The 230,686-nt window shown below is 59.1% G+C and carries 207 protein-coding genes, 4 tRNA genes, 2 pseudogenes and 1 CRISPR repeat array (2 of these 214 cut by a window edge); of the genes and pseudogenes, 110 read left to right on the top strand and 103 right to left on the bottom strand.

From position 1 onward, the window contains the following. The 10 genes from F8A88_RS00790 to F8A88_RS00835 all read left to right on the top strand — a co-directional run. Positions 1-1,621, top strand: partial view of a sensor histidine kinase gene (locus F8A88_RS00790; protein WP_151149035.1) — the 3' portion only. It extends 92 nt beyond the left edge of the window; only the last 1,621 of its 1,713 coding nucleotides appear in the window; the start codon falls outside the window, past its left edge; the stop codon is at positions 1,619-1,621. After that, positions 1,614-2,045, top strand: a complete 432-nt coding sequence (locus F8A88_RS00795) for a response regulator (RefSeq protein WP_151149036.1) — start codon at positions 1,614-1,616, stop codon at positions 2,043-2,045. Before F8A88_RS00790 ends, F8A88_RS00795 begins: the two co-directional genes overlap by 8 nt. A 132-nt stretch (positions 2,046-2,177) precedes the next feature. Continuing rightward, positions 2,178-3,452 carry a sulfite exporter TauE/SafE family protein gene (locus F8A88_RS00800; RefSeq protein WP_151149037.1) on the top strand — a complete coding sequence of 425 codons (1,275 nt, stop codon included), beginning with the start codon at positions 2,178-2,180 and terminating at the stop codon, positions 3,450-3,452. 13 nt (positions 3,453-3,465) lie between these two features. After that, the gene (locus F8A88_RS00805; protein ID WP_151149038.1) at positions 3,466-4,152 is read left to right on the top strand and encodes a hypothetical protein; all 687 of its coding nucleotides are present in this window, start codon (positions 3,466-3,468) and stop codon (positions 4,150-4,152) included. A gap of 162 nt (positions 4,153-4,314) precedes the next feature. Continuing rightward, positions 4,315-5,811, top strand: coding sequence for a PAS domain-containing sensor histidine kinase (locus tag F8A88_RS00810; protein WP_151149039.1), 1,497 nt, complete (start codon positions 4,315-4,317; stop codon positions 5,809-5,811). Then, positions 5,808-7,148 carry a sigma-54-dependent transcriptional regulator gene (locus tag F8A88_RS00815; protein ID WP_151149040.1) on the top strand — a complete coding sequence of 447 codons (1,341 nt, stop codon included), beginning with the start codon at positions 5,808-5,810 and terminating at the stop codon, positions 7,146-7,148. The genes F8A88_RS00810 and F8A88_RS00815 overlap by 4 nt, the downstream gene beginning before the upstream one ends. Beyond that, a complete protein-coding gene (locus F8A88_RS00820) occupies positions 7,145-7,921 on the top strand; it encodes a DUF1538 domain-containing protein (RefSeq protein ID WP_241667298.1) in 777 nt (258 codons plus the stop codon). The genes F8A88_RS00815 and F8A88_RS00820 overlap by 4 nt, the downstream gene beginning before the upstream one ends. A gap of 11 nt (positions 7,922-7,932) precedes the next feature. Further along, entirely contained in the window at positions 7,933-8,718 is a 786-nt protein-coding gene (locus tag F8A88_RS00825; RefSeq protein WP_151149041.1) for a DUF1538 domain-containing protein, read from the top strand. Continuing rightward, positions 8,715-9,062, top strand: coding sequence for a P-II family nitrogen regulator (locus tag F8A88_RS00830; RefSeq protein WP_151149042.1), 348 nt, complete (start codon positions 8,715-8,717; stop codon positions 9,060-9,062). Before F8A88_RS00825 ends, F8A88_RS00830 begins: the two co-directional genes overlap by 4 nt. An 18-nt stretch (positions 9,063-9,080) precedes the next feature. Next, complete coding sequence (locus F8A88_RS00835; RefSeq protein ID WP_151149043.1) at positions 9,081-9,476, top strand: CBS domain-containing protein; 396 nt, start codon at positions 9,081-9,083, stop codon at positions 9,474-9,476. A gap of 417 nt (positions 9,477-9,893) precedes the next feature. Here the strand turns inward: F8A88_RS00835 and F8A88_RS00840 are convergent, their stop codons facing one another. From F8A88_RS00840 to F8A88_RS00935, 20 genes and pseudogenes are all read right to left on the bottom strand, one after another. Then, positions 9,894-10,532 (bottom strand): YkgJ family cysteine cluster protein, encoded by a 639-nt coding sequence (locus tag F8A88_RS00840; RefSeq protein WP_161598288.1) that lies wholly within the window; start codon positions 10,530-10,532, stop codon positions 9,894-9,896. Between the two features lie 270 nt (positions 10,533-10,802). Continuing rightward, positions 10,803-10,946, bottom strand: a complete 144-nt coding sequence (locus F8A88_RS15705) for a hypothetical protein (protein WP_161598289.1) — start codon at positions 10,944-10,946, stop codon at positions 10,803-10,805. A gap of 159 nt (positions 10,947-11,105) precedes the next feature. Beyond that, positions 11,106-12,866, bottom strand: a complete 1,761-nt coding sequence (locus F8A88_RS00845; protein ID WP_151149045.1) for a Na(+)/H(+) antiporter subunit D — start codon at positions 12,864-12,866, stop codon at positions 11,106-11,108. Then, positions 12,856-13,101 carry a hypothetical protein gene (locus F8A88_RS00850; protein WP_151149046.1) on the bottom strand — a complete coding sequence of 82 codons (246 nt, stop codon included), beginning with the start codon at positions 13,099-13,101 and terminating at the stop codon, positions 12,856-12,858. Before F8A88_RS00850 ends, F8A88_RS00845 begins: the two co-directional genes overlap by 11 nt. Positions 13,102-13,115: 14 nt before the next feature. Then, entirely contained in the window at positions 13,116-14,582 is a 1,467-nt protein-coding gene (locus tag F8A88_RS00855; RefSeq protein ID WP_151149047.1) for a monovalent cation/H+ antiporter subunit D family protein, read from the bottom strand. A gap of 9 nt (positions 14,583-14,591) precedes the next feature. Then, positions 14,592-16,064: a complex I subunit 5 family protein gene (locus F8A88_RS00860; protein ID WP_151149048.1), complete on the bottom strand. Its 1,473-nt coding sequence runs from the start codon at positions 16,062-16,064 to the stop codon at positions 14,592-14,594. 1 nt (position 16,065) lies between these two features. After that, positions 16,066-16,446, bottom strand: coding sequence for a cation:proton antiporter subunit C (locus F8A88_RS00865; protein WP_151149049.1), 381 nt, complete (start codon positions 16,444-16,446; stop codon positions 16,066-16,068). Continuing rightward, positions 16,447-17,208, bottom strand: a complete 762-nt coding sequence (gene mbhE / locus F8A88_RS00870) for a hydrogen gas-evolving membrane-bound hydrogenase subunit E (protein WP_151149050.1) — start codon at positions 17,206-17,208, stop codon at positions 16,447-16,449. After that, positions 17,205-17,450: a hydrogenase subunit MbhD domain-containing protein gene (locus F8A88_RS00875; protein ID WP_151149051.1), complete on the bottom strand. Its 246-nt coding sequence runs from the start codon at positions 17,448-17,450 to the stop codon at positions 17,205-17,207. The genes mbhE and F8A88_RS00875 overlap by 4 nt, the downstream gene beginning before the upstream one ends. Positions 17,451-17,454: 4 nt before the next feature. Further along, positions 17,455-17,778 (bottom strand): monovalent cation/H(+) antiporter subunit G, encoded by a 324-nt coding sequence (gene mnhG / locus F8A88_RS00880; protein WP_151149052.1) that lies wholly within the window; start codon positions 17,776-17,778, stop codon positions 17,455-17,457. Positions 17,779-17,781: 3 nt separating this feature from the next. Continuing rightward, the gene (locus tag F8A88_RS00885) at positions 17,782-18,078 is read right to left on the bottom strand and encodes an MrpF/PhaF family protein (RefSeq protein ID WP_151149053.1); all 297 of its coding nucleotides are present in this window, start codon (positions 18,076-18,078) and stop codon (positions 17,782-17,784) included. A gap of 7 nt (positions 18,079-18,085) precedes the next feature. Continuing rightward, entirely contained in the window at positions 18,086-18,625 is a 540-nt protein-coding gene (locus F8A88_RS00890) for a Na+/H+ antiporter subunit E (protein WP_161598290.1), read from the bottom strand. Positions 18,626-19,175: 550 nt separating this feature from the next. After that, entirely contained in the window at positions 19,176-20,255 is a 1,080-nt protein-coding gene (locus F8A88_RS00895) for an acyltransferase family protein (protein WP_151149055.1), read from the bottom strand. Between the two features lie 130 nt (positions 20,256-20,385). After that, a complete protein-coding gene (locus F8A88_RS00900; RefSeq protein WP_151149056.1) occupies positions 20,386-20,985 on the bottom strand; it encodes an SET domain-containing protein in 600 nt (199 codons plus the stop codon). Positions 20,986-21,034: 49 nt separating this feature from the next. After that, positions 21,035-21,307 carry a hypothetical protein gene (locus F8A88_RS00905; protein ID WP_151149057.1) on the bottom strand — a complete coding sequence of 91 codons (273 nt, stop codon included), beginning with the start codon at positions 21,305-21,307 and terminating at the stop codon, positions 21,035-21,037. A gap of 17 nt (positions 21,308-21,324) precedes the next feature. Beyond that, entirely contained in the window at positions 21,325-21,894 is a 570-nt protein-coding gene (locus F8A88_RS00910) for a GNAT family N-acetyltransferase (protein ID WP_151149058.1), read from the bottom strand. A gap of 553 nt (positions 21,895-22,447) precedes the next feature. Continuing rightward, positions 22,448-23,848, bottom strand: coding sequence for a sigma-54-dependent transcriptional regulator (locus F8A88_RS00920; RefSeq protein ID WP_151149060.1), 1,401 nt, complete (start codon positions 23,846-23,848; stop codon positions 22,448-22,450). Between the two features lie 74 nt (positions 23,849-23,922). After that, positions 23,923-24,522: an SET domain-containing protein gene (locus F8A88_RS00925; protein WP_151149061.1), complete on the bottom strand. Its 600-nt coding sequence runs from the start codon at positions 24,520-24,522 to the stop codon at positions 23,923-23,925. Between the two features lie 11 nt (positions 24,523-24,533). Beyond that, positions 24,534-26,522, bottom strand: a complete 1,989-nt coding sequence (locus tag F8A88_RS00930; protein WP_151149062.1) for a GNAT family N-acetyltransferase — start codon at positions 26,520-26,522, stop codon at positions 24,534-24,536. A gap of 1,162 nt (positions 26,523-27,684) precedes the next feature. Then, positions 27,685-28,651, bottom strand: a pseudogene (locus tag F8A88_RS00935) (IS110 family RNA-guided transposase). Between the two features lie 137 nt (positions 28,652-28,788). On the opposite strand from F8A88_RS00935, the gene cas3 reads away from it, so the two are divergent. The 9 genes and pseudogenes from cas3 to F8A88_RS00980 all read left to right on the top strand — a co-directional run bounded on the left by cas3 (position 28,789) and on the right by F8A88_RS00980 (position 42,305). Then, positions 28,789-31,410, top strand: coding sequence for a CRISPR-associated helicase Cas3' (gene cas3 / locus F8A88_RS00940; protein ID WP_161598291.1), 2,622 nt, complete (start codon positions 28,789-28,791; stop codon positions 31,408-31,410). Between the two features lie 148 nt (positions 31,411-31,558). Continuing rightward, on the top strand, positions 31,559-33,130 hold the full coding sequence (gene casA, locus F8A88_RS00945) for a type I-E CRISPR-associated protein Cse1/CasA (protein ID WP_151149064.1): 1,572 nt from the start codon (positions 31,559-31,561) through the stop codon (positions 33,128-33,130). Beyond that, positions 33,127-33,630 carry a type I-E CRISPR-associated protein Cse2/CasB gene (casB, locus tag F8A88_RS00950; RefSeq protein WP_151149065.1) on the top strand — a complete coding sequence of 168 codons (504 nt, stop codon included), beginning with the start codon at positions 33,127-33,129 and terminating at the stop codon, positions 33,628-33,630. Before casA ends, casB begins: the two co-directional genes overlap by 4 nt. 12 nt (positions 33,631-33,642) lie before the next feature. Beyond that, positions 33,643-34,758 (top strand): type I-E CRISPR-associated protein Cas7/Cse4/CasC, encoded by a 1,116-nt coding sequence (cas7e, locus tag F8A88_RS00955; RefSeq protein ID WP_151149066.1) that lies wholly within the window; start codon positions 33,643-33,645, stop codon positions 34,756-34,758. A gap of 5 nt (positions 34,759-34,763) precedes the next feature. Continuing rightward, positions 34,764-35,528: a type I-E CRISPR-associated protein Cas5/CasD gene (gene cas5e / locus F8A88_RS00960; protein ID WP_151149067.1), complete on the top strand. Its 765-nt coding sequence runs from the start codon at positions 34,764-34,766 to the stop codon at positions 35,526-35,528. After that, positions 35,515-36,171, top strand: a complete 657-nt coding sequence (cas6e, locus tag F8A88_RS00965; RefSeq protein ID WP_151149068.1) for a type I-E CRISPR-associated protein Cas6/Cse3/CasE — start codon at positions 35,515-35,517, stop codon at positions 36,169-36,171. Before cas5e ends, cas6e begins: the two co-directional genes overlap by 14 nt. Next, positions 36,171-37,082 carry a type I-E CRISPR-associated endonuclease Cas1e gene (gene cas1e, locus F8A88_RS00970; RefSeq protein ID WP_151149069.1) on the top strand — a complete coding sequence of 304 codons (912 nt, stop codon included), beginning with the start codon at positions 36,171-36,173 and terminating at the stop codon, positions 37,080-37,082. The genes cas6e and cas1e overlap by 1 nt, the downstream gene beginning before the upstream one ends. After that, positions 37,057-37,374 (top strand): type I-E CRISPR-associated endoribonuclease Cas2e, encoded by a 318-nt coding sequence (gene cas2e, locus F8A88_RS00975; protein ID WP_151149070.1) that lies wholly within the window; start codon positions 37,057-37,059, stop codon positions 37,372-37,374. The genes cas1e and cas2e overlap by 26 nt, the downstream gene beginning before the upstream one ends. A gap of 70 nt (positions 37,375-37,444) precedes the next feature. Then, a CRISPR array of direct repeats spans positions 37,445-41,011; the repeat unit is 29 nt; unit sequence GTGTTCCCCACGCCCGTGGGGATGAACCG. 122 nt (positions 41,012-41,133) lie between these two features. Continuing rightward, positions 41,134-42,305, top strand: a pseudogene (locus F8A88_RS00980) (IS3 family transposase). Between the two features lie 318 nt (positions 42,306-42,623). Here F8A88_RS00980 and F8A88_RS00985 read toward each other — a convergent pair. The 6 genes from F8A88_RS00985 to F8A88_RS01010 form a co-directional block, all read right to left on the bottom strand. Next, on the bottom strand, positions 42,624-44,219 hold the full coding sequence (locus F8A88_RS00985) for a Tn7-like element transposition protein TnsE (protein WP_151149071.1): 1,596 nt from the start codon (positions 44,217-44,219) through the stop codon (positions 42,624-42,626). Beyond that, positions 44,216-45,727, bottom strand: a complete 1,512-nt coding sequence (locus F8A88_RS00990) for a TnsD family Tn7-like transposition protein (RefSeq protein ID WP_151149072.1) — start codon at positions 45,725-45,727, stop codon at positions 44,216-44,218. The genes F8A88_RS00985 and F8A88_RS00990 overlap by 4 nt, the downstream gene beginning before the upstream one ends. 4 nt (positions 45,728-45,731) lie before the next feature. Continuing rightward, positions 45,732-47,291 carry an AAA family ATPase gene (locus tag F8A88_RS00995; protein ID WP_241667299.1) on the bottom strand — a complete coding sequence of 520 codons (1,560 nt, stop codon included), beginning with the start codon at positions 47,289-47,291 and terminating at the stop codon, positions 45,732-45,734. Positions 47,292-47,387: 96 nt separating this feature from the next. Then, positions 47,388-49,472 carry a DDE-type integrase/transposase/recombinase gene (locus F8A88_RS01000; RefSeq protein WP_151149074.1) on the bottom strand — a complete coding sequence of 695 codons (2,085 nt, stop codon included), beginning with the start codon at positions 49,470-49,472 and terminating at the stop codon, positions 47,388-47,390. Beyond that, positions 49,456-50,283 (bottom strand): TnsA endonuclease N-terminal domain-containing protein, encoded by an 828-nt coding sequence (locus F8A88_RS01005; RefSeq protein WP_151149075.1) that lies wholly within the window; start codon positions 50,281-50,283, stop codon positions 49,456-49,458. The genes F8A88_RS01000 and F8A88_RS01005 overlap by 17 nt, the downstream gene beginning before the upstream one ends. 125 nt (positions 50,284-50,408) lie before the next feature. Beyond that, on the bottom strand, positions 50,409-53,231 hold the full coding sequence (locus F8A88_RS01010) for an SIS domain-containing protein (protein ID WP_151149076.1): 2,823 nt from the start codon (positions 53,229-53,231) through the stop codon (positions 50,409-50,411). A 306-nt stretch (positions 53,232-53,537) separates the two neighbouring features. Between F8A88_RS01010 and F8A88_RS01015 the strand changes: the two genes are divergently transcribed. The 5 genes from F8A88_RS01015 (at position 53,538) to F8A88_RS01035 (ending at position 62,692) form a co-directional block, all read left to right on the top strand. After that, positions 53,538-56,534 carry an ATP-binding protein gene (locus F8A88_RS01015; protein WP_151149077.1) on the top strand — a complete coding sequence of 999 codons (2,997 nt, stop codon included), beginning with the start codon at positions 53,538-53,540 and terminating at the stop codon, positions 56,532-56,534. A 92-nt stretch (positions 56,535-56,626) separates the two neighbouring features. Beyond that, entirely contained in the window at positions 56,627-57,883 is a 1,257-nt protein-coding gene (locus tag F8A88_RS01020) for an ABC transporter substrate-binding protein (RefSeq protein ID WP_206666386.1), read from the top strand. Beyond that, positions 57,871-60,420, top strand: coding sequence for an ATP-binding protein (locus F8A88_RS01025; protein ID WP_151149078.1), 2,550 nt, complete (start codon positions 57,871-57,873; stop codon positions 60,418-60,420). The genes F8A88_RS01020 and F8A88_RS01025 overlap by 13 nt, the downstream gene beginning before the upstream one ends. Before the next feature lie 117 nt (positions 60,421-60,537). Beyond that, positions 60,538-60,918, top strand: a complete 381-nt coding sequence (locus F8A88_RS01030; RefSeq protein ID WP_151149079.1) for a response regulator transcription factor — start codon at positions 60,538-60,540, stop codon at positions 60,916-60,918. A gap of 31 nt (positions 60,919-60,949) precedes the next feature. After that, positions 60,950-62,692 (top strand): HD-GYP domain-containing protein, encoded by a 1,743-nt coding sequence (locus tag F8A88_RS01035; protein WP_151149080.1) that lies wholly within the window; start codon positions 60,950-60,952, stop codon positions 62,690-62,692. Between the two features lie 106 nt (positions 62,693-62,798). Here F8A88_RS01035 and F8A88_RS01040 read toward each other — a convergent pair whose 3' ends face one another. Both F8A88_RS01040 and F8A88_RS01045 read right to left on the bottom strand, forming a co-directional pair. Continuing rightward, positions 62,799-64,415, bottom strand: coding sequence for a DUF885 family protein (locus tag F8A88_RS01040; RefSeq protein WP_151149081.1), 1,617 nt, complete (start codon positions 64,413-64,415; stop codon positions 62,799-62,801). 9 nt (positions 64,416-64,424) lie between these two features. Continuing rightward, positions 64,425-65,378, bottom strand: coding sequence for a chemotaxis protein (locus F8A88_RS01045; RefSeq protein ID WP_151149082.1), 954 nt, complete (start codon positions 65,376-65,378; stop codon positions 64,425-64,427). A 172-nt stretch (positions 65,379-65,550) separates the two neighbouring features. On the opposite strand from F8A88_RS01045, the gene F8A88_RS01050 reads away from it, so the two are divergent. Beyond that, a complete protein-coding gene (locus tag F8A88_RS01050; protein WP_151149083.1) occupies positions 65,551-66,549 on the top strand; it encodes an ABC transporter substrate-binding protein in 999 nt (332 codons plus the stop codon). Positions 66,550-66,556: 7 nt separating this feature from the next. On the opposite strand, the gene F8A88_RS01055 is transcribed toward F8A88_RS01050, so the two are convergent. From F8A88_RS01055 to F8A88_RS01105, 11 genes are all read right to left on the bottom strand, one after another. After that, complete coding sequence (locus F8A88_RS01055) at positions 66,557-67,795, bottom strand: hypothetical protein (protein ID WP_151149084.1); 1,239 nt, start codon at positions 67,793-67,795, stop codon at positions 66,557-66,559. Between the two features lie 244 nt (positions 67,796-68,039). Next, entirely contained in the window at positions 68,040-69,380 is a 1,341-nt protein-coding gene (locus tag F8A88_RS01060; protein ID WP_151149085.1) for a sigma-54-dependent transcriptional regulator, read from the bottom strand. 20 nt (positions 69,381-69,400) lie between these two features. Next, positions 69,401-70,822: a sensor histidine kinase gene (locus tag F8A88_RS01065; protein ID WP_151149086.1), complete on the bottom strand. Its 1,422-nt coding sequence runs from the start codon at positions 70,820-70,822 to the stop codon at positions 69,401-69,403. Between the two features lie 196 nt (positions 70,823-71,018). Further along, positions 71,019-71,291 (bottom strand): acylphosphatase, encoded by a 273-nt coding sequence (locus F8A88_RS01070; protein WP_151149087.1) that lies wholly within the window; start codon positions 71,289-71,291, stop codon positions 71,019-71,021. A 72-nt stretch (positions 71,292-71,363) separates the two neighbouring features. After that, on the bottom strand, positions 71,364-73,994 hold the full coding sequence (locus F8A88_RS01075) for a PEP/pyruvate-binding domain-containing protein (protein ID WP_151149088.1): 2,631 nt from the start codon (positions 73,992-73,994) through the stop codon (positions 71,364-71,366). A gap of 20 nt (positions 73,995-74,014) precedes the next feature. Continuing rightward, positions 74,015-74,728, bottom strand: coding sequence for a hypothetical protein (locus F8A88_RS01080; protein WP_151149089.1), 714 nt, complete (start codon positions 74,726-74,728; stop codon positions 74,015-74,017). Between the two features lie 3 nt (positions 74,729-74,731). Continuing rightward, positions 74,732-75,991 carry a sulfite exporter TauE/SafE family protein gene (locus F8A88_RS01085; protein WP_151149090.1) on the bottom strand — a complete coding sequence of 420 codons (1,260 nt, stop codon included), beginning with the start codon at positions 75,989-75,991 and terminating at the stop codon, positions 74,732-74,734. Positions 75,992-76,040: 49 nt separating this feature from the next. Next, positions 76,041-76,457 (bottom strand): response regulator, encoded by a 417-nt coding sequence (locus F8A88_RS01090; RefSeq protein ID WP_151149091.1) that lies wholly within the window; start codon positions 76,455-76,457, stop codon positions 76,041-76,043. An 11-nt stretch (positions 76,458-76,468) separates the two neighbouring features. Beyond that, positions 76,469-76,843: a response regulator gene (locus tag F8A88_RS01095; RefSeq protein ID WP_151149092.1), complete on the bottom strand. Its 375-nt coding sequence runs from the start codon at positions 76,841-76,843 to the stop codon at positions 76,469-76,471. 38 nt (positions 76,844-76,881) lie between these two features. After that, on the bottom strand, positions 76,882-78,603 hold the full coding sequence (locus F8A88_RS01100) for a sensor histidine kinase (RefSeq protein WP_151149093.1): 1,722 nt from the start codon (positions 78,601-78,603) through the stop codon (positions 76,882-76,884). After that, positions 78,596-79,015, bottom strand: coding sequence for a DNA-binding transcriptional response regulator (locus tag F8A88_RS01105; protein ID WP_151149094.1), 420 nt, complete (start codon positions 79,013-79,015; stop codon positions 78,596-78,598). Before F8A88_RS01105 ends, F8A88_RS01100 begins: the two co-directional genes overlap by 8 nt. 259 nt (positions 79,016-79,274) lie before the next feature. Here F8A88_RS01105 and F8A88_RS01110 point away from each other — a divergent pair, with 259 nt between their 5' ends. Then, on the top strand, positions 79,275-80,078 hold the full coding sequence (locus tag F8A88_RS01110; protein ID WP_151149095.1) for a hypothetical protein: 804 nt from the start codon (positions 79,275-79,277) through the stop codon (positions 80,076-80,078). Positions 80,079-80,084: 6 nt separating this feature from the next. On the opposite strand, the gene F8A88_RS01115 is transcribed toward F8A88_RS01110, so the two are convergent. Together F8A88_RS01115 and F8A88_RS01120 are read right to left on the bottom strand one after the other, a co-directional pair. Continuing rightward, on the bottom strand, positions 80,085-81,521 hold the full coding sequence (locus F8A88_RS01115; protein WP_151149096.1) for a sigma-54-dependent transcriptional regulator: 1,437 nt from the start codon (positions 81,519-81,521) through the stop codon (positions 80,085-80,087). Next, entirely contained in the window at positions 81,506-83,062 is a 1,557-nt protein-coding gene (locus tag F8A88_RS01120; RefSeq protein WP_241667300.1) for a sensor histidine kinase, read from the bottom strand. The genes F8A88_RS01115 and F8A88_RS01120 overlap by 16 nt, the downstream gene beginning before the upstream one ends. A gap of 48 nt (positions 83,063-83,110) precedes the next feature. On the opposite strand from F8A88_RS01120, the gene F8A88_RS01125 reads away from it, so the two are divergent. Further along, positions 83,111-83,806: a hypothetical protein gene (locus F8A88_RS01125; RefSeq protein WP_151149097.1), complete on the top strand. Its 696-nt coding sequence runs from the start codon at positions 83,111-83,113 to the stop codon at positions 83,804-83,806. A gap of 77 nt (positions 83,807-83,883) precedes the next feature. On the opposite strand, the gene F8A88_RS01130 is transcribed toward F8A88_RS01125, so the two are convergent. Genes F8A88_RS01130 through potA form a run of 4 tightly spaced genes read right to left on the bottom strand, consistent with a single transcriptional unit; the run spans position 83,884 to position 87,638 of the window. Beyond that, entirely contained in the window at positions 83,884-84,924 is a 1,041-nt protein-coding gene (locus F8A88_RS01130) for an extracellular solute-binding protein (protein WP_151149098.1), read from the bottom strand. Further along, a complete protein-coding gene (gene potC, locus F8A88_RS01135; RefSeq protein ID WP_151149099.1) occupies positions 84,921-85,688 on the bottom strand; it encodes a spermidine/putrescine ABC transporter permease PotC in 768 nt (255 codons plus the stop codon). The genes F8A88_RS01130 and potC overlap by 4 nt, the downstream gene beginning before the upstream one ends. Beyond that, entirely contained in the window at positions 85,685-86,545 is an 861-nt protein-coding gene (locus F8A88_RS01140) for an ABC transporter permease (RefSeq protein WP_151149100.1), read from the bottom strand. The genes potC and F8A88_RS01140 overlap by 4 nt, the downstream gene beginning before the upstream one ends. Continuing rightward, on the bottom strand, positions 86,532-87,638 hold the full coding sequence (gene potA / locus F8A88_RS01145; RefSeq protein WP_151149101.1) for a spermidine/putrescine ABC transporter ATP-binding protein PotA: 1,107 nt from the start codon (positions 87,636-87,638) through the stop codon (positions 86,532-86,534). The genes F8A88_RS01140 and potA overlap by 14 nt, the downstream gene beginning before the upstream one ends. Before the next feature lie 315 nt (positions 87,639-87,953). Here potA and F8A88_RS01150 point away from each other — a divergent pair, with 315 nt between their 5' ends. After that, positions 87,954-88,220 carry a hypothetical protein gene (locus F8A88_RS01150; RefSeq protein WP_151149102.1) on the top strand — a complete coding sequence of 89 codons (267 nt, stop codon included), beginning with the start codon at positions 87,954-87,956 and terminating at the stop codon, positions 88,218-88,220. Between the two features lie 80 nt (positions 88,221-88,300). On the opposite strand, the gene F8A88_RS01155 is transcribed toward F8A88_RS01150, so the two are convergent. Then, positions 88,301-88,786, bottom strand: a complete 486-nt coding sequence (locus tag F8A88_RS01155) for a hypothetical protein (protein ID WP_151149103.1) — start codon at positions 88,784-88,786, stop codon at positions 88,301-88,303. 364 nt (positions 88,787-89,150) lie between these two features. Here F8A88_RS01155 and F8A88_RS01160 point away from each other — a divergent pair, with 364 nt between their 5' ends. The 6 genes from F8A88_RS01160 to F8A88_RS01185 all read left to right on the top strand — a co-directional run bounded on the left by F8A88_RS01160 (position 89,151) and on the right by F8A88_RS01185 (position 95,112). Continuing rightward, complete coding sequence (locus F8A88_RS01160; RefSeq protein ID WP_151149104.1) at positions 89,151-89,471, top strand: FmdB family zinc ribbon protein; 321 nt, start codon at positions 89,151-89,153, stop codon at positions 89,469-89,471. Positions 89,472-89,537: 66 nt separating this feature from the next. Continuing rightward, on the top strand, positions 89,538-90,839 hold the full coding sequence (purB, locus tag F8A88_RS01165; protein ID WP_151149105.1) for an adenylosuccinate lyase: 1,302 nt from the start codon (positions 89,538-89,540) through the stop codon (positions 90,837-90,839). Then, the gene (gene pyrE / locus F8A88_RS01170) at positions 90,839-91,399 is read left to right on the top strand and encodes an orotate phosphoribosyltransferase (RefSeq protein WP_151150213.1); all 561 of its coding nucleotides are present in this window, start codon (positions 90,839-90,841) and stop codon (positions 91,397-91,399) included. Before purB ends, pyrE begins: the two co-directional genes overlap by 1 nt. A 59-nt stretch (positions 91,400-91,458) precedes the next feature. Next, a complete protein-coding gene (locus F8A88_RS01175) occupies positions 91,459-92,691 on the top strand; it encodes a L,D-transpeptidase family protein (RefSeq protein WP_241667301.1) in 1,233 nt (410 codons plus the stop codon). Next, positions 92,691-93,389 (top strand): hypothetical protein, encoded by a 699-nt coding sequence (locus tag F8A88_RS01180; protein WP_151149107.1) that lies wholly within the window; start codon positions 92,691-92,693, stop codon positions 93,387-93,389. Before F8A88_RS01175 ends, F8A88_RS01180 begins: the two co-directional genes overlap by 1 nt. Further along, on the top strand, positions 93,334-95,112 hold the full coding sequence (locus tag F8A88_RS01185; protein ID WP_241667302.1) for a M14/M99 family metallopeptidase: 1,779 nt from the start codon (positions 93,334-93,336) through the stop codon (positions 95,110-95,112). Before F8A88_RS01180 ends, F8A88_RS01185 begins: the two co-directional genes overlap by 56 nt. A gap of 19 nt (positions 95,113-95,131) precedes the next feature. Here F8A88_RS01185 and F8A88_RS01190 read toward each other — a convergent pair whose 3' ends face one another. Next, the gene (locus tag F8A88_RS01190) at positions 95,132-95,590 is read right to left on the bottom strand and encodes a hypothetical protein (protein WP_151149108.1); all 459 of its coding nucleotides are present in this window, start codon (positions 95,588-95,590) and stop codon (positions 95,132-95,134) included. Between the two features lie 287 nt (positions 95,591-95,877). Here F8A88_RS01190 and F8A88_RS01195 point away from each other — a divergent pair, with 287 nt between their 5' ends. From F8A88_RS01195 to F8A88_RS01205, 3 genes are all read left to right on the top strand, one after another. After that, positions 95,878-98,097 carry a methyl-accepting chemotaxis protein gene (locus F8A88_RS01195; RefSeq protein ID WP_161598292.1) on the top strand — a complete coding sequence of 740 codons (2,220 nt, stop codon included), beginning with the start codon at positions 95,878-95,880 and terminating at the stop codon, positions 98,095-98,097. Between the two features lie 119 nt (positions 98,098-98,216). Beyond that, positions 98,217-98,699, top strand: coding sequence for a bacteriohemerythrin (locus F8A88_RS01200; RefSeq protein ID WP_151149110.1), 483 nt, complete (start codon positions 98,217-98,219; stop codon positions 98,697-98,699). 163 nt (positions 98,700-98,862) lie between these two features. Then, positions 98,863-99,555, top strand: coding sequence for a methyltransferase domain-containing protein (locus F8A88_RS01205; RefSeq protein WP_161598293.1), 693 nt, complete (start codon positions 98,863-98,865; stop codon positions 99,553-99,555). A gap of 88 nt (positions 99,556-99,643) precedes the next feature. Here the strand turns inward: F8A88_RS01205 and F8A88_RS01210 are convergent, their stop codons facing one another. Then, the gene (locus F8A88_RS01210; RefSeq protein ID WP_151149112.1) at positions 99,644-99,901 is read right to left on the bottom strand and encodes a hypothetical protein; all 258 of its coding nucleotides are present in this window, start codon (positions 99,899-99,901) and stop codon (positions 99,644-99,646) included. Between the two features lie 48 nt (positions 99,902-99,949). Beyond that, positions 99,950-100,993: a phage shock protein operon transcriptional activator gene (gene pspF, locus F8A88_RS01215; protein ID WP_151149113.1), complete on the bottom strand. Its 1,044-nt coding sequence runs from the start codon at positions 100,991-100,993 to the stop codon at positions 99,950-99,952. A 160-nt stretch (positions 100,994-101,153) separates the two neighbouring features. On the opposite strand from pspF, the gene pspA reads away from it, so the two are divergent. The 3 genes from pspA to pspC all read left to right on the top strand — a co-directional run bounded on the left by pspA (position 101,154) and on the right by pspC (position 102,584). Next, positions 101,154-101,819: a phage shock protein PspA gene (gene pspA, locus F8A88_RS01220; RefSeq protein ID WP_151149114.1), complete on the top strand. Its 666-nt coding sequence runs from the start codon at positions 101,154-101,156 to the stop codon at positions 101,817-101,819. A 73-nt stretch (positions 101,820-101,892) separates the two neighbouring features. Then, complete coding sequence (locus F8A88_RS01225; RefSeq protein ID WP_151149115.1) at positions 101,893-102,117, top strand: phage-shock protein; 225 nt, start codon at positions 101,893-101,895, stop codon at positions 102,115-102,117. A gap of 5 nt (positions 102,118-102,122) precedes the next feature. Further along, positions 102,123-102,584, top strand: a complete 462-nt coding sequence (pspC, locus tag F8A88_RS01230) for an envelope stress response membrane protein PspC (RefSeq protein WP_241667303.1) — start codon at positions 102,123-102,125, stop codon at positions 102,582-102,584. 56 nt (positions 102,585-102,640) lie between these two features. Here the strand turns inward: pspC and F8A88_RS01235 are convergent, their stop codons facing one another. Together F8A88_RS01235 and F8A88_RS01240 are read right to left on the bottom strand one after the other, a co-directional pair. Further along, positions 102,641-103,786 (bottom strand): radical SAM protein, encoded by a 1,146-nt coding sequence (locus F8A88_RS01235; protein ID WP_161598294.1) that lies wholly within the window; start codon positions 103,784-103,786, stop codon positions 102,641-102,643. Then, positions 103,773-104,000 carry a hypothetical protein gene (locus F8A88_RS01240; RefSeq protein WP_151149118.1) on the bottom strand — a complete coding sequence of 76 codons (228 nt, stop codon included), beginning with the start codon at positions 103,998-104,000 and terminating at the stop codon, positions 103,773-103,775. Before F8A88_RS01240 ends, F8A88_RS01235 begins: the two co-directional genes overlap by 14 nt. A gap of 330 nt (positions 104,001-104,330) precedes the next feature. On the opposite strand from F8A88_RS01240, the gene F8A88_RS01245 reads away from it, so the two are divergent. The 7 genes from F8A88_RS01245 to F8A88_RS01275 all read left to right on the top strand — a co-directional run bounded on the left by F8A88_RS01245 (position 104,331) and on the right by F8A88_RS01275 (position 112,402). Continuing rightward, positions 104,331-104,546 (top strand): hypothetical protein, encoded by a 216-nt coding sequence (locus F8A88_RS01245; RefSeq protein WP_151149119.1) that lies wholly within the window; start codon positions 104,331-104,333, stop codon positions 104,544-104,546. Positions 104,547-104,563: 17 nt separating this feature from the next. After that, entirely contained in the window at positions 104,564-104,779 is a 216-nt protein-coding gene (locus F8A88_RS01250) for a hypothetical protein (RefSeq protein WP_151149120.1), read from the top strand. A 65-nt stretch (positions 104,780-104,844) separates the two neighbouring features. Then, positions 104,845-106,023 (top strand): radical SAM protein, encoded by a 1,179-nt coding sequence (locus F8A88_RS01255; RefSeq protein WP_151149121.1) that lies wholly within the window; start codon positions 104,845-104,847, stop codon positions 106,021-106,023. Beyond that, positions 105,980-107,089 (top strand): clostripain-related cysteine peptidase, encoded by a 1,110-nt coding sequence (locus F8A88_RS01260; RefSeq protein WP_161598295.1) that lies wholly within the window; start codon positions 105,980-105,982, stop codon positions 107,087-107,089. The genes F8A88_RS01255 and F8A88_RS01260 overlap by 44 nt, the downstream gene beginning before the upstream one ends. Positions 107,090-107,318: 229 nt before the next feature. Next, positions 107,319-108,380 carry a hypothetical protein gene (locus tag F8A88_RS01265; protein WP_151149123.1) on the top strand — a complete coding sequence of 354 codons (1,062 nt, stop codon included), beginning with the start codon at positions 107,319-107,321 and terminating at the stop codon, positions 108,378-108,380. A gap of 3 nt (positions 108,381-108,383) precedes the next feature. Next, on the top strand, positions 108,384-111,047 hold the full coding sequence (locus tag F8A88_RS01270) for a cytochrome ubiquinol oxidase subunit I (RefSeq protein WP_151149124.1): 2,664 nt from the start codon (positions 108,384-108,386) through the stop codon (positions 111,045-111,047). A 200-nt stretch (positions 111,048-111,247) separates the two neighbouring features. Further along, positions 111,248-112,402, top strand: a complete 1,155-nt coding sequence (locus F8A88_RS01275; RefSeq protein WP_151149125.1) for an ABC transporter substrate-binding protein — start codon at positions 111,248-111,250, stop codon at positions 112,400-112,402. Between the two features lie 59 nt (positions 112,403-112,461). Here F8A88_RS01275 and F8A88_RS01280 read toward each other — a convergent pair. The 3 genes from F8A88_RS01280 to F8A88_RS01290 all read right to left on the bottom strand — a co-directional run bounded on the left by F8A88_RS01280 (position 112,462) and on the right by F8A88_RS01290 (position 113,187). Then, positions 112,462-112,538, bottom strand: a tRNA-Met gene (locus F8A88_RS01280). Positions 112,539-112,602: 64 nt separating this feature from the next. Beyond that, positions 112,603-112,679 (bottom strand) — tRNA-Arg (locus F8A88_RS01285). Between the two features lie 70 nt (positions 112,680-112,749). Further along, a complete protein-coding gene (locus F8A88_RS01290) occupies positions 112,750-113,187 on the bottom strand; it encodes a pyridoxamine 5'-phosphate oxidase family protein (protein WP_151149126.1) in 438 nt (145 codons plus the stop codon). 77 nt (positions 113,188-113,264) lie between these two features. Here F8A88_RS01290 and F8A88_RS01295 point away from each other — a divergent pair, with 77 nt between their 5' ends. From F8A88_RS01295 to F8A88_RS01325, 7 genes are all read left to right on the top strand, one after another. Then, positions 113,265-113,948, top strand: a complete 684-nt coding sequence (locus tag F8A88_RS01295; RefSeq protein ID WP_151149127.1) for a phosphoadenosine phosphosulfate reductase family protein — start codon at positions 113,265-113,267, stop codon at positions 113,946-113,948. Between the two features lie 369 nt (positions 113,949-114,317). After that, positions 114,318-116,219, top strand: a complete 1,902-nt coding sequence (locus F8A88_RS01300) for an NADH-quinone oxidoreductase subunit 5 family protein (protein WP_151149128.1) — start codon at positions 114,318-114,320, stop codon at positions 116,217-116,219. Next, entirely contained in the window at positions 116,219-117,067 is an 849-nt protein-coding gene (locus F8A88_RS01305; RefSeq protein ID WP_151149129.1) for a respiratory chain complex I subunit 1 family protein, read from the top strand. Before F8A88_RS01300 ends, F8A88_RS01305 begins: the two co-directional genes overlap by 1 nt. A gap of 3 nt (positions 117,068-117,070) precedes the next feature. After that, on the top strand, positions 117,071-117,508 hold the full coding sequence (locus F8A88_RS01310; protein WP_151149130.1) for an NADH-quinone oxidoreductase subunit B family protein: 438 nt from the start codon (positions 117,071-117,073) through the stop codon (positions 117,506-117,508). Between the two features lie 21 nt (positions 117,509-117,529). Next, on the top strand, positions 117,530-117,895 hold the full coding sequence (locus F8A88_RS01315; RefSeq protein WP_241667304.1) for an NADH-quinone oxidoreductase subunit C: 366 nt from the start codon (positions 117,530-117,532) through the stop codon (positions 117,893-117,895). A gap of 9 nt (positions 117,896-117,904) precedes the next feature. Then, on the top strand, positions 117,905-118,984 hold the full coding sequence (locus F8A88_RS01320) for a hydrogenase large subunit (protein ID WP_151149131.1): 1,080 nt from the start codon (positions 117,905-117,907) through the stop codon (positions 118,982-118,984). A 12-nt stretch (positions 118,985-118,996) separates the two neighbouring features. Further along, positions 118,997-119,473, top strand: coding sequence for a 4Fe-4S binding protein (locus F8A88_RS01325; protein WP_151149132.1), 477 nt, complete (start codon positions 118,997-118,999; stop codon positions 119,471-119,473). Positions 119,474-119,634: 161 nt separating this feature from the next. On the opposite strand, the gene F8A88_RS01330 is transcribed toward F8A88_RS01325, so the two are convergent. Together F8A88_RS01330 and F8A88_RS15710 are read right to left on the bottom strand one after the other, a co-directional pair. Next, positions 119,635-120,996, bottom strand: a complete 1,362-nt coding sequence (locus F8A88_RS01330) for a sugar porter family MFS transporter (protein ID WP_206666387.1) — start codon at positions 120,994-120,996, stop codon at positions 119,635-119,637. A gap of 131 nt (positions 120,997-121,127) precedes the next feature. Beyond that, positions 121,128-121,430, bottom strand: coding sequence for a hypothetical protein (locus F8A88_RS15710; protein ID WP_161598296.1), 303 nt, complete (start codon positions 121,428-121,430; stop codon positions 121,128-121,130). On the opposite strand from F8A88_RS15710, the gene F8A88_RS01335 reads away from it, so the two are divergent. The 13 genes from F8A88_RS01335 to F8A88_RS01385 all read left to right on the top strand — a co-directional run bounded on the left by F8A88_RS01335 (position 121,422) and on the right by F8A88_RS01385 (position 134,743). Next, entirely contained in the window at positions 121,422-122,087 is a 666-nt protein-coding gene (locus F8A88_RS01335; RefSeq protein ID WP_338325272.1) for a substrate-binding periplasmic protein, read from the top strand. The genes F8A88_RS15710 and F8A88_RS01335 overlap by 9 nt on opposite strands. Before the next feature lie 87 nt (positions 122,088-122,174). Continuing rightward, the gene (locus F8A88_RS01340) at positions 122,175-122,906 is read left to right on the top strand and encodes an RNA methyltransferase (protein WP_151149134.1); all 732 of its coding nucleotides are present in this window, start codon (positions 122,175-122,177) and stop codon (positions 122,904-122,906) included. 252 nt (positions 122,907-123,158) lie between these two features. Next, a complete protein-coding gene (locus F8A88_RS01345) occupies positions 123,159-125,735 on the top strand; it encodes an EAL domain-containing protein (protein WP_151149135.1) in 2,577 nt (858 codons plus the stop codon). Between the two features lie 51 nt (positions 125,736-125,786). Beyond that, positions 125,787-125,924: a hypothetical protein gene (locus F8A88_RS15715; RefSeq protein WP_161598298.1), complete on the top strand. Its 138-nt coding sequence runs from the start codon at positions 125,787-125,789 to the stop codon at positions 125,922-125,924. 105 nt (positions 125,925-126,029) lie between these two features. Continuing rightward, a complete protein-coding gene (locus F8A88_RS01350) occupies positions 126,030-126,776 on the top strand; it encodes a tetratricopeptide repeat protein (protein WP_151149136.1) in 747 nt (248 codons plus the stop codon). Positions 126,777-126,792: 16 nt separating this feature from the next. Continuing rightward, a complete protein-coding gene (locus F8A88_RS01355) occupies positions 126,793-128,175 on the top strand; it encodes a cobyrinic acid a,c-diamide synthase CobB (protein ID WP_421958061.1) in 1,383 nt (460 codons plus the stop codon). A gap of 14 nt (positions 128,176-128,189) precedes the next feature. Then, on the top strand, positions 128,190-129,353 hold the full coding sequence (locus tag F8A88_RS01360) for a DNA polymerase IV (RefSeq protein WP_151149138.1): 1,164 nt from the start codon (positions 128,190-128,192) through the stop codon (positions 129,351-129,353). A gap of 174 nt (positions 129,354-129,527) precedes the next feature. Next, the gene (locus tag F8A88_RS01365; RefSeq protein ID WP_151149139.1) at positions 129,528-130,853 is read left to right on the top strand and encodes a hypothetical protein; all 1,326 of its coding nucleotides are present in this window, start codon (positions 129,528-129,530) and stop codon (positions 130,851-130,853) included. Between the two features lie 84 nt (positions 130,854-130,937). Then, complete coding sequence (locus F8A88_RS15820) at positions 130,938-131,108, top strand: hypothetical protein (RefSeq protein WP_170283763.1); 171 nt, start codon at positions 130,938-130,940, stop codon at positions 131,106-131,108. A gap of 36 nt (positions 131,109-131,144) precedes the next feature. After that, positions 131,145-131,582 carry a flagellar export protein FliJ gene (fliJ, locus tag F8A88_RS01370; RefSeq protein ID WP_151149140.1) on the top strand — a complete coding sequence of 146 codons (438 nt, stop codon included), beginning with the start codon at positions 131,145-131,147 and terminating at the stop codon, positions 131,580-131,582. Then, entirely contained in the window at positions 131,563-132,207 is a 645-nt protein-coding gene (locus tag F8A88_RS01375) for a MotE family protein (RefSeq protein WP_151149141.1), read from the top strand. The genes fliJ and F8A88_RS01375 overlap by 20 nt, the downstream gene beginning before the upstream one ends. Before the next feature lie 3 nt (positions 132,208-132,210). After that, positions 132,211-133,053: a tRNA pseudouridine(38-40) synthase TruA gene (gene truA, locus F8A88_RS01380; RefSeq protein WP_151149142.1), complete on the top strand. Its 843-nt coding sequence runs from the start codon at positions 132,211-132,213 to the stop codon at positions 133,051-133,053. Further along, positions 132,998-134,743, top strand: a complete 1,746-nt coding sequence (locus tag F8A88_RS01385; RefSeq protein WP_151149143.1) for a hypothetical protein — start codon at positions 132,998-133,000, stop codon at positions 134,741-134,743. The genes truA and F8A88_RS01385 overlap by 56 nt, the downstream gene beginning before the upstream one ends. 258 nt (positions 134,744-135,001) lie before the next feature. Here the strand turns inward: F8A88_RS01385 and F8A88_RS01390 are convergent, their stop codons facing one another. The 6 genes from F8A88_RS01390 to F8A88_RS01415 all read right to left on the bottom strand — a co-directional run bounded on the left by F8A88_RS01390 (position 135,002) and on the right by F8A88_RS01415 (position 140,877). After that, complete coding sequence (locus F8A88_RS01390) at positions 135,002-135,637, bottom strand: Spy/CpxP family protein refolding chaperone (protein WP_161598299.1); 636 nt, start codon at positions 135,635-135,637, stop codon at positions 135,002-135,004. 419 nt (positions 135,638-136,056) lie between these two features. Beyond that, positions 136,057-136,518 (bottom strand): hypothetical protein, encoded by a 462-nt coding sequence (locus F8A88_RS01395; protein WP_151149145.1) that lies wholly within the window; start codon positions 136,516-136,518, stop codon positions 136,057-136,059. 13 nt (positions 136,519-136,531) lie between these two features. Continuing rightward, complete coding sequence (locus F8A88_RS01400) at positions 136,532-136,831, bottom strand: hypothetical protein (RefSeq protein WP_151149146.1); 300 nt, start codon at positions 136,829-136,831, stop codon at positions 136,532-136,534. A gap of 14 nt (positions 136,832-136,845) precedes the next feature. Continuing rightward, positions 136,846-137,427 (bottom strand): RNA polymerase sigma factor, encoded by a 582-nt coding sequence (locus tag F8A88_RS01405; RefSeq protein ID WP_151149147.1) that lies wholly within the window; start codon positions 137,425-137,427, stop codon positions 136,846-136,848. Between the two features lie 107 nt (positions 137,428-137,534). Continuing rightward, positions 137,535-139,466 (bottom strand): FapA family protein, encoded by a 1,932-nt coding sequence (locus F8A88_RS01410; protein ID WP_151149149.1) that lies wholly within the window; start codon positions 139,464-139,466, stop codon positions 137,535-137,537. Positions 139,467-139,632: 166 nt separating this feature from the next. Continuing rightward, a complete protein-coding gene (locus F8A88_RS01415) occupies positions 139,633-140,877 on the bottom strand; it encodes a BPL-N domain-containing protein (protein ID WP_151149151.1) in 1,245 nt (414 codons plus the stop codon). 131 nt (positions 140,878-141,008) lie between these two features. Between F8A88_RS01415 and F8A88_RS01420 the strand changes: the two genes are divergently transcribed. The 9 genes from F8A88_RS01420 (at position 141,009) to F8A88_RS01460 (ending at position 149,620) form a co-directional block, all read left to right on the top strand. Beyond that, a complete protein-coding gene (locus F8A88_RS01420; RefSeq protein WP_151149153.1) occupies positions 141,009-143,675 on the top strand; it encodes a valine--tRNA ligase in 2,667 nt (888 codons plus the stop codon). Positions 143,676-143,867: 192 nt separating this feature from the next. Continuing rightward, positions 143,868-145,370: a uroporphyrinogen-III C-methyltransferase gene (gene cobA, locus F8A88_RS01425; RefSeq protein ID WP_151149155.1), complete on the top strand. Its 1,503-nt coding sequence runs from the start codon at positions 143,868-143,870 to the stop codon at positions 145,368-145,370. Between the two features lie 157 nt (positions 145,371-145,527). Continuing rightward, positions 145,528-146,085 carry a methyltransferase family protein gene (locus F8A88_RS01430; protein ID WP_161598300.1) on the top strand — a complete coding sequence of 186 codons (558 nt, stop codon included), beginning with the start codon at positions 145,528-145,530 and terminating at the stop codon, positions 146,083-146,085. A gap of 35 nt (positions 146,086-146,120) precedes the next feature. Then, positions 146,121-146,645 carry a hypothetical protein gene (locus F8A88_RS01435; RefSeq protein WP_151149157.1) on the top strand — a complete coding sequence of 175 codons (525 nt, stop codon included), beginning with the start codon at positions 146,121-146,123 and terminating at the stop codon, positions 146,643-146,645. Positions 146,646-146,658: 13 nt separating this feature from the next. Continuing rightward, positions 146,659-147,366, top strand: a complete 708-nt coding sequence (gene purN / locus F8A88_RS01440) for a phosphoribosylglycinamide formyltransferase (RefSeq protein ID WP_151149159.1) — start codon at positions 146,659-146,661, stop codon at positions 147,364-147,366. Between the two features lie 313 nt (positions 147,367-147,679). After that, a complete protein-coding gene (cobM, locus tag F8A88_RS01445; RefSeq protein ID WP_151150217.1) occupies positions 147,680-148,441 on the top strand; it encodes a precorrin-4 C(11)-methyltransferase in 762 nt (253 codons plus the stop codon). A 33-nt stretch (positions 148,442-148,474) separates the two neighbouring features. Continuing rightward, positions 148,475-148,873 carry a secondary thiamine-phosphate synthase enzyme YjbQ gene (locus F8A88_RS01450; protein ID WP_151149161.1) on the top strand — a complete coding sequence of 133 codons (399 nt, stop codon included), beginning with the start codon at positions 148,475-148,477 and terminating at the stop codon, positions 148,871-148,873. A gap of 149 nt (positions 148,874-149,022) precedes the next feature. Continuing rightward, the gene (locus tag F8A88_RS01455) at positions 149,023-149,331 is read left to right on the top strand and encodes a DUF4389 domain-containing protein (RefSeq protein ID WP_151149163.1); all 309 of its coding nucleotides are present in this window, start codon (positions 149,023-149,025) and stop codon (positions 149,329-149,331) included. A 16-nt stretch (positions 149,332-149,347) separates the two neighbouring features. After that, positions 149,348-149,620, top strand: coding sequence for a cysteine-rich small domain-containing protein (locus tag F8A88_RS01460; RefSeq protein ID WP_151149165.1), 273 nt, complete (start codon positions 149,348-149,350; stop codon positions 149,618-149,620). Positions 149,621-149,627: 7 nt separating this feature from the next. On the opposite strand, the gene F8A88_RS01465 is transcribed toward F8A88_RS01460, so the two are convergent. The 5 genes from F8A88_RS01465 to F8A88_RS01485 form a co-directional block, all read right to left on the bottom strand. Next, a complete protein-coding gene (locus F8A88_RS01465) occupies positions 149,628-150,050 on the bottom strand; it encodes a hypothetical protein (protein ID WP_151149167.1) in 423 nt (140 codons plus the stop codon). Between the two features lie 42 nt (positions 150,051-150,092). Continuing rightward, on the bottom strand, positions 150,093-151,331 hold the full coding sequence (locus tag F8A88_RS01470) for an HD-GYP domain-containing protein (protein ID WP_151149169.1): 1,239 nt from the start codon (positions 151,329-151,331) through the stop codon (positions 150,093-150,095). A 20-nt stretch (positions 151,332-151,351) separates the two neighbouring features. Further along, positions 151,352-151,987: a flagellar brake protein gene (locus F8A88_RS01475; RefSeq protein ID WP_151150218.1), complete on the bottom strand. Its 636-nt coding sequence runs from the start codon at positions 151,985-151,987 to the stop codon at positions 151,352-151,354. Positions 151,988-152,179: 192 nt separating this feature from the next. Continuing rightward, positions 152,180-152,731 (bottom strand): AmmeMemoRadiSam system protein A, encoded by a 552-nt coding sequence (gene amrA, locus F8A88_RS01480; protein ID WP_151149171.1) that lies wholly within the window; start codon positions 152,729-152,731, stop codon positions 152,180-152,182. Beyond that, positions 152,724-154,019, bottom strand: a complete 1,296-nt coding sequence (locus tag F8A88_RS01485; RefSeq protein ID WP_151149173.1) for an MFS transporter — start codon at positions 154,017-154,019, stop codon at positions 152,724-152,726. Before F8A88_RS01485 ends, amrA begins: the two co-directional genes overlap by 8 nt. 98 nt (positions 154,020-154,117) lie before the next feature. On the opposite strand from F8A88_RS01485, the gene cbiE reads away from it, so the two are divergent. The 14 genes from cbiE (at position 154,118) to dxs (ending at position 169,739) form a co-directional block, all read left to right on the top strand. Further along, a complete protein-coding gene (gene cbiE / locus F8A88_RS01490; protein ID WP_151149175.1) occupies positions 154,118-155,359 on the top strand; it encodes a precorrin-6y C5,15-methyltransferase (decarboxylating) subunit CbiE in 1,242 nt (413 codons plus the stop codon). A 146-nt stretch (positions 155,360-155,505) separates the two neighbouring features. After that, entirely contained in the window at positions 155,506-156,498 is a 993-nt protein-coding gene (locus F8A88_RS01495; protein ID WP_151149177.1) for an NAD(P)H-dependent glycerol-3-phosphate dehydrogenase, read from the top strand. Further along, positions 156,495-156,764, top strand: a complete 270-nt coding sequence (locus F8A88_RS01500) for a hypothetical protein (RefSeq protein ID WP_151149179.1) — start codon at positions 156,495-156,497, stop codon at positions 156,762-156,764. The genes F8A88_RS01495 and F8A88_RS01500 overlap by 4 nt, the downstream gene beginning before the upstream one ends. Positions 156,765-156,770: 6 nt before the next feature. Further along, on the top strand, positions 156,771-158,279 hold the full coding sequence (locus tag F8A88_RS01505; RefSeq protein WP_151149181.1) for an SDR family oxidoreductase: 1,509 nt from the start codon (positions 156,771-156,773) through the stop codon (positions 158,277-158,279). Positions 158,280-158,348: 69 nt separating this feature from the next. Beyond that, positions 158,349-159,461, top strand: a complete 1,113-nt coding sequence (cbiD, locus tag F8A88_RS01510; RefSeq protein WP_151149183.1) for a cobalt-precorrin-5B (C(1))-methyltransferase CbiD — start codon at positions 158,349-158,351, stop codon at positions 159,459-159,461. Positions 159,462-159,615: 154 nt separating this feature from the next. Beyond that, on the top strand, positions 159,616-160,692 hold the full coding sequence (gene ispG, locus F8A88_RS01515; RefSeq protein ID WP_151150219.1) for a flavodoxin-dependent (E)-4-hydroxy-3-methylbut-2-enyl-diphosphate synthase: 1,077 nt from the start codon (positions 159,616-159,618) through the stop codon (positions 160,690-160,692). After that, positions 160,689-162,419, top strand: coding sequence for a proline--tRNA ligase (locus tag F8A88_RS01520; RefSeq protein ID WP_151149185.1), 1,731 nt, complete (start codon positions 160,689-160,691; stop codon positions 162,417-162,419). The genes ispG and F8A88_RS01520 overlap by 4 nt, the downstream gene beginning before the upstream one ends. Positions 162,420-162,528: 109 nt before the next feature. Continuing rightward, entirely contained in the window at positions 162,529-163,149 is a 621-nt protein-coding gene (locus F8A88_RS01525) for a LysE family translocator (RefSeq protein WP_151149187.1), read from the top strand. Between the two features lie 138 nt (positions 163,150-163,287). Next, the gene (xseA, locus tag F8A88_RS01530) at positions 163,288-164,703 is read left to right on the top strand and encodes an exodeoxyribonuclease VII large subunit (RefSeq protein ID WP_151149189.1); all 1,416 of its coding nucleotides are present in this window, start codon (positions 163,288-163,290) and stop codon (positions 164,701-164,703) included. Beyond that, the gene (locus F8A88_RS01535) at positions 164,700-165,653 is read left to right on the top strand and encodes a M23 family metallopeptidase (protein ID WP_241667305.1); all 954 of its coding nucleotides are present in this window, start codon (positions 164,700-164,702) and stop codon (positions 165,651-165,653) included. Before xseA ends, F8A88_RS01535 begins: the two co-directional genes overlap by 4 nt. A 36-nt stretch (positions 165,654-165,689) precedes the next feature. Continuing rightward, positions 165,690-166,592 (top strand): M23 family metallopeptidase, encoded by a 903-nt coding sequence (locus F8A88_RS01540; RefSeq protein WP_161598302.1) that lies wholly within the window; start codon positions 165,690-165,692, stop codon positions 166,590-166,592. A gap of 81 nt (positions 166,593-166,673) precedes the next feature. Next, complete coding sequence (gene xseB, locus F8A88_RS01545; protein ID WP_151149193.1) at positions 166,674-166,919, top strand: exodeoxyribonuclease VII small subunit; 246 nt, start codon at positions 166,674-166,676, stop codon at positions 166,917-166,919. Beyond that, complete coding sequence (locus F8A88_RS01550) at positions 166,920-167,816, top strand: polyprenyl synthetase family protein (RefSeq protein ID WP_151149195.1); 897 nt, start codon at positions 166,920-166,922, stop codon at positions 167,814-167,816. A gap of 21 nt (positions 167,817-167,837) precedes the next feature. Continuing rightward, the gene (gene dxs / locus F8A88_RS01555; protein ID WP_151149197.1) at positions 167,838-169,739 is read left to right on the top strand and encodes a 1-deoxy-D-xylulose-5-phosphate synthase; all 1,902 of its coding nucleotides are present in this window, start codon (positions 167,838-167,840) and stop codon (positions 169,737-169,739) included. Positions 169,740-169,812: 73 nt separating this feature from the next. Here dxs and F8A88_RS01560 read toward each other — a convergent pair whose 3' ends face one another. After that, positions 169,813-170,298, bottom strand: a complete 486-nt coding sequence (locus F8A88_RS01560; protein WP_151149199.1) for a YchJ family protein — start codon at positions 170,296-170,298, stop codon at positions 169,813-169,815. 111 nt (positions 170,299-170,409) lie between these two features. On the opposite strand from F8A88_RS01560, the gene arfB reads away from it, so the two are divergent. Further along, positions 170,410-170,841 carry an alternative ribosome rescue aminoacyl-tRNA hydrolase ArfB gene (arfB, locus tag F8A88_RS01565; protein WP_241667306.1) on the top strand — a complete coding sequence of 144 codons (432 nt, stop codon included), beginning with the start codon at positions 170,410-170,412 and terminating at the stop codon, positions 170,839-170,841. 135 nt (positions 170,842-170,976) lie between these two features. On the opposite strand, the gene F8A88_RS01570 is transcribed toward arfB, so the two are convergent. From F8A88_RS01570 to F8A88_RS01585, 4 genes are all read right to left on the bottom strand, one after another. Beyond that, positions 170,977-171,183 carry a hypothetical protein gene (locus F8A88_RS01570; protein ID WP_241667307.1) on the bottom strand — a complete coding sequence of 69 codons (207 nt, stop codon included), beginning with the start codon at positions 171,181-171,183 and terminating at the stop codon, positions 170,977-170,979. 102 nt (positions 171,184-171,285) lie between these two features. Beyond that, the gene (locus F8A88_RS01575; RefSeq protein ID WP_151149201.1) at positions 171,286-171,561 is read right to left on the bottom strand and encodes a helix-hairpin-helix domain-containing protein; all 276 of its coding nucleotides are present in this window, start codon (positions 171,559-171,561) and stop codon (positions 171,286-171,288) included. A gap of 2 nt (positions 171,562-171,563) precedes the next feature. Continuing rightward, positions 171,564-172,502 carry a hydroxymethylbilane synthase gene (gene hemC / locus F8A88_RS01580; protein WP_151149203.1) on the bottom strand — a complete coding sequence of 313 codons (939 nt, stop codon included), beginning with the start codon at positions 172,500-172,502 and terminating at the stop codon, positions 171,564-171,566. Positions 172,503-172,536: 34 nt separating this feature from the next. Further along, entirely contained in the window at positions 172,537-172,800 is a 264-nt protein-coding gene (locus F8A88_RS01585) for an FmdB family zinc ribbon protein (RefSeq protein WP_151149205.1), read from the bottom strand. Positions 172,801-173,026: 226 nt separating this feature from the next. Here F8A88_RS01585 and F8A88_RS01590 point away from each other — a divergent pair, with 226 nt between their 5' ends. Further along, positions 173,027-173,920 (top strand): tetratricopeptide repeat protein, encoded by an 894-nt coding sequence (locus tag F8A88_RS01590; RefSeq protein ID WP_151149207.1) that lies wholly within the window; start codon positions 173,027-173,029, stop codon positions 173,918-173,920. A 63-nt stretch (positions 173,921-173,983) separates the two neighbouring features. Continuing rightward, positions 173,984-174,571: a hypothetical protein gene (locus tag F8A88_RS01595; RefSeq protein ID WP_151149209.1), complete on the top strand. Its 588-nt coding sequence runs from the start codon at positions 173,984-173,986 to the stop codon at positions 174,569-174,571. Positions 174,572-174,616: 45 nt separating this feature from the next. On the opposite strand, the gene F8A88_RS01600 is transcribed toward F8A88_RS01595, so the two are convergent. The 7 genes from F8A88_RS01600 to lptE form a co-directional block, all read right to left on the bottom strand. Next, positions 174,617-175,405 (bottom strand): hypothetical protein, encoded by a 789-nt coding sequence (locus F8A88_RS01600; protein WP_151149211.1) that lies wholly within the window; start codon positions 175,403-175,405, stop codon positions 174,617-174,619. A 176-nt stretch (positions 175,406-175,581) separates the two neighbouring features. Continuing rightward, positions 175,582-177,582 carry an autotransporter family protein gene (locus F8A88_RS01605; protein WP_161598303.1) on the bottom strand — a complete coding sequence of 667 codons (2,001 nt, stop codon included), beginning with the start codon at positions 177,580-177,582 and terminating at the stop codon, positions 175,582-175,584. Positions 177,583-177,812: 230 nt separating this feature from the next. Next, entirely contained in the window at positions 177,813-180,167 is a 2,355-nt protein-coding gene (gene lon / locus F8A88_RS01610; protein ID WP_421958086.1) for an endopeptidase La, read from the bottom strand. Between the two features lie 269 nt (positions 180,168-180,436). Beyond that, positions 180,437-180,709 carry an acylphosphatase gene (locus F8A88_RS01615; RefSeq protein WP_151149215.1) on the bottom strand — a complete coding sequence of 91 codons (273 nt, stop codon included), beginning with the start codon at positions 180,707-180,709 and terminating at the stop codon, positions 180,437-180,439. Between the two features lie 21 nt (positions 180,710-180,730). Continuing rightward, entirely contained in the window at positions 180,731-181,408 is a 678-nt protein-coding gene (gene radC, locus F8A88_RS01620) for a RadC family protein (RefSeq protein ID WP_151149217.1), read from the bottom strand. 58 nt (positions 181,409-181,466) lie between these two features. Continuing rightward, positions 181,467-182,456 (bottom strand): DNA polymerase III subunit delta, encoded by a 990-nt coding sequence (gene holA / locus F8A88_RS01625; protein ID WP_151149219.1) that lies wholly within the window; start codon positions 182,454-182,456, stop codon positions 181,467-181,469. A gap of 10 nt (positions 182,457-182,466) precedes the next feature. Further along, entirely contained in the window at positions 182,467-182,958 is a 492-nt protein-coding gene (gene lptE / locus F8A88_RS01630; protein WP_151149221.1) for an LPS assembly lipoprotein LptE, read from the bottom strand. A 131-nt stretch (positions 182,959-183,089) separates the two neighbouring features. Between lptE and F8A88_RS01635 the strand changes: the two genes are divergently transcribed. Together F8A88_RS01635 and F8A88_RS01640 are read left to right on the top strand one after the other, a co-directional pair. Next, positions 183,090-184,649, top strand: a complete 1,560-nt coding sequence (locus F8A88_RS01635) for a biotin/lipoyl-binding protein (RefSeq protein ID WP_151149223.1) — start codon at positions 183,090-183,092, stop codon at positions 184,647-184,649. A 2-nt stretch (positions 184,650-184,651) separates the two neighbouring features. Then, positions 184,652-187,357: a glycosyltransferase gene (locus F8A88_RS01640; protein WP_151149225.1), complete on the top strand. Its 2,706-nt coding sequence runs from the start codon at positions 184,652-184,654 to the stop codon at positions 187,355-187,357. A 201-nt stretch (positions 187,358-187,558) separates the two neighbouring features. Here F8A88_RS01640 and F8A88_RS01645 read toward each other — a convergent pair whose 3' ends face one another. The 7 genes from F8A88_RS01645 to F8A88_RS01675 form a co-directional block, all read right to left on the bottom strand. Next, positions 187,559-188,749 carry an iron-containing alcohol dehydrogenase gene (locus tag F8A88_RS01645; RefSeq protein WP_151149227.1) on the bottom strand — a complete coding sequence of 397 codons (1,191 nt, stop codon included), beginning with the start codon at positions 188,747-188,749 and terminating at the stop codon, positions 187,559-187,561. 167 nt (positions 188,750-188,916) lie between these two features. Next, positions 188,917-189,975, bottom strand: a complete 1,059-nt coding sequence (gene argC / locus F8A88_RS01650) for an N-acetyl-gamma-glutamyl-phosphate reductase (protein WP_151149229.1) — start codon at positions 189,973-189,975, stop codon at positions 188,917-188,919. A gap of 13 nt (positions 189,976-189,988) precedes the next feature. Beyond that, positions 189,989-190,279: a DUF1844 domain-containing protein gene (locus F8A88_RS01655; RefSeq protein WP_151149231.1), complete on the bottom strand. Its 291-nt coding sequence runs from the start codon at positions 190,277-190,279 to the stop codon at positions 189,989-189,991. 130 nt (positions 190,280-190,409) lie between these two features. After that, positions 190,410-191,261 (bottom strand): NAD(P)-dependent oxidoreductase, encoded by an 852-nt coding sequence (locus F8A88_RS01660; protein ID WP_161598304.1) that lies wholly within the window; start codon positions 191,259-191,261, stop codon positions 190,410-190,412. Between the two features lie 122 nt (positions 191,262-191,383). Further along, complete coding sequence (hslU, locus tag F8A88_RS01665) at positions 191,384-192,748, bottom strand: ATP-dependent protease ATPase subunit HslU (protein ID WP_151149235.1); 1,365 nt, start codon at positions 192,746-192,748, stop codon at positions 191,384-191,386. After that, on the bottom strand, positions 192,749-193,288 hold the full coding sequence (gene hslV, locus F8A88_RS01670) for an ATP-dependent protease subunit HslV (protein WP_151149237.1): 540 nt from the start codon (positions 193,286-193,288) through the stop codon (positions 192,749-192,751). Between the two features lie 24 nt (positions 193,289-193,312). After that, positions 193,313-193,936: a macro domain-containing protein gene (locus tag F8A88_RS01675; protein ID WP_421958062.1), complete on the bottom strand. Its 624-nt coding sequence runs from the start codon at positions 193,934-193,936 to the stop codon at positions 193,313-193,315. Between F8A88_RS01675 and F8A88_RS01680 the strand changes: the two genes are divergently transcribed. The 7 genes from F8A88_RS01680 (at position 193,935) to leuS (ending at position 201,917) form a co-directional block, all read left to right on the top strand. Then, positions 193,935-195,407, top strand: a complete 1,473-nt coding sequence (locus F8A88_RS01680) for an NAD-dependent succinate-semialdehyde dehydrogenase (RefSeq protein WP_241667309.1) — start codon at positions 193,935-193,937, stop codon at positions 195,405-195,407. The genes F8A88_RS01675 and F8A88_RS01680 overlap by 2 nt on opposite strands. 221 nt (positions 195,408-195,628) lie before the next feature. Then, on the top strand, positions 195,629-196,351 hold the full coding sequence (locus tag F8A88_RS01685; RefSeq protein ID WP_338325273.1) for a glycosyltransferase family A protein: 723 nt from the start codon (positions 195,629-195,631) through the stop codon (positions 196,349-196,351). A 99-nt stretch (positions 196,352-196,450) separates the two neighbouring features. After that, entirely contained in the window at positions 196,451-197,017 is a 567-nt protein-coding gene (locus F8A88_RS01690) for a DNA-3-methyladenine glycosylase I (protein WP_151149239.1), read from the top strand. 180 nt (positions 197,018-197,197) lie between these two features. Further along, entirely contained in the window at positions 197,198-198,409 is a 1,212-nt protein-coding gene (locus F8A88_RS01695; RefSeq protein WP_151149241.1) for a bifunctional 3,4-dihydroxy-2-butanone-4-phosphate synthase/GTP cyclohydrolase II, read from the top strand. A gap of 32 nt (positions 198,410-198,441) precedes the next feature. Continuing rightward, positions 198,442-198,912 (top strand): 6,7-dimethyl-8-ribityllumazine synthase, encoded by a 471-nt coding sequence (ribH, locus tag F8A88_RS01700; protein WP_151149243.1) that lies wholly within the window; start codon positions 198,442-198,444, stop codon positions 198,910-198,912. A gap of 3 nt (positions 198,913-198,915) precedes the next feature. After that, the gene (nusB, locus tag F8A88_RS01705) at positions 198,916-199,362 is read left to right on the top strand and encodes a transcription antitermination factor NusB (RefSeq protein WP_151149245.1); all 447 of its coding nucleotides are present in this window, start codon (positions 198,916-198,918) and stop codon (positions 199,360-199,362) included. Positions 199,363-199,415: 53 nt separating this feature from the next. Further along, on the top strand, positions 199,416-201,917 hold the full coding sequence (leuS, locus tag F8A88_RS01710) for a leucine--tRNA ligase (protein ID WP_151149247.1): 2,502 nt from the start codon (positions 199,416-199,418) through the stop codon (positions 201,915-201,917). A 91-nt stretch (positions 201,918-202,008) separates the two neighbouring features. Here the strand turns inward: leuS and F8A88_RS01715 are convergent, their stop codons facing one another. Further along, a complete protein-coding gene (locus F8A88_RS01715) occupies positions 202,009-202,386 on the bottom strand; it encodes a PH domain-containing protein (protein WP_151149249.1) in 378 nt (125 codons plus the stop codon). Between the two features lie 164 nt (positions 202,387-202,550). Here F8A88_RS01715 and F8A88_RS01720 point away from each other — a divergent pair, with 164 nt between their 5' ends. After that, positions 202,551-203,837 (top strand): efflux RND transporter periplasmic adaptor subunit, encoded by a 1,287-nt coding sequence (locus F8A88_RS01720; protein WP_151149251.1) that lies wholly within the window; start codon positions 202,551-202,553, stop codon positions 203,835-203,837. After that, entirely contained in the window at positions 203,837-206,902 is a 3,066-nt protein-coding gene (locus F8A88_RS01725; RefSeq protein WP_151149253.1) for an efflux RND transporter permease subunit, read from the top strand. The genes F8A88_RS01720 and F8A88_RS01725 overlap by 1 nt, the downstream gene beginning before the upstream one ends. Before the next feature lie 94 nt (positions 206,903-206,996). On the opposite strand, the gene F8A88_RS01730 is transcribed toward F8A88_RS01725, so the two are convergent. From F8A88_RS01730 to F8A88_RS01740, 3 genes are all read right to left on the bottom strand, one after another. Then, positions 206,997-208,385, bottom strand: a complete 1,389-nt coding sequence (locus F8A88_RS01730) for a multiheme c-type cytochrome (RefSeq protein WP_151149255.1) — start codon at positions 208,383-208,385, stop codon at positions 206,997-206,999. Between the two features lie 24 nt (positions 208,386-208,409). Next, complete coding sequence (locus F8A88_RS01735; RefSeq protein ID WP_151149257.1) at positions 208,410-208,976, bottom strand: NapC/NirT family cytochrome c; 567 nt, start codon at positions 208,974-208,976, stop codon at positions 208,410-208,412. Positions 208,977-209,182: 206 nt separating this feature from the next. Beyond that, entirely contained in the window at positions 209,183-210,991 is a 1,809-nt protein-coding gene (locus tag F8A88_RS01740; RefSeq protein WP_151149259.1) for a lysophospholipid acyltransferase family protein, read from the bottom strand. Positions 210,992-211,427: 436 nt separating this feature from the next. Here F8A88_RS01740 and groES point away from each other — a divergent pair, with 436 nt between their 5' ends. Then, positions 211,428-211,715 carry a co-chaperone GroES gene (gene groES / locus F8A88_RS01745; protein WP_151149261.1) on the top strand — a complete coding sequence of 96 codons (288 nt, stop codon included), beginning with the start codon at positions 211,428-211,430 and terminating at the stop codon, positions 211,713-211,715. Positions 211,716-211,782: 67 nt separating this feature from the next. Continuing rightward, positions 211,783-213,429: a chaperonin GroEL gene (gene groL, locus F8A88_RS01750; protein ID WP_151149262.1), complete on the top strand. Its 1,647-nt coding sequence runs from the start codon at positions 211,783-211,785 to the stop codon at positions 213,427-213,429. A 232-nt stretch (positions 213,430-213,661) separates the two neighbouring features. Here the strand turns inward: groL and F8A88_RS01755 are convergent, their stop codons facing one another. The 13 genes from F8A88_RS01755 to F8A88_RS01815 all read right to left on the bottom strand — a co-directional run bounded on the left by F8A88_RS01755 (position 213,662) and on the right by F8A88_RS01815 (position 226,476). Then, on the bottom strand, positions 213,662-215,518 hold the full coding sequence (locus tag F8A88_RS01755; RefSeq protein WP_151149264.1) for a chloride channel protein: 1,857 nt from the start codon (positions 215,516-215,518) through the stop codon (positions 213,662-213,664). Further along, positions 215,515-216,492 carry a bifunctional riboflavin kinase/FAD synthetase gene (locus tag F8A88_RS01760; protein WP_151149266.1) on the bottom strand — a complete coding sequence of 326 codons (978 nt, stop codon included), beginning with the start codon at positions 216,490-216,492 and terminating at the stop codon, positions 215,515-215,517. Before F8A88_RS01760 ends, F8A88_RS01755 begins: the two co-directional genes overlap by 4 nt. Positions 216,493-216,555: 63 nt before the next feature. Beyond that, positions 216,556-217,998 carry a beta-barrel assembly-enhancing protease gene (locus F8A88_RS01765; protein WP_241667310.1) on the bottom strand — a complete coding sequence of 481 codons (1,443 nt, stop codon included), beginning with the start codon at positions 217,996-217,998 and terminating at the stop codon, positions 216,556-216,558. Positions 217,999-218,125: 127 nt separating this feature from the next. Beyond that, positions 218,126-219,418 (bottom strand): transcription termination factor Rho, encoded by a 1,293-nt coding sequence (gene rho, locus F8A88_RS01770; protein WP_151149267.1) that lies wholly within the window; start codon positions 219,416-219,418, stop codon positions 218,126-218,128. Positions 219,419-219,734: 316 nt separating this feature from the next. Beyond that, positions 219,735-220,262, bottom strand: a complete 528-nt coding sequence (locus F8A88_RS01775) for a CarD family transcriptional regulator (RefSeq protein WP_151149269.1) — start codon at positions 220,260-220,262, stop codon at positions 219,735-219,737. Between the two features lie 64 nt (positions 220,263-220,326). Then, positions 220,327-220,971, bottom strand: coding sequence for an aminoacyl-tRNA hydrolase (gene pth, locus F8A88_RS01780; protein ID WP_151149271.1), 645 nt, complete (start codon positions 220,969-220,971; stop codon positions 220,327-220,329). 106 nt (positions 220,972-221,077) lie between these two features. After that, on the bottom strand, positions 221,078-221,740 hold the full coding sequence (locus F8A88_RS01785) for a 50S ribosomal protein L25 (RefSeq protein ID WP_151149273.1): 663 nt from the start codon (positions 221,738-221,740) through the stop codon (positions 221,078-221,080). Positions 221,741-221,804: 64 nt separating this feature from the next. Continuing rightward, positions 221,805-222,743: a ribose-phosphate diphosphokinase gene (locus F8A88_RS01790; RefSeq protein ID WP_151149274.1), complete on the bottom strand. Its 939-nt coding sequence runs from the start codon at positions 222,741-222,743 to the stop codon at positions 221,805-221,807. Positions 222,744-222,770: 27 nt separating this feature from the next. Beyond that, positions 222,771-222,847: transfer RNA gene (locus F8A88_RS01795), tRNA-Gln, on the bottom strand. Between the two features lie 14 nt (positions 222,848-222,861). Further along, positions 222,862-223,725, bottom strand: coding sequence for a 4-(cytidine 5'-diphospho)-2-C-methyl-D-erythritol kinase (gene ispE, locus F8A88_RS01800; protein WP_151149276.1), 864 nt, complete (start codon positions 223,723-223,725; stop codon positions 222,862-222,864). A 44-nt stretch (positions 223,726-223,769) separates the two neighbouring features. Further along, positions 223,770-225,182 carry a DegQ family serine endoprotease gene (locus F8A88_RS01805; protein WP_151149278.1) on the bottom strand — a complete coding sequence of 471 codons (1,413 nt, stop codon included), beginning with the start codon at positions 225,180-225,182 and terminating at the stop codon, positions 223,770-223,772. Positions 225,183-225,429: 247 nt separating this feature from the next. Then, positions 225,430-226,044, bottom strand: a complete 615-nt coding sequence (locus F8A88_RS01810; RefSeq protein ID WP_151149280.1) for a hypothetical protein — start codon at positions 226,042-226,044, stop codon at positions 225,430-225,432. Positions 226,045-226,068: 24 nt separating this feature from the next. Further along, positions 226,069-226,476 (bottom strand): helix-turn-helix domain-containing protein, encoded by a 408-nt coding sequence (locus F8A88_RS01815; RefSeq protein ID WP_151149282.1) that lies wholly within the window; start codon positions 226,474-226,476, stop codon positions 226,069-226,071. A gap of 387 nt (positions 226,477-226,863) precedes the next feature. Between F8A88_RS01815 and F8A88_RS01820 the strand changes: the two genes are divergently transcribed. The 4 genes from F8A88_RS01820 to F8A88_RS01835 all read left to right on the top strand — a co-directional run. After that, positions 226,864-226,940, top strand: a tRNA-Arg gene (locus F8A88_RS01820). Positions 226,941-227,272: 332 nt separating this feature from the next. Then, the gene (locus F8A88_RS01825; RefSeq protein WP_170283764.1) at positions 227,273-228,226 is read left to right on the top strand and encodes a GGDEF domain-containing protein; all 954 of its coding nucleotides are present in this window, start codon (positions 227,273-227,275) and stop codon (positions 228,224-228,226) included. A gap of 352 nt (positions 228,227-228,578) precedes the next feature. Next, on the top strand, positions 228,579-229,628 hold the full coding sequence (locus tag F8A88_RS01830) for a glycosyltransferase (protein ID WP_161598305.1): 1,050 nt from the start codon (positions 228,579-228,581) through the stop codon (positions 229,626-229,628). A 282-nt stretch (positions 229,629-229,910) separates the two neighbouring features. Next, positions 229,911-230,686: the 5' portion of a sodium-dependent transporter gene (locus F8A88_RS01835; protein ID WP_151149286.1), read on the top strand. The gene runs 733 nt beyond the window's last position; only the first 776 of its 1,509 coding nucleotides appear in the window; its start codon is at positions 229,911-229,913; the stop codon falls past the right edge of the window.

The following is a 230,686-nucleotide window of genomic DNA, read 5'->3' on the forward strand; positions in this document are numbered from 1 at the left end:
CGGCGGGCTCATTTTCAACCATTTCCGGTCCATCTATCATGAAAAGGTCTATGCGCTGCTCGTCGAGGTGGTGGGTAAGCATACGGCCACCGTCGATACCTTCCTTCATGAAAAGCTTTCCGAGGTTCAGTTCCTGAACAGGGCGTTCTCCTTTGACCAGCTTTCCGACAACGTTTTTCTGGAAAAGACCCTGCGCGACATCCAGCAGCAGTATGGTCTCATTTTTGTGGATCTGGGCATCATTGATGAAAGCGGCAGGCAGATCGCCTATGCCGGGCCCTTTGACCTGCTCGGCGCGGATTATTCCAAGGCCGACTGGTATCTGGAGTCTCGGGGAAAGGTTTCGGTGATCAGCGACGTTTTTCTGGGGCTGCGCCGGTCGCCGCATTTCATCATTGCCGCCAATGCCGTTGCCGGAGGCAAACAATGGACGCTTCGAGCCACCATCGACTTTCTGGCCTTCAGCAATCTGGTGGAGAGCATCCGCATCGGTGAAACCGGGCACGCCTATATTCTCAACCGGAGCGGCGTGTTCCAGACCAAGCCCCCCGCAGGGCGCAGCAGCAGTTTTACGCTTGCCCCGGTGGAATCAATCGTGCCCGAGGCCTTGGGGGCAGGCATCCGGATGAACAGGTCAAAGGGCAGCGACGATGCCTACTATATCATCGTTTCTTCCTCCCTCAAGGGAGGAGATTGGCGGCTGGTCTATCAGCAGAAATGGAACGACGCCTTTTCCGCCATGAACCGCAGCGAGTTTTTCACGCTGGCTATTTTTCTCCTCGGCGGGTTGGGAATCGTGGGCATGGCGGTGGTTATGTCCAGAAAGCTCATGGCCCGTTTCAAGAGCATCGATCGGGAAGCTGAACTCATGAACAAGCAGATGGTGGAGGCCGGGAAGCTGGCTTCCATCGGCGAACTTGCTGCAGGCATTGCCCACGAGATCAACAACCCGGTGGCCATCATGATCGAGGAGGCCGGATGGGTGGGCGACTTGTTGGAGGACGAGCAGAAACAGCTTTCCTGCAGTGACGAGGTTGCCCGCGCCCTCAGGCAGGTTCGCACCCAGGGGCAGCGGTGCAAGGATATCACCCACAAGCTGCTCAGCTTCGCGCGTCAGACCGATTCCGAAGCGTCCGATGTTTCCATTGCCCCGCTCATTGAGGAGGTGGTCAACCTGTCCATGCAACAGGCCCGATTTGCCAAGGTCAACTTCAATCTGGATCTTGAGGACATGCCTCGAGTGCGCGCTTCGGTTTCGGAGCTGCAGCAGGTTTTCTTGAATCTTGTGAACAATTCCATTCAGGCCATGGAACCGGAAGGCGGAGAGCTCTCCCTTTCCTGCATGGCTGCAGGGCCGTGGGCCGTCATCAATGTTCAGGACACAGGCCCCGGTATCCCCGAGGCCAATCTGGATCGCGTCTTTGACCCGTTTTTCACCACCAAACCCGTGGGTAAAGGGAGCGGGCTTGGCCTGTCCATCTGCTACGGAATCATCCGTCGCATGGGCGGAGAAATAGATGTGGAAAGCTCTGCGGGCAAGGGTGCCCGGTTCACCATCCGGCTTCCCTTCGCCTCTTCCGGACAGCGGGAAAATCAGACCAAGGCGGTTCATCATGACTGATGCCGTCATCCTGTTTGTGGACGATGAGGCAGGGTTTGTGGATGCAATGTGCAGGCGGCTGAGCAGGCGAAACATGTTTGTCCATAAGGCGTTTGAAGGTGAAGGCGCCCTGAATCTGCTGGCAGAGCACAACGGAATTGACGTGGTCGTGCTGGACATGAAGATGCCCGGCCGAGACGGGATGAGCGTTCTCGAGGACATCAGGCAGGGCTATCCGCAGGTGGAGGTCATCATGCTCACCGGCCACGGTACTGTGGAGTCGGCCATCGAAGGCATGCACAAGGGCGCGTATGATTATTTGCTGAAGCCGTGCGATATCGAGGTTCTGGTCGATAGAATTCATCAGGCCGCAGCGCATAAGCGCGAAAGAGAAGCCCAGGCAACCAAAAATCGGGTGGATCATATTGCCGGAAGTATAGTATAGGCAGGAGTATGGCTCCAGGAAGCAGGGCTACGGGACCCAACACCGTTGTCACCAGTCCGGGCAGGGAGTGGCTCAGGATGGAAACAAAAGTTCGGACAACCCCGGACTGAAAAATCATAGAGTGAGGATACCATGAATTTTTTCAACAGATGGGGAAATTTCATGATGGCGGGAGCGGGAGCGCTCGCACAGTGGGAGATTGAAAACGCCAAGAGCATCTTGAGCAGCAGAAAGCGGATCATGATGATCGGACTCCTGCTTATTCCCGTGGTGCTGGGCGGGATAGCGTTTGCCGACGAGGTGGCTCCGGTGCTGCCGGACCTGTTGGGCGGCAAGAAATCCTACAGTCCGGCCTTCTACAGTCTGGGCATCTTTCTGGTGTCCATCGCCATTGGCATGGGCGCCGGGCTCATCACCGGCTGTATCGGCGCTGGGGGCGGATTCATTATCGCGCCGGCACTCATGAGCGCCGGCATCAAGGGTATTCTCGCCGTCGGGACCGATCTGTTCCACATCTTTGCCAAGGCGATCATGGGCAGTGTCATCCATCGCAAGCTGGGCAACGTGTCCGTGGCTCTGGCCGTAGTTTTTCTGGTGGGGGCCATCATGGGCGCCACCGCAGGCGGGGTCATCAACCGCGTGCTCTACGAGATCAACCCGGTTCTGAGTGATGCGTTCATCACAACCGTCTATTCGCTCATGCTCGGTTTCCTGGGTTTTTATGCCTTGTCCGATTTTCTGCGCTGCCGCAAGGCGGGCGACGGCACCTGCGCGCACGGCGGCGGCAAGACCGAGGGCGCTGATATGGGCGGCATGGCCAAGGCTTTGCAGGCCATGAATATCCCCCCCATGGTCACCTTCGACCAGGACCTGACTCCCGGCGGACGCAGCATTTCCTGGGTCTTTTTGGTGCTTTCCGGCGCGCTGGTGGGATTGGCCGCAGGCATCATGGGCGTTGGCGGCGGCTTCCTGACCTTCCCGATCTTCGTGTATGTGCTGGGTGTCTCCTCCATGACCACTGTGGGCACCGACATTTTCCAGATCGTGTTCACGGCAGGGTTCGCGTCCATTTCCCAGTACGCCATTTACGGCTTTATCTTCTACACCTTGGCCATGGGCATGCTGGTGGGGTCCCTGCTGGGTATCCAGATCGGCGCGCTGGTGACCAAGGTGGTACCGGGTATCACTATCCGCGGTTTTTATGCCATGGCCGTGCTGGCCGGTTTCATGAACCGTATCTTTGCCCTTCCGGGCAAGCTCGGGGAAATGGACGTGTTGCCCATATCGCCAGCGCTGGGGTCGGTGCTCAACGACATCGGCATCTGGGCTTTTTTCATAGTCATCGGCGGATTCTCGGTTTGGGTCATCGGCACCTTCCTGAAGAATATCCCAACCCTGAAGCGATAGGAGGCATGGTAACATGATTGCCAACAAGAAAGAATTCACTGGCGGCGTTGCGCTGCTCGTCCTGTTCTTCGTGGTCCTTTACGCCATGTTCCAGCCCATGTTCGACGGCAGAAACGCCATGGGCTACCTGGACCACCTGTATAACACCATCTCCAAGGGGTCGGTGTATTACATCCCGGACATCAAGTCCGATGTGGAAGGGCTGAAAGGTCAGGACATCGCGTTCAGCCTGGGATACGGTACCGAGATCGAGGCCACCCAGTCCCAATCTCTGTTCAGGGAAGCGGGCGCCATGGTGGAGCGACAGGGGAAAACCCTGAACGTGAAGGGGGCGCTCAGCGCCATGCTCGGCGCAGCACTGAGCGATGCGGACCTGATGTACAACAACCACGGCGCTGCCCTCACCGACAAGTACGATGTGGAACCCCGCCGGGCGCTCTTCAACTGGTGGACCAGCCTGGGACTCATGGACAAGGAGTTGAAAAAGCAGGGCAGGTTCGCTGCGTCCAAGGTCACCTCCACCGTGCTGAACAAAGGCGTGGAGATGTCCTACAACTATTATGAGATTGAACCCGTACAGATCATGGACGAGCTCGGCATGGTCATTTTCTCGCTGGCTTTCTATGTGATTTATACCCTCTGGTACGGCTTTGCCATTTTGTTCGTGTTCGAGGGTTGGGGACTGAGGCTCAGCCATTAGGCGCCTGATAAAATCCTGATCGACGCGCGGCCCTTGTGCAGGCATGGGCCGCGCGTCTCTCCTTCCGACGGATGGGAAGGCGTTGAAAACGGCTCTTCTCATACACCGGAAATGATCGACTCATGTGGAGTTTCTCACTATTTGCTGTAAAAGGGTCAGACCATGAACCTTCAGGATTATTACGACACGGTCATGCAGCTCAGCCACGGTATCGTGGTTACCCTGAACCCGGACGGGAGCATCATCCACGGCAACGCGTTGCTGGCGTCCCTGACAGGATACCCCCTGCGCGAGCTTGCCGGGAAAGATTGGTTCGAAACATTCATGGAAGAGGACGAGCGCGACAAGGCGCGCCTCACCGTGATGGCCAAGGCTGAGCAGCAGGGAATTGTGTCCCTGTCCGGCTCCATCACCGCGCGCGAAGGCGGCAAGAGCTATATTGACTGGAACCTCAAGGGACTGCGCGATTCTTCCGGCGCCATGGTCGGCATCCTCTGTGTGGGCAAGGACGTCACCGAACACATGTTGCGCCAGAAAGGGCTTCTGCGTGAGCGGTTTACCTTGCTGGAACGCAACAAGGAGCTCAAGTGCCTTTTTGACATCAGTATGCTGATCAGTGATTCCAGGCAGGAGCTGGATGCCGTGTTGCGAAGGATCGTCGATATTCTGCCCTCCGGTTTTCAGAGGCCCGCCAGCACGCATGTCTGTTTGACTCTGGACAACAGGACATGGCAGACCGCGGGCTCTCGGGACACGGAGCACACCCTTTCGGAACCGGTCATGGTGGCCGACAGGCGACGGGGAACCCTTGCGGTCGCGGTTTCCGGACGCAGAAAAGGGTTGTTGCAACAGATATTTCTTGAAGATGAACGCGATTTGCTGTCCACGGCCGCGCAACAGGTGGGCATGGTGGTCTCCAAGCGGGAAATCCGCGATGCCAAGGAACAGCTGGAACAGCAGCTTCGTCAGGCGGACCGGCTGGCGAAGATCGGCCAGTTGTCGGCCGGAGTGGCCCACGAGATCAACGAGCCCCTGGCCAATATTTTGGGATTTGCGCAACTGGCCCTGCAGGCCAAGGGGCTGCCCGAACAGGCGGCTGCGGACCTGAACAGCATCGTGGAATCTTCGCTGCATGCTCGCGAGGTCATCCGCAAGCTCATGTTTTTCAGCCGCCAGCTTCCGCCCCAGCTGGTGGCCACCAACCTCAACGAAGTCGTGGAGCAGGGGCTCCGTATCACCGAGGCCAGCGCCAAGCGCAGTGGGGTCAAGGTGGTGCGCGATTTTGATGACAGCCTTCCCGAGATCAATGCCGACCCCCAGCACATCAAGCAGGTCGTGGTCAATCTGGTGGCCAACGCCATCCAGGCCATGGAAGACGGAGGCGCCCTGACCCTCCGCACGGTCAGCCACAAGAACGACGTCTATCTTCTGGTGGAGGACACCGGTTCAGGCATTGCGCCCGAGCAGCTCAAACAGATTTTCACCCCGTTCTTCACGACCAAGGATGTGGACAAGGGCACCGGCTTGGGCCTGTCCGTGGTTCATGGTATTGTGAAGGCGCATGGTGGTTTCATTCAGGTGCACAGTGAACCCGGTCAGGGAACCCGCGTGGAAGTGGCCTTTCCCTGCCTGCATAACAGCGAGAGCGTTGATCAATGAGTGACACGATTCGGATTCTTGCAGTGGACGACAGCAGGAGCACGCTGGAAGTGCTTAAGCGCAACCTTGAGAGCAATGGATACGAGGTACAGACCTGCTCCCGGGTGGCCGATGCCCTGCCCTTGCTTGAGAAGATGGATTTTGAGCTGGTCATCACCGACTACCGCATGCCACAGGCCACGGGTCTGGACCTCATCAAGCATATTCGCGAGAACCACCGTGACCTTGAGGTCATGATGATCACCGGATATCCCTCAATTTCCGGAGCCGTGGCCGCCATCAAGGACGGTGCAGGGGAGTACCTGCCCAAACCCTTTACCACCGAGGAACTGCTCTCCGCGGTGGAGCGCGCCCTGGAGCGCAGTGCCCGACGCCGCGTGCTGGAGAGCCCGGACACACCCGTGGGCAGGTTCGGCATCATCGGCTCCTCCCCGGCCATGGAACAGGTCTACAGCCGCATTGCCAAGGCAGCGACGTCCAGTGCCAACGCGCTCATTTCCGGCGAATCCGGCACAGGCAAGGAACTGGTGGCCCGCGCCGTGCACTACAACAGCGACCGCCGCGCCGCACCTTTCGTCCCCGTGAACTGCACGGCCATTCCCGACAGTCTGGTGGAAAGCGAGCTTTTCGGCCATGTGAAGGGCGCTTTTACCGGGGCCAAGGAAGCGCGTGCCGGCTTTTTTGAGATAGCCCACGGCGGCTCCATCTTTTTGGATGAAATCGGCGATGCCAGCCCCAACATGCAGGCCAAGCTGTTGCGGGTCATCCAGTCCAAGGAATTTTGCAAGGTGGGTTCCAGTCACGTGCATACCGTGGACACCCGCATTCTGGCCGCAACACACCAGAATCTCAAACAGATGGTGGATGAAGGCTCGTTTCGTGAAGACCTCTATTACCGCATCGACGTTCTGGACATCCCCATTCCCACCTTGGCGGAGCGTGGTGATGATCTGATTGAACTCATTACCCATTTTCTGGCAAAATTCTCCAAGGCCATGCATCGTCCCATGCCCGAAGTGAGCGACGAAGCGCTTCAGGCTTTGCGGCGATACGCGTGGCCCGGCAACATCCGCGAGCTTGAGAACCTCATGCAGCGTCTTGTGGTCATTCTGGACCACGACCGGGTGGAGATAACGGACCTGCCCGAGGCCATGCGTTTCAGCCTCCCCCGTGCAACCGGAACGCACGACCGCACTCTGGCCGAAGTGGAGTTCGAGCATATCAGCAATGTCTTGGCAATGGTGGGCGACAACAAGACCCGTGCCGCAGAAATTCTGGGCATCAATCGAAAGACGCTGCGGGAAAAACTGAAGCGCATGGCGTCTCCGGAGGTATGATGAACAGGAAAACGGCAGGTGTGTTGGCAAAAACAATTGCCAGGACCATGGGGACGCGGTTTTGGTCGTCCCTGAAGGATCTTTTGCCCATTATCCTGGTCATAGCTTTTTTCCAGGGAGTGGTCCTGCAGCAGCCTCTGCCCGATGTCTGGGGCGTGCTTGAGGGATCTTTGCTTGTCGTTCTGGGTTTGACCCTGTTCATTCAGGGGCTGGAAATGGGCTTGTTCCCCATTGGGGAACAGATGGCCCACGCCCTGGCCCGCAAGGGCAGCCTGACCTGGCTGCTCATTTTTGCCTTTTCGCTCGGGTTTGCCACCACCATTGCCGAGCCTTCGCTCATAGCCGTGTCCGAAGAGGCTGCCAGGGTCGCCTCCAGGGGAGGGCTCATCAAGGCGGGTGAAGAAGCCATGGCGCAGTATGGCATGGGCCTGCGTCTTTCCGTGGCTTTTTCCGTGGGCGCGTCAATCCTGGTCGGGGTGCTGCGCATATTGAAAGGATGGCCCGTGCACAACCTCATCATCGGCGGTTATGTGCTGGTCATGGTCATGACCATTTTTGCGCCCGAAGAGATCGTCGGCATCGCCTATGATGCGGGCGGGGTGACCACGTCCACGGTGACCGTGCCTCTGGTCGCGGCCCTCGGTGTGGGGCTGGCGTCGATCATCAAGGGACGCAATCCACTGGTGGACGGCTTTGGGCTGATCGCCTTTGCATCCTTGTTGCCCATGATTGCCGTGATCGGTTATGGGCTGGTCATCTTCGGAGCACAATAGGGAGGTCCGGGATGGAGTTCTTCATAGAGTTTTCCGGGGCATTCATTTCCACCTGCCGTGACGTACTGCCCATAGTCGTGCTGCTTCTGGGGTTCCAGTTGTTCGTGCTTCGTCAGCCCATTCCGCATCCTTGGCGCGTGGCCATGGGCGGAGTGTACGTGGTCATCGGCCTGTCGCTGTTTCTGATGGGACTTGAAAAGGCCCTGTTCCCTCTGGGCAAGGTCATGGCCTCCCAGCTTTCCGATCCGGAATTCCTGTGGGGCGGAGCCGCGGCGACTTCGCAATGGACCGCATACGTCTGGATATACGTTTTCGCCGCTCTGATCGGGTTTTCAACCACCATTGCCGAGCCTTCGCTTCTGGCTGTGGCCATCAAGGCCAGCGAGGTTTCCGGGGGCGGTATCAGCCAGTGGGGACTGCGGATAACCGTGGCGCTGGGCGTGGCCGTGGGTATTGCTCTGGGGACCTTCCGGATAGTGACCGGCACCCCCTTGTACATGTATATTCTGGTGGGGTATGTTGTTGTGATCATACAGACGTTTTTTGCGCCGAAAACAATCGTGGCCCTTGCCTATGACTCGGGCGGTGTCACGACTTCCACGGTCACGGTTCCGCTGGTGGCCGCGCTCGGTCTCGGGCTCTCCGAAGCCGTGCCCGGGCGCGATCCGGCCCTCGACGGTTTCGGCCTGATTGCCTTTGCGAGCCTGTTTCCGGTTGTTGCCGTCATGGGATATGCCCAGTTGGCCCAGTGGTTATCGAATCGAAAAAAGATGCAGTACCAGGGGGGTACCAGATGAAGTTCAAGCTGATACTGGCACCGGTCAAGCCGCACAAGACCGATCCGATTGTGGATGCGGCCAAGGCCGCGGGAGCCACCGGTGCGACCATCATCCACGGTCGTGGCACCGGTATCCGGGAGGCCCTGACATTCTTTGGCCTCGCCCTTGAGGACCAGACGGATATTGTCATGTTCCTGCTGGAGGAGCACCTGGTGGATCCGGTGCTGAGCGCCATTCACGAGGCCGGTGAGTTCCTCAAGCCCGGAACCGGGATTGCCCTGGTGCTTCCGGTGGAAAAGGCCATCGGTCTGGAAAGCCAGATCGACAAGTTCAAGGAAGAAATTCGGGATAAGTATCTTTAGCCCTGCACTGGAGGCGTTATGTCCACTCCCATAGTCCGTGTTCGTGATGTCATGAGAAAAGAGGTGCTGAGCATTGACGGCATGTCTTCCGCCAAGAAGGCTGCGGACATGATGCGCGATGCACGTGTTTCCGAGTTGTTGGTGGCCCGGCGTCATGACGATGACGTCTGGGGCATGGTGACCATTACCGATCTGGTCAAGAAGGTTATTGTCCCGGGCAGAGACGGAGCGACCGTGGATGTCTACGAGATCATGACAAAACCCATTATTACGGTTCCGGCCAATATGGACATCCGCTACGCGGTTCGCCTGATGAACAGGACCAGAATTCGCAGCGCTCCGGTTGAGGATATGGGCGAAGTGGTCGGAATGGTCACGCTCTCGTCGCTGGTTTTGGATAACAGTTTGTTGTGAGGTAAAACCTCGGCCGTTTCTGGTCGTTAAAGGGGTGGCTCCATGTGGTTTTTTCTGCCCGTAATCCAGCGTATGTTGAGAAAGAAGCGCCGTTGTCCCAGTTGCGGCAAAGCACAGCTTGTATGCGCGGAGGATGAGCGCAAGACTGTTCGCTGCAAGCATTGCGGCGCAGACATGCCCCCTCCAAAGAAGCGATCATGAGAAAGGGGTGGCGCGATGGTTGTCCACCCTGCCCCGTTGCCCTCCGTGTGTTCGGGGTGGCGTTGAGCAAGAGATTGTTCAATCTGCGTCCGTAGCTTTTCCCCATAAATAATCACTAAATAAGGGTGTTAGCTGGTCCATTGGTGCACGTTTGGACTTGTTGCAACGGCCAAGCGGGGAGGGCGCAGGCCGGGATGGCGTCTGATGGATATCCGGTTATTTATTTCGATATCGGCCAAAAAAGGCCTCACCCCTCAACCATGCCCTTGCGCATTGCTCTGGTCCGATGTCCAGCATGACAAGCAAGACGTTCGGAAGTCGCAAAAAGCCGACTTCGTTTCCGTTTGTCTTGGCTGCACGGAGAATTCCGTTCTGGATGGCCTCGGCCAGAGTGCGCGGCCATTCATAGCTTTCAATCAGGGTTTCAGGGCCGTGTATGTTGCTGGCTTCGCACTGGCTGGCGTCGACGCTGTTCCAGCCGCGGCAGACAAGGGGCCGTGCAGGGTGTATGCCGCAGGTTCCGTCCATGAGCAGAGGGCATGGAAGTTCGTGCCTGATTTTGCCAATTTCCTCGGTTGTCAGTCCCTTGATGCGCATTGCAATGCCGCGGGCCTTGTGGGCGATGGTTTTCAACTGGGCATCACTGAGGTTGCTGCCCAGGTGCTGGCCGAGCAGGATTGCCTCCGGTTGTGAGAGCATGATGGGGTTGTAGCAGCAGTGGATACAGCCCGCCTTGCACGCCATGGGCGGTGCGAACGGTTGTGATTCCATAGTCTCGTCAAACAGCTGGTTGGCACGTGCCATCGCCTGCGCCACCTCATGGATTTCAGGCGAGTGTCGCAAGGTTCTGGCCATATCCTCCTGGCACTTGCTGGCCATGTGAGAAAAGAAACCTGCCGGGTCGTTGCTCAGAGTAGAAGTGTTATTATGCACGATCGCTCCTTGTTCGGTAGCGGTAGGGGTCGGGAGGCTCCACCTGTCCTCGTCCGTTGGGCGCGTGAGGCAGATTGCCGGTATATATTTCCGATAGGGAGGCTATCCCGCGGTTGTCCGGAAAGGAACGCAGGATCGGCCTGAACTGCGTGCGCAGAAAAGCCTTGGCTGCCTTCACGGGCTGTGCTTGTCTCAGCACGGCATCACCGAAGTGTCCGGCCAGCCATGGCCGACCATGCCCAGATGGTAGGCCGAGTCCCGTGTGTTCGCATCGCCGTGGCAGAAGGGCATGAAGTCAGGTTTGCGCGGGGAAAGGGTGCGCATACGTTGTGCCAAAGGGCGCTGATCTCCACTGCCGGAACCGTTGGTGGTCCGCAATGGATTGGCAAGTTGCAGCCTGTGGAACCATGACAGCGCCTCCTGGGGGGTGCCGGATTTTTAGCAGGGCGCATTCCCATGTGGAACGGCTCGGCAATCCGGTCCACATGGTGATTCTTACAGGGCAAACATCACCACAACCGCCAAGGTCAGGATGATGGCCACCAGAGTTGCGCCCACGGCGACGGTGCCTGTGGCCACGGACATGCGCAGCTGCTCTTTTGCGTCTTTTTTTGGTTCATCGCCCAGGCATATGAACGGACCGGCGAACCATACGGCAAGTCGCTCCGGGAGTTCGCGGCTCAACCTGTCCAGTCGTTTTGCCAGACCTTCCGCGAAAAGAGCGGCTGCGGCGTTCAGGCCGTTGAAGAGGCTGTCTGCGCCCCGGTACAGCATACTGCCGCCTTTGCGATATAGCCAGTCAATTTCCAGAGCGATGGTGTCCGTGCGTCTGAGCAGTTTCAGGAACAGGAAGAAGACCAGGGCCGAGAACATGAGCAGCTGCATCTGCCCAACGACCTTGCCTGCCTTGTATACGGTGAAGGCGGGGTCCATGCCGAAGGGCAGGATGGCGTAGAGCGGGTCCGGGTAAACACCCAGGAAGATGCACAGAAACGCCAGGATGCCCATGGCCGCGAGCATGTGCGCGGGAGCCTCCTTGGGCCGCAATCCCCGGTCCACATTGAAGAACACGAAGTAGGGGAATTTGATGCCCGCATGCAGAAACACACCGGCGGAGGCTATTTCCAGAGTGGTCCAGGCCAGAACCAACCCTTCATCTCCGGCGGCCTGCAGGATCAGGGACTTGCTGGTGAAACCGCTGGTGAGGGGAAGCGAGGAAATGGCCAGTGCGCCGATCGTCCCAAGGACCATGGTCCAGGGCATGGATTTCCACAGCCCCCCCAGTTCGGTGCACTTGCTGCGGCCGGTCTGGGCCAGAACAGCACCGGCGGACATCCATAACAGGGCCTTGTAGATAATATGGCAGAAGGCGTGGGCAGCCGCGCCGTTGATGGCCATGGCCGTGCCGATGCCCGCCGCCGTAACCATGAAGCCCACCTGGTTGGTGATGGAGTAGGCCAGAATGCGCCGCATGTCGTTTTCCAGCAGGGCGTATACAATGCCGTAGATGACCATGACGCAGCCGATGAAAATGAGGATGTCCCAGCCCGGGAAACCCCGCAGCAGGGTGTAGACCGCGGTCTTGGTGGTATAGGCCGACAGGATGACGCCGCCGGTAACGGTCGATTCCGGGTAGGCGTCGGACAACCAGCTGGAAAAGGGCACGGCCGAGGCGTTGATCAGCACCCCGCCCAGGACGAGCCAGGCCGCGAGGGTGTGTTCTGTGAAAGATCCGAATGCGGCGCTGCCCGTATTCTGCACATGCAGCAGGATGCCGAGAAGGAGCAGAAGGCCACCGAACAGGTGCACCAGAATGTAACGCATGCCTGCGTCGTAGGAGGCCTTTGTGTCTCTGGCCAGAATGAGCATGGTCGAGGCCACGGCCATGATCTCCCAGTACACATACAGGGTGATGAGGTCCCCGGCGAAAACCGCGCCCAGTGACGCGCCGATGTAAAACAGTGCCGCCAGATGCTGGCGCAGGTCGTCCAGTCTGTAGGCAAACAGGAAGGCTGCAAAAGCGTTGATGGTAAAGATGTAGCCGAAGACCCTGCTCAGGCCGTCCACGCGCAGCGCGGCCAGCTCGAGGCCCATGAACGACGCGCCGCCGGTAACGCCGTTTTCCAGGCCGTGCACCACCACCAGCCCCAGTGCCGCCACAGCCAAGAGCGCCTTGGTCCGGTGCCTGCCGGGCAACAGCGGCAGCAGCAATCCGCCCAACAGGAAGGGGAGAACGGGAGCCAGACTACTGATCATAATAATCTCCCGGTCTTTTCAGAATTTTGCCCATGTATTTTGCCAGTTTGATGAGTCCGGCGCATGATGCGAAGCCCAGAATGGCGTAAAAGCCGTAAAAGGAGACGAATTCAAAGGGCGCTTTGGTCGGGTACACAAAGCCTGCAAGCACTGCTGCGGCACAGCTTGCATACAGCAGAAACCAGAGGATTCGTCGTACTGCTGGACGGCTGAAAAAGTCCGGTTGTTCAGGCATGGGCTTTCACTCTCTTATAGTCTGGCGGCCATGGAGGCCAGGGTCGTCAGGGTTTCCTGGTAAAAGAAGACGCCAACCGACAGTGCGGCAGTTCCCAGCAACGGCACCAGACACCATGTCGGAGCCTCGCGCATGGGGCCTGCGTGTTGGGCTTCTTCCGGTGGGCAGAACCACGCCTTGTAGACAATGGGCAGGAAGTAGGCAGCATTCAGCAGCGAACTGATCACCAGTACTCCGGCCAGCACCCAGTGGTCGCCCTGCAGACTTCCGTTGAGCAGGAGCCATTTGCTCAGGAACCCTCCGGTGGGAGGGACACCGATGATGGCCAGAGAGCCGATCAGGAAGGCCAGCATGGTCAGGGGCATGCGGTGGCCGATGCCGCCCATGCGGCTGATGTATTTTTCGCCCGTGGCTACATAGATGGCACCCGCGCAGAAGAACAGGGTGATCTTGCCGAAGGCGTGCATGGCAATATGCAGGATGCCCCCGGTGGCGGCCACGGTGTTGAGCATGCCGACACCGAGCACAATGTAGGACAGCTGACCGATGGTGGAGAAGGCCAGCCGTCGCTTGAGGCCGTCCTGGGTCAGTGCCGTGAAGGATGAAATCAACATGGTCACGGCTGCCAGACCGGTGATGATGGCCCCGAGTCCCAGAGAGCTCAGCAAGTCCATGCCAAAGACCTCGGTCACCACGCGGACCGCGCAGAACGCGCCGACCTTGACCACGGCCACGGCGTGCAGCAGTGCGCTGACCGGTGTGGGGGCGACCATGGCCGCAGGCAGCCAGCCGTGGACAGGCATGAGTGCGGCCTTGGCAAAGCCCAGAAGAAAGGCCACCAGAAGCACTGCCCCGGCAGATGTGCCGACCTTGCCCGCCAGCAGTGGTGCGCCGCCGAAGTCCAGAGTCCCGGAGAGCATGGCCGTGACCAGCAGCGCAGGCAGGGCCAGGCCGATGGAGGTGGCGACAAGATAGGTCAGGTATTTGCGTGCACCGCGTTTGGCTTCGTCGTTCTGGTGGTGGCCTACCAGTGGGTAGGTGGAAAAGGAGAGCAGTTCATAAAAAAGATATAGCGTGAGGAGGTTTGCGGACATGGCCGCCCCCATGGTGGCGAACAGCGAGACCGCAAAAAAAGCATAGAACCGGGTCTGGTTCTGTTCCTGTTTGGAGCGCATGTAGCCGATGGCATAGGCCGTGGTGATGATCCACAGCACCGAAGCCACCAGCGCGAACAACATGCCGGCCGGGTCCATGCGCAAGGCGATGGGAGCGCCGGGTATGACCGGGAAAAGGACTATTTCCGGGGTGTTGCCGGCCAGTACGTCAGGAAGCATGAGCACAATGATGCCCAGGAGCAGAAACCCCGCGAGAAATGTGAAGGCCTCACGAACGTTTGGCCCGCGGGCAAACAGAATGCCGGGGATGGCCGAAAGGGGAGCCAGCAGGGCGATAAGGGGCAGTGCGGAGTCCGGATTCAGCATGGTCTGCACCTACATGACGCCTTTGAGCGCGGGCTGGATGATTTGTTGGATGATGCCTCCCGTTGCCAGACCGATGACCGGCAGCAGCAACGCGATAAGGCACATGGGGGCCAACTGGTACCAATCGTTGCTGTCCGGGGCGCTGGCTGTCGCCGGTTTACGAAAGAACGCTCTTTCAAAGACGCGGAAGAACAGGAAAACGTTGACCAGGCTGGACAGAATCAGCGATCCGGCAAACACCCAGTGTCCGGCCTCCAGGGCGCCGCTCAACAGGTACCACTTGCTGAAGAATCCGCAGAACGGAGGCACGCCGATCATGGAGAGCGCACCCGCGGTGAAGGCCAGCATGGTCACGGGCATGGTCGTGAACATCCCGTCCATATCGTCGATGCGGCTGCCTCCGGTGCGGACGACGATGCTGCCCACAGCCAAAAACAGTGTCAGGGTCATGGCCGCGTCTGCCAGGATATGCAGGATGGTCCCGGTCATGGCCGTGGCGTTGCCCATAAACGCGCCGCCCAGCATGTAACCCACTTCGGCCACCAGGATGAAACAGAGCATGCGCCGCAGGTCCTGCTGGGCGAGGGCCATGAGCGCTCCGGCAATGATGGCCACGCAGGCCAGCCAGACCGCCATGGAAGAGAATCCCGATATGGCGGCAAGAAGGTCCGGGGGAAACACGGTGGTCAGCATGCGGACGATTACGTAAGCCATCACTTTGGTCGTCATGGGTGCCAGCAGGCCGGAGACTGCAGGGCTCGCGCTGGAATAGGCTGCCGGCAGCCAGGCGTGAAAGGGAAAGACGGCCATCTTCACCCACAGGCCAAGCATGAGCACGACAAAACCGGTCAGGGTGGTCGTGGATAAAGGTATGGTCGTCAGTATGTCCGCGATGTCGAGCATGTTGAGTGAGCCGCTTGTGATGTAGAGGTAGCCGACACCGAGCAGGTAGAGTGATGCGCCTACCGAGCCCACCAACAGATAATTGAGACTGGCGAAGGTTGCCCGGGGGCCTCCCATGGACAGCAGGGCATAGCTGGACAGCGCCGCCACTTCGATGAAGACAAAAAGGTTGAATACGTCGCCCGTGGCCACGATGCCCAGATGTCCGGCCGTAGCCAGAAGGTAGAGCCCCAGAAAGGCGGGGGTTTTGCCCAGAGGCCACTTGCTCGGTGTGAAGCTGAAGGCGAAAAGGTTCAGGAGTGCGCCTGCGGAAACTACCACCAGCATGAGGGCCGAGAGCGGATCTACCGACAGGCTGATGCCCCATGGCGGCGCCCAGCCACCCAGAAGATAGGTCTGGGGGCCGGTGCTGAGCACCTGCACGAACAGTACGGCCGCGCAGACGGCGCTCAGGCCGAGTGCGCTGACCGCGATGGGCATCACGCTTTGACGGCTGCGGCCCATGCTGCTCCATGCCACGGCAACGGCCACGAAGGCGCCAAACAGCGGAAAGAGTATGGTCAGGACAGGGAGTTGCATGTCAGCGGCGCAGCTCCTTGAGGATTTCGTCTTCCTCTATGCTTTTGAAGTTTTTGTATATCTTCTGGACCAGAGCCAAGGCCACACCCAAAGTGGCCACGGAAACAACAATGGCCGTCAGCATGAGCACATGGGGCAGGGGGTTGATATAGTCTCCCGCGTTGACGGTGGTCGCTCCCTTGGCCAGAATGGGTATGGTGGCCCCTTTCTTGGCACCGATGGAGACATACAGCAGCATGATCGAGGTTTGGAATATGCCCAGGCCGATGAGTTTCTTGATCAGGTTTCGCTTGGCGGCCATGGCATAGAGTCCGACCATCATGATCGCCACATAGACTATGTAATTGAAGTGGGATGCGACTATTTCGCCCAGCGAATGCATCTAGAAGCCCTCCTGAACTGTTCCGTGTGAAGACAGCAGCTTGAAGATCATGATCAGGGCGGCGGTGACGGTCAGGGCCACACCGCTTTCGATGAGCAGGATGGCAAAGGAGTGTCCCGTAGCCAGGGACATGCCCAGAATGCCCGCCAACCCTCCATAGTCCAGGAAATTGACCCCATTGGTCATGCATATCACGCCTATTCCGGCAAAGAGCAGCACTCCGGCGGCCGAGAGCAGGTGACTGGCTCGCTCGCTCATGTGCCGCAGGGCCGTTTTCATGTCGTGGGAGACGGCCAGCAGGATATAGGCGGCAGCAAAGATGACCCCGCCCTGAAATCCGCCGCCAGGGCTGTAGTGGCCGTGGGCCAGGACGTAGAGGCCGAAAAGCTGGATGAGCGGAATGAATGTGCGCGCCACGGTTTTGATCACCAGATCTTCCCCGGCAAGGTCCAGAGGGTCGTTTTCCGGGGCGGCTGGTTCAAGGTCTTCACGGGTCATGCGGGTCCGCAGGATGAAAAAGCAGGCAAGACCGGCCGTGAACACGACGATGGTCTCCAGCATGGTGTCAAAGGCCCGATAGTCGCCGAGCACGGCGGTCACGATGTTCGGGGTTGCCATCTCCTCAAGGCTTTTTTCGATGAATCGTGCGGAGACATGCATGCTCGCCGGGGTCTGGGGGTCGCCCCATCTGGGGAAATCCAGGGTGGTGAGGGCCAGCAACAGGCCCGCAATGACTACAGCTGCCAGGGTGAGTTTTTTCAATCCTTGGTCCTCCGGGTTGTGCGGAACACCGCAGCCAGAAAAAAGGCCGTGCTGATACCGGCGCCGATGGCGGCCTCGGTAAAGGCCACGTCCACTGCGCCCATGGCCAGCCACTGCAGGCACATCATGAAACTGTATGCACCGAACAGGATTCCTGCTCCCAGCAGATCCCGGACGGTGATGGCCGCCACGGCGCAAACCAGGATGACCAACAATACCGCGAGTTTTATTTCCCAAATCATGTTGCTATCTCCTCATGTCGCCTTTTCGCCACGGGGTCAGCCCGGCCTTGATACCGGCGTCCACCATGGCGTGGGTGGCCGTGGGGCTGGTGATGAACACCAGAATGAGAATGAGCAGTATTTTGCCGCTCACGAACAGCTCGGCGGTCCCCAGGGGGATGGCATTGACCACGGCCAGCCCGAGAAGAAGGCACAGGGACCCGAGCGTGTCCAGCTTACCGGCCATGTGGAGTCTGGTGTACACGTCCGGCAATCGCAGGATGCCAATGGTGCCGCCCAGATCAAAGAGCAGGCCCGTAAGAATGAATATGACGGCGATCGTTTCCATGAGCTACTCCTCGACACGAAGGTTGCTGTCCCGTTTGCGCATGCCTCGGGCCTGAAAGTATCGTGAGGCAGTGAGCACCGCTATGAAGTTGAGCATGGCGTACGACAGGGCGATGTCCACGAACATGTCGATACGGCCGAAGATGAAGCCGATGAGCAGGATGAGGACAGTGGTTTTGGCGCCGATGGCGTTCATGCCCATCAGTCGGTCCAGAGTACTGGGGCCGATGATTGTCCTGTACAGGGACAACATCATGAGCATGACGAGAAAGACGCTGGCAAATAGAATGAGGTGTTCCATGGGAAAGTTATTCTCCGAATATGCGCCCGATCTTGCGTTCCATTTCGCCGGGCAGGTTTTCGGCGGATTTGCTGTCTATGGTGTGCACGCTGAATTCCCCCTTGCCGTTGACCGTGACCGAAATCGTCCCGGGAGTCAGGGTGATGGAGTTGGCGAAGACGGTCAGGGCCATGGGGTTGCGCAGGCGGGTTTGCAGATTGACGATATCGGGTTCCATGTGGGCGGTGATGTCCTTGCGGAAGACCAGCCTGAGCATGGCCGCGTTGGCCTTGATGATCTCCACCAAGAGCCAGAGTATGAATATGAAAATGGACCATATACATGATGGTCGCCGCCATAAAATCAGTTCTTTTGGAAAAAAGCTGTAAGATATCAAGATGATGAATGCACTGGAAAGCGCCCCTAACGCTAGGTGGAAGGCATCGAGCATGCCCGACAGCAGAACCCAGAGGCCAAAGAGCATGAAGAAACGCATGCCGATATCCAGAAGAAATGACATCTTGCGGGCTGGCGTTGGCTGGTCAGGTGTCTTTTTTTGAACGCTCATGGGTATGGATTGCCTCATCTCAAAGTGAATGATTGGCCGTCATCAGCAAGTAGGGTGATACATGGTACAAATAACATGAAGTATTTTTTTCTGGCAACCCAAAACGGTTTGCCGCCCTCGTGCGGGAGTTTTAGCTGCCGATAGATCCTCATGGCGGGGCTGAGAAATGTCGGACAGTGGGGAGCGCAAACCGACCTTGGGCATCTTCCCGGTGATGATCGCTGCCGGTGGCATCGGGCCTGACCAACCTCATTGTTTATGGCCCAGGCGGCTTTGCCTTTGTGACGAGGCCATGCAGAGGATCTCCCCAATGATGGTTCAAGGAGGCAGGTCAACTCGGTTTCAATCGTTATTGTCATCATGCGCTAATCTCCCATTATCTGCGGAGGGCAGGTAGAGCCGTTGCCTTTCCCCAGCCGGAAGGATCGAAAAGGGTGAAAGCTCTTCATGGGCAACCGAAAACGGAAAAAGTGCACGAGTGACATTCCCGTCAAAAGATTGGGAGCCATCAACAATTAATGACACGATGAATGCGGCCACCTCAGATGATTCAATACCGGACGGTGGAGGTGGTGGGGTGTCCAACAATTTCGTTGTGGAGGGAGAGTCGTGGGACGGACTGCGTTTTCAGTTTCAGGAATTTGGTTACGGGGATGAACAATGCATAGGTCAACAATGTCGCCGCCAGCGTGACGATAAAAATGGACCAGCCCTCCGGTTCCTCATAGTATTTCTCGAAAATGGCTATGACGCTGAAGTGCAGGAGATAAAACGGGTAGCTTATTCTTCCGACAAAACGATCGAGTGGAACATCCCCGAAGGCCTTGAATATGAACGGAAGAGCCAGGCACGCGGCAACAGGAAGCGCAAAGGGCTCAGCCTCGTCGGGAACATCGCCGACCATGAAGATCGTTGCCACAAGCGCCGCCCAGAAAACGAAATCCGTGATCCAGATACGGGAGGGCAGTTTTTTGAAAAAGCGATACGCCACAATGCCGCAGCCAAACAGCCAGAATTCACACGGGAAAAGGCGATAGAAGAACGTTAATTCACTGTAACTGCTGGATGATACAGCTAGCTTCAGAGAGAGGCTCATTGCGATCAGGGCGCAGAGCGTACGGCTCTTCATGCGGACCAGAAAAGGGGCCATGGCGTAAAAGACAATTTCAAGAGAGAGTGACCATGCCTGGACGAGCGGGGCGAACTGCCAAACGCTGTTTCTGGTGGATTCGACAAAATGCAGTCCTCCGCCCACAGTATGCCCCAGGCTGAACAAGAACTCCTGACCGACCACGCATAACGAAGTCCAGGCCAACAGGCCGAACGCCAGAGGGTCGGAAATGAATTCCTGCAGTTGCTCCTTTGTGGAGAGCGGATGAATGTCCGCCGCGACAAGGAGGCCAATACTGATGCAAAGCGCAAAAAGGTATTGGGGATACAGCGAGATCAGTCTGCTGCAATAAAAGCTTTGAGGCGAGTCATACGTTCTGTCCAGTATCAGTGCCATGTAGAATCCGGAAATGGCAAAGAATGTCAACACGGCTTCATGCCCATCCACTATGGAGGCATCGACAACCGGGAAGTGGGAATTGAAAACTGCAAATGCGAGTAAGAAACGTATTATGCCCACATCTTACTCCTTCGTGTCTTGAATGGACCAATGCTGTCGGAAACCCCAACCATATAAACGAAAAAAGGAGGGGCCGAATGCACGCTGCCGCATTCGGCAACAGTTTTTCCTCTCTGTTGGAGCTCCTGATTCATTGATTCCCGCGGGTGCTTGTGTGCGGACGCTCCTCATCCCGGAGGGACACACAGTCGCCTTGCAGCCAAAGCCGAGAGGCGATGGATGGATATGGTTCTTCGCCGCACAGATACGCACGCAGCCGTTTTCGGGTGGTGTTGTCCATGTATTCCATCAACGGTTGGTGAACGTCGGGCATTTTTTCCAGCGCCCGCATGGTCGTTTGATCCCATTGTTCACATAATGATTCGATATTGTATGGTTTTTGGGTCGAGCAACTACAGGCACAGGCTCCTTGTGTGGAAGGTGCCAGGCCGAACAGGGCGGTGGCGTCGCGGAGTTCTTCGCCGCTGTCGATATTGCGGACAGCTATTTCAAATCCGTAGCTGGTGCTGATCGTGTTGAAGTTGCAACCGCGGCTGACATACGGAGCCGTTTCGCCGCCCAGAGGACGGAGATTGCTTTCATGGGACCGCATGACGGCTGCATCCGCCGGTTTTGCAGCAGACTGATTATTCACATGGACGATAGTGCCATAAGGGATGAACTTCGTTGCGAAAAATCCGTAGCCGACGGTTGGATTCACCGCACGAAGTTCAGTGTTGGGATGCATCATGCCAATCAGCCTCGGGCTGCTGTCGACATGCCGTTTCTGAGGGGAGGGGCTACCAGTCGTCATCGTCATTGAGTTCAAAATCGTCTTCGAGCTTGTAGCTTTGCACCTTGATGCTGAAGTCGTCATCGGTTTCAGTGACGATGCCTTCTGCGGTGATCCATCTGTCAATATAGTTGATAAGCATCTCGCTTTGTTCGCTTTTTTCGATGATAAACTCTTCTTCTCCATCCACAAGCAACATCAGGCTGGAGATGGTGTCGTTTACCCAGTCCGCAGGAAGGACCTGTCCGTAAAGCGTGTCTTCATAGATATCCTTTGCCATTATTCCCCCCCCCTTCTCTATTGGTGGATTGCATCCTCATGATCATTCGTTTCCACGTCTCGCCGGTACACACTGCCACCTTCAGCAGGAACAAATTGCTTGATATAGCGGCGTTCGTGCTCAAAACCGTTGGCCTCGTAAAAGGATTGAGCGCCTTCAAAACGATAATCTGATCCGGTTTCGAGAAAAATCTGTTTTCCGCCTGCACGTGCAACACGTTTTTCCATTTCCGCCAGCAAGGCTGTTCCAATGCCCTTCCGGTGATACTGAGGGTCCACGGTAATGCCATAAAGTTCATGGCGTTCGGGCCAGGATGGGATTGGCCCGTAGCAAATGAATCCAACAGTCTTTTCCTGACCGCACTCGTTTGTGCTGGCTCTGAGGAATGTATGCGCTTCGCGCCCGTCGCCATATGCGCTTTCCCAGGCCATGTCTTCTGCCGTTGCCATGACGTCCAAAGAAAAAAGTCCGCATGCCGTTGCCATGTCCAAAAAAATTTCCGTATCTTCGGGCGACATCCCTGACGCGATACGGATTTCCCGGTCATTGCCGGGGACAGGCCTTTTTCCCTCAACGACTTGATACATCGTTTTACCTTGTCCTTAACTATCGCTTTCGACAGGAGTAAAATTATCCAACACTATTGACTCGACAGGTCCGTTCTTTTGAACGACTCCCGTAAAATCGGCTTCTTTCCGGGTCAGTTTTTTCAGAGCCGGAAAGCAGTCAAGGTTTGTAACACGTAGTTCCCGTTCATCCCGGCACGCTATGAGAACGCCGGTGACCTCAAAGCGGTCGTCCCATTGTGAAGGGATAACCGTTCCGCGAACGGTTACCGTGTTCTGATTCTCTGATTTGCCAGGTGATTTCATGTCATGTCTCGTTCGGTGATAACGGAGACGTTAAAGCAGGGAGCGTGCCACGCGGCTAATGGCTTGAAATAATGAGTTTTTTATGCAGCAGGTCGGGGTGGGGTAGGAACTAAAAGTTCCTACCTCTGTGGGAGGGGTCGTTTGTTTTGGGGGCAGAGGAGAAAACGGAATCGTTTCCACGATTTTTTTGAAAAGATTTTTTCAATGAATAAGGAATATTAAAGCAACAAGTGGAATTGCAATTTCCGGTGATCGGCACTGGTCGGAACTATGAGTTCCGTTTTTGAAAGTTTTTACGCCGAAGCCCGTGGCGGTTCATGAGTTTGTTCAGTTGGCGGGTTGTCACTCCGGCCTTTTCCGCGGCCATTTTCATTACGCCGTTGCATTGTTCGAGCAGGTTGGTAAGATATTGCCGCTCAAAATTGTCTATCGTGAGTTGCCGGGCCTGCTTCAGCGGCAGACTGGTTTTCACCAATGCAGTCAGGACTTCGCCATGTGCGTCGAGCAGGTCAGGTGGGAAGCTGTTTGGGTGCAGTACATCATCCGTTTCCAGGATGCAGGCCCGTTCAATGACATTTTCCAGTTCCCGGACGTTGCCCGGCCAATCGTACTGTAGCAGGGCATCCAGAACGTGCTCGGAAATGCCTGTGATTTCCCTGTTCAACAATCCGTTGAATTGTTTGATGAAACCTTCAATCAACCGGGGAATGTCTTCCGGGCGTTCCCTGAGGGGAGGAATCCGTACAGGGAACACATTCAACCTGTAGAATAAATCCGTTCTGAACGTTCCCTTTTCACACAGTTCCTTCATGTCTTCGTTGGTCGCGGCGATGATCCTCACATCCACCGGGATGTCGTTTTCACCGCCCACGCGCTGAAGAACACGCTCCTGAATCACGTTGAGCAGTTTGACCTGAACCGAAGGACTGACCGTGCCGATTTCGTCGAGGAAAATGGTCCCGCCATGTGCCAGCTCGAATTTGCCCAGCTTGCGGCGGACAGCTCCTGTAAATGCGCCTTTTTCATGACCGAACAGTTCGCTTTCCACCAGTGTTTCAGGGATGGCTCCGCAGTGAATGCTTATGAATGGCTTGTCTTTCCGGTTGCTGTGGCTGTGGATGAGCTTGGCAATGAGGCTTTTGCCCGTTCCTGTTTCCCCGGTGAGAAGGACCGTTGTTCTTGTTCCGGCCACCTGACGGATTTTGGCGAAAAAATCGCGCATGGCCTTGTTGCGGGTATCCACGAATTCAAGCGAGTCTTCATCCCAGAACTGGCCGCGCAGATAGTCGAGCTCTGACTGGAGCGCGTCGGATTTTCGAACCTTGTCCACGACCAGACCGAGCTCTTCCTTTTCAATGGGATGGGTCAGGTAATCGAAAGCGCCGGCCTTGACGGCGTCGACGGCGACTTTTGTCTGTTCATCGTCAGCCATGACCACAATGGCCGCAGACGGGTAGTTCGCCCAAAATTCTTCAAGAGCCTTGTTGATGGATTTGTTTTTTGCGAGCAGAGACTCCACGTCCACAAAGAGCGTATCCACCTCCCGGTCCTCTTCATGGGCGGATGAGCACAGGGCCGTTCTGGTCTGGATTTCCTCTCGTTGATCCAGCAGGCCGCCAATTTTTGCGGAACGATTTCCATCGCGCGTTATGACCAGCATTTTTCTCATGCTTCGGGACTCCTCACGTCTTTTTAGGGCCAAGCCGGAAAAGGGACAACAGAAAAAACATATCCCCCCGACAGTCAGCCCTTTTTCGGGCGTCGCCATTTCAGGCTGCGGACCGAAGAATACGGGGTCGAACCTTGAAGAAGCCGCTGCAACCGCTCTTGCCGGTTTGGGGTCAGCAGGGGCCAGAGCGGCTGGTCCACGAGAGGAACGGCGTGCAGCGCCGCTTGTATCAGCTTGTCCCAGTCCTTTGCATGCACGTCGATATCGTCGAGGCGCAGTGCCTTGCGGCAGTTGTCGCAATGGCAAAAGAGTTCGTATGGCTCCTGAATGTTCAGCAATCCGTATTCCGTAGTTACCTCCTCTCCCGGGGCGATGTCCCGCACCGCGATTTCCAGATGGTAATCGGTCATCATGGTGTTGCTGTTGCAACTGTGATTCATGTACCGGGCGTGGTCCCAACTCAGGACAAGGTTGCCGTGTTTGTCATGGTAGAAATAGGTTTCCATGAAGGAACGCATGGGCTCGGCCATGTGTTGGAATTCCGTTTGCGTCAGGCAGGTGTCGACTTGGTCCCTGACCACGACGATGGTGCCTTTGGGGATGCAATGGGTGGCGAACACGCCGATGCCGATTTCCGGCGACACGGTTTTGATGACCGTATTTGGATGGATCATGGCAAACTCCGTCAGTACAGGTAGCGAATCTGATGTCGTTCGGTTTCAATGCGGTTGTACAGTGAACGCATGATGCGCTCATAGAGTTCGTCCCCCAGAAACATGTCTTCGACTCCGTCATCCACATTGGGGTTGTCGTTCACTTCGATGACGTATGCCTTGCCGTTTATTTCCTTGATATCCACGCCATAGAAGCCGTTCCCAATGAGCGACGATGCGTTTGCCGCGGCCTTGAGGACGTGGGCGGGGACCTGGTTTACCGACAATGTTTCATGCCTGCCGCTGAATTCTCCGCTCTCCCCCGGTTGCCAGTTGTATATCTGCCAATGGTTGTCGGCCATGTAGTATTTGCAGGCGAAAAGAGGCGTGTTGTCCAGAAGCCCGATGCGCCAATCATAATCGGAGGTTAAAAATTCCTGGGCGATAACGAGCTCGGTTTTTGTGAACATCTGCCGCAGCTTCTGCTCCAACTCCTCATGGGAATCCACCCGGAACACGCCAAGGGAAAACGAGCTTTCAGGAAGCTTGAGAACCAGCGGGATCGGAAGGGAACGCAGATAGGATGGCGTGCATAACGGATGTGTCAGCAGCCAACCCTTTGGCTGGCAGATGCCGGCGCCTGTCAGCTTTTCATGGAGATAGACCTTGTTGGAGCACAGCATGATGGACCAAGGGTCGTCCACCACCACAAGACCTTCCGTATATGCGTGGCGGGCCATGGCGTACGTGTGGTTGTCCATGGCCGTTGTTTCCCGAATGAACAGCGCGTCGAATTCGCAGATGCGATGGCGGTCCGCCCGGGTTATGAATTCCACGAAAAAGCCGATTTTTTCCGCTGCCTTCCGAAATTTATCCAGGGCGACGGGGCAGGAGGGAGGCGTGGGTTCCTCGCTGTTCACCAATATGGCCAAATCATATTCATACCGCTTCAGACGTTGGCGATTGTAGCGTTTTTTTGCACAATACTGGTGCAGGGCCGTTTGCAGCAACTTTGGGTGAGACGCTGCAACCTGTTTTATTTTCAGGGGTTTTATTTTTTTGACTTTCCATGTTGTGTGCTTTTCCAAGGTGATCGTGAAAAACGGTATGGAAAACAGGAGGAACAGCTTTTTCACCAAGCGTTTGTAGCGGGAGTCCGGGGTCATGCCCAATATGCAGGTCAGTTGTATGTGGGAATCGGGCGTGGATGAAAACCGGCTTTGCATATCCTCACGGATTTCATCCAAAAGACTTTGCGCCACAAGAGGGGTGCTGGCGTCTTTCATGGCCATTACTGAAGGGGTTACCCGATGGTTGCGAGCCGAGGCCAGCAGGGAAACATAATATCCCAACGAGTGGGTTTTGTAGGAATTGCACAGGTTCAGCACATGGAAGCTGTTTGAATTGGCATAATGCGTATCCGAAAGGTACTCCGTGGCTGCAACGAATTTGATACCCGGAGCGATTTTGCCGGCCACGTTCGGTTCATCCACCACAAGCACAACCCGTTCTGTGTCGCCGTTTTTTCCTGAAAGCAGCAGAACCATGCGCAAGGCGTGTTCCCCGGTTCCGTAGTAATCCTTCAGGGGGTGCGAGGATTCGAAACCGAAACGTTGGTACCACGCGGCGAGTCGAACGTTTGTGGCATCGACCTCCAGCGAAATTCTCTCGTAGCCGTGGCTGCAGGCAAAGTCGAGCACACGATTGAGCAATGCCGATCCGATGCCGGACTTTCTGCGGTCCTCGAGGACTGCGAACGAATATATGCGCAACGTTTGTTTGAAGAGAAACAAGACGGCCGCACCTATCGGGGTGCATTTTTTTTGTGCCTTGCTTTCCACAATGACCACCAGCTGGCTGGAACTGGTGATGCTCCGGCGAAGACTATGGCGCGAGCTTTGCCGGCGCTGGGGGAAACTGGTTTGTTCGAGCGTCAGAAGAAAGGGCAGGTCCTCGGGAAGAGCCTCCCGGAAGACCAGGTTTTCGGGCACGAGAGTGCTTCTCTCGAATACGGGACGCATGTACGCCTCCAAGGGTATCCCTCATCCGTCACGGGCATGTGCGATTGAAGATGCGCAAGCTCATAATCCCAAGGCCTCCCCCGGTAAACAAAAAAAATGGGGCAGATGCTTTTTTTGTTGTTCCATCCGAAGAAACGCACGTTTGTCGTGTTTTTTTATTTGCTCACTTCCAATGGCATCCGTGCGCTTTGCGCTGCCGCCCTTGGCCGTTTCAGTTTGCCGGAACCGCGTCCGTCCTTGATCCATCGCTGGAACGCAACCACTTGGAGAGTTGTCTTTTTGCCATAAAAAAAACCGCCCCCGGTCAGTACTGACCGGGGGCGGTTTCACTAAATAACTTTATTACTCTCCCACAGCAACTGTGGGCTGACAATAAAGTTGTTAACTCGACGACTAGCAAATCATTGTTTCTCCGTACCTCAAAATGCAAACGTAACAATAAAGTTGTTAACTATCTTGCCGTTTTGAAAATGGTGGTGATATTTTTTGAACAATAAAGTTGTTAACTTAAAAGATTGTACGCGTCTGAGCCTGCGCAAAGAACGACCACGTTTTACTCTTGGGGGATACCCTGCAAGAGCAAAATTGGGAAAGGCTGCATAGACTTTACTTTTCAGAGTTCATTGAAGGGGGATTACCTTCCCTGCAAATTCTACTACGACCAAGTTTCTTGGCTCCTTGCTTCATTGGGAAACCTGATTGGGATGCACGCCATGCCTTGCTGGCAAGCTTGGACAGTATGTTTCCCAGACGGGGCATTAAGGGCGATTCTGGCTTTGAATTCGGGAGTAAGCTTTCCTTTTTTCTAAGAGATCAATAGCCTCCTTAGGCCTGTTTGCGTCCACGTTGCCAGTTTGTCAGGTTTTTCGAGGCCATATATGGACCCGCCCCGATGGCAAGAGATTTCTTTAAGCAAACCAAAATCAGATGCAGTCATATATCCGGCCTGTGTATGAGCTGTTTATTGCTCTGGCCTTGATGGGAATTCGCGCTTCTGGACCTCATCACTTCTGCGGCCTTTAAGACCTGTGGCCTCGCCAGGTTTTCCAAAAGCCGGTCTGACCTGTTTGCCATCAGTCATCCCTTGGGCATCTTCATAGAAACTGAAATTTGAACGGAGTCATGCCGCTTGTTTATATTTCTCGCCGGTTACCAAGACGGCCTACGCTATTCGGGCGGTTTTATTCGCTTGTGCCAAGGTCGCTTTCATTGTTCCCCGACGGTTTTCAGTAGCCGCAAGCCATCGACTCCGAGAATCATCCTTATCTTGGCAGCGGAAAACAACACTTCGAGCTCCGTGGACGACTAGCTTTCTGAGATAGCTACTGATCCCCAGAAGTTTGTCTTTACCTCCAGAGGAATGCTGTCGAGGCGTGAGGCCGATCCAAGCCGCAAGCTGTCTTCCATTTTTAAATGTCGTTGCATCACCTACCGATGACACCAAGGCCGTTGCCGTCAGCAGACCAATGCCGGGAATTGTGAGCAATCTCTGGCATTCAAGTGATTGTCCGCACAGAGCTTTCAACTGTACTTCCAGCTTGAGTATTCGTTCCTCCAACTCCGCAAATTCTGCGTAAAGATTAGATAAGTAGTCACGTTCAATCAGGGTCAAGCGATTGGATGTATCTTCAAATATTTCGAGCAATAACCTTCTGATCTTGGCCACCACCTTGGGGGATAGCAATGCCGGATTCAAGCAAAAGTCCTCTAACCTGATTGGTCAAACTCGTCCTATTTCTGATCAAGCGTTCCCTGATTAGATGGATGGCTTGCAGGTTCAGCTGCTCTTGGCTTTTCGTAGGAATAAATCGCATATTGGGGCGGGTGACGGCTTCGCAAGCGGCCTCCGTATCATTTGCGTCATTTTTGTTCGTTTTGACATAATGCTTCACATACTGCGGGGGCATCTGGCGGACCTCATGCCCAAATTTTTCCAATTCACGAGCCCAGTAATGAGATTCACAGCAAGCTTCGATGCCAATGATGCATGGGCCAATATTAGCAAGAAAAGGCAATACTTTGCTCCGGGGAAGCCGTTTCCTTAACACGACCTTGCCCGTGGCATTGACCCCATGAAGCTGAAAGACATTTTTTGCCAGATCAATGCCGATAGTGGTAGGTTTTTCCATTGGACCCGTCCTTCACGTTTGAGCTTGTGCTTCATGCACAAGCTTGGTGGCAGCCTAGGCTAACCCCGATGAAAAGCCAAAGAGCTTATCAAGGGGCGGGTCCATCCCATTACTTCTGTCATAGAGGGAAGGATCGCGTGCAATACGATTATTGGGGAAAGACGTTTTTGGACGGGGACTGGCATCATCTGGGGCATCATTGTCTGGACGTTGCGGCCGTGGCCGAACGGCTGTTGGACACGAACCCGGTGTGGTCGGCCCGCATGGTGGATCTTGCGCCTATGCCATCCGTCCATGCGCGTTCCTTGCTTCTTTTTCTTGCCGCGTGCCATGATCTGGGCAAGTTCCATCCTGGCTTTCAGCGTTTGACCCCGTTGGGTGAAAAGTTTGGACACCGTCGCGGCGGGTATGCGCACCATCATACGGAATACGGGCTTGCCTTTTGGGAAAAATTATGGCCGTGGGACTATCTTGACCTGCCGGACGAGTATTCCCTGAAACCGTTGCTGACGGCCGCATTCTGCCATCACGGTTCCCCCCGCGGCATCTGCGATTTGGGGCATTCCACGTTTTCCGTGGAGGCCGACGCCGAAGCGTTCGTGCGCGAGATGGCGGCGCGTTTCCTTTGCGAATCATATGAACAGTTCCGGGAGGCGGAGCTTGAGCCGTTGTCGTGGTTCGCGGCCGGGCTGATCATCCTTGCGGACTGGATCGGCTCCAACGAGCATTGGTTCAAGCCCGTTTCCAGGTGGGACGGTTTTGAAGCCTATTGGCCCGCCGCGCAGGGGCGGGCTGCCGATGCCGTGGCAGCGCTCGGGCTGGCCGGGGCGCGCGCCACGGATACCTGCGGATTCGCGGACCTGCTGCCCCATTTGAAGGGGTGCGCGCCAAGCCACATGCAGCAGGCTGTTCTGGACCTGCCGGAACCGGCCGGGCCGGAAATGCTCATCATCGAGGACCTGACCGGCGGGGGCAAAACCGAGGCGGCCCTGCTGGCCGCGCACCGCTCCATGCGCTTTGGTCTTGCCTCGGGCCTGTACGTGGGGCTGCCCACCATGGCCACTGCCAACGCCATGTACGAACGCCTCGCCCGGGGATACCGGGCCTTGTTCGATCAGGATATTTTTTTCGCCCTCGCGCACGGCGGCACCTTTCTCAATGAAACATACATGTCCGGCCTTGGCGCGCGCCAAGGGGCGGACAACGACGAGGGAGCCGCGGTCAGCGCCCACTGGCTGGCGGACAGCCGCAAGAAAGCCCTGCTGGCGGCGTGCGGCGTGGGCACCATTGATCAGGCCTTGCTGGGCGTGCTCGGGGCCAAACATCAGTCCCTGCGGCTGTTGGGCCTGTGCCGCTCCGTGCTGGTGGTGGACGAGGTGCATTCCTATGACGTTTACACCGGCGAACTGCTGGCGAACCTGCTGCGATTCCATGCCGCCATGGGCGGCAGTGCCGTGCTGCTCTCGGCCACCATGACGGATGAGTTGCGTCGGAGTCTGGCCGGGGCATGGCGCAATGGCCGCACCCTTGCCGGGAAAAGCGTGCCGGAATTCGAACAGGACGCGGACCCGTTTTCCGTGCCCTTTCCGCTCATGACCCGGCTGACGGACGAGAAAAGCGAATCCATGCTCGTGGCCACGCGCCGGGCGCTGAACGTGGTCGTGGATTCGGTGCATGACGAATCCGGCATGTTCGATACCTTGCGCCGGGCTTTCAAGGCCGGGGCCTGCGCCTGCTGGATTCGCAATACCGTGGCGGACGTGCTGGATGCGGCGCGGTTGCTGGTGGAGGAGTATGGCCTGCCCGCCGACAGGGTGCTGGTGTTTCATTCCCGGTTCACGGGCGCGGACAGGGCCGATATCGAACGGGATGTCTTGCACCTGTTCGGCAAGGAAAGCGTTGCGTCCGACCGGGCCGGTAAAATTCTGATCGCTTCACAGGTGGTAGAGCAGTCCCTTGATTTGGATTTTGATGTTTTGCTGAGCGATCTCGCGCCCATGGAGTTGATGATCCAGCGGGCCGGACGGTGCCACAGGCACGAGCGTTCGCGCCCGGTCGGCTATGAAACCGCAGTGATGCGGGTGCTCATGCCCGAACCGGGGGACGATGCGCCCGGAGACTGGTACGGAGCCATGTTCGAAAAGGGGCAGTACGTGTATCCGCGTCCGGCCGTGTTGTGGCGCACGGCCCGACTTTTGTGCACCAAGGGGGCCATCGTGTTGCCACGCGACGCGCGGGAACTGGTGGAGGGCGCTTATGGGGACGGCGTTCTATGTGCCCCGCAAAGTATGGACGGCCGGGAAATGGACGCCTTTGGCAAGGAATGCGCGGACAAGGCCGTGGCCTGTTTCGGTTCCCTTGATTTTTCCGGGGGCTATTCGCTGGAGGGTTCCCCATGGGGCGACGACGTGGCTGCCCCCACTCGATTGGGCGAGCCGGGCCATGGCCTGCGGCTGCTGCGCGTGGAGGATGACGGCGTGCGCCTGTGGTCTGACGACGGCAAGGGCGTGACCATGGACAACTGCGTGCGTTCCGAGGTGCGTGTAGCCGTGCGCCTGCTTTCGTCCGCCCATGTCCCGGAATCCTGCGCCGGAGCCGTGTCTTCGCTCATGGAGTCCATGCCGGACAAGGGCAGGTGGTGCGTCTACCTGCCCCTGCGCGAAATTTCGCCCGGCGTGTGGTCCGGTTCCGGGGAGGACGGCAGGGGCGTGGCCAGAAACGTCCGCTATGACCGGCGGTGCGGTCTGGTTGTTGACTGATTGCATCCCCCTACCGTTGGTGTTTTTTTGCGATAACGGTATCATTGCTTTATTATAGTCGAGTCCGCTGATCCATTTTATATAAGGGTGGTCAGCGGGCTTATTTTTTGTATATGGTATCGTATTCCAAATATATATGGAGAAAGCCATGAAATACAATTTATTGGATGAGCCGTGGCTGCCCGCGCTTTTTGGCGACGGGCGGACCGAATGGATACGGCCTTGGGAAATCGTGGGCGATGATCCGCCCGTGGGCCTGAATCCGCAACGTGCGGATTTTCGGGCCGCGCTCATGGAATTCCTCGTGGGCCTGTTGCAGACCGCGTTTGCGCCTGCGGACATACGCGCCCGGGACCGCATGCTCGACTCCCCGCCGGGACAAGAGGCACTTCGTGAGGCCTTTGAGGCCCACCGGGAATTCTTCAATCTCTTTGGCGAGCGGCCACGGTTCATGCAGGATCTGACCATGAATGAAGCGGACAAGCCGAAGCTTAATAAGGCTGCATTTTTGTTTATTGAGCAACCCGGCGATAATACAGAAAAGAAAAATAAAGATTTGTTTGTTAAAAGAGGGCTAATTAAAACTCTTTGTCCAGCCTGCGCTGCATCGGCCTTGTACACCATGCAAGTGTTTTCTCCCGCTGGGGGAAGAGGCCTTCGCACGTCCATGCGCGGGGGAGGACCGCTTTCGACCCTGTGCGCGGGAGATACCCTGTGGCAAAGCCTGTGGTTGAACGTGGCTCCGGCCAATGTCAGGCAGGGGGGCATCGAACCCGCTTCGGGCAGGGAGGTGCTCGCTTCCCGCGTGTATGCATGGGCCGCGCCCACGCGCACCAGCGACAAAAACGAACAGGTGCACCCGCAGGACATGCATCCCTTGCACGCGTTCTGGGGCATGCCCCGGCGCATTGTGCTGCGTGAGGAAGCGGCCCAAGGGCCGTGTCATGTCTGCGGCAGGGAACATGAACTGGCCGTGCGCGAGTTCCTTTCCCGGCCCAACGGATACAACTACGGCCCGGAATGGGTGCATCCGCTCACGCCCTACACCATGGAACAGGGCAAACCGCCCCTGTCCATCAAGGGTCGCAGCAACATCGATGCCTACAGCAATTGGCTGGGCGTGGTCTATGGCGAGCCGAACGCCAAGCGGCACATGCACGCGGCCCTATGCGTGCACAATGCCGGGAGGCGCGGCGGCCGGATCGGCGTGGCCGGGTATGACATGGCTAATGATAAGGCCCGGCAATGGTGCGAGCATGTCTTCCCTTCCTTTGCCCTGCTCGGGGACGAAGCGACCTTCGGCGCGGAGGTGCGCGGCATGGTGGCCGCTGCGGATCAGGTGCGGCGCAACCTGCTGGGCGCGCTCAAGGACGCGCTGGTGCACGAGGCCGGAAAGAATCAGGCCAAGACCGACATGAGCCTTTTCGAGAACGCCAACAACATGTTCTGGGGCCGTACCGAAGCGACGTTTTATGACAACGCGGCCCGCCTTGCCGCCTTGCCGGATCGCAACGCTAGCCTGTCCGAACGGGACGAACTGCGTCTTGTGTGGGGCAGGGTGCTGCTGGCCGAGTCCTCGAAGTTGTTCGAGGAAATCGCCGAACGGTTCGGCATCCCGCCGGAGCGCATGGAGCGCTGCGTGGAAGCGCACAGGCGCATGAAGAATTACAATATCAAGCATTTGCGCGGCATGGAAATGTATCCGCCCAGGGAGGCATGATGAAATTGGATCAGGCATTCAATGACGACGGCTTCTGGAAGGCCGTGGAATCGTGGTGGCATGGTCTGGACAAGGACCGTGGCCAGCGGGCCGGTCTGCGCCGGGCCAAAAGCCGCACCGAGGTGTATGTGTCCCCGGCCTATCGCAACGGGCTGGTGGAGAAATTGGCTCGGTTCGAACTGGACGAGCCCGATCTGGAGCGGCTGGCCCTTGCGGCCGGTGTGCTGGCCAAGGCCCGGCATTTGCGCAAGGGGCATTTCGCCGCCGTGTTCGCCCGGGAGGGCAAGGGCTCCCCGGACATGCGCGACGTGCGTTTCCGCAAGCTGCTGGCCGTGGAGGACGGCGAATACGACGAACTGTACCGCATGTTGGTGCGGTTCGTGGACATGTGCGGCGGCGCGGCCAGCCTCGGCGGGCTGATCCGGCATACCATGTACTGGAACGATCAGGCCCGCATGAACTGGGCCCGGGAATACTACCCCAACCGAAGCAAAGCATAAGGAGATCATATCATGTCCCGTTTCATTCAACTGCACGTTTTGACCACGTATCCGGCCAGCAACCTGAACCGCGACGACCTCGGACGCCCCAAGACCGTGAAGATGGGCGGCTGCCAGCGGCTGCGCGTTTCCTCCCAGAGCCTGAAACGCGCATGGCGTACCTCGGAACACATCTCGGGCGCGCTGGGCGATCATTTCGGCAAGCGCACCAAGGAAGTCGGCAAGTACGCGTATTTCGCCCTGACTAACGGCGTGACCTTTGCGGAAAGCATGGAAGATATTGCGGCAACGGGCGGGCTCGCGACCCTGAAGCAGGCGGCTGCCGCCAAGATCGCGCGGGCTGTGGCGGGCGTGTTCGCCAAGAACAAGGCCGAATACAAGGCCAAGGCGGACGCCTTTGTGGAAAAGGATTTTCTCGAATCCCTCGAAACCGAGCAGATGGCCCACCTGAACCCCGTGGAACTGGCGGCCGTGGGCAAGTTGGTGGAGGCCTGCCGCGAGACCGGCAAGGAGCCGGAAAAGGAAGCGCTGGATCTTTTGCGCGGTGAAGCCAACGCCGTGGACGTGGCCATGTTCGGCCGCATGCTGGCCAGCCGTCCGGAATACAACGTGGAGGCCGCCGTGCAGGTGGCGCACGCCATGACCGTTCACAAGGGCGTTGTGGAGGACGATTTCTTCACCGCCGTGGACGACCTGAACCGTGACGACGCCGGGGCCGGGCACATGGGTGTGGCCGAGTTCGGCGCGGGCCTGTTCTATCTGTACGTGTGCGTGGACCGCGACCTGCTGCTGGAAAACCTCGGCGGCGATGAAGACCTTTGCAACCGCACCCTCGGGGCGCTGGCACGGGCTGTGTACACGGTCAGTCCTTCGGGCAAGCAGAACAGCTTCGCTTCCCGCGCCGTGGCTTCCTATTGCGTGGCGGAAAAGGGCGACGCCCATGCTCGTACCCTTGCCGAGGCGTTCCTCAAGCCCGTGAACGGCGAGGACATGCTTGCGGATGCCCTTGCCGCGCTCGAATCCAAACGCGAGAGCTTCAACGCCATATTGGGCGAGGAGGCCGCGTCCATGGTTTGCGGCCATGGCCGGAAAACCTTGAAAGACCTTTGCGACTTCATCACGGAGTAGGGGCCATGAGGAAATATCTTGTCTTTACCCTCCGGGGCCCCATGCAGAGCTGGGGTACGGCCTCGGCCGTTGGCGAGGTTCGCGCCTCGGCCGGGCGGCCCGGGCGTTCCGGGGTGATGGGGCTGGTGGCGGCCGCGCTGGGCATCCGGCGCAATGACCCGGACGCCCTTGAAATCCTGCACGGCGCGGCGCGCATTGCCGTACGCGCGGACGCCTCGGGCGAACGGATGATCGACTACCACACGGTGCAGACGCCCCCTTCCGTGCGCAAGGTGACGTACCATACGCGGCGCGACGAGCTGGTGAACAAGGTTTGCAAGGAGCAGCTTTCCACCATCCTTTCCCGGCGCGAGTACCTTGCCGGGGCCGCGTTCACGGTGTGCGTGTGGCTGGAGGCGGATGCCGGATACGGCGTGGACGACATGCGGGACGCGCTGGCCCGGCCACGGCTGGCACTCTATCTCGGCAGGAAGTCCTGCCCGCCGGGTTTTCCCCTGCTGCCGGAAATCGTGCCTGCGGATAACGTTGCCGGGGCCTTTGAGCGCTATGACGAAATGCGTGGTGAACGCTGCCTCAATGCTGGCCCTTTGTTCACGGGCTCGCAGGTGTGGTCCGATGCCGGGCATGGCGTGCCCGGCGTGGAAGAGCGTTCCACGGTGTATTCCGTGCGCGACGTGCTGACCAACTCGGCCCGGCGGCAGTTCGCCATGCGGCAGGAGCACCATTTCACCCTGCGTCGGAACCCGGAGGTGGAACATGTTCATGAGTAAAATCCGGCTGGACATGGCCCGGTCTTCGCATCTGGGCGTGTACGAGGCGCATCAGGCGCTTTGGAAGCTCTTTTCGGATTCCCCTGACCGGCGGAGGGACTTTCTGTATCGCCGTCTGGACGACTCCTCGTTTCTGACCGTTTCCGAGCGGCGTCCCGAGGATTTGCCCTTTGTGCGCAGGATGGAAGTGAAGGAATACGAACCGAAACTGGCGAACGGCGACAGGGTCTTGTTTTCCCTGCGCTTCAATCCCGTGATCAAGCGGCGGGAACCTTCGTCCGACGGCAGGCGCGGGCGTCAGGTCCGGGTGGACATGGTGCAGGACGAGCGCAAGCGTCTCATGCGCGAGGGTCTGGAAATGCCGTCGCGTTCGGAAATCGCCCAGGGCGTTGCCGAACAGTGGCTTGAAAAACGACAGCAGACTTTGGGCCTGACACTGGAAAAGGAGACCGTCATGGCGGAAGCCTACGACCAGAGCCGTTTCGGGCACAGGGGCGGCAGCAAGGCCGTGGTGCTTTCGCGCATTGACGCGCGCGGGTTCGCTACGGTTGCCGATGCCGGACTGCTGGAAAAGGCCCTTTTTCAGGGCGTGGGCGCTGCCAAGGGCTTTGGCTTCGGGCTGTTGCTGGTAAGGCGGGCGTGATGCTGCCGAAGCTCAGCCCGTTGCCGCTGAAGGAGCGGTCCAGCATGGTCTTTCTGGAAAAAGGTCGGTTGGACGTGTTGGACGGCTCCTTTGTACTGGTGGATGTGGAAGGCGTGCGGGTGCATGTGCCGGTGGGCGGGGTGTGCTGCATCCTGCTGGAACCCGGCATACGCGTCTCGCACGCCGCAGTGACTCTTGCGGCCCGTTCCGGCACCCTGCTCGTGTGGGTGGGGGAGGCCGGTGTGCGGCTTTACGCCGCAGGGCAGCCCGGAGGCGCGCGCAGCGACAAGCTGCTCTGGCAGGCATCGCTCGCCCTTGACGATACCGCGCGGCTCAACGTGGTGCGCAGGATGTTTGAGATCCGCTTTGGCGGCAATGCCCCGGGCGGCCGCAGCGTGGAGCAATTGCGCGGCATGGAGGGCGCACGCGTGCGCGCCATGTATAAGCAGATGGCGAAGCTCTATCGCGTTGCATGGTCCGGGCGGCGCTACGACCCCGGGAGTTTTTCAAGCGGGGACGTACCGAACCAGTGCCTGAGCGCGGCCACGTCGTGCCTTTACGGAATCAGCGAGGCCGCCATCCTCGCGGCCGGGTATGCTCCGGCGATCGGTTTCCTGCATACGGGAAAACCCCGCTCGTTCGTGTATGACATTGCGGACCTTATCAAGTTCGAGACCGTTGTTCCGGCCGCGTTCGGCGTTGCCGCGGGCAAGCCCGTGGACCCGGAGCGCGAAACGCGTATTGCCTGCCGCGACATGTTTCGAAAAAAACGGGTGCTGAAACGCATTATCCCGTTGATAGAGGAGGTTCTGGCCGCCGGAGGCAAGAACATGCCCGAGCCCGCGCCCGAGGCTGCGGGTCCGGCTTTCGAGGAGGAGAAAGGCCATGGCGATGACGGTCATCGTGGTTGAGAGCGTTCCGCCGCGTTTGCGGGGGCGTCTTGCCGTCTGGATGCTGGAAATCCGCGCCGGGGTGTATGTGGGCGACCTGTCCTCGCGTACCCGCGAGATGGTCTGGTTCACCGTGCGGGAGGGAATTGCGGACGGCAACGGGGTGATGGCTTGGCAGAGCCGGACCGAGCAGGGCTATTCCTTTGAAACGCTGGGCGTCAACCGCCGGGTTCCCGTGGATTTTGACGGCATGGCGCTGGTCAGTTTTTTGCCATTGGAGGAGAAAGAAACAGAATGCAAGGATGGTGCCTGACAACGGCTAAAATCCCGGCTTTTTTGTTGTGGTAGTTTTGTGCTAAGAAATACAAATGGTTCTGGTTAGAGTGTTCCCCACGCCCGTGGGGATGAACCCTGTAGTATCCCGGCCCGAGGTTGTAGGCGGAAGTGTTCCCCACGCCCGTGGGGATGAACCGACATCGAACAAAAACGGCTTATGCGGTGGTTGGTGTTCCCCACGCCCGTGGGGATGAACCGCGGTTACAACTGCAACGCTGTTTGGATATGTGGTGTTCCCCACGCCCGTGGGGATGAACCGTCAAACGTGCTTACAGCCTGTGTTGCAACGTCGTGTTCCCCACGCCCGTGGGGATGAACCGATGTCAAGCAGGCCACTGCCGCGCTTGCGCGTGTGTTCCCCACGCCCGTGGGGATGAACCGGGTTCGAATTTCGACAACAGGCATAGGCTCTCGTGTTCCCCACGCCCGTGGGGATGAACCGGAACGGGTCGTCTTGGGATGCGCCGGCTTCCCGTGTTCCCCACGCCCGTGGGGATGAACCGTTTTTCACCGATGTCGACCACGCCCAGCAATTGTGTTCCCCACGCCCGTGGGGATGAACCGACGCGGATTTGCTTGACGAAGAGGCATGGCGCGTGTTCCCCACGCCCGTGGGGATGAACCGTGGCGCAAGATTGTCAACAGTCTCCCCGCTGAGTGTTCCCCACGCCCGTGGGGATGAACCGAATATGCAGAAATTTTACGAGGTGTTGCCCGGGTGTTCCCCACGCCCGTGGGGATGAACCGCGGTCTATCCTCAACAAAGAGCAGACCACGGGGTGTTCCCCACGCCCGTGGGGATGAACCGTGACAAACCGGGGGCGTTGGCAATGCTCAAGAGTGTTCCCCACGCCCGTGGGGATGAACCGAATCGTCAGCAAACCTTAGACTTTTTGCGTTGGTGTTCCCCACGCCCGTGGGGATGAACCGTACTCGGGCTTGGACTCCTTGTGCTGCGGAGAGTGTTCCCCACGCCCGTGGGGATGAACCGCTATGCGTGGCATTAAATCTGCCCTTAAGGACGTGTTCCCCACGCCCGTGGGGATGAACCGGCGCGAGGCAAGGCTCGTGCTATCGCCAAGAAGTGTTCCCCACGCCCGTGGGGATGAACCGCCCTCCATTTTTTGCGTCCAGCACGTCACCCTGTGTTCCCCACGCCCGTGGGGATGAACCGGCACAGAATCGTCTGGTCGCCAGACACGCACGGTGTTCCCCACGCCCGTGGGGATGAACCGTCCACGGCCAGAATGCGGTACAGGCCGTCGTCGTGTTCCCCACGCCCGTGGGGATGAACCGCGATTCATTGTCTTGCAACGGTGGCAGATGATGTGTTCCCCACGCCCGTGGGGATGAACCGTCGCGCCACAGGTAGGCGCAGCCGCCCCGTTCGTGTTCCCCACGCCCGTGGGGATGAACCGCCCAACACCGTCAATCACCCCGCGGAAGACGTGTGTTCCCCACGCCCGTGGGGATGAACCGCAGTAAACACCAACGAACAAAGGAGAGCAACAGTGTTCCCCACGCCCGTGGGGATGAACCGGGCAAGAGCTTGATTTTCTCATTGACAGGGGCGTGTTCCCCACGCCCGTGGGGATGAACCGCCCGCCCGCCGAAATGGTCGCCAGCGGTTCGCGTGTTCCCCACGCCCGTGGGGATGAACCGGGCTCGCAATTTCCGATGTTACACATGGTCGGGTGTTCCCCACGCCCGTGGGGATGAACCGAATCGTTTTGAACGGGGTTCCCGGTGACCATCGTGTTCCCCACGCCCGTGGGGATGAACCGTACTTCGTGCGCCGGGTGCAGCCTACATGCGCGTGTTCCCCACGCCCGTGGGGATGAACCGTACTTCGTGCGCCGGGTGCAGCCTACATGCGCGTGTTCCCCACGCCCGTGGGGATGAACCGCTCAAAAAGATGATTGAAGGCATCCGCATTGAGTGTTCCCCACGCCCGTGGGGATGAACCGGCTGCGTGCTTCTTTTGCCAGCAGTTCAACAAGTGTTCCCCACGCCCGTGGGGATGAACCGATGATCACGCGGGGCCGGGCCTCGGGTATCCAGTGTTCCCCACGCCCGTGGGGATGAACCGGGGAATATACCATATGCAAACTTGTGGTATATGTGTTCCCCACGCCCGTGGGGATGAACCGTGAGCAGGCACTTCTTGAATACTGGCAGCAAAGTGTTCCCCACGCCCGTGGGGATGAACCGAAACTGGCTGGTTCCTGCGTTCGGACATTATCGTGTTCCCCACGCCCGTGGGGATGAACCGAGCGTCTTCCATACTGCGCATAGAGCTTGTCAGTGTTCCCCACGCCCGTGGGGATGAACCGGAATGGACTCGTCCGCGCCAGCATAGTTCACAGTGTTCCCCACGCCCGTGGGGATGAACCGACAAGGACCGCCTGCGCGACTTGCTCGCACTGGTGTTCCCCACGCCCGTGGGGATGAACCGAAATTGTCTGCTCCGGGGTTTATGGCGTGGCTGTGTTCCCCACGCCCGTGGGGATGAACCGATGCCTTGACCTCACGCCGGACGGCCCGCATGGTGTTCCCCACGCCCGTGGGGATGAACCGGGGGCGTAGCATGGGCCTGACACCGAAATACAGTGTTCCCCACGCCCGTGGGGATGAACCAAACGGACTAAACGTTATTGATTACATGGAAAAGTGTTCCCCACGCCCGTGGGGATGAACCGGTCATATGGTACGAATTGTGGGTGTCGATGGGGTGTTCCCCACGCCCGTGGGGATGAACCGTCAGCTATGAATTCCATGGGGGTTGCCGCGATGTGTTCCCCACGCCCGTGGGGATGAACCGGTTGGCGGCGGGTTTGATCGTCCTGTCGGGGCGTGTTCCCCACGCCCGTGGGGATGAACCGATAACTCTTGTAATACTTCATATCCAACAACGGTGTTCCCCACGCCCGTGGGGATGAACCGAGCGTGGCTGGCGACTACTCAGATGGTTTTATGTGTTCCCCACGCCCGTGGGGATGAACCGCAGGAATTGGTGCGCACTGTGGTGCTGCTAAAGTGTTCCCCACGCCCGTGGGGATGAACCGACAACTTCTACAAAACGCCCACAATACTACGGGTGTTCCCCACGCCCGTGGGGATGAACCGTCACTGAAAATGCTGACGGCGTGGTTGATACTGTGTTCCCCACGCCCGTGGGGATGAACCGCTCTGCCGATGTTTCAGCATGTTGTTTGCCACGTGTTCCCCACGCCCGTGGGGATGAACCGGTTGGGGGTATGACGTTAAACATGACAGCTTGGTGTTCCCCACGCCCGTGGGGATGAACCGAGGATGAGCAATGAAGAATTTTGAGTGGTGTTGTGTTCCCCACGCCCGTGGGGATGAACCGCCCGAACCGATTGAGCCGCCTTCGTTCCTGAAGTGTTCCCCACGCCCGTGGGGATGAACCGGAGAAAGAAAAATGTCTACCGCCAACCGCACCGTGTTCCCCACGCCCGTGGGGATGAACCGCCTTTGTACTTCATCCGGGTGGCCCCAGAATCGTGTTCCCCACGCCCGTGGGGATGAACCGCCCCTTGTCGTCCTCCACCCGCTCCTCGCTGTGTGTTCCCCACGCCCGTGGGGATGAACCGTAGAAACATGGTAACATGGTAACATGGTAACATGGTAACGTGGTAACATGGTAACGAGAAGTGGCCTCGGAAAACTGGACCACTTGGCAAGGTGGACGTAAACAAGCCTAAGGAGGCTGTTGATGTCCAAGAAAAGAAGAAAGTTTACTGCCGAATTCAAAGCCCGAGTCGCCCTTGACGCCTTTTCTGGGGAACACACATTGTCCGAGCTTGCCAGCAAGTATGGAGTGCATCTCAATCAGATTTCTCAGTGGAAGAAACAGGCCAAGGAGCAGATTGTAGCGGGATTTGCCGGGAAAGCCCAAAAAGCGCAGCAAAGCGATGAGGCTCGGATCAAAGAGCTTCACGCCAAGATCGGCCAACTCACAGTGGAGAAGGATTTTTTGCAACAAGCCTTCGCAAAAATTTGAGCTATGTGCGAAGGCGAGAGGTGGTCGATAAGACTCACCCCGAGCTCAGTATCCGGCGGCAATGCCGGATTCTCAAGCTGCATCGATCGACGTACTACTACGAACCGATCGGCGAATCTCCGGCTAACCTGGCCCTCATGCGCCGAATCGATGAGTTGTTTATGGAATTGCCGTTTTTCGGTTCCAGATAGATGCGTAATATCCTACGAGATGAGGGGCAGCGGGTCGGTCGTGAACGGGTACGACGTCTGATGCGTAAAATGGGCCTGATGGCAATTTACCAAAAGCCAAAGACGAGCCACCCGCATCCGCAACATAAGACGTATCCGTGTTTGCTGCGACACAAGGCGATTACGAAGCCCAATCAGGTTTGGTGTGCCGACATCACGTATATCCCCATGAAACGCGGCTTCTTATACCTCGTAGCGATCATGGACTGGCACAGTCGGGCCGTCCTGTCGTGGAGGCTTTCAAACACGATGGATGTCGGTTTCTGCGTGTCTGCCTTGGAAGAAGCCCTGAATCGTTATGGGGTACCGGAAATCTTCAACACCGACCAGGGATCACAATTTACCAGCTACGAGTTTACACGGACACTTAGAGAGGCTGGAGTACGCATATCCATGGACGGTCGAGGCCGGTGGATGGATAACGTCATGATCGAACGTCTGTGGCGTTCGTTGAAATATGAATGTTCTTACCTACGGGAAATGGAGACCGGAAGCGAACTACGGCAGGCCTTGGCTTGGTGGTTCGATTTCTACAACAATCGACGTCCGCATTTTGCTTTTGACGGCAAGAAGCCGATGGAGATATATCAGAACCGTCCCATGCCAGAGGGGGTCCCCCTCTGGCATGGACCGAAAGAGCGGCGTAGCTCGTAAACGTGTCCACCTTAAAATCGTCGTTCAGTGGTCCGAAGAACCGAGGCCACTTCTGAAGCCCTTCAAAAAGGTGGGTGCAACACAAAGTTGTTTGAGTTTATACTCAACCGAAAAATAGACCGTTGCTATAAAGGTTCGGGATGCAAACCGCCCCAGGAAGAATCCAAAAAAAAGCATGTAGAAGGGTGTCCTCCCCCGGAGGAATAACTCCTAGAAATGGGGGATTACCCAGGTAGCTCAGAAGTACCCGAACGGGCTGTACGGCATTGATTTATCGTTCACTGCCGCGTATCTAGTTTAGAAATATGATTCCTCTTATCAAAGCCTCATCATCCCTCGATAAACCCTCGCCGCCCATCCATCTATAGATTCGGGATTCAGTACGCTTCTATTGCGTATTGGCGAGTGCGGATGCGTGATACCTTTGAAGCGTCCGTTGCCGCAGATTTCGGCCAGAATGTCTTTTGGCCAGCGTAGCGAGGATCGAATCAACTCACGTTCCAGATTGTCGAGATCCGCTTCCCAAGAGGAAGGATTCCGAACCGAGAGAATTTGTGTGGAGAGAGCTTTGCCCGCGTCCGAGGTGTCCACTTCGAGCAGATACCGTGTGTTACCTTTTGTTTCCAGTTGCACCACGGCCATACATCGTGGATTGCCATCTGTTTTGAGGAGATGTTTTTTGCAACGTGGTACTTTGGGGAGTTTTCGAATGCCGGATGTCGTGATCGTGCAGTCATAAGTGTTGGCAAGCACGTCCACCATGGAAAAGAAGCATTTGAATTTGTTTGCAAAGAGATATGTGTCGTCCGTGGCGTCTTCAAGGTCATTCCAATTGGCGGCGCGCAGTCCTTGCCCGGCGGTGGCTTCTTCCATGCTTACCGAGATGGTTTCCGTGTTCTCTTCCTGCCTGGGGTCACAGGAGATACATGTTTTCTGACGTGCGGGAACAGCGTCGACCTTGAAGGCCTTGTTGAATTCGATTGTCACGGTTGGGGCGGCGATGAGAGTTTGGTGCAAACTCATTCTGGCTGCTGCACCATCATGAATGGCGTATGTTTCACTGGTTTCCATGGTTTTGGAGTACGTCCCATGCCCTTCGCCAATTTTTGTGACAGTATGGTCAGGGTGTATCATTTGTATGTCGGCAGGGACGTCGGCACGAAGATTGCCGATTGCCTTGATTTCGTACACAAACAGACAGCCTTCGTCGCGGTCGAGATGCCCACGCACTTCCAGCCGGGTTCCCTGCATCGGAGGTGGATCAAATTGGAAATTCCAGATTCGGTAGTTTGTTCGTGATTCACCGTGTTGCCGTTGTTTTGTGCAGATACTTTTGTATGATTTGTGTGCTTCTGCATCCAGTAGAATCCAGCTGAGGTTTTTTCTATACACAGGGTCGGCAAAGTGCGTCAGGGAGAATCCGGATGAAGGCATTATTAGGATTCGCGCCCCGTTGCTATCTCGCTCTATGTAGAACTCCGTGTCCAAGCAGTCCGATTCCATTGCCGTGTTGCACAGATATGAGTCATGGAAAAAAAGAGTGCGAGCGAGTTCAAATTGCGGAAGATATACCAACAGGTTGCCATGAATAAGTGCAAAGCAAAATTGGCTGGCATCCGGCCTATGGGTGTAGCCGGGAATCGGGCAATCGCCGATTCGTTTTACGCGCCATTTATGCGGTTCTGGCCATGTGAAGGCTATGGGATAACCCGCCTCCTTATAACTACGGGTAGGGTTGAGCACCCTTTTTCTTGCCAAGATGGATGCATTGGACGTGGTTAGATGCGACTTCTGTTGAGGAGGATCAGTATCGATATCAACGTGCCACTGAGAGCTGTCGTTGTACCTGAAAAAATGTCTGATGCCGGCAATGGTTACGTCACCATCAAATTGGGGAAATCTGAAGTTGTTCATGGCATTTCGAGGGTGTGTCGGATGAATTCCCGTGTTTTCGGTTTCAATCGATCTTCGTTTAATCCAGAAAGTCGCAGCAGTTTGTAAAACGTCATTGTCCCTTGCGTTGAGTCGCGCTTTTGCAGTGTAAGCCTGATGCGTCGTATCTGGTAATCAGCAACGCTTTCGTGGATCCGATCAAGAAAAGCGGCCGACAGTGGGAGCTTGTGAAATTTCTTTGCGTACAGGGTGCAGCCAGTTTGTGCGCAGTACCAATTTTTCGTTCGCCTTGGAGAATTCGGCTTTTTTTCAACGACAGCTCTTATGCCCTTCAGCTTTTCAAGAATCTCCAGATCCCGTGCTTGCCAGTCTATTCTTTTGTTTTCGGATCGAGTTGTTTTCCGATATCTTTTATTGTTTTGCATTAACCAGCTTCGATCGTTTCTGTAAAGCCACGTATACAAATAATCTTTACCGGCGAGTCTTCCCGCTCTCGTTCCCATTTTTTTGAGGGTTTCAAGCCATGCCGCTCGTTTTTTATTGAGCTCGTCGAGGTCAATGACCTTGTTTGAACCCTTTTTTTGTACCTGTTTCGGGCGGACCTGTTTTTTGACCCTGTTGAGAATATCCGTAAATTCCCAGCTTGATCCCAGCAGTGCTTCCAGCACGATGATGTGTTCAAGGTAACTGAATGCCTTGCGGTGTTTTCGTACGATCATGCGTAGCCAGTTCGATTGGCTGTTGTTGATCACGATTCCGAGTTGGCTCAGGCTGCCTGAGGTCCATGCGGATATGACTTTCTGCCGGAGCTGATCATGGTTGACTTTGTTGCCTCGGGTGATGCCGTTGTCGTGCGATAGTTTTTTGTAGAAAAGTCCCCATTGTTCAAGTTTCGGGGACCGGAAGGGAAGGAGGGTGAGGAGTTCGAGAACCCTGCGTTCAATACGTTTATCCGGAGGCGGAGGGGTATTTTGATATGGGAGCAGTGGGGTGTCAGGATTCAAGGCGATAAATGCATGACGGTGATAGTTACGAAATCTGTGCTGCGTTTCCACCAAGGGGCCGTGTTCGGGACAGAAGTTACAGCCTGCAGCCTGCCACTGGCGTTTCCAATAACATTCTCCATGTTTTTGCCGTTGTTGTTTCAGGCATGCTGGGCATACTTTGAGAAAACGATTTTGTTTGATTCGTGAAGCGGCAACTCCCAATGCCACATGTATTGCTCCTTTGGAATGGGTGGCCATTTGCTTAAGGATTTGTCGTCTTCTCGTTTCCGGCACAAAGGGAGCATAGAGCGGCAGCAGAGTGTGCCTATAGGCCAATGCTTCTGCGGTGAGGCCCAAGGTGATCGGATAATGCCCGGCAACAGTTTCAAGGTGAGAGGGAAGGTCTACCGTTGCGATGACTTTTCTGTTGCCGAAGATTTCATCCAGCAATTGTTTGGGACTCGTTATTCCAAACCGCACCCCGGCCCGGGCCACAGTGCTGTAAAGCAGCTCATCAGGATATGGTACCGGAAAGTTGAGCATGGAGCTATCCCGTATTGCTTACCCACTGCTCCAGATCAAAGATCATGGAGTTTTGTTTGAAGTACTCATAGGTGCTCGATTGCGCCTGAGAGTGCATGAACCTGAGATCATCCGAATCCAGCGTATGCCATTTGTTTTTGGGGATGGATTTGCCTTTGGCTTTTGGTTGAGTTTTTTCCGAAGATTCATACCAGTCCAGAACAATGGCGACCATGTCTTTTGTTTTTAAGTGCGGTTGGTCTTGAAGGATTTTCTTTACCAGCGGTACTATTTTGCGTTCTTCGCAATCCATGCCAACCAACAGGTTGTGTAGGCGAAGAGCTTGCGGGTTGTCCCTGAACAGTTCCGTTTCGTTATCCAAAGATCTTGGCGGCTTGATTGAAGCTGTCAGCGTAAGCATTTTTGTGTCTATGTCCGGGATGATCAGGTCGGAGAATCTGGCGATTTTTTCCGGGTCACCGGAACGCAGTGCCGCCAGCATGGGGTGAACCGGGCCCAGTTCGTCTTCATAGACCTTTTTCAGGAGTCCTGTCGTTATTCGTTCCACACCGGTTGTTATGGCCCGGAGTTGGGCGAGCACAAAGAGTTTGACCACAATATCAAGCACTCCCTGCGACAGGTCGTACCAGCAGTCGCGAATCTCATCGCTCATGATCTCGTCGCGTTTCTGCAGCCATTGGTAACGCCACAGTTTGTCGCTGAAGGCCGTCCATTCGGTTTTTCTGGGTTGTCCGGTTGCATGGTCGATCGTAGGATTTGGCGCTTTCATCGGTTCCCAGAGCAATGCCCCAAGGCCTGCTCCCCGTCTTCCGGAACGCAAATCCCTTTCAAAGATGGGCCGTGCCTTGGGAGTCCCGACGAAAATGACCGGCAGACCAATAGTGTTCACCAGCGTGACAAAGAAATTGAGCATTTTGTCCACGCCGCCCGAACGCTTGCGGCTGAGATGTTGGATTTCGTCGATTACGAGAACACCTATGGCGTGCGCATTGGCAACCTGACTCATGAGCGCAAGAAGTGTTTCTACTCCATGCCGCTTTCGTGTGTATTTGATCTCGTAGTTCGTGTGCAGCACGCGGTCCAAACTCCGGAAGAATTGTATGCACAGGTTCTTCAGCGAGCCGTCATGCGGGCAGTCCACCTTGAGATATGTAAGTTGGGTGAAGTTGCGTTCTTCATGAAAGATTACTTGGGGATACGTGGCAAGGATCCTGTTCAGGGTGGTGCTTTTGCCACTTCCCGAGCAACCGATGAGTGTCAGGCTGGAGGCTGTGGATTTTGCCTGATGGAAACGGCAAGCATTTATGTCGCCGGTCATGACCCGTTCATAGCCGTTTTGCATGTGCGTGTTGAAGGAACCATCGTCCAGATTGCGACCTACATAGCCCATCCTGATCATGATGGAGACTCGTTCCTCCAATTGGAGATGCGCGGACAGGGGCTGAAAGAAATCGTCCAACAGGGATGCGGTCATGTGTGCCCGGTCCCGGCCTGAGGCAAAGATGTCGCGAGGATCGAACTGCACCTCTCCCGTAAGGCCGGCCTTGAGGTCCTTTTGGGACATTATGGGCGGCAAAGCTTCGATCAGTGGGTTCCCACGATATTGAGGAACGGTTTGTTTTCGGTAAATCGCGCTTACCATGTTGGGAGGTAAAGCCATTTATGTATCCTCGTCGCCAAAAAGTTCATCAATGAAGTCCGGATATTCGTAGCTTTCCTGTTCGACCCCTTTGAAGGGAATGGTTTTGCCAGCGGGTGCCGAAATCTGCTTCGCCGGAGCGTTTAAGGGGTGTCGTTCCTTTTGCTTTTCGGTTTCTTTATTGGGTCGAATTCCTCGAATGCGTTCGGCATCGGGAGCATCACTTGTGTGTGGACTTCTCTTCTCTGCCTGTCGAATTGTTTCAGCGACAAATTCCTCATGTTTTCGTTGTTCGGCCTCTTTTTGCAGACGGCTTTTTGCAACGGCTTTTTTCTGTTCTTTTTTTGTCCGCCACACGTCCCAGAAGGAAGCCCCGGCAAATTCCCTTGAACGCGGTGTAAGTCGACAGGGCCAGTATTCGCCGGTTTCCTTTGTCGGGAAAAGGTAAACCGTATCCGCGCTGGCAGGATCGTATGCAGTCGTGAGGCCGACAGGTCTACGTACTTCCTTAGCACGGTGAAGCCACCCGTGTTCAATGATTTCCGGGGACGTGTAGTATACGCCAAAGACGGATAATCCGAGATCCGAGATTGTGGCTTTGGTACGAGGGAGCAGGCTGATGCGAATGGCTTCTTCCGGAGCGTTCCGCAGTCTTCCTGTCCTGTGCTGGATGCCCCAGTTCCAAATGGAAAGAGGCGTCATGGGCAAGTCCGGCGGCATGTCAGGCTCGCGGTCATACTTGTCGAGCACATCAAATCGGTTATGCGTCAGGACCGAAGAAATAATGATTTTCTTGAATTCCGTAACGGAAAGCTTGGCATCAAGCCGGTAGTCTTTTCCGCCTCGTTTTTTTACCAGCGTTTTGCCCACGACTCCGGGGGCAAAAGGTTTGAATTCGGCCTGAATGGTCTTGAAGCTGCGTTCAACAATGCCTTTTGCATCGCCCCGGTAAGGGGGCGTGTTCTCTATTCGTACGGAAAAGCAGCTTTCCAGCGACTCTATCTGATGGCCCAGCAGTTCGCCCCGATCGGCAAGTATTGCATCCGGCAGCCCCACAGTGGGCCAATCCTCATCTGAGATGTCGAAGCCATACTCCTTGCAGAACTGAACCTTGTCGGTCATTGCCACGGAAAGGGACTGGATAGCCGCAGCGTAGGATGGATTTTCGAATCCGACATAGAGTCCTGCAATCATTCTGCTGAACACGTCCTTGACGAAATAGATGACAGGGCGGCCGACAATGTCGCGTCTGTCGCTGTCTGAAACAAGGTATATATCAGCGATAGTGGCATCTATTTCATAGCGGGATCCGGGACCGAGTGTGTTGGCATTCGCCGTTGAAGTGAGTTGGCGGACATCCTTGTTGTATTCGATTTTGGGTGTTCGTTTTTTTAGTTTTTTTACCAGTCCATATTCCCGTTCATAAAAATAGCGCATTTGCCGTATTGTGGGCATTTCTGATTCGGGGATGTCTGGAAAATAGTTTTCATAGAGGGTTTTGAAGCGTCTGTGTGCATATGGAAAACTGCATCCCCTGTCCTTGAGCAGGTGCCGATCTATCGCGATCCTGAACAGGCGTTCCGTTTGTTCGTCAATGATCGCTCCCACCCCGGGTGTGTGCTCTCGGGGCCTACCAAGCTTGTTTTTGTTGGCGTTACGTTTTTTCCCTTTGGCTCCCGAGTTTTTGTAATCCGGGAGCAGGGCGTTGGGTGTTTGCCCTCGCTGCCAATATCTTCGCAACAGTTTGTAAACGTGTGGTTTTGATATTTTTTGAGTCGCCAACACCGTTTTGATTCTTGCGGCTCGGATTTTGGCATCGTGAAATTCCGGATCTTCAATTATATTCCGTATGATTCCGTAGTTTTTGTCGCGCCTTGTCTGATTTGCACTCCCAGGCTCGGGGGAGGCGAAGGCTTGGTCTGCAAAAGGGTCTTCCGTACGTGTGAGGGTCTCGTTTTCAATGGCAAGCTGCAGGTCTTGAGTGAAAACGAGCGTGGGGAAGGCCCTGGAGTCATTTATGTCAATCCAGACGAGTTGCTCTCCAAGTAAGGAAAGAACTCTGAATTGTTTGCCATCGTAACTCAGAACTTCATTTATTTTGAACATGAAGTGTCTCCCGTATGGCGGTTGCATCGGTCTGGACGACTCCGGCCGGGGTCAATTTTTGGAATGGAGTATGAATATTGAATGTGAAAAAGCGTTGCGCAAACAACTGGCGCATTTCACGCAAGGATTGCCCGGCTGGGAGGTCATAGGAAACATCGAGGGATTTGGCCAAGTCTATCAGCGTTGTGTCGTTACTTTTGGAAAGGTGGTGGGAGTAGAAGTTGATCCGTTGGGCCAAGTCAGCTTCGGGGATTTCTTCGGCTTGGGCAGGGTAGAGCCAATTGATGTTTTGAAAGACGGTGGACGGAATTTCCTTTTCTGTGATCAAGGCCCACGGGACATCCTTTCGTTGCCAATATCTTCGTTCCAGTTCCAGCTTTTCGATCACGCGGTTCCTTTCAAGGTCGCCGGAATATTTGGCTTGCAGGGCGAATTTCGTTTTTCCCGAGCGGGAAGAATTGACCAGAAAATCGGATGTCATGAATTGAACGACGTTACCGATGGCCGGGTGCCGAATGTTGTATGCTTCGGCCAGTTCAAGGGTGATTTCTCGTTGGAGGCAGAATTGTTCCCGGATGTCGAGAATGTCGGGCTGCCAGTCAAGGATAAGGAAGACAGCCAGTTCAAGATCGGAAAAGAGATGATGGGTTCGCTGGGACTTGTGCCCGAAAACCCTGTGTGAGCGGCCTTGGGAGGCGACATCCCTTACTGTCAGCCACGGTTTGTAGTCGCGTCCGTTGCCGGAACCGCGACCGTCCTTGATCCATCGCTGGAATGTGACCTCTGTCGGAGAGTTGTTTTTTCTGGCCATGAAAAACCGCTCCTGGTTGGTTCATTGTTTTGAACCTACCAGAAGCGGTTTCAGTTAACAACTTTATTGTTAGGTTAACAACTATATTGTCAAGTTAACAACTTTATTGTCATCCCACAGCAACACTATCCCTGAGGCCGTGAAATGCCCACCGTAACCGTTTTGGCCTGATGCCGGATGGTGTCGATGGGGCGGGTCATCTCTTCGATGGCCTTGTTCAGGATGTTCAGGATGTCGTCGAGCCGGGCGTCGGGTGCGCCTATGCTGGCGGGCTGGGTGCAGAGCCAGAGCATGTAGTTGGCCAGCGAGGCCGCCACGCTGGCAGGCAGGGCCGAATCCGTTGCCCCGGCTGCGCAGCGTTCAATGGCTGCGTTCAGCGCCGTGAGCAGTTGGTTGCGGTCCCAGATCTGCGGTGTTTCTATCATTTTTGCCAGCAGGATGCGGGCCTTGCGGAACGGTTCGGCCTGTTCGTCAATGGCCTTGGCCGCGGCAATGCCCCACCAGTGTCCGGCCACGGTTTCTGTAACGAAGTCGAGGCCGCCGCCAACGCGGGGCACCTTGATGGTGGCCTGGGCAATGCCGTCGAACCGTGTTTCATCCTCGGCGCAGAACACGATGGGCTGGCCGTTGTGGGCCTTGAAAATGGTGGTTTCCTTGACTGTGTCCATGACCACCATTTCGGGCAGGTCCGCGGCCATGACCAGTGTCAACGGCTCGGTGGAGAGGTCTATGTGTTTTTTGTCTTCGGTCACGTCGCAGGGGATGGATTTGTAGCACAGCTCCGAGAGCTTGATGCGCACTTCCTGCGCGGCGATGCAGTTGGAACCGTTGCCCACCAGCGCCCAGTAGCGGTTGTTGGGGGCGTGTGCCCGGGCCACCGCACCGATGGCCTCCTTGTTCGCCAGCACCGATTCGATGGCGTCGGGCAGGGATTCAAGCGCTTTGAGGTCTTCCAGCAATTCCCTGTCATCCATGGTGCCGAGTTCGGCGGCCATCCACAGGGAGAGCAGTTTGCCCGCGGCTATCTGGGAATAGAACGCCTTGGTGGAGGCCACGGCCATTTCCACGTCGCGTCCGTTGGAAGTGTAGCAGTGGGAGTCCGATTTCTTGACCAGCGGCGAGTTGCGGCGGTTGACCACGGCGTTGACCCATGCCCCCCGGTCGCGGCAAAGGTCCACCACGCGGTTGGTGTCCGTGGTGGTGCCGGACTGGGAAACCGGGATGAGCAGCACGTCGTCCATGCGTTCGTCGCCCATGAACCCGATCAGCTCCGAGCCGGTGTAGCTTTCGATGCTGATGCCGGTTTTGCCCAAGGCGCGTTTGAGCAGGTGGCCCATGCCCTGGGCGGCAATGGCGGCTGTTCCCTGTCCCACGGTGACGATGCGGCGGACCGGGTTCTCCTTGTCCAGCAGGCGCTGGCGCAGGGCCGGGCCGTTGCCGAAGCCTTCGGCCAGGAACTGCACCTTGCCGTCGGACTTGAGGTATTTGCCGTACAGGGTGTTGCGAACGGACTCGGACGCGTCGTGCATTTCCTTTTCAATGTAGTGGGCGTATTCACCCCGGAAAATGTCGCGCGAGAATATTTCAATGGATTCTTCTGCCAGGTCCACGGTTTCGCCCGTATCCAGATAGCGGGCCGCAGGCATGGCCTCGCTGTCCGAACTGGAAAGCACCACGCTGACCCCGCCGTGGTGATGCACGGCGATGGGGTAAGAGCTGCGGCAGCGGGCGGCCAGCCCGTAGGCTTCGGAGGCCACGACCCAGCCATCCAGCGTGTTGCCCACGTAGAAGCTCTGGCCGCTGCCTTTCTGGGCCAGGAACTGGCTGTCGAAATCCGAAAGATTTTGCATGATTACGGCCAGCGAGCCTTCGCAGCGCTGGAGCACGTTGCGGAAACGCACCTCGGAATCGCCGTTTTCCGGCGCATCCAGATGGAAAAGCACGGGCAGGATCTTGGCGTCCGTGGAGATGGCCGATGCAATGGCCGCGCCCTTGGGGATGACGCATTGCTGCACCAGCGTGCGGTAGTTGTCCACGTCGCCGTTGAGCACGAACATGGTCTTGTCCAGCCCGGTGCTCACGTCGCCTTCCACCAGCCCGTCCACCGGGTGGCAGTTGGGCACGCTGATGATGCCGTTGGAGGCCCAGCGCGTATGGGCGATGATGTTCAGCACGTCCATTCCCGCAGCCATGGACCAGAGCAGCTCGTCCTCGCGGATCGAGGCACGCAGGGCCGCGCCGTTGTCGCCCAGCTGGCCCACGAGCTGGGCCACCTTGTACAGGAAGCGGCAGGCGGTCCTGCCGTCATCAAGCTTGCGAACGAGAATGTGACGGTCGGACGCGTTCTGGATGGCGGTGCGTTCGTCCAGCTCCGCGGCAAGCACCGGGGTGAGCGTGGCCACCGGGTCGGCGTTTTCGGGCAGGATGAAGGTCACGGCGATTCCTGCGGAATCGCGGCCGCGCACCTCGAGCTTGTCGATGCTTTCCAGCACCTGTTCCAGCCCCCAGGCCAGAAAATGGCGGTGCAGGGCCTCGGTGTTTTTTGCCAGAGGCGCGGGCATGATGCCTGTCACGCGAACCACGTTGTCCAGAACTTCGCGGTCGATCTGCCACAGGTAGTCCTCAAGCCGTTCGAGAAGCCCCTCCAGTTCGTCGGTGCGCACGTCCTGTTCGAGGCGTACAGCCACATTGGTGCGCAGGGTGCGTATGGCGTCGCGCATGGTTTCCAGCGCGGCCAGGGTCTCGGGTTCGGCAAGCAGGGCGTGGTGCAACCCGAAGCTCATGAGCTGTTTGAAGGAAGATGCGAGCTCGTCCAGCAGGGGGGCGGCAGCGGTGGGCGCGTTTTGTGCCGCAGCATCGGCAAAGCGCGTGGCAAGTGCGGCGACCCACGTGGTTTCCGTTTTTTTGCGCCAATGATCATTGCTCAGGAAACTGGCGATTCCACACATGATTATTTGCTCTCCTGTATGAGGATGATTGTCGTTCGGCAGGGCATGATGGGAAAACGGGCCAAAGCCGCGTTCGTTACATTCATGTGTATGAATGACTAATGCAGGCCGGGCTCAAAGGCAAGTGAATTGTGCGTATTCCCTCCAGCCGGAGGGGGAATGTTTCTCATTGATAATCCTTGTATGGCAGGGTGTTAAGCAACGCAAGACTTGCAGTGGATTTTTACCCGTAATCACGATAAACCGCAGGTCGAGATACGGAGGGGCCGGGTATTCCATTTTGCCCGGTCAGGGAGAGTTCGGTCAATGAACGATTTTATTCGCCGCCGGTGGGGCGGTCTGGGGGTCGTGGGCAAGTTGTCCGTGGCCAGCGGAGCCATGTTGGCTCTGGTTTTTTTCGTGGGTCTGGTTGCCGTGGTGGCCCTCGATTACCTGTGGGCCCGCACCGACGATGTCATACAGCACACCGTGCAGGTGCAGCGTCTTGCCCTGCAGGTGCGGGGCGGCCTGCTCCGCGCCCACCGTTCCGAAAAGGATTTCTTTCATTCCTGGCCCACTGTCGGCCTTACTGAAGCCCGCAACCGTCACGCAACGCCCTGTCGCGTTGCCTTGGATTCGGTCATGCATGACAGCCGGCTGCTGCAGGATGCCTTGCACCGTGTCGAGCGTTCCGGGCTGGAAGTGTCGGCTGCTGACCGGAGCGTGGAGGTCATCACCATGGCCGTGGCCGATTATTCCGACGCGTTTGAACGCGGCGTGCGCATCGCCACCCAGCTGGGGCATGAAGAGACAGGCCTTCGTGCGCGTATGGAGGCATTGGCCAACCGGGCCGAAGAGCGGCTTGCCGCATTGGAAAAGGATGAGATGCTGGTCCTGTTCCGCAACTTTCGGCATGTGGTTCTGCGTTTTGCCCTTATCCGCAAGCTCGAGGACATGAAAACGGCCCGGTCGCTGCTGGCGGGCATCCACGCCGCAGTGAACAGGGACGCGATCATGGATCCGCAGGACCGGAAGGAACTGGCCGCCATGTTTGCCCGGCTGCAGTCCGGCCTGTCCCAGGCGCACGAAGCCGAGGAAGAGCTTATTCGGTGCATGGCCGTGTTCGACAGGCAGATGGAACGCGTGGAGCCCGTGGTCGACCGCTTGGTGAAAGCCACCACCGGTCAGGTCCGGGGAGCGCGCAACCATATTGACGAGGCCATGGGGATTGCCGTGGGTGCCGTGGGTTTTGCCCTGCTGTTGTGCCTTGTGCTCGCCGTTTTCATTTACCGCATGCTGTACCGGTCTCTCGGCAAGAATGTGCTGTTGCTTTCCCGGGCCGCAAACGAGTTGAGCCTCGGCAACATGGGCACCCGCGTGGATATTGATTCCCCGGATGAGTTCGGCAGGCTTGGCGACACGCTCAACGGCATGGCCGAGCGCATGGACAGGATGGTCAACAGCCTGGAAAAGGAGGCCGCCGTTGCCAGCGACAGACTGTTGGAGGCCATTGAAAGCATTCCCGACGGTTTTGCCCTGTATGACCAACAGGACCGGCTGGTGCTGTGCAACAGCAATTACATGGACATTGAAAGGGGCACGCTGGACATGTTCGGCCCGGGCGACCGTTTTCGGGATATCCTGCGCTGCAACGTGGCGCGCGGCATGTATCGCGATGCCGTGGGCGACGAGGAGGCATGGCTGGAACACCGCATGCGCCTGCACGCCAACCCCGGCGAGCCGTTCGAGCAACGGTTGACCGACGGCCGTTGCCTCCAGATCCGCGAATACCGGACCCGTCTGGGCGAGATCGTCTGCATTGTTTCGGATATCAGTCAACGCAAGCAGGCCGAGGAAGAACTCTTTTCCTTCAATGCCGACCTTGAGCAAGCCGTTCGCGAGCGTACCAAGGTGCTGGTCAGCAAGACGCGCGAATTGCAGCGTGCCAACCGCCGCCTCAGGGAACTGGACGAAATGAAGTCCAATTTTCTTTCAACGGTTTCCCACGAGTTGCGAACCCCGCTCACGTCGCTGCTCGGTTTTTCCCGCCTTATCGGGCGGGATTTTTGCCGCGAGTTCGTTCCGAGGGCCGATGATGCAAAGAGCCGCAGCAAGGCGGAGCGCATACGATCCAACCTTGAGATCATCAACAGCGAGGGCGCCCGGCTCACGCGGCTGATCAACGATGTGCTCGACCTGAGCCGCATTGAAACCGGCAAGGTCTCATGGCGTGATCAGGACGTACCCCTGCCGGAGCTCATTCGGCATGCCGCGGATGCCGTGAGCGGCCAGTTTGCGGAAAAGCCGCATGTGGAACTCGTGCTGGGAGCATTGGACGGACTGCCGATCGTTCATGTGGACCCGGACCGCATGCAGCAGGTCTTCATCAACCTGCTCAACAATGCGGCCAAGTTTACGGAATACGGTAGTGTGACCATCCAGGGGGACGTGGATGCGCGCGGTTTCGCGCACGTGCAGGTCCGGGATACGGGAATTGGTATCTCTGCCGACCACATCGACATGATTTTCGACAAGTTCCAGCAGGCCAACGAGGGAGACACGCTCAGGACCCCGCAGGGCGGTTCCGGCCTGGGGCTGGCCATCAGCCGCCAGATCGTCGAGCGTTACCGCGGCCACATCTGGGCGGAATCCGAACCCGGAAACGGGACCGTCATGCATGTGGCCCTGCCCGCAACACGTATGGCGGGCGTTTGCGATTCCGAAACCGATGGCCCGTTGCATACCGTGCTGGTGGTGGATGATGACCCGGCCATGCTGCAATTGCTCGGGGCCATCCTGCGGGACGCGGGCTATGCCGTGGAAACCGCGGCCAGCGGTGAGGACGGCCTGAAAAAGGCCCGGCAGCTGCGCCCCGACCTCATCAGCATGGACCTGCTCATGCCCGGCATGGGCGGTTTGGAGGCCGTGAGCCGGATACGCGGCGATTCCCTGCTGGCCTCGATTCCGGTGCTGGTGGCCACGGTGGACACTTCTGCCGATGACGCAGTCTGCGCCATGGGGGCGGACGCCCTTGTGCGCAAGCCCCTGAACCGGGATGAATATCTCGGCGCAGTGCGGTTCCTGCTCGGTCAGGGCGAACTCAAGGGACCTGTCCTGGCGTTGGGACGCGAGGAGGAACACCGTTTCGACTGCGGCAACGTGCGTTATTGCGCCGGGGAGGATTTGCCCCCCGGCACGCTGCGGGGGTTTGACGGGACTGTCATCGTGCCGGAATCCGTCGAGATGCCTTCCGAGTTGCTGGAAGACAGCCGGGAAAGCCGGGTGCGTCTTGTCGTCATGCCCGGTGCGTCCCTTTCCGGATAGACTCGTTTCTTTGTTTTTGTAAAATACTTCCACAATGTACGCATTTGCGGTATCTTTTGTGCATCTTTTCGTGGAGGTTCCGGATGAAGGACGTGGCTGGATGCGTCGCCGCTCAAATCATGGTCGCCTTGTTGTGGTGCGGGCTGCTTTCGAGTTTTCCCGGTAGCGCGCACGCTGCCGGGGGATCTGCTTCGGACATCGTGTTGGGCATGTCCGCTCCGTTTTCCGGGTCGAGCAGGGGACTGGGCATTGAATTGTACCGCGGTGCGCGCGCCTATTTCGACTATGTGAATTCCCGGGGCGGGGTTCAGGGCAGGAAGGTTCGCATACTGGCTCTGGACGACGGCTACAACCCCCGCCCTGCACTCCAGAACACCATCCGCTTCATGGATGACAAGTCCGTGCTTTGCCTGTTCGGGTACGTGGGCACGCCCACGGTCACCCGCGTGCTGCCGCTGCTCAAGGCGGCAGAGCGGGACGGCAAGTTGCTTTTTTTTCCGTTCACAGGGGCCCAGCCCCAGCGCGAGGCCCCGTATGACCGGTTCGTCTTCAACCTTCGCGCCTCCTATCGTCAGGAACTGAGCGCTCTGGTGAACAAATTCAGCCTGATCGGACTCAGGCGCATAGCGATCTTCTATCAGAACGACGCCTATGGCCGCAGCGGATGGGACGGGCTGCGGCGGGGGCTTGCCGCCCACAGGCTCGGCATTGTGAGCGAGGCTACCTACCGCCGCGGTGCAGTGGCTTCCGAGTCCATGCGCGAACAGGTGCAGATAGTCATGGAAGGGCACCCGGACGCCATTGTGGTGGTGGGGTCCTATATGGCCAGTGCCGCGTTCATTCGCGATGCCCGTTCCATGGGTGTTCACGTGCCCATTGCCAATATTTCCTTTTCCGCCAGCGAAAACCTGCTGCGGACCCTCAAGCGTCTGGGCAAAGGGTGTGGCCGCGACCTGACCGGCGATCTCATCAATACGCAGGTGGTCCCGTACTACAGGGATGAGCATTTCGAGTCCGTGCGTTTGTATCGGAGCCTCATGGCCGGGGGTGTCCCTTTGCCCGAGGTTGCCGAAGAGGGATATGTATCTCCGGGGTTGAGCGATGTCAGCCTTGAAGGATTTCTGGATGCCGTGGTCATGACTGAAATCCTGCGGCGTTTTCTGGACGATCCGCAGCGATCGCTGATCCATGCCGTGGAAGGGTTGCATGACTATGACGCCGGCATTGATGCCACGGTTACCTTCGGGCAAACACGTCATCAGGGCCTGAGCCGGGTTTATTTCACCACGGTTCGACAAGGCAGGTTCGTATCCCTGGAAGGCGAAGGGTGGCGACAATGGCAAAAATGACGAGCATGTCGCCCCTGTTCAAGAAGACGTTCCTGCTGAGCCTGTACCTTTTCGGGATTGTGGCTCTGCTGGCCTCCGGTCTCGCCGCCTATATCCTGCACGACCACATGACCGGGGAATTCAGGAGCAAGGGGAGGGCTATCGCCATCAGCATTGCCGAGGCCAGCCAGGAGGTGCTTCTCAACCGTGATCCTGCTGTCCTGCAGGGCACCATTGATCATTATCTCGACATCGGGGGCGTGGCCTACATCTATGTGCGCAACTCCGAAGGAAGCATTGTGGCGCATACGTTCGTGCCGCGCATTCCCCGAACGCTGCCGGTGCTGGAGGTACCGTCGCCGATCGCCACGGAACGTTCGGCACGGGTTCCCGGGTACGGCGACATCATGGAAGAGACGGCCCCCATTCTGGAAGGCGTCGGCGGTACCGTGTTCGTGGGCATGGACAAGGGACTCATCGAGTCCTTTTTCTGGAAGGCCGTCCTGCGAATGCAGGGCCTCATGGCAGTGATTTTCGTCTGTTGCGTCTGTGTACTCTATTATCTGGTCCGCAGTTTTTCCACGCCGCTCAACACACTGACCGAATACGCGCAACAACTGGCGCGCCACGATTTTTCCGCCAACATCGAGATCGACTCCCGCGACGAGATCGGCCTGCTGGCCAGAACCATGCAATCCATGGCCCACGAGCTTTCCGCGCTTTTCAATGAAATGGATGCGGAAGTGAAAAAGGCCACCGGGGAGTTGCGCAAGAACCTGAGCCACCAGAGGGCCATCATCAACAATCTGGCCGATGGCCTTGTGGTCATTGACCCGGACGGCATGGTGACCATGGTCAACCCTTCCCTGTGTGACTATTTCGGCCTTGTTCCGGCTGATTGCCTGAACCATCGCTTCGACACCGTCTTCAGTGGCCAGTTTGCCAAGCTCATGGAAGACCTGCACACGGGGCAGGGGGTCGTGACCAGTGCCGAAGGCCCCCTTTCCCACGGCCGCATCGGCAAGGCCGTTGGCTCGCCCGTGCGCATGGCCGAATCCGGCACGTTCCTTGGAGGGGTGGTTCTTGTTCGCGACATCACGCCCGAAAAGGAACTGGACCGGCTCAAGACCGAGTTCATCTCCACGGTATCCCACGAATTGCGCACACCCATGACCTCCATCCTCGGGTTCAGCAAGATCATTCGCAAGAAACTCGAAGATGATATTTTCCCTGCCCTCGGCCCAAGCCGGAATTCCTTGTCGAGGGTGGTCCGGCGCGTGGAATCCAACATGGACATCATCGTTTCCGAAGCCGAGCGGCTCACGGAAATGATCAATGACGTGCTCGATATCGCCAAGATGGAATCGGGCGGTGTGCAGTGGGGCAAGGAACGGCTGTCCATGGGCGAGGTCGTCCGGCAGGCTGTGCGTACCATACGGGGCATGAGCAGCGAGAAGAATCTGCGTTTTTCCCTTGAGGTGGAAGAGGGGGTTCCCCTTGTGCGGGGAGACAGGAACCGGCTGATTCAGGTCCTGGTCAATCTGCTTTCCAATGCGGTCAAATTCACGGAATCCGGGACAATCCGTTGTCATGTGGGTTTCCGCAACAACATGGTGCTGACCAGCGTGGAAGACCCCGGAATCGGTATCGATCCCCGGGAATTGCCGCAGGTTTTCGAAAAATTCAGGCAGGTGGGGGACACCCTGACCGACAAGCCGTCCGGCACCGGGCTGGGTTTGCCCATCTGTCGCCAGATCGTCATGCATCATGGCGGGGATATCTGGGTGGAAAGCGAGCTGGGCAAGGGCAGCATATTCCGGTTCACCCTGCCCGTGGAAGACATGGAAACACGGATGGTGGAACCGTTCGAAGAACATGATGTGTTGGGCCATGTGCCCTGCGAGGACGAGGCCGACATCCGGGCGCGTTCCGGCAAGGCCATGCTTGTGGAGCCGCGTGGGGACGAGGCCGCTCCGCTGATTCTGGTGGTGGATGATGATTCGGCTCTTTCCGACTATCTTTCCCAGCTTTTCCGCGACGAGGGCTACCGGGTCCTGACGGCCCCGGACGGGCGCGCTGCCGTGGACACCGCGAAACAGCATTTGCCCAACCTCATTACCATGGACCTGATGATGCCCGGCATGGATGGAGAGACCGCCATCAGGTGCCTGCGTTCGAATCCCTATACCAGCCACATTCCCATTCTGGTCGTCTCGGCGCTTTCGGATTCCGGGGTCAAGGGCAGCGATGCCATGATGCTCAAGCCGGTGGATCAGGAAAAACTGCTGGAAATGGTCGACGCATTGCTCAGGGATCGGGACATGGTGCGTTCCTGCATCGTTGTGGGCGATTCGTTCTCGTCGGCAGGACAGAAACTGACCGTGGTGAACCCCGAACGGATACGGTTTTGCCCTCCCGAGGACGTCGTGCAGACCGTGGCGGCGGGTTTTACCGGATTCGTGTTCATCAGCAACGATCTGGTGGCGCGGGTCGATTTGACGGCTTTGAGCAGTCAGCAGGGCGTTCAGGTTGTCATACTGCCCGAGGTGCGGATATGAGGCCTTGCCTGCCGTTATGCGGACCTTGCCCGAATGGTGGAGTTGTTTTATTGTGTTTCGGTTGGGAGCAAATTACATCGCGCCAGCGATCACGACGCAGAAGGGGGTATGATTATCATGGGAAAGAAGATTCTCATCGTTGATGATGAGGTCCATATCAAGATGTTGCTTGAGCAGACTCTCGAGGAACTTGAGGACGAGTGCGGTGTGGAGCTTTTCACGGCCTCGGACGGTGAAGAGGGACTTGGGTTCATCAATGAGGAAAAGCCCGATCTGGTGTTTCTGGATATCATGATGCCCAAGATGAACGGGTATGAAGTTTGCCGGACAGTCATGAAAAATGACGAGCTCAAGGATATCAAGATCATACTGCTGACAGCCAAAGGGCAGGAAGTGGACCGCAAGCAAGGCCTTGAACTGGGAGCCAGGATGTATATGACCAAACCGTTTGACCCTGATGAGATCTTGAAGGTTTCCAGGGAGATGCTTGGTCTTTGATCCTGTGCGGAATAGTATGTGATTGCCGATAATGCATGAATTGAAAAAGAATATTCGCCCCGGCCTGATGCGTCATTTCCTGCGCAAGGCCCAGCGTCTTGCCGGAGAGGGTGTGGCCGTGGCCTTTTTTCTGGACGGCAAGCTGCAGGCTGTAGCCTCTTCCGATGACAGCTTTTTTTCTCCGGACGATCCGGGGGTGTTCCGTTCCGCGCTCGAAGTGGGCGGACGGAAGGGCATATTGGCCCTGCGCGGCAGTGCCGGACATGAACTGGATTCGGATAAAGCCACGGTCCTGCTTGATTTTCTGGGGTTCACCCTTCAGGGCTTCATGGATATGGAAGCCGCGCGCCGTTCCATTGCCGACGAGGCCTTGTCCAAGTACCGTGAACTGGCCCTCCTGCATCGCTCTGTATCCCGTTTCAACTCTTCATTGCGTCTGCGTGACGTGGTGCGGTCCCTGCTCAATGAATGCCAGCGCGAGAACTATCCGGGAGACAAGGGGGCCGTGTTCCTGACCGTGCCTGATTCCGCCGGTTTTCGTCTTGCGGATCATTTCGGGTTCACGGATGGGGCCGCTCTGGCGGAGCTTGGCGACTGTCCGCTGTTTCGGGAGGCCGCAGCCGTGGGCAAGGGCGAGATTCTCAACAATGTGGATCTGGATGTCCGCTGGGTCGAGAGGTTGCCCGGCGTCAGTTCGGTTCTGCTTTTGCCCATTGTTTCCCCGAACCGTTGCGAAGGTATTCTGTTTCTTGCCTCCGAAGCAGAGGGAGCGTTTACTGCCGGAGATCGCAAGAATCTCATGACCATGGCCACGGTGGGGGGCATTTCCGTCAGCAACGCCTTCAACTTCGAAGGATCGCAGACCCGGATGGACGCCATGCTGCAGGCCCTGACCGAAGCGATCGACTCCCGGGACCCGTTTACGGCAGGTCACTCGCGGCGAGTGGCGCAGCTGTCCGTTGCCTTTGCCCTGATCGTCAACGAAGACAAGGCCGTTTATCCCGGTCTGTACTTTTCCGAAGCGCAGGTGCGCGAGATTTATTATTCCGGCATACTGCACGATATCGGCAAGATCGGCATCAAGGAAGAGGTGCTGACCAAGGACTCGCGTCTGCCGCAGAAGGTTTTGGATATTGTGCGTGTCCGCATGCAGCTTCTCGGGCAACTGGAGGATTTCGAATGGAAACCCGCCTATGAGCGTCTGCGCGAGATCAATGTGGCCATGAGTCCCAGCGACGAACAACTGGAATACGTGCGTCTTCTGGGCAGCATGAAACTTGGCGCCAATGGTTCGGAAATGTCGCTTTTGTGTGAGGACGAGACAGCCTGCCTGCTTCTGCCCTATGGCAACCTCACTCCCGAGGAGCGCATGGAGATTCAGCGGCATCCGGCCGAGAGCGAGCGGATTCTGCAGCACATTCCCCTGCATCAGGGCCTGAGCAATATGCTGACCATCATCCGGCAACACCATGAGCGCATGGACGGTTCCGGGTATCCGGACGGGTTGCGCGGTGATGATATTCTCATGCAGAGCCGGATGCTTGCCATCGTGGACGTTTACGACGCCATTACTCAGGAGCGCCACTACAAGCCGGCCACGCCGCGCGAACAGGCGCTGGACATCATCCGGATGGAGTCCGGCGACGGCAAGCTTGATTCCCGTTTCGTGCAGCTGTTCGTGGACAATGTGGAGCGTATCGAACGCATTGCAGACACCATCAGCCTGCAGGAGCATCCTGCAATGCCCAATCTTCAGCGCATGTCCATGATGTAGCGGCCGCAAGGTCGCACGGGACCTTTGCAAACAATTTCATTACATGCATTGCAACGGTTCGCGTTGTGAGTGGCATCCGGCTTCGGTTGCCGCACGAGAAGTGGGGTCAGGATGCGTTGGCGCGTATGCGCATGCGCGTCATTTCCGTGGAAACGCCGCCGTCTGTAAGCATTGCGGCACGGAAATCCCCGCTGGACAGGTTTGATTCTTCCTGCATTTTCCGAATAAGGCAAAGCCCCAGCACAGGCGCAACCTGGCTGCCCGGCCTGGTTCGGATGTCGCGTATTTCCTGCAGGGCCTGCTTTTTTTCCATGCCGCATTGTTCGAGCAAGGCCACGCAGCGGTTCTGGTCCGCATGTCCGGTGGCAAGTCCCGTGTCCACGATGCAGCGGGCAGCCCTGCGCAACCTGCGTTGTCCCAGAACTATCCGTTCACCCGGGCTTTCCAGATAGTTGCCGTTGGCGATCATGTCTTCTGCATGGGCGCTCCATCCCGCTTCCAGCAGTGGGTTGCGTAATTGGGACAGAAGCCCGTTGTCCGATGCCAGCCGATGGCAGGCCAGTACGTGGCGCCCGGGCCATGTTTCGCAGGCCATGGTTATGCGGGCTTCCCTGCGCATGTTCTCGCTGGCGCTGGCCGCGGTAAAGGCCTCAGGAACGACGAGCAGAAGCGCACGATTTTTTTTGGAAGGCGCGGGCGGCGGACAGTAGAGGATGTCCTGCACCGTCCCGGCCATGAACGCCGGCGCGATCCGGACCGAGAGCGGAATGTCCGGGGCATGGTTGTTGCCCGGCATGTTGCGGTATGTAGCCGAAAGGTTTTCGCATTCCGTGGCGAGCGTCTTGAAAACGCGTTCTTGTGCGGCCTGTTGGTTTTCATCGTTGCCGCAAGGCCGCAGGCCTTCAGGACCAGCATGGGCGATCCCTGCCTCAAGCCAGTCGGCAATGCCGTGTTCGGCTGCCATGGCCTTGAGCGAAAAAAGCGACTGCTGCCACAGCCTGTCGGCCATCTCGAAAACTTCGTCAACGGTCCGTTCCCCGGAAAAGCCCTGTTGCAGCACGGCTTCAAGGTCCGGCCCGGAATGTTCTTCGACCAGGGGACGCGAGATCACGTGGCGGTCATAATTGCGGAGCGCCTTCATGCATGCATCCAGCATGGAGGCGGCCGCCTTGTCCTGTGCCACGGCTTCATTCGTGGAGATGGTTTGCAGGTATCGGGCGCAACGACGGGTCATGGTCTGGGCCGCGCCGCGGTCCAGCGGCGTCACGGTTTCGATGTTGTCCTGCACCTGTGCCAGCAGGCCCGGGATGGCCCGCAGGCGTTTGCGGACACTTTTCTGGCGTTTGCGCGTGCTGTCCATCGGCAGGGTCAGGGCGTGGTACAGCCCGGTGAATGCCACCAGCGGGTAGAGTTGCGGCGAGGTCTGCCATGGGCGCACCGAGAAGAGTTCCAGCAATACCCCGCGCACGTTGTCGGCCAAGGCGTTGTACAGGGCGTTTTCCGGCCCGATGGTGCGGGCGGCGCGCTTTTCGAATGCCGAGAGAAATCCTTTTAATTCTTCATGGTTGCGATCCATAGCCCGGGGCGAGAAATCATCGAGCCGGTCCATGTGTGCCATGGCCTTGCGTGCGGCCGGGATGTACGGGCAAATGCCCGATGCGCACAGCACGGGAAGGGCCTTGCCCATATAGTTGAAATAGCGTTTGGCAGGGCCTGCGAACATGGTTTCGGTCTAGCCTTTCACCAGTTGGAGAACTTTGCCTGCCAGCTGGCCGAGTTCGGCCTTGGATACCTGATCGTCCGCCCCCACGGCCAGCCCCTTGTGGTGCAGCGTGTCGGTGATGATCGAGGAGCAGAGCACAACGGGAAGCGCCTTGAGAATGTGGTCTTCCTTGATGCGTCTCGTCAGGTTGTGGCCATCCATGATGGGCATTTCAATGTCCGAAACCACGATGTCGAGGTAGTCCTGTAACGGACGGTTTGCCTCTTCGGCCATGTCCCGGATGCTTTGCAGCCGGTTCCAGGCCTGTTCGCCGTGCTCGGCTACGGTGACCTCGAAGCCCGCCTTTTCCAGAACGCCGGAAACCATCTTGCGGGCCATGTTGGAGTCGTCCACGACCACTGCCCGCAGCTGCCGGTTGCGAACCTGCTCCACCAGCTGCTCTGCGGGCGGTTCGGGCTCGGCCATGCCGGGGTTCAGGTCTGCAGTGATTTTTTCCATGTCCAGAATGAAAACGAGCCTGTTGGCGAATTTCACCACACCGGTTATGGAGTTCACGGTCAGTGCGGAAACATAATTGGTGGGTGCTTCCACCTGTTGCCAGCTGATGCGGTGGATTCGCGTGACGCCGGAAACCAGGAAAGCACTGCGTGTCCTGTTGAATTCCGTGACGATGACCTTGGGTTCCTCGCTTTCAACACGTTCCTTGCCCAGCCATTTTGCCAGATCGATGAGCGGTATGATTTGATCGCGAAGGTTGAATGCGCCCAGAACCGCGGGGTGGGAAACCTCGGGCATGTCGGTCAAGGAGGGGAGGCGTATGATTTCCAGCACCTTGGCTACGTTGATGCCGTAGAAGCCTCGGTAGCCTTCGGTCTGCTCTTCCTTGGGAGCTTCATCCAGATAGAATTCCACGATCTCGAGCTCGTTGGTGCCGGATTCGAGCAGAATGTCGGTGTTTCCCATTCATTTCCTCCGCAGAAGGGATGTATTGATCTTGAACATTCCTTTTACACCAATGCATAACGGTGAAGCAAGCGCATTGCATTGCGTCGCAATATTTATCATCGCCTCGTTCAACAAGTACTTGTGAGCAGATTATATTTGATTTTTATATTATAATATCGTATTTTTTATCATGCACCATCATCGTTATTTATTGATCCGTCTTGCGGGGTTGTCTGCGTTTCTTGGAGGTGCGGTATGCTGTGTTCTCTTTTCGGTGGTTCTGGCTCAGGCCGCCGACCCCTGCCGGGTAGCCATGCTGACGTGGCGGGGGCAGACCCGGGCGGAGCAGGGCTTTTGCGCTGAACTGGCCGCAAGCGGACTTCCTGTTCAGTATTATCATTGGGACGCCGGGCAGAGCGTGAACCGGCTCTGTACGTTCTTGCGCAAGGAATTCGACACTGACCGTTTCGACTACGTCTACACATTCGGAACAACATGCTCCATGCGCGTGCACGAAGCCGTGCAGGGGCGCGTGCCGCATATCTACTGCATCGTCACCTATCCCGATCGTGCCGGATTGGCTCGCTCCATGGAGTGGGGCGGCATCCAGAACATGGCCGGGGTGAGCCATCAGGTGCCTGTTTCCATGCAGCTTTCATTGGCTGTTCAGTTATTGGACTGCACCCGTCTGGGGTTGCTGTTCAATCCGCGCGAGCCCAATTCCGTTGCCCAGATGAGTCAGGTCTGCGCTGCGGCAGCGAAAATGGGCATCCATGTGACAACGTATCGCGTTGCCCCCGATTCCGATTATCTGGACTGTTTTCTTGCGGATTTGAAGGGACGGTCTTCGGAGTTCGACGCACTGTACCTTCCCTCGGACAGCTATCTCTGTTCAAGGATTTCCGACATTACGGAAGGGTGCATCAAGGCTGGAATCCCTGTTATCGGCGCCAATGAACAACTTGTGCGCGACGGCGCGCTTTTGGGCATGGTGGTGGATTACGAGTACATGGGTCGTCTTGCGGCCCGGCAACTGCTCGCCCACAAGCTGGAGGGCAAGCCGTTCAAGGACATGCCCGTGGGAAGGCCCGCGCAGGGCGACATATACCTCGGCATGAACAGGGAGACCATGCAGCGCATGGGTTTTGTCCTGCCCAAGGGCGTGGACCTGCCGGTGCGTTACTACTGACCGGGGCTCAGCAACCAGCGAGCCGTTCGCGGGCGGCTTCGGCAATGCGGTCGTCCATGCCCAGCTCGTCCATTTTGGCCAGTATTTTCTGCCTGAATTCCTCTGCGCCGGGGAAGTCCCTGTCCGTCCAGAATCGCGCTTCCTTGCTGAAGTATCCCACCGTGCACAGGAACGAGATCGCGAAATAATAGGCCGAGCTGAGCGAATTGTAGAAGGTGGGGTCGCCCTTGAAGCCGGTCTCGTCGCTCCACGAGACGTTCAGGCAGTAGTCCAGCATTTCCTGTATTTCCGTGCGTGCCTGTTCTCGCTGCCCGTCGGTCATTTCATCCCAGCCGTACTTGAATATCTTGGCCACGTCGTAGTTGTTGTGGTCGTTCATGTGGCCGTCGTGCATCCAGCCGTAAGGGTACGGGCGCTGCTTGATGGCAAAGGTGGTGGCGATGATTTGTGGCCAGTGGTTGATGGGCAGGGTCTTGGCTTTATGGATGTAGGCGATCATGTGGTAGGTGATGCTCAGGTCCTGCGTATGCACGATGCCCATATCGGTCTTGTACCACGCGCCCCAGTAGCCCGTTATCTCGTCCTGCCACCAGTCCATCAGCTCCTTGTAGGAGGCCACGTATTCGTCCGTGAGGTCGAATCCGGTGGTGTAGTTGCGGATGTATTTCTTGAGCCGGTTCTTGAAGCAGAACTGGGCCAGCCCCGAGGCCACGGCGTTGAGCGCGTCTCGGTTGTTCACGCCGGTTTCGGCGATGTCGGAAACCAGCAGTTGCTTGATGTAGCGGTCGCGTACCTGTGGGTCGTTCAGCCGCGACATGAACGACAGGGGATATTTCGGCGAAACCGGCGGTTCGTCGTCGCTCAGGTCGTTGATGGCGTCCACGGTCTGGTCCAGCTTGAGAAAGAAAAGATGCAGGAAACGTCCCCATGAACCGTCCGGGGCCTGCTCCAGCTGGTCGGGCTGGTCCGTGTTTTTCAGGGAGCGTTGGAATATTCCCCGCAGCTTGTCGAACCGTTGGAAATGCGCGGTGTATTCTTCAAACCATTTGGCCTCGAAATAGTGCTGGCGGGAGACCATCATTTCCTTGCCCTGTTTTTCAAGGTCGCCGAGTGTTGTTTCCATGGCCACGAGCTGTGGGTCGCGCACGGCTTTCTGTTCGTCGTAGTCGGGATCGTATTGCAGGAACTGGTGTTCGATGAGGGAACTGGTGTTGATGAACGGGGCGCGGAATCGTACACGGGACATGGCTGTTCCTTGTTCATGAGAACGGGTTTGCGCACGCGGGCGAATTGTGATTTCCTGTAACGATAAATGAAATGCGGATCAAAAAACAACCTTTCTTTTTCTGCAGGCTGTCGACACCGGCCCGGTGGCCGCAGGGGCGCGGACAGGGCAAGGCTCTCGGGTGCGCAATGCACGGTTGTCCTGAATTGGCACCTTGGTTCGGAGCTTTCCTGGCACCCTGCCGGACAGCGCAGGAGGGCGGGCCCTATTCGGGCACGTTGATGTCGTATTTCTTGATCTTGTAGTGAATGGCCCGGCGGCTGATGCCCAGTTCGTCGGCAGCGGCCTTTTTGACCCAGTTGCAGTGTTCCAGCGCGCGCAGGATCGCCTTGCGCTCGTTGTCCTCCAGCGAAAGCGAGTCGTCGCCGGACTGCGGGGTTTCCAGTATTTCCAGTTGCATGTCTTCCGGAGTGATGGTGTTGCCGGAGCAGAACACCAACGCCCCTTCCACCGCGTGCTGCAGTTCGCGCACGTTGCCGGGCCACGGGTGTTCCATCATGCGCTTCATGGCCTGTTCGGAAAACTCCACGGGCGTGCGCCCCTGTTCTTCGCACAGTTTGGCCGCAAAGTTCCGGGCCAGCAGGGGCACGTCTTCCATGCGCTGGCGCAGGGGCGGAATGCTCAGGGTCACGACCTTGAGCCGGTAGTAGAGGTCCTCGCGAAAGTCCCCGGACCGGACCATGTCCTGCAGGCCCGCATTGGTGGCCGAGACCACCCGGCAGTTGACGGTGCGCTCGCGGTTGTCGCCCACCCGGCGGATGGTGCGTTCCTGAAGGAAGCGCAGCAGGCGGGTCTGCATCTCAGGGGAGATGTTGCCGATTTCATCAAGGAACAGGGTGCCGCCGTCCGCTTCCTCGATAAGGCCCTTCTTGTCCTTGACCGCATGGGTGAAGGAGCCTTTGGTGTGGCCGAAAAGCTCGCTTTCCAGCAGCGTGGGCTGGGTGGAGCCGCAGTCCACCACCACGAAGGGGCCGCCCGAGCGGGGGCTGTTTTCATGGATGATCCTGGCTACGCGTTCCTTGCCGGTGCCGGATTCCCCCAGCAGCAGGACGTTGGCTTCGGCCGGGGCCACGCGCCCGAGCAGGCCGAGAAATTTTTTCATGGCCGGGGCCTCGCCGCCCCAGAAATCCTTGTCCAGGCGGGGAGCGTCCACCGTCTTTTTCTGCGGATTGCTTTCGAGCATGGAGGCGATGCGCTGCAACAGGTCGTGGCCGTCGAAGGGCTTGGTCATGTAGTCGGCCGCCCCGGTCTGGATGGAGGTCACGGCATCGGGGATGGAGCCGTGTGCCGTGAGCATGATGACAGGAATGTGCGGCCACGAGCGCGATACTTCTTCCAGCAGGGCCTGGCCGCCCATGCCCGGCATTTTCACGTCCGAAACGATGAGGTCCACCATGTTGTCGGCCAGCATTTCCAGCGCGGTTTCCGCACAGTCGGCCAGCAGGGGGGTGTAGCCCGCGTTTTCCAGCCGTGCCTCGAGCACGGTCAGGATGTTCTCGTCGTCGTCCACGGCCATGACAACGGCCCGGTTGCGGTTCTGGTTCATGAATTCTCCGTGCAAGGGTTTCATGCCGAGTCCTGGGCGGGAATGAAGAAGCGGAACGCACATCCGTCCTCGAGTCCGGAATCCACCCACATGTGGCCGCCGTGTGCCTCGACGATCTTGTGGCAGATGGCCAGTCCCAGCCCTGCGCCGTCCTTGTCCATGCGCACGCCCTCGGCGCGATAGTATTTCTTGAAAATCAGTTCCCGTTCGGCTTCGGGGACGCCCGGACCCTGATCCTCCACGCTGAATACGACACCATTGTCGGCCCTGTCGAGCCGGAAGGTCACCCTGCTGTTGTCCGGGGAGAATTTGATGGCGTTGCCGCCCAGGTTTAGGAGCACCTGCCGCAGATTTTCCGTGTCGCCGAGCAGTGTTGTCTCTGCCTCGGGAAATTCGGATTGCAGGCGTATCCCCTTGGCCATGGCCGAGGATTCCAGCCTGTCCATGGTGGTGCGCACCAGCTCCTCGCCGTCCACGGTGTGGCGATCCAGATTCAGGTTGCCCGCTTCCATGCGCGTAACGGTCATGAGCCTGCGCAACAGGTCGGCCAGCCTGTCGGTTTCCTTTTCCGCAATGCGCAGAAAGCGGGTCTGTCGTTCGTTGACCGGACCGAACACCCCGTCCGCCATCATGTCCACGGATTCGCGGATGGAGGTCAGCGGGGTGCGGATTTCATGGCTGAGCATGGAGATGAAGTCCGTCCGCATGCGTTCCTCGCGGTGGAGTTGTCCGGCCATCTCGTTGAAGGCGTCGGCCAGCTCCTCCAGTTCGTCGCCGGTTTCCACGCGCACGGGCGGCGGGGTCTCGCCTTCGCCCAGCGCATGGATGCCCGAGCGGATGGCCCCGAGATGCGCGTTGATGCGCCATGCGAACAGCGCGCTGCCCGGAATGGCCAGCAGCAGGCAGATGATCAGCCCGTAGAAGCCCACCCTGTAGGCATGCACGTTGTCGCGCCGGAGCCGGGACATGCCCATGGAAATCTGTTGCTGGTTGTCGATTCTGGTTCCGGCCAGAATGGCCAGCCAGTGCTGGATGGTGGCGTCCGCGGCAAAGGCGTCGTCCGGAGAATCACCCTTGGTCAGGCTGATGGTGAATTCGTCTGTCAGGGGTTTCCAGTCCTCGGTGTATTGCGGATGCCGGTTCAGTGTTTCGCGCAGGATCTCACCGAAACGGCTCAGGTCTTCCACGATGAACCGTGCGGCGGTTTCGTCGCCCAGGGCCTTGAAGCGGCGAATGTTGTTCTGCACGCTGTCCAGACGTTCCTCCATCTGCTGTACGGCCAGCCCTATTTCATAGCGTGTGGAGGCTATTTCGCGGGTAAGGTCGGATTCGTTGCGGATCTGGTAGACGAGATACGCGGTGGTCACGCAGAAGATCGTGGTAATGGACAATGCCCAGGCGAGCATTTTCGCGGAAATGCTCATCGGCGGAAAGATTCTCATGCATGCTCCACGGCTTTGCGGTTTTTCTGCGTTTTTCTGCGGTCCCTATACCGGGGTCATGGCGCAAAAGCAACGGACCGCAAACTCCGGGTACAGCAAAGGCCGTGCCGGAGAGCGGTCCGCGTGGTTTCTGGTTTCGTGGCCGGGGCGTGCGGTCCCGAGTGCAACATCTGCGCTCGGGTGCGCATACAAGGCCCTAGCCGCGCATTTCGAATTTGTCGAAGGTCTTGTCGTGGTCCACGATGTCGCAACGGATTTCGTCCACTTCGGGCAGCGGGGCCTTGGTGCGGATGATGCCGTCAAAGGTCTTGAGGTCGGTGGGATCGCCCTGTGCGAGGATTTCGGCCTCGCCGTCGGCAACGTTGCGGACCCAGCCCGTGATATTCAGCTGCTCGGCTTCCTTGTGCAACCAGCCCTGGAAATTGCCGCCTTGTACTTTCCCCTTCACAATGCAGTGCAAGCTCTTCATGAGATCCTCCTAACGAATAGTGACGCACTTATTTCATATTGTATTCCATACTGATACAACTGCCGTTTTTTGTCACGCTTTTTCACCATCGGCGGTTCCGGAAGCGTCTCCGGGTTCTGTTTCTATGTTTGCCAGGTCCGTGTGGATTCGTTCCCTGAGCCGGTTTACGGTTTCGGTGTCGGCCATGATCATGTCCAGCTGGCGGGTATGGATGATCATGTATCCGAGCACGCGCAGCCGGTGGACCATGGTGGCAGGGCCGAACCCCTCGATCCGGGCGCGCAGGTTGTCCTGCCGCAGTTTGACCCGGAAATCGTATTCCTCGAGGATTTCCTTGATGAACCGCGCACGCCTGATGCGCCGATCCAGATTGGCGGCCCCGCCCTTGAAGTGGAACCGGGCGTAGTTTTCTCCGGGGCGCTCGCCTACAAGGGCTTCGGCCCCGCAGAAGTGGAATCCGAAACGCGATTGCAGGCTGCAGAAGTTTTTGGAGATGATGAAGTAATTCTTCATGGCCATGTCCGAGGGCCGGTCCGCGTTCAGGTTCGGGTTCATGGTGGCCTCGAACATGACGGAAAGGAAGCCGCGTGCGTTCACTGGCGGCGGCCCGTCCCACGGCACGGCCGTCATGCCGTCCCACAGGGCGCGCATGGGTACGGATTCGATTTGGGAAATCATGATGCAGGAGTCGTTGCGCTGCTGCCCGTCATTGTCGAAACCGTCTTCGAGATTCAGTACCCAGAACTGCTTGGGCACGTCGCAGATGAGCTGGCGGCACGAGGCTTTCTGATAGCTTGCGCCAATGCCGAAATCGAACATTTCGCGCACGGCGGTTTCGTGGCAGAAGCGCACGATATCGTGCATGGTCTTGCAGTTGCGCGGACGGAAATCCGGGGAGTCCGGGTCCAGCAGCCTGAGCCGGATGATGTGGCGTGCAGCCTTGGCCAATGCGGCCTGCACCGGGCTGCCGCGCATGAGGCTTTTGGGTCCGCTGCGACGCTTGAGCAGGGATTCTATCCTGCCCGGATACACGGTGTGCATGTCAGCGTCCACGGTGATTTCGTCGCCATTTTGCAGGTTGCCCGTGATGTTGCGCACGCCGAAGAGCGCAGGAATGCCGAACTCGCGTGCAACATTGGCCAGATGCCCGGCCACGCCGCCCCGTTCCGTGACCACGGCCGAGGCCCGGTGCAACAGGGACGCGCGCCGGGGCAGGGCGGCCGCGAGCACCAGCACCGCATTGTCCGGAAAGGAGAGCACGTCCGCCTCCTTGCGCACCACAAAGGCCGGGCCTGCGGCCACGCCTCCGGAAGCCGTGACCCCGCCCTGTGCAATGGGCGGCGAGGTCGGAGAGGAAAATTGGCTTTTGTCGTCGTCGCTTTCCTGCCGGATTTGCAGGGGCCTGCATTGCAGCAGGAACAGTTTTCCGTCCGTATCCACGGCCCACTCGATGTCCTGAGGCCAGCCGAAATGGTCCTGTATCCGAATGGCAGCCCGCGCCACTTCCTTTGCCTGCTCCGGCGTGAGAGAGGCTGTGTCTTCCTGATCGACATTGTCCACGCGGCAGGTGCCTTCCCCGGGACGGCACACGTATTTTTCCGGCTTGGCCGCAACAGTGGATTTCACGATTTCCAGCGTGGAGCGGCTGACGCGGAACATGTCCGTTTCCGCGGACCCGTCCACGACCCCCTTGGGCAATCCCCAGACCGAATGGATGCTCACGGTGTCGTCATCCGGGTTTACTGGATTGCCGGAATAGGCCACCCCGCCGCAATGGGCGTCCACCATGACCATGCAGCCTACGCACATGGCCACGTCCTCGTCACGGATGCCCCGTGTCAGGCGGTAGGCGCGGGCCTGCGTGGAATACTTGGAAGCCAGCACCTCGCGGTAGGCGTGCAGCAGGGAATCGCGTGTCACGTTGAGCACGGAGCGGTGTTGTCCGGCAAAGGATGTCTTTTGTCCATCCTCCCCCAGCGCGCTGGAGCGCAGGGCCAGCTTGGGATGTGCACCGTCCGCGGACAGCAGTGCGTCGTGGGCCTCGAGTATAGCTGTTTCCAGAGCCTCGGGCAGGGGCGCATCCATGACCATCTGCATGATGCGCGACATGGATCGGTTCACCTCGTCCGGGTCGTCCTTGTCCATGGCCTGCAGGATGCGTTCGATTTCCCTGTCCAGCTCGTTTTCCGCCATGAACAGGCGGAATCCTTCGGCCGTGACAACGAAACCGGGAGGGACGGCAAGGCCCAGCGCTCGCCCGGCCTCAGCGAGCGAGGCCATTTTCGAGCCGCACTGGTGTGCGTTGTCCATGTCGATTGCCGCAAGGTCCATGACCAGCGGTCCTCCGCGTTCCACGTCCCGGTGGGCGATGTGCGGCTCGATTTCGGCACGAATTTCGTCAAAGCGCTCGAAAAGAGTTTCGTATTTGCCGGGGGCCAGTTCGTTCAGGTGGCGGATCATCTGGAAGACGGCAGTGATGCTGCGGGTACAGGTGGCGCGCACGAAATGCATGCCGTAGAGCCGCTCTCCGCGCAGGGCTTCTTCGATGTCCGTGATGATTTCGTGGTTTTCGCCGTCCGCGCTCAGCAGCAGCTTGAAATGGTGGTAACGGGCCGCAAGCAGGTCTCTGTACTGCTGCGCATCGGCGCAGCTGTCCGTTTCGGTCTTTTTTCCGAAGAACGGCAACCAGTCCAGAAATCCCATGCTTGCGTCCGTTTTTTAGGTTACATTTCCTTCTTCTTGCCCGCGGTCATCTGAAGGCCCAGACCTTCGAACATGAAGAAGATCGAGTATCCGAACCATAATGTATAGACCACGTAGAAGATGAGCGCAAAGGTAATCTTCTGCCACTCATCCCCGGCATTGCGGCCTTCGATGCCGAAGTAGTTGTAACCCACCTCGACCCCGCGCTTGATGACCTTCTTGTCAATGAATGTGGCGGGCTTGAACTTCTTCTGCTTGTCCAGATGCAGCTTGACGTCCTTGAGCAGCGTCCACCACACGAACATGCTTTCGCGCGGCTTGATGCCGTATTGCGCTTCAATGGTCTTGCCGTCGTTCTTGAACATGATGTCCGCATCGTTGATTGCTGCCGTCATGAGCGCGCCGAGGTCGCCCTGCACGCGCAGGCCGCCGTCCGTGTCGCTTACGCTCATGCCCGCGGGCTTGAGCAGCATGGCCGCCAGCGGCCGCAGCACCTTGGAACCGTTTTCGAAGATGGTTACGTCAAAGGACTGGCCGTCGAACTGTTTTGCCTCTTCCCGAATGCCCGGGATGTAGTAGGTCGAGCCTTTTGATATGGAGTTGAACATGTCGTCCGAGGCATGGAAGGCGTTGGTCCCGCCGAAGCTCGGAGTGAACATGTACGCCAGCACGGCCAGGAACCCGGCCATGAGCGTCAAGCCCCAGACAAAGTGCTTCTTGTCGTGAATAAGCATTGTCTAGCCCTCCCTGAGCTGGTTGATCTTGGTCAGGAACGTGCCGATGACCCAAACGCCGAACACCCCCACACAGATGAAGAACGTCCAGTTGCCGATCTGGCTGCACAGGGCCGAGGTGGCCGGGTCCACGGAAACCAGCTTCATGTCCGACAGTTTGCCGGGCAGGGAGAACAGACGGTTCAGGAAACCGGCCAGGATGGCGATGGCGTAGAAGCCGCGGATGTAGATGCCCGGCACCAGCTTGGTGGTCAGCGCGCCTACCTGGATGCCCAGCAGGGAGCCCAGCAGCATGCCCATGGCCAGCGTGTAGAAGATGAATCCGTAAATGGCGTACTGGGAAATGCTGGCGTATCCGGCCGTGAAGATGATCTGCAGGATGTCCGTGCCCACGGTGGTGAAGGAGCTGACGCCCAGGATGTACACAAACATGGGGAAGGTCAGGAATCCCCCGCCAACGCCCATGATGGCGGCCATGAAGCCGACCACCCCGCCGCACAGGGCCACGAACCACGCGGAAATCTTCTTGCCGCCGGGCACGAGGTCCTCGTCGAAAGCGATCATGGGCGGAATCTTGGCCTTTTGCAGGGTTGCGGGCAGACCGCCGCCACCGCCGCTGCCGCCACCGTGGGCGTCACCGCCGCCGGCTTTGCGCAGGCGCAAAAAGTCGATCATGGCGTAGGTGCCCAGAAAGCCGAGCAGGATGACGTAGATGAAACTGATGAAGGTGTCGGAAAGCACCGGGTTCAGTTCATAGATGAAGCGGTTGATGACCCCGCCCCCGGTCACGCCCACGCCCGAGCCCACCAGAAAGGCCACGGCAAGTCCCACGGAAACGTTGCCCAGCTTCTTGTGCACGGCTGTGCCCATGATGGCCTTGGCGAAGATGTGGAACAGGTCGGTTCCTACCGCAAGGATGCCCTTGATGCCTGCGCTCATGAGTGCCGGGGTGATGATGAACCCGCCGCCCGCGCCGATGCAGCCCGTGATCAGGCCGGCGCACAGGCCGATGAGTATGGAGGCAAGGAATATTTCCGGCGTATAGAATGCCGGGCTGTATGCCTTTTTCCCGCCCAGGATATCGGGCAGGTTCAGGTCGGCGGCCATGCCCGTGGCCACCAGTATGGCGGGGAGTGCAAGGATGATGAGCAGAAGCATCTTTTTTCTGCTGGCCAGAATGCTTCGCGATACTTCCAGATCCCACTGCGCGTGGGCTCTGGCCGCGTGAAGCATGGTCTCGTAAAGTCTTCGTGCGATGTTCATGTTTTGGTCCTCGTTTCTTGTGCTCGGTTGGCGAAAGGTTTCTGCCCGTTCAGCGGACGTTGTTCGGCTGATCCTCCCGAACCTGTTTTTCCCGAAGCATTTTCCGTTTGTGCGCGTCTTCAATCTTGAAGACGAGCTCGTTGATTTCGGCCGGTTTCATAAGATAATGAAACGCGCCTAGCTGCATGCCCTCCACAGCCACGTTCATGCTGGCGTGGCCCGTGAGCATGATCACCTCCGTCAGCGGATGTTTTTGCCTGATGGCCTTGAGCGTTTCGATTCCGTCCATGCCCGGCATTTTCACGTCCAGCACCACCACATCCGCGGAAAATTGTTCGAGCCGGTCCAGGGCTTCGGCACCGGAACTGGCCGTTGCCACGTTCATGCCGCGCCGGGAGAGGCGCTTTTCCATGGTGCGCAAAAAATCCTGTTCGTCGTCCACCATGAGCAGATTGACCGGTTGCATGGCGTCTCCTCCTATTGCTGTGCGGTCGCGGCCTTGATCTTGGCCAGCAACTGCTCGAAATCGCAGGGCTTGAGCAGGTAATCGAAGGCTCCCTGCTGCATGCCTTCCCGTGCGGCTTCTTCGGAGCCGTGGCCGGTGAGCATTATTACCGGCATGTCCGGCACCATCTTCTTGAATATCTGCAGGACCTCGATGCCGCTCATGTCTTCCATTTTCAGGTCCAGCAGTGCCACATGAAAGTCTTCGTCGCGCAGTTTGCGGATGGCCTCGGCCCCGCCTGCGGCCGTGCGCACGAGCATGCCCCGACGGGCAAGGCGTTTGCTCATGACCTCGGTGAACCCTGTTTCGTCGTCCACCAGCAGCACTCTGGTCGGTTCGTCACTCATGGTGTTCCCCCCTGTATTTTTGCCCTGTACGCACGGGGTTATTCCTTTTTCCTGCGTTCCTCGGCCTGTGCCGAGGCAGCGGACGGTATGCGCACCGTGAAGGCCGTACCCATGTCAACGGCGCTGTTCACGGATATTTCGCCTTTCATCTTGTTGATGATGCCGTAGATGATGGACAGGCCCAGACCGGTCCCCTTGCCCACGGGCTTGGTGGTGAAGAAGGGGTCGAAGAGCCGTTGGATGTTGGCCCTGGGAATGCCGCATCCGGTGTCGGCAACGGTCATGAGCACGTCGTCGCGGTCCCTGCGGGTGGTTATGGTCAGGGTGCCGCCTTCCTTTTCCATGGCGTCCACCGCGTTGTTGACCAGATTGAGCAGTACCTGCTGCATTTCCGAGGGGCTGGCCGCGATGGTGGGCAGGTCGTCGGCCAGTTCGGTCTCCACCTGCACGTTGGCAAAGCGGGCACGCTGGGAACTCAGGCCCACGATTTCCTCGACCATGTCGTTGAGCTGCATTTCCACCACGGTGGGGTCGATCATGCGCGCAAACGAGAGCAGCTTGTGCGTGATTTCCCGGCAGCGGGAACCCTGTGTGCGGATCTGGGTCAGGGCGCGCCGGGTTTCGTCCGTGTTGCCCTCCTTGTCCAGACCTTCGTCCAGAAGGTCATGTATCCATCCGGCCTCTTCCACCATGATGGCCACCGGGTTGTTGATTTCGTGCGCAATGCCTGCGGCCAGTTCGCCCAGCGAGGCCAGTCGTCCGGCCTCGATGACCTGCTCGTTCATCATTTCCTTTTCCTTGTCCGAGGCCTTGATGCGCTTGATCATGCGCCGTGAGAGCAGCACGGCCATGAAGGTGATGGCGATGGTGCCCACAAGGAGCACGAACAGGGCTATATTGCGTGTCTGTACCAGTTCTGAAAACGCGTCGGCCGTGTCCTGCTGGTACACGAGCAGCCAGTCGCCCTGTTTGAGCGGGGTGGTCAGGTAGATGGTTTCGCGGCCTGTTGCCGGGTTTTCGGCAACACGGGAGATCACCATGCCGTCCTGCAGCGGACGGCCCTGTTCATCCTTGGTCTTGTCCAGAAAATGTTTGAGGAACGGGATCTCCGCATTGAGATCCAGGCGCGGGGTTGTCTGGAAGTCGCCGTTGCGGTTCATGATGAAGGCCAGCCCGGTCTGGCCGATGCGGATGTTTTCCACCAGCCGGTTGAAGGCCACGAAATCGATGGTGGTGCGCAGGATCCATTGCCTGCCTTCGGAAAAGAACTGAACCGCAATGATGAAGTGGGGCACGCCTCGAAGCCCGAGGAATACGTCGGAAATATAGACCTTGCGTTTCATGACCTCGCGGAACCATTCCGCGTCCGCGTAATTGGCCTCGCCCAGCCGGAACGGACCGGAATAGGCCACCTGCATGCCCTGTTCATTGATCAGGCCGAGGTCCACGAAATCACCGCCGTGCCGTTCCATGAGCGTGCGGTGCAGCCGCTCCAGCCTGTCCTCTTCCCTGAAGCAGGAGACCCCCATGTTGTCGGCCAGCACCCGTATCTCGGCGACCTTCTCGAGCAGGTAGGTGTCGATGTTCTGCTCGTGCTTGCGGACGATCTCTCCGAGATGCGCCAGCACTTTGGCCTTGTATGCGGCCGAGTACTGGTATCCGCCGATCAATGTGATCAGCGCCATGGGCATCAGCGATACCAGTATGACCGTGGCGACCATGCTGCGGTGCAGGGACGTGTAGTAGTGGCGGTCAGGCATCGGGGGCCTCCTGCGTTCCGGTGTCGTTCATCAGGTGGGGAAATCGGCGTTCGAGCACGTTCATGACTGTTGTGATCAGCTCGACGGGGTTGCCGCTTTTTTCCACCATTCCCTGAACCCGCCCCAGAGCGGGGTTTCCGTTCATGTCTTCCAGAAATGCGTGCAATACAACGGGAATGTCCGGGTGCTGGGTCGTTACCCGCTCCAGAAGCCCCACGGACCCGGTGTTGATGGTGTTGAACGCCAGCACCACAAGGTCCGGGGGGCAGGGGCCAGCCAGTGCGGCCATGACTTCGTCGCTGTTCTTGGCGCCGCGCACCAGCATGTTCTGCCGTGCCAGTTCGCGGCATATGAAGCCGCGCATGTGGGGATTGCGCTCTGCGACGAGTATGGTGATTTGCGGTCCTTTCATGCTTTTTCCCGGTATTTGTTTCGGGTAAGGCAAAGACCGTGCCACGTTTTGCGTTTGGGCGGATATCTTCAGTACGCTGTTTTTATTGAGTTTGATTGCCGGGTGTGGGGCGGCCAAGCCCGAGGAAACTGCTGCCCGCGTCAGTATTTTTTGCGGGGTGTAAAGAAACCCGTCGCTTGTGCGGCTAACGGGTTTGCATGGGTGTGTCGCGGGGTGTATGGTTGGTATGAGGTGTGGAGTATCCAACCCGGAGGCGATCATGCAGCGAACCATGGGGCGGCAGACCAGAACACGGCGGGTCATGAAGGCAAAGAACTGGGAAATGGGCCGGTGGTGGATCGTTGCGTGCGCGGCCATGGTGTTTTCGGTTTTCTGGGGGGCGGCGGCATGTGCTGAGACGCTGGTGGAAAATCGTCAGCTGGGTTTTCGCATGGTTCTGCCGGACGGTTGGGTGCGGTTGGACCGGGGTGAAGTCTCCGCCCTGAACAACGCCATGGCTTCCGTGCTTTCCGGTACGGTCAGCGGTTCGGACCTTGAGGCGCTGGATGGTTTCCGCATGGGTGGAGAGCAGTTCGAATATCCCTTCATCATGGTGGGTGCCGGGCAGACCGGCCGGATACCTGCGAAGCGGAGCCGGCATTTCAACCAATGGGCGTATGAGCGGGTCGGGTCGTTGCTGGATTCCCGGGTGTTTCATGCCTCGGGCAGTTCGGAAGACCTGCGCGGCATGGATTTCGACAGGCAACGCTTCATGGTGACCGTGACCGCCGAACCGGGCGGCATGGTCATGCGCACATGGTATGTATACACCGGGAACGGATACCTTGTGCTGCGCGGTTTTTTCGACCAGCAGTCCATGCGCCAGCTGCCTGCTGCGGACAGCGCCGTGGCCGGGATCACCCTTGCCGCATGGAACACCTATGTCTCTGCGGACGAGGTCAGCACCCCGGAAAACAGGCGCAACAGTTCCATCTGGCTGGTCTACCTGATGGTTCTGCTCATTCTGGTGGGCATCGGCCTTACGGCCTTTGAGTCCGGCGACGGAGAGGACCACCCCCTGTAGCGGACGTCACTCCACCTTGGTGCTGGTCTTGATGTCGTATTTTTCGATGCGTGCGGCAAGGGTGGGGCGGGACATGCCCAACAGCTTGGCCGCGCGCGTGCGGTTTCCGTCCGTGATGGCCAGCGCTTCACTGATGATCAGTTTGCCCGCCTTGTTCATGAGCATCTCAAAGGCGTTTTTGCCCGCGTTTTCCGCCAGCGCCTTGCGTACGCGCAGACGGAAGCCCTGTTCCTGCCCGTCCTGATCGCCATTGCCCTGCCCCGGTGCCGTATCCGGTTCCGCATCCACGGTACGGGCCAGTTGCTCGCTGTCCAGAGCCACGCCCCGGTTGAATATGAGCGCCTTTTGCATGGTGTTGGAAAGTTCGCGCACGTTGCCGGGCCACGGGTAGGACCTCAGGAACTCGCGCGCGTCCGGAGCCAGTCCGGGGTTGGGCAGGTCCATTTCCACGCTCAGCCTGTTCAGGAAGTATTCTGCCAGCGGCACCACGTCGTCCATGCGCTCGCGCAGCGGCGGCAGGGTGATGGTCACCACCTTGAGCCGGTAGTAGAGGTCCTCGCGGAACGATCCCTTGGCCACGGCCTCTTCAAGGTCCCGGTTGGTGGCCGCGATGATGCGCACATCCAGCGGTATGGGGTCGCGCCCGCCAAGGCGCTCGATTTTCTTTTCCTGCAGCAGACGAAGTATTTTTGCCTGAATGTTCAGGGGCATGTCTCCGATTTCGTCCAGCAGCACAGTGCCGCCGTCCGCCTGTTCGATCTTGCCCACGCGCCGGGAATTGGCCCCGGTGAACGCGCCCCGTTCATAGCCGAACAGCTCGGATTCCAGCAGGGTGTCCGGGATGGCCACGCAGTTGATGACCGTAAAGGGTTTGTCCGCGCGCAGACTGTGCTGGTACACGGCCCGGGCCACCAGTTCCTTGCCCGTGCCGGATTCGCCCCGGATGAGCACCAGCGCGTCCGTGGGCGCGGCCTTGCCGATGGCCTTGTAGATTTCGTTCATGGCCCGGCTGTTGCCCACCAGCGCGCCCGCCGGGGCTGCCTCGGGTTCCGGTCCCATCTCCACGTGCTCGCGGGCCAGCCGTCCTGCTTCCAGTGCCTGTTCGATCAGGTTCAGCACCTCGGCCGGTTCAAAGGGCTTGAGGATGTAGTCGAACGCGCCCATCTTGGTGGCTTCGATGGCGGTTTCCGTGGTGCTGTACGCGGTCATGATGATCACGGGCAGACGCTGGTCGATCTTGCGGATGTGGGCGAAGGCCTCCAGCCCGCTCATGCCGGGCATGCGCACGTCCATGACCAGCAGGTCGGGCAGGGATTCCCGCACCGCGGCAATGCCGGATTCGCCGGAATTGGCCGTGCGGATGTCGTGGCCCTCCTGTTCCAGCATCTTCACGAAGCTTTTGCGCAGCTGGGCATCGTCGTCCACGATCAGGATCTGTGCCATTGGGAGGTCTCCTTGTGGGGCAGGGCCAGCAGGAACGTGGTGCCCTTGCGCCCCGAGGACTTGAGGTGAATCCAGCCCCCGTGTTCGGTCATGATGCGGTTGGCGATGGACAGGCCCAGTCCGGTTCCTTCCTCTTTGGTGGAAAAGAAGGGCCTGAAGATTTCATCGCGCACCGACGGCGGTATGCCCGGTCCGTTATCCGAAACCGTGATCACGGCCATATGCTCCCGGCCGCCCACGTTGCCCATGGTTTCCTCGATGGTGATCAGCCCGCCGTCCTGCATGGCGTCGCAGGCGTTGACGATGAGGTTGACCAGCACTTCCTTGAGCTGTTCCGGGTCCGCGTCCACTTCGGGCAGCGGGCTGTCTGCGTCGCGCCGTATTTCCACGCCGCAGGAATCCAGCCGATGCCGCAGCAGTTGCAGGGTCATGTCCACCACTTCGGAAGGCGAGACGCGCTGCATCCTGAGTTTGGGTGGTCGTGAAAATTCGAGGAAGTTGCGGATGATGGTGTCCAGATGACGGATTTCCTCGGAGATGACCTCGAAATCCTCCTGTTGCACGGGAGAAAGATTCAGGCTGCGTTCCAGCGAGAACAGGCGCATCTTCACGGATGTGAGCGGGTTGCGGATGGAGTGGGCCACGCCTGCGGCCAGCTTGCCCACCAACGCCATCTTTTCTGCCTGCGCCACCTGTTGCCGGGTTTCCTGCAGCATGGTGTGGGCTTCGTCCACATCGTCGATGAGCGTGGACAGCCGCTGTTGCAGTTCCCCCATTTCGCCGCTGAGGTTCGGGGCCGCACCTTCGCCGTGGGCAAGGCGTCGCAGCGGGTCGAGAATGCGTCGGAACAGGATGTAGCCCAGCCACAGGGCCAGGGCGATGGTCAGGGGCATGGCCGTGAGCGAAAGAATGGTCAGGATGCGGGCCTCGCGGCGGTAGCGTTCGCTTTCCCGGGCCATGCTCTGTTCATGCAGCCTCTTGTATTGTTCGCACAGGGCATAGATGTCGTTGAAGCGGTCGCGGACCTTCCAGTGTCGTTGGGCGCCCTTGGCACGGTCGCCTTGCTGATAGAGCTCGATGACCGTGCTCCGTTCGTGGGTGAAGCGCAGGTATGCGGATTCGATTTGGTTGAGGACCTCGCGGCCTTGATCAAGGTATTCGGATTCGCGGGCCTTGTGCAGCCAGCCTTCGAACGCCTCGTGGTGTTTTTCCAGATCGGCCAGCCATTCGGGGTCGCCGTTCAGAAAGAAGTAGGTCACGAATCCCTTCTGGGCCACCAGTTCCTTTTGCAGGCCCTGTGCAGCCACCAGCCCGGTGATGTCCCGCTCCTGCATTTGCCGGAACAGGGACTGGGTCCTGTAGACGTAGCGCAGGGTCAGGCCCGCGCCCACGGTCGTGGTCACGATCAGGCAGATCAGCAGCAGCCCGAGTTTGCTGCGCAGGCTTGGCCGTTCATAGTTTCCGAACACGTTCACCCCCTGGAGTGTCTGCTCCATTTTGCCGGAAAGATAGATGAAATCATGCATAAAAAAAAGGGGCATGAATATGCAGGGGTTGCCCGGCAGGCCGGGTGAGGGGTATTGTGAACCATGTTTGCAAAACGGACCAACAGTTTTTCGGGTGCTTCGCGGGCGCTGCTTTCATTGATGCTTCCGCTCGTCGTTGGCGCGGTTCTGTGTGCCTTTCCTGCCCGGGCCGACACGTCGTTTTCCCATGATCGGCCTTCGTACACGCTGACGCTGCCCGGAAAATGGCAGGAGATGCCCCCGGTTCTGGTGGGGGACGTGGGCGCGCTCGCCGGAACCCTGGACGGTCAGGAGTGCGTTGCCGTGTATGGGCAGCCTCAGGTGGAAAAGTCCATGGTGGTCATGGTTTTCGCCTCGCGCCGCACGGCAAGGTCACGGGCGGCCATGCAGGCCCGTTGCGACGACGTACGCAGGGAACATGAGCGCTTTCTGCTGGAGCATGCGCCTCCCGGTGCCAAGCGGCATACCTCTTCACGCTACGATGAGGCCCGCAGCCTGTATTCCCTGCGCACGCAGATGGGACCTGCCGAGGTGAACCGCTATCTTTTTTTCACGGCTCAGGGCGAGCTGCACGTGGTCGCCTTCGGACCGGACAGCCCGCTCATGAGCCGGGTGCGTCAGGCTGTACGGGGCATGTCGGTAGGCCGGGGCGAATCGGGATTTTCCATCCCGGATCTGCCTTTTGATTTGCCGGGCGGCGTGTGGCCATGGCTGCTGATCGTCGGTATCGCCGTGTTTTTCTGGGTGGGCAGGCGCTAGGCGCGTCATCGTGCAGGAATTTGAGCGCTGTCCGCACTGAAAAAGCCCTCCGGCTTCATGCCGGAGGGCTTTGGTTTTTACTGGTTCGCCTTGAGCTTGTTCCAGTACTGTTCGTACACGGTGACGGCCTCGCCGATGTCATTCTGGAATTCGGATTTCTCCATGACCGAGAGCGGCGGGAATATGGCCGGGTCGTTGCGGGTGGCCTCGTCCAGCAGGGCCATGGCCGCCTTGTTGGGGGTGGCGTAGCCCCATTCGCGGACCATGGTGGCGGCCACGTCCGGGCGCAGCAGAAAGTCGATGAAGGCGTGCGCTTCGTCAACGTTTTTGGCTCCGGCAGGGATGCACAGGCAGTCCATCCACAGAATGGCTCCTTCGGCGGGCCACACAAAACGCAGGGAGTCCATCTCTTCCATGGCCACGTGGGCTTCGCCGTTCCAGATCATGCCCGCATACACCTCTTCGTTCAGGAACGGCACCTTGGGACTGTCCGAATTGAAGGTGCGCACCGAAGGCATGAGCTTCACGAGGTCCTCATACGCCTCGCGGATGTGCTCCGGGTCGGTGTCGTTGAGGGAATAGCCCAGTTTTTTGAGGGCCATGCCGAAGACCTCGCGCAGGTCGTCCTGCAGCAGCAAGGTCCCCTTGAACCGCGAATCCCAGAGATCGGCCCATTTTTCGGGCGCGGGGCCGACCTGTTCCGGGTTGACCAGGATTCCGGTGCCGCCCCATGTGTAGGGCACGGAATACCGGTTGGCCGGGTCAAAGCTGTGGTTTAATTGACGGTCGTCCAGGTTTTTGAAATTATTCAACTTTGATTTGTCAATGGGCATGAGCATGCCTTCCTTGCCCATCTTGCTCACAAAATAGCTGGACGGGAAGATCACGTCAAAGCCCGTGGAGTCCAGCACCTTGAGTTTGGCGTACATGGCCTCGTTGCTCTCATAGGTGGTGTAGACCACCTTGATGCCGGTTTCCTCGGTAAAGCGTTCGATGACGCCTTCGGGGATGTATTCCGTCCAGTTGTACACGTACACGGTGCGGGACTCGGCCCGGACCAGCCCCGCCGTTGCCAGCGACAGCAGCAGGGCGATTGCCAAAATGACGATTTTTTTCATTTCGGTTTCCTCATAAGGAGTTGGGATGCAAAAACAAGACAGACCGTGACGCCGATCATGATGGCGCTCAGCGCGTTGACATCCGGCTTCACGCCCATCTTTACCATGGAATATATCTGCAAGGGCAGGATTTCATAGTCCGGCCCGGTCAGGAAAAAGCTGATGATCACGTCGTCCATGGACAAGGTGAACGAGAGCAGCCAGCCCGCCACCACCGCGGGCATGGTCATGGGCAGAATCACGTTGCGGAAGGTCTGGTACTCGCTGGCTCCGAGGTCTTCGGCCGCCTCGATCACGTGCGGGTCGAATCCCTTGAGCCTTGAATGGACCGTGGCCACCACAAAGGGGATGCAGAACGTGACGTGCCCCGCCAGCAGAGGCAGGAAGCCCGGCCGGATTCCCGCGAGCACGAAAAGGAGCAGCAGGGAAATGCCCAGCACGATGTCCGGGCTCATCATGATCACGAACAGCCAGGATTGCATGAATTTTCGCCCCCGGAAACGGTAGCGGAACAGGACCACGGCCAGCAGCACCCCGAGGATCGTGGCGATGCTCGCGGCCAGAACCGCGATGGTCAGGGAGTTCAGGGCCGCGTCCATGAGCTGGGTGTTGGAGGCGAGCCGTGCGTACCATTTCCAGGTGAATCCTTTCCACGCGGTGGAGAACTTCGAATCGTTGAAGCTGAAGGCCACCAGCGCGGCCATGGGCGCGTAGAGAAATATGTATACCGGCAGGAGCCGAAGGACGTCGCGTGCGCGGATCATGGCCGGGCCCCCCGTTTTTTGCCTGCCCTGCCCCGGCTTATGCCCTGCATGTACATGAGCGCGAGCATGAGCAGGGTCAGCACCACCCCGGCCGCTGCTCCGGCGGGCCAGTCCCGGGCCACCAGAAACTGGTTCTTGATGAAGTTGCCCACCAGCAGGTGCTTGCCGCCGCCGAGCATGTCCGGAACAAAGAACATGCCCAGAGCCGGGAGAAAGACCATCATGCACCCGGCCACGATTCCCGGCATGGTCAGAGGCAGGGTGACGTGGAAAAAGGTGCGCCACGAACCCGCGCCGAGATCGCGCGCGGCCTCGACGAGTTTGCCGTCCATTTTTTCAATGGCCGTGTACAGGGGCAGGATCATGAACGGCAGCAGCGTGTAGGTGAGGCCTATGAACACCGCGGCCTCGGTGTACATGAAGGAAACCGGGCGGGGAGTGACGCCCAGCCAGACAAGCAGGGCCGAAATCACGCCCTTGGTCTTGAGCATGAACACCAGCGCGTAGGTGCGCACGAGCGAGTTGGTCCAGAACGGGATCATGACCAGCATGAGCAGCACCCGCTTGCAGCGGTTGCCCATGCGCGCCAGCGCGTAGGCAAAGGGATATGCCGCCAGCAGGCAGATCAGGGTCGTGCCCACGGCGAGATACAGGGAGTTGCCCAGTATTTTCAAAAAAATGGGATCGATAATTGTCCGGTAACCTTCCAGCGAGAAGCGAACCTCGATCAGCTCGGCCTCGTGGCGCGCCAGAAAGCTGGTTCCCAGCATGAGCAGGCCCGGCAGCAGGCCGAAGACCGCCAGCCAGACCATGCCTCCGCCTATGGACAGGAAACGGAAACGGTCATGCGTGTTCATGGGGCAACACCACCTCCCAGCCGGCGAACCAGCTGACCACGACCCGGTCGCCCGGCTTGTGGCAGATGCGGTCTTCGTCTTCATTGAAGAATTCCGTGACCAGAATTTCCTTGCCGCAGTCCAGGGCCACGGCCATGTCCCACGTGCTGCCCTTGTATATGGTTTCGTTCACCGTGCCGGGCAGGTTGGGCTGGCTTTCGGGGGCGGCCTCGTGTTCGGGGAACACGACCATGTCCTCGGGCCGCAGCACCACGCGGATGGCCTGCCCGGAATCGAATTTTCGTTTTGTGCGCAGCAGGCAGGGGCGGCCTTCCACCTCGGCGTACAGCGTGCCGTCGTCCCATTGCCCGGCGAGGCCGTCCAGTATGCAGGTTTCGCCCACGAACCGGGCCACCTTCAGGTTGACGGGTTCCTCGTATATTTCCTCGGGCGTGCCCACCTGCTCGATGCGTCCGTTGTCCAGCACGACCACGCGGTCGGACATGGCAAACGCCTCCTGCTGATCGTGGGTGACAAAGACAAAGGTCATGCCCAGCTGGCGGCACATGTGCTTGAGCTGGACCTGCATGCGTTTTCTGAGCTTGGCGTCCAGTGCGGAGAGCGGTTCGTCCAGCAGCAGGGCCTTGGGCCGGTTGATCACGGCACGGGCAATGGCCACGCGCTGCTGCTGGCCGCCGGAAAGGCGCGACGGCATGCGCTCGGCCATGGCGGAAAGGTCCACCATGTCCAGTGCCTCACGAACGCGGCTGTCCGTTTCGGAGGACGACATTCCCGCCATGCGCGGTCCAAAGGCGAGGTTGTCGTATACCGACATGTGCGGAAACAGCGCGTAGCTTTGGAAGACCGTGTTCACGCGGCGCTTGTTGGGCGGCACTTCGTTCACGGCCCTGCCGTCGATGCTGACGGTTCCGGACGTGGGCGTTTCGAACCCGGCGATGAGACGCAGCAGGGTTGTCTTGCCGCAGCCGCTCGGGCCGAGAAGCGTTATGAATTCACCGTTACGGATGTCGAGATGTATGTTCTCGAGCACTGTGGCATTGTCGAACCTCATGCCGAGGTTTTCCAACCGGATGATCGGATCGTTTCCAGTCATGCGGCCCCCCTTGGTGTAATGGTGGTGCGCCCTGCGCCGGGGAGGGAGGGCGTGTCCGATTAAAAATCGGAAGCCGGTGATATAGTTTTTCCGGGAAAATGAAAACAGTTTTTTCGCAACTGTTTTGCGGCGGTTTCCGACGGGGTGTTTTCGTCGTTGTCCCGCGCGCTGTGCACCATACCTGCGCGCCGTGTGCATGGCTGGTACGCTTTTGCGGCCACCCCCAAGATGGTCGTTGAAAAAGTCTTTTGAAATCGATATGTTCTTTTCCGGCACGCACATTGCTTTGTTGCGGCAGTACAGAAAGGAAGAACCATGAAACGATTGCTTTTCACATGCCTTTGCGCGACGGGCCTGTTGGTCCTTTCCGCGCTGTGCGCCGCTGCGCTGGAAGGAAAACCGCCGCACCTGCCGGATGCCGGGGAGGAGCGCCTGCCCGCTGCCGATGCGGACAACGGCAAGGACCGGCCCATGCTCATCATCCGCGGCAAGGGCGGCAAGATTCTCGATGTTCGCGGTCAGGGGTTGTCCCCGGACAATTCCAGCAGGCAGGACAAAGCCAAGCCGTACCCGGACCGCTAGCCTTTTTCCCGACCGCATAAAAAAGAACGTCCCCGCCCAAAGACGGAGACGTTCTTTCGATACGGCGTATGGTGCTGAAGCTACTGCACTGCGGACGGGGTCTGTCCGCTGCTGACCAGCTTTTCGCGGTACTGTTTGACCTCGTCCAGCTTGTTCCATTCCTCCCACATCTCTTCCCAGTCGGAGAAGAACATGACTTCTTCGTCAAGGTAGGGTTCGTGCATCTTCATCCACATGTTGAACACGTACATTTCAATCTTGAACTGCGGGGAATCGAAAACCTTGGGCATGATCGTGGGGTCGTATTTTGCGCCGTCCATATGGGAGGCCACGTGCGCACAGACGATTTCATGGGATTTCTTGTAGTCGATATCACCGACCATGGTTTCGGCCAGGGATTTCAGGGTGGGATATTCCTTTTCCACGCGCTGCAGCACGTCGTCGGGAATTTCCACGGACATGTTTTCTTCTTCACCTTTAATGTAATAGAAGCGTATCCATTGTTCGAACTGGAAGATTCGGACGGTATCCCTGACTGCGGCTTTCAGGCTGACGCTTTTGATCATTGTTGTGGCTCCTCCTGGAAAATTGCGTTGAAGGGGGAATATGGTCATGAAACCGGGTTGCGTCAAGTCCCGGCAGGGGGCGGTCCGGGGCTGGACAAAGCGCTGGACAATGAGGTAAGCAAACCGGCTCACGATAATACTGGCCCGAGACCGGGCCTTCATACCAAGGAGATAATCATGGCTCACAAGAAGCACGAGCGTAAAAAGGAATTGGATCGTCGTCGTCAGCGTCGCGCAAAGCGCATCAAGAACCGCATCAAGGAAGCAAAGGCCGCCGCTGCAAAGTAGCGACCTCCGAGCGGGCGCCTGCCTTCCGGGAGCTGCGGCTTTCGGGGGCTGAGTCGCGTCCGGAAAGGAGTGAACAGTGCCCATTTACGAATACAAGTGTGAGAAATGCGGTCACGTTTTCGAGGAGTGGCAGTCCGGCTTTGAAGAGCGCGAGCTGCCCTGTCCGAAATGCGAGGCCGGGTCAAAGCGGCTGATTTCCAATACTTCGTTCGTACTCAAGGGAACCGGATGGTACGTCACCGACTATGCCGGTAAGAATCCGTCCAACGGTTCCTCGGATGAAGCAGGCGGCGCGGAAAGCAACGCATCCGATGCGGGCAGTGCCGACGCATCCGCACAAACGGCTTCCTCAGACACGGATACTTCCTCGGCCACGGCCGCGGACTCCGCATCCTAGGAAGTGGAAGAAGGCAGCGCGTGCTGCCTTTTTTTTGGTTGGAACAGACAATACGGGAGCAGGCAGATGATCGAACGCTATTCCAGGCCGGAAATGGCGGCGTTGTGGACCTTGGAAAACAAGTTTCGTGTATGGCTTGAAGTGGAAATGGCCGTATGTGAAGCCTGGTGCGAGATGGGCAGGATTTCCGAAGAGGCCATGGCCGAGATTCGTGAAAAAGCGGATTTCGATGTGGACAGGATTCTGGAAATCGAAAAGACCACCAAGCACGATGTCATAGCCTTTCTTACCGCCGTGGAGGAAAAGGTCGGACCGCGCTCCCGCTACATTCACCTCGGCTGCACCTCTTCGGACATCGTGGACACGGCCAACGGCGTGCTGCTGACCCGCGCGGGCAACCTTGTTGCCCAGGCTTTGGACAAGCTGCTGGACGCCCTGTACGACCTGGCGCATGAGCACAAGGGCCTTTTGTGCATGGGCCGCACCCACGGCATTCATGCCGAACCCACCACCTACGGGCTCAAGTTTGCGGGATTCTATGCCGAATTCCTGCGTCATCGCGAACGCTTCGAGGCAGCTCGCGAGGCCGTGCGCGTGGGCAAGATTTCCGGGGCCGTGGGCACCTATGCGCACCTCAGTCCCGAACTGGAGGAAAACGCCTGCACCCGGTTGGGGCTCAAGCCGGACGTGCACTCCACGCAGATCGTGCAGCGGGACCGCTACGCGCAGTTCTTTACCACGCTGGCCCTGATGGCCGGTGGTATCGAGCGGCTGGGTGTTGAGCTTCGCCATCTGCAGCGCACCGAGGTGCTTGAGGTGGAAGAAGGTTTTTCCAAGGGCCAGAAAGGCTCGTCGGCCATGCCGCACAAAAAGAATCCCATCTCCGCGGAAAACCTGTGCGGACTTTCCCGTCTGGTGCGTTCCAACGCGGTCGCTTCCATGGAAAACCAGGCCCTGTGGCATGAACGGGACATCAGTCATTCCTCGGTTGAGCGAGTCATCATGCCGGACAGCACCATGCTCATGGATTACATTCTGCAACGCATGGCGGGCGTGCTCAGCCGTCTGGTGGTCAAGAAGGACAACATTGACCGCAACATGGCCGCATCATTCGGACTTTTCTATTCGCAGCGGGTGCTGGGCAAGCTCATCGATTCCGGCCTGCGTCGTCAGACCGCCTATGAAATGGTTCAGAGAGTGGCCATGCACTGCTGGGAAAGCAAGGTTCATTTCGAGGGGCAAATACGCAAGGATGCTGAAATCAATACGCATCTTTCGTCTAAGGACCTTGACGATGCTTTTGACCCGAATTATTACAAACAGTATGAAGACGCGATTTTCGAGCGCGTTTTCGTTGCAGGTGCATGATGAACGACATGAAAAAACGTCTGGCCCGGCTGCTCATGGACCTTTCCTACAGGGAAGGTGAGGTGACACTGACCTCCGGCCGCAAGAGCGACTACTATTTCGACTGCAAGCAGACCGCCCTGCATCCCGAGGGCAGCTGGCTGGTAGGAATGTGTTTTCTCGACCTGCTGGGCAAGTACGATATCCAGGGCGTGGGCGGCATGACCCTGGGCGCGGATCCGCTGGTTTCGTCGGTGACCGTTTTGTCCCACGTGGAAAAACGGCCGCTGCCCGGCTTCATCATTCGCAAGAAGTCCAAGGGGCATGGCACCAACCAGTATCTGGAGGGCCTGCAGAATTTCAAGCCGGGCATGAAGGTCGCCCTGCTTGAGGACGTCGTTACCACCGGGGGGACGCTGGTGACGGCCGCGGAACGGGTGCGTGATGCCGGGCTGGAGATAGCCGCGGTCATCAGCGTGCTGGACCGCGAAGAGGGCGGCCGGGAGAATCTCGCCAAGGCCGGCCTGCAACTGGATTCCATATTCACGCGCGGCGAATTGCTCGAGGCTGCTTCCCGATAGCCTCGCCATCCGCCGCATCGGGCACGGGATAGTCTATGCGGGTATTGTTGGTTCTAATCATGGCTTTGTGCTGTTGTCCGGCCTTTGCGGACGACGGCTGGAGGCCTACGCTCACTTCCCACCAATGGGTGCCGGAGCGCTTGCTGGCCATCGACAAGGATGACCAGCGCCTTTTTGTGCTGCAACACGAAAGTCCCATCAAGGCGGTCATGGAGTTGCCCTGCACCACGGGACAGGCCCAGGGCGACAAAATGGTGCGCGGCGACCTGCGCACGCCCGAGGGAACGTATTTCCTCGGGAGGCGCATCCAGCGTCCCCTTGGTTGGGATTTGTACGGCAATATTGCGTATTCATTGAATTATCCTAATCCCGTCGATCGGATCAAGGGCAAGACGGGTTCCGGCATCTGGCTGCATGGCCGGGGCAAGGCGCTCACCCCTCGCGACACACGGGGCTGCATCGCGCTCAAGGCTTCGGACCTGGAGTCGCTGGGAAGCGACCTGTATCCGGGTATGCCCGTCGTGGTGGCCGAAGACGTTTCATGGAAGCCCGATTCGGGTACCGAGGGCAAGCTGGCCGCGGAGCTGGTTCAGGAAGTGCGCAACTGGGCACGGGACTGGGAAAGCCGTTCCGGAAAATTTTTCGTCCATTTCGATCCCGTGGCCTTCACCCTGTCGGGCAGCGGGGACTTTGCGGCCTACAAGAGCCACAAGGAAAGCATTTTCCGCAGCACGCCGTGGCTGCACGTGATGGTGGACAATGTCCGCGCCATTGCCGGTCCCGATTACTGGGTGACCTGTTTCGATCAGTTCTACCGTTCGCCCAGCCTGGCCCAGACCGTGGGAAAGCGCCTTTACTGGATGCGCACGGCCAAGGGCGGCTGGGTCGTGGTGGGCAGGGAGTACACCCGTCCGCAGCAGGATCTTGCCCCGCAATATTTCAAGGTCATGGACAAGCGCATCAGGCCCGTGATCCGCAAATGGGCTGCCGCGTGGCAGGATGCGGACATGGAATCCTACCTGTCCTTCTATGGCACGGATGCCGTTCAGGGGGATTACCGGGGTGCCGAAGCCATACGCGAATATAAAAATGCGTTGTGGGAGGAAAAGGCTCCTGTTAAGGTAACTGTTGACGATGTGAAGATTTTTCCTGATTCCAAGGGGCTTCGGGTTGATTTTGTGCAGGAGTACGAGGATGCGAGCGGCTATGCGGACAGGGGACACAAGACGCTGGTGCTCGCACCGGTGGGCGATGGCTGGAAAATCGAACGAGAAGAGTGGAGAAGGCTCTGATGAGCAATTCGAAATATAGCGTTCTCTTCATGCGCGACGACACGGATGTCAAGCGATACAGGCTCAGCCCCTTCTGGCTGCGCTTGTTTTTCTTTTCGCAGATATTCATGTTGTTGTGTGCCGGGGGCGGCATGTACATGGGGCTTCGCGGCTGGTGGCAGAACGCTGAATTGCTGGCCCAGAAAAAGAATCTGGAGCAGCGCCTTGTGGATGCTGAAGTCCGTCTGGAACGGCTAGGCAACATGGAAAAGATTCTCCAGTCCTACGATCCCAAGGAATTGCAGGCTCTTCTGTCCTCGGCATCCGAGGAAACCCCGGTCAATCAGCCCAGTCTGGATTTGCGCAAGATTTTTTCCCGGGTGGATACCCGTCAGGTGGGAGTGGAAAACCTTCAGGCCCGCATATCCGGTTCCAAGGCCTCGGTCAGTTTTGAACTGAACAACATGCAGACCACCAAGTCCATGGCCGGTGTGGTTGATTTCGCCTTTGTCAAAAAGAACGGCGAAGAAGTGACCATCAAGACAAACAAGAACGACCTGACGTTCCAGATTCAGCGCTTCAAGCGTATCCGCACCTCGTTCATCATGCCCAACGGGGTGAAAAAAGAAGATGTTTTCGGCATCCGGCTGGAGATCAGAGACAATGATGGAACGGTCATTTTTTCGGAAACATATCCGCTGTACAATATTCTGGCTTAGCCTGGCCCTGCTCATCCTGGCCGCATCCGCGGCCCAGGCCGGCACGTGGGAATATGTGTTTTTCAAGGGTACCCAGTACCCGCTCAAGGTCGTGTTCATCAAGGGCGACCTGCCTGGTCCCACGGTCATGGTCCAGGGCGGCATTCAGGGAGACGAGCGCTCCGGCTTCATTACGGCGCAGCTGCTTTCCCGCTCCACCATCCGCAAGGGAAATCTCATCGTCCTCCCCCGGGCCAACGTTCCTTCCATCAATTTGTGCCGCCGCCAGATCAACGTGGACATGAACCGGCGGTTTGACCGGAATTACAACCGTTTTTACGAAGACCGCGTGGCGCGGGTCATCCGTTTTCTGCTGCCGCGGTGCGATGCCTTCATCCACCTGCACGAAGGCAGCGGGTTTTACTACCCCACCTATGTGAACAACCTGCGCAATCCCAAGCGTTATGGACAGTCCATCATTGTGGACACCCTGCTCTGGAAGGGCGCCAAGCACAGCATCAACCTCGAAACCACGGTCAAGGACGTGCTGGCGCGGCTGAACAACGGCATTCCCCACGATTACCAGTTCCAGCTGTTCAATACCCGGACGTTCGACAAGGCCACCAGCTATCCGGAGATGCGCAAGTCGTTGACCTGCTACGCGCTGGCCGAACACAACATCCCGGCACTGGCCGTGGAGGTCAGCAAGGATATCGTGCAGTTGGACTGGAAGGTTGGCCAGCAGTTGCAGGCCACCTGCCTGCTTTTGGCGCAGTTCGGGGTGGAGGCGGTTCCCCCGGTTTTTACCGGCAACGACATCAAACGGTACGCCGCCACCGGGGTGCGGGTCACGGTCAACGGCCGTCCCGTGGACAATGGCGGGGTCATCAGGCTTGCCCCCGGCGCCACGCTGGATGTGGAACCCGAACAGACCGGAGTCGAGAATTTCGAGCCTTCGCTGGCCCTGTTCGCCTCGGATCGTCCCGGGGTGAATCTCATCGGTGCCCGGCGCATGGCTCTGGAGCGGTTTTCCAATCTGGAACTGCGCGTGGACGGCAGCCGACTGGCCCGGACCCGTGTGGCCTGGACCGGGACCATGCCTTCAAGCCCTAGCGACGACGAGCCGGTCTTCGTGTGCTGGCTGAACGGCAATCCCGTGTTCGTGCGCGGGGGCGGGGTGTTGCATGCGGTGCTGGGCGACCAGCTCATTCTGGAGGGCGTGTACGGCGGCAAGAAACGCGAGGTGGTCAATTTCAAGGGTTTTGTGGCCATCCCGTGGAACAATACCGGACAGGACCTCGGTTGGGAGATCATTCTCGACCCGGAAAATTTCCTCGGACACTATGCGCTTGATGCCAAGATTCCGGGAGCACAGCGCTTCAAGGTGGTACGGGAGACCCCGGGCGTGCGCCCCGCGCATTTTTACGTGGAGGTGGCCCCGCGTCAGGTCCATGCCCTGCGCCTAGCGGACAGGCACGGTCAGTCTCTGCTCATACCGTGGAGCAAGGGCGGAACCTATTCGCTTCCCGAAGGGGAGTACGTGCTGCAGGAAGCCTGGAGCAACGGCCCGGACAGCAAGCTCGTTGCCATGGTGAACGGCACGCCCCTGAACAAGGGGGAATCTTTCCGGATTGATGCGGACAAGGCCGCCAGCATGACGGTTCGTCAGGCCACCACATTCGGCGAGCTGGGCACCATGACGTTCACAGCCTCCCGGCTTGCCGCGGCGCAGCCCCTCAACTGACGCTTTTGCGCGCTTTCATTCAGGAGCGTTCTTTCCAGACCTGTTCATACAGGGTACATGTTTCGCCTATTTCCCGCATGGTGATTTCCGCCTGTCGCCGGACCGTGTCCGGATGGCTGCGCATGGCGATAAGCCTGTTCAGTTCCACCAGTTCCGGGTAGTCGTCCAGACATTCCTCTTCCACGGTTTCCTTGTCCGGAACGGGCGCGTCCAGCTCCTGTACCCGGCAGCCCAGGGGGCTTGCCAGCATGTTCAGGGCCGCCCGCACTGTTTCTTCGCCCCCGGCTTGCACCACCAGTTTGAACATGGCGATGAGCCTGTCCAGCGGGTTGCGCTGGGCATCCTCGAATCGCGGGTCCATGCAGTAGCGGTTGATCTGGGTTCTGCCTCGGGAAAAAATCTTTTGGAGCCGCGTTGTTCCCAGCAGGCGTTTGCAGCTCTGCATCACTTCCCAGGTTTCCGTTTCCAGACGGTTCATTGTCGTCTCCAGCAATGTTAAGGATTTGGCCGGCACTGCGCAGGCTCGGAATGTATGAGTATTCCTTCATGTTTTCTGTTGTTTTGTAATATACTTTGTCATCTCACCGTGGTAACGTTGAATCAATATTTTTAATTTATTGAGTGGTGGAATTTCTGTTTCAATCTCTTGGTAGTAATACTGCGAGGAAGGTCCTGATGTTCAAACGGTTCATGGTAAAAAGCGTTGCCACGGAATTCTGTGCAACAATATCCCTACTGTTGATTGTACTTGTATCGGCCTTGGTGATGTATATCAATACGACCAGTTATGAGATGGTCAAGGATACCCAGCTCAAGGATATGCGCCAGCTCAACCAGAGCGCGCTTTTTTCGTTGGAAGAGTATCTGGCCCGCTATCAAACCGTGGTCAAGACTCTGGCGCAGAATCCTTCCGTGGTCACCGCGCTTTCATATAACAACGCCGGTCGCACGAAAAGCATCCTGCAAAAGCTTGTGGCGGCCGACCCGGGAATCGCCTCTGCAGTGATTTTCAAGAAGGACGGCTCAGTTCTGGCCAAAATCGGTGCGGACGGAGAACCCGCAGAGGCGGAGAGCGTTGCCGAGACCCCGTATTTCAAATCCCTGTTCGGAAGCAATGCCAAGTCCTTTATTTCGGATAAGCCCATGGTGAACCCCTCGGGCCGCAACCTGTTTTTCATGGCTGAGCGGGTTTTCGATTCCGGCGGCGTGGCGCTTGAAATCGACCTCAAGCTGTTTACCGAGCGTTTCATCAAGACTCTGAGTATCGGTTCGGACGGGTACGCCTACATGATGACCGGCTCGGGAACCATCGTGAGCCACCCCAACCCCAAGGTGGTGGGCAAGCGCTCCAGCGTCATCGACACGCTGCTCAAGGTCAAGGAGCAGGGTAAGGAAAATTATTTCTTCTACAATTACAAAGGGCGCGACAAGGTCCAATCCTTCCGCTCCGAGCCGCTTACCGGCTGGCTGATCAGCATAACCGTGTACGTGGATGACCTGACATCCGTTGCCGACCGGCAGCAGATGGTCATCATTCTTTCCGGCGTGGTGGGGCTGTTGCTGGCCGTGTTGGTGATTATTCTCGGCTTCCGCCGCACCATCACCCGTCCGGTGCGCGCCATCATCGAATATGCCAACAGCGTTGCATCCGGCGATTTTCATGCCAAACTTGACGGTACGTTCCGCTATGAACTGGGCGAACTGGCCGAGCATCTGGGCAAGATGAGCGGCGACCTCAAGGAAAAATTCGGGTTCGTGCAGGGTGTGCTGGACGGCATCATCCTGCCGTGCGCGGTCATCGATACCGACGGCTGCATGACCTATCTGAACAAGGACTACCTCGACCTTCTGGGCAAGCCCGGCGATCCGTCGGATTACATGGGCGTCTGTCTGGACACCTTCATGTACGGGGATTCCGGGGAAAGGGACCTTTCGCAGGCGGCGCTGGAAACAAAGAGTATCCAGCGCGAGGAAAGAGTGCTCAAAACCGAAGACGGCCGGGAGATGATCCTCGATATCAGCGCCACGCCCATCTACGATCTGGACGGCGAGATGATCGGCGTGTTCGCCATCTATTACAACATGACGGAAATCCGTGCTGCCGAAGAGCGCATCCGTTCCCACGGGGAGCGCATAGCCGAGGCCGCCCAGAATGCCACTGAAATATCGCGTCGGCTGACCGATTCGGCAAACGACCTTTCCGAGCAGCTCGAGGATTCGAGGCGCGGCGCCGAGACCCAGAAGGCGCGCACCGGAGAGAACGCCACGGCCATGGAGGAGATGAACGCCACGGTGCTTGAGGTTGCACGCAACGCAAGCACTGCTGCGGAAAACGCCAATCTCGCCAGTGAAAAGGCCAAGGCCGGCGCCGACGTGGTGGAACGTGCCGTCACGTCCATCAATGGCGTCAAGACAAAGGCCGAGAACCTCAGCGAAGTCATGCGCGATCTCGGTTCGCAGGCCGGAGAAATCGGCAAGGTGCTGCAGGTCATCAACGACATTGCGGACCAGACCAACCTGCTGGCCCTGAACGCGGCCATCGAGGCGGCGCGGGCCGGTGAGGCCGGGCGCGGATTCGCCGTGGTTGCGGACGAGGTCCGCAAGCTGGCGGAGAAGACCGTGGACGCCACCAAGGAAGTGGGCGGAGTCATCGGCAAGATTCAGGACGGCACTGTGCAGGCAGTGCAGGACACGGAGTCCGCAACCGAGGCTGTTTCCGAGAGCACCCAGTTGACCTGGGAGTCGGGCGAGGTGCTCAAGGACATCCTGAGCGTGGTGGAAAGCACCTCTTCCGAAGTGGCGGCAATAGCCACGGCGGCCGAGGAGCAGTCCGCAGCATCCGAGGAAATCAGCCGCGGAACCTCGGAGATCGACGAGATCTCCACGCTGACCATGGAAAACATGGTTCGTTCCAGTCAGGCGGTCAAGGATTTGGAAAAAGAGGCCAACGAGCTTCGCGACCTGATCCTTTCCATGCGCGACTAGGTTCGCTGAAGATGATCATGCAGGGTCCGGGGAGTTTCCTCGGACCCTGTTTTCGTTGCAAGGCTTGAAGCGATGCCCCGGATTGGGGTATCCTGTGGAGTATATGCAGGGAGAAGGCTATGCCGTCCATACAGTGGGAAGATACGCTTGCAATCGGAATTTATGCCATTGACCGGCAGCACATGGATCTTCTGGCGCTGGTCAATGAGTTTCTGAAGGCCATCGCCCAAAAGCGCGGCAAGGACGTTGTGGAGAAAATCGTGGCCCGGCTCCGGGAATACACGGTGCTGCATTTTCATGACGAGGAAGCCTACATGAACGAGGTGCGCTACCCCGCGCGGGGAGAGCATCAGATGCGTCATCAGGAACTGGCGCGTGCGGTCAAGCTTTTTCAAAGGGATCTGTACAAGCATCGGGACGTTCCCGTGGAGCAGTTGCGGCAGTTTCTCAAGGATTGGCTGATCAACCATATTCTGGAACAGGACATGAAGATAGGCAAATGGGTTCGCGCCGAAGAAGAGCGCAGGAAAATCAAGGCCGGCGAGAAAGAGGTTCCGGTTCAGGGGGAGGTCCCTGAGGACGAGGGAGCAAACGAGGGGTAAGCTGTCCCGATTCAAGACGGGAGTTGCCCAGTGGAGGGTGCTGGTGTAAGACCTGTGCTGCCGAGGGAGAGTTGGTGGCGTTGCGTCGCGCCGGTTGTGTTTTTTTTGTTTTTTTGTCCTGTTGCCGAGTGCCCGGGAAAGTGGGTGCAAAGGATGCCGTATTGTGGAAAAAGAGGCTTTGAACGAGGAATTGCGCTCTTTGGTTCGGGAAATCGGTGAATCGGAAATCTGGCGGCCCGTGCGCGATTCCGAAGGCAACCTGTTGGCCGGCGGAGCCGGCCATCGTGATGAAAGCCTGCCGCAAAGTCCACCGGCACATATCGACCTGCGGGGCAAGACCGTGGTGGATCTGGGTTGCAACGTGGGCACGTTCGTGCGCCGGGCCGTGCGACTTGGTGCGCGCCGGGCCGCCGGCGTGGATATCGACTCCCGTCTGGTGCGCTGTGCGCAGATCATGGCCGAGCTGGACAGCGTGGACAATGTGGAGTTCATGGTCTGCGATTTTACCTCCCCGCCTGCGGAGAAGTTCGATGTGGCCATGATGTTCGACATCATCGGCAATACGACCATCGGCAGCGGGAAGATGCATTATTTCATGGACATAATGGAAGATTGGGCCTCAAAAGAGCTGATCATTTCGCTCAAGCCCCTGTGCAGGACGCCCAAGCATTTTCGCAAGACGCCGCAGGAGTTCGCAGAGATTTTTTCCACCTGCCATCTGGAGGGCGAATGCTTTTATCCGGTGCGCGAAGCCGTGGACTATCTTGGTGGTCGCGGATGGCGCCTGCTCACGGATTTGCCCGAGGGATACGAGCGGTGCGGCATGAAAACGCTGCTGCATTTCGTGCGCGCCTGATTGGCGCAAGTGACGTGGGATGAAGAGTCGGATTGGGCAGGTCTCAATCCGTCAGGATGGGAATCAAGACCCTGGACGGTGTGTCCGTTCAGGGTTTCATGCTTTTGCCCAGAATGATGAGCACCCCGCCCAGAACGATGGGCAGCATGGCAAAATACATGGCGTCGCTCATGAGCAGCACCAGCCCGATAAAGGCCAGCAGCAGCCCTACGGCCATACATAGCCTGGGTTCCATGGTCAGCCGTCCGGCAAGCTTGGAACCGCGTCCGCGCGGGATCAGAATGCCGCAGTGCGGACACTGGATGGCGTGTCGGCCGATTTGTTTTTCGCATTGTGGGCAACGCATGGATTGGCGATACCACAGGGGCGGGGGATGCACAATACCGGGGGCGCGTCAATGCGCCTCTCCGTCGTTTAGCCCCTTGGAATACTTGCGGTACAGTCCCCGGAACTGGTTGTAGGTCAGGCCCATGATCCGTGCGGCCTGTCGCTGGTTGTGCCGCGCCGCATCCAGTGCGGAACGCACGTATTGTTCTTCCAGTCTGCGGACAGCGTCCTTGACCGGGACGGAAAGGTCGGGGGTGTGATCTTCGCAGCCCTGCGGTGCGGGTGCCTGTTTTTGGGCCGGAGCCTGTTGCCGGGGGCGAGCCGGACGGTACGGGGACTTGAACGGGTCCAGCACGATGTCGTCCACGGCTTCGCCGTTGCTGCGGTATACGGCGCGTTCCACCGTATTCTTGAGTTCGCGCACATTGCCGGGCCACGGATGTGAAAGCAGTGCCGCCCAAGCCTTTTCTGAAAACGCGGGTGGTTCGCCAAAGCCCATTTCCACGGCCATGCGCGCGGCAAAACGTTGCGCCAGCAATTCAATGTCGCCATGTCGCTCCCGCAAGGGCGGCAGGGTCAATACCTCGAAACTCAGCCTGTCCAGCAGGTCGCGCTTGAAACGGCCGGTTTCCGCCAGTGCGGGAAGATCTGCGTTGGTGGCGCCGATCACGCGCACGTTCACGCTTACCGGAGCCGCGCCGCCCACCCGTTCGAATATGCCGTATTCCACGGCGCGCAATATCTTTTCCTGCGCCTCCCGCGAGAGCGCGGCAATCTCGTCCAGAAACAGCGTGCCGCTGTTGGCGGTTTCAAAGCGCCCCTTGCGCCGCACAGTGGCGCCGGTAAAGGACCCGGCTTCATGGCCGAACAGTTCGGAGTCGAGAAGCGTGGGCGCCAGCGCCGCGCAGTTGACCGGGATGAACGGTCCCTGCCAGCGGCCGGAAAGATAGTGGAGGCGGGCGGCGGCAAGCTCCTTGCCCGTGCCGCGTTCTCCGATGATCAGGGTGGGCCGGTCGGCCCGGGCAGCCAGAGAAAGCGCTTCCTGAAATTGCAGAAAACTCTCTGACTGCCCGATGGCTTCCGTGGGTTGGGAATGGATGTCGGTATTCATTTTTACTAAAGTTTGGTTTAATCAACCAAATTATATTTTTATTTACCAACATGGTGTTGCCGTGTCAAGTCGGGAAAGCCATTGATTACAGATTGTTGCAAAAAACATATGTGCTGGCACGTCCTGTGCTTTATGGTGTGAAAACGATCAGGAGGCATCCATGGGCATATTTTCGAGATTCAAGGATATCGTCAGTTCCAACATCAATTCCATGCTGGACAAGGCCGAAGACCCGGAAAAGATGATCCGGCTCATGATTCAGGAAATGGAAGAGACATTGGTGGAGCTCAAGGCCGGGTGTGCCGGGCTGATGGCTGACCGCAAGCGTATCGACAGGGATCGGGAAGAAGCTGATTCCCGCATGGAGCTTTGGGAATCGCGCGCGCGGCTGGCCATGGAAAAGGGCCGCGAAGATCTGGCCCGCGAGGCGCTGGTGGAAAAGCACGCAGCCGAACATGCCGCTGGTTCGCTGGAAAGCGAGCAGGCACGTTTTGACGTGCTCATCGAGCAGGCGCGGGAAGACATGGCCCAGCTGGAAGCCAAGCTGGAATCTGCCCGGGAACGGCAACGCAGTCTGGTCAAGCGGCATGTGCGTGCGGACCAGCGCAAGCGGGTGCGCAATGATGTGCGCCGGGCGCAGTCGTCTGAAGCCATGATGCGTTTCGACCGGTTTGAGCAGCGGGTGGAACGGCTGGAGGCCGAAGCCGAGTTGGCCGGACCTGCGGGTTCCCACGGTCTGGAAGACCAGTTCGCCCAGCTGGAGAACGGCGACGCCATCGAGGCCGAGCTTGAGGCTATGCGCAAGAAAGCGGCCGGAAAGAAGTAGCGAAACGATTTGTGGGCACGGTTCGACTGCGTTATGCTATGGCCCGTTCCCGTGCATCTAAGGAGGATACCACATGGGCCATTTTGTAGGAGCCATATTCCTGTTCATTCTTGCCGGAGTCGTGCTTGTGGGCGCGGTGCTCGTGGGCGTGGTCAAGGCTTTTCGCTCATCGCCCCGGCAGAGTAGTTCCGAGGAAGAAACCAGAATGATTCAGGAAATGTATAATGCAATGAATCGGATGGAAAGCCGTGTCGAGTCCTTGGAGACCATCCTGCTGGAAAGGGAGAACAAGCAATGAGGCGCATGAACAGACATAACCGCAGCGGCAACGGCCGCGGACGCAGCAGGGGCTTTGGCGGATTCGGACCGGGCCAGGATTGGCATCAGCGGCGCCAGACCATGGAGCGAGCGCCCCTGTATCGATCACGCAACGGCGTGCTGCTCGGCGTATGTCGCGGGCTGGCCGACTATTTCGACATGTCCGTGTTCATGGTGCGGGCCGTGGTCGTGGTGGCGTTCATTGTTACGGGCATTTGGCCCGTGGGTATTTTGTATCTGGTGGCGGCCATACTCATGAAGCCTGAACCGGTGGTGCCGGTCACCAACGACGACGAACGTGAATTTTACGACTCGTATGCGGATTCGCGCAGCAACGCGCTGTCGCGGATCAAGCGCAAGTTCGACAATCTGGACCGCCGCATCCGTCGCATGGAGGATGTGGTCACCAGCAAGGATTTCGAATGGGAGCGCAAGTTCAAGAGCTGAGCACACCGTTCAAGAGATATCGGGCCGCAGGGACTGACCTGCGGCCTTTTTTTTGTTCATTGCACGGGGGCGGGGGGTGCTTTCTTATTGTCGCACAGCGCGGGCATGCGGGCGTCAAACGCGCGCACAAGGGCGGCCAGCGAGTGCTGCGTGAATTCACACAGGTGCGAATGCGGGCGGGGTGCTTCCGGTGCGTACATGAGCATTTTTCCTACGCAGATGACGCACAGGTCCCGGGCGTGGCAACCGGCGCAAGCAGCAAAATCGGGTTTGCGGCACGGCTGGCCTGCGCCCAGTGTTTGCAGGGGCGATTCACTGCGGAAGCGCTCCATGCCGATCATCATGTGGCAGGGGTAGCAGCCGCCGTCCGCTGCAACGGCCACGTTGCTGCTGCCTGCGGTGCAGAACGTTTCGGGCTCGGGGCGTTCCGAGCGCAGCACATCCATGGCCAGCCCGTGCCGCATCGTTTCTCCCTGCGCCCACACGTCCAGCACATGCTCCAGCGATTCCGTATGTGAACGCAGGATGTCGTGCCAAAGCGGTCCTTGCGACGGGTCCAGCGAAGCATTGCCCGGCACGGCTGCAAGCACGATGTCGAAGCGGTGCGGACGCTGCGCGTGCAGGTAGTCGCACATGTCCGGAATGTCGTGGCCGTTGCGAAAATGGCGGGTGGTGTACGTGCATTCCAGCGTGAACGGAACCCCGTGCTTGCGGAGCAGGTCGAGCCCGTGCATGACGCGGGCGTGGCTGCCGTTGCCCGCCCGGTCGGTTCGCAGCCGGTCATGGATGACTTGCGGCCCGTCAAGGCTCGTGGCCGCCCGCATGTTCTTTTCCGCCATGAACCGGGCCATGTCTTCATCCATCAAGGTCAGGTTGGTGGCCATGCTCAGCGAGGGCATGGAGGGCAGGATTCCCTGTCTGTGCATGGATTCCAGTTCATGTACGGTCACATATATGCATTGCCGGTTGAGTAGCGGCTCCCCGCCGAAAAACTGGACGTGCCGGATGTGGCGTGCGGCTGCGCAGGTCCGTACGGCCTTCAGGGCGGTGTGCGCCGGCATGCGTTGCCGCGTGCCCATGTAGCCGTCGGTCGCGCCGTAGCAGTATGCACAGGCAAGATTGCACTGCTGGCTGACGCACAGGGTCAGCCTTCCCAGCGGGCGGGGAGCCTCGATAGCCTGGTCCGGGCTACCAGCAGCCAATGCCGCATCCCCCGTTGCCGTCGTTGGATGCCTTTTCGAGCACGCGGCCGAGCTTGTCCAGATCTTCCAGCTTCATCTTCTTGATTTCATCCAGTCGTCCGAACACTTCACGCAGCGTTGCGCCGGATGCCTCGGCCATGCCCTTGCACAGCTTGTCCGCTGTTTCCGGGGCCATTCCTTCAAAACTGACGTTGATGGAGTTCCTCTTTTCCATGGTCGTTCTCCTGTGGTTGGGGTTGGTAGATGTCTTTCAGTATGAAACATTTTATTTAATATTGGTCAATCTATTTATGACGTACGTCGTTATATTTGTTTGGGTTTGTGCCTGCGTCTTGGAAAGCGGTGCCTGGTGTGCTGCTATAAGGTGATTAATTACAGTGTTTTGATTAATTTATAACAAGATGTCCCGTGAAAAAAGCGGGTTTTGCTTACACGAATTTAAATTTCATGCTAGCGGAAATGGCAATAGAAGCTTCTATTTTTTTGTTGGCTGGGGGGCGGAATCCCGCCGTGTTTATCAATCCCGGAAAACAAGGAGAACAGCATGGCATCAGCAAACGTGCAGAGCGTCATGAACACGCTCAAGGAAAATCCGGACCTGCTCAGGGACCTGAACAAGGCCCTGACCATGATCTTTGCGGCCTCGGGCGTGGACCTGAGCGTTGAGGAAAAGAAGGAGTTCTTCAACGTGTTGTCGGAAAATGTCTATGGCGAGGCGGGCAAGGAAAAGGTCATTGTCCATGTTCATGTGAAATCGTGAGCGAAAGGAGATTCAGCATGGCATCAGCAAACGTGCAGAGCGTCATGAACACGCTCAAGGAAAACCCGGACCTGCTCAGGGATCTGAACAAGGCCCTGACCATGATCTTTGCGGCCTCGGGCGTGGACCTGAGCGTTGAGGAAAAGAAGGAATTCTTTAACGTGCTCGCGGAAAATGTCTATGGCGAGGCGGGCAAGGATACGACCATTATTCACATTCATATCAACAGATAGAGAGATGGGACCCGTGCCGCCTTTGATGCGGTGCGGGTCCCATTGAACGAAGTCGAGGTCCCTGCATGGACAATGCGTTGTCGCCGTTTCCGCGGACGTTGGAATGGGAGGTCACCAGCCGGTGCAATCTGGCCTGCTCCCACTGCATTTCCCCGTACTACGACCGCATGCTCGGCCCGGAGCTTGATCGTGGTCAGGTGCTGCATGCCATTGACGGCTTTGCGGACGCCGGGATCGGTCATGTTCACTTTTTCGGCGGCGAGCCCACGTTCCATCCGGAATTTGCCGAAATACTTTCTGCGTTGGATGGCCGAGGCATCAGCGTTTCCATGACCACCAACGGCACGTTGCTGGAAGCGCGCGGCCTGTGGGACGCATTGTGCGGCCTGAAGCATCTCATGGGCATATCCTTCAGTTTTGAGGATATCCAAGGCGAGCGGCAGGACAGGGTACGCGGTGCCGGGTTTTTCCGAACCGCCTGCCGTGCCGTGGAACAGGCTGCGGCCCGGTTGCCGGATGTTCCGCTGACCGTGGCTTTCACCCTGAACCGTCCGGCGCTCATGAATCTTTCCCCTTGGGAAATCATAAGATTTTTCAGCGTATTGGGCGCAGGAAAGGTTCTGTTTCAGGATCTGGCGGTTCCGCATAACGCGCGCCCCGGTTTGGCGCGTCTGGCATACGGCGCGCAGGACTGGTTTGATTTTGCGCACGCCCTGTTCGACCGGGAAGCGCAGTTGGGGTGTACGCTGCCGTTCGTGTATGAAATCAAGCCGCTGGTTGCCGAGTACCTGAACAGCCGTCCGGAATGTTCCGCGCCGGTGGTGCGGTACGGCTGCCAGGCCATGAGCTGCCGCGTGCGCCTGCTTTCCGATGGGCACGCCGTGCCCTGCCTTGCGGTGGTGGGGTGGCCGGATCAGCTGCAACGCTACCTGTGCCATACGCCGACCGTGGCGCAGGAGCCCTTGGCGGAAATACTGGGCGGCCCGCTGTATGCCCAATTCAATGCGCACAAGCTGTGGCGCAGCGGGCAGGGGGATGGCAGCGGTGCGAAATCGGTGCGGGGTTCGTTCATGGATTCGTTCATGGAACCGTGCCGTACGTGTCCGCACGCCGGAACTTTTTGCAACCCCTGCGTGTTCGGGCGCATTTCCGGACAGGTGGGAACGGAAAGCACCTGTGGTTGGGTATGGGAGGCAATGCATGGACAGGCTCGGCATCATGATTTTTCTGGCTGCGGACAATGACCTCAACCCCTATGCGCGGTTGAACGACCTGCGGGAAATCCGGCGGGCGCAGGGGGCGGGCAACGCGGTTCCATTGTGCGTGCAGTTTCATTCGCCGCAACAGGAGGCGGACGACACTCCGGTGTTGTCCGTGGCCTTCCGGCAGGGCGAGGAAGTGGCGTGCCTGCGTTCCGAACAGGCGCTGAACACGGGCAATGCCGCGGTGCTTTCGGATTTCATGGACTGGAGCATGTCGGTCATGCCCTGCGAGCGCTATTCGCTCATTGTCTGGGGCCACGGCAGCGGGGCCGTGGATGCGGAAAGCATGGCCGAACTCACGGCCGAGACCGTCAAGTCCGTTGCCTACGACTATACGGACGGGGATGCCCTGACCACGGCCGAGCTGGCGCAGGCTCTCGGTTCCGTGTTGGGCGACAGGCGTTTGGACGTTTTGGGCTTCGATGCCTGTCACATGGGGTCTGCGGAGGTCATGGCTGAACTGGCGCGGTTCTGCGGTGTGTACGTGGGTTCGGAAACCGTGATCCCGCCGGTGGGCTGGCCCTATGACCTTGTGCTTGATGACATGGCCGCTCTGGTGGATTCGTCTGCCGAAGAGGTGGGCGCGGCTGTTTGCCGCCGGTACGGCCAGCGGACCTCTGCCTCGAAATCCGTATGCCTTTCGGCCGTTGATACGGACCGGATGGAGCGGGTTCTTGAGGCTGTCCGCGCCATGGTGGAGGGCTGCGTGCAGCATATGCATGATCCGGCGGCTTTCTGTGCCCTGTACCGTGCGGCCCGGCAATGCCTTCGGTTCGGGGACCATTTTGTTGATCTTGGCGATTTTGCGCGCTGCCTTGCCGGACAGCAGTTGCCTGCGGGCCTGTCCGCCCGTGCCGACGCCGTGTTTCGGGCCGTGAGTGACGCCGTGTTCCATCTGACCCAGCACAATCTGCAACAAGCCACGGGCATGGCTGCAGTGTTTCCCTTCAACCCCTTGTCCGAGACACTTGCCCGGCGATACGCGGGCCTGCGGTTTGCCCGTGAAACAGGCTGGAACGAATTGCTCGATGCCTTTCATCGCGGGTGAAAATGGGCGATCCCGTGTTAGATTCATTATAAATTGTCAAATTATCGCATAGGAAACGGAATAATTTTTGACCATTGGGGCAGGGGATGTCATATGGTGGAGCAAAGCTCCACAGCCCTGTTCCCCGTTGCGTTGCCGTGCAAAGCCGGCATGACCTTCCTGGGCGCGCGGACCGGGGTGGTGGATTCTTGCATCCACATGGGAGAACGCAGCCGTAAGGAGGAACCCCATGGACACGCTGGCCCTCATCCCCAACGCCGATCCTCTTCCTGTTGCCTGGTGGTGGTTCGAAGGACTGAACCTGGTGACATTCGTGATCCACATTATCATGGTCAATGCGGTGGTGGGCGGCGGATTGTTCGCCCTGTACCTGTGGTTTTCGGACCGCACCGAACCCCTGGCGGGCGCGCTTGCAGGCAAGCTGCCTGTTTTTTTTGCCCTGATGGTCAATTTCGGGGTGGCGCCGTTGCTCTTCCTTCAGGTCCTGTACGGGCAGTTCTTCTACACCAGTGCGGTCATGTCCGCGGTGTGGTGGCTGAGCATCGTCGGATTGCTCATTCTCGGTTACTATTCACTGTATATCCACCAGCACCGCCTGAAAAAGGACGGCTCCCGGATTCCTTTGTTCCTCGGTTTGGGAATGCTCCTTGCCCTGTGCGTTTCGCTGGTGCTGACCAGTGTGCTCTCACTCATGGAACGCCCGGACCAATGGCTGGAATATTTCGGCAACGCACGGGGGACGGTCCTCGGTTTGTTCCATGCCGAGGCCGCGCCCCGGTATCTGCATTTCTTGTTTTCCTCCCTTGCTGTTGGCGGGCTGGTTGCCGCGCTGCTGGCCGGACGGGACAAACGCCTGCAGGGCCATGCCGCAGAAAAGGCCCGCATTGTGGGCATGAAGCTTTTTGCCACGGCCACCCTGCTGCAAATGGCCACGGGCCTGTGGTGGCTCATTTCCCTTGAGCGCGATGTGATGTTGCAGTTCATGGGCGACAATGCGCTGGCCACCGGCCTTTTCGTGGTGGCCGTGGGCCTGACCCTGCCCGCGCTTTCCGCCGGGTTCCGGGGCAAGCCAAAGGAGGCCGCGGTCTGGACGCTGATTACCATTACGGCCATGGTCTGCGTTCGGGCCATGCTGCGCAGTTTCAAGCTCGCCCCGTATTTTTCGCCGAAGAACCTGACCGTTAACCTTGAATTTTCACCGTTGCTGCTGTTTCTGATTACGCTGGTTCTGGGACTCGTCATTGTCGCCTACATGCTGCGTCTGGCCTTCAGAACGCAAGGGGAGGGCTAGGTCATGCAATATCCGTTTTGGGAACTGACAACCTATGGCGGCGGGTTCTTCATCGCATTGATCGCCGTGGTCCATGTGTACGTGGCCCATTTTGCAGTGGGCGGGGGGCTGTTTCTGCCCCTGTTCGAATCCATGGCCTACAAAAGGGATTCCGAGCCGCTGCTGGCATACGTGAAGAGCCACACGCGCTTCTTCCTTTTGCTGACCATGGTCTTCGGCGGCATGACCGGAGTGGGTATCTGGTACACCATTTCCGTGCTTGCGCCGCAGGCCACGTCCACGCTCATCCACACTTTCGTGTTCGGTTGGGCCACGGAGTGGGTCTGTTTCCTCGTGGAGATCGTGGCTCTGCTGATCTACTATTACAGGTTCGGCAAAATGAGCCGCGCCAGTCATCTGGTGGTGGGCTGGATATATTTTGTGGCCGCATGGCTTTCGCTGTTTCTCATCAACGGCATCATCGGGTTCATGCTCACGCCCGGCGGCTGGCTTGAGGGGGGTGGATTCTGGGCTGCCTTCTTCAATCCTTCGTTCTGGCCGAGCCTGTTCTTCCGCACGTTCATGGCCTTCATGATCGCCGGGCTGTTCGGTTTTCTCACGGCCCATCGCATCGAAGACCGGGAAGCACGCGAGACCGTGTTCCGGTCCTGCGCCCTGTGGGTGTCCGTTTCCATAGTTTTGGCCATGCTCAGCGGCTGGTGGTATTGCTCGGTGTTTCCGCCCGAGGCGGCGCACCGGCTGGCGCTGCGCGCCGCACGCATCACCGATTTCTATCGGCTCATACCGATTTTTGCGGCAGGCCTGTTCGTGCTCGGGGCCGTGATGATGGTTCGTCTGCCGCGGGGCGCGCGGATTGCCCTGTCCCTGATCCTGTTCATGTTGGGGTTCGGTTTTATCGGTTCCTTTGAATTTTTGCGCGAGGCAGGGCGCAAGCCGTACGTTATCCATGGCTATATGTATTCCAACCAGATACTGCCTTCGGAGGTGGAAGCCCTTGACAGGGATGGACTTCTGGCCACGGCCAAATGGGTGCGTCCGAACCTGCTGCAAGACGGCCACAGGGTGGAGGCCGGGCAAAAACTCTTCCAGCTGCAATGCAGCGGTTGCCATTCCATTGGCGGCCCCATGAACGACATCATGCCCCTGACCGAAAAATATCCGGTCATCGGCATGGATGCCAAGCTGTCCGGCATGGGCACGCTCTCGCCCATGATGCCGCCGTTCGTGGGCACGCCGGACGAGCGCATGGCCCTTGCCGAGTACATCGTCAACGAACTGCATGGGGGCAAGCCCGGCAATCGGGTTTTCGAGGACGTGGACTTGCCCGTGGACATTCCGCCCTTCAACGCGGACACGGACGAGTACGTGTTGCTGGCCTGGAACAATCTGGGCATGCATTGCATTTCGGACAGCTACTCCGAATGGGTGTTGCTGCCCCCGGCCAACGACATCTACGCCCAGCTCATCCGCCGTGGTGACACACCACAGGTGATCACCCAGGGCGTGACCCTGCATTACCACGTTCAGGAGGGCTTTGAGCGGCCCGCCGAGCGATGCCTGTTCTGGAAGCACGTCAAGAGCATCTTCGGTGCGCAGCCTCCGGACAACGTGGGCCTTTGCGGCAACGGCCTTGCCGGGGAAATGCATTTGCAGAAGGAAATGAAGAGCTTCGAGGCCAGCCTGATTCCTGTGGAACCGTACCCCGAGGGCGGCGGGTTCAACCCGTTCCCCATATTCACGGTGGAGGCGCGTGACGCCGAAACCGGCAGGGTCTTGGCCGTGACCAAAACCGTAGCGCCCACGTCCACGGAAATGGGCTGCAAGAACTGCCACGGCGGGCCGTGGGCGGTGGACGATCTGGCCGGCATATCCCAGCCCACGGGGCGGGATGTGCTCAAATCGCACGACAGGCTCAGCAACACGGAGCTGGTCAAGGCCGCGCAGTCCGGCAAGCCCATGCTCTGCCAGAGCTGCCACCCCGACCCCGTGCTGGGCGCCGAGGGCCAGCCCGAACTGCTGAACCTGCCCGCGGCCATTCACGGGTTCCATGCCAATTTCCTGTCCGGCCGAGAATCCGAGGCCTGCGCCTATTGCCACCCCAACAGGCCGGACGGGCCTACCAAGTGCCTGCGCGGTCTGCACGCTTCGGCCAATATCGGCTGCGTGCGCTGTCACGGCACCCTTGAAGACCATGCCCTGTCTTTGCTCAAGCATGAAAAGGAAAAGGGTAAGCCGGGTGCGGACAGGCTCATGCTTCATCTGAAGCCGCGCATGGCCGATTCCGTAAATGCCATCAACCCGCGCCTGCCGTGGATGCAGGAGCCGGATTGCCGCACCTGCCACGTGGATCCGGATGAAACCCCCGACGCGTTCGAGGCTTCCGCTTTCAATGTCTGGACTGCAGACGGGGGGCAGCTGTACCGCAACAGCCCGGACAGGACCGGTTCCATGATGTGCATCGCCTGTCACAACAGCCCGCATGCAAACTACCCGGCCGTGAACAAATACGGCGCGGACAGGGACAACATCGGACCGTTGCAGTATCAGGGCAACAATCGCTCGATTGGTGCGGATGATAATTGCGGTGTCTGCCATTTCGGTCCCGTGACATGGGATGCGCACCACCGGGGCAGGGTGGTTCCGGGGGGCGGCGCAGGCGAACAGTAATGCCAATGGCCGGGGTGCTGCCCGGCAATCAGGAAAGGGTTTGTGGCCGGTTGGCTGCAAACCCTCTTTCGTGTGTCATGCCCGATGTCTGTTGCAGGAGCATTGATTTATTTATGGTTAAAATTGAAAATATGTGCAATGATCACCACATAATCCAAGATTTTTGTGATGGGCAGATTCGTTGAGTGAGGGAAGTAGTAATGTTTGCGGCTGGCGATGTTGTTTGGCGAAAATATCTGGTTGTTTGTTCTCTGCTGGTTCTTGTTGTCGGAGCGTGCTTCGGGTGCGGCGATGACGAATCCATACGGATCGGCTTGTCCGCTCCACTGTCCGGACGGTATTCCGATCTGGGGATTCAGGGACAAAAGGGAGCCGAACTTGCCGTGGATGCGGTCAATGCCCGCGGTGGCGTTGCCGGACGGACGTTGGAACTGGAAGTGCTGAACGACAGTGGTACGGTGGAGGGTGCGCTTGATGCGGACCGGACGCTGATGGATCACGACGTGGTGGCTGTGGTGGGGCATTATCTCAGCGCACAGTCTCTGGCCGCGGTGGAGAAGTTTGCGGACAAGCCCTTGGTGTTTGTTTCCCCCACCACTTCCACACCATTGCTTTCCAGGCAAAAAGACAACTTTTTCCGTGTGATGCCGTCCAATGAAGAGTGGGCTGCCGCCCTGGCGGGATTTGTGGCCAAAAAGATGGATCGCCCCTCCGTGCTGATGGTGGTGGACGGCGACAACAGGGGTTACACCTCCACGTTCTGCAATGCTTTTTCCAATCGATATGCGCAGCTTGGAGGAGAAGCTTCTTCAGAGATCCAATTCTATTCGCACTCTGCAGGGTGGCAGCAGGCCGTGGTGGAGCGCGTGGCTCAGGAAAAGCCCGGAGCCCTGTTGGTGGCTGCTTCGGCAATGGATACGGCTTCGGTTGCGGGAAGGCTCAGGCAGAACGGTTATAAGCTACCGATTTTAATCACTCCGTGGGCGTATACCAAGGGTTTGGTGCGTGCGGGCGGTTCGGCCGTGGAAGGAGTTATCAGCTCCATGAGCTATGATGAAAACAGCCGGATGCCGGAATTTGTCGCCTTCAAGGACGCGTTTCGCCGCCGTTTTGAAGCAAAGCCGCATTTTGCTGCGGCGTTTTCCTATGATGCGATCATGGCCCTGGCGGACGCGCTTGAACGCACAGCCGGCAAGCCGGCCGGACTCGCCCGGGAATTGGCTCGGGTCCGCGACCTGCCGGGATCCATGGGGCCGTTTTCCATCAATGATGCCGGCGACGTGCACCGGGCGTATTTCATTGTCACCGTGAAGGACGGCGAACTGCATACGCTTTCGCGGGTGACGGGAGAATAGATTTTTCGGCAATGAAAAAACCGGCTTCATCGAAAATGATGAAACCGGCTTGATTTCTTTGGTAGCGGGGACAAGATTTGAACTTGCGACCTTCGGGTTATGAGCCCGACGAGCTACCGAACTGCTCCACCCCGCGCCAATGTAAGATCATGAAAAAAGGGTTTCCGCCATGGAGTTGGAAACCCTTTGTGATTTCGTGGTGGCGCGCCCGAGAGGATTCGAACCTCTGACCTACGGATTCGTAGTCCGGCACTCTATCCAGCTGAGCTACGGGCGCGCAACGAAGGGTGTTTTTATGCTTTGCTCGTTCTGTCGTCAAGCACTTTTTTTCTGTTTTGCAACATATTTTACCCAAGGTCTATGAAGTGTTGCTGATCCAGCCCGGCCAGCAACAGGAAACTTTTCGCTTTCAGGGTGATGACCGTGGTGTCGCCGCGATCGGCAAATTCCTTCATGTGGGGCAGGGCCTTTGCGAACTGCTCCTTCAGGGCCATGAGTTCCTCGCGGTCTCGCGGGGGCAGGTAGGTTGCGGAAACAGTCAGGGCCATGGCCTTGTCCCGATGGTCGGGCAGGTGTTGTTCCCGGGTGTCCATGAGCAGGCTGGCCTGCGGGTTGGCGCGCAGGTTGCGCATTTTGCGCGTGCCCATGCCCGAGAGCAGCCAGAACGTCTGCGCGTCCGGGGCCGCGGTGTAGGCCATGAGCGAGGTGTGCGGCAGGTCGCCGCTGCAGGTGGCCAGCACGCATATGTTCTTGGATTGTACAAGCGTCTTGATGGTTTCCAGCATGGTTTCTCCTTGATCATATATGATACACCCCGGGGCGTGGGCTTGCAATGGTTCCCATGCCCGGGCAAAATGGGGCCATGCAAACGTTGGAACACAAGCTGGAAGCGTCCGAGACCCTGCTGCTTTCCCTGCTGGAAAGCCACGACCCGAATGCGGTCCGCGTGGCCTGGACCGGGGGCAAGGATTCCACAACGGCCCTGTTCATCTGGAAGGCCGTGCTGGCGCATGCAGGAAAGGGCGCGCCCCGCGCCATTTCTTTGGACACGGGCTGCAAGTTCCCCGAGGTCCTGGCTTTTCGGGACGCCATGACCCGAGAGTGGGGCGTTGACCTGTTCGTGGCCCGGCCCGGAGTGTCCCTTTCCGGCTATCCGCTGGCCAGAGACCCGGTTTCCTGCTGCCGCGAACTGAAGATCGAGCCTTTGAAGAGGGCCATTGGTGAGACCGAAACCCGTGTGCTCATCACCGGCATCCGGCACGACGAACATCCGGACAGGGCCGGGCGTTCCTCGCTCGAACAGCGGGATACTCTTTCGGGCTGGCCCGCGCACATGGTCTGCAACCCACTGTTGGACTGGACCGAAACCGACATCTGGGCCTTTCACGCCCGGTTCGGTCTGGCGCATTGCCCGCTTTACGACCACGGATACCGCTCGCTGGGATGCATGCCCTGCACCACGCGCGGGCAAGGTGGAGAGCGCTCCGGCCGTGCCGCTGCCAAGGAAGCGCACATGGCCCAGCTTTCCAGTCTCGGATATTTCTGATTTCTATCCATACTATTGCAACAATCCATACCGTGCAGATGGAAAAGATGTAATTCGTCTTTTCTATGCAATTTTTTGCTGTAACGCCGTCATGATGCATGCGTAAATCATGATGTTCGCTTTCGGCGGGCGTCGAGAATTATGTTGATTGATCAATCAGCGCCGACGTAAATATGATTATTCGGCCTAATTGCATAAAAAAACACCATGTTTACCCGCTTGTGAAAAAAGAAACTATTGACCTAATGGTTTTTTTTTCATAATAACCGCGGTTACCTCGGTAAAGGTTTGCGGTTTAGAGGGGTTACAGTTGTACGGGGGTGCAGCTTTCCTCTTCGCAAGGCAGGCAACCAATCAAAAGGGGTGTTCATGTCTAACCTGCTATTGCTTCTCATCGTGTTACCGGTGGCAGCTGGAATCGCCTGTTATTATCTCAGGTCGAATTCCCTGCGCACCGCCATTGTCACGGTGACGGGCGCGGTACTGGCTGCCGCGTCGCTGGGTCTTTTGCAACAGGGACCCTTCACCTATCAGCCCGGTTCCTTTCTCGGAATAGGCTGGGGTGGCATTGTCACCGTTCTGGACTTCGCACTGCTCTTCGTGGTGCTTTACTTCGGTTTCAAGCTCCAGAACCTTCTCATCAAACTTTTTACTGTCGCGCAGATCGTCCTTCTGGCGTTCTTCGAGATGTTCATGGTCGAGCACGGTGCAGGCGGCCCCGCCCTTGCGGCGGACAACCTGTCCATTATCATGGTGCTCGTCATTTCCATCGTCGGCTCTCTCATCTGCATCTTCGGCCTTCCCTACATGAAGGAGCACGAAGAGCATCTCAAGCTCAAGAAAAGTCGCCAGCCGCAGTTCTTCCTGTATCTGGTCCTGTTCCTGGGCGCCATGAACGGCTTGGTTCTGGCAAACAACATCCTGTGGCTGTACTTCTTCTTCGAGGTGACCACCTTCTGTTCCTTCATGCTCATCGGGCATGACGGCACGGAGATCGCCGTGAAGAACGCCACCCGGGCCTTGTGGATGAACAGCCTCGGCGGGCTGGCCTTTTTGGTGGGCATGGTGTGGGCATACGCCCAGACCGGCACGCTGGACATATCGGTCATGCTGGCTGCGGGTCCCGCTTCCGGCGCACTGCTGGTGGCTGTCGGCTTTTTGTGCCTTGCCGGTTTCGTCAAGGCCGCGCAGCTTCCGTTCCAGAGCTGGCTGCTGGGCGCCATGGTTGCTCCCACGCCGGTTTCCGCTCTGCTGCATTCGTCCACCATGGTCAAGGCCGGTGTGTACATCGTGCTGCGTTTCGCGCCCATGTTCCAGGGCACGTTCGTCAGTGACGGCATCGCCCTGTGCGGCGCGTTCACCTTCCTTGCCTGTGCAGCCCTGGCCATTGGCCAGAGCAACGGCAAGAAGATTCTTGCCTATTCCACCATCAGCAACCTCGGCCTGATCATCGCCTGCGCGGGTCTGAATACCCCGCTGGCCATCAGCGCCGCCATTTTGCTGATCATCTTCCACGCGGTCTCCAAGTCGCTGCTGTTCCTCTGTGTCGGTACCATCGAACAGAAGATCGGCTCCCGCGATATCGAAGACATGCGTGAACTGTTCAAGACCATGCCCCGTACCGCGGGCATCGCCATTGTGGGCATCCTGACCATGCTGCTGCCGCCGTTCGGCGTGCTGCTCTGTAAGTGGATGGCCATCGAGGCTGCTTCCGGCCACCTGTTCGTGGTTGTCATGATGGCTCTGGCCAGTGCCCTGACAGTCGTGTACTGGGCGCGCTGGGCCGGCCTGATGATGGGCGGCCACAAGATCGGCGGTCCCATGGAGCGTCAGCCGGTGTTCATCAAGCTGCCGCTGGTGCTTTTGTGCCTCGGCGCCATGGTCTTCGCCTTCCTTGCTCCGATCATCTACTCCGAACTGCTGGCTCCGCTCATGAGCACCGCCGCAATGACCGTTGAAGGCGGCATCATTGCCACGGCAACGGGCGGCTTCGCCATCTATCCGGTGTTCCTGCTGGTCGGCGTCGGTTCGCTGTTTGCGCTCAATCGCGCCATGCGTTCCCGCGACGTCCGCATGGTCACGCCGTATGTGGCCGGCGCAGACGTTTCCGGAGAGGATGAAGGCGCGTTCAACGGTCCCATGGATACGGCCGTGCCGTATGCCGCCAGCAACTACTACCTCGGCGAATTCTTCGCGGAAGGTAGGCTCACGCTGTGGATCAACATCGCGGCCATCGGTTTGATCGTTCTGATGATGGGAGGGGCGCTGTAATGGAAGGTCTCATTCTCGCAATAATCGCTGTTATTCTCGCCCCGGTCGCGGGCGGCCTGCTGGCCGGTCTCGACCGTCGCGTCACCGCCTGGATGCAGTCCCGGCAGGGTCCGCCCGTTATGCAGGCCATCTATGACGCGGCCAAGCTCTTCGGCAAGGAAAAGCTGGTGGTCAACCGCTGGCAGATCCTGTGCGCCTGGGTCTATCTCATCGCCGCGGCCATGTCCGTGGGGCTGTTCTTTGCCCAGGCCGACCTGCTGATCATCTTCTTCGTGCAGGCCGCCGGAGCCGTCTTCCTGGTCATGGGCGCGCTTTCCGCGCGCAGCCCTTACAGTCAGGTGGGCGCACAGCGTGAACTCATTCAGGTATTGACCTACGAACCCATGCTCATTCTGGTGTTCGTGGCCATGTACCTCGTGGTGGGCAGCTTCAACGTCTCGGACATTCTCGCCTACGAGAGCCCGCTGATCGTCAAGCTTCCGCTCATGTTCATCGTGCTCAGCTACGCGCTGACCATCAAGCTGCGCAAATCGCCGTTCGACTTCTCCACCTCCCATCACGGGCATCAGGAGCTGGTCAAGGGCGTGCTGACCGAATACTCGGGTCCCTTCCTTGCCCTCATCGAAGTGGCCCACTGGTATGAGACTGTTCTCATCCTCGGCGTGACCGCACTGTTCTGGGCCACGAGCTGGTACTGGATGCTGCTGTTGCTGGTGTGCGTCTACTTTGCCGAAATACTCATCGACAACACCATGGCCCGTATGACCTGGCGTTGGATGCTCAAGTATGTCTGGAGTATCGGCCTTGCGCTGTCGTTCATCAACTTCATTTGGCTCTATGCGAGGTAAGCCATGTTCAAGGGATTCATAGATAAATCTCGCGCCAAATCTCCGTGGATCATGCATTTTGACTGCGGAAGCTGCAACGGCTGCGATATCGAGACTCTGGCCTGCCTGACACCGCTTTACGACGTGGAGCGGTTCGGCATCATCAACGTGGGCAACCCCAAGCATGCGGACGTTCTGCTCGTCACCGGTTGCGTGAACCATCGCAACAAGGCCGTGCTCAAGAACATCTACGAACAGATGCCCAGCCCCAAGGCCGTCATCGCCATCGGCGCATGCGGACTCACCGGCGGCATCTTCCGCGATTGCTACAACGTGGTCGGCGGCGTGGACAAGGTCATTCCCGTGGACGTGTACGTTCCGGGCTGTCCGGCTCGCCCCGAGGCCATCATTGATGGCGTTGTCGAGGCCCTGAACCTCTTCCAGCAAAAGCAAGCGGGCTAGACCCGCATCGAGGATATCGACGTGATAGATGCAACCCCAGTCACATCCGAAAGCGTGATCAGTGAAGTCATGCGGATGAAGAACGAGGGCTACAGGTTCGTGACCATGTCCAGCGCTCCGGTGAAGGACGGGTACATGGACATCCTGTACCACTTTGACAAGGACCTGGATCTCAAGCACCTGCGTCTTCCCATCAAGGAAGGCGAGGCCATTCCCAGCGTTTCCGGCGTGTATTTCTGCGCCATGCTGGCGGAAAACGAGTTGCAGGAGCTTGCCGGACTCAAGTTTGACGGCCTTGTGCTCGACTACAACCGGACCCTGCTTCAGGACTCGACGGTCACCTGCGTGCCCCTCGTGAACAAGTGCAAGGTAGCGGAAAGGAAATAAGGAGCGGTCATGTCCAAGAGAACAGTAATACCTTTCGGCCCCCAGCATCCGGTTTTGCCGGAGCCGATTCATGTCAAGCTGGTGGTGGAGGACGAGATCGTCAAGGAGGCGGTCCCGGCTCTGGGCTACGTGCACCGCGGCCTTGAAATGCTGGCCTCCATCCGTGATTACCATCAGATGATCAACGTGTGCGAACGCGTATGCGGCATCTGCTCCATGATCCACGCCACCTGCTACTGCCAGACCATCGAAAAGATGATGGGCATCGAGGTTACCTCGCGCTCCGAATATCTTCGCGTGATCTGGTCCGAGCTGCACCGCATGCATTCCCACCTGCTCTGGCTCGGTCTCTTTGCCGATGCGTTCGGCTTCGAGTCCCTGTTCATGCAGTTCTGGAAAGTGCGCGAGCGCGTCATGGACATCAACGAAGCAACCGCGGGCAACCGCGTGATCGTTTCGGTCAACGTGGTGGGCGGCGTGCGCGCCGACCTCTCCGACGAGCAGCTCCGCTGGATCCTCGACGAGATGGATATCATGGAAAAAGAGCTCAAGGAGATGGAAAACACCATCCTCAACGACTACACGGTCAAGTCCCGCACCGTGGGCAAGGGCGTCATGACGTACGACCAGGCCCTGGAGCTTGGCGCGGCCGGACCCACCCTGCGCGGGTCGGGCGTTGCCTCGGACATGCGCATGCTCGGCTACGGTGCCTACAAGCACCTGGACTTCGAGCCCGTGGTCCATCCGGACGGTGACAGCTTCTCCCGTTCCTGGGTCCGTTTCCAGGAAGTCTACCAGTCCATCCGGCTGGTGCGTCAGGCCATTGCCGACCTGCCGCAGGGCGACATTGCCGTGAAGGTCAAGGGCAACCCCGAGGGCGAGGAAGTCATGCGCGTGGAACAGCCGCGCGGCGAATGCCTCTACTATATCAAGGGTAACGGAACCAAGAATCTGGACAGGCTGCGCATCCGTACGCCGACGTTTGCGAACATTCCGCCGCTGCTGGCCATGTTGCCGGAATGCGAGCTGGCCGACGTTCCCGTCATCATTCTGTCCATCGACCCGTGCATCAGCTGCACGGAACGCTAGGGAGGACGGCATATGTTTACGTTCACCCCGACCATCTTGAAAAACCTGGTCAACAAACCGGCCACGAGGAAATATCCGTTCGTGAAGCGCGCGCCGTTCGAAAACTATCGCGGCGAGCTGTACAACAACATCGACGACTGCATCTTCTGCGGCACATGTGCCCGCAAGTGCCCGTCGGTGTGCATCACCGTGGACAAGAAAACCGGGCTGTGGGAATGCGATCCCTTTGCCTGCGTTTACTGCGGCATCTGTGTGGACACCTGTCCCACCAAGTGCCTGCACTTCCACGACGTGCACCGGGGCCCGGCAACGCAACCCCAGATGCTGACCATGCAGGGGGAGCCGCCCAAGCCCAAGAAGAAAAAAGCCGCTGCTGCCAAGGAAGCTGCTCCCGCCAAGGAAGCCGCTGCCAAGGACACCGCGGAAAAGTCCGAAAAGCCTGCCAAGAAAAAGGCCGATTCCACAAAGGAAGACAAGGCTGACAAATAGGCGGGTTCTTCGTGGAACCGCATACAAAAAGGCCCTGCTTCGGCAGGGCCTTTTCGTTTGCCCACAAAGGCCCGACGGTTTTGTTGCCGCAAATCGTTGTTGGCTTTCTCCGGGTTGAACGGGCGGCTTTGGTCAGCCCTGCCGCGGTGGGGTGGCGGTCATCACCCGCTGGTTGTGCCCAGTTTTACTACAGGCCTGCCTGCCCACAGGTCCGCCTCGATATTTTCCAGGGAAATGCCCTTGGTTTCAGGCACAAAGAAGCGACAGAAGAACCATCCCGCCGCGCCGATCCCGGCGTAGAGCGCGAACGCTCCCCACGGCTGGACAGCCTCCACCAGACTCAAGAATGTCATGGCCACGATGCAGTTGAAGCCCCAGTTGGACAGGGTGGCGATGCTCATGGCAGTCCCCCGGACGTTCAGCGGATAGATTTCCGAAATCAACAGCCACCCGATGGGGCCGAGGCTCACGGCAAAGGCCGCGATATAGACGACAAGGGCTCCCACGGCCACCCACTTCATGGAGCCCGCGAGCAGGTGTTGGAATCTGAAGGCCCCGGCCAGGGACAGCAGGGCCAGAGTCATGAAAAACAGCCCGGCGGACAACAGGGGTTTGCGGCCGATGCGATCCAGAAGCCTTACGGCCGCGATGGTCATGAGCACGTTGACCATGCCCACGCCCACTGTGGCCCAGATGGCCGCCGCATCCGAAGCGAATCCGGCCTTCTTGAAGATGGTCGGGGCGTAGTAGATGACCGTGTTGATGCCGGTGAACTGCTGCACGAACATGATGCCGATGCCGACCAGCATCACGGGCCTGAGCCGCGGGGACATCAGCTCCCGCAAGGAACCTGTGTTCTGCTCGGCTTCATCTTCATGCACAAGGGAGCTTTCCTGTCCCAGCCGCTTCAGGGCGTCTTTTGCCTTGTTGGCGTGTCCCCTGGCGGCCAGCCAGCGTGGCGAGCAGGGCAGGAAGAGCATGCCCGTTCCCAGTACGAGGGCAGGAAACAGGCCGGCCAGAAACATCCAGCGCCACCCGTGGGCCTGCCCGGAAAATATCCCGTCCACACAGTAGGAGACCACGATGCCGATGGTGATCATGAGCTGGTTGAGGCTGACAAGGGCCCCGCGTTTGTCGGGCGGGGAAATCTCGGAGAGATACAACGGTACGGCAAAGGAGGCAGTGCCTATCCCCAGCCCGACCACCAGCCGGCCGACAATGAGCATGTGCATTGATCCGGCGGCAACGCACATGAGCGTTCCCAGACCGAAAACAAGGGCCGTGCCCATGATGACCGCCTTGCGTCCGAATCGGTCCGCAAGCAGTCCGCCGGAGGCCGCGCCCAGGATGCAGCCCGCCAGCACCGCACCAATGACCACCTCCTCCTGTACGGGCGAAAAATGAAATTCGCGTACGATCTGCAGGATCGCCCCGGAAATGACGCCGGTGTCAAAGCCGAACAGCAGGCCGCCTGTCGCCGCCACCCCGGCTGCCATGAACAGAATGCCTTTTCCCCTGCTCACGCCCCCCCCCCTTGTTGTCCGATTGCCGTTTATGGTTTCAAAAATACGGATGATTTCATCGTACCCGAAACATCACAAACCACAAGCTGTTCACTGCCGGTTCATGGCGGTTTCGCCGGGCGTTGGCACGATCATATCCATGCTTGTGTTTTCGGTGCGCCCGGTGGAAAGGCGGTTTTCGGGGTCGGGAACAGGGTGGCTTCTGTGATGACCGCGCAAGCTGCAGGAATTTGCGGCACGCTGGTCGAAATAATAATTTCACGACGATGGATTTCGTCTATATTGAATGAATGAAGAGAGGTTTTTTCGTATTGTTCGCACTTATCGGGTGCATGCTGCTTGCGCCCGGGCGCCCATGTCCGGCGGCCGGTGTGGGGCGCGTGCGCCTGACCAGCGGAGAATGGCCTCCCTATCTCTCCGAAAATATGGCTCATTTTGGGTTGGTGTCTCTCCTTGTGTCCAGCGCCTTTGCCGAAGAAGGCGTTGTGGTGGAGTATGGCTTTTTTCCGTGGTTGCGCTCGTTGGAACTGGCGCGTTCCGGGGAGTGGGACGGTTCCGTGATCTGGCTGCGCAATTCGGAGCGCGAGCATGATTTTCTGTTCAGCGATCCGGTCTACTTCAGTTGCCAGGCGTTTTTTCACCGCAGGGACAGGCCATTTGATTGGAATTGCTATGAGGACCTGCGTGGGGTTAAGATAGGCGTATCCCTCGGGTATTCTTACGGTAATAAGTTCGACAGGATGCTTGAAAACGGGGAGCTGGACGTGGACGTGGCCCAGACTGACCGCATGAACATGAACAAGTTGCTGTCGGGCCGCATTGATATTTTCCCGATCAATGTGGAGATCGGTTATTATCTGCTCAGGGCGGATTTCCCTCCCGGTCTGGCCAATCTTGTGACGCATCATCCCCGGTTGCTGATCAACAATCGCGCCCTGCATCTGATTGTTCCTCGCGGCCTGCCACGGTCACGGACCATTCTCCAAGTGTTCAATCGCGGTTTGAAGAAACTGCACGACAGCGGCGCCTTCGATCGATTGGTGCAGGAGTGGCATCAAATGGAGTCCCTGTCGCAACAGCCCTGCAATTGACATCGCCCGGCCATGTGCTAAAGCCGTTTCTTCCGCATTCACTCATCCCTGCATTCACGCTTCAACGATGACCCGAGAGGAAGTCGCATGCTCGACAATATGGCCGTGATCCTGTTTCGTCCCAAGTACCCGGAAAACATAGGTTCGGTGGCCCGCGCCTGCCTGAACATGGGCTGTGAAAACATTATTCTGGTGGCGCCGCAGAATTTCGACATGGACAAGGCCCTGCCCCTGGCAACGGCTCATGCGCGGCATCTGCTGGAGCATGCACGCATCGTGGACACGCTGGAGGAGGCTGTCCGTGATTTCAATGCCGTGTACGGTACCACGGCTCGCACCGGCGGCTGGCGCAAGGGCATCATGAGTCCGGCAACCCTGGCCGGGGCGGCAAACGAAAAGATGCGCGACGGCGGCAGGGTGGCCGTGCTGTTCGGCCCGGAGGACAGGGGGCTGACCAACGACGAGACCAAGCTCTGCACCGGGCTGGTGACCATACCCACCAATTGGGAAAACTCCTCGCTCAATCTTTCGCAGGCCGTGCTTGTGATTCTTTACGAATGTTTCAAGCGGTCGCTGGACAAGCCCTTTACCCCGGCCGGTCCGCCCGAAGAACGCCTGACCACGGTGGAGGAGCAGGAAGTCCTTTTTGAAAATATGCGCGAAGTGTTGCTGGATATCGACTACCTGCGCGATACCAATACCGAGTATTGGATGCTTCCTGTGCGTCGCTTCATGTCCCGGATCAATCTCAAGCGTAATGAATTCAACCTGCTGATGGGCATATGCCGTCAAATCCGTTGGGCCACGGGGAAAAAATAGCCGCGGCCATGCTTTCCGCCTGTGTGGCCGTTTGCTTTTTGGGCTCAGGAGTGGCACTGTGTTCAATGGCTATCGGATATGGATTTTCTAAATCTGCCGGGCATGTTTGGGGAGAGTTTTCCATATGGTTTTTCAGCACTTTCTGTCGAGGCGCGTTGGGCGTTGCCTCGGTGACGTGATTGTATCGTGCCCTGATCTGGGGCGGGATGCCATCCGGTGCGCTTTGGTGCGCGGCCCGTCACGGAGCTGTGCATGAAGAGAATCCCCCGCCTGTTTCACAAACCATTTTTGTTCATGACCGTGGCCTTTGCTGTCATGTGCGCGGTCATCGCCTACACGTCGAGCCGGTCGCTGGACCGCGAGATGCGGGCCCAGTACCGGGAAAAGGCCGAAGCTCTGGCCGTGAGCATTGCCGAGTCCGGGCTTGGGGCCATGACGGATGCCGACATATCTTCCCTGAGGGAGCGCATCGGGGACTATTGCCAGATACGCGGTGTGTCCTATGTTGTGGTTGCCGACAGGGACGGCCGTGTGCTGGCTCATTCCTTTGGCAGCGGGGTGCCGCCCATGGTCAGCACCCAGATGCACGACATGCTGGCCGGTGGCAACGGGTTCCGGCACATAGTCGTGGACGGGCGTGAGATGCTCCACGTTGTGCGGCCCATTGATAATGGGACGCAGGGATCCGTGCACGTGGGCATGGACCTTTCTCCCATCCGGGAACAGATCAAGATCGCAATGGCCCAGCAGGTGGGGCTTATTTTTGTGCTCTTCCTTGTTTGTGTGGTTGCAGGATATTTCTTTTTTCTCAATCTCTCCAGACCCTTGGCTGTGCTGGCAGATTATGCGCGGCGGGTTGCCGACCACGATTTCTCCCATGACATTGCCGTTGTTTCCAATGACGAAATAGGCGAGCTGGGCCGGGCCATGCAGTCCATGGCCAACGAGATCTCCGATTTCGTGCTTACGCTGGAGGAACGGGTTTACGACAAGACCCTGCAACTTCGCGAAGCCAAGGACGAACTGGAGCAGAAGGTCGAGGAGAGGACCGAGGAACTGACCCGGACAAACGTGCAGCTGAAGATCGAGGTGGCCGAGCGCCGGGTCATCGGCGAAGCCCTGCGCAAGGCGGAAAGCAAGTACCGCACAATTTTCGAGAACGCGGTGGAGGGCATCTACCAGATGACGCCGAGCGGCCGGTACATCAGCGCCAACCCATCTCTGGCACGTCTTTTCGGCTACGCCACGCCCGAAGAACTCATGAGTTCCGTGTATGACTGCAGAACGCAACTGTATTTGGACGCCGGCGAGCGCGGCTCGTTCATGGAAACCCTGTTGCGAAAGGGCGAGGTCAAGGATTTCGAGTCTCAGGTGCGGCGCAGGGACGGCAAGATCATCTGGATTTCCGAAAGTGCCCGTCGCGTGAACGATGATGAGGGTGTTCCCATTTATTTCGAAGGGTCCGTGGAAGACGTGACCCTGCGCAAGAAGGCCGAAGCCCAGCTCAAGCGGCAGGCGTTTCATGATCCGCTTACCAAGCTGCCGAACCGTGCCCTTTTCCATGATCATCTGCACATGGCCATGAAGCGCGGCAAACGGAACAAGGGCCGTTTTGCCGTGCTCTATCTCGATCTTGATCGTTTCAAGGTCATCAATGACAGCCTCGGGCACGACATGGGCGACGAACTGCTTCGCGCTGTTGCGGACGTGCTCAAGAGCTGTGCCCGTTCCGTGGACACCGTGGCCCGGTTCGGGGGCGACGAGTTCGCCATCCTGCTGGAAGATGTTGAGGCGCCACGGGACGTGACCCGCGTGGCCAAACGCATTCTGGCCGGAATCCGCAAGCCGTTCAATCTCCGCGGTCATGAGGTCTTCACCTCGGCCAGCATCGGCATTGTCCTGCACACGCAGGAATACGATCGCCCGGAGCAGCTGCTGCGCGACGCGGATACGGCCATGTATCGGGCCAAGGAGCAGGGCAAGTCGCGTTTCAAGGTTTTCAACCGCAAGATGCACGACCATGTGTTGCTGCTCATGGAAATGGAGAACGACCTGCGCCGGGCCCTGGATCACAACGAACTGACCGTGGCCTATCAGCCCATCGTGCATTTGCCGTCGCGTCGTATCACCGGGTTCGAGGCACTGGTGCGCTGGCGACATCCCGAACGGGGGCTTGTGAGCCCCGGGGAGTTCGTGCCCCTGGCCGAGGACACCGGCTTGATCTATCCCGTGGACTATCAGGTGATCAGACAGGCCTGCAATCAGGTCAAGCAATGGCAGAGCCGGTTCGGAGACGAGGATACGCCTCCCCTGACCTTGAACGTGAACATATCCGGCAAGCATTTCGGGCGTACCCAGCTCCTGCGCCAGATGGAGGAGTTGATCGAAAGTTCGGGCATGGAACCGTCCAGCCTGAACATCGAACTGACGGAAAGCGCGCTGGTGGACTATCCGGTCATGGCCGAGGAATTGCTGACCCAGCTCAAGCGCTGCGGGGTCAACATCTGTATCGACGATTTCGGCACCGGGTATTCGTCCCTTTCCTATCTGCAGAAATTCCCCATCGACGTGGTCAAGGTGGACAGGACGTTTGTTTCGCAGGTTCAGGAAGACCGCGACAGCCGGGCCATTGTCTCCACCATATTCAGCCTCGGGGCCAGCATGGACCTCAAGGTGGTGGCCGAAGGCGTGGAAACGCAGGGGCAGCTTGATTTTCTTGAACAGGCGGGTTGCCACTATGTGCAGGGTTATTTATTCTATCAACCCATGTTTGCCGAAGAAGTTGAGGCCATGCTGGAGGCTGGCACGAAAACCTGCCTTCCGGCCTGACCATGACGGCGGGCCCCGCCTGCATCCCCTGTAGCACGACAGGAGACGATCATGTCCAAAAGATCCTGCGGATATCCTGCGGACCCCATTGACCCCATGTTGCTGCCGTTCCGGGAGTTTTTTGACACGCCGCCTGAAGCGCCATTGCGGGATGGGCACGACCAACGCGGAGTGCTTCGGGCCGACTGACCGTGCAGGATTTTCCGGGCCGCGCGGCTTTGCTTTCGCGGCCTTCCGGTATATCATTGCCGAGTTCCATTCACGTTTTACCTGCAAGTATAGGGATTCATCTTGATGACCTTGAACGACACGGATGCCGAAAAGGATATTGAGGGCGTTTTCGCCATTGAAAAGACCATGAAGATCGGGACCGGGACAACGGCCCGGCGCGTCAAGCAGCAGGTGCATTTTTATGCCAAGCAGCAACCGGGCGGATTGGTCAGGATTCAGCCCCTGAACGCGGACAATGTGCCGTTTGGCCCGACCGAAGACATTTCCAAGGACAGGTTGCTGTCGGAGTACCTGCCGGTGCCCAAACGATACAAGCAGGTCATGGCCAAGTTGCGCGAAATCCAGAAAGCCGTGGCCCGGGGCGACAAGTTCCGCAAGCGGGGCGAAACATTCACCGCGGAATACGAATACAACAAGGCGCTTTCCCTTGATGAGCAGAATGTTCGCGCCAACTTCGGCGTGGGCATCTGCTACATGGCCCGTGGCGAGGAGGAAAAGGCGCGCGAGGTCTTTGAGCGCGTGCTCGGAATTGATGCGGCCTTTGGCAACGAGCACAAGCATTTGTTCAATGAGTACGGCATGCGCCTGCGCAAGGCCGGAATGATCGCCGAGTCCGTGGATTTCTACAACCGAGCGCTGGAACTGACCACCGACGACGAAAACCTGTATTACAACCTTGCGCGCGCCGAATTGGAACGCAAGGACATGGACGCGGTGAAAAAGGCCCTGGCCCGCTGCCTGCGGCTGAATCCGGAGCATGCCGAGGCCCGCAAGGTTCTGGCCTTCCTGAAAAAAAAGAAACTCATATAATCCCTGCGGGGCGCAGATGCACATGACCCGGGCCTGTCTCATCGCCGGAACGCACAGCGGCTGCGGCAAGACTTCCGTTTCCCTGGGACTCATGCGGTCCCTTGCGCGTCTCGGTCTTGTTGTCCAGCCTTTCAAGTGCGGGCCGGATTTCATCGATCCGGGCCATCACGCCATAGCCTCGGGCCGCGCCAGCCACAATCTGGACGGCTGGATGCTTCCGCCCCGGACCAATGCCGATATTTTTGCACGCCATGCCTATGGGGCGGACGTGGCCGTGGCCGAGGGTGTCATGGGGCTGCACGACGGCTTTTCCGGAACTTGCGACGCCGGAAGCAGCGCCCAGATGGCACGGCAACTGGACCTGCCCGTGGTGCTGGTGGTTGACGCCCGTTCCATGGCCCGTTCGGCCGCCGCGCTTGTGGGCGGATATGTGCATTTCGATCCAGACGTGCGTTTTGCCGGGGTGATCTTCAACCGCGTGGGCAGCCCCAACCATGCGGAACTCTTGCGCGACGCCATGAGCGCCTTGCCCCATGTACCGGTTCTCGGCTGCCTGCCCCGCAATGCGGATATTGCCCTGCCGTCGCGGCATCTGGGCCTGCACATGCCGGACGACGACTCCGGGGAGGCGGATGTGTACGACCGGCTGGCCGACTGGGTCGAAGGTGCGGTGAATCCGCAGGAGTTGCTGGATGCTGTCGCACCTCGTGCGATCGTGCCGCCGGATGACCCCGAGCCCGAACCGGTGCGCGTGCGCATGGGCGTGGCGCGTGACGAGGCCTTTTGTTTTTATTACGAGGAAAACCTGCGCCTGCTGCGCCAGAGCGGGGCTGAGCTGGTGTTTTTTTCCCCCCTGCACGACAAGAATCTGCCCGACGATCTGGACGCGCTGTATCTGGGCGGGGGCTACCCGGAACTCTACGCCTTCGAACTGGCCCAGAACGCGCGCATGCGCAAACAGGTGCTCGCCTTTCACCAGTCAGGGCGGCCCGTCTATGCCGAATGCGGCGGGTTCATGTATCTCATGGAAGACATTGTCAGCGAGGACCGCGGGCGGTTCACCATGTGCGGCGTTTTCCCGGTGCGCGCCCGCATGGGCGAGCGTTTTCGCGCACTGGGGTACCGGGAAATCGAAGTCGGCGGGGATTGCCTGCTCGGCCCGGCGGGAACCGTGGTGCGCGGCCATGAATTTCATTATTCGTCCATGGAGGGCGATCCGACAGAATCCGAACGTGTGGACGCCCTGTATTCGGTGCGCACCCGCAAGGGGCCGTCCGATGCGGCCGAGGGCTTTGCGCTCGGCAACACGCTGGCGTCCTACATCCATTTGCACTTCGGCAGCGCTCCTGTCGCGCAGGCCATGGTCGAGCATGCGGCGTGCAACAGGGAAAACGGCTGAGCGGAGCTTTCTTCATGCAGCGTTGGATCATGCACATCGACATGGATGCGTTCTTCGCTTCCGTGGAACAGCTGGACAACCCGGAACTGCGGGGCAAACCCGTTGCCGTGGGCGGCACCAGCGACCGGGGCGTGATTTCCGCGGCATCCTATGAAATCAGGAAATTCGGGGTGCGTTCGGCCATGAGCGTGGTCAAGGCTCGCCAGTTGTGTCCCCACGGCATTTTCGTGCCGGGCAGGATGCATCGCTACAAGGAGCTTTCGCGGCAGGTCATGGCTGTATTGCATGACTTTTCGCCGCTGGTGGAACAGGCCAGCGTGGATGAGGCCTATGTGGACGCCACCGGCTCGGAACGGCTATTCGGCCCGGTGGAGGACATGGGCCGGGCCATCAAGCTGCGGGTTGCCGAGGAAACGGGGCTGACGTGTTCCGTGGGGGCCGCGCCGTTGCGTTTTTTGGCCAAGATCGCCTCTGACCTGGACAAGCCGGATGGCCTGAGCATCATCCGGCCGGAACAGGTGCAGGATTTTTTGCAGTCGTTGGACATCCGCAAGATTCCGGGCGTGGGCAAAACCACGCATGCGGCCCTGAAGCGGCTCGGGGTCTACCGGGCCGGAGACATGCTTTCGCACCCGCGCGAATACTGGGAACAGCGCCTCGGCAAGTCCGGGGGCATCCTGTTCGACAAGGCCAGCGGCATTGACCCGGCGGGCGTGCAGCCGTCGGAGGGAGCCAAGTCGTGCAGTGCGGAGAATACCTTCGACCGCGACCTTTCGGACCGGGAATCCCTGCGCACATGGCTGCTGGGGCAGTCCGAGCGTGTGGGTGAGGATTTGCGCAGGCACGGCTACAAGGGCAGGACCGTGACTCTCAAGGTCAAGTTCTCCGATTTCAGCCAGATAACGCGCAGCCACAGCCTTGATGCGCCCACCTGTGAGACCGCCGTGATTTTCGAGACCGCTGTCCGGCTGCTGGACAAGGTCAATCTGCATCGTGCCGTGCGGCTCATCGGTGTGGGCGTTTCCAATTTCAACGCCCGGCCCCGGCAGCTTTCCCTGCTGGACGAGCCTGCTCCCGAAGCGTCCCCCCGGTTGGACGAGGCCGTGGACGTCATACGGCAGCGGTTCGGCCGCAAGGCCCTTGCCCGGGCCGATCTTCTGGATTTTGGCCGAAAATAACATCATGGGGATGTGCGGGCATGGCATGACAAAGGGGCGAGCATGGATGTTTCGCTGCGGATTCGAGTGAAAAATCCTTGCCAACCGTGCCTTGCAACGCCTATTGAACGGGGTTGATGCCCAGATGAGCACGCAAGTGCAGAGTATTTCTTTTTTTCAGCACAGGAATGATTGATGAAAATGAATATTATGGTTGTCCGTTTCAAAAGCACCGCAGTGTTGCTGGCGATTTTTATGTTGTTTGCAGTGCCTTTGGCCGGGGCTCCGTTTGCCGAGGCCGAACCGCGCGATGTTAAAATCAAGCGTGACGGGGATCCCCTTCCTCAGGAGATCGAGGACAGCTTTGCCTATCTTTTTGAGTTGATCCACAACCGGGGAGGCGCGTTCGACCCTGCCCGGGTGGCTCCCATGATCGATTTCGTGGATAACTGCGACGAGGACCCCAAGGACCTTGAACCCAAACGCAGGGGCGGGCGCGGAGCCATCCTGCGCATGGACATCGATTGCGATCTTGAGCGCGTGCTCAAGTACCTCTACAACCCGAAGATTCCCAACTACGTGATCGTGCCCAGCGTTTTGCGCCTGAGCGGCTGGAGGGAAGGCAGCGACATCCTCAAGCTTGACGAAGGCCTCTGGGACAAGCTGGGGTCGCTCAACGAACCCGTGGTGCTCTGGGGCAAGGAGTTCGAGAGCAATACGCCCGATTCCTTTGCCGGGGCATATTATCTCTATGACCTGCATCGTCTGGTCATCCTGCTCAACCACAACGGCAAAAACGTGCTCATCTCGGTTACGGACCAGGACGGCGAATCCGATGTGGGACGCAAGGGAGCCATCGTCAACGACGCCACATGGACCTATTTCTATTCCGGCATTGAAGGGCTGGACCGCGGCCTGCTCAGCTGGATGGATACCTATATGTATTCGTCCTGTTCGGTGCAGGTATTTGTGGAAAAGGAAGGCGGCTGGACCCGCGACGTGCTCTTCAAGTGGCTCAAGGCCGGTTGGAGCGGGCTGAACGTGGTCATGCGCAAGCATATCTTTGAGGGCAGCGTGCGTTTTTCCGAGAGCTTCAAGGCCGTGCTCGAATCCGACCGGTTGCCGCCCAGCGAAGAGCTGGCCGACATGGTCACGGATATCAACGCCATGCCTGACGAGTTTGTGGATGACAAGATCCGGGTCTATGCCCGTACCTTCGAATTCATGAACAAGAACGTCAAGGCGCTTCAGAAAAAGGAATTCGCCAAGGTGCTCAAGGACGGCGGCTATGCCGACGTGCTGGACCGGCGCGAACGCGTCGGCGTGCTCGTGTTGCAGAAGCTCAAATGCCTGTTGGGCATGAAGACCTATGTGGACATGTGCGGACTGTCCATCGAGCCGGACGCGCCTGAAACCGTGACCCCGGAATCCGAAGACGGCAATGCACAGACCCTGGAGCAGGGCAAGGTTGAGACTGCCGCGCCTGTTGCCGACCGGGAAGAAGCGGCCGTTGGCGGCTAGACACGATTGGTGATAGTGTTACACTCTGCGGCGTGCCGAAAACGGCACGCCGTTTTTTTTTATACCAACCCAGCGGAGGTTCTCATGGTCCTTTCCGAAAACGAAGCCAAGTTCAAGTTCTGTCCCATGCTCAAGACCCGCGACGACAAGATGAAGACCTGTCTGGTGAGCCAGTGCATGTTCTGGCGCTGGCTCGACGAGGCCAGGACAAAAGGATATTGCGGCATGGCCGGAGCCGTGAACAACAAGGGCTGACTTGCCCGGCGTGCCGGTTCATGGCATTGATTCCGTATGAAGCCGTTTCGTTTCAAGCTTGAAAAAGTGCTGGACTACCGTTCCCAGCTCGAGGAACAGGCACGTCTGGTCTTGAGCCGTGCACAGGACGCCCACGACGAGCAGGAACAGGCGGTGCGTTCGCTCACGGCCAGTCTTGAAGCCCACATGCAAAAGCAGTCCGAGGCCACGAAAAATACGGACGACATGTGGCTCTGGCGGCAGTACCGGACCGCGCTGGAGCATGATCTGGCCGCAGCGCGGGTGCGGCTGCGTGAGTTGGCCTCCAAATTGCAAAAGGCTCGGGAGGAAGCGGTACGGCGATCCCGAGATCGAAAGCTGTTGGAAAAGCTCAAGGACAATCAGGCAAGGAAGCACAATGAAGAGGCAAGCTACCGGGAACAAAAGGAAAACGACGAAATGGCAACACTTCGGTATGAACGTGAAGATATCTAGAATCCTGCTGAGTCTCGTCTTTTTGGCCCTTTTGAAGCTCGCCGTGTTCGGCATGCTGAGCGTCGATTCCGTGACACTCGAGGTGGCGCAGGCCGTGCTGCCGGATTCCGCCCTCGACATGGCCAAACCCGCCGAGGCCATGGCGCAGGAAGAAGAAAAAAACGCGCCCGAAACCGCACAGCAACAGGCTTCCGATGAATCCCCGGCTCCGCAGGAGAGTGCGGCCAACCCCGATGCCAATAATTTGCCCGACGATTGGAAGGCCCTCAAGAAATTGCAGGAGAAGGTGGCCATTGAGCAGCGCAACAACGAAGAGCTCAAGGCGTTTATCGAGGCCGAAACCAAGCGGTTGACCAAGCTGCGCGACGAAATCAAGCAGATGCTTGCCGAGGCCAAGGACACCAAGGACAAGAAGGTCAAGCAACTCATCGATATGCTTTCCAGCACCAAGGCCAAAAAGGCTGCCGAAATTCTTGAGAGCATGGACCAGAAGCTGGCCGTCAAGGTTTTGTCGGGCATGCGGGGCAGAACTGCCGGTGAAATCCTGACGTTCGTGGAAGCAAAGAAAGCGGCCCAGTTCTCCGAGGCCCTGACCCGACTCCAGATTCCCTTTGAGGACCAATAGGACGTGAACCGCATCCGACTGCGCATCGCTTACGACGGAACCGGCTTTTGCGGCTGGCAGATTCAACCGGCCCAGCGAACGGTGCAGGGCGTGCTGGAAGAGGCCATTGCCCGCATAGCCGGAACCCATGTGCGCGTGCATGGATCGGGTCGTACGGACAGCGGGGTGCATGCCCTTGATCAGGTCTGTCATTTCGACGTGCCCCGGGCGCGGGCTCGGGTTCCCTGGCAACGTGCCCTGAACGCGCTTTTGCCCGACGATGTTTCCGTTCTCGACTGCTGTCTGACCTCCCCGGATTTTCATGCCCGGTATTCCGCGCTTTCCAAAACCTACGCCTACACCCTGTGGCTCGAGCCCGGTTTTCTGCTCCCCCAGCGGCGGCATTTTGTCTGGGTCTGCGGCCCTGTGAATCAGTCCGTCATGGTTGAAGCCGCCGAAATCCTTTTGGGAACCCACGATTTTGCCTGTTTCCAGAACACCGGAACCCCGGTGGCCGACACCGTGCGCACCATGACGCAGGCAGAACCGGCACCCGGCGTCTGCGTCCATGAGGTCGTCTGGCGTTTTTCCGCCAACGGTTTTCTCAAGCAGATGGTGCGCAACATCATGGGCTGTCTCGTGGCTGTGGGCCGCGGTAAAGTTTCTCTCGCCGATGTCCGATCAATACTGAAGGGAAAGGACAGAACCGCTGCACCGGGAACGGCTCCGGCGCAGGGGCTTTGTCTCGAGCGTGTCCGGTATCCGGAACCGGCACCGGGCAGCGAACGTCCTTGCGGCGGGGAGAACACGGGTGAGCGATTGGAAAGTGGTGACGAACCGGGCCTTGGGCCTGCCGGAAACGGGTGACACGAGCCTCACCCTGCCTTCGGCTGTTGCCCCGGCCGCAAAGGACGGCTGGCAGGAGCGTTTTGAGAACGCCCGGCTGGACGCACTGTTCCGCCTGACCGGGTCATCCCTTTCCCACCGGCTCAAGACCGGACTTGAATCCTTCCGAAATTCCCTTGAATCCTTTGAGTGGCCCAAGGACAATCCCGTCTTTGGCGGCCGTCTGGTGAGGCCGGACAAGGCCCGCGCCGAACATGTGGCAGCAGACGTACGTGCGCAGGGCCAGGCACAACGGTATTACAAGTTTTTTTCCAGCGGGGTCGATGCCGAGGCTCCGGTTGGGCTGGAATCCGGGGATTACCGTTTTGCCGCACGTTTGGGCGGCGACTCCGAAGCCTACTCCCTGACCGTGGAAGACGGCTGGACCGAAGGCGATTTGCTCAACGGCGTTGCCGAGGCCCTGAACGCCGGCAGCCTGCAGGTGCAGGCCGAAGTGGTGCGTCAGGACGCACCCAAGACGGCCGTGCCGGATCTGAACGCCACGGGCACGTCTCTGCTCATTGCCGTGAACGGGGCCAGCCCGGAACAGGCCCTCACCTTGGCCGACACCCGGGGAGGGCTGTTGCGCCATGTTGACCTGAGCGCAGTCAACGTACCGACCGATCCGGCCAGCCTGCATGAATACACGCTGTTTTCCGGGAGTCCGGGCAAGCCCACCGCATTTGTTTCCACCACTTTCGACCCCGGCGCGGCCACGAATATTTCCGAGGGATCGCACACCGTGAACTGGGCCATGGGCGAGAGCTCCGGCAGCTTTTCGTTTTCCGTGAACGAAGACGACACATGGAAGGACGTGCTGGGCAAGGTGGCCGATGCGGCCGGAGCCGCACAGAATCGTTTCAGTGCCGGAGTTCGTACTTATGACATGCCTTCCGAGTTGGTGGCCGGTGAAACCATCGAAGGTGCTGGATTGTATTTCGAGGCGCTTTCTCCCAAGCTGGGCGACCGGTTGTCCCTGACTGCGGGCGATTCGGGCGGAGCCATGGAAGCGCTCGGCCTGCGCACGGCCCAGCCCGGCAGGGATTCGGAACTGCATGTGGACGGCGATCGTTTCACGCGCGCGGTCGGTCCTGTGGATTTGGATTATGGCCGGGTGAGCGTGGAGGTGGAGCAGGGATTTTCCGAGGCCCTGCCCATGGCCGTGGTGGATTCCATGGAGCAGATGCAACATTCCCTTTCGGACATCGTGACCTCGTTCAACGCCGTGTATTCCGTGATGCGGGACAACGCGGAACTGCTGCGCGAGGACGTGGGCGAGACATGGCGCGAGCCGTATGAACTCCACGATGCCGATGCCCGTTTTGCGGGCCTGCAGGAGGGCACGGACGGGCTTTTGTGGCTGTCGCACGACGATTTCTACACGGCGCTGGGCGCGGACGCGGAACGGGTCCAGTCCACGTTGCTGGACGACGAGGACGGGCTTTTGCCCGAATGGATGCGCCTGACCACGGACGCTCTGGACGCGGGCGTGGATTCACTGCTCATCAATCCGGAGTCCATTACCGACCCCATCTACGGCAAGCCGTCGCCCAGAACCGAACTGGAGTTGGAACGGGACAGTCAATTGCTCGACGTGGTGGAAAGCGATGAACGTTCATTGGACGAATTTATCGGTTGGGGCGGCGGGGCGTTGGTTGACCGCAAGGGCTAGGCGCAGGCTGCCGATACAGGCCCGATCGCTTCGTTGCCGCAAAAGTATCACATCCTCGCGTACGTGTTGTACGCGTCGGCCCTGACCCTTTTTTGCGCCTTGCCCTCGAACCTTTCTTGTCCGCCTGCGGATTGTTTTTGGGTTGTCATGGCAAGGCGTCGGGCTTGCCGATACAGGCCCGATTATTACTTTCGCATGGAACAAAAAACGGCGCACACCGGATGGTGTGCGCCGTTTTTTGTGTTTTATCGCTGCCGCCTACATGTTGGCGTCAATCCATGCTTCCACGGACACGGGGCAGCGGCCATCACGCTGGCCTGCATAGCCCATTCCCTGTCCGCGGCGCTGTCCCTGACCATGGAATCCATAGCCCTTTCCGTAGCCTTGTCCTTGTCCGTAACCGGAACCCTGGCCGAACTGCGGGCAGTTGTTCCTGCGCATGTTATTGAAGCAGTCCATGCGCATTTTGGTCAGTTCAACCAGTTGCTTGGACTGTTCAGGGGTGAGCACGGCGCGGACATTGTTCATGAGTTGGGTACGGTCCAGCATCATGGCCTCGTGCTTCTTGCTCATGGTCTGGCTGAGCTTGCGCACCTTGTTCTTGTCACCTTCGAGAACGGCAAGACGCAGGGCCTGCATTTCTTCCCGCATGGGTGCAGCGTTCTTGCTGTTCTTATCAATGTCGGTCTTGAGCAGCATGGCGATTTTGGACTTTTGCACCTTGGTCAGGTCAAGTCGTTCCAGCGTGCGGATCAGCATCATGGGACCATGCATTCCCGGGCCGCCCTGACCACCCATGGGGCCGCCGCCGAATCCGCCGTGGCGGGCAAAGGCGAGGCTGCCAAATGACAGAACGAGAATCGATGCCAGAATGGCGATATGGTATTTTTTCATTGTGTGCTCCTTGTGATTGGTTTGTTGCGATCGCTTACTACTTGTGTCGCGCCTGTTTCGGGTGCGGTTACAGGTTGGGTGCATTTTTTTGCGCGCCGCGTTGGAGGTGTGTGCGCCCTGCAAAAAAGTGAGCCCCGCCAGGAAAGCGGGGCTGCGGGGAAGAAGGGATTAGGGTGGGTTCGCAAGCGACGGCAGGGACCGCCGCTCTCAAACTGACGTCGTCACCATACACGAAAGAGTTACGCCTGCGGGGCATCTTGATGAATCCTGATGTTTCTTGATGCAGGGCAAGGAATGGCCCGGTCAGCAGTATGAACGAATCGGCATCCCCATGAAAACGGCCCGGATGCGGAGCTTATGCCATAGGATGGCGGCGTGCTCGCATTCCGGGCCGGGGAAGACCGTGGCCGGGAATATGGTCAGTTGCAGGGCCGCTGGCGCATGCCGGAACCGGGGCCATGACCGGGCCTGTGGCCGGAATGGAACGGTCTGCGGAATCGTTTGCGTCGATGCTCGAATCGTTGATGCATTTTCTTGAATTCCTGTTGCTGGTCCGGATCGAGCACGTTCATGATTCTTTGGTACTGCTCCTGGATGTTGGCATCCATCTGCGGTTCGAAGCGGTCCATGATCAGGCGGCCTTTTTCCATTGTCTCCTGAATATACTGCGCAATGGCGTCATGTTGATCGGGGCGCAAATCCAGTTTCCTGTCCATGCGGTCGAGTATCTGTTCACGCACATGCTCGGGGGAGTCCGGCGGTTGCATGAACTGGCGGGTTTCAAGAAAGTAATAGCGCGCCCCGCTCGCGCCCACGAGAACCCCTGCGAAAAACAGCAGCACCACCGCGGTCCAGAGTTTCCAACCGTATTTCAAGCGCATGGCATCCTCCGACCTACATTCCGAAATTGGCAAGAACGATCACTCCGCTGGGATCGCCCATGGCATAGCTCATCAGCTGGCCTTCCGAGCCGCTTGGCGTGGTGGAACTCACGGCAAAGAGCAGGGCCGCACCGACGCAGGCAACAGCCGAAATGGGCAGGGCCAGACGCATGAACCGGGTGTCCAGCGGCAGGCCCAGCTCCCTGACCGCAGCCATGATGGAGCCCGCGAGCCATGGGTCGTGCTCCGGCTCGGGGCGGGAGCGGTGGATGGCCCGGAGGGCCTGCATCAGATCATTCATTTGAAACTTCATGGTCTCCCCTCCATTCAGTTTGCCTGTTCGATGATGGTTTTCAGTTTCTTGCGGGCACGGTGTGCCCGGACCTTGACGTTTACCTTGGTCCAGCCGAGCAGTTCGGCTGCTTCGGCCACGGATTTTTCTTCCAGCGAGGTGAGGGTCACGACCATCCTGTCTTCGGGCGAAAGTTGCTCCAGCGCCCAGTCCAGAATGCGGACGGCCTCTTCGTGGCTGCTCTTGGCCTCGAATACTTCCTGGGCACGGCCTGTGCCGAGGTGCTCGAGCAGGTCGTGCGATTCCTTGGCCAGCGAACTGACCGGGGTTTCCCGGTTGCGGTATTCCTCGCGCCAGAAATCATAGCAGCAGCGTACGCTGATTCTTGATAACCAATTCTGAAAGGGTTTGTCGCCCCGGTAGGTCTTGAGCGAACGAAAGGCATTGATGAAAACCGTCTGCACAACCTCGGAGACCCGGGCGTGAGGTACGTGGTTGCCCACGATGCGTGCCGCGTGGTTCTGGTATCTGTTCACAAGAACCTCGAATGCATTCACATCGCCGTCCAGAACGCGCTGAATCGCTTGGCTGTCGCTCCGGTCGTGTCTCCCGGTCATCCCTTCTCGCTTCGGTTGGTTATTCGCCGAAAACAACAATACCCTTTCCTGTGCCTTTTGTCGTGCATCGCAACGAGGTGGTTACAGAAGGCCAAGAAAAAAGGGTATCAGAGAGGACCGAAGCTGATTTTTCGTTCGTCCTGGTTCCAGTGAATCTGTGTCCTGTCCATGGTCTTTTTGACCTGCACGGTCTGGCCACCCATCTTGATGATCACGCCGGCATGAATGGTGCGCATGACCTTGATGCTGATGCCTGCCAGTTCCTGTTGGCGCATGTCGGCCTTTTCGGTCAGCTCTTCGGTCACGTTTTTGTACCGTTTGGAAACGTTCATGCGGTGCTTGATGATTTTGACCACGGCTTCGCGTTTGTCGGCCGGGGTGCGGGTAAGGATGTCGCGGGGATCGCCCTTGCCCAGAATCTTGTCGATCTTGTTGAGTTCCTTGACCAGATGCTTGCGTTCCTTGATCAGGTCGAGGTCGTCCTCGGTGCTCAGGTTAATGCCTACCACGGTCTTGACTCCGAGTTCGGAGCCGAGTTCGTTGACGGTCATGCCCCGCGAACACAGGCTGGTCCCGCCCTGGATGATGCCCTTTCCCTTTTCCGCGATGATCTTGCCGAAGGCCTGTATGTTGGAATTGGAGATTTCGTTCTTGAAGACGATGTTGCCGTGTGCCAGCACGCGGCCGTTGTTCATGTAGGAAGTGATAACGTCGCCGCCTTCCACGAGTCCGCCGTCCGGCATGAGAATGCCGCCGGAAACCTCCACGTTGCCGCCCGTGACCACGGTGGCGCTTTCAATGGAGCCTCCCACCACAACGTGCTTGGGCGCACGGACTTCGAAACCGGCCTGCACGTTGCCCAGCACCTTCACGGACCCCGTGTCCACACGCACGTTGCCCGTGCCCATATCCACGTTGCCCGAGAGCACGAGGCATTCGGAAACGGACAGGGTGTTGCGTTCCATGACCAGAATGCCGCGGGCCGTGGCCTGAAAGGTTATTTCGTCTTCCAGCAGGATGACGTTTTCGCCAAGGTGAATAAAAAGTTCGCGGCCCTCGTTGGCAGGAACGGTCTTGCCGAAGATGTCGATGCCGCCCTGACCCTTGGTGGGCGGGTGCAGCCGGGCCACGGTTTGTCCCTCGTCTACCGAGGGGTATGCGCCACGGTCCTTGAAATCGAGCCTGCCGGACTCGTCTTCGGTGCCGGTCTGCTCCCGGGTGCTGACAAGGTATTCCAGCCAGCCGTCCTTGCCGTTGACCGGGTGGCGGCCCCGCACCACGAGCACGTCCTTGACCGGCTCATTGCCGATGCTGGCCTTGCGCAGGGCGCGGTCCATCTCTTCCAGCTCCATGTCGATGACCACACCGAGGTCCAGCAGCTCTTTTTCGATCTGGGAAACCGAAATGGGCTTGCCGGAAAAATCCTGATGGAAAATGGTACAGGAGATGGTGATGTTGTCCTTGTCCACGCGCAGCAACGGGTCCACCTGAATTTTGTCGTCCCGAACCCGGGCCATGCCGAAAACCGTGGCGGTATACGAGCCGTCCGATGGGTTGAACTCGCAGTTTTCCCCGACCGTGATGGTGATGTCTTTCGGCTTTTTCGTGGATTTCGGCTTGGTGACGACGCCGTTGATGGTCTGGCCATTTCTGGCCGCCACGGGCGGGGTCTTGACCGCAAAACAGTCGCCGGGAAAGACCGGGAAATTCAGATCGCCCTTTTTTTCGAAAGAGGCGTCCTGCGGCTCCTGCATCTCGATGCCACGTACCAGTGCGATGCCTTTGAAATCCTTGCCGGATTCAATGCATGCCAGCACCTTTTGCGCGGCATCTTCGTCCACGGGCAGGGTTACGCCGGCTTCGGCCACCTGTTTTTTGATGAGTTCGGTGCTGGGGGGAGCGCCGTTGTTTGAAGGGGGCTGGTAGCGGCTGACGCCCAGCTTCATGCCGTCTTCGGACAGGCAGAAACGAAACTTTGCGTCGGCTTCGGAAGTCCGTGCTTCCTGGCCGTCAATGGGTGTGCAGGTTTCGTCTGTCATGAATACCCCATTCCAAACAGATTTTTCCACAGCTGTGCCGCTGTGTGGAAAAAAAGGAAAAGCCTGTTTGATTACCGTTATCGTAACCCCGGAATCCCCTCTACGAATGGCATTTGTATCATGTTTGCGCTCTTGAGTGCAACATGGGGAAGGGTGGGGAAAATGTTCAGGGTAGACCCTGAAGATGCCAATGCAGGGTTTCCAGCGTATTGGCGATGGCTGCGTATATGCCGCCCGGGTGGGCGGGTTTGCCGAACAGGGCGGCGCGTTGGTTGGCCAGCACGTCCGGATCAAGGGAGGAGGGGCCGGAGTGGTAGACGGTCATGGCCAGCCGTTCGGCGAGCAGATAACCGGTCAGTCCTTCATGGAGCAGTTTCACGGCCTTTTCGAATTTTGCGGATTCCTGTTGCCAGAATTGTTCGGCCTGCGGTGTCGGGGGCGCTGCCTGAGCTTCGCAGATCATGGAATACAGGCTGTTGATGCCCGCGCCCGGTATGCCTCTGCGCCAGCCCAGCAGCCATGGCGTCCGCCAGAAGAGCAGGAAGTGCTGCAGGCCGGTTTCTATGATGGATTCCAGGCTGCTTCGGGCCTGGGAAAGAACGCTGTTGTCCCACACCACGGGCCGTCCGGCCACATCCCACGCGGGCAGGGTCGTGGTGTTCGGGGTGATTTCGAGCAGTTCGCCCAGCAGGCTGGCCAGCCAAAGGTTGGCCTGCGGCGATGCCGGTGTTTCCAGGTGCGCGTAGCTGAGGATATATTCGCCCTTGCCGCAATTGCCGCGTATCAGGCTGGGGGTGTCGTTCAGGAAGTCCGGTTTCAGGCGGATGCCGTAAAGGTTCTCCCAGTCCGTGAGCGTGCCCTTGGGCAGGGTCTTGAGGCAGATGTCCGCCACCCAGAAGTCCGGTCCCGGCGTTCGGTAGGATGCCAGCACCTTGACCCCGTTGTCCTGCTCGTAGAATTGGCCGGGCCACCAGACCGGGATCAGCGCTTCGCTGCCCAGCTCGGAGGGAACGCGCGGATCGTCGGCGTTGAGGTCTACGTGCATGTGGCCGGAAAGGAAATGTTGCAGCCGGTCGGAAAACGGCCTTCGCCGCCAGGGACAGAGGCCGAGATTGTCGCGCAGGGCCAGGCCTGCGCCGCCGCAAAAGCCGATATAGGTGCCGCCGCTTTCCACATAGTGCCAAAGAGCCTGTTCTCCGGCCGGGCCGAGCCTGTCCCGTTTGCCGCGGGCACGGCCGCCCGGGACCAAGAGCACGCGCGGGATTTCCCCGTCGAGCTTGCCAGCCAGCGCGCCTTGGGCTATCTCTTCGGCGCGCACGAGCCGGTGGGGAATGCCCCAGTGCTTCAGTGCCCGCTGGGCCATGAGGCCCCAGAAATGCGATTCGTCCCAATATATGTGGATGCTTGACATATCGTGATCTCTCAAAGAGGGTATTCGGCACGCTAACAAGGGCTGCCTGCAGAGGCAAGCGCAACAGGAAATTTCAGGCGCCGTTTTCAAGTGAAATGGCGTTCTTTAGGGATATTTGCAAGGAGAAATCGATGAGTCGACCGACGCTGGCCAAGGGGTATGAGCCTTGGGACGTTGAAGAAAAATGGGAAAATCACTGGGAAGAGGACAAAACCTTTGCTCCCGATGTCAACGATGGAAATGATCCGTATTCCATTGTCATCCCGCCGCCCAATGTCACGGGCGTATTGCACATGGGCCACGCCCTGAACCTGACGCTGCAGGATATTCTCTGCCGTTTCAACCGTCAGCAGGGCAAAAGCGTGCTGTGGATTCCGGGTACGGACCACGCGGGCATTGCCACCCAGAACGTGGTGGAACGCCAGCTCAAGGAAGAGGGCAAGACCCGCGACGACCTCGGCCGCGAGAAATTCATCGAGCGCGTCTGGGAATGGAAAAAGGAAAAGGGCGACCATATCCTGAGCCAGATCCGGCGCATGGGCGCGTCCGTGGACTGGTCCCGCGAGGCGTTCACCTTTGACGACCAGCGCGCCAAGGCCGTACGCAAGGTTTTTGTGGAGCTGTACAGGAAGGGGCTCATCTACAAGGGCGACTACATCATCAACTGGTGCAACCGCTGCCACACCGCCCTTGCCGACGACGAAGTCGAGCACGAGGACAAGCCCGGCAACCTCTGGCACATCAAATACCCGCTGGCCGACGGTTCCGGCGACCTGATCATCGCCACCACGCGCCCCGAAACCCTGCTGGGCGACACGGGCGTTGCCGTGAACCCGGACGACGACCGTTTCAACAAATACATCGGTTCCACGGTCATCCTGCCGCTGGTGGGTCGCGAGTTGCCGGTCATCGGCGACCGCTATGTGGACATCGAGTTCGGCACCGGCTGTCTCAAAGTGACCCCGGCCCACGACATGAACGACTGGGAACTGGGCCGCAAGCACGATCTGCAGGTGCTGCCCATTCTGGACGAGAAGGGCTACGTGAACGAGAACGCCCCGGAAAAATACCGGGGCATGCACAAGGACGAAGCGCGCAAGGCCGTTGTGGCGGACCTTGAGGCGCAGGGACTTCTCGTGGAGGTGGCCGAGCACGACCACAAGGTGGGCGTGTGCTACCGCTGCAAGTCCGTGATCGAGCCGCATGTTTCCACCCAGTGGTTCGTTTCCATGAAGCCGCTGGCCGAAAAGGCGCGTGCCGCGGTTCCCGAGCGTACGCAGATTTATCCGGAAAGCTGGAGCAAGACCTACTACAACTGGCTGGACGAGATTCGCGACTGGTGCATTTCCCGCCAGATATGGTGGGGCCACCGCATTCCCGCGTGGACCTGTCAGGAGTGCGGCGAGATCATCGTGGAGATGGACGATCCCACCACCTGCTCCAAGTGCGGCAGCGCAAACATCGTGCAGGACGAAGACGTTCTGGATACATGGTTCTCGTCCGCGCTGTGGCCGTTTTCCACCATGGGCTGGCCCGAAGACACGGCCGAGCTGGCCAAGTATTACCCCACCTCCTGTCTGGTCACCGGGTTCGACATCCTGTTTTTCTGGGTGGCGCGCATGATGATGATGGGGCTGGAATTCATGGAGGAAGTGCCGTTCCACCACGTGTACATTCATGCGTTGGTGCGCGACGAGCACGGCAAGAAGATGTCCAAGTCCACGGGCAACGTCATCGACCCGCTGGACATGATTTCCAAATACGGGGCCGATGCCCTGCGTTTCACCCTGACCTCGTTCGCGGCCATGGGCCGGGACATCAAGCTCTCGGAACAGCGCATCGAAGGGTATCGGCATTTCATGAACAAGATTTGGAACGCGGCCCGGTTCGCGCTCATGAACCTGCCGGAAACCGTTCCCGCCGCCGATGTTTCCAAGGCCGAATCCCTTGCGGACAAGTGGATTCTGCATCGTCTGGACGAGGTCAAGGAACAGGTGGCCCGCGCCACGCGTGAATACCGTTTCAACGAGATCGCCCAGACCCTGTACAAGTTCATCTGGTCCGAATTCTGCGACTGGTATCTGGAAATGATCAAACCCGCGCTGTACGGCGAGGACGAGCAGGCCAAGGCCATGACCCAGCGCGTGCTGTGGACCGTTCTTTCCGAAACGCTGGTCATGCTGCATCCGGTGACGCCGTTCATCACGCAGGAGATATGGTCCGCGCTGCCGAGGCCCGAAGGTGACGACCGCAGCGAGGATATCGCCACCCTGGCGTATCCGGACATGCGGCCCGGCCTGCGCAACGACGCGGCCATGGCCGAGATGGAATTGTTCATGGGCGTTGTTTCCGGAGTGCGCAACATCCGCACCGAGCTGGTCATCGAGCCTGCGCGCAGGTTGAATCTGCTGGTGAAGACCGCCGGCGATGCGGACAAGGCCGTGCTGGAAGCCAACGCCGACTTGATCAAATCGCTGGCCCGTCTGGAAAGCGTGGAAATCGGCCCGGACGTGCAGGGGCCCAAGGCATCCGGCTCCACTGTGGTACAGGGCAACGAAATCTACGTGCCCCTTGAAGGCGTGGTGGACTTTGACGCCGAGCTGGCGCGGCTGGACAAGGAAATGGCCAAGATCGACAAGGGGCTTGTGGGCGTGACCAAGAAGCTCGCCAACCCCGGGTTCGTGAACAACGCACCCGCCGACGTGGTGGAAAAGGAAAAGGCCAAGCAGGCCGAGATGGAAGAAAAGAAGACCAAGCTCACCGAGCTGCAGGAGCGGCTCCGGAGCGTCATGGGATAAAGGCATTGCAGGAGCCGGTGAGGGGACCTTTTGTAAAAGGTCCCCTCACCGGACCCCTCCCTCCAATTTTTTTGGGTACTGCTTCGCGGTGAGGGGATATGAGGAGTGCGGCACCGAAGGTGCCTGATAAAAAGTTTTGGAGGTTCCAAGGAACCGTTTTCAAAAGGTTCCTTGGCCGCCGGAGGCAAACATATGTCCAAAGTTTTTCTCGTTGGAGCCGGGCCGGGCGATCCGGGCCTTCTGACTCTTCGCGCCAAGCAGGTCATCGAGACCTGCGATGTCATGATCTACGATTACCTGGCCAACAAGGATTTTCTGAAATGGTGCAAGCCGGATTGTGAAATCCTGTATGTGGGCAAGAAGGGCGGCGACCATACCCTGCCGCAGGACAAGATCAACGAGTTGATCATTGAAAAGGCGCGCGAGGGCAAGGACATCTGTCGGCTCAAGGGCGGCGATCCCTACGTGTTTGGCCGCGGCGGCGAAGAAGCCGAGGAACTGGTGGAAGCGGGCATCGATTTCGAGGTGGTCCCGGGCATCACCGCAGGCGTTGCCGCGCCCGCGTATGCCGGTATTCCGGTCACGCACCGCGACCACACCACGTCGGTCTGCTTCATCACCGGGCATGAAGACCCCACCAAGGAGAAATCCGGCCACAACTGGGCCGTGTACGGCCAGTCCAACTCCACGCTGGTTTTTTACATGGGCGTCAAGAACCTGCCCATGATCGCCAAGAATCTCATGGACAACGGCCGCGCCCCGGAGACCCCGGTGGCGCTGGTGCGCTGGGGCACGCGCTGCACCCAGCAGAGCATGGTCTCCACGCTGGAAAACGTGGCCGCCGACGCTGCCGAGCGCGGATTCAAAGCCCCGTCCATCATCGTTGTTGGCGGTGTCTGCTCCCTGCACGACAAATTGAACTGGTTCGAGAAGAAACCGCTGCTGGGCAAGGGCGTCGTGGTCACCCGCGCGCGTGAGCAGGCCAGCGGGCTTGTGGACATTCTTGGCGCCAAGGGCGCGTGCGTGTATGAATTTCCGACCATTTCCGTTGAGCACATCGACGATTACGCGGATGTGGAGACCGCCATACTCGGTCTGGCCGGGTACGACTGGCTGGTGTTCACCTCGGTCAACGGCGTGAAATTCTTTTGGGAACAGATGGAAACCGTTGGGCTGGACACGCGCATTCTCGGGGGCATTCAGGTGGCGGCCATCGGCCCGGCCACGGCGGATGCCTTGCGGGAAAAAGGCGTGAACCCGGATTTCATTCCCGAAAAATACGTGGCCGAGCATGTTGTGGACGGCCTGTTGAAAAAGGGTATTCAGGGCAGCCGGGTGCTCATCCCGCGCGCCCGCGTGGCCCGGGAGATACTGCCCGAGAAATTGAGCGAGGCCGGGTGCGACGTGCAGGTTTTGCCTGTGTACGAAACCCGTATGGCCGGTTCGGACGTGGACGCGGTGCGCGAGGCCATGAAGGCGGGCAAGGTCCAGTATGTGACCTTCACCTCATCCTCCACGGTGCAGAACTTTTTCGAGCTCATGCCGCCCGAGGAATTCAAGACCTATGAAGGTGTGAAGATCGCGTCCATCGGGCCGATCACCTCCAAAACAGTGCATGAATACGGGTTTACCGTAGCCGTGCGCCCCGAGGAGTACACCATTCCCGGACTGGTTGAGGAATTGCTCAAGGACTGATCACGGACGTTTTGATCGAAGCCTGATGAAGTTGTGAGCCCGTCCGGTGCGGCCGGACGGGCTTTTTTGACCGTGCCGCCGGGCAAGGGCTGGCGTTTGCGCCTGAAATGATGCTATGCGAAATGTATATAATTATTTTAAAGCAAGCGAGGCAGCCATGAAGTATATTGATCTGCTTGTTTCCTTGAGCCAGCGGGAACGCTCGGCGCAGTACAGGTTTCTGGTTCTGATCGTGGGCGCGTCGTTTTTCCTGGTGGTATTTTCCGGGCTGGTCCTTTGGGCTTCGCATTGGCTGGTGCAGGTTTTTCGCGCCGTGTTCGTGACGCCGATTCCGGTTCTTGGCTGGGTGCTGGCTTTGCTGGGCATAGCCCTGGCCGCATGGGCATCGCTGGTCATGTGGTTTTCTGCGGACGGAACCCCGGCCCCGTTGGCGCCGACGCGACGACTGGTTACGCACGGACCGTTTCGCTATTGTCGCAACCCCATGCAGTTGGCGATCATGATTTATGTGCTGGGGTTGGGGACGGCCCTGTTTTCGCTGGTCACCGGGATCTGTGCCCTGCTGTTCACCTTTGTGCTCGGCGGGCTGTACCATCGTTTTGTGGAAGAACGGGAACTGCGTGCGCGGTTCGGCGAGGAGTATGACCGATATCGCAATGCCACCCCTTTTGTGCTCCCCCGGATTTGGAAGCATCATGATGCTGATTCTGTGTAGGAATCATTACTTTTTGAAATATGCAATTATCTGATATGAAAAGATTTCGATTCTTTTTAGTGCTTGCCTTGGCCTTGCTGTGCGGCTGTTTGCCGGCCACGGTGGAGGATGTGGTTGTTTTTGACGCTTCGCGGGGTTTTCCCGATGCATGGCTTGGTGTGTACGAATACATCCCGGCCAAGGGAGAGCGTTTCGATAAAACCGGCTTGCCGGAATTGACCCTTTGCAAGGGCGAGGCTTCCGGCGGCGTGAGTGCTGTTTTGCATCACGGCGCGGAAGTGTACGGCGGCGAATGTATTGCTTCGCGGGTTCCGGACACGTCTCTGCATGTGTTGGCTTTTCCGGAATTTGTGGTGCAGGCCGGGGATCATCGCGAACTCGTGAAGCGGGTATTCTTTGTCGTGCGGCGTGTCGACGATGTGCTTTATGTGTGGGACGTGCTGGCCGGAACCCTTGGTCCCGCGCCATGGCATGTGGACAAGGTCAAAAAGTTCCTGCAAAAGAAGCCGAACAAGTTCGACATCACCAAGCCGGGGTTGCGGTTCAGGGCCGCATCCTGACGAAGGAGCACTCATGCCGCTGCCCATAGCCGTACTGGTTTCCGGAGGAGGGTCCAACCTCCAGTCCATTATCGACACGATAGAAGAAGGCGTTCTGGACGCCGAGATAAAGCTGGTCGTCTCCAACCGTGCACGGGCCTTCGGGCTGGAGCGCGCCCGCAACCATGGCATCCCAACGCTGGTGCTTTCGCACAAGGATTACCGCACCCGCGAGGATTTCGACCGTGCCATGGTCAAGGCCATTCACGACCATGGCGTGAGCGCACCGCATGGTGCCGTGGTCATGGCCGGGTTCATGCGCATCGTCACGCACGAACTGCTGGCCGCGTTTCCGGACCGGGTGCTGAATATTCATCCTGCCCTGTTGCCCAGTTTTCCGGGCGTGCACGGACAGGGCGACGCCGCAGACTACGGCGTGAAGATTTCCGGGTGCACCGTGCATTTCGTGGACGAAGAAATGGACCACGGTCCGGTCATTATTCAGGCCGCCGTGCCCTGCAATGCGGGCGAAGACGGTGACGAGCTCGGGCCGCGGATTCTCAAGCTGGAGCATCGCGTTTTTCCGCAGGCCATCAACTGGCTGGCACAGGACCGGTTGGAAATTCAGGGACGCCATGTGCATCTGAAGGTCGCCGGGATTCCGCTGGCTGACGCACCGCGCGCTGATGTGGAGCCGTCCTGTTGCGCCCTTGTCTGGCCGCCGCTGGAAGAGGGTTTTTAGAAGCGTATTTCGAGAAGGACGAGTTGGGGAGGCCCCTTTTGAAAAAGGGTCCTCCCCAAACCCCTCCTCCAAAACTTTTTATCGCTGCGGCCCGCCCTGCCTGTGCAGGACGGGCCGCAGTTGTTTGTAAGGATTGAAGGAACGTTTTATTTTTCCTTTCATCATCCGTCGCGCATCCGCAGGATGCGCGACACAACAGGGTCAAGGGACGTGTCCCTTGCGGCTGCAGGGCAGCGCCCTGCTCCCCGAAGGGATGAATTATCCGGGTGGCGTGGGTGTACTCATCCGGGAGGAGTTCTGGTAAGACATGGACATGACGCAAGTATACTTCATAGGAGCCGGTCCGGGCGACCCCGAGCTGATCACCGTGCGCGGCCAGCGGTTGGTGGCCGAGGCCGATCTGGTGCTCTACGCCGGTTCGCTGGTGCCCAGGGATGTGGTGGCCTGCGCAAAGCAGGGCGCGCGCGTGGAAAATTCCGCGCCCCTGAACCTGCGGGAGACCCACGCCCTGATCATGGAAACCGTTGCAGCGGGCGGCATGGTTGCCCGCGTGCATACGGGCGATCCGGCCTTGTACGGCGCGGTGCGCGAACAGGCCGAACTGTTGGACGAGGCGGGCGTGGCGTGGGAGATCGTGCCCGGCGTCACGGCCGGATTTGCGGCCGCTGCCGCTGCCGGGCGTTCGTTCACCGTGCCGGAGGTGACCCAAACGCTCATTTTTTCGCGTCTTGAGGGCAGAACTCCGGTTCCGGAGCGCGAGCATCTGCGTGAACTGGCGCGCAGCCGGTCCGCCATGTGTATCTATCTTTCGGCGGGCGACCCCGAGGGCGTGCAGTCCGCGTTGCTGGAAGGCGGCATGCCCGGGTCCACGCTGGTGCTGGCCGCCTACCGTGTGGGCTGGTCCGAGCAACGCATGGCCGAGACAACGCTGGATGGGCTGGCACATACCGCACGCAGGAACGGCTTTACGCGGCAGACCGTGTTTCTGGTGCTGCCGGGGCAGGGGGGCGAGGACTTCGGCTCGGCCAGGTCGTTACTCTATGATCCGGATTTCCGGCACATGTGCCGGGGCTAGTGCGGCAAAATCGATATTTCAGGGAGAGTGTTCATGGAGACCATGCAGGTTCAGACCCATGACCGCGAGGCGATGGTGGACATTACGGGCGCGGTTCGGCGCATGATCGGCGAAAACGGCTGGTCCGACGGCGCGCTGCTGCTGTACTGCCCGCATACCACCGGGGCCGTGACCATCAATGAAGGAGCTGATCCAGACGTCGTGCGCGACATTCTGGTCAACATGCGCAAACTGGTGCCGCATCGCGGCGACTACCACCACGCCGAGGGCAACTCGGACGCGCACATCAAGTCATCCATGTTCGGCTGTGATCAGCTTGTCATTGTGGAAGGCGGGAACATCCAGCTTGGTACGTGGCAGAAGATCTACTTCTGCGAATTCGACGGGCCGAGAACGCGCAAATTGTGGGTGAAGTTTTTGTCCGGGCTTTGATTTTCCTGTTTGACGGATGGACGCTTGGATTCGTTTTCCGGACGACGACGGTTGCAACACGCCCGATAACGAAATACTGTTTGCATTGGTCGTGCCCATGCCCGGTCGTTGCAAACATCGCAAAACGATTGCCAACAGGGAGTAATCTCATGCCCATTGAAATCAACGTGGATCGCATTGTCATTCTCAAGCGTTTTCTGATCACCCTCGTCTGCCTGCTGGTGTTCGAGCTGGTGCGGCTCCTCGTGCAGGCTTCCGTGCTTTTCCAGTTCGTGTACATGCTCATCGCCCGCAAAAACAGTGAGCCGTTGCGCCGTTTTTCCAACCGCCTTTCCTGCTTTGCCTACCGGCTGCTGCGTTATTCCACGCTGAATGAAAACGCCAAACCGTTTCCGTTCAACGAATTCCCCAAGGCAGGGGATTGCGACAGGCCGTCTTCGACCATAACCTTCGACTAGCCGGAACATGGCGCCCATGAGCAACAGCCACCGTTTTTTCTGCAACAGGGATTGCAAGTATTTTCCCTGCCACAAGGGCGTTGACCCGGAAGAATTCAACTGTCTTTTCTGTTTTTGTCCGTTGTATTTTCTGGAGGATTGCGGTGGCAACCCGGGCAGGACCAGCGAGGGCATCAAGGATTGCACGGGATGCACGGTGCCCCATTCGCCGGGCGGCTACGAGCACGTCATGGCCCGGTTGCGCAGGGAGTTCGACCGCCTGCGGGAGCAGGGAAAAGAGGCCGGATGACGGTTGATCAGCCGAAGTGTTTGGCCAGATAGGTGTCGATTTCCCGGGTCAGCTGTTTCTGTTCGCGTTCGGCAAGACGCACGCGTTCTTCCTCGTCCAGCGTATCGTCCTGAAAACGGGCCAGATTCACGAAGCACCGGCGCACGCGGGCGAGTTCTTCGTATTGGCTGTTGCGGTTGAAGCAGTAGGCCATGACCTTGGCCGCGCTCTTGACGCGTTCCTTGTCGCAGGGCAGCACGTGGATGCCGCGCAGGGAGTCCGAATCGTCCTCTACCAGCGGCAGGACCCGCAGGATGATGTCCTTGGACGCCTTGACGGTCTCCGGGTTCACGCGCATGACCGTCCGCTTGTTGGTTTTGTTCATGATCGTGCGGATGATGAGCAACACGCCCATGAGTGCAAACAATGCGATCCAGATATCGTATTCCATGGATGAGTCGTCCTTTTTTCGTGTCGTGCAGGCGGGACCGGTTCAGTCCATGCCTTCCAGCGGGGGCCGTTCCTCGCGTGAATGAAAATAGGGGCGCAGGTTGATCTGGTACTGCGCCGGGTCGGCACAATCAACTATCTTCAGTGCGCTGCCGTTGTCCGGAACGGCCAGATCCACCAGCTTTGCCGGAATCGGGCTCAGATCCTCGTCCAGAATGACCTTGATCTTGGGGAGCAGGGGCTTTTCCGGGTTGCTTTCAAAGACCACGCCGTAATTGCCTGTGCTCAGCCGCACCAAACTGCCGGACGGGAAGATGCCCAGGCATTTGATGAACAGCTGTACCTCCCGGGCGCTGAAATCCTGGTCGCGCATGCCGTACATGATGGCCAGCGCCTTGTTGGGCAGAATGGCGTTCTTGTAGGAACGGTCGCTGGTCAGGGCGTCGTATACGTCGGCCATGCTCAGTATGCGTCCGAATACGCTGATGTCGTCTTTGGAAAGGCCGTGCGGATAGCCGGAACCGTTGAATTTTTCGTGGTGCTCCTCCACGGCGCGCAACACGGCCGGCGGCATTTCCCTGGCTTTTTTCAGGATGTTCAGCCCGTAGACCGGATGCTTCTTGATTTCCTCGAATTCGCTGCGGGTCAGTCGACCCCGCTTGTTGATGATCCTGTTGGAGATGGCGGTCTTGCCCAGATCGTGCAGCATGCCCGCAACGCCCAGCGTGGTCAGTTCCTCGCGTGAAAGTCCGACGTATTCCCCGAAAACAACGGCGATGGCCGCCACGTTGATGCTGTGGGAATAGGTATAGGAGTCATAGCGTGAGAGCTTGGACAGGCAGACGATGGTGTCGGCGTTCTGGATGGCGGATTCGATGACCCCGTCCAGGGCTTCGGCCGAGGAACGGTAGTCCACCTGCCGTCCCATTTTCACATCCGTGATGATCCGCTTGGTCTGGTCAAGGGCCTTGGCATATGCCTTGCGCGCTTTTTCAATGGTTTTGACAAAAGGGGCACGGGGCTTGCGTTTGAGGTGCTCCTCGCGGGTGCGCAGCAGCTTTTCAAGCCGCTCTTCGTCGGAAAGCCGGGCGTTCTCCGGGGCCGGGGCAAGCCTGATGAAGGCCTGCAGGAAACCCTTGGCGCGAATGCGTCGAACCTCGGCCTCATCCTTGATGATGCCGGGTTTGGTGTACAGGTACGGAAGTTGTTGCCATACGTCTGCGCTGAGCTGAACGACTTCCATTCCCGGTGCGAGTTCGTCCACGGAGATCTTTTTTATCATCCCGAGTCCCTGTCCGGCGGCTATTGGCTGAGCCGCTCGATCTTTTCCACGTACCTGACGAGCAGTTCCCTTTCTTCTTCGTTTATGTCCAGAAACATGGAACCGAAACGGAGGGTTCCCTTTTCCTTGGAAACGTTTTTCACGGCAATGGGCAGCTTGAGCGTGCCGAGATTGCCCAGTTGCATGGCCACGAGCATGTCCTGGCCCACGTCGATGGTGTTAAGCGGGTCGCGCGCGTTCACGGACGCGGCCACCATGCAGCCCGTTTCGCTGACGTTGAGGATGAGGCAATCATAGCCCTTGCCTTCCATGGTGTATACGGTTCCGTCGATGCTGCAGTTGAAGCGCGAGGCCTGGCGCAGGTCCAGCTTTTCTATGCTGTCCGGATAGACGAAGAAAATGAGCGGAGCGGGCCGTGTGATGTGGTTGAGGATGTTGGACCGGAAGCCGTAAACAGTGCCTTCGTGCAGGTATTTGATGACGATTTCATCCCGGTAGGACAGGCCGGCGCGCACGGATTGGGGCAGCCGGACGTTGGCCACGATGTATTCGTAGGGATCGAACCCCACGATGGTTCCCCGAAACCCGCCGGAACGACCCGGAAGCATGACCACGAGGTCGTTTCCGAGAGCGAGTTCGAGGTTCACGCCGGCCATCTTGGACACTTTCTTGTCCGAGGACTTGACTGACTGCGTTTGTTCTATTTTTTGCGCAGTTTGCACGATTTCCCCATCCCTGTCTTTTCCTTTTGTCAGATGCACTCCCCCTTGAGCACGGAAAAAGACGATTGAATACAGACCCCGTATATCTGAAATCAATCGCCTGCAAAATGATTATTTTTCCTGATGCTAGAAAACCACGGCCTCGAACCAGAACAGGGTGGAACCGACCTTGTTCCATGCGTCCGCGGCAAGGCCTGCCTTGGCGCACGTCTGGGCGAGGAAGGTCTCAGAATTCCAGCCGTTTTCCGTGGCCACCTGCGGCAGAAGGAGGCCGCTCTTGTTTCCGCGTGAAACAATCAGGCCGTGCACGCCCACCTGAATTTGGTGCGGGGAATGGCATTCCTGAATCGGGCCGAGGATGGAGATTTCCACTTCGACCTTATCCAGTTCCTCCCGGGTCAGGGCCGGGAAACGCGGATCGTGAAAGGCCGCTGCGCGCGCCATTTCCCATATGGTGGTGAAGAGCTGGCCCGTGCCCTGCACATTGCCGATGCAGCCCCGGAGGTGGCCGTCGATCTTGAGGGTCACGAATGCGCCCAGTGTCCGCTTGAGCACTTCGGATTTTGGTGCTTCCGGCAATTCGTCGCGGCCATCGAACTGGTCGGCGATGGACTTTGTGACCAGTTCCTTGAGATATTTCTTTTCGTCGTCATTCAGAAAAAGATGGAAATCAGGCATTGTCGTCCCTCCCTGGAACGGTTTGGTGTGTGTTTTTTGCCCGGGGCACCATGGCCATGAGCGCAAATCCGGCAACAAAGAGCGCAATGACCGCGGCCATGCCCACGCGTTGACTGCCGGAGGCCAGTGTGAGCCATCCCACGAGCAGCGGGCCGGCAAAGCTGGTCAGTTTGCCGGAGAGCGCAAACAGCCCGAACATTTGGGTGCGCAGCCCGGGCGGGGCCGCATGGGCCAGCCACGTGCGGCTGGATGCCTGCACCGGGCCTACGAATATACCGAGTAACAGACCGAAAATCCAGAACATCAATTTGGTCTGCACCGTGAGCATGGCCAGGCCGCAGCCGATCAGGCCCAGAAGCGCCCCCGTGATCACGGTTTTGGGGCCGGACGTGTCGTCCAGCCATGCGAAAAACGCCGCGCCCAGCCCGGCTGTCACGTTCAGGCCGATGCCGAAAAGGATGACCTCGCTGGCAGGCATGCCGAAGGTCCCGGCCGCATAGATGCCCCCGAAGGCGAACATGGTTGTCAGTCCGTCATTGTAAAACATGCGCGCCAGCAGGAAAAGTGCAATATGCCTGTATTCCCGGATCCGGACCAATGAAGAGCGCAATTGGCGCAGGGCATTGCCCACGGCCTGACGCGGACTGCGTCCGGTATATGGCGTGTCCGGCGTTTTCAGGAACAGGGGCAGGCTGAACCCCAGATACCAGAGCGCGGAAAGCAGCATGGTGGCCCGCACGTGCTCGGCGTTGGTTCTGGGCAGGCTTATGAACGCATTTTTGTCCACAAAGCCATACAGGGCCAGCACGAGGCAGACCAGCCCGCCCGCATAGCCCATGCCCCAGCCCCAGCCGGACCAGCGGCCCATGCGCGAACGTTCGGTCAGGTCCGGGAGCATGGCGTTGTAAAAGATGTTGGCGTACTCCGAGCCGATGGTGCCCACGCAGACCAGTACCATTGCCGGGAGCACGTATTCCTGCGCCGGACGCACGAACCAGAGCAGGGCCGTGGCCGAGACGCAGAGCAGGGTGAACGCGCCGATCCACGGTTTCCGGCGGCCCGAGGAATCGGCCAGCGCGCCCAACAGCGGCCCGCCAACGCCGATGAACAGCCCGGCGATGCCCATGGTATTGCCCCACAGGGCCGTGCCTGTGGCCTGATCCGCTGCCACCGAGCGCGTGAAATAGGCTGCGAACACGAAGGTCTGCACCAGTGTGCAGAAGCCGGCGTTGGCCCAATCGTACATGGCCCAGGCCCACAGGCCGCGTTCGTGTTTTCGAGCGTGCATCGTGCATATGTGACCCGCCCGGCGCACAAAGGCAAGGTTGCGAGTGCCTTGAGCCGGAATTTACTTCCATACCGGGCCGTAACATTGTAGAACAACGCATGTTCTTCAAGGAACCCGTATTGGTGCTGGGCCTGCGCCCCGGCGATTTGTCCCTTGTGCCCGAGGCTCGCGACATGCTGTCGTCCGCCGCTTTGGTGGTGGGCGGGCGCAGGTTGCTGGACGCCTGTCCGCATGTGTGGTGCCCGGAGGCCGAGCGGCTGGCCGTAACCTCGCCGCTTTCCGCGGTGCTGGAAACCGTGCGCTCTGTGGCGGAATCCGGCAGGCGCGTGGTGGTGCTGGCGGACGGTGATCCGCTGTTTTTCGGCATAGGCAAGGCTCTTGCCCGCGAGTTGGGGCGCGAGAATCTGCGCGTTTTGCCCTCGCTGACCACCGTGCAGCTGGCCGCGGCTCGGCTCGGCGTGAGCTGGGAGCGGACCGCCTTTGTTTCCCTGCACGGGCGCAGCGACTACACGCCGCTTTTTGCCGCGTTGGTGCATTCGGACACCATTGCCGTGTTCACGGATCACGACAACGGACCGGCCGAAGTGGCCCGGGCCATGCTGGAGCGTGGCGCGGACGGCTTTCTCATGACCGTGCTCGAGGATATCGGCACCGAACAGGAACAGGTGCGTCAACTCGGGCTTCAGGAAACATGGGGCATGGAATTTTCGGCCCTGAATATCGTTTTTCTGGAGCGGGAGTATCCGCCGGAATTGACGCTGCATCTCGGGATTCCCGATCATTTTTATCTGCACCAGCGTGGGCTGATTACCAAATTGCCCGTGCGCGCGGCCGGGCTTTCCCTGCTGGGCGTGGAGCCGTGCTCGGTGGTCTGGGATCTCGGTGCCGGGTGCGGGTCCGTGGCCATCGAGGCTTCGCATCTGGCGCGTACCGGGCATGTGTATGCCGTGGAGCGCGACAAGACCCGCGCGGCCATGATTCGCGAGAACCAGCGCCGCACCGGGGCGTGGATGGTGGAGGTGGTGCATGGAACCATGCCCGATTGCCTTGCGCCGTTGCCCGATCCGGACCGGATTTTCATCGGCGGCGGGCTTGGCGGCGAGTCCAATCAGGGTGCGGGCCTGTTGCAGACCGCTTGCGACCGTCTCAAGTCCGGGGGGCGCATGGTGCTGCACTGCATCCTGCTGGACACCCTGCTGGAGGCGCGTGCGTCCATGGAAAAGCAGGGCTGGCAGTTCGGGGTCACCCAGCTGCAGGCCAATGCCTCGGATCGGCTGGCCGGAGATTTGCGTTTCAAGGCGCAGAATCCGGTATTTATTCTTTGGGCAAAGAAGCCGTGAGCGCGTTTTTTTGGGTTTTCTGCCGCATGTGCCGGATGAATCCGGGGGCAGGGGAATCCGTTTTGATCCTGCCTTGCCTTGCCAGATGCGCCGTGGCCGGGTAGTCTGCCCGGACGTTTCATTTCCAAATCAGGAGAACCATTTTTATGAAGATAGCAGTGCTTGGCGCAGGGGCCTGGGGTACCGCCCTTGCAAGCATGCTGGCCGGGGCTGGTCGCGACACCGTGTTGTGGGCGCGCGAGCCCGAGGTTGTCGACGATATCCGCACAAGCGGTGAAAACAGAACGTTTTTGCCGGGTGTTGCCCTGAGCGACGCACTGGCCGTGACCAGCGATCCGCAGGAAGCCTTTGCCGGAGCCGGTGTTTTTCTGGTGGTCATTCCCAGCCAGTTTCTGCGGGCCTCGCTTGCGGGCTTTCGCGAACTGATGGGCGAGAATCCGGTGGTGGTCTGCGCCAGCAAGGGCATCGAGCTGGACACGCTTTCGCCCATGTCCGTGGTTGTGGAGGATGCCTTGCGCGGGGCCGGTCCGCGGTACGCGGTGCTTTCCGGGCCTTCGTTCGCGGCGGAGGTGGCACGTTCCATGCCCACGTCCGTGTCGCTGGGCTGCGCGGACCCGGAGCTTGGCCGCGAACTGCGCGAGCTGTTTTCCAATTCGTTTTTCCGCGTGTATTCCACCACGGATTACCGGGGCGTGGAGCTGGGCGGGGCCATGAAGAACGTCATGGCCATTGCCACGGGCATTGCGGACGGGCTGGAGTTCGGCCTTGATGCGCGCGCCGCGCTCATCACGCGCGGGCTGGCCGAAATGAGCCGCCTTGGACAGGCCATGGGCGCGGACGCCAAGACGTTCATGGGTCTTTCCGGCATGGGCGACCTTGTGCTGACCTGCACGGGCGACCTTTCGCGCAACCGTCAGGTTGGCCTCAAGCTGGGGCGCGGCATGAGCCTCGAGGCCATCACCGGCGAGATGAAGGCCGTGGCCGAGGGCGTGAAGACCACCAAGTCCCTGTATGACCTTTCCCGCGCCAAGGGCGTGGAGCTGCCCATCACCGAGCAGGTCTATAAAATCATTTACGAAGGCAAGGAACCGGGACAGGCTGTAAAGGAACTCATGGGCAGGGAGTTGAAGGAAGAATGAAGGAAAGGATGATCCGAAACACGTTTTTCATTCCGGCCGCATTGCTGGTCATGTTGCTTTTGGGCGCGTGCCGTACAACGGATTGGGTCAACCCGAACGTTGCGGACCCGCACAAGCAGGATGAACTTTTCGAGGAACATTCGGCCCAGTGCCGGCAGGAGGTGGACAACACCTTCGCCGATGATCCCGGCAATGAAACCGCCCGGGCCGATCTGTTTGAAAAGTGCATGAAGGCAAAGGGATGGGAAGAACAGGATTGGTGGTAGGTTGACATGAAGCACGGCAAACGGGTTCTGGTTCTCGGTTCCACCGGTTATGTGGGCGGCCGCCTTGTGCCGTTGCTTCTGGAAAAGGGATTTCGCGTTCGTGCGGCCGGCCGGTCCGTGGACAAGATCATGGCCCGGCCGTGGGGCAGCCACCCCGCGCTTGAGCCCGTTCAGGCGGACATGTTCGATCCATCCTCGCTCATGCGTGCCGTGCAGGGCTGTGACACTGCCTTTTATCTCGTCCATTCCATGACCAAGCGGCATGGCGATTTTTCCGACATGGACCGCAAGGCCGCCTACAACATGGTGGAAGCCGCCAACGAGATGGGGCTTCGCCGCATCATCTATCTCAGCGGCCTTGGCGAGGATCAGGAAGGAAAACCCCTGAGCAAGCATCTGCAGTCCCGCGCCGAAGTCGGGCGCATTCTTGCGCTGGGGCAGGCCGAGTGCACCACACTGCGTGCGGCCATGGTGCTCGGCTCGGGCAGCGCTTCCTTCGAGATTTTGCGCTACCTGTGCGACCGCCTGCCCGTGATGCTGACCCCGCGCTGGGTCAACACCCTGTGCCAGCCCATCTCCATCCGCAATGTTCTCGGCTATCTGGAAGGGTGCCTCGAAAACGAGGATACCGCAGGCCAGACACTGGACATCGGCGGTCCGGACGTTTTGACCTATGCCGAGCTTTTTTCCCTGTATGCCGAGGAAGCGGGTGTGCGCAAACCCAAGCTCATAGCCGTTCCCTTTGTTTCGCCGCGCCTGTCTTCCTATTGGGTCAACCTGATCACCCCGGTTCCCGTGGGGCTGGTGCGGCCGCTGGTGGACGGGTTGCGCAACGAGGTGGTGTGCAGAGACGAGCGCATTCGCGAGATGGTCCCGCAGGAACTGGTTTCCTGCCGTGTGGCCATACGCCGCGCCCTGCAGAAGACCGAGCATATGGCCGTGGATTCAAATTGTTTTGACGTGGGCGATGCCTGCATTCCCGAGTGGGCGGCGCGCCACGACGCGCCCTATGCCGGGGGCACGGTCAAGAAGATATGTTTTGCGGCCCGCTTTCAGGGGGACGTGAGCCATGTGTGGAAGACCGTGGAGCGCATCGGCGGGGAGCACGGCTGGTATTACGGCGACCCTCTCTGGCGGCTGCGCGGCTGGCTGGACCGTCTCATGGCCGGGCCGGGAACTTCGCGGGGCCGCCGCGATCCCGAAAAAACGCGGGTGGGCGATGCTCTTGATTTCTGGCGCGTGGTGGATGTGGATGAGAACCGCCGCCTGCTGTTGCGCGCGGAAATGCGTCTGCCGGGCGAGGCCGTGCTGGAATTCCGTCTTACACCCGAGTGGGAAAACATGGTGGAACTGCGCATGGAGGCCAGCTTCATGCCGCGCGGCCTGTTCGGGTTGGCTTACTGGTACGGCCTGTATCCCTTGCACATGGTGCTGTTCACCAACATGATCGAAAACATCGTCTCCGCAGCGGGCGTGTTCCTTTATGAACATCCCAAGCGGGTTCCGCCGCTGTAGCCGCCCGCACCGTGAAAAAACGGTATTTTTCCAATACCATGACCAACGTCATTTCCAATCATCACACCCATGTCTGCTGAAAAAACACTGCGCAACGGATACACCACCGGCACCTGTGCCGCGGCCGCGGCCAAGGCAGGTGTGCACTATCTGCTCTCCGGCCAAAAACTGCCGATAGCGGATACGCCCCTGCCGGACGGAAACCGGCTCGGGGTACCCATTCATGCGCTGGAATCCGTTCAGTTCGGGGAAGCTGGGGCCGAAGGCGTGCGCGTGACCGTGATCAAGGACGGCGGCGACGACCCGGACGTGACCCACGGATGCGAGATTCAGGCCGTGGTGTCGCTGGACTGTGACAATGATGCGTACGGGCCGTGCGTATGCGTGCACGGCGGCAGGGGAGTGGGCCGGGTCACACTGCCTGGGTTGCCCGTGGCCGTGGGCCGGGCCGCCATCAATCCCGCCCCGCGCCAACAGATTGAAATGGCCGTGCGCGAGGAGGTCGAGGACCTGGAATCCTGCCGCGTGATCGTGCGCGTGGAAGTGCCGCAAGGCGAGCGCATTGCGCAAAAAACCATGAACCCGCGATTGGGCATTGTGGGCGGCATCTCCATTCTGGGTACGCACGGCATTGTGCGGCCCTATTCCCATGATTCGTGGAAGGCTTCCATTGCCGAGGCCTTGGACGTGGCCCGGGCGCAGGGGCTGGAGAGGGTGGTCTTCACCACCGGCCGCAGGAGCGAACGCTTTTATGCCGAGCGTTATCCGGACACGCCGGAGCTGGCCATGGTGCAGGCCGCTGATTTTTTCGCCTTTTCCATGCGCGCGGCAGCCGAGCGCGGTTTTGCCGAGGTGCGCTGGGCCATGTTTTTCGGCAAGCTGGTCAAGCACGCGCAGGGGCTTGAATACACGCACGCCAAAACGCATCCCGTTGATTTCGCCATGCTTTCAGATAGTTGCGCACAGGCCGGAATAGCCCCGGAGCTGGCACGCCAAGCCGCCGGAGCCAATACCGCGCGGCAGGTGCTGGAGTCCGTGGCCCATGACCCGGCCCGCGCCGACCTGCTGTCTCTGCTTGTGGAAAGAGCTGTCCATGCTGCGCGATCCTTTGCCCCGACCCTGTCCGTGGGGTATGCCGTGTTTGATTTCGACGCCTCCCTGCTTTTGGAGCGTGTGCCTTGAGCGCCCGGCTCGGCTTTGAGCTGGTGCGCTGCTGACGTTCGGGCCAGCCCGGACAGCCCGGCCTTTCCTGCCTTGAGGCCGCATGGCCTTTTTCGTTGTGTCGCCGTGCGTTCGCTTGGCTTTCGGTTGCGAATGCAGTACCATCCCCAACCTTATGGAACGCAGGAAAACACGAACCATCAGCGTCGGCGGAGTCGGCATCGGCGGGAGCAATCCGGTCCGCGTGCAGAGCATGTGCAACACGGACACCCGCGACGTGGCCGCAACAGCCGCGCAGGTCCGCCAACTGGCCGAGGCCGGGTGCGAGATCGTGCGTCTGGCCGTGCCGGACATGAAGGCCGCCCGCGCGTTGGAAGCCATCCGCTTCCAGTCGCCGGTGCCGCTCATTGCGGACATTCATTTCGACTATCGGCTGGCTCTGGCTTCACTGGATGCGGGCATGGACGGTTTGCGCATCAACCCCGGCAACATCGGGGGCGAGGACAAGGTTGATGCCGTGGTCCGTGCGGCCGCGGACCAGGGCGCGCCCATCCGCATCGGCGTGAACGGCGGTTCGCTGGACAAGACCCTGCTGGCCAAGTACGGCGGTCCCACGCCCGAGGCCATGGTGGAAAGCGCCATGGAGCACATTGCCCTGCTGGAGGCGCGCGACTTTCACCAGACCAAGATTTCGCTCAAGTCCTCCTCTGTGCTGACCACGGTGCGGGCTTACGAGCTGCTGGCCGAAAAGGTGGATTACCCGCTGCACATCGGTATCACCGAGGCCGGAACGCTGGTTCGCGGCGCGGTCAAGTCGTCCGTGGGGCTGGGCATCCTGCTGTGGCAGGGGCTGGGCGACACGTTGCGCGTCAGCCTGACCCACGATCCCGTGGCAGAACCCGGCGTGGCATGGGAAATCCTGCGTTCACTGGGCCTGCGCCAGCGCGGCCCGGAGATTGTTTCCTGCCCCACCTGCGGCCGCACCGAGATCGATCTCATCGGGCTGGCCGACAAGGTGGAGGAAGCCCTGCGCGGGGTGGACGAGGTTTTCACCGTGGCGGTCATGGGCTGCGTGGTCAACGGACCGGGCGAGGCGCGCGAGGCCGACATCGGCATTGCGGGCGGCCGCGGTCTGGGCATGATTTTCAAAAAGGGCGAGGTTATTCGCAAGGTCAAGGGCGATGCAAACCTTCTGCCCGAATTCATGAAAGAAATAGATGCGTTTCTGCAAGAAAGGAGAAACAACGGATGAAGTTGTCCCGGTATTATATTCCCACTCTCAAGGAGGCCCCTTCCGAGGCCGAAGTGGTTTCCCACAAGCTGTTGATCCGCGCGGGCATGATCCGCAAGCTCACCAGCGGCATTTACAACTACCTGCCGCTCGGCCTGCGCAGCGTCAACAAGGTGGCCAACATCGTGCGCCGGGAAATGGACCGGGCCGGGGCACTGGAAGTGCTCATGCCCTCGGTGCAGCCCGCGGACCTGTGGCAGGAGACCGGCCGCTGGGACTACTACGGCAAGGAACTGCTGCGTTTCAACGACCGCCACGGCCGTGACTACTGTCTCGGTCCCACGCACGAGGAAGTCATCACCGATCTGGTGCGCGGCGAGGTGCGGTCCTACAAGCAGTTGCCCCTGAATCTTTATCAGGTGCAGACCAAGTTCCGCGATGAAATCCGTCCCCGGTTCGGGCTCATGCGCGGCCGTGAATTCATCATGAAAGACGCCTATTCCTTTGACAGGGACGAGGCCGGGGCCGAGGAATCCTACTGGATCATGTTCGAGGCCTACAAGAAGGCCTTTGCGCGTATCGGCCTGCGCTTCAAGCCCGTGCAGGCGGATTCCGGGGCCATCGGCGGCGACTTTTCCCACGAGTTCATGGTGCTGGCCGACACGGGCGAGGACACCATCGCCTCCTGCTCGGCCTGCGATTTCGCGGCCAACCTCGAAAAGGCCAAGGTGGTCGAATCGGGCGAGGTGTGCGAGGATGCCTGCGCCGAACTTGAAGAAGTCGCCACGCCGGACAAGCACACCGTGGAAGAGGTCTGCGAATTTCTGGGCGTTGACCCTGCCGCGCTGGTCAAGACGCTGCTGTTCGTTGTGGACGGCGAGCCTGTGGCAGCGCTGGTTCGCGGTGACCGCGAAATCAACGACGCCAAGTTGCGCAACCTGCTGGGCGGCAACGAGATCGACATGGCCGACGAAGCCATGGTCCGCGAGTTGACCGGCGCTCCCGTGGGTTTTGCCGGGCCGCACGGCCTCAAGAAGGGTGTGCGCATCGTGGCGGACAACGAATTGCGCTACGCCACGGACTGGATTGCGGGCGGCAACAAGGCCGATACCCATGTGCGGCATCTGTCCCTTTCGCGCGATTGCGAGGTGGAGCAGTATGCCGATCTGCGGGTCATCACCGAATCCGATCCCTGCCCGGAATGCGGCGCGGCCATCGAGTTCACCAAGGGCATCGAAGTGGGCCATGTCTTCAAGCTCGGCACCAAGTATTCCGAGAAGATGGGCGCCACTTTCCTGGACGAGAACGGCAAGGACCAGACCATGATCATGGGCTGCTATGGCATCGGTATCTCGCGCATCGTGGCCTCGGCCATCGAGCAGAACCACGATGAAAACGGCTGCATTTTCCCGCCGTCCATCGCACCGTTCGAGGTCTGCCTGATTTCGCTGGGCGGCAAGGACGAGGCCGTGAACGAAAAGGCGCTGGAACTGTACGAAGCTGTTCAGGACATGGACGTGGACATCTGCTACGACGACCGCAAGGAACGCCCGGGCGTCAAGTTCGCGGACGCCGACCTGATCGGTTATCCCATGCAGCTGGTGCTGGGCGGCAAGGGTCTCAAGAACGGCATTGTCGAGGCCAAGGACCGCAAGTCCGGCGAGCGCATCGAGCTGCCGCTGGACGGATTTGCCGAAGCCTTTGCCCAGTGGCGCGAGTCCATCTGGCAGGCTTGGGGTTTGAAATAAGGAAGTAGGAGGCTGGGGGAAAACCTTTTGGAAACGGTTTTCCTCCGGCCCCCCCTTTCCCAAACGTTTTGGCGGCATTGCGTTGGGCGCAATGCATGGGGCAGGCATCATGACCATCGAAGGGGCCGTTGGATTGGCCGTGGCTTCATTTCTTTTTGCGCTGTTGCCCGGACCGGGCGTGACCGCGCTCATCGCCCAGAGCCTTGCCCGCGGTTTCGGCACGGGCGTGTTCTGGGGAGCCGGATTGGTCATGGGCGATTTCGTGTATCTCATGCTGGCCATGTTCGGCATGGGCTGGGTGGCCTCCACCATGGGCGACGCCTTCGTGATTCTCAAGTTCGCGGGTTCGGCCTATCTCATCTATCTGGGCGTACGCTGCTGGCTGGCCAAGCCGCCCGCGAATCACGGGGAGTCTGCTGCGGCTTCCGCGCACAAGGGCTATGCCCGGACCCTGCTGGGCGGCATGTGCGTGAGCCTGAGCAACCCCAAGGTCATTGCTTTTTATTGCGGTTTTCTGCCCGGTTTCGTGAACATGGCGCAGCTGGACGGCGCGAACATGGCTCTGGTTGCCTGCATCATTCTGCCCACGGTGTTCGCCACCATGGTCGGTTATGCTTGGCTGGCGGGCAAGGGTCGCAGGGCCGCCGGTTCCACCCGGCTCTGGAAGCTGGTCAACCGCAGCGCCGGAGCGGTCATGATCGGCGCGGGCGTGGCCGTGGTCACCGAGTAGGGATATTTTCGGGGGAACAAAGGCACCCAAGGCCGTGACCCTGCCCCCATGAAGCGCCCAAGGCGCTGGATCGAGAAAACGTTTTGGAGATTCCAAAGAATCTTTTGGAAAAGGTTCTTTGGCCGCCGGAGGCCCGCCTTGTCTGCCATTCTTTCCGTTTCCGAACTGACCCGCGCAGTGAAAGACCTGCTGGAGGCGGAATTCCCCTTTGTCTGGGTGCGCGGGCAGGTCACCAACCTTGCCCGTCCGGCCAGCGGGCACATCTATTTTTCCCTGACAGACGGCGATGCTGTGCTGGGCACTGTCTGGTTTCGCGGAGCGCAACGGGCCACCGAGCCCGAATCCCGTGGCGGCGAGGCCGTCAATCCGCTGACCGGAGAGGTGGAGGAAAGCGTCGGTCCCGGCCTGAGCCAGCGGCTTGAAGACGGCATGGAAGTGCTCTGCGCCGGACGGCTGAACGTATTCGAGCCGCGCGGTCAGTACCAGCTTGTTGCCGAACTGGTGCAGGAGCAGGGCGTGGGCGATTTGCGCATGGCCTTTGAAGCGCTCAAGAAGAAGCTGGCGGACAAGGGGTACTTTGACGAGGACCGCAAGATGGCCGTGCCGTCCGATCCGGCGCGGGTGGCCGTGGTCACCTCGCCGCATGGCGCGGCCATACGTGACTTTTTGCGGCTGGCCGAAACGCGCGGAACCGGCGCGGAAATCCGCATTTATCCGACCCTGGTGCAGGGGGACAAGGCCCCGGAGCAGATAGCCGGGGCTCTGGACATGGTCGGTGAAGACCAGTGGGCCGAAGCGGTTGTACTCATTCGCGGCGGCGGATCGCTGGAAGACCTCTGGGCCTTCAACACCGAGCCGGTTGCGGATGCGATTTTCCGCTCGCAGGTTCCGGTGGTCTGCGGCGTGGGCCATGAGCCGGACGTTTCCATTGCGGATTTCGTGGCCGACCGGCGAGTGGCCACACCGAGCCATGCCGCGCAGGAGCTTTGGCCCCGGCGCGAGACATTGATGCAGAGCGTGGACCGGCTTGAAATTGCGCTTTCGCGCGCGTACCATGCCATGCTGCGGGACCACGAAGCCGGATTCGCCCAGTTGCGGCGGGCGCTTGTGTTGCTTTCTCCCGCCCGCAGGCTGGCCCGGCAGCAGGAGGCCTTGGAATCGTTTTGTATGCGGCTGCATGGTGCTGCGGAACGATTGGTGCGGGAAAAGAACGGCCGGGCAGCGGCGTTGGTCCAGCGGCTGGCGCGTGCGCACGGCGCGGACGTTGTGGAGCGGCGCGGGCAGCAAGTGGATGGGTTGGTACATGGGCTGCAAAATGCCATGGACCGCCTGCTGGAACGGGCTTCCGCCGGGTTTGAGACAACGGCCGCTTCCTTGGCGGCCCTGAACCCGGAGCGTCCCCTTGAGCAGGGTTATGGCCTTGTGCGGGTGCGCAACAGCGGCAAATTTCTCAGGAGTCCCGGCGAGGTCTCACCGGGCGACGTGCTGGATATCCGCGTGCGGGAAGGCTCCGTTACCGCACGGGTCACCGAAGAATCCGAGGAGAACAGATGATCGACAGGCGCATATGGACAGTGGTCGCGGCCATGGTGTTTTTGTTTGCGGGCACGGCGTTTGCCCAGTTTGGCTTGCAGGACGGGGACGACGTGACCCTGTCCACGGACGTGAACGCCACGGCTGCCGAGCCGCAGCTTATGCTGGCCGCGCCGGACGCGGTGGACGTGGGCGAGCCGTTCCTCGTGCGGTTGACCTCTTCCGCCGTGCTGGAGGAAGTGGTGGTCTACTGGCTGGGCAAGGAGGTCGTGCCCGGCATTTCCGTGTGGAACAACAAGCATATTGCCATGACCATGCTGGGGACGGACGTTCTCAATGCCAAGGCCGGTCCGGCCGATCTTGTGGTGACCGCCAGCATCGACGGCACGCGCCGGACCTTCAAGAAAAAGATCACTGTGGCGGCCAAGACGTTCCCCCGGCAGGATTTGACCCTGCCCAAGAAGATGGTCACCCCGCCCAAGGAGGTCTACGACCGCATCGCCTCGGAGCGGAAGGTCATTGCCAAGGCACGTAACACGGTCACTCCGGTGCGGCATTGGACCCTGCCGTTCCTGCGCCCGGTGGACGGCCGCGTCACCAGCGTGTACGGACTGCGGCGCTATCTGAACAAGAAACCCAAGAATCCCCACCGCGGCATGGATTTCAGCGCGCCCACAGGCACGCCCGTCAAGTGCGTTGCCGACGGTACGGTCATCCTTGAAGGCAATCATTACTACGCAGGCAACTCCGTGTATGTGGATCACGGCAACGGCGTGGTTTCCATGTATTTCCATCTGTCACAATTCAAGGTCAAACAGGGCGATACCGTGCAGCGCGGGCAGGTCGTGGGCCTTTCCGGCTCCACGGGCCGCGCGACCGGCGCGCACCTGCATCTGAGCATCGGCGTGCAGGGCAGGCTGGTGGACCCGGCTCCCCTGTTTTCACACCGGGCCGATCAACTCATTGAGTAGCCACAGCCAGGAATGCATCATTTTCACGAGGTTTTCATGATTCGCCTTCGTCCTGTTGCCCTTGCCCTTGCCCTTGTGGCGTTGACCGTTTTTTCCGCGGCTGCCCATGACGGCGTGGACGTTCGCATGCCCGCCGAAGTGGGTGTGGGACAACCCTTTCTCGTTCGTGTGGCAGCGGGTGCCGGCCTTGAAGGCCTGACTCTGTTCTGGGATGGGGTCTCGGTGGCGCCCGAGCTTGTCCGCAAGGACGGGTGCGTTTCGTCGGTCGCCATGCTGGGGACCGGACTGCGGGACAAGCCCGGCCTGTATGCGCTGGACGTGGAAACGGTTGTTCGCGGCGAAAAGCGGCGTTTTCGGAAGCTGGTGCGCGTGACGGACCATGAATATGGCACTGAAACCCTGACCGTGGCTCCCAAGATGGTCAAGCCGCCCAAAACGGTGCAGGCCCGCATCGCCGCCGAGCGCAAATTGGCCCGCGAGGCCACGTCCGTGCAAAGCCCGGCGCGCCGCTGGCATGTGCCGTTCTGCCTGCCGGTGAAGGGAAAGATGCTCAGCCGTTTCGGCCTGCGCCGGACCTTCAACGGCGATACCAAACGCCGCCACTGGGGGCTGGATTTCCGTGCCTGGCAGGGATCGCCCATCCATGCCATCGAGGCGGGCAGGGTCGTGCTGGTGGGAAATTTCTATTTTGCGGGCAACTGCGTGTATATCGATCATGGAAACGGCGTGGTCTCCATGTCCGTGCACATGTCCAAGGTGCTGGTCAAGCAGGGCGACGAGGTCCGGCGCGGCCAGAAGATCGGCCTCTCCGGAGCCACCGGGCGCGTCACGGGCGCGCATTTGCATCTTTCCGTGTTTGTGCAGGGTGTGCCCATCGACCCGGAATCGCTTTTTTTCATGCAGGAAGACGGCGGTGACGCAGTCGTGGCGCAGGAGTGATATTGCTTCAGGCATGTTTGCCGTCATCCGGCGGCCATGTTCGGAACGGAGAAAATACATTGCATGACGGAGGCTGTCGCCATGAGCGAACAGACATTTGAACAGAAATTGGAGCGGCTCAGGAGCATCGTGACCCGGCTGGAAAGCGGGGAACTGCCTCTTGAGGAAGGGGTTGCCCTGTATCGCGAGGGGCTGCAGCTGGCCAAGGCCTGCGGCGCGCAGCTGGAATCCGCGCGGCATGAGGTCAAGGTGCTGGGCGATGGCCTGCTCAAGGAGTTCGATGTATTGGAGGCCGCGGAACATGGCGGCGAACCGGAGGGCGACTAGATGACGGCCAAACAGATGCTGGCGCAACGTGCGCGGAGCGTGGAGGAATATCTTTCGCAATGCCTTGAGGAGCGCGGCATTCCGGCCCGTCTTCTGGAGTCCATGCGCTACAGCCTGCTGGCGGGGGGCAAGCGTTTGCGCCCGGTGCTGGCGCTTTCGTGGTGCGAGCTGCTGGGCGGTGATGCCGAAGCGGCCATGCCCTTTGCCGCCAGTCTGGAGTGCATCCACACCTATTCGCTGATTCACGACGATCTTCCGGCCATGGATGATGACGACCTGCGCCGGGGGCGGCCCTCCAACCACAAGCAATTTGACGAGGCCACGGCCATATTGGCCGGTGACGGCCTGCTCACCGAGGCCTTCGTGCTCATGACCGAGGCCGGGGTGAAGGGCGGCCTTGCGGCCGACCGCGTGCTCCGGGCCGTGAATGTGCTGGGCCGTGCCGCCGGGTCCGGGGGCATGGTGGGCGGACAGGCTGTGGACATGGAGTTCACGGGGCGCGAAGGTCAGGTTCCGCTTGAGGAACTGCAGCAGATGCACGCCATGAAGACCGGCGCGCTCATCACCGCGGCCTGCGAGTGCGGAGCCATTCTTTCCGGTGCCCCGGACGAGGATGTGCGCAATGCCCGTGAATATGGCCGGGCCGTGGGCGTGGCCTTCCAGATCGTGGACGACGTGCTGGACGTGGTGGGCGACGAGGCCACGCTGGGCAAGCCCGTGGGCAGCGACGAGGAACAGGGCAAGAGCACCTACCCCGCGTTGGTGGGGCTGGACAAAAGCCGCGAACTGGCGCGAGGCCATGTGGACGGTGCCGTGGGGCACCTTTGCGGATATCATGGCCCGGAAAGTGAATTTCTGACCCTTCTGGCGCGCTACATTGTGGACAGGGTTTACTGATTGGCCTACTTTGAACACCTTATGAGCAACATGGAAGAATCACGTGAACTGCTATCCGGTATTCAGTGTCCGTCAGACGTGCGGGCATTGGATTCCAAGCAGCTCCAGGCCTTGGCCGAGGAGTTGCGGCAGACCATAATACGGCAGGTTTCGGGCAGCGGCGGTCATCTGGCCCCGTCTTTGGGGGTCGTCGAGCTGACCCTTGCCCTCTACAAGGCATACGATTTCGAACAGGACAAGATCGTCTGGGACGTGGGGCATCAGGCGTATGCCCACAAATTGCTGACCGGGCGTGCCGATCGCTTTTCCTCATTGCGGCAGTTGGACGGCATCAGCGGATTTCCGCGCATGGCCGAAAGCGAATACGACCATTTCGGCGTGGGGCACTCGTCCACCTCCATTTCCGCTGCGCTGGGCATGGCCACGGCTCGCGATCTGGCCGGGGAAGACCATGACGTGGTGGCGGTGATCGGCGACGGCTCCATGACGGCCGGGCTGGCCTTTGAAGGCCTGAATCAGGCCGGGGGCATGGGCCGCAAGATGGTGGTGGTGCTCAATGACAACGAAATGTCCATATCCAAGAACGTGGGCGCGCTGTCTTCGTTTTTGAGCCGCAAGCTGTCCGCGCCGCTTTTGCAGCGGCTCAAGGACGACGTGGAAAACTGGGTTGCCAACGTGCCGGGTATCGGCGGGGATCTGGCCACCTATGTGAAGCGTTCCGGTGATTCGCTCAAGTCGTTTTTCACGCCCGGCATGTTGTTCGAGGCCTTTCAGTTCACCTATGTCGGGCCTATCGACGGCCACAACATTGATGAAATGACCAAGGTTTTCGAGCAGGTGCGCCGCATCAACAAGCCGGTTCTGGTGCATGTGCTGACCAAGAAGGGCAAGGGGTACGAGCCCGCGGAAAACAACCCCACCTATTTTCACGGCGTGGGCCGGTTCGAGCCGGAAACCGGTCTTGCGCGCAAGTTTCCGGGCGCGGCCTACCCGTCCTACACGGAAATCTTCGGCAACATGCTCTGTCGCATCGCGGACCGGGACGAGAAGGTGGTGGCCATTACCGCGGCCATGCCCGAAGGCACCGGAACCAGTTGTTTCCGGGAGCAGCATCCCGAGCGGTTCGTGGACGTGGGCATCTGCGAGCAGCACGCCGTGACGTATGCGGCCGGGCTGGCCTCGCAGGGATTCAAGCCCGCAGTGGCCATCTATTCCACGTTCCTGCAGCGTTCCTACGATCAGGTAATTCATGACGTGTGCCTGCAGAATCTCAATGTGAAACTTTTCCTTGATCGCGGCGGACTTGTGGGCGAGGACGGGGCCACGCACCATGGCGCGTTCGACATGAGTTATCTGCGCCATATTCCGAATCTGGTATTCATGGCGCCCAAGGACGAGGCAGAACTGGCCCGCATGATGGTTACGGCCTTTGAATTGGACGGCCCCGTGGCCGTGCGCTACCCGCGCGGCACAGGTGTGGGCGCGGACGTGGACCCGGAGCCGGAAGTCATTCCCGTGGGGCAGGGTGAAACCTTGCGCACGGGCAGGGACGCTCTGGTGATCACGCTGGGGTCGCGGGTGTATCCCTGCATGGAAGCGGCCCTTGAGCTGGCGGAGGAAGGCCTTGAAGCCACGGTGTTCAACGCCCGGTTCATCAAGCCGCTGCCCGAGGAAATGCTGCGCGAGCTCGTGGCGGACCACGACAGCGTTTTGATCGTGGAGGAAAACGCGCTGCCCGGCGGTTTTGGCTCCGCGGTGCTGGAATTCCTGAGCGACAATGCCTTGCTGGGCGGCCGCACGGTCAGAAGGCTCGGGTTGCCCGACGCCTTTGTGGAACACGGTACGCAAAAGCAACTGCGTTCCTTTGTTGGCATTGACAAACAGGGCATCAAGAATGCGCTCAAGGAAATGGTTGGATCCTGATCCATCCCATATAGTCGCAAAAAAGGCCGTCCCCTTTCCGGAGACGGCCTTTTCTTTTGCCTGAGGTGCGGTCTTAACGGCCGCAGCATTTCTTGTATTTCTTGCCGGAACCGCAGGGGCACGGTTCGTTGCGGCCTACCTTGGCTTCGTTGCGCACGGTCTCGGGAGGCAGCATGAAGCCCTCCACGTAATACCACTGGCCGTCCTGCTTGCGAAAAATGGAGTGTTCGCGGTGTTCCTGAACCATGTTCTTTTGCTTGAACTTGGCGGCAAAGGCCACTTCGCCTTCGTCGTCCTTTTCGGTTCCCTTGCGCGTTTCCAGAATGGTCAGTGCGATCCATTCCGAATTTTCGGCCCAGGTACGCACGGCTTCGTCGTCGTGCTCGGAAAGCTTTTCCGGGGCAAGGGTTTTCTTGAGGTATTCGATCTGATTCAGTGCGTAGGCCGTGTAGCGTGAGCGCATCAGAGCTTCGGCCGTGGGGGCCGGGGCGGTTCCGTCGATATATTGGCCGCAGCAGGCGTCGAGCGCCTTGCCTGACCCGCAGGGACATTGGGACATGGTGAGACTCCTTCTCGGTATTTGGCCGGACAGTACCCGAACACGGGCACTTGTCAACCGCTAAAAAATGGCGGGTTGCAGTATGGTGCCAGACCATGGCATCATATGTTCATGAGCGAAATGATTCAGATAAATGAACGGGTGTCCATCCCCAAAAAAGAACTCAGGTTCTCCTTCAGCCGCTCTCCGGGGCCGGGGGGACAGCATGTGAATACCACGGCCACGCGGGTGACGGTTTTTTTTGACGTGGAAAAAACGCGCAGCCTGACCGAATTGCAGAAAATGGTCGTGAAAGGCAAGTTGCGTCGTCGCATGGACAAAAAAGGCGTATTGCGTATCAGCGTGCATGATTTCCGGTCGCAGAACCGCAACCGTCAACTGGCCGTGGACCGGTTTGTGGAGATCATGCGCGAGGCCCTGCAAAAGGTCTCCAAGCGCAAACCCACCATTCCCACCAAGGGATCCCTGTATCGCGACAAGCGCGTAAAAAAGCGCCGGAGCCAGGTGAAGCGCATGCGACGCAAGCCGTCCATGGATGATTAGTGGGCTTCGGAAAACGTTGCAGAAATGGATGTGTGTTGTGCGGACTTTGATTCAGAATTTTCGGACAATGAAAAAGCGGCCGAAAGCATAAAGCTTTCGGCCGTTCATGTTTGTTCTCCGGCTTTGCCGGTTGCATCAGCCATTGCCGAGATCTCCGGTGACGGCTTGGACCAGGTTGCCGTTGGCATTGTAGGTGGCTGTTGCTTCTGTCTTGACAAGCTCTCGTGAAAGTTCAGGGTTTTCAAAAACCTGACGGCGCAGTCGCATCTTCTTGATGCTCTTCATTTCCTGAGCCAGGTCCTGCCTGTCCTGTGGGGGGCGGACTGCTGACATTTCGACCATAACAAACCTCCTTGTTTGTTTTTTTGTCTCATGACGTATTGTCTTTATCGACAAAAATACAAAAAACTTTAGGCCTGTTGTTTAGCGTTGAAATACAGCTGGTTAGTTTTTGTCGTCCTTCCAGTGCCACCAGTTGAGGCGGTCGGGGTCCTGCTCGTCATTGGTCACGAAATTCACGGCACAACGGAATACGTAGAGCACGCAACGGTCCACATGGCAGCCTTCAAGGGCCATGAGGCTTCGATAGATGGCTTCCGGGTCCTTGTCGCGCAGGTCGTTCGCGGCACGAAAGCCGAGGCGGTAGAGATCGTCGGCAATGCTCGGCCCCACGCCCGGAATGCGTTGCAGGTCCGCCAGAGCGGCGTCCCGGTCCGGCATGGCTACTTGATGCCTTCGCGCTGGTATACTTCGCGCAGGATTTCGTCTCCGCCCGAGGCCAGCACGTCCTTGGCCAGTCCCATGCCCAGTTCCCAGGCATCGTCCACTGCGCCAACCACCTCGAGCCGAATGGGGCGGGAACCGTCCGTATCCGCCACGAAACCGGTCAGCTTCAGGGTGTTGCCGTCGATTTCGGACCATGCGGCGATGGGCACCTGGCAGCCGCCGTCGAGGCCGGTGAGGAATCCGCGCTCGGCCTCCACCTGGTGGCTGGTGTGGTCGTGGTTCAGGAAGGCCAGCATGTCCATGATTTCCTCATCGTCCACACGGTATTCGATGCCCAGTGCGCCCTGAGCCACTGCGGGCAGAAACTCCGGCGGACCGAGAATGGTCTGGTGCGGGGCAGAGAGGTTGAGGCGCCGCAACCCGGCCGTGGCCACGATGATGGCGTCGAACTGGCCGTCGAGCAGCTTGTTGATGCGGGTATCCAGATTGCCGCGCAGGGACGTGATTTTCAGGTCCGGGCGCAGCATGGCCAGCTGGGACTGGCGGCGCAGGCTCGATGTGCCCACGTTTGCGCCCCGGGGCAGCCCGTCCAGTCCTTCGTAGTTGACCGAGAGCAGGGAATCGGTGGATTCCTCGCGTTCCGGGATGACGCCCACTTCAAGGCCATCGGGCAGTTGTGTGGGCACGTCCTTCATGGAGTGCACGGCAATATCCGCGCGTCCGTCCAGCAGGGCTTCTTCGATTTCCTTGACGAAAAGTCCTTTGCCGCCGACCTTGGCCAGCGGAACGTCCAGAATCTTGTCGCCCTTGGTTTTGATCTGCAGCAATTCCACGGCAAGGCCCGGATATTCTTCTTTCAGGCAAGCGGAAATATGTTCTGCCTGCCACAGGGCAAGTTTGCTGCCGCGTGTGGCAATGACAATGGTATCCTTCATGGATGAACCCCTATGGGATATATGTGTGCGTGAATCAGCAGCCGCAGCTGGAGCAGTCGCCGCCCGAACAACCGGAGCAGGGAGAACTGCTGCTGAAGCTCGGGCCGGAATCCGCATCGTCGCTGCCTGCGGATTCGCCGCCCTGTGCGCCGGCACCGAACTTGGACCGGCAGGCGGACATGAGTTTGGCCGTCTGAACGGACGAGCACTTGGGGCATGGCGGACATTCGTCACGGTCGAATACGAGTTCTTCGAATTCGTTGCCGCATTTGTTGCATCGGTATTCGAAAATGGGCATGAAACAACTCCGAATTTTTTTCGTTCCTGACAGGCATGCGCCGGAACGAGGCCGCTTTGACATAGCGGAAATTCCGGCGGGTGGCAATGGTCGCTGCCATGCTTCCGGGGCGAAGATGCATCCGTGTCCCAAGCGCGTGATCATGGCGTTCGCAAGTGGATTTTCATGTCGGATTCGGCTATGAACTTATGCAATCTTAACAATCTTGCACACGTTGGCGCAGACCATGAACGCATCACGAGAACGCAGGCCCGAGGAACCCGATTTCGGGTGCAGGGGCATTGATGACGACAAGGAGTCGCTTCGCTGCGTTTTTTCGTCCACCCGTGAAATAACCGTGGGTACCGGAACCACCCAGAAAAAGCATCAGACAAAGGTCTTGTGGTTTGTGGAACAGACTGGCGAAGATTCCTATTCCATAAAAAAGATCAACCCCCATTTTGTTCCCGTTGGCAAGCCTACGACGGTTTCCTTTGACGAACTCATGACTGATTTCGCGCCCGAGGTGGAATTGCACATGGGCAAGGTCGGCCCGGCCATGCGCGAATTGCACGAAACGTTGGAACGTGGTGATTCAAACCGGGAAGAAGGGGTTCTCAACAAGGCCGAATACGAATACGGCCAGGCCCTGATCGTGGACGAACAGAACGTTCGTGCCATATTCGGCCTCGGGCTGGTCTATGCGGACCGAAAGGATCGGGAAAATGCCGCGGCTGTTTTTCGCCAGCTGGTGGAGATGGATGCACCGTTTCAGGAAGAACACAAGCACCTGTTCAATGAATTCGGCATTGCCCTGCGCAAGGCCGAACTGCTTGACGAGTCCGTGGAATATTATTCCCGTGCGCTGGGATTTTCAGAAGACGATGACGACCATCTTTATTACAACCTCGGCCGGGCCCATTACGAGCGCCATGACTGGCAGCAATGCCTTGATTGCATGGCCCGCGCGCTCGAGCTGAACGGCGGACTTGAAGCGGCCCTTGATTTGTGCGAACTCATCAACGCGCTTGCCGAGGATGACGACCTGCGGGAAAAGTACCGGAAACCCTCCATTCCCCCGGAGGTCGGGACGCAGGTTGCGGCATTGTTGCAAAAACATGGGCGTGAGCCCAAGGCCTGACCCTATGACTCAATCATTTGAGAATACCGGACAAACCAAGGAAATAGTGCGGGTAACGAATCGATGAAACTGGAAATATCCCTGCTTGGCGACTACTACGTGGTGGGTCTGATGCATCTGGACCGGACCACCATCAAGAACGGCATGCGCGTGTATGGATCACGCGATTGGGCCGATGCGCTCATGCGCATGTCGGGCAGTGGCGATTCCTCGAGGGTGGCCGCGGAGATCAAGGAAAGGACCGGCCGCACCGTGCGCCGTGTCTACGGCAATTCCGGCGTGGTGCTCGGCGGCGACCATTTCAGTTTCGAGGTCTTCATGGACGGCGTGCCCCAGAATTTTGACAAGGTGCACGAGAACAGCACGCGCATCAGCCTCGGCAAGGTCACCCGGAACATGCGCGCCAAGGAGATTCTGGGTGTATGCCGGGCCACGGGCATCGGCGGCATCACCTTCTGCTGGGACGGTGTTGACAGTTTTGATCAGAGCCAACTGGTCATGGAGAGCCACGAGCTTTCACACGTGCTCAACGAGCCGAACACCTTCAAGCTGATTTTCAACCTCTTCTATGCGGGCCGGGCAGCAGACTACCAACGCCGCGAGGAACGCGACGCCCTGATGCCGCTCAAGCATTTCTTCCACATACTCTGACCAGCGGGAGCCGTTGCGGCCCGTCCGGGCAGTCCTCGTTTCCGGCTAGTTGAACAGGCCGTTGAATACGTCCCGCACGCCTTGGCGCACTTCGTCGATGGCCGCGTCCTTGGCTTCGTCGTGGGCCGCCTGCCCGATGTCTTCGGCGTCCTGATTCACGGTATTGCCCTGCTGAGCGGGTTGCCCCATGTTCACGGCATGGCTTCCGGCGGGCAGATCGTAGCTGGAAGCGTCCAGCGAAGCCTTTTTCAGGCTGATCAGGCGCATTTCGTCGCCATAGCGCAGCACGCCGCCATATCCCTTGGCCACGGCATCGTCGCACACGGCCTTGAGCGCCTGCGCGGATTCCTGGCCCATGGACTGGCTCATGCGTTCGGCAAGGGCCATCCAGCCCTGGTTGGCGCGCTTGATGTCCGAATGGGTGCTCATGACCACCTCGTCGCGGCGTACCAGCTTGCCCTTGTCCGTGACCTCGACCTCATAGACCGTGCCCGTGTATCCGGCGATTTTTTCCCTGCGGCTGGTTTTGGTGTAGCGGACATCCATGTCTTCGATATCCGCTGCCGCGGATTGGCCGAACATGGAGCCCATGCCCGCCATGCGGTCCATGTCCATGTATTGCCACTGGCCGTCGGATTTGCTGACCGCGTATACCTTGTTGTCCTTGAGCAGCATGTAGTGGTCCGGCCCGGTGTCCATGCGCACGTGCGCGGCGTCCCGCGTGCTCATGACCACGGTGCTGCCGTCCTGATAGTGATAGGTGGCGACGATGTCCCCGGCATGGGCAAGCGCCGGGCACGCCAGCAGAATGAGAAAAATCGCAAACCTGTACATGGCATCCCTCCTGTGCATGGTTCTTTGCATGTTTTTATTATCCGCTTTGGGAAACAAAGTCGACTTTTGTGTAGGAGAATTGCAAAAGTCCAAAATTCCATGTGGATGGAACATGGTTCAGGGGATTTCCGGCGCAAGGCTGCTGTGCCCTTCGGCGGCCGCAGATCGCGAAATGTCTAGAACTCGTAGCGCATGAGCGCGGAAAGGCCGTGGGATTGACCGTGCTGGCTGATTTCTCCTGCATAGGTCAGGCTGAACGAGGCATCGCCGTTGCGGGCGGTCAGGCCGAGGTCGAGGCCGAGATGGTCGTCGTCGTTTGATTGGGTCACCTGCGCCGTGGTGCTGCCGAGGGTCTGGCGGACGGTCACGTCGTTGTCGTTCAGGGCGTGGGACCATTTCAGGCGGGCGTAGGGCGTCATTTGGGTTTCCCGGATGTCAAAGTTCGTGCTCACGCGCATGCCGACCACGCTTTCGGCAATGAACGTGCTGTATTTGCCGAAGGTGATTGCGTTGGTGGCATCGGTCTCGGAGAATCCGCTCCGGTAGAGATAGCTGGTGTTCAGGCCCAACTCGGGACAAAGCCGCCAGTCGCCGTTGTCCAGCCAGTTGTATGAAGCCAGAAACTGGTTGGTCGCGAGTTGGCTGTCGTAATCTCCCTTGGCGGTCTCGCCCAGCCCTGCGTTGCGTTCGGAGTCGTGGCGGATATGGGTGACGCTCAGAGTGTCGGTCAGGTCCCAATCGCCCGCGCGGTATCCGCCGTAAATGCCGAGCACGTAGAGCTGTTGGTCTTCGGTGTCGCCTTCGGCAAAGGTCACGCCGTCAAAATCGATTTTCGTGCTGGCGAAACCAGCGAACGCGCCCAGCAGCAGGTTGTCGTCCACAAACGCGTCCACGCCGACTTCGCCCCCGGCCGTGTTCGCGGTATAGCCGGGCGCGGAATCATAGGCGTCGCGCGTGCTGGTGCTGAACATGGGCTGCATGTAAATGCCGTACCGTCTGTCGCCGGACGACGAAGGCAATATGTTGAGCAACGGCCCGGCAGAGGCCACCATGGTTTGGTCCTGTTGCTCGCCGCTGTCGCTCAGCAGCATCTGGCTGCGCGCGTTGGGGATGAGCATGAAGGCCAGATTGGACTCCATGGACGAGGCCATTCCCAATGCCGAGTTGTCCCATTGCGGGGCATAGGAAACATTCGTGATTCCGACATCGGGGAGTGCCATGTCGAGGTCGAATGAGAAATGGGGGTTCAGACTGGTGACGGAAGCAAATGTGCCCAGAATTGTCGAAGCGCTTAGTATGGTTTGAGAGTTTCCGATCAGGTCCGCGGAAATGTCCACGACCAGATTGCTTTCGTCGATAATCGAGGCACCAAACGATGCTATGGCGGTCGTTCCCGAGCCGTCCAAAGCTACCTGAAGGGTCGTGCCGGGATCCATGAAAAAATTGTTTGCTGAGAGGGAAACGCCGGAAGCCAGGGCCAAGGTTCCACCAGTGATTACGTATGCTGGTGCGGCTGCTGATATGTTTTGGGCAATGGTCCAGGTGCCGTCTCCTGTTTTCCATATGGTCCAATCTCCGCTTATGTCGAAATTCACCGTGCCACTGCCGTCCAGATAGAGGTCGGAAGTGCCTGTGCCGTGCACGTCGCCTGCAAGGATGCTGGTTCCGGTTTGCAGATGTACATCGCTGTCGTCGGCGTATATGGCATGAGATCCATAGGAAGCCAATGTGCCGCTGTTGTAAAATGTTGAACCGGAATAGCATCGTATTGCAGAGGTGTTATAGCTGATGATTGTCCCGCTGTTTGTCGCGGTGCACCCTGTGCTTGTTTGAATGCCGTATGCGTCCCCTAACCCGTATGTGGTGATTGTCCCGCTGTTGGTTGCGGTGCTGCCGTTGCTTACCACCATCCCTCCCGCACCGTTTCCGTACGTGGTGATGGTTCCGCCGGCGGCGTTGATGAGGGTCTGGTCAAAGCCGTCGGACTGCATGGCGCTGGCAAGGTCTGCGGTGGTGGTTATCGAGCCGTAGTTGGTGTTGCTGCCGTAGAGGGGAGTGGTTATGTCGTCGTAATTGTCCGCGCCCATTACCGGTGAGGCAAGGAGGAAAACGGCACAGAACAAGGCAGTCATGCACTGCGTGGCAATGTGAAGTCGACCGGTGTGCGTGCTGTGCATGGTTCGTTGTTCCTTGTTGGCTCGGTTCTGCCGGGACAAGTGAAGTTGCTGGCGATACGCAATAAGTAGTATGTAATGGCACATTCGTGCATGATGTTGAAAATGTCAACAGGGTCAGTGTCTTGATGGCACAAGCGTGACCGTGCGTTTTGAAACCGTGTCGGAAAAACAAAAAACGCCCCGGAATCATGCGAGTGATTCCGGGGCGTTTTTTGTTTTTTTGTGGCGGATTATTCGGCCTTGGCCAGCGGCCAGACCTCCTCCACGCGTTCCACGGTGACGATCTTGATCTTGCGCCGCAGTTCCGCGGGGATTTCTTCCAGATCCTTTTTGTTCTGTGCCGGGATGATGACCTTTTTCATGCGCCGGGAAACAGCGGCAAGGATTTTTTCCTTGATGCCGCCCACGGGCAGCACGCGGCCACGCAGGCTGATTTCTCCGGTCATGGCTACATCCGGGTCCACGGGGGTTTCGGTCAGGGCCGAGATCAGGGCCGTGACCAGGGTCACACCTGCGGACGGGCCGTCCTTGGGCGTGGCTCCGGCCGGGACGTGCACATGGATGTCGAACTTGTCGGCAAAGTCCGGTTCGATGCCGTAGGCGTCGGCCTTGGCCCGGGCCATGGAAAGGGCCGCCTGAGCGGATTCCTTCATGACGTCGCCGAGCTTGCCGGTAAGGATGAGCTTGCCCTTGCCGGGCATGGTGCTCACTTCCACATGCAGCATTTCGCCGCCCACCGGGGTCCAGGCAAGGCCCATGGCTACACCTGCGGGCAAGGTCTTTTCCTTTTCATCGTCAATGAATATGGGCGGGCCGAGCAATTTGTGCAGATTCTTGGGCGAGACCTTGAACGGTCCCTTTTCGCCCTCGGCCTTTTTGCGGGCCATTTTGCGGCATACCGTGCCGATCTTCTGCTCCACGTTGCGCAGTCCGGCCTCGCGGGTGTATTCGCGGATGACGCGCGCCACCAGTTTGTCGCTGATGACCATTTCGTCCTCGGCAAGCCCGTTTTCGCGGGTCTGGCGGGGAATGATGTACCGCTTGGTGATCACGGCCTTTTCGTGTTCCGTGTATCCGGGAATGCGGATGATCTCCATGCGGTCGCGCAGGGGGCCGGGAATGGTGTCCAGCACGTTGGCCGTGCAGATGAACATGACCTTGGAAAGGTCAAATGGCACGTTCAGGTAATGATCGGTAAAGCCGAAGTTCTGTTCCGGGTCCAGCACCTCGAGCAGGGCCGAGGACGGGTCGCCCCGGAAATCCGAGCCGAGCTTGTCGATTTCATCCAGCATGATGACCGGGTTCCGGGTGCCGCACTGCTTGATGGCCTGCACGATGCGGCCGGGCATGGAACCGATGTAGGTGCGCCTGTGGCCGCGGATTTCGGCTTCGTCGCGCATGCCGCCCAGCGACATGCGGTGGAATTTGCGCCCGAGGCTGCGCGCGATGGAGCGGCCCAGCGAGGTTTTGCCCACGCCCGGAGGACCCACGAAACAGAGGATGGGGCCTTTCATCTTCGGGTTGAGCTTGCGCACGGAAAGGTATTCGAGGATGCGTTCCTTGACCTTGTCCAGATCATAATGATCCTCGTCCAAGATGGTCTTGGCCTTTTTGATGTCCAGCCTGTCGCGCGAGGTTTTTTTCCATGGCAGTTCGGTCATCCAGTCCAGATAGGTGCGGATGACCGTCGCTTCCGAAGATTCCGAATGCATGGATTCGAGTCGGCGCAGCTGCTTGAAGGCTTCTTTCATCACGTCTTTGGGCATGCCCGACGTTTCGATGGCCTTGCGCAATTCGTCGATGTCTTCGTTCTCGTCGTGCTCGTCGCCCAGCTCGCGTTTGATGGCCTTGAGCTGCTCGCGAAGGAAGAAATCGCGCTGGGCCTTATCCATGCCTTCCTTGGCCGAAGCCTGAATCTTGTTCTGCATGGAGGCGACTTCCACCTCCTTGACAAGCTGCTCGTTGACCCGCTGCAATCTGCTGATGGGGTCGTAGCTCTCAAGGATTTTCTGGGCTTCGGCAACCTTGATGCGCAGGTTGGAAGCGATCAGGTCGGCCAGTCGTCCGGGTTCGTTCACGTTGTTGAGCACGCTCATGATGTCGCCGGAGGAAATGCCGCGCAGTCCCAGTATCTTTTCGCTCTGTTCGCGCGAGGAGCGCATCAGCGCCTCGTGTTCGGGCGTGAGTTCCACGGTTTCCGGTTCCAGCAGCGGCTCGATTTTCGCGATATGGTAGGGGTCGTTGGCCGTGAACCTGCGGACCTTGGCCCGGGCCAGGCCCTGCACGAGCACCTTGAGGCGGCCGTCCGGCATTTTGAGCATGCGCATGATCATGCCCACCGTGCCGGTCTGGTACAGGTCGTCCGGACCGGGGTCGTCCACGGACTCGTCCTTCTGGGTCAGGATGAGGATGTAGCGGTCGCCGGAAAGGGCCGCATCCACGGCCTTCACGGATTTTTCGCGTCCCACGAACAGGGGCAGGATCATGTAGTTGAAGACAACGATATCCCGCACGGCCAGCACGGGCAGTTCGGGCGGGAGGTCAAGGTTCTGGATGCCGTTTTCATCGTCGCCGTCGTGAAACAGCGCACTGCCTCCCGGTCCTGCCGTCAGGGCCTCGATAAGGTCCGGCAGTCCCTGCGATGCCTTTTCCTCGGGTCGGTTTTGGGCTGCTTTTCGCTGCTTGCGAGCAACAGATTCCTTCTGTTGTTGGCGTTTACGCAGCTTGAGCGGCTTGATGGGAGTCTTTTTCTTTTTTTTCAAGGTGATTCACCTCGTTTTCAGCGTGATTGAATGTCAATCTTGTATCATAAGGCCGCTTTTGCCGTTGGCAAGGGGCTTTATGCCTGTTTTTTTCAGTGTCGGACAGAAAATTTGTTGAATTTTTCTTCTGTACTGTTGAATTTCGTGTCAACTCGTTCCACACGGGCCAGTACCGGGCCTTGGTGCAGGTGGCGCACAAATTCGTTCAGTGCTGTTTCATCGCCCTGGGCCAGGGTTTCCACGGTGCCGGCCGGGGTGTTGCGTACCCAGCCTGTCAATCCCAGGCTGGCGGCAAGGTCGGTGGTCCATGCCCGGAACCACACTCCCTGCACCATGCCGTGCACTTCTGCGAGTACCTGTTTCATGATGCCTCCGGGCCTGCGGGCTCAGAGCAGGCCGTGTTCGTGAAAGCTGTAGTAGCCGGAGTCCGCAACCACCACATGGTCCCGCACCAGGATCTCCAGCGTTTCGGCTACGCGAGCCACGCCAAGGGTCAGCAGCCGGTCTTCTTCGGAAGGCGTGGGGTCGCCGCCCGGGTGGTTGTGCACCAGAATCACGGACCGGGCCTGCCGTTTCAGGGCCAGTGCCAGTATTTCGCGCGGGTAGGCGTCTACCCTGTCCACGGTTCCTGCGCTGACGCGGTCCCATTCGATGACCCGGTTGCTGCTGTCCAGCAGGGCCACCCAGAATTCCTCGGTGCGCTTGTTGCCGATGCGGGCCATGCCCGCCCTGGCCACGGCTTCCACCGTGGAGAGCTGGTCGGCCTGCCCAAGGTTTCCTTCGGCCAGCCGGGCCTGCATTTCCTGCAGCAGGTGCCAGTGTGCAACAACTCCCTGCCCCACGCCCTTGCATTCCGCCAGTTCCTCGGGCTGTGCCGCAAGGGCCGCGCCCAGCGAACCGAACCGTTCGATCAGGGCCTTGGCCAACGGCTTGGTGTCCCGGCGCGGCAGCACGGACGCCAGCACCAGTTCCAATATCTCATAATCGGCCAGCGAGCGCGGATCGCGCATCAGCCGTTGCCTGAGTCTCTGGCGGTGTCCTGCGTAGTGCGGTGTTTCGGTCATACGATAGTGGGCTGGTCAAGGGGTTGGGAATGATTTCCGCGAAACTCTAACACCAAGGCTATGCCCGGCCCGGCTGGCGGAACAGGCTGATGAGCCCGGCCACCAGAAAGTCGAGCACTTCCTCGGGGTTGCGCGTGCCGGTCTTGATGCTCAATTCCGCGTCAAGGGCCAGGTCGATCATGCGCGCCACCCCGGCGCGGCCGAGCCTGCGGGCCACCGGGGTCTTGATTTTCTTGACGTAGGGGTGGGCCTTGACCTTGGATTCCTCGCCGCTCATGAGCATCCAGTACATGCGCGCCTGACTGGCAAGGTAGCCGATGAGGTTGAAGATCATGCGGTCCGAGGATTTCTTGAGATGGTCTTCGAGAACGCGCTTCCAGACCGCGGCCTCGACGCCCTGTTTGCCCAGTGCGTCCATGAGTTCGAAAAATTCCATTTCCCCGGACGGTGCCACCAGTTCCGCATGCTGCCGGGTCACGGTTCCGCCCGGCTCCACGGCCAGCTCAAGCTTTTGCAGCTCCAGCCGCGAAGCCACGGCATCGGTCGGCAGGGCCGAGGCCAGGGCCTGCAATACCCCGCGGTCAAGGGTCAGGTTGTTCCGTGCGGCCCAGTCGCTCACGAAATTGCGCAGGTCTTTTTCATCCAGCCCGGGGTATTCCCATACCCAGCCGGATGAGCGCGCATGTTTGTAAATGTCCAGCCGTCCCACATGCGCGGGAACGGGTGGCTTTTTGCCTTTCCATTGGCCTTCGAGGCAGAAGAAGGGCCACACGTCGGAACCAAGGGTGCGCAGGGCCTTGTTGAGTTTTTTCCACTGCTCGGCCTTGAGCTTGTGGGCGCGGCGCACCACCAGCGCCTTGGGCTGGGAAAAAAGCCCCTTGATGGTCAGGTCCTGCCAGAAAACCTGTGGCAGGGGATCGTCGTCGTCCCCCCAGAACGCCTTGCGTTCCCACCCGGATACGCCGGAAGCGTCCAGCGCCTTGGCGATGGTTGTGGAAAGCATCTGCGGGTCCGGGCAGATGTAGAACGAATAGCTGGGCCGGGCCATGAGGTCTCCGTCAGTAGTTTTGCGAGAGTTGGCGGGCCAGCCTGCGGATGGCCAGTGCGGTCACTTCGTCGTCGGCTTCTTCTTCCTCACCCCCGTAATAGGGCCAGGATTCCTTGATGGTTTCGGATTTCCAGATCACGTGACCGTCTGCCGGCGAGACAATGGTTGCGGTCATGGTGATGCTCGCTTCGGAGCGCAGGGTCTCGTCGGATTCGCCTGTCACCGCAGCCTGCCGGTAATAGCGCTCCACGTCGATGTTGATCCATGCCCGGGCATTTTTCTTGGAGGTCCAGGTCACCCAGTCGCGGCGGTTGAGTTCGTCGCGCAACAATGAACGCAGGCGCGGTTCTAGCCAGGAGTAGAGCGTGGGGTGCTCCACCTTGTTGATGGCCAGCGAGCGGTATTGCGGGGGCAGGCTGGACGTTGATCCGTCCGGAAACGAATAGCCGCAACCGGCAAGTATGCACAGCGATAATGTAGAAATGAGCAAAAATAATCGCATTTATTCTCCACATAAAAAAGTATACGAGTATGATATCGGGAAAATGCGCGGGAGTAAATGCACGTTGCCTCTCTCTGATTGCGTGCTTTTTGCCCCTGTGCATTGCCTGAAGATAAGGAGGGCTGACAACCATGCCGACGACATTCGAAAAAAATCAATTGCGCAAGTCCCACCGGGTGAACCTGCCTGCCAAGGCGTTCATGGCCGGGGGGGAATATCCTGTTCTGGACTGGTCGCTGGAAGGGTTCCGGTGTTCGGTTCCCAACGACGACCTGCACGACGACTGGGTCGGGGATGTGACGTTCATTTTGCCGCTCTCCGGCATGAACGTGACCTTTGATGCCGTGGCACGGCTGCGCAGGCGCGGCGAAAGCGGCGCGGGGTTTTCCTTTGACAGCATCAACGACCGCAGCAAAATGTTGCTCAAAACCTATATTCAGGCCAGCATCGAGGGCAAGCTCGACGATATTCAGGGCATCATCTCCCGTGTGGAAGCCACGGAAATTCCCATGGAAACGGAAAAGCCCCTGACCATGGAGGAGCGCACCGCGTTTCGCCGCAGTTTTACCGGGCGCGCATTGGTTTACTGGGTGCTGGGGATCGTGCTGTTCGGGCTGATTCTGCTGGTGCTGTACAATAATTTTTCCCGCGCGGTGAGTACGCGCGGCGTGGTTTCCGGCGCCTTGGTGGACGTGGCTCCCGAGATGACCGGATACCTTCGCGAAGTGCCGGTCAGCGAAGGTGATTCCGTGGAGGAAGGGCAGACGCTCTTTGTGATGGACGACAGTCATGTCCTTCGCCGGATCGAGCAGATAAAGCTGGATATCGAGGTGGCCAAGCAGGAACTTTCCCAGCTGTTCACTGATCTTGCGGAAGAGGATCGCGCTTTGGGCATGTATCGCAGCGCCGCGGATCTGCAGGTGCAGATGGTGCAGCAGCAGATGCAGGGTGTGCGAGCCAAGATCGATTTGGCGAAAAAGGAATTCAAGCGGGCCGAGGCGCTGCTGGCCAGCGGGGTTGTCAGCCGTTCCTTCTGGGACGAACGACGCAAGACCATGCTGGAGGAGGAGGCCCGGCTTGCGGAACTGAACGAGGAACTCAAACTCGCCCGGCGCAACGTTGTTAGCACCAAGGACGGCAAGTACCTTTCGGATGGGGCGGCCCGCGGCAGGACCCGCGAACTGAGTGCCGACATCGAGGTGCAGAAGCGCAAGCTTGAAGCGCAACGGTATCGTCTTGTGGAAGCCATGGCCGACCTTGAAAAGACGCATGTTGCCGCCCGTCAGGCCGGGGAAGTCTATTCGGTCAAACGCATTGCCGGAACGTTCCTGCGTCCGGGCGAGTCCGTCATGACCGTGCGCGCCAAAGACGTTCAGCCGTGGATTCTGGCCCGGTTCACTTTCCAGGAAGCGCAGCGACTGTCGCCGGGGGACGCTGCAGACGTGTATGTTCCGTCTTCGGGCAGGCTGTATCACGGCACGGTCCGCGCCCTCGGTCACCATGCCATGGCCTCGGGCGGTGCGGTTTCCCAGGATCTTGAGATCAGCATGAATGAAGTGCCGGTCAAGATCTCGTTGGACGAGCCTGCTCCGGAGCTGGTTCCCGGACTCGGTGTCGAGGCACGGGTCAGCACTCCGGTTCTTCCGGAGATTACTGCGTATTTTGGGGATATTAAAGGGAAGGCCAACTAGCAATGCTCTCCCGTTTTCTGGCATGCTCGCTGCCGGAGCGTTTGCCTCCGGGCCGCGCCATCATCAAGGCGTTGCCGCCCACGGTGGTCTATCTGGCCGTGGCCGCGCTGCTTTTGATCGCCCTGCCGGACAGGGCCTGGTACATCAAGCGGCAGGCGTTGATAGCCATCAGCCTGTTCGGATTGTGGCGGTATGCGTGGCAGGTGGTTCATGCGGTGCGGCATTGGTATTACCGCAAGCATGCTTTTCCGAGGCTGCGGGTTGCCGCGGACGGGTTGGAGGACCCGTTTCCCAAACGCCTGTTCGTCATGGTTCCTTCGTTTCAGGAGGATTTCAACGTAACCGAAATGGTTTTCGAGGCTCTGGTGCGCGAAGCGCGTTCCATTCCCAGCGACGTGATCATGGTGGCCAGCGTGGGCAGTGAGCCCGAGGCCGAGTTCATCGCCAAGACCGTGGCCGGGGTGCGCGGCGGCGAGGACGTGAATCTGGTGTTCATGCAGCAGCGCGAAGGAAAACGCGTGGCCATGGGCCATGCCCTGCGCTGCATTGCCCGCGAGTTCAACGACCCGCTGCAATGGCACCCGGACGCACGCAACGACGTGGTCATATTCATGGACGGCGATACGCTCGTTCAGCCGGGCACCTTTGCCAAGTGCCTGCCGTTTTTCCGGTTGCAGCCGCATCTGGGCGCGCTGACCACGGACAATATCGGCATGCAGCAGAACTGCTCCACGATTTTTCACGACTGGTACAGTCTGAAGTTCGCGCAGCGCAATCACCAGTTTCATTCGCACTCACTTTCCCGTCGCGTGCTGACCGTTACCGGACGTTTTTCCCTGTACAGGGCCTCGGTGGTGGTGCGCGAGGAATTTATCCGTTTCGTGGAGGCCGACTATCTTGAGTCGTGGATGTTCGGGCGTTTCCGTTTTCTCATGGGCGACGACAAATCCACGTGGTTCTACCTGCTCAAGAAAGGCTATGAAATGCTTTATGTGCCGGACGCTCCCGTGGTGGCCGTGGAATCGCGGCAACAGGACTTCATGCGCAGCAGCATTTCGCTCATGAAGCGTTGGTACGGCAACATGCTGCGCAACAACATGCGGGCCATCCGCCTTGGGCCAAAGCCCATGGGCGGCTTTATCTGGTGGTGTATCGTGGATCAGCGCTTCACCACCTGGACACCGCTTGTGGGGCTGGTCAGCGTGCTCATGCTTTCCCTGTTCGTGTCGCCGTTTTATCTGGTTTTCTTTGCCTCGTGGGTCATCGTCACCCGTTTGGCCATGCTGTGGATGTACGTGCTGGAAGGTTTTGAACTACGCGTGACCCACATCCCCCTCATGCTGTTCAACCAGTGGGTGGGCGCGGCGGTCAAGATTGTAACCATGTTCAATCTGGACAAACAGACGTGGCAGAAGAAAAAGACCGATTCCCAGAAGATCGAGTCTTCGGGCGTGGGTCTGGACGGGTTGCGCAACTCGGTGCGCGTCATTCTGGTCACGCTCAATTTCGTTCTCCTGTTCGCCCTGTGCGGTCTGGGAACCGGGGCCATCAGCGCGCCGTCGTTGGCCGACATCATGTCGTCCATGCGGCACAGGCAGTTGCTCGTGCCGGGGCAGGCTTCGGCCGGATTCCGGGTCAAAGTGAACCTTGCCGGGGATGCCGATGCGGGCGCGGCCATCATGGAACAGGTGCGTATTGCCCCGGATTCGCCTTTGATCCTGATATTGCCCGAAGGCCGTTTTTCCGTGCGCACGCCGGTGGTCATCGACCGAAGCGACGTGGTCATCTGCGGTCAGGGCCCGGGCAAGACCGTTCTGGTTTCAGAGCTCACCGCACAACAGGGCGAGGCCGTTATTCTCGTGCGCGGCAGGCGCGGAGGGCAGGTGGGAACGCTGGAACAGGCGTATGATCCCAACTCCCGGCTTGTGGCTGTGTCCGGCTGGAAAAAGAGCGACAAGGCCATCTGGCTTGCCGTGGACAACGACGAGGCCTTTCTGGATTCCATCGACGCGCGGCATTGGCGAAAGAAGCGTCCGCCTCTGCGCCAGTACATCGGCTGGGTCGAGGCTTCCGGTCCCGGGTACGTGCTGTTGCGCCGGTCTCCGGAGATTCCGTTTCCTGCCGGGACCGAGGTGCGCGCCGCAAGGCTGGTCACCGATGTGCGCCTGAGCGGATTCACCCTTGAGCAACAGGTTCCGGGGCTTGAGCGGGCCGTGGCAGACGGGGTGTACGAAAATCTTGCGCCGCACTATGCCGTGGACGGCGTGCGTTTCGAATGGGCCGGGGATTGCGAGGTGCACGACGTGGATATCCGCATGGCTGGCCGGCATCCGCTGGTGTTTGAATCCAGCAAGGACGTTGTCGCGCGGAACGTGCGTATTGACGGGGCCTGGAACAAGGGCAAGGAGGGCAACGGCTACATCCGCTTTGCCCGCAGCCATGGCTGTCAATTCGTGAATGGTTCGGCGCGCAATATCCGTCATCTGACCTTCCAGTGGGGCAGTTCCAACAACATGGTTTCGGACAGCCGTCTGGAAACCGATGTCAATTTCCATGGCGGTTTCAGCCATCACAACATGGTGCGCCGTACTGCAATCGAGCCGCCGGACACGCATCACTGGGATGCTGTTACGCGCATGCCTGAAGGCGGGGCCGAATTTGCTCCGCCGGACGGGCCCGGCAACAAAATCCTGTCAGACAGCCGGTAAGGGCGCGTCTGCGTCGTTGCTGCAAAAAACGCAGAGCCTCGCGTATGTGAAATACGCGTCGTCCCTGCGTTTTTTTTGCGCCCCCTTCCCGGCTGTCTGATCGTGAGTGGACGAGCGGCGTGGGCAAGATCGTGAAGATGGAGAAGGAGGAGGGGAATGTTTCCGGTCCCGCACCCAACAGGAGCGGGACCGGGGAAACGTCTATTTGCTGAAGCTGTTTTCGAAGATGGTGATGACTTCGTCGCGGGACAGGGTGTACGGGTCCAGCGTGAACAGGAACCCCATGGCGGTCATGGCGTTGTCCGCCAGTGCCGGGGCCTCGGACTTGTCGATGCCGTATTCTTCAAGGGTCATGTCCGCCAGCCCGATGTTTTCGATGAGCCGTTTCAGTGCCGGAACAAAGGCCGTGGCCTGCTGGTTGGCGGGCAGAGCATCCACGTTCACGCCCATGGCACGGGCCATGGCCGGGAAGCGTTCCGGCTTTTTTTCGGCCATGAACGAGAAATAGGCGGTGGAGAGCAGGATCAGGCCTGCGCCGTGGGGCAGGTCCGGGTGGAATGCGCTCAGGGCGTGTTCCATGGAGTGCTCCGACGTGCAGCTGGACGTGGACTCCACAAGGCCGGACTGGGTGCTGGCCCATGCAAGGGCGCTGCGGGCCTCCATGTCCGATCCGTCCTTGACCGCGCGCGGCAGGTACTCGTTGATGAGCCGCATGCTTTCCAGCGCGAACGCGTCACTGGCAGGCTGGCTGCATGTGGCGATGTAGCCTTCCGCGGCGTGGAAGAATGCATCCATGCCCTGAAAGGCCGTGAGCCTGGGCGGCACCGTGGCCATGAGTTCCGGGTCCACGATGGAGAAGACCGGGAATGTCTCCGGGATCAGGCCGAATCCGACCTTTTCCTGCGTTTTGGTGTTGGTGATCACGGTCCACGGGTCGGCCTCGGTACCGGTGCCCGCCGTGGTGGGGATGGCCACCACGGGCAGCGCGCCGTTTTCCACGGGCTTGCCGCCGCCTGTGCCGCCGTTGATGTAGTCCCAGTATTCGCCGGGGTTCACGGCCATGACCGCAATGCTTTTGGCCGAGTCGATGGAGCTGCCCCCGCCGAGGCCCACCACAAAGTCGCATCCCTCGCTGCGGGCCAGTTGGGCGCCTTCGGCCACATGCTCGCTGACCGGGTTGGGCAGGATTTTGTCGAAGACCACGGTTTCGGCTCCGGCCTGTTGCAGGCCGTCGAGCACGGTGTCGAGGTAGCCGTTGGCGCGCATGGATTTACCCGCGCTGATGACCACCAGCGCCTTTTTGCCGGGCATGGTCATGGAAGCCAGTTCGCGGACCTTGCCGGGACCGAAGAGTATTTTCGTGGGTATGAAAAAGGTGAAATCGTTGTTCATGATTGCTCCTTGACGGTTTCATGTGTTCGAGACGCAGCATGCGTCAGACGCGCCGGACGGGGTTTTCCCGTCCGGTGTCTGAAACTGTAGCATACGCTTTTCGTGATTTTTGGCCCGCCTTTTTTGCAGTTTTCTGCTGGCGGGAAATGGTGCGGCAGTCCCGCGTGCTAAGGCATCATGGGTGCCTTGGGCAGGCCGGTTTCCAGCGGCAGGCCGCTCATGAGGTTGGCGTTGGCAAGTGCCTGCCCCGAAGCGCCCCGGCACAGGTTGTCGATGGCCGAGACGATGATCAGCCGTCCGGTGCGATCGTCCTTGACCAGCCCGATGTCGCAGAACATGGTGCCGCGCACAAAGCGGGTTTCAGGGAGCTGGCCCTCGGGCAGCACGCGCACGTAGGGCTTGCCCGCATAGAATTTTTCATAGGCGGCGCGCACTGTGGCGAGGTCCATGCCGTCGTCCTTGAGCTGCGTGTAGATGGTGGACAGGATGCCCCGGTCGATGGGCAGCAGGTGCGTGTTGAAGGACACGGTCATATCCGCGCCCGCCAGCTTGGAAACCTCCTGCTCGATTTCCGGGGTGTGCCGGTGCGTGCCCAGCCCGTAGGCCTTGAAGGAATCGTGTACCTCGCAGAAGAGCGTCCCCACCTTGGCCCCGCGGCCCGCGCCGGACGTGCCGGACTTGGAATCCACCACGATGCCGTCCGTGGCCACCATGGATTCGGACAATGCCGGGGCAAGGCCGAGGATGGCAGACGTGGGATAGCAGCCCGGGTTGGCGATGAGTCGCGCTTCGGCGATTTGGTCGAGATACAGTTCGGGCAGGCCGTAGACTGCGGTCTCCAGCAGCTCGGGCCGGGTGTGTTCCACCGCGTACCACTGCTCGTAAACGCTCTTGTCGTTGATGCGAAAGTCCGCGGAAAGGTCCACTACGCGCACGCCGTGGTCCAGCAGGGTGGCCGCGATTTCCATGGCGGTCTTGTGCGGCACGGCAAGAAATACGATGTCGCAGGCCTGGGCCAGGTCCTCGGGGTCGGGCATGGTTATTTCCAGCTCACCCACCGGGATGGACTGAAGAAAGGGATAAATGGCCGACAAGGGCTTGCCCGCCTCGGAACGGGAGGTGACCCGGACCAGTTCCATTGACGGATGGTGGGCCATGAGGCGCGCCAGTTCCATGCCGGTGTAACCCGTGACGCCCACGAGCCCGGCCCTGATGTTCTGGGACATGAAAAAACTCCGGTTATTTGCCGGCCTTGTTCACATAGGCCATGCGCAGGTTGTATAAAATGTCGCAGAGCAGCTTGCCTTCCTCTTCGGAAAGGCCGTTTTCGATCTTGTCCTGCAGCATGCCCAGCACGTCGATGGTGTGCTTGGCCAGATGCGGCACGAATTCGACCTTGCCGGTGCTGGGGTCCGGGGCCTCGCCAAGGGCCACCATGGCCGAGGAACTCAGCGAATAGATGAACGTGGTGAAGGTCATTTCCGGCAGGGGCATGTCCTTCATGGGATTTTCCTTGCACTTGTCCGCCATGGGCGCAACTCCTTGGAACAGAATATGAATATGAAATGTGGCGAAAGAATAGGGCCGGACGCGCCCGGAGTCAATGTCCGCAGGACGATTTTGCGCGGATAACGGTCTGCGGCGGTTTCAAACCGCGTTGCTACAGCAGTTTGAAGATGGCTGCGCAGTCTTCCTCCCCGAAACCGAGCGAAACCGCATGGTTGAATTGTATTCCGGCTGCGGTGGCACAGGGGAACTCCAGCGGCAGGTTTCCGGTTGTCTCGGCGATGAGGTTCACGTCCTTGGCCATGTCCTTGAGCGGGAACTGGGCCGGGAACTCGGATTGCACGAGCATGGTCTTCTTGAACTCCAGCAGTTGGCTGGCCATGGGGCCGGAGAGCAGCACCTCCATGATGGTTTCGCGGTCCAGATTGCCCTCGATGCCGAAACGCATGCCCTCGGCAACGCCCTGCAGCATGACCGAAAGGACCAGGTTGTTGGCCAGCTTCATCATGGAGCCCTGCCCTGTTTCACCACAATGCACGGTCTTGCAGCCCACGGCCCCGAACAGCGGTTCAAGGCTGTCCACCAGTTCGAGGTCGCCCCCGGCAAGGATGATCAGCCCGGCCTTTTCCGCCGCAGTGGAGGAGCCGGAAACAGGCGCGTCCACGAACCGCGTGCCGTTTTCCTCCAGCCGATGCGCCAGCAGCCGGGAATATTCCGGCAGAACCGTGCTCATGTTCACGAAGGTCTTGCCGCGCAGGGCGCGCAACGCTCCCTTGCCGCCGAAGAGCAGCCCGTCCACGGCCCCGTGGTCCGTGACCATGGTCACCACCACGTCGCTGGCTTCGGCCAGTTCGGCCGGAGTGGCCGCCACAACGGCTCCGGCTTCGCGCAGTGGCTCGGCCTTGGATGCGGTGCGGTTGAAGACGGTCAGTTCGTGTCCCCGGGCCAGAATATTGCGGCACATGGGCGCGCCCATGATGCCCAGCCCCATGAATCCTATTTTCATTTGCAAGCTCCGTTGTTGATGCAACGTGCCTTTGTACCAGAAAGCGGCGCGGTGCAACAGGGCTTGAGAAAAAGAAAAGGCCGCCCCGAAGGGCGGCCTTTTCATGATGTGCGGAAAGGATGCTACAGAATGTAGCGCGAAAGGTCGCGGTCCTCGGTCACGTCTGCCAGCGCGGACTGCACGTATTCGCGGTCCACGGTGACGGATTGGCCGCTCTTGTCCGGGGCCTCGAACGAGAGGTCCGCCAGGATTTTTTCCATGATGGTGTAGAGCCTGCGCGCGCCGATGTTTTCGGTTTCCTCGTTCACGCTCTGGGCGAATCCGGCCACCTCTTCCAGCGCCTCGCGGGAAAAATCGAGGGTGATGCCTTCGGTTTCCAGCAGGGCCTTGTACTGCACGGTCAGGGCGTTCTTCGGTTCGGTGAGGATGCGGTAGAATTCCTCCTTGCCCAGCGCCTGCAATTCCTCGCGCAGGGGGAAGCGGCCCTGCAGTTCGGGGATCAGGTCCGAGGGCTTGGCAAAGTGGAACGCGCCCGCGGCGATGAACAGGATATGGTCGGTCTTGATCATGCCGTACTTGGTGTTGACCACCGAGCCTTCCACCACGGGCAAGAGGTCGCGCTGCACGCCCTCGCGGGAAACGTCGGTTCCGCCGCCCTGATCCTGCCGGGCCGCGATCTTGTCCATTTCGTCGATGAAGATGATGCCGGTCTGTTCCACGCGCTCGCGGGCCATTTCCGTGACCTTGTCCATGTCGATGAGCTTTTCGGTTTCCTCGTCGATGAGCACCTGATAGGCGTCGCGGATTTTCATCTTCTTGCTGGTTTTCTTCTTGGGGAACATGCGGCCCAGAACGTCCTGCATCTGCATGCCCATGTCCTCCATGCCCGGCATGGCCATGATTTCCATCTGCGGCCCGCCCTGCATGCTCACCTCCACCTCCACCTCGCGTTCGTCCAGCTGGCCGGAGCGGAACATCTGGCGGAATTTTTCGCGGGTGCTGTCGTCCTTGGCGGGCTTTGGCTCGGCGTCGGAAGACATCATGAACCCGGCTCCCTGCGTGCGCGAGCCCGAAGAGGGCAGCAACAGGTCGAGCACGCGTTCCTCGGCGTTGCGCTCGGCGCGGATGCGCACCTTGTCGGTTTCTTCCTTGTGCACGAGGTTGATGCCGATCTCCATGAGGTCGCGGATCATGGATTCCACGTCGCGGCCCACATAGCCCACTTCCGTGAACTTGGTGGCCTCCACCTTGTGGAAGGGACAGCCCGTGAGCTTGGCCAGCCTGCGGGCGATCTCGGTCTTGCCCACGCCCGTGGGGCCCATGAGGATGATGTTCTTGGGTGCGATTTCGTCGCGCAGGTCCGGGGCGAGCTGCTGCCTGCGCCAGCGGTTGCGCATGGCCACGGCGACCATGCGTTTGGCCGCGTTCTGACCGATGATGTAGCGGTCCAGTTCCGATACTATTTCGCGAGGTGTGAGCGTACTCATCTATTTTTCCTGTGTTTCGATTGTCAGATTTCCGTTGGTGTAGACGCAGATGTCCGCGGCCACGTGCATGGCCTTTTCCACGATGTCGCGGGCGGACATGTCCGTATTCTGGGCAAGGGCGCGCGCCGCGGAAAGGGCATAGGCCCCGCCCGAGCCGATGGCCGCCAGTCCGTCGTCCGGCTCGATCACGTCGCCGGTGCCGGAAATGATCAGCAAGTGTTCGCCGTCCGCAGCCAGCAGCATGGCCTCCAGCTTGCGCAGGTACTTGTCCGTGCGCCAGTCCTTGGCCAGCTCCACGGCGGCCCGCACCAGATTGCCGGAGTAGCTCTCCAGCTTCTTTTCAAAGCGTTCGGTCAGGGTGAAGGCGTCTGCCGTGGCCCCGGCAAAACCGATGGTGACTTTATCCTTGTAGATGCGCCGTACCTTGCGGGCCGTATGCTTCATGGCGATGCTCTGGCCGAGGGTGACCTGGCCGTCTCCGGCCATGGCCGTTCCTGTTTCGTCCTTGACCGCCAGAATGGTGGTTCCCCTGAGTTCCATGATTCGTCCTTTTTCGTGAGTTTCCTAGAGAATGGCGTCTGCCTCGCGCAACCAGACGTCCAACGATTCCCGCGTGCGCAGGACCATGACGGCCAGTCGTACCTGACCGGCCTCAAGCCCCCGCTTCAGTGCGCCGAGGGCAATGCGCGCGGCCTCGGCCATGGGATATCCGTACACCCCGCAGCTGATGGCCGGAAAGGCGATGCTTTCCAGCCCGTGACTGCGAGCCAGTTCAAGGCTGTTTGCATAGGCGTTTTTCAAAAGCGCGGGTTCGTTGTTCGAGCCGCCGCGCCAGATGGGGCCCACCGTGTGGATGATGTGGCGCGCCCGGAGGTTGAATCCGGGTGTGATCACGGCCTTGCCCACGGGCAGCGTGTCGATGTCTGAAATGATTTCTCGGCAGGCGTGTTGCAGTTGCTCCACGCCGGCCGCGCAGTGGATGGCCCCGTCCACGCCGCCGCCCCCGGCCAGTTCGGAATTGGCCGCATTGACGATGGCGTCGGTTCTCATGGCGGTCAGGTCGTCGTGGCGGATTGCCAGGTTGCCGTTGCCTATGGCCCATGATTGTTCCATGCGCAAAAAGGTAATGCATCGACGGCCAAAGGCAAGGGGCGGGAGCGGTTTTTCCGGCCAAATCGCAAAACCCATGCCTGCAACTATGGACCTTGCCCATGAAATGGGGTACGCCCGAAACGCGCCGACGACAGCAACACCCGCACGCCGCATCCTGTTTTTTTTCGGAGACAACCGCCAGATGATCCTACAGAGCGTCAATCCTGCCACCAACCGGGTGGAGAATACCTTTCCCTGCTGGAGCCTGCAGACCACGGCGACCGTGCTGGACGACATGTCCGAGGCGTGGTCGCGTTGGGCTGTTTTTCCCATGCGGGAACGGGTGGACATGCTTTGCGAGGCGGCCCGCGAGATTCGTGCGCGTCTTGAGCCGCTGGCTGTCCTGATTACCCATGAGATGGGCAAGCCCCTGCGTGAGGCGCGTCTTGAAGTGGAGAAGTGCGCCATGATCTGTGAACATTATGCGGCGCATGGCCCGCAGTATCTTGCGCCCATGCGCCCACACGGAGCGCCGCAGGATGCCACCGTGGTTTTCGAGCCGCAGGGCGTGGTGCTGGCGGTCATGCCGTGGAATTTTCCGTTCTGGCAGGTCTTCCGCATTGCCGCGCCCACGTTGCTGGCCGGGAACGGCGTGGCCCTCAAACACGCGCCCAACGTGCCCGGCTGTGCCGAGGTCATCGAACACATATTTCTTTCCGCGGGATTGCCGGAAAACGTGTTCCGTTCCCTGTTCATCGACGAGGACGTGGTGGAACCGGTGCTGTCCCATCCGGGCGTGGCCGGGGTCAGCCTCACGGGCAGTTGTGGTGCCGGAAGCAGCGTAGCCGCGGCAGCGGGCCGGTATCTCAAGAAATCCGTGCTGGAACTGGGTGGCAGCGATCCGTTCATCGTGCTGCCGGACGCGGAGCTGGACAAGGCCGTGCCCACGGCCGTTGCCTCGCGTTGCCGCAACGCCGGGCAGGCCTGCATTGCGGCCAAGCGCTTCATCCTGCACCGCGACATTTACGACGAATTTCTGGAGCGCCTGATTTTTGCCATGGAGGACGTGCGCGTGGGCGATCCCCTGCGCCCGGACACGGACATGGGACCGCTGGCCTCCGTATACCAGCGCGACAGGCTGCAGAATCAGGTGGACCGTTGCGTGGAAGCCGGGGGATGCATTCTTCTGGGCGGTTCGCCCCTGCCGGGTGCCGGTGCCTTTTATCCGCCCACGGTCATAGCGGACGTTCCCCCGGATGCGGACGTGGCCGGGGAGGAATTGTTCGGCCCGGTGGCGTTGGTATTCCGGGCCGAGGACGAAGACGAGGCCGTGGCCCTTGCCAATGGTACGGACTTCGGGCTGGGCGGTGCTGTCTGGACCGCCGATACAAAGCGTGGGCTTGCGCTTGCCGCGCGCATCCGGGCCGGATCCGTGTGTGTGAACGGGTTGGTACGCAGCGATCCGTTTCTGCCGTTCGGTGGCACCCGCTCCTCGGGCTACGGCCGCGAAATGGCCGAATACGGCCTGCGGGAGTTCGTGAACATCAAGTGTGTTCGTACGGGTTGATTATTTCTGTTTCGGTTTTCGTGACGCGGGGGCTGATCATAGTGAACGGTGCTCCACGGCCTGTTCCGCATGTGCGGAGCAGGCCGTTTTTTTGTCGATGTTTTCAAAAAAAGTCATTTTCCTCCTAAAGACCTCCTGAATATTGGTCGATAGGTATGCTGAAACGGATAAATGGGTGCCATGGAGAGGCGCCCGCAGAAGCGGAGTAGGGAGAAGAACAAATGGCCATGGACGGCGACATTCTGTTCACCATCATCACCCCCAGCACGGGCAAGCGACCACGCGCACTGCAAAAGGCTGTGCAAAGCGTGGAAACGGCCGTGCGTCATGCCGCGCTGTCACCCGAACAGGTGGAAGTCCTCATCGGGTTCGACGGGGTCAAGGCCCAGCCGCCGGAAACGAGCCTTCCCCTGCGCAGCATCAATTTCCCGCCCGACAACGACTGGGGCAACGGCATCCGCAACCTGCTCATCCGCATTGCCAGGGGCCGCAAGCTCATCTTCCTTGACGACGACAACATTCTCAAGCCCAACGCCCTGCGCCTGTACCTCAAGCATTTTGACGCGGAAATGGTCATCGGCCGCATCGATACGCAGCTTGCGTTCGACAAGCCCTACATTCCGGAACTGGACGACGGTTCCCTCGTGCGCCAGTGCAACATCGACCCCCTGTGCCTGTGCCTGAGCCGCGAACTTGTTGCCGACCGTTGCGGCGGCTGGAAATACCAAGGAAAGTATGAGGCCGATTTCCTGAACATACTGGACTGGCACCGGCGCGCCAAAAGCGTGGTGGTCATGGACGACGTGGTGGGCGTGTATGACTTTGGCCGCAGTCTCGACCGTTCCGCGCTTTCGCGCCGCCAGATGAACATGCTGGACCGTCTGTCCGCGGAACGCGGCGCTTCCCGATCGGCCGCGGCAGTTCGTCCGGCCATGAATTTCTGATTCCTGACGCCTTTTCTTGTAATACGCACCATCCCCGCATATCCTGATTTCCGATTCGGCTCCCGAATCCTGATGCACCTGAAAGAACATGGGGTCCCGATGCAACGCTGTGCATGGGCCAGGCACCCGCTTGAAGTGGAATATCATGACAATGAATGGGGTGTGCCGGTCCGCGACGACCAGAAACAATTCGAATTCCTGATGCTCGAATCCGCGCAGGCCGGGTTGAGCTGGCTGACCATACTCAAACGGCGGGAAAACTACCGCACGGCCTTTGCCGGGTTCGTCCCTGAAGCCGTGGCGGGTTTTGAACCGGATGTGGTCGAGGCGCTCATGCGGGACGCGGGCATCATCCGCAACCGCAAAAAGATCGAAGCGGCCGTGGCAAACGCGCGGGCCTTTTTGGAAGTACAGGAGCATTTCGGCAGTTTCTGCAACTACATCTGGGACTTTGTGGACGGAGAGCCCGTGCAGAATCGTTGGGAATCGTTTGATCAGGTCCCGGCCTCGACACCGCTTTCCGCCACTCTGGCAAAAGACCTCAAGTCGCGCGGTTTTTCCTTTCTCGGCCCCACCACCGTCTATGCCCACATGCAGGCGGCCGGATTGGTCAACGACCACCTTGTGACCTGTTTTCGTCATCCGGAATTGTCGAAAGGGGGTTGAGCTGTTTGTTCAATGTGTGCGATTTTATTTTGTAAACGTCTGTTTATAATGAGAAAAAAACCTATAAATTTTCCATTTCACCATTGGAGCCTTTTGGAGTAAATAGGGGGGTTCCACAAACACGAACGCCGCCGCACCGTTACCGGGCGGAAACCATGTTTTTTATTGCGAGGTAAATATATGCCGTTATGCACCATTGAAGAAGCCATTGAAGACATCCGCAAGGGGAAGATGGTCATCATGGTCGACGACGAGGACCGCGAAAACGAGGGAGACCTTGTGTGCGCGGCCGAATCCACGACCCCCGAGCTCATCAATTTCATGGCCACCCATGGCCGGGGCTTGATCTGCCTGGCCATGGACGGGGCCATGATTGACCGTTTGCAGCTGCCGCTCATGGCCCAGAGCAACGAGTCCCAGTTCGGCACCAATTTCACGGTTTCCATCGAAGCCCGCGAGGGCGTGACCACCGGCATTTCGGCCTTTGACCGCGCCAAGACCGTTCTCACGGCCGTGGCCGACGACGTGACGCCGCACGACATCGTTACCCCGGGTCACGTTTTCCCGCTGCGTGCCAAGGACGGCGGCGTTCTGGTGCGTACCGGACAGACCGAAGGTTCCGTTGATCTGGCCCGGCTTGCAGGCATGAAGCCCGCCGGCGTCATTTGCGAAATCATGCGCGAAGACGGACAGATGGCCCGCATGCCGGACCTGATTCCCTTTGCCAAGGAGCACGGACTCAAGATTTGTTCGGTGGCGGACATCATTGCCTACCGCATGAAGTTCGGCGATACGTCCGTGACCAAGGTGGCCGAGGCCGAGCTGCCCACCCGTTTCGGCCATTTCAGGAGCCTGGCCTTCAACTCTTCCACGGACAACAAGACCCATATCGCCCTGATCATGGGCGAGATCGACCCGGACAAACCCACGCTGGTGCGCGTTCATTCCGAATGCCTGACCGGCGACGTGTTCGGTTCCCTGCGCTGCGACTGCGGCAACCAGCTGGCCGACTCCCTGTGCATGATCAACAACGAGGGCGGCGGCGTGCTGCTCTACATGCGTCAGGAAGGCCGTGGCATCGGGCTGGACAACAAGATCAAGGCCTATCATCTGCAGGATCAGGGGTATGACACCGTGGAGGCCAACGTGAAGCTCGGCTTTGCGCCGGACATGCGCGACTACGGCATCGGCGCCCAGATTCTCGTGGAGCTGGGCATCTCCAAGATGCGTCTCATGACCAACAACCCCAAGAAGATGGTCGGCCTTGAAGGGTACGGCCTCGAGGTTGTGGAGCGCGTGCCCATCGAATCCGGCGCGTGCGAGGTCAATATGGACTATCTGAGGACCAAAAAGGAAAAAATGGGGCACATGCTCCATCTGGATGAGAAATAACGTCACCAACAACTGACGCGGAGGATATTTCCATGCTGCATTTGCAGACCATCGAAGGCAAGCTGGACGCCAAGGATCTCAAGATCGCCCTGGTGGCCGCCCGTTTCAACGACTTCATCGTGGACAAACTCGTCGGCGGCGCCGTGGACTACCTTGTGCGCCACGGCCTTGAGCGTGAAAACATCGTGCTGGCCAAGGTGCCGGGCGCGTTTGAGATGCCCGTGGTGGCCAAGAAAATGGTCGCTGCCGGAAAATACGACGGCATTGTCTGCCTTGGCGCCGTGATCCGCGGTTCCACGCCGCACTTCGATTTCGTGTGCAATGAATGCGCAAAAGGCATCGCCCAGATCAGCATGGATTCCGGTGTTCCCATCGGATTCGGCGTGCTGACCTGCGACACGCTGGAACAGGCCATTGAACGGGCCGGTTCCAAGGGTGGCAACAAGGGCGTGGAAGCCGCATCCGCCATGCTGGAAACCGTCCGCGTTTTGGAGCAATTGTAGTACATGAGCAGCAAGAAAAAGGGCAACAGGCCCGGAATTCGCCGCGTGGGGCGTACCTGTGCGTTTCAGGTGCTCTACGGGCAGTCCTTTGTGAAAGCGCCGGACACGGAAGCCCTCAAGAAAGCCATCCTGTTCAACCCCGCCGTGGTGGAACAGGAATCGGCCTCGGCCATCGAGTTTGCCGAGGACCTCGTGCTGGGCGTGGTCTCCAACCGGGAAGCCATTGACGCGGTCATCGACGAACATTCGCAACACTGGAAGCTGAGCCGCATAGCCAAGGTCGAACTGGCCATCCTGCGACTATGCCTCTTTGAAATGATGTACACGGATATTCCGCACAAGGCCGCCATCAACGAAGGCATCGAACTGGCCAAGAGTTTCGGCGACGAGAATTCCAAGAACTTCATCAACGGCATTCTCGACGCAGCGGCCCGGGGCTTGGGCAAATAGCTCGGCACTGTGAACGGTTACACGCGAACACTGCAATTCCAAGGATCAAGATAATGGCCATCGGCAAATACGAACCGGAAGTACTGGAAGGCAAATGGCAGAAGGCCTGGGAAGAATCCCGCTGTTTTGAGGTCGAGGCCGAGCCGGGGAAGGACAAGTACTACGTATTGGAAATGTTCCCTTACCCGTCCGGCAAAATTCACATGGGCCACGTGCGCAACTATTCCATCGGGGACGTGGTGGCGCGTTTCAAATCCATGCGCGGCTTCAACGTGCTGCATCCCATGGGCTGGGACGCCTTTGGCCTGCCCGCTGAAAATGCGGCCATCAAGAACGACTCGCATCCGGCGGTCTGGACCTACCAGAACATTTCCGAGATGGGCGAGCAGATCAAGCGGCTGGGCTATTCCTACGACTGGCGGCGCGAAGTGGCTACTTGCCGTCCCGAGTATTACAAGTGGGAACAGCTGTTTTTCCTGAAATTTCTGGAAAAGGGCATTGTCTACCGCAAGAATTCGCCGGTGAACTGGTGCCCGGACTGCAATACCGTGCTGGCCAACGAACAGGTGGAAGAAGGCCTGTGCTGGCGTTGCGATTCCGAGGTGGAGCAGAAGGACATGGAGCAGTGGTTCCTGCGCATCACCGACTATGCGGACGAGCTGCTCGCTGATCTTGATACGCTGGAAGGCGGCTGGCCCGAGCGCGTGCTGACCATGCAGCGCAACTGGATCGGCAAGAGCTACGGCGCGGAGCTGACCTTCAAATTCAAGGGTTCCGACGAGACGGTCACGGTCTTCACCACGCGGCCGGATACGCTTTTCGGCGCCACGTTCATGAGCCTTGCCGCCGAGCATCCGCTGGTGGACACGATCATCGAAGGTTATGAAAAGGCCGACGAGGTGCGCGAATTCTGCGCCAATGTGCGCAACATGGATCGCATCAAGCGCGGCGCCGACGACCTGGAAAAGGAAGGAATTTTTACCGGCGCATACGTGGTCAATCCGGTCACGGGCGCGGAAATGCCCGTGTATGTGGCCAATTTCGTGCTCATGGGCTACGGGACGGGCGCTGTCATGGCGGTTCCGGCCCACGACCAGCGCGACTACGAGTTCGCCACCAAGTACGACCTGCCCATGCAGGTGGTCATCAATCCGCCGGACCTGCACAAGGACGGCGAGGTCCTCAGGCTCGAGGACATGACCGAGGCCTACACAGCCCCCGGCATGCTGGTGAATTCCGGCCAGTTCGACGGCATGGACAACGAGTCCGCCAAAAAGGCCGTTGTGGAGCATCTGGACAAGTCCGGCCTCGGCGAGATGGCCGTGAATTACCGCCTGCGGGACTGGAACGTTTCGCGCCAGCGGTTCTGGGGCGCGCCCATTCCGGTCATGTACTGCGAATCCTGCGGCGTGGTCCCGGTTCCCGAAGACCAGTTGCCGGTGCAGCTTCCGGAAAACGCCCAGGTGCGCAAGGACGGCCGTTCGCCCCTGCCGCTCATGGACGAGTTCGTGAACACCACCTGCCCCAAGTGCGGCGGCCCGGCCCGGCGTGAAACCGACACGCTGGACACCTTTTTCGAATCCAGCTGGTATTTCCTGCGCTATTGCGACGCCCGTAACGCGGACGCTCCGTGGGACAGGGAAAAGCTGGACTACTGGATGCAGGTGGACCAGTACATCGGCGGCATCGAGCACGCCATCCTGCATCTTTTGTACGCGCGTTTCTTCACCAAGCTGCTGCGCGACCTCGGCTATGCCACCACGGGCGAGCCGTTCGCCAACCTGCTCACGCAGGGCATGGTGCTCAAGGACGGGGCCAAGATGTCCAAGTCCAAGGGCAACGTGGTCGGCCCCGGCGAGATGATCGCCAAATACGGCGCGGACGCCACCCGGCTGTTCATCCTGTTCGCGGCTCCGCCCGCCAAGGAACTGGAATGGTCGGATCGCGGCATCGAGGGCGCGTTCCGTTTCGTGAATCGCCTGTGGCGGCTTGTGGAAGACCTTGAGGCCGTGCTTTCTCCCGTGGATCCGTGCTCCTGCACGAATCCCGAATCCGAGGCCGCCAAGAGCCTGCGCCGCAAGGAGCACGACACCGTGCGCCGCGTGACCCGCGACATCGAGAACGAATTCCAGTTCAACACGGCCATTGCCGCGGTCATGGAACTGGTCAACGAGTTGTACGGCTGCAAGGACGAATTGCGCGAAAGCGAACCTGAAGCCCTGAGCTCCGCCGTTGCCACGGCTTTGACCCTGCTTTCCCCGGTCACCCCGCATGTGTGCGAGGAGCTTTGGTCCGCCACCGGGCATGAGAAGATGCTGGTGGCCCAGTCCTGGCCCGAATATGACGAGGCCGCGCTGGTCAAGGACGAGGTGACCGTGGTCATTCAGGTCAACGGCAAGGTGCGCGGCAAGATCAACGTTCCCAACAACGCGCCCAAGGACGAGACCGAAAAGACCGCCATGGAGCAGGAGAACGTTGCCAAGCATCTGGAAGGCAAGACCGTTCGCAAGGTCATCGTCATTCCCAACAAGCTGGTCAATATCGTGGTGGGCTGACCTTCCCCGGAACAACATTGAAAATCCCCGGCGCGGACTTCCGCGCCGGGGATTTTTTTGCGCTGGCGGGGGGGCCCCGGCTGCCATGGCTTTAGCGGGCCACGTAGTTGGCCAGCATTTTCTGCACACCCACCACGTCGGTACCGCTCTTGAGTTCCTTGATCAGCGGCTCGTGGCGGCCGGAAATCCAAATCTTGAGCTCGGCGTCGAGGTCGAAATGCCCGGCCGTTTCCACGCTGAATACGGTTATGGCGCGGTACGGCACGGAAAGGTAGTCTACCTTTTTGCCGGTGATACCCTGCTTGTCGATGAACATCAGTCGTTTATCCGTGAAAACGAACAGGTCGCGGATGACCTTGAATACGCGTTGCACGCGCTCGGCATCGCCCAGAATCGGGGCCAGTTCTTCCTGCATGTCCTCGGCGTTGATTTCCGAGGCATTGCCCATCAGTCCGTCAAGAAAGCCCATGGGAAACTCCTTTTTGTTTCGGACATGAAACCCGGTTTTCCTGAAAATGGCAACCGGGATTGCTCGTGAAAAAGATATGTCGAATTATTATCAGCCTGTTGCGCAAAAATCATGAAAAGGATAGGAAAAACACTATTATTCCACTTCCAAACTTCGGGGGCATCATGAACGCATCGCATTGTCAGGCGGCAATCCGCGCCTCACTTCTTCTTGTCGTGGTCTTGTCTGTTTTTGGGGCCTGTACCAAGAAGGACAACAAACGACAGGTGCCGGCTGTTCCGGTCAATGTGGTCAAGGCCGAGACTCGCGATGCAGAACGCCTTCTCGACGCCGTGGGCACGGTCAAGGCGTCCAACTCCGTGACCGTCAAGCCGCAGGTGGAAGGGCGCATATTGCGCATTCATTTTCTGGACGGCGATAAGGTGGAAGCCGGGCAGTTGCTGTATACCATAGACCCCGGAACCTATTCCTATTCCCACTCCGGTGCGCTGGCCGACGTGGCCAAGGATCGCGCGGACGCGGAAATGGCCCGCAAGGACTTCATGCGCTTCAAGGCGTTGATGGAGCAGGGCGTTGTCTCGCGCGACGAGTACGAGCAGAAGCAGACCGCCTACCAGACTGCGCGCAAGGCCATGGAATCCGACATGGCGCAGGCAGGAATCGCGGGCAAGAAGGTCAGCTATACGCGTATATCCTCGCCCATCGACGGCATTGCCGGCAGCACCATTCTGGACGAGGGCAACCTTGTTGTGGCGGACCAGAGCGAGCTGGTGGTGATCAAGACCGTTGCCCCGGCCGACATCACGTTTTCCATTCCCGGCAAGTATCTCTCCATGGTGCGCTCCCGGGCCGTGGACGAAAATCTCAAGGTCCGGGCCATTCCTGCGCTGGGTGCGGCCAACCCGGTGTTGGGCGAGCTGACCTTTGTGGACAACTGGATCAACACGGCCACCGGCATGATCAACCTCAAGGCCCGTTTTGCCAACGAAGACAGGAATCTCTGGCCCGGTCAGTTCGTAACCATTCAACTGATTCTGGGCGTGCTCGACAATGTTGTGCATGTTCCCACGCAGGCCGTGCAAAAGGGGCCGGACGGCGACTTCGTCTATGTGGTCAAGGACGGCAAGGCCGTGGTCACCCCGGTCTCCGTGATCATGAGCTCGGTTGACGACGTGGTGGTGGACAAGGGGCTGAGCCCGGGCGATCAGATCATTGTGGACGGCATGTTCCGCCTGTATCCCAATGCTCCGGTGGCAGTGAAAAAGACGCTCCCTGCCTCAAAGCCCGCCACTCCCGCGGCAGCGAAACAAGCGGATTCAAGCGAAAACGATTCCGCCAATGCCACGGCCGCCAATGCCACGGCCGCCCCCGAACCGGCCGACGCGCCCGTCCCTGCTGATGCCGCCAATGCAACGGGTGCTGGCGAAGCCTCCACCGGGGGAGAATCCTGATGCAGATCACGGAACTTTTCATCAAACGTCCGGTCATGACCACGCTGGTCATGCTGGGCATGTTGTTTTTCGGCCTTGTGGCCTACACGAGCATGCCGGTCAGCTACCTGCCTGCCGTGGAGTTCCCCACCGTGGAAGTGACCGCATCGCTGGCGGGCGCCAACCCGCGCACCATGGCCTCCAGCGTGGCCTCGCCCCTCGAGCGTGAATTCTCGTCCATTGCCGGGCTGGAATCCATGAGTTCGGTCAACTCGTTGGGCAGCACGTCCGTTATTCTCCAATTCGCGTTGGACAGGGATATCGACAGCGCGGCCATGGACGTGCAGGCCGCCATTTCCCGTGCGGACGGCGACCTGCCCGACAACATGACCGATAAACCGAGCTTCGAGAAGGTCAACCCTGCGGACAGCCCCATCATCTATCTTTCCATGGGCTCGAAAACCCTGCCCATGTCCACGGTCAACGACTATGCCAAGACCTTCCTGACCCAGTCCATTTCCATGATTCCCGGCGTGGCGCAGGTCATCCTCTACGGCGAAAAGCAGTATGCCGTGCGCATTCGTCTGGACCCGAGGGAACTGGCCTCGCGCGGACTGGGCATCGACGAGGTGCGCACGGCCGTGGAAGAGGCCAACCAGAACCTGCCGCTGGGAACCCTTGAGGGCGCGCAGCAGTCTCTGACGGTGGATGCGGACGGGCAGTTGTTCAAGGCCTACGAATACAAGGATCTCGTGGTAGCCTACAAGGACGGACAGCCCGTGCGGCTGACCGATCTGGGCGTGGTCGAGGACGGGGTCAAGGATGAGCGGTTCAGTTCATGGTACAACGGCTCCCACAACCTGACCATCGCGGTCAAACGGCAGCCCGGCACCAACACCATTGCCATTGTGAAAAAAATTCGCGAGATGCTGCCCGGCATCACCGCGCAGATGCCCGCGTCCATCGATCTTACCGTGGTCTACGACAAGAGCGAATTCATCAAGGAATCCGTGCAGGACGTGAAGTTCACGCTGGCCCTTGCCGTGGCGCTGGTGATCATGGTTGTCTTCATTTTCCTGCGCAACCTTGCCAGTACCTTCATTTCATCCATTGCCATCCCGTTTTCCATCGTGGCCACGTTCGCGGTCATGTACGAGTTGGGCTTTACCCTCGATACCTTCTCGCTCATGGCCCTTACACTATCAGTCGGGTTCGTGGTGGACGACGCCATCGTCATGATCGAAAACGTGGTGCGCCATCTGGAAATGGGCAAGAAGCCCATGCAGGCGGCCATCGACGGCGCGGGCGAGATCGGGTTCACCATCATTTCCATGACCCTGTCGCTGGCCATCGTGTTCGTGCCCATCATGTTCATGGCGGGCATCATTGGTCGCGTACTGCACGAGCTGGCCATGACCATTACTGTGGCGGTCCTTGTTTCCGGCGTTGTTTCGCTTTCGCTCACGCCCATGCTGGCCAGCCGTCTGCTGCGGGAAAAGAGCCGCATTGCCGAGTCCGACCCGTTGTTCGACACGCTGATCCGCTTGTATCGCACGAGCCTGCGTTTCTGTCTGGACCACCGCTTCGGCACCATGATGTTTTCCGTGGGGCTGCTGGCATTCACCGCCTGGCTGTTCATCATCATTCCCAAGGGCTTCCTGCCCGCGGACGACGAGGGCGTGTTCATGGGCTTCGTCCAGGCCCGGCAGGGCATATCCTATGATTCCATGCTCGAGCACCAGAAACAGCTCATGCCCATCATGAGCGCGCACCCGGCCATCAAGGACCAGATTCAGATCGTGGGCGTGCCGCTGGCCAACCAGGGCATGAACATCGCCGTGCTCAAGGATGCAAGCGAGCGCGATTCCATCGACACGGTCATTGGTCAGCTCATGGGGCCGGTCAACTCCATTCCGGGCATGGCCTGTTTCCTCGTGAATCCGCCCATGATCCAGATCGGCGGCAAGCAGGCCAAGGGCGATTACCTGTTCACGCTGCTTTCGCCCAGTTCGGACACCCTGTACGAGGATGCCCGCAAGTTCGGGCAGGCCCTGCGCAAGCAGCCGGGCATCATCGGCGTGAACAGCGACATGCAGATATCCGGTCCGCAGGTGGCCGTGGAAATTGACCGCGACCTGGCTTCCAGCCTCGGGGTTTCCGTGCAACAGATCGAAAGCGCCCTGTTCACGGCCTACGGCGAACGGCAGATATCCACCATTTATGCAAGCACCGACGAGTACAAGGTCATCATGCAGCTGGCGCCGGATTTCCAGAAGAACGACGACGCCCTGACCATGCTGTACGTGCGCTCGGATGACGGCAGTCTGGTGCGGCTGGACGCCCTGTGCAATATCAGCCAGGAACTCGGCCCCATGACCATCAACCATACCGGCCAGCTCGAATCGGTCTCCTTTGCCTTCAGTGGCGTTCCGGGTACCAGCATGGGGCAGGTGACCGCAGACGTGCAGAAGTTGGCGGACCAGACCATATCGGACGCGGTGACCACCAAGTTCGAAGGTTCGGCGGGCGCGTTTGCCGAGTCCATGAACAGCCTGTACTTCCTGTTGGTCATCGCCATCGTGGCCATCTATATCCTGCTCGGATCCCTGTACGAGTCGTTCATTCATCCCATAACCATTCTCTCGGGCCTGCCGTCGGCGGCCATGGGCGGCCTGCTCACGCTATTGCTGTTCGGCTGCACCCTGGACCTCTATGGCATGGTCGGGTTGATCATGCTCATCGGTATCGTGAAAAAGAACTCCATCATGGTGGTGGACTTTGCCATCGAGGCGGAAAAGCGCGGCAAGAACGCCGAGGACGCTGCGTTCGAGGGCGCCATCACCCGCTTCAGGCCCATCATCATGACCACGTTGGCAGCCATCATGGGCACGCTGCCCATCGCGCTGGGCATTGGCGCGGGCGCGGACGTGCGTCGTCCCCTCGGCCTTGCCGTGGTGGGCGGGCTGGTGCTTTCGCAGGTGGTTACCCTGTACCTGACCCCGGTGTTCTACACCTACATGGACGACCTCCAGAAGTGGCTGGACAAAAAGGTCGGGACAATCGAGCAAGCCGAACAGGGCGCATAGCCCCAAGGGAAGTCGCGGCGATTGCCGCAGGAAATATGATAAAAAAAGGGAGAGGCCTCGGCCTCTCCCTTTTTTGTTCGGATGCGGATCGCGTCTATTGCTTCTTGTTGAAGATTTCCGGTGGCCGCGTGGTGTCGCCCGTGGCATTGGGGAAGTCCGGGTAGCGGTATGCCTTGGTGTTGGTGTCTACGAGATGCCGCGCCTCTTCCATGAAGCGGTTGAAGCGGTGCTTGCATTCGTAGAACCCGTGCCACCATGCATAGTCCGGGGCCATCATCATGGCGCCCATGCGCGCACGGCGTCCTTCATGGTGCCAGAGTTCATAGAATTCGACCTCCAGCGCCTCGTCGAAGAACTTGGTCTTGTCCAGCAGTCCCTTGGCGTACAGGTCGTCCAGCATCTTCTTGGCGGGCTTGAAGTACACTTCGTTGTATTCATGCACCGCGGTGTCGAAGTCCACATAGAAGTCTTCCACCCATGCCTTGCCGTGGCACTGCAGGCAGATTTTCTTCATCTTGTCGCGTTCCACCTTCCAGTCGGTCTGGGCCGGGAAGGGCTTGAAGTCCTGCGGGCGTACCGTGAGCGGGGCCTGTGTTTCCCAGGATATGCGCTCGGTGACGTCGTGCGTGGTCAAGACCGAACCCGAGCCGGACATGTGGCAGGACGCACAGGTGGGCGCACGGTAATCGATGCCCGGAGTCCATGCGCCCGGTGCCGAGTTCCAGTTGTATTCCTGCTTGAAGGCCTGATAAATGTCGCCGTGCTTGGATTCGTTGTAGATTTCGATTTGCGGATGGTCCGGTCCGAGGTGGCATTGGCCGCAGGTTTCGGGTTTGCGCGCCTCCATGACCGAGAAGCGGTGACGGGTATGGCAGCTGGTGCAGCTGCCGAGGCTGCCGTCAAGGTTGACCCTGCCCACGCCCACGTTGGGCCATGTGGACGAGTCCAGCTTGCCGTCCGTGACCTTGAGCACGGTGCCGTGGCAGTAATAGCAGCCGGTCTTGCGTTCGTTGTCCGAGTTCATGCCGCCGTTGAGCCACGGGTCCAGCTTCCACATGATCTCGATGGTGTTGGCGTGCTTGCTTTTGGCGTACTGTTTGACCTCGTCCGGGTGGCAGCGGGAACAGTCCTTGGGCGTCACGGCCGAGGCAATGGGGATGAAGTACCGCTTTTCGCCGTAGGGCATGTCTCCCCGGGAGTAGTACTGCTCGTGGTCGCGGCTGATGTCCAGATCGCCGGGCTGGGCCTGATGGCAGTCCAGACAGGTAATGTTGGCCGATGCATGGCGGCTCATGGTCCAGTCCGCGAATATGCCTGCTGTCTGCTGCTTGTGGCATTCGATGCAGGCTATTGCCTGCTCGGGCATGCCGCGTTCGATCCTGAATTCCCGCGCCTTGGGAAAATTCTGTGCCGCAAACGCGGTCGCTGTGGCCAGCAGGGCCGTTGCAATGCCGATGGCGATACCAATGGTGCGCGTCCTCATTGCCGATTCTCCTTCATGTTTTTCTTAGAATGACGCAAGCCCCGGCGCGACGTATGGCGCGGAGAACTGTTTGTATTTGTAATAGGTGCGGTCCACGTGCACGAGATTGCTGTGGCAGTCCGTGCAGCGGTATTCGTAGCCCGGGCGGGGGTAGAGCACCTGCCTGTGGGCGAGCATGGCCCCGCGGCTGCCGGGCAGGTGCAGGATGTTGCGGTGGCACTTCATGCATTGGTCGTTGTCCAGCGTATCGTACACCCGCTGGCGCATGACCGCGCGGTCGTAGTTTTCCGCGCCGCCCGTGAAATGGGAAACCACGTCCTTGATGCCGTGGAAGGTCTTGGAAAAGAAGAAATCTACGGTGTCATGGGGCGCGGGCAGATGACAGTCCATACAGTCCGCCACCACCCCCTGCGCGTTGTTGGCGTGGGTGGATGCCTGCCATGCCAGGAATGCGGGCCGTATTTCGTGGCAGGAGGAACAAAAGCCCGGCGTGGAGGTGCGGACCATGGTGTAGTAGGTCATGCTGAACAGGGGAAAGGCGATGAGAATGCCCAATCCCACGAGCAGTATCGTTTTGGTGCCGCGTTTCATGTGCGTTCGTCTCCCGGTCTATCCATAAAAAAGCTTACATTGTCTTACATAAACACGTTGGATAATAATGTACACGATAATTTTGGAAAAAATAATCCTCGACACGGAAGGGCCCGAGTCTACATGGTTTTGATGGCACGCGGAGACGCAAAAAGGCGGGCGCTTTCATGAAAGCGCCCGCCTTTTTGCGTGAAGGATTCGTCGCGTCAGGCGGCCGGTTGCAGGGGGGCGACCGTGGCGTGGTGCAGGGCCATGAAGTTGTCGGCCTCGGCCTTGCCCATGAAGCGACGCAGTATTTTTGCATCGGTTTTCTTGAGGTCCACCAGAATCAGACCGTCCATGCAGTTGCCGAATTCCGGGTCCACGTTGAAGCCCAGCAGCTTGCCGCCGAGCTTGAGGTACTGCTTGAGCAGCACGGGAATGGATTTGCCGGATTCCACGTCCGTGACCAGCGCGTTGATGTCCGCCGGGTCGCTGAAGGCCAGTTCGGGCACGTCGATGTCCAGCCGTTTGAGTCGCTTGGTGCGCGGCGGCAGTTTGGGGTGCACCTGTCCGGCCAGTTCTTCGAGCGAACAGTGGCGTTTCAGAAAGCCAGCGATCAGCTCGTGGGAAAGGTGCGAATAGTCGCCGGAAACGCTCACGCAGCCGAACAGGTTGGTGTATTGCGGGTGGCGCGTCACATAGGCGGCGATGCCTTTCCAGAGCAGCAGCAGGGGCTGGTAACTGCGCTGGTAGTTTTCGGTGATGAACGAACGGCCCATCTCAAGGGCCGGTTGCATCGTTTCAATGACCCCCGGTTCAAAATCGAACAGTGATGCCGAATACAGGCCCCTGATTCCGTGTTCGGCAAGGACCTTGTCCGCGCGGGCAAAGCGGTATGCTCCGGCCACTTCGCGTTCTTCATGGTTCCAGAGCACGAGGTGATGGTAATAGTCGTCGTAGGCGTCGATATCCATGGGCTTGCCCGTTCCCTCGCCCACGGCGCGGAAGGTCTTTTCGCGCAGTACGCCGATTTCGCGCATGAGCCGCGGGATGCGCTTTGCCTGCGCCGCAAAGACCGTGAAACAGCCGGATTCGAGCAGGATGTTGCTGTCGGGCAGGGCCGCCACTTCGCTGGCCAGTATGTGTCGTGGCCGGGAGTTGGCCAGCGGTTCCAGCGTGCGGGCCGGAGCCTTGGTCGGCAGGATTTTTTTGGCGGGCCGTTTGCGCAGCACATGGGTGCGGAAACGCAGATAGCGCACGGCCTCCCGGTCGTTATCAAACGAGGCCATTTTTTCCGGCGGTATCACGCTGCCCACCGCAATGCGGACAGGGGCCTTGGAGTGCTTGAGATTTTCGTGGGGCAGCAGCACGGTGCGCAAGCGGGGGTGCAGCATGCCCGCCGCCTGAAAAAGGGCGCTGTTGCGGCCCTGAAAGAATACGGGGAGCACGGATGCGCCGGTCTTGCGCGCGATGCCCGCCACCGTGGGGCTCCAGTCCGGGTCCGCCACCATGCGTTTGCGTACGCGCAGGCTGGAAACCTCGCCCGCAGGGAACACGCCCAGCAGGCCGCCGTTCCTGAGCCAGCGCATGGATTCCTTGAGACCGGATATGTTGGATTTGACCGAGCCGCTGGTGCCGAAGGGGTCCACCGCGATCAGGTGCTCGCGCATTTCCGGGATCATGCTCAGCATGTAGTTGGCCATGATGCGCACGTCCGGCCGTATCTGGCGCAGCAGCTTGACCAGCAGCAATCCTTCCACCGCGCCGAAAGGGTGGTTGGCCACCACCATGAGCGGCCCGTTTGCCGGGATGCGCGAAAGGGGTTGGCCGTCCAGCTCGAAACGTATGCCGATGGCATTCAGGGCGCGGTCGATGAAATCGCCTTCCAGTTCGCCCGCTCTGGCGTACATGGTGTTGAGGGTCTTGAACCGGAGAACCCTGGAAAGGGGTTTGCTGACCATGGAAAAAAGCGCGGAGCGCCAGGGGTCGCCGTATGGCGAATCGATTCGGAATATTTCTTCCTGTCGTTGCATGAGGCCTCCATTGACGTGGTTGCCGGGAATGATACATGCGCCGTGCAACGCCATCGTTGCCTTTCTGTGACAACCGGTTGAGCGTTTGTTACGGCTTATCATTTTTTTGCAGTCCGGATAAAGGGCATGCATCCGCATGTCGTCTTGGCGCAAATGTGTGCATCCGCTTGCACGGCAACGACGGGCCCGAGGACAGGAATGCGGGTGTTTTTGAGGCGCGCGCGTGCCCGAAGCAGGGGGGCCATGGTGTTGGATGTATGAAAAAAAAGTTCATGGGTCGGGTTGACACCCGCAAGGCCGTGGTTATGTATTGTCGAGCTTTCCGGCGGAAGAAAAAGGCTGTTTGAGTCTTTTCCGCTGCTCTGGTTGTGCCGCCTTTTGGGCGGCGTTGCTGGTTGATAATTTTAAAATAGAGTCATTCTGGAGGTATAGAGGAATGAAACTGAAACCGTTGAATGATCGTGTACTGGTCAAGCGTCTTGAAGTGGAAGAAATGACCGCCGGTGGCATCATCATCCCCGATTCCGCCAAGGAAAAACCCATGAAGGGTGAAGTCGTGGCTGCCGGGGAAGGCAAGCTGGACGAAAACGGCAAGCGCGTCGCCATGACCGTCAAGGCCGGAGACACCGTGCTGTTTGCCAAGTATGCCGGTACCGAGATCAAGATCGACGGTGTCGAGCATCTGGTCATGCGCGAAGACGACATCCTGGCTGTTGTCGAATAACGGCAACAGGCCTGCATCAATACAAGACACTACGACTTTCAATCCAACCCCATAAGGAGATCAGACCATGGCTAAAGAAATTCTTTTCGACGCCAAAGCTCGCGAAAAACTGAAAAACGGCGTGGACAAGCTGGCCAACGCCGTCAAGGTCACCCTCGGACCCAAGGGCCGCAACGTCGTCATGGAGAAGTCTTTCGGCTCTCCGGTCATCACCAAGGACGGCGTTTCCGTTGCCAAGGAAATCGAACTGGAAGACAAGTTCGAAAACATGGGCGCACAGATGGTCAAGGAAGTTGCCTCCAAGACTTCCGATGTTGCCGGTGACGGCACCACCACCGCCACCGTGCTGGCCCAGTCCGTGTTCACCGAAGGCGTGAAGCTCGTGGCCGCAGGCCGCAACCCCATGGCCATCAAGCGCGGCATCGACAAGGCCGTTGAGGCCATTGTGGAAGAGCTGGGCAAGCTGACCAAGGACACCCGCGACCAGAAGGAAATCGCCCAGGTCGGCACCATCTCCGCCAACAACGACGCCACCATCGGCAACATCATTGCCGAAGCCATGAGCAAGGTCGGCAAGGAAGGCGTCATCACGGTCGAGGAAGCCAAGGGTCTGGAAACCACTCTGGACGTCGTCGAAGGCATGCAGTTCGACCGCGGCTACCTGTCCCCCTATTTCGTGACCAACCCGGATCGCATGACCTGCGAAATGGAAGAACCCCTGATCCTCATCAACGAGAAGAAAATCTCCAACATGAAGGAACTGCTGCCGGTTCTGGAACAGGTCGCCAAAATGTCCAAGCCGCTGCTGATCATCGCCGAAGACATCGAAGGCGAAGCACTGGCCACCCTCGTGGTCAACAAGCTGCGCGGCACTTTGAACGTGTCTGCGGTCAAGGCTCCGGGCTTCGGCGAACGCCGCAAGGCCATGCTCAAGGACATCGCCGTGCTGACCGGCGGCCAGGTCGTTTCCGAAGACCTCGGCATCAAGATGGAAAACCTGACCGTCAACGACCTCGGTTCCGCCAAGCGCATCGTCATCGACAAGGACAACACCACGGTTGTGGACGGCGCAGGCAATGCCGACGACATCAAGGCCCGCATCAAGCAGATCCGCGCCGAGATCGCCGAATCCTCTTCCGATTACGATCGTGAGAAGCTGCAGGAACGTCTGGCCAAGATCGTTGGCGGCGTGGCCGTCATCAACGTCGGCGCTGCAACCGAGACCGAAATGAAAGAAAAGAAGGCCCGCGTGGAAGACGCCCTGAACGCCACCCGCGCAGCCGTGGAAGAAGGCATCGTCCCCGGCGGCGGTGTTGCCCTGGCCCGTGCCTCCAAGGTCGTGGACAAGGTCAAGGCCGTTGACGACGACGAAACCGCAGGCATCGCCATCATCGCCCGCGCCGTGGAAGAACCGCTGCGCCAGATCGCCGGCAACGCCGGTTTCGAAGGCTCCATCGTGGTGGAGAAGGTCAAGAACGGCAAGGACGGCTTCGGCTTCAACGCCGCCACCTCCGAGTACGAAGACCTGATCAAGGCCGGTGTCATCGATCCCAAGAAGGTCACCCGCACCGCCCTGCAGAACGCCGCTTCCGTGGCCGGTCTGCTGCTGACCACCGAGTGCGCCATCGCCGACAAGCCCGAACCCAAGGACGCTGCTGCCCCGGCAATGCCCGGCGGCATGGGCGGCATGGGCGGCATGGGCGGCATGTACTAGGCCTCCCGCGCTCATTACGCGAAATAATAAACGCCCCCGGCTCGCTTCGAGCCGGGGGCGTTTTTTTTGTGCGTATGCGGGGCAATGCGCCCCGAGTCTCCAGCAAGGGATACGAACCGTAACAACTGCGCCCGGCCTGTGTTGTTGCAGGTCGGGCGCAGTACCGAAAGCTTGATGGGGGAGGCTGGGAACGGTCCTTTTGAAAGAGGTTCGTCCCAAACGGCCTGAATGACTACGCGGTCGGGGGCAAGTCCGTTTTCTTAATGGGGAGTTCAGCCTCTTCGGTTTTCATGTCCACCATGGCGTCGTGGTAGGCGTTGAATACGTCTTCACGGTTGAGCAGGCCGAGGAATTTGTCGGTGCTGTCCTTGGTGACCACCGGGATTTGAGCGTAGTCCGTGTCCACAAAGCGCAGAAGCGCCTGATACAGGTCGTAGTCGGGACGCACGTACACGCGCTTGGTGGCCAGGTCGCGTACCACCACGAGGTCGAAGAGATCCTCGTCAAACATCCAGTTGCGGATGTCGTGTATGGAGAGAATGCCCGTGAAGGTGCCCTCCGCGTTCTTGACCGGGTAGAGTATCTGGTTGGAGTTGGCGATGATGTTGGTCAGGGCACGCAGGGTGATGTTTTCTTCCAGCGAAATGACGCGGCTGGGAGAATATACGTCGGAAACGTGCAGTTGTTCCAGAACGTTGATGGTGGTGTCTTCAAGGTGTGCCGGGGAGTCGAACTTGTTTTCCACCTGATGCTCGTAGAGCGAGGTGCTGCGCGAGAGCACGATGCAGATGGCCGAGGCCAGCATGAGGGGCGCCAGCAATCCATAGCCCTGCGTAAGCTCCGTAACCATGACCAGCGGCCCCACGGGCGCATTGGCCACACCCGCAAAGAACGCGGCCATGCCGACAAGAATGTAGGCACCGGGCTGGGTGACGATGTCCGGGAAAAAGTGATGCCCGGCTTTGCCCACGAGTCCGCCGGACATGCCGCCCACGAACAGGGCTGGCGCGAACATGCCGCCGGAAAGGCCGGAGCCTATGGTCAGGGAGGTGGCCACGGTTTTGCCCACGATGATGGCACACATGCTCAGCAACGGCAGCTGGCCCATGATGGCCAGTTCCAGCCAGCCGTAGCCGCCCGAAAGCACTTCCGGATAAAATATGCCGAACAGTCCCATGAGCAGCCCGCCCAATCCCGTGGCCCAGATGAGGCCGATCTTGTCCTTGAGCGGAAAGAACAGGCGGTATTTGAAGGCATAGAATGTTTTGCAATACAGCCAGCCCGAAGCCGCACATACGATGGCCAGCAGGGCGTAGAAAACGAGTTCCCGCGGGTCGTGGAATTCAAAGCGGGGAATGCCGAATATCGGCTCGGAACCGTAGACCAGCGAAAAAACGGAATAGGCCACAACGGAGGACATGATCGAGGGCAGCATGGCCTCGGATTCGAAATCTTCGCGATAGACCACTTCAATGGCCGTGAGTGCGCCGCCCAGGGGGGCACGGAACACGGCCCCGAGTCCTCCTGCCGCACCGGCCAGCAACAGGATGCGCCGCTCCTTTGCCGAGAACTGGAATTTGGAGGCCACCCAGGTGCCCACGCCCGCGCCGAGTTGGGTGATGGGCCCTTCGCGCCCGGCGCTGCCGCCCGAGGCGATGGTCAGGATGGACGTGAAGCCCTTGATGACGGGAACCAGCGGGCGCATGTAGCCGCCCTTGTTGTGGAATGTGTTGATGGTGGCGTCTGTGCCGTCCGTGCCGCCTGTAACGGTTTCCGGGATGAACCGTTGTACCAGCCAGCCCGTGAGCAGCCCCGTGCCGCAGGTAAAGAGCGGAATGATCCACGGACGGTATACATCAGGATGGGCGTGGAACAGGTGCTCACCGGCCGGGTGCGGGGAAACGATGCCGGCCAGCTGGTTCTGTATCAGGAATTTCCCCCATTCGATCGCACCGAAAAAAACGATGGCCGTCAGCCCGGAAAACAGTCCTACGAGAGCGCCGACAACAAGCCAGCGAAACGAGGCTATGCTCCTGTATGATTTAACAAAATCTCGCCAATAGGTGAATATGGGGCCAAGGGGGTTCATTGTGCCGTGTCTTCTATGCTTGGTTGGGTGATTTTTATCCTGCCTTCAGGACGGGCAAGGATTTGCCGACCGATTCCCACGTCGCGCCTGATGCGTTCCTTGAGTTCGTCGATGCCGTTGAATTTGCGCTCATCGCGGATGCGCTGGACGAAATGCACACGGATGTCGCGGCCGTAAATGTCCTTGTCGTAATCAAGGATGTGCGCTTCCACGGAAAGGGCGTCGTTGCCGAAGGTGGGGTTCTTGCCGATGTTGGCCACACCCTCGTGCGCTTGTCCGTCCACCTCGACCCAGACCGCGTAGACCCCGGGCTTGGGAAAGAGCTCGTCCACCAGCTTGAGGTTGGCGGTGGGAAAGCCCAGCAGTTTGCCGCCGCGTTTCATGCCGTGCACCACTTCGCCGGAAACCTGATAGAAACGGCCCAGCAGCGGACGGGCGTCCCAAACGTCGCCGGCTTCCACCAGATCGCGGATGCGCGTGGAGCTGACGATGGCACCTTCGAGCGCCACGGGGTCGAGCCGTTCGACACCAAAGCCGAGACGGTCGCCGATTTGGGTGAGCATGGCATGGTCGCCGGTGCGCCCCTTGCCCATGTGGTAGTCGTAGCCGATGGTCAGTTCCTTCATGTTCAGGCCGTCCACCAGATAGTGTTGCACGAACTGCTCCGGGGAAAGGGCGGCCATTTCGCGAGTGAAGGCCAGCACCAAGGCGACCTGCGGGCCGAACTGGGAGATGAGTTCCAGCTTCTGGTCCGTGAGGGTGATGAACGGGGGCGTCTTGCGTTCGGTGAGCACCCGCAGCGGATGCGGGTCGAAAGTTACAATGGCGCTGGTCAGGCCGCTGGCAGTGGCCTTGACACAGGTGCGTTTGATAAGTGCCTGATGTCCCTTGTGAACGCCGTCGAAGTTGCCGATGGTAACGCTGGCTCCGGCAAGGGCTGTCTTGAGTTCGTCAGGTGTACGAATGACGATCATGTAATATTCCGTCCCGATGATTGAAAAAAGGTATTGCTACTCCAATTCGCATGGGGCATCAAGTCAGGACCCTTTTTGCGTTTTTTTCTGGATAAGCTCTTTGAGTTTTTCGACTTTTTCCTTGTCCTCTTCCGACTTGGCCAATGACTGCGCCTTGGCGGCATGCGCGCGGGCCTTGCGTGGGTGGAGCAGGTAGAGTTCGCTGTATCCCAGATGCAGGTAGCCTCCGAAGTCGTCGCCGGATTCTCCAAGGATCTTGCCGAGGTAGTAGTGGACCTCCGCGTCTTCGGGCACGGCGGCCAGCACCTTGCGCATGGTGGGAATGGCCCGGTTATAGTCGCCGTTTTCGGCCTGAAGCAGGGAAAGGTAGAACAGGGCCAACGCGTCCTTGGGGTCCTTGAACACGGCCTTTTGCAGCAGCATTCCGGCTTTGGCGGTTTGACCGGTCTTGTAATAGAACCGCCCGGCTTCGCGCAGCACAAGCGGGTCGTCATCGTTTGCGGCAAGCGCCTTTTCCATCCATTGTTCGGCTTCGCGGGTCCGCTTGAGGCGCAAGAGCACGATGCCGCGTCCCATGAAGTCCAGCGCGGTGTATTCGCTTTCGGGTTTGGATTTGTATTTGCCCAGCGCGGCGTCTGCCGGAGTCAGCTTGGCCAGGATGATGGCCTGTACGCGCCTGAGGCGGGTGTTGTCGTCCTTGCGCTGGGTAAAGCGTTCGGGCATGCGCTTGATGCGGCCCTTGAGGTAGCCGATGCGCTCGGCAAGGCCCGGGTGGGTCGAGAGGTAGGAGGGGATGTCCCCGCCACCGCTGAACCATTTCTTTTTTTGCATTATTTCGAACATCTGGGGCATGCCGTTGGGGTTGTAACCCGCCTCGACCATACTGTTCATGCCCACATGGTCGGCATCGCGCTCGTCCGAGCGCGAGTAGTTGAGCATGGCCTGCTGGGCACCGGCCTGCGAACCCATGACCAGCGCCTGGCCGAGTTTGCCTGCGGAGTCCCCGCCTCCGGCGATGCCCAGGAATATTCCGGCAACCGCGCCCACCATGGAGGCGATGCCCACGAATTTGGATTTTTCCAGACGCCGGGCCATGTGCCGTTCGGATACGTGGCCGAGTTCGTGCGCAATGACTCCGGCCAGTTCGGATTCGGTTTCCGCACTGGCGATGAGGCCGGTAAAGACATAAATATAGCCGCCCGGGATCGCAAAGGCGTTCAGGGAGTTGTTGGCCAGCACGGCGCTTTTGATGGTGAAGGGCATGGGGCGTTTGGCAGCAACGATTTTATCGACGATGCCCTTGACGTAGGAGTCGATGAGCGGATCGCCCACCACGCCCATCTTGGCGCGAATCATGGCGTCAAACTCTCGGCCCATCTTTTTTTCGTCCTTGATGGACAGGGACTCGAAAAGGGCTTGGGCCGGGGCCGGGGGCAACAGCATCCCGGTTGAGAGTGCCATGACAAGAGCAAATGTGGCGAATCTTCTGAAGCGCATGGGTGTCATGTTGTTTTTCCTGATCACGGAAGGATTGTAGCCATTCCACAGGGATGCGCAAGCATGGTTTCGAAAAAAAACAACGGGACATGGAGTGTCTCCCGTGTCCCGTTGTCGAAGAGCGTTTTTTGCGCGCCTACCTGTTCATCATATCCAGGAATTCGCGGTTGTTTTTGGTGCCTTTCATCTTGTCCACGAGGAATTCCATGGAGTCGATGGCGTTCATGGGGGCGAGCAGCTTGCGCAGAATCCAGACGCGGTTGAGCACGTCATCCTCAAGCAGCAACTCTTCCTTCCGAGTGCCGGAGCGGTTCAGGTCAAGTGCCGGGAACACGCGTTTTTCCGCAAGATGGCGATCCAGATATATCTCCATGTTGCCGGTGCCCTTGAATTCTTCGAAAATGACCTCATCCATGCGGGACCCCGTGTCGATGAGCGCAGTGGCGATGATGGTCAGGGAGCCGCCTTCCTCGATGTTGCGCGCCGCGCCGAAGAAGCGCTTGGGCCGCTGCAGGGCGTTGGCGTCGATACCGCCGGAGAGCACGCGTCCCGAAGACGGGGTCACGGCGTTGTACGCCCGGCCGAGGCGGGTAATGGAGTCGAGCAGCACGACCACGTCGCGTTTGCGTTCAACAAGGCGTTTGGCCTTTTCCATGACCATTTCAGCGACCTGCACGTGACGCTGCGGCGGTTCGTCGAAGGTGGAGCTGACAACCTCGGCCCGCACGGTACGTTCCATGTCGGTGACTTCTTCGGGCCGTTCGTCGATGAGCAGCACGATGAGGTCCACGTCCGGGTTGTTGGCGTTGATGGAGTTGGCGATGGACTGCAGCATCATGGTCTTACCCGTGCGCGGCGGCGCAACGAGCAGGCCGCGCTGGCCGCAGCCGATGGGTGCCAGCAGATCGATGACCCGGGAAGTGTAGTTCTTGTCTCCGTTTTCCATGCGCAGCATGGTGTCGGGATAGAGGGGGGTCAGGTTGTCGAACAGTACGAGATTCTTGGAATGCTCGGGAGCTTCCAGCCCGATTTCATTGACCCGAAGCAGGGCGAAATAGCGTTCACCTTCCTTGGGCGGCCGAATCTGGCCGGAAACCACGTCGCCTTTGCGCAGGCCAAAGCGGCGGATTTGTGATGGCGACACGTATATGTCGTCCGGTCCGGGCATGTAGCTGTATGTGGGAGAGCGGAGGAACCCGAAACCGTCGGGCAGGATTTCCAGAACGCCTTCGCCATAGATTTGTCCGTTTTGCGAGGCACAGCTTTGCAGCAGTGCGAAGATGAGTTCCTGCTTGCGCATGCCGCTGGGATTCTCGACCTTGTACTCGACGGCGAGGTCGGTGAGTTCCTGCATGTTTTTGCGCTTGAGCTCGGATAGATTCATCTTGTCGGTGGAGGCGTCCTTGGGAGTGTCCTTTTTCTTTGCCATGCTTTTGGAGGGTCTCTTTTTACGGTTGTTCACGGGTACTACCACTCGTCTTGTGTGATTGTCTGATGGCCTGCCAGCCGGGCAGGGATATTATTACTTTCCCGCAGGTGCGGGATATGTCCGGTACGGAATTGGTTGCGAGGAAACGTATTCCTGAGTTGGAACGGTTTCTGAACAGAGTGTTCTGGTTCCTCTTTATCTGCCTGTTGTGTGGCGGGGGTTGTCTGTTGTTTGTTTCGGGGTAACGGTTGCCGGAAACGGTAACATCAACGCCCTTAGGGGCGATTACATGAAAGAGAGGGGAATGACAACAGCTTTACTGCTCTTCTTCCCCGTTTTCTTCATCGTTGTCGATGACGTCCTTGAACATGTCCAGAATGTCGTCGCGGATTTCGTCCTGACTGCGATCCACGGCATAGGCCAGCTCCATGGTCACGAGACCCATGGCCTGTTCCTGAAGCCTGCGTTCGCCAAACGAAAGCTCCTTGTCCTTGCCGATCAGGAAAAGTTCCTTGAGCACATATGCGACATCGGAAAGATCGCCGCTTTTCAGCTTTTCGGAGTATTCGCGATAGCGTCTGTTCCAGTTCTGGCCGGTGTAGCCGGTGAACTCGGAGCGGTCCTTGAGGGACTCGAATATGGCTTGTCCGGTGCGGACGCTGCATACGGGGCGCAGGCCCACGTTCGTTGCGTTTGACACCGGAACCATAAGGGTTACGTTGTTGCTGAGAATTCTGACAATGTAGAAGTCCGCAGTGGCGCCGCTGATCTCCTGCGACTCGATGCGCTCGACCTTGCCCACGCCTTGGGAGGGATATACGACCAGTTCGTTGACCTTGAACACGGGATATGGGACTCCTTGAATATACGGTGCTGTAGCGAGAAATGTAAGTATAGCCCAAAGCGGGTCAAGAGTCCACGATTCCGTTCGCGGCGTTTTCCTGACGTGCTGCTTCGGGTTCGAAGCGATGAATGAACTGCTGTGCCTGGCCCATGCCGCGGCGCAGCAGCAGGTCAATGCCTTTGACTGCGGCATTGATCGTTTCCGGGAGAACGGCGGTTTCCGGAGTGCTGAACGTGTCCAGAACCCAGTCGCTGATTTCGCGGTATGGTTCGGGCGGCCTGCCGATGCCCAGCCGCAAGCGGAGGAATCCGGCCGTGTTCAGGCATTGCTGGATTGATTCCAGCCCCCGGTGGCCGTTGTTGCTGCCGCCTTTCTTGATTTTCATGCGTCCTGTGGGCAGGTCCAGCTCGTCGTGCAGCACCAGAACGCTGTCCGGCTGTATGCCGTGGCGTCCGCAGACCTTGGAAACAGCCTTGCCCGAAAGGTTCATGTAGGTCATGGGCTTGCACAAAAGCCGTGTGGCTCCGGCAAAATTGGCCCGCCACAGTTCATAGTCGCCGGACTCGTCCAGCCGGGTCAGGCGCATGCTTTTGCGCGTTTCCCCCAGTTCGAGAATACGGTCGATGACCATGAATCCCAGATTGTGCCGGGTGTCATGATACTTTGGGCCGGGATTTCCCAGGCCGACTATGAGGCATTTGCTGTCCATTGAGGCGAGAATGTCCTAATTCGGGAACCAGTTCAAGCAGGGAGGCAATGAGAAGGTCCCGGAACGGCATTGCGCTCCGGGACCGGATTGTCGTGAATGCTGTCGGCTAGTCTTCAGCTTCGGCTTCGGCCTCGCCCTCGGCGGCCTCGGCAGCTTCGGCCTCGGCAGCTTCGGCTTCTTCCTCTTCGAAGTCGGGAACTGCGCCCGGTTCCAGACAGGTGAGGATGGCGTAGTTGTCCTCGTGGATGGCTTCCACGCCTTCGGGCATCTCCAGATCCTGAACGTGGATCTTGTCGCCCATGTTCAGGTTCTCGATGTTGATGACGATTTCGGTGGGAATGTCCAGCGGCTTGGCGTGGATTTCGCACATGTCGCGGTACTGTTCCAGCATGCCGCCCATCTTGACGCCGATGGAGGTGCCTTGCAGCACGAAGGGAACGGCAACCTTGAGCACCTTGTCCACGTCCACGCCGAAGAAGTCCACGTGAATGGGCAGGGGCTTGACCGGGTCGTACTTCAGACGCCAGATCAGGGCCTTGATGTTTTCAGTCTTGCCGTCGCGGTCGATTTCCAGGTCGATGACCTGGGTGGAACCGGAGGCGGCCCATGCTTTCTGCAGCGGGGTGCGTTCGACCTTGACCGGGATATTCACGCCTTCCTGATTGTAGAAGACGCCGGGAACCATGCCGGTGGCGCGCAGGCGGCGGTTGGGACCTTTGCCTGTCTGCTTGCGTTCGGCCACGGAAAGTTTCAGAAGTTTTTTAGCCATTGTGTTGCTCCTTGTGACGCCCTGGACGCCCCCTTTGGACGCACGGACGCGGTTTGATCAAACCTTAGATGAAAAGAACGCTCACCGACGATTCGGTGTGTACGTTGTTGATTGCTTTTGCCAGCAGGGATGCGGTGGAAACCTGCATGATTTTGTCACATTGCTTTTTGGTCTCGTCCAGTTGGATTGTGTCCGAAACCACAACCTGTGAAAAGGCCGAGTCTTGCAGACGCTGAATGGCCGGCCCGGAAAGCACCGGGTGGGTGGCACAGGCGATGACGTCGCTGGCGCCGTTGTCCATGATCACGTTGGCGGCGGCGCACATGGTTCCGGCGGTGTCGATCATGTCGTCGATGACCACGGCCACCTTGTCCTTGACGTCGCCGATGATGTGCATGGCCTGCGCCTGATTGGGCGCGTCGCGGCGTTTGTCCACGATGGCCAGCGAGGCGCCGAGGCGTTTTGCGTAGGCACGGGCGCGCTCCACGCCGCCCGCATCCGGGGAGATGATGACCATGTCGTCGTCGCGGTGGCGCAGTTCTTCCAGCAGCACCGGGGCGGCAAACAGGTTGTCCACCGGACAGTTGAAGAAGCCCTGGATCTGGCCCGCGTGCAGGTCGATGGTCACCAGACGCTGCATGCCCGCCACGGACAGGATGTCCGCCACCATTTTTGCGCTGATGGGAGCGCGGGGAACCACCTTGCGGTCCTGCCGGGCATAGCCGTAATACGGCACCACGGCGGTGACGCGCGATGCACTGGCACGCTTGAGCGCGTCGAGCATCAGGCAGAGTTCCATAAGGTGAAAGTTGACCGGGGAGCTGGTGGGCTGGACCACGAACACGTCGTCGCCGCGCACGTTCTCGCCGATTTCGATGCGAATTTCACCGTCACTGAATGTTTCGCGAAGCACGGGGGAGAGCTTGCACCCCAGATGTTCGCAGATGGCTTCGGAAAGCTGTGTGTTCGCGGAACCGCTGATGATCTTCAGGTCGCCATGCATGGCCTTGTCTCCAGAGAAGAGGAAATTTGGCTGGGGTGGAAGGACTTGAACCCTCGAATGACGGGACCAAAACCCGTTGCCTTACCGAACTTGGCTACACCCCAGCATCTGGGAAAACTCAGTACCTATTCATATAAAGAAGCGCTGCGTCCTTGCCGAACGCCCGTGCGGCCTCTGCCGCTTCGCGCTCATGACGGAACAGGCCGAATACGGTCGATCCCGACCCGCTCATGGCCGCCGCAATTGCGCCGGAGTCAAGGAGTTTGTCCTTGATGGCCCGCAGTTCCGGATGTTTTTCGAACACCGGCGTTTCAAAATCATTGAACACGTCCTGCGGCTGAACGGGAAGTGAGTTCTTATTATTTGATTCCCATGATGTCAAGCGCGGGCGCAAGGCCACGTCCCGTCCGGCATTCAGGGCGTCCCACCGGGCATATGCCCACTGGGTGTTCACGTGCACGGGGGGGCAGACCAGCAGCAGATGCAGGCCTTGAATACCCGGATCAACCGGGGTCAGGTCCTCGCCGATTCCCCGCGCCAGACAGGGCCGGTCCTGAAGGAAAAAGGGGATATCCGCGCCGAGCCGGGCGGCCAGTGCAATGAGCGCATCCTTGCCCAGCGAGTTCCCGCCGGCCTGGGTGTTGAGCCATTTGAGCAGCGCTGCCGCGTCGGTGCTGCCGCCGCCGAGCCCCGCGCCCATGGGAATGTTCTTGGTCAGCCGGACGCGGATGCCGGGCCGGAAGCCCGTGTTGCGGCCAAAGGAGTCCCATGCCTTGTGCAGCAGGTTGCCTTTGGTTTCCAGTTCCGGGAATTCCGGGCAGACGATTTCCATGCCGCTGTCCGCAGGTGATATTTCCAGCGTATCACCGGGGGAGGGCACGGGCAGGAACAGAGTGTTCAACTCGTGGTATCCGTCTTCGCGAACTCCGGCGATGTGCAGGAACAGGTTGATCTTGCAGGGCGCGGTCAGTGTGGTGCTCATGATGAAAAAAAGGCCGGGACCCGAAGGCCCCGGCCGATGTTGGATTATTTGTCGATGGGCAGGGCGATGAAGATGTTCTGGCCCTGTCGCTTGAGCAGGAACATGACGGCTCCGCGCGACTTGCTGCCCTTGACGATGGACTCGAGTTCGGACGCGGAATTCACGGGCTTCTGGTTGGCCTGCATGATCACGTCGCCCTGGCGCAGTCCTTCCTCGGAGGCCGTGGAGCTTGGGTCGATATCCACGATGACCAGTCCTTCGGCCTTTTTGAGGCCAAGCGCCTTGGCTTCCTGCCTGTTTGCCACAGGCCGGACCTGCATGCCCATGACCGATGCGGTCTGCGGCTTGCCGGGTCTTGCCTGCGCTGCCGAGGCCGTGGTCCGTTCGCCCAGGGTCACGGTTCTGGTCAGCTTGCGGCCGCCGCGCCAGATGGTCAGGCGGGCCTTGTCACCGGGCTTGAGCGTGGCGATCTTGCGCAGCAGTTCGGCGTTGTCGGCAACGTCCTTGCCGTTGACGGCGATGATCACGTCACCCTGCTTTACGCCGGCCTGGTCTGCCGGATCGCCTTCGAACACGCTGGCAACCAGTGCGCCCGCAGGTTCCTTCATGCCCAGTGCCTTGGCATCGGTTTCGCTCAGCCCGCGGATGCTCACGCCGAGCCAGCCGCGCTGGATGGTCTTGCCGCTCTTGAGCTGCTCGATGATGGCCTTGGCCCCGCTGCTGGGGATGGCGAATCCCAGCCCCTCGCCCGAGGGAATGATGGCGGTGTTGATGCCGATGACCTTGCCGTCCATGTCGATGAGCGGACCGCCCGAGTTGCCCGGGTTGATGCTGGCATCGGTCTGGATGAAGTTGTCGAACGGGCCGGCGCCGATGATGCGTCCCTTGGCGCTGATGATGCCTGCGGTGACCGTGTGACCAAGGCCGAACGGGTTGCCGATGGCCACGACCCATTCGCCCACCTTGGCGTCATCGGAATCGCCGAACTCCAGCACCGGCAGGTCCTGATCCACGTCGATCTTGATCAGGGCCAGGTCGGTTTCCGGGTCGCGCCCGATGATTTTTGCCTCATGGGTGGGGCCGCCCTCGCGCAGGCGAATGGTCACCTTGTCCGCGTCCTGAATGACGTGGTTGTTGGTAACGATATATCCGTCCGGGGTGATGATGAACCCGGAACCGAGGGAGCGTTCCTTGTGCGGCCGGTTGGGCTGCTGTCCGAAGAATTTGTCGAACTGGTCGAAAAATTCGCGGAAGGGATGGCCCTCGGGAATGGGCGCCTGGCGGATCAGCGGGTTTTTCTGTTGCTCGACGACTTTGACCGTGCTGATGTTGACCACGGCTCGCCCTGCGCGCTCGGCAAGGTCGGTGAAGACAGGCAGGCTCGATTTCGCCCGGGCCTGAACCGGCACGGCAAGACAGAGAATGAGTGCCGCCAGCAATATGTGTTTACGATGCATTGTACCTCCGGAAGGCTGTGGGAAGCAGGAATTTCGGGCTTTTTCGGCCCGGTGAAAAGTATAGGTCTTTTTCGCTGCTTGTAAATAGGTTCCGTGCAATTTGGTGGTGGGGATTCTGTTTTGTGCTGTTGGTGCCGAGGCGAACGCATGTGACGTGGAGGAAGGGCGGTGTATTGTTTTGCCCCGGCACCGGGGGGTGCCGGGTCCGCAGACCCGGCACGGAAGCTTTCCGGCGGGAGGTTTTTCCCTAGGTGCGCGCGTAGCTGCTTTCCAGCTCGATGGCGTCACCATGGCGGATGGCCCGGATGTTGGCCACGTTTGCGCCCGCGTTGAAGGTCAGCTTGAGCGGTCCGACCTCGATGTTGCTGCTGATGACTTCACCGAGTTCCACATCGCGGAACAGGGCCGCGTAATAGACCGGGGTTACCTTGAACTGCGCGCCTGCATTGCTGAGCACGTCGCGCTTGAAGGCCGCGCCGCGGCCGGACATGCCTACGCCCGGGTTGGCGGTCAGGCCGGACTTGTTGTTGATGACGATGTGGTCGCCCAGTTCGCCTTCGAGGCGACCCACGTAGTTGAGCTGCTGCACGCCCTGTTCAAAGATGATGTCCCATTCGGTTCCCAGCGAGGTTTCAAGCACCTGCGAGGCCGTGTATACGCCCAGAGGGGCGAGCTGCCGGTAGTCGGCGATGGCCACGTTGTATTTGAGATCCCAGGTCACGCCGCTGAACCCGCTCTGGGGAACCGCCGTCTTTTTCCAGGCCACGGTGTCCAGCCCCACGGAGCCGGGGAGCTTCTGGTAGACGGCCATGGTCCACGTGCGGTCCGAATCGTTCTGGAAGTTGACGTAATACTTTTCCATTGCTGTTCTCCTTGTCTGTTGAGGTTAGGTTCGTTTTCCCCTGTTGTTCGTTTCCCAGTCGGTCAGGATTCGGCCTGCCGGGTGCGTCCGGACGTGCTTTTTGTATTTCCCCGGCGGGACGATGAACGTCCTGCGAAACTTCTTTCTGAAATGGTTGACCTTGGCGATACCCATGCCCGTGGACAATTCCTCGATGGTGGGAAACTGTTCGCGCAGGAGCAACACGCGTGCGCGGAACATTTTTTCCCGCTCCATGTATTCCGACAGCTTGGTGTTCGTGACCTTGCGAAACAGGGTGGAGAGGCTGCATTCGTTGATGCAAAACGATTCGGCGATGGAGTAGCGGGTCATCTGTTGGAGCCGTTCGTGACTCGCCGTCATGATGTACAGGGCGACTTCTTCGACAAGCTTATGGGCATTGCGTCTTTTCATGCGTGCTCACTCTGTTTCGGTGCGACAGGTACGTGGATGTCCGTGTTGATTTCGAGCTGATTATAGCTTGATCGATATGGCGCGGTAGTCCCATTGTGTTGTGGTGAGGGGGTGTATGGAAGTTTGTTTTTGTTGTTTTTTTTCGGGTACTGTTTTTTGGAGAAGAATGGGCGGCAAGGCGTATGTATAGCTTTTGCTATACAGAATGAATGCTTGCGGGTACATGATAGAGATGCGCAATGGGCTGAACAGAAGGGGACTGTTTTCCTGATCGCGACTGCGGGTGGCGTGCATTGCGGCTGAAAGAGGCGTTGCGCAGGTGCGGGCCGGGGAACCTTTTTGCCTTGACCTCTCGGACAAGCCCGTATATCTAGCCTGTCATCATTCGGCCCCGTAGCTCAGGTGGATAGAGCACAGGATTCCTAATCCTGGTGCCGCAGGTTCGAATCCTGCCGGGGTCACCATAATGATAACAACCCGCCCGCATGTTGCGAGCGGGTTTTTTTTGAGCAGGTTCGACAATTGCGCAGGAGGGCGCAATTGGACGGTGGAGCATTGCGACACCGCCCGCAGGGCGAGGGCCAGGACGGCCCGAGTCAATCCTGCCGGGGTCACCATAATGATAACAACCCGCCCGCATGTTGCGAGCGGGTTTTTTTGTGCAGGTTCACCTTTTGGGGGCTGTTCTGGTGCACATTTCCGAAAAGAGGCGCCGATTACTAATTGATTGCAGAAGAAAGGCCGTATTTAATTGATGCAGATTGCAAACAACCGCCGACAATTACATGAGGGTGCGATGGATATGGAATTCTACAAGGACGTGCTCGAGTCCCTGACGGACGGTGTCTATTTTGTGGACCGGGACAGGGTGGTGACCTTCTGGAACAAGGGCGCCGAGCGCATCAGCGGCTATTCCGCGCAGGAGATCGTGGGCAAGAGCTGCGCGGACAACTATCTGCGCCACGTGGACGATGACGGCAACGAACTCTGCCTGCAGGGGTGTCCGTTGGCCGCGACCATGGACGACGGCCAGTCCCGGGAAGCCAATGTGTACATGCATCACAAGTTCGGGCATCGCATTCCCGTTTTTGTGCGCTCGTCGGCCATGCGCGATGAAAAGGGCGAGGTCATCGGCGCGGTGGAGGTCTTTGCGGACAACAGCAGAAACGTAAGCATCCTCAAGGAAATGGAAGAGCTGCGCAAGGAAGTGCTCACCGACCAGCTCACGGGCGTGGGCAATCGCAGGTATGCGGACATCATCCTCGAGCGGCTGGATAACGCCATGCGCGATCATGGCGTGCCGTACGGGGCGCTGTTCGTGGACATCGATTTTTTCAAAACCGTCAACGACAGCTGGGGTCATCATGTGGGCGATCGTGTGCTGAACATGGTGGCGCAGACCCTTTCGGGCGCATTGCGGCCTCTGGATTCGGTGTGCCGCTGGGGCGGCGAGGAATTCGTGGTTTTGATTTCCAATGTGGAAGACCCCGGTCTGGGCACGCTGGCGGAGCGGCTCCGCATGCTCGTGGAGAGATCGTGGGTGGACCATGAGGACGGAACCATCCGGGTGACTGCATCCTTTGGCGGGGCTGTCGCCGGGCAGGGAGATACTCCGGAAGGCGTGATCGCCCGCGCGGATGGTCAGCTGTATCTGAGCAAGGATTCCGGTCGCAACTGCGTGCATATCAATCACAAAAAGACATCGGCGGGCCTGCCAGCAAAAGCGGGGAGGAGGGAGGAACAAGGATAACATCCTTTATTTTACTATTCCCCGCGCCGACAAGCGCAGAATGGATTCTCAAGGCCTACGGCCTTGAGCCGCCGGAGGCGAAATCATTCCATAAATTCCGCCGCAGGCTGCCGAGGAAAGCCCGATTGCGGCGTTGGTGTAAAAAGAGCAAACCATCGCGTACGTGGAGTTCGCGTCGGTCTTGTTTTTTTTTCGCCTTGCACCCAGACCTTTCCCATCAGCCTGCCGGAGTATGCTCCGTGATTAATTTTTCCTCCTGCACGCCTCTCCCCGGCACTGGACGCAGGCCGGGCTTTTGTGGCAGATGTCCGGGGTGCCGTGGCATGAAGCCCGGTGCGCAGAACCGGAGGACATGGTGCGCATAGCCTGGGTCAATGCGACAAAGAAATGGGGCGGGGTCAAGACATGGTTTCTGACCTTTGCCCGCGAGATGCGCGAGCTGGGGCACGAGAATTTCGTGTGGGCCCGGCCCGGCGTGTTTCTGGACCGTTGCCGCGAGGAACTGGGACACGGCAAGGCCGTGTCGTTCGGCCCGGACTTCAACCCGGTTTCCATAGGCCGGTTCATGGCCGCGTTTGCCCGCGCGCGCATCGACGTGCTGGTCATCAACGTGGGCAAGGATCTGACCACGGCAGGCGTTGCGGCCCGGCTTTTGGGCATTCCGGTGGTGCAGCGCATCGGCCTGCCCGGAGACATCGCGCTCAAGGAGCGCACCCGGCGTGTACACCAATGGATTCGCCCGCATTTTCTGTGCCCGTGCCGCTTTATTGCGGACGGTTTTTTGCGCAACCTGCCCTATGTGCGGCCCGAGGACGTGCATGTGGTGCTCAACGGCAAGATTCCGGCCCGGTCCTGCACGCGGCCCGGCACTCCCCGTGAACTGGTCATGACCGCGCAACTCATCAAGACCAAACGGCACGAGGTGGTGCTGGAGGCCATGCAGGGACTGGAGAACTGCCGCCTGAACATCGTGGGCACCGGCGACCGCGACGAGGAACTGGCCGCCCTGAGCCGGGAACTGGGCGTGGACGACCGCGTGGTCTTCAGCGGGTTCAGCAAGGACGTGGAGTCCGTGCTTGCGCGTTCGGACGTGTTCGTGCTGTCCTCCACGAGCGAAGGCCTGCCCAATACGCTGCTGGAAGCCATGGCCTGCGGCGTGCTGCCCGTAAGCCGCGACGTGGGCGGGGTGCGCGAAGTCTGGCCCGACGAACTGGACGAATTTCTGCTGCCCGGCAATGCCGGTCCTGCCGAGTTCCGCGATGCCCTGCGTACGGTCGTGGCCCTGCCGGACGAGACCCTGCAAGCCCACAAGGAACAGGCCCGCACCGCGTGCGCGGAGCGCTTCCACCTCAAAAAACAGGCCCGCCGGTTCGAGGCGTGGCTCGAAAACCTGCCGCGCTGATTTCCCTTTCGCTTTTGCTTTTTTTCTTTATTTTTTGGTTAAATACCTAATTAGTCGTTTTTCGTGAAACAGCGAGAAAAATACATCGTTTGATCTATTGGGCCTAACAAGGGTAGGTGTTTTCCGCTTTTCCCAGAACAAAACGCTTTTTTTGACGTGGACAATCGTCAAAAAGGTCATTATGGGTGTCGGGATTCCGTTTTGAGTAAACCGTTGTTGCTTTTTTTTTGATTCATCAGGGGCGAACAGTGTTTTTGTTCGCAAAGAGAGGAAAACAGACTCATGCAAAACCGTGAAACGTGGAGTTCACGCGCGGGCTTCATCATGGCCGCTGTCGGTTCCGCTATCGGCCTCGGCAACATTTGGCGCTTCCCTTACATGGCGTATGAAAACGGCGGGGGCGCCTTTCTGATTCCCTACCTCATCGCCATGGTCACCGCAGGCATTCCGTTCATGATCATGGAATTCGGCCTCGGCCACAAATTCCGCGGCTCGGCGCCGAGGATTTTCTCCTCCATTTCCCGCCGCTGGGAATGGCTGGGCTGGCTGCAGGTTTTGGTGGCATTCGTCATCGCCACGTACTACGTGGTGGTCATCGCCTGGGCCATGTGCTATTTCGTGTTCTCTTTCTCGCAGGCCTGGGGCGCTTCCCCGGCCGACTTCTTTTTCAAGGACTACCTGCACCTGACCGGCTCGCCGCTGGAACTCGGCTCCATCAACATGCCCGTGCTCGGCGCTTCCGTGCTGGCGTGGGGCGTGACCTTCATGGCCGTGTTCTCGGGTGTTCGCGGCGGCATCGAGCGCCTGAACAAGGTGTTCATGCCGCTGCTGTTCGTGATGGTGCTGGTGTTCATCGGTCGCGGAGTCATGCTGCCCGGCGCTGCCGAAGGGCTGCAATGGCTGTTCCGTCCCGATTTTTCGGCCATCCTTGACCATCAGGTCTGGGCCGATGCCTATGGCCAGATTTTCTACAGCCTGTCCGTGGGCTTTGCCATCATGCTGGCCTATTCCAGCTACCTGCCCAAGAAATCCGACGTGAACAACAACGCCACCATGAC

The organism is Pseudodesulfovibrio senegalensis, assembly GCF_008830225.1.
Taxonomy (GTDB): Bacteria; Desulfobacterota; Desulfovibrionia; order Desulfovibrionales; family Desulfovibrionaceae; genus Pseudodesulfovibrio; species Pseudodesulfovibrio senegalensis.

Coding starts and splice junctions, on each gene's coding strand:
- F8A88_RS00795 (WP_151149036.1), top strand. CDS start 1,614: ATGACTGATGCCGTCATCCTGTTTGTGGACGATGAGGCAGGGTTTGTG.
- F8A88_RS00800 (WP_151149037.1), top strand. CDS start 2,178: ATGAATTTTTTCAACAGATGGGGAAATTTCATGATGGCGGGAGCGGGA.
- F8A88_RS00805 (WP_151149038.1), top strand. CDS start 3,466: ATGATTGCCAACAAGAAAGAATTCACTGGCGGCGTTGCGCTGCTCGTC.
- F8A88_RS00810 (WP_151149039.1), top strand. CDS start 4,315: ATGAACCTTCAGGATTATTACGACACGGTCATGCAGCTCAGCCACGGT.
- F8A88_RS00815 (WP_151149040.1), top strand. CDS start 5,808: ATGAGTGACACGATTCGGATTCTTGCAGTGGACGACAGCAGGAGCACG.
- F8A88_RS00820 (WP_241667298.1), top strand. CDS start 7,145: ATGATGAACAGGAAAACGGCAGGTGTGTTGGCAAAAACAATTGCCAGG.
- F8A88_RS00825 (WP_151149041.1), top strand. CDS start 7,933: ATGGAGTTCTTCATAGAGTTTTCCGGGGCATTCATTTCCACCTGCCGT.
- F8A88_RS00830 (WP_151149042.1), top strand. CDS start 8,715: ATGAAGTTCAAGCTGATACTGGCACCGGTCAAGCCGCACAAGACCGAT.
- F8A88_RS00835 (WP_151149043.1), top strand. CDS start 9,081: ATGTCCACTCCCATAGTCCGTGTTCGTGATGTCATGAGAAAAGAGGTG.
- F8A88_RS00840 (WP_161598288.1), bottom strand. CDS start 10,532: ATGGCCAGAACCTTGCGACACTCGCCTGAAATCCATGAGGTGGCGCAG.
- F8A88_RS00845 (WP_151149045.1), bottom strand. CDS start 12,866: ATGATCAGTAGTCTGGCTCCCGTTCTCCCCTTCCTGTTGGGCGGATTG.
- F8A88_RS00850 (WP_151149046.1), bottom strand. CDS start 13,101: ATGCCTGAACAACCGGACTTTTTCAGCCGTCCAGCAGTACGACGAATC.
- F8A88_RS00855 (WP_151149047.1), bottom strand. CDS start 14,582: ATGCTGAATCCGGACTCCGCACTGCCCCTTATCGCCCTGCTGGCTCCC.
- F8A88_RS00860 (WP_151149048.1), bottom strand. CDS start 16,064: ATGCAACTCCCTGTCCTGACCATACTCTTTCCGCTGTTTGGCGCCTTC.
- F8A88_RS00865 (WP_151149049.1), bottom strand. CDS start 16,446: ATGCATTCGCTGGGCGAAATAGTCGCATCCCACTTCAATTACATAGTC.
- F8A88_RS00875 (WP_151149051.1), bottom strand. CDS start 17,450: ATGATTTGGGAAATAAAACTCGCGGTATTGTTGGTCATCCTGGTTTGC.
- mnhG (WP_151149052.1), bottom strand. CDS start 17,778: ATGGAAACGATCGCCGTCATATTCATTCTTACGGGCCTGCTCTTTGAT.
- F8A88_RS00885 (WP_151149053.1), bottom strand. CDS start 18,078: ATGGAACACCTCATTCTATTTGCCAGCGTCTTTCTCGTCATGCTCATG.
- F8A88_RS00890 (WP_161598290.1), bottom strand. CDS start 18,625: ATGAGCGTTCAAAAAAAGACACCTGACCAGCCAACGCCAGCCCGCAAG.
- F8A88_RS00900 (WP_151149056.1), bottom strand. CDS start 20,985: ATGATGCATCCCAACACTGAACTTCGTGCGGTGAATCCAACCGTCGGC.
- F8A88_RS00905 (WP_151149057.1), bottom strand. CDS start 21,307: ATGGCAAAGGATATCTATGAAGACACGCTTTACGGACAGGTCCTTCCT.
- F8A88_RS00910 (WP_151149058.1), bottom strand. CDS start 21,894: ATGTATCAAGTCGTTGAGGGAAAAAGGCCTGTCCCCGGCAATGACCGG.
- F8A88_RS00920 (WP_151149060.1), bottom strand. CDS start 23,848: ATGAGAAAAATGCTGGTCATAACGCGCGATGGAAATCGTTCCGCAAAA.
- F8A88_RS00925 (WP_151149061.1), bottom strand. CDS start 24,522: ATGATCCATCCAAATACGGTCATCAAAACCGTGTCGCCGGAAATCGGC.
- F8A88_RS00930 (WP_151149062.1), bottom strand. CDS start 26,522: ATGCGTCCCGTATTCGAGAGAAGCACTCTCGTGCCCGAAAACCTGGTC.
- casA (WP_151149064.1), top strand. CDS start 31,559: ATGAAATACAATTTATTGGATGAGCCGTGGCTGCCCGCGCTTTTTGGC.
- casB (WP_151149065.1), top strand. CDS start 33,127: ATGATGAAATTGGATCAGGCATTCAATGACGACGGCTTCTGGAAGGCC.
- cas7e (WP_151149066.1), top strand. CDS start 33,643: ATGTCCCGTTTCATTCAACTGCACGTTTTGACCACGTATCCGGCCAGC.
- cas5e (WP_151149067.1), top strand. CDS start 34,764: ATGAGGAAATATCTTGTCTTTACCCTCCGGGGCCCCATGCAGAGCTGG.
- cas6e (WP_151149068.1), top strand. CDS start 35,515: ATGTTCATGAGTAAAATCCGGCTGGACATGGCCCGGTCTTCGCATCTG.
- cas1e (WP_151149069.1), top strand. CDS start 36,171: ATGCTGCCGAAGCTCAGCCCGTTGCCGCTGAAGGAGCGGTCCAGCATG.
- cas2e (WP_151149070.1), top strand. CDS start 37,057: ATGGCGATGACGGTCATCGTGGTTGAGAGCGTTCCGCCGCGTTTGCGG.
- F8A88_RS00985 (WP_151149071.1), bottom strand. CDS start 44,219: ATGAACAACTTCAGATTTCCCCAATTTGATGGTGACGTAACCATTGCC.
- F8A88_RS00990 (WP_151149072.1), bottom strand. CDS start 45,727: ATGCTCAACTTTCCGGTACCATATCCTGATGAGCTGCTTTACAGCACT.
- F8A88_RS00995 (WP_241667299.1), bottom strand. CDS start 47,291: ATGTCCCAAAAGGACCTCAAGGCCGGCCTTACGGGAGAGGTGCAGTTC.
- F8A88_RS01000 (WP_151149074.1), bottom strand. CDS start 49,472: ATGTTCAAAATAAATGAAGTTCTGAGTTACGATGGCAAACAATTCAGA.
- F8A88_RS01005 (WP_151149075.1), bottom strand. CDS start 50,283: ATGGCCAGAAAAAACAACTCTCCGACAGAGGTCACATTCCAGCGATGG.
- F8A88_RS01010 (WP_151149076.1), bottom strand. CDS start 53,231: ATGTGTGGAATCGCCAGTTTCCTGAGCAATGATCATTGGCGCAAAAAA.
- F8A88_RS01015 (WP_151149077.1), top strand. CDS start 53,538: ATGAACGATTTTATTCGCCGCCGGTGGGGCGGTCTGGGGGTCGTGGGC.
- F8A88_RS01025 (WP_151149078.1), top strand. CDS start 57,871: ATGGCAAAAATGACGAGCATGTCGCCCCTGTTCAAGAAGACGTTCCTG.
- F8A88_RS01030 (WP_151149079.1), top strand. CDS start 60,538: ATGGGAAAGAAGATTCTCATCGTTGATGATGAGGTCCATATCAAGATG.
- F8A88_RS01035 (WP_151149080.1), top strand. CDS start 60,950: ATGCATGAATTGAAAAAGAATATTCGCCCCGGCCTGATGCGTCATTTC.
- F8A88_RS01040 (WP_151149081.1), bottom strand. CDS start 64,415: ATGTTCGCAGGCCCTGCCAAACGCTATTTCAACTATATGGGCAAGGCC.
- F8A88_RS01045 (WP_151149082.1), bottom strand. CDS start 65,378: ATGGGAAACACCGACATTCTGCTCGAATCCGGCACCAACGAGCTCGAG.
- F8A88_RS01050 (WP_151149083.1), top strand. CDS start 65,551: ATGCACCATCATCGTTATTTATTGATCCGTCTTGCGGGGTTGTCTGCG.
- F8A88_RS01055 (WP_151149084.1), bottom strand. CDS start 67,795: ATGTCCCGTGTACGATTCCGCGCCCCGTTCATCAACACCAGTTCCCTC.
- F8A88_RS01060 (WP_151149085.1), bottom strand. CDS start 69,380: ATGAACCAGAACCGCAACCGGGCCGTTGTCATGGCCGTGGACGACGAC.
- F8A88_RS01065 (WP_151149086.1), bottom strand. CDS start 70,822: ATGAGAATCTTTCCGCCGATGAGCATTTCCGCGAAAATGCTCGCCTGG.
- F8A88_RS01070 (WP_151149087.1), bottom strand. CDS start 71,291: ATGAAGAGCTTGCACTGCATTGTGAAGGGGAAAGTACAAGGCGGCAAT.
- F8A88_RS01075 (WP_151149088.1), bottom strand. CDS start 73,994: ATGGGATTTCTGGACTGGTTGCCGTTCTTCGGAAAAAAGACCGAAACG.
- F8A88_RS01080 (WP_151149089.1), bottom strand. CDS start 74,728: ATGCTTATTCACGACAAGAAGCACTTTGTCTGGGGCTTGACGCTCATG.
- F8A88_RS01085 (WP_151149090.1), bottom strand. CDS start 75,991: ATGAACATCGCACGAAGACTTTACGAGACCATGCTTCACGCGGCCAGA.
- F8A88_RS01090 (WP_151149091.1), bottom strand. CDS start 76,457: ATGCAACCGGTCAATCTGCTCATGGTGGACGACGAACAGGATTTTTTG.
- F8A88_RS01095 (WP_151149092.1), bottom strand. CDS start 76,843: ATGAGTGACGAACCGACCAGAGTGCTGCTGGTGGACGACGAAACAGGG.
- F8A88_RS01100 (WP_151149093.1), bottom strand. CDS start 78,603: ATGCCTGACCGCCACTACTACACGTCCCTGCACCGCAGCATGGTCGCC.
- F8A88_RS01105 (WP_151149094.1), bottom strand. CDS start 79,015: ATGAAAGGACCGCAAATCACCATACTCGTCGCAGAGCGCAATCCCCAC.
- F8A88_RS01110 (WP_151149095.1), top strand. CDS start 79,275: ATGCAGCGAACCATGGGGCGGCAGACCAGAACACGGCGGGTCATGAAG.
- F8A88_RS01115 (WP_151149096.1), bottom strand. CDS start 81,521: ATGGCACAGATCCTGATCGTGGACGACGATGCCCAGCTGCGCAAAAGC.
- F8A88_RS01120 (WP_241667300.1), bottom strand. CDS start 83,062: ATGCCCCTTTTTTTTATGCATGATTTCATCTATCTTTCCGGCAAAATG.
- F8A88_RS01125 (WP_151149097.1), top strand. CDS start 83,111: ATGTTTGCAAAACGGACCAACAGTTTTTCGGGTGCTTCGCGGGCGCTG.
- F8A88_RS01130 (WP_151149098.1), bottom strand. CDS start 84,924: ATGAAAAAAATCGTCATTTTGGCAATCGCCCTGCTGCTGTCGCTGGCA.
- potC (WP_151149099.1), bottom strand. CDS start 85,688: ATGATCCGCGCACGCGACGTCCTTCGGCTCCTGCCGGTATACATATTT.
- F8A88_RS01140 (WP_151149100.1), bottom strand. CDS start 86,545: ATGAACACGCATGACCGTTTCCGTTTCCTGTCCATAGGCGGAGGCATG.
- potA (WP_151149101.1), bottom strand. CDS start 87,638: ATGACTGGAAACGATCCGATCATCCGGTTGGAAAACCTCGGCATGAGG.
- F8A88_RS01150 (WP_151149102.1), top strand. CDS start 87,954: ATGAAACGATTGCTTTTCACATGCCTTTGCGCGACGGGCCTGTTGGTC.
- F8A88_RS01155 (WP_151149103.1), bottom strand. CDS start 88,786: ATGATCAAAAGCGTCAGCCTGAAAGCCGCAGTCAGGGATACCGTCCGA.
- purB (WP_151149105.1), top strand. CDS start 89,538: ATGATCGAACGCTATTCCAGGCCGGAAATGGCGGCGTTGTGGACCTTG.
- pyrE (WP_151150213.1), top strand. CDS start 90,839: ATGAACGACATGAAAAAACGTCTGGCCCGGCTGCTCATGGACCTTTCC.
- F8A88_RS01175 (WP_241667301.1), top strand. CDS start 91,459: ATGGCTTTGTGCTGTTGTCCGGCCTTTGCGGACGACGGCTGGAGGCCT.
- F8A88_RS01180 (WP_151149107.1), top strand. CDS start 92,691: ATGAGCAATTCGAAATATAGCGTTCTCTTCATGCGCGACGACACGGAT.
- F8A88_RS01185 (WP_241667302.1), top strand. CDS start 93,334: ATGATGGAACGGTCATTTTTTCGGAAACATATCCGCTGTACAATATTC.
- F8A88_RS01190 (WP_151149108.1), bottom strand. CDS start 95,590: ATGAACCGTCTGGAAACGGAAACCTGGGAAGTGATGCAGAGCTGCAAA.
- F8A88_RS01195 (WP_161598292.1), top strand. CDS start 95,878: ATGTATATCAATACGACCAGTTATGAGATGGTCAAGGATACCCAGCTC.
- F8A88_RS01200 (WP_151149110.1), top strand. CDS start 98,217: ATGCCGTCCATACAGTGGGAAGATACGCTTGCAATCGGAATTTATGCC.
- F8A88_RS01210 (WP_151149112.1), bottom strand. CDS start 99,901: ATGCGTTGCCCACAATGCGAAAAACAAATCGGCCGACACGCCATCCAG.
- pspF (WP_151149113.1), bottom strand. CDS start 100,993: ATGAATACCGACATCCATTCCCAACCCACGGAAGCCATCGGGCAGTCA.
- pspA (WP_151149114.1), top strand. CDS start 101,154: ATGGGCATATTTTCGAGATTCAAGGATATCGTCAGTTCCAACATCAAT.
- F8A88_RS01225 (WP_151149115.1), top strand. CDS start 101,893: ATGGGCCATTTTGTAGGAGCCATATTCCTGTTCATTCTTGCCGGAGTC.
- pspC (WP_241667303.1), top strand. CDS start 102,123: ATGAACAGACATAACCGCAGCGGCAACGGCCGCGGACGCAGCAGGGGC.
- F8A88_RS01240 (WP_151149118.1), bottom strand. CDS start 104,000: ATGGAAAAGAGGAACTCCATCAACGTCAGTTTTGAAGGAATGGCCCCG.
- F8A88_RS01245 (WP_151149119.1), top strand. CDS start 104,331: ATGGCATCAGCAAACGTGCAGAGCGTCATGAACACGCTCAAGGAAAAT.
- F8A88_RS01250 (WP_151149120.1), top strand. CDS start 104,564: ATGGCATCAGCAAACGTGCAGAGCGTCATGAACACGCTCAAGGAAAAC.
- F8A88_RS01255 (WP_151149121.1), top strand. CDS start 104,845: ATGGACAATGCGTTGTCGCCGTTTCCGCGGACGTTGGAATGGGAGGTC.
- F8A88_RS01260 (WP_161598295.1), top strand. CDS start 105,980: ATGGACAGGCTCGGCATCATGATTTTTCTGGCTGCGGACAATGACCTC.
- F8A88_RS01265 (WP_151149123.1), top strand. CDS start 107,319: ATGGACACGCTGGCCCTCATCCCCAACGCCGATCCTCTTCCTGTTGCC.
- F8A88_RS01270 (WP_151149124.1), top strand. CDS start 108,384: ATGCAATATCCGTTTTGGGAACTGACAACCTATGGCGGCGGGTTCTTC.
- F8A88_RS01275 (WP_151149125.1), top strand. CDS start 111,248: ATGTTTGCGGCTGGCGATGTTGTTTGGCGAAAATATCTGGTTGTTTGT.
- F8A88_RS01290 (WP_151149126.1), bottom strand. CDS start 113,187: ATGCTGGAAACCATCAAGACGCTTGTACAATCCAAGAACATATGCGTG.
- F8A88_RS01295 (WP_151149127.1), top strand. CDS start 113,265: ATGCAAACGTTGGAACACAAGCTGGAAGCGTCCGAGACCCTGCTGCTT.
- F8A88_RS01300 (WP_151149128.1), top strand. CDS start 114,318: ATGTCTAACCTGCTATTGCTTCTCATCGTGTTACCGGTGGCAGCTGGA.
- F8A88_RS01305 (WP_151149129.1), top strand. CDS start 116,219: ATGGAAGGTCTCATTCTCGCAATAATCGCTGTTATTCTCGCCCCGGTC.
- F8A88_RS01310 (WP_151149130.1), top strand. CDS start 117,071: ATGTTCAAGGGATTCATAGATAAATCTCGCGCCAAATCTCCGTGGATC.
- F8A88_RS01320 (WP_151149131.1), top strand. CDS start 117,905: ATGTCCAAGAGAACAGTAATACCTTTCGGCCCCCAGCATCCGGTTTTG.
- F8A88_RS01325 (WP_151149132.1), top strand. CDS start 118,997: ATGTTTACGTTCACCCCGACCATCTTGAAAAACCTGGTCAACAAACCG.
- F8A88_RS01335 (WP_338325272.1), top strand. CDS start 121,422: ATGGCTCATTTTGGGTTGGTGTCTCTCCTTGTGTCCAGCGCCTTTGCC.
- F8A88_RS15710 (WP_161598296.1), bottom strand. CDS start 121,430: ATGAGCCATATTTTCGGAGAGATAGGGAGGCCATTCTCCGCTGGTCAG.
- F8A88_RS01340 (WP_151149134.1), top strand. CDS start 122,175: ATGCTCGACAATATGGCCGTGATCCTGTTTCGTCCCAAGTACCCGGAA.
- F8A88_RS01345 (WP_151149135.1), top strand. CDS start 123,159: ATGAAGAGAATCCCCCGCCTGTTTCACAAACCATTTTTGTTCATGACC.
- F8A88_RS15715 (WP_161598298.1), top strand. CDS start 125,787: ATGTCCAAAAGATCCTGCGGATATCCTGCGGACCCCATTGACCCCATG.
- F8A88_RS01350 (WP_151149136.1), top strand. CDS start 126,030: ATGACCTTGAACGACACGGATGCCGAAAAGGATATTGAGGGCGTTTTC.
- F8A88_RS01355 (WP_421958061.1), top strand. CDS start 126,793: ATGCACATGACCCGGGCCTGTCTCATCGCCGGAACGCACAGCGGCTGC.
- F8A88_RS01360 (WP_151149138.1), top strand. CDS start 128,190: ATGCAGCGTTGGATCATGCACATCGACATGGATGCGTTCTTCGCTTCC.
- F8A88_RS01365 (WP_151149139.1), top strand. CDS start 129,528: ATGAAAATGAATATTATGGTTGTCCGTTTCAAAAGCACCGCAGTGTTG.
- F8A88_RS15820 (WP_170283763.1), top strand. CDS start 130,938: ATGGTCCTTTCCGAAAACGAAGCCAAGTTCAAGTTCTGTCCCATGCTC.
- fliJ (WP_151149140.1), top strand. CDS start 131,145: ATGAAGCCGTTTCGTTTCAAGCTTGAAAAAGTGCTGGACTACCGTTCC.
- F8A88_RS01375 (WP_151149141.1), top strand. CDS start 131,563: ATGAACGTGAAGATATCTAGAATCCTGCTGAGTCTCGTCTTTTTGGCC.
- F8A88_RS01390 (WP_161598299.1), bottom strand. CDS start 135,637: ATGAAAAAATACCATATCGCCATTCTGGCATCGATTCTCGTTCTGTCA.
- F8A88_RS01395 (WP_151149145.1), bottom strand. CDS start 136,518: ATGCGCTTGAAATACGGTTGGAAACTCTGGACCGCGGTGGTGCTGCTG.
- F8A88_RS01400 (WP_151149146.1), bottom strand. CDS start 136,831: ATGAAGTTTCAAATGAATGATCTGATGCAGGCCCTCCGGGCCATCCAC.
- F8A88_RS01405 (WP_151149147.1), bottom strand. CDS start 137,427: ATGACCGGGAGACACGACCGGAGCGACAGCCAAGCGATTCAGCGCGTT.
- F8A88_RS01410 (WP_151149149.1), bottom strand. CDS start 139,466: ATGACAGACGAAACCTGCACACCCATTGACGGCCAGGAAGCACGGACT.
- F8A88_RS01415 (WP_151149151.1), bottom strand. CDS start 140,877: ATGTCAAGCATCCACATATATTGGGACGAATCGCATTTCTGGGGCCTC.
- F8A88_RS01420 (WP_151149153.1), top strand. CDS start 141,009: ATGAGTCGACCGACGCTGGCCAAGGGGTATGAGCCTTGGGACGTTGAA.
- cobA (WP_151149155.1), top strand. CDS start 143,868: ATGTCCAAAGTTTTTCTCGTTGGAGCCGGGCCGGGCGATCCGGGCCTT.
- F8A88_RS01430 (WP_161598300.1), top strand. CDS start 145,528: ATGAAGTATATTGATCTGCTTGTTTCCTTGAGCCAGCGGGAACGCTCG.
- F8A88_RS01435 (WP_151149157.1), top strand. CDS start 146,121: ATGAAAAGATTTCGATTCTTTTTAGTGCTTGCCTTGGCCTTGCTGTGC.
- purN (WP_151149159.1), top strand. CDS start 146,659: ATGCCGCTGCCCATAGCCGTACTGGTTTCCGGAGGAGGGTCCAACCTC.
- cobM (WP_151150217.1), top strand. CDS start 147,680: ATGACGCAAGTATACTTCATAGGAGCCGGTCCGGGCGACCCCGAGCTG.
- F8A88_RS01450 (WP_151149161.1), top strand. CDS start 148,475: ATGGAGACCATGCAGGTTCAGACCCATGACCGCGAGGCGATGGTGGAC.
- F8A88_RS01455 (WP_151149163.1), top strand. CDS start 149,023: ATGCCCATTGAAATCAACGTGGATCGCATTGTCATTCTCAAGCGTTTT.
- F8A88_RS01460 (WP_151149165.1), top strand. CDS start 149,348: ATGAGCAACAGCCACCGTTTTTTCTGCAACAGGGATTGCAAGTATTTT.
- F8A88_RS01465 (WP_151149167.1), bottom strand. CDS start 150,050: ATGGAATACGATATCTGGATCGCATTGTTTGCACTCATGGGCGTGTTG.
- F8A88_RS01470 (WP_151149169.1), bottom strand. CDS start 151,331: ATGATAAAAAAGATCTCCGTGGACGAACTCGCACCGGGAATGGAAGTC.
- F8A88_RS01475 (WP_151150218.1), bottom strand. CDS start 151,987: ATGGCCGGCGTGAACCTCGAACTCGCTCTCGGAAACGACCTCGTGGTC.
- amrA (WP_151149171.1), bottom strand. CDS start 152,731: ATGCCTGATTTCCATCTTTTTCTGAATGACGACGAAAAGAAATATCTC.
- F8A88_RS01485 (WP_151149173.1), bottom strand. CDS start 154,019: ATGCACGCTCGAAAACACGAACGCGGCCTGTGGGCCTGGGCCATGTAC.
- cbiE (WP_151149175.1), top strand. CDS start 154,118: ATGTTCTTCAAGGAACCCGTATTGGTGCTGGGCCTGCGCCCCGGCGAT.
- F8A88_RS01495 (WP_151149177.1), top strand. CDS start 155,506: ATGAAGATAGCAGTGCTTGGCGCAGGGGCCTGGGGTACCGCCCTTGCA.
- F8A88_RS01500 (WP_151149179.1), top strand. CDS start 156,495: ATGAAGGAAAGGATGATCCGAAACACGTTTTTCATTCCGGCCGCATTG.
- F8A88_RS01505 (WP_151149181.1), top strand. CDS start 156,771: ATGAAGCACGGCAAACGGGTTCTGGTTCTCGGTTCCACCGGTTATGTG.
- cbiD (WP_151149183.1), top strand. CDS start 158,349: ATGTCTGCTGAAAAAACACTGCGCAACGGATACACCACCGGCACCTGT.
- ispG (WP_151150219.1), top strand. CDS start 159,616: ATGGAACGCAGGAAAACACGAACCATCAGCGTCGGCGGAGTCGGCATC.
- F8A88_RS01520 (WP_151149185.1), top strand. CDS start 160,689: ATGAAGTTGTCCCGGTATTATATTCCCACTCTCAAGGAGGCCCCTTCC.
- F8A88_RS01525 (WP_151149187.1), top strand. CDS start 162,529: ATGACCATCGAAGGGGCCGTTGGATTGGCCGTGGCTTCATTTCTTTTT.
- F8A88_RS01535 (WP_241667305.1), top strand. CDS start 164,700: ATGATCGACAGGCGCATATGGACAGTGGTCGCGGCCATGGTGTTTTTG.
- F8A88_RS01540 (WP_161598302.1), top strand. CDS start 165,690: ATGATTCGCCTTCGTCCTGTTGCCCTTGCCCTTGCCCTTGTGGCGTTG.
- xseB (WP_151149193.1), top strand. CDS start 166,674: ATGAGCGAACAGACATTTGAACAGAAATTGGAGCGGCTCAGGAGCATC.
- F8A88_RS01550 (WP_151149195.1), top strand. CDS start 166,920: ATGACGGCCAAACAGATGCTGGCGCAACGTGCGCGGAGCGTGGAGGAA.
- dxs (WP_151149197.1), top strand. CDS start 167,838: ATGAGCAACATGGAAGAATCACGTGAACTGCTATCCGGTATTCAGTGT.
- F8A88_RS01560 (WP_151149199.1), bottom strand. CDS start 170,298: ATGTCCCAATGTCCCTGCGGGTCAGGCAAGGCGCTCGACGCCTGCTGC.
- arfB (WP_241667306.1), top strand. CDS start 170,410: ATGAGCGAAATGATTCAGATAAATGAACGGGTGTCCATCCCCAAAAAA.
- F8A88_RS01570 (WP_241667307.1), bottom strand. CDS start 171,183: ATGGTCGAAATGTCAGCAGTCCGCCCCCCACAGGACAGGCAGGACCTG.
- F8A88_RS01575 (WP_151149201.1), bottom strand. CDS start 171,561: ATGCCGGACCGGGACGCCGCTCTGGCGGACCTGCAACGCATTCCGGGC.
- hemC (WP_151149203.1), bottom strand. CDS start 172,502: ATGAAGGATACCATTGTCATTGCCACACGCGGCAGCAAACTTGCCCTG.
- F8A88_RS01585 (WP_151149205.1), bottom strand. CDS start 172,800: ATGCCCATTTTCGAATACCGATGCAACAAATGCGGCAACGAATTCGAA.
- F8A88_RS01590 (WP_151149207.1), top strand. CDS start 173,027: ATGAACGCATCACGAGAACGCAGGCCCGAGGAACCCGATTTCGGGTGC.
- F8A88_RS01595 (WP_151149209.1), top strand. CDS start 173,984: ATGAAACTGGAAATATCCCTGCTTGGCGACTACTACGTGGTGGGTCTG.
- F8A88_RS01600 (WP_151149211.1), bottom strand. CDS start 175,405: ATGTACAGGTTTGCGATTTTTCTCATTCTGCTGGCGTGCCCGGCGCTT.
- F8A88_RS01605 (WP_161598303.1), bottom strand. CDS start 177,582: ATGCACAGCACGCACACCGGTCGACTTCACATTGCCACGCAGTGCATG.
- F8A88_RS01615 (WP_151149215.1), bottom strand. CDS start 180,709: ATGAAACAGGTACTCGCAGAAGTGCACGGCATGGTGCAGGGAGTGTGG.
- radC (WP_151149217.1), bottom strand. CDS start 181,408: ATGACCGAAACACCGCACTACGCAGGACACCGCCAGAGACTCAGGCAA.
- holA (WP_151149219.1), bottom strand. CDS start 182,456: ATGGCCCGGCCCAGCTATTCGTTCTACATCTGCCCGGACCCGCAGATG.
- lptE (WP_151149221.1), bottom strand. CDS start 182,958: ATGCGATTATTTTTGCTCATTTCTACATTATCGCTGTGCATACTTGCC.
- F8A88_RS01635 (WP_151149223.1), top strand. CDS start 183,090: ATGCCGACGACATTCGAAAAAAATCAATTGCGCAAGTCCCACCGGGTG.
- F8A88_RS01640 (WP_151149225.1), top strand. CDS start 184,652: ATGCTCTCCCGTTTTCTGGCATGCTCGCTGCCGGAGCGTTTGCCTCCG.
- F8A88_RS01645 (WP_151149227.1), bottom strand. CDS start 188,749: ATGAACAACGATTTCACCTTTTTCATACCCACGAAAATACTCTTCGGT.
- argC (WP_151149229.1), bottom strand. CDS start 189,975: ATGTCCCAGAACATCAGGGCCGGGCTCGTGGGCGTCACGGGTTACACC.
- F8A88_RS01655 (WP_151149231.1), bottom strand. CDS start 190,279: ATGGCGGACAAGTGCAAGGAAAATCCCATGAAGGACATGCCCCTGCCG.
- F8A88_RS01660 (WP_161598304.1), bottom strand. CDS start 191,261: ATGAAAATAGGATTCATGGGGCTGGGCATCATGGGCGCGCCCATGTGC.
- hslU (WP_151149235.1), bottom strand. CDS start 192,748: ATGAGTACGCTCACACCTCGCGAAATAGTATCGGAACTGGACCGCTAC.
- hslV (WP_151149237.1), bottom strand. CDS start 193,288: ATGGAACTCAGGGGAACCACCATTCTGGCGGTCAAGGACGAAACAGGA.
- F8A88_RS01680 (WP_241667309.1), top strand. CDS start 193,935: ATGCCTGCAACTATGGACCTTGCCCATGAAATGGGGTACGCCCGAAAC.
- F8A88_RS01675 (WP_421958062.1), bottom strand. CDS start 193,936: ATGGGTTTTGCGATTTGGCCGGAAAAACCGCTCCCGCCCCTTGCCTTT.
- F8A88_RS01685 (WP_338325273.1), top strand. CDS start 195,629: ATGGCCATGGACGGCGACATTCTGTTCACCATCATCACCCCCAGCACG.
- F8A88_RS01690 (WP_151149239.1), top strand. CDS start 196,451: ATGCAACGCTGTGCATGGGCCAGGCACCCGCTTGAAGTGGAATATCAT.
- F8A88_RS01695 (WP_151149241.1), top strand. CDS start 197,198: ATGCCGTTATGCACCATTGAAGAAGCCATTGAAGACATCCGCAAGGGG.
- ribH (WP_151149243.1), top strand. CDS start 198,442: ATGCTGCATTTGCAGACCATCGAAGGCAAGCTGGACGCCAAGGATCTC.
- nusB (WP_151149245.1), top strand. CDS start 198,916: ATGAGCAGCAAGAAAAAGGGCAACAGGCCCGGAATTCGCCGCGTGGGG.
- leuS (WP_151149247.1), top strand. CDS start 199,416: ATGGCCATCGGCAAATACGAACCGGAAGTACTGGAAGGCAAATGGCAG.
- F8A88_RS01715 (WP_151149249.1), bottom strand. CDS start 202,386: ATGGGCTTTCTTGACGGACTGATGGGCAATGCCTCGGAAATCAACGCC.
- F8A88_RS01720 (WP_151149251.1), top strand. CDS start 202,551: ATGAACGCATCGCATTGTCAGGCGGCAATCCGCGCCTCACTTCTTCTT.
- F8A88_RS01725 (WP_151149253.1), top strand. CDS start 203,837: ATGCAGATCACGGAACTTTTCATCAAACGTCCGGTCATGACCACGCTG.
- F8A88_RS01730 (WP_151149255.1), bottom strand. CDS start 208,385: ATGAGGACGCGCACCATTGGTATCGCCATCGGCATTGCAACGGCCCTG.
- F8A88_RS01735 (WP_151149257.1), bottom strand. CDS start 208,976: ATGAAACGCGGCACCAAAACGATACTGCTCGTGGGATTGGGCATTCTC.
- F8A88_RS01740 (WP_151149259.1), bottom strand. CDS start 210,991: ATGCAACGACAGGAAGAAATATTCCGAATCGATTCGCCATACGGCGAC.
- groES (WP_151149261.1), top strand. CDS start 211,428: ATGAAACTGAAACCGTTGAATGATCGTGTACTGGTCAAGCGTCTTGAA.
- groL (WP_151149262.1), top strand. CDS start 211,783: ATGGCTAAAGAAATTCTTTTCGACGCCAAAGCTCGCGAAAAACTGAAA.
- F8A88_RS01755 (WP_151149264.1), bottom strand. CDS start 215,518: ATGAACCCCCTTGGCCCCATATTCACCTATTGGCGAGATTTTGTTAAA.
- F8A88_RS01760 (WP_151149266.1), bottom strand. CDS start 216,492: ATGATCGTCATTCGTACACCTGACGAACTCAAGACAGCCCTTGCCGGA.
- F8A88_RS01765 (WP_241667310.1), bottom strand. CDS start 217,998: ATGACACCCATGCGCTTCAGAAGATTCGCCACATTTGCTCTTGTCATG.
- rho (WP_151149267.1), bottom strand. CDS start 219,418: ATGGCAAAGAAAAAGGACACTCCCAAGGACGCCTCCACCGACAAGATG.
- pth (WP_151149271.1), bottom strand. CDS start 220,971: ATGGACAGCAAATGCCTCATAGTCGGCCTGGGAAATCCCGGCCCAAAG.
- F8A88_RS01785 (WP_151149273.1), bottom strand. CDS start 221,740: ATGGCTAAAAAACTTCTGAAACTTTCCGTGGCCGAACGCAAGCAGACA.
- F8A88_RS01790 (WP_151149274.1), bottom strand. CDS start 222,743: ATGCATGGCGACCTGAAGATCATCAGCGGTTCCGCGAACACACAGCTT.
- ispE (WP_151149276.1), bottom strand. CDS start 223,725: ATGAGCACCACACTGACCGCGCCCTGCAAGATCAACCTGTTCCTGCAC.
- F8A88_RS01805 (WP_151149278.1), bottom strand. CDS start 225,182: ATGCATCGTAAACACATATTGCTGGCGGCACTCATTCTCTGTCTTGCC.
- F8A88_RS01810 (WP_151149280.1), bottom strand. CDS start 226,044: ATGGAAAAGTATTACGTCAACTTCCAGAACGATTCGGACCGCACGTGG.
- F8A88_RS01815 (WP_151149282.1), bottom strand. CDS start 226,476: ATGAAAAGACGCAATGCCCATAAGCTTGTCGAAGAAGTCGCCCTGTAC.
- F8A88_RS01825 (WP_170283764.1), top strand. CDS start 227,273: ATGGATATGGAATTCTACAAGGACGTGCTCGAGTCCCTGACGGACGGT.
- F8A88_RS01830 (WP_161598305.1), top strand. CDS start 228,579: ATGGTGCGCATAGCCTGGGTCAATGCGACAAAGAAATGGGGCGGGGTC.